This is a genomic window from Ruegeria sp. S84, assembly GCF_056583445.1.
In genome coordinates this window covers 2,932,997-3,163,682 of record NZ_CM152618.1, presented here as the reverse complement: position 1 = coordinate 3,163,682, position 230,686 = coordinate 2,932,997, and the positions used below count along the sequence as shown (strand labels likewise).

201 protein-coding genes, 1 tRNA gene and 6 pseudogenes (2 of these 208 cut by a window edge) are annotated in these 230,686 nt (G+C 57.7%); 94 read left to right on the top strand and 114 right to left on the bottom strand.

Annotated features, from left to right (window positions below; genetic code table 11):
* Together AC1DFB_RS15820 and AC1DFB_RS15815 are read left to right on the top strand one after the other, a co-directional pair.
* Nucleotides 1–936 (top strand): annotated as a pseudogene (locus tag AC1DFB_RS15820) (glycosyltransferase family 4 protein); it begins 100 nt to the left of the window's first position.
* Nucleotides 937–1,049: 113 nt separating this feature from the next.
* Complete coding sequence (locus tag AC1DFB_RS15815; protein ID WP_170408757.1) at nt 1,050–2,072, top strand: aspartate-semialdehyde dehydrogenase; 1,023 nt, start codon at nt 1,050–1,052, stop codon at nt 2,070–2,072.
* Between the two features lie 143 nt (nt 2,073–2,215).
* Here the strand turns inward: AC1DFB_RS15815 and AC1DFB_RS15810 are convergent, their stop codons facing one another.
* The 3 genes from AC1DFB_RS15810 to AC1DFB_RS15800 all read right to left on the bottom strand — a co-directional run bounded on the left by AC1DFB_RS15810 (nt 2,216) and on the right by AC1DFB_RS15800 (nt 4,413).
* Nucleotides 2,216–2,761, bottom strand: a complete 546-nt coding sequence (locus AC1DFB_RS15810; protein ID WP_480921643.1) for a M48 family metalloprotease — start codon at nt 2,759–2,761, stop codon at nt 2,216–2,218.
* A gap of 402 nt (nt 2,762–3,163) precedes the next feature.
* Nucleotides 3,164–3,847 carry an SRPBCC family protein gene (locus AC1DFB_RS15805; protein WP_480921642.1) on the bottom strand — a complete coding sequence of 228 codons (684 nt, stop codon included), beginning with the start codon at nt 3,845–3,847 and terminating at the stop codon, nt 3,164–3,166.
* 86 nt (nt 3,848–3,933) lie between these two features.
* The gene (locus AC1DFB_RS15800; RefSeq protein WP_170399250.1) at nt 3,934–4,413 is read right to left on the bottom strand and encodes a phosphoribosyl-AMP cyclohydrolase; all 480 of its coding nucleotides are present in this window, start codon (nt 4,411–4,413) and stop codon (nt 3,934–3,936) included.
* A gap of 214 nt (nt 4,414–4,627) precedes the next feature.
* Between AC1DFB_RS15800 and AC1DFB_RS15795 the strand changes: the two genes are divergently transcribed.
* The 3 genes from AC1DFB_RS15795 (at nt 4,628) to AC1DFB_RS15785 (ending at nt 7,198) form a co-directional block, all read left to right on the top strand.
* Nucleotides 4,628–5,017 (top strand): hypothetical protein, encoded by a 390-nt coding sequence (locus AC1DFB_RS15795; RefSeq protein ID WP_170399254.1) that lies wholly within the window; start codon nt 4,628–4,630, stop codon nt 5,015–5,017.
* A gap of 64 nt (nt 5,018–5,081) precedes the next feature.
* A complete protein-coding gene (locus tag AC1DFB_RS15790) occupies nt 5,082–6,464 on the top strand; it encodes a leucyl aminopeptidase family protein (protein ID WP_480921641.1) in 1,383 nt (460 codons plus the stop codon).
* Nucleotides 6,461–7,198: a C40 family peptidase gene (locus tag AC1DFB_RS15785; protein ID WP_480921640.1), complete on the top strand. Its 738-nt coding sequence runs from the start codon at nt 6,461–6,463 to the stop codon at nt 7,196–7,198. Before AC1DFB_RS15790 ends, AC1DFB_RS15785 begins: the two co-directional genes overlap by 4 nt.
* Here the strand turns inward: AC1DFB_RS15785 and AC1DFB_RS15780 are convergent.
* The 14 genes from AC1DFB_RS15780 to AC1DFB_RS15715 form a co-directional block, all read right to left on the bottom strand.
* Nucleotides 7,195–7,545: a DUF2794 domain-containing protein gene (locus AC1DFB_RS15780; RefSeq protein ID WP_170399260.1), complete on the bottom strand. Its 351-nt coding sequence runs from the start codon at nt 7,543–7,545 to the stop codon at nt 7,195–7,197. The genes AC1DFB_RS15785 and AC1DFB_RS15780 overlap by 4 nt on opposite strands.
* Nucleotides 7,546–7,623: 78 nt before the next feature.
* Nucleotides 7,624–9,288, bottom strand: coding sequence for an ABC transporter permease (locus AC1DFB_RS15775; protein ID WP_170567252.1), 1,665 nt, complete (start codon nt 9,286–9,288; stop codon nt 7,624–7,626).
* A 106-nt stretch (nt 9,289–9,394) separates the two neighbouring features.
* A complete protein-coding gene (locus AC1DFB_RS15770; protein ID WP_170426281.1) occupies nt 9,395–10,612 on the bottom strand; it encodes an acyl-CoA synthetase family protein in 1,218 nt (405 codons plus the stop codon).
* Nucleotides 10,613–10,631: 19 nt separating this feature from the next.
* Entirely contained in the window at nt 10,632–11,465 is an 834-nt protein-coding gene (locus AC1DFB_RS15765) for an ABC transporter ATP-binding protein (RefSeq protein WP_170399269.1), read from the bottom strand.
* Between the two features lie 72 nt (nt 11,466–11,537).
* Complete coding sequence (locus AC1DFB_RS15760; RefSeq protein WP_170408764.1) at nt 11,538–12,821, bottom strand: ABC transporter substrate-binding protein; 1,284 nt, start codon at nt 12,819–12,821, stop codon at nt 11,538–11,540.
* Nucleotides 12,822–12,894: 73 nt separating this feature from the next.
* Entirely contained in the window at nt 12,895–13,971 is a 1,077-nt protein-coding gene (locus tag AC1DFB_RS15755; protein ID WP_170408765.1) for a branched-chain amino acid ABC transporter permease, read from the bottom strand.
* 3 nt (nt 13,972–13,974) lie between these two features.
* The gene (locus AC1DFB_RS15750; RefSeq protein WP_170408766.1) at nt 13,975–14,232 is read right to left on the bottom strand and encodes a hypothetical protein; all 258 of its coding nucleotides are present in this window, start codon (nt 14,230–14,232) and stop codon (nt 13,975–13,977) included.
* Nucleotides 14,233–14,235: 3 nt separating this feature from the next.
* Entirely contained in the window at nt 14,236–15,222 is a 987-nt protein-coding gene (locus AC1DFB_RS15745; RefSeq protein ID WP_480762137.1) for a branched-chain amino acid ABC transporter permease, read from the bottom strand.
* Between the two features lie 29 nt (nt 15,223–15,251).
* Nucleotides 15,252–16,070, bottom strand: a complete 819-nt coding sequence (locus AC1DFB_RS15740; RefSeq protein WP_170399285.1) for an ABC transporter ATP-binding protein — start codon at nt 16,068–16,070, stop codon at nt 15,252–15,254.
* Between the two features lie 75 nt (nt 16,071–16,145).
* Nucleotides 16,146–18,089, bottom strand: a complete 1,944-nt coding sequence (locus AC1DFB_RS15735; protein WP_480922624.1) for an AMP-binding protein — start codon at nt 18,087–18,089, stop codon at nt 16,146–16,148.
* A 331-nt stretch (nt 18,090–18,420) separates the two neighbouring features.
* A complete protein-coding gene (locus AC1DFB_RS15730) occupies nt 18,421–18,963 on the bottom strand; it encodes a hypothetical protein (RefSeq protein WP_480921639.1) in 543 nt (180 codons plus the stop codon).
* Nucleotides 18,964–18,991: 28 nt separating this feature from the next.
* Nucleotides 18,992–19,390, bottom strand: a complete 399-nt coding sequence (mutT, locus tag AC1DFB_RS15725) for an 8-oxo-dGTP diphosphatase MutT (RefSeq protein ID WP_170334201.1) — start codon at nt 19,388–19,390, stop codon at nt 18,992–18,994.
* Nucleotides 19,387–20,613, bottom strand: a complete 1,227-nt coding sequence (gene argJ, locus AC1DFB_RS15720) for a bifunctional glutamate N-acetyltransferase/amino-acid acetyltransferase ArgJ (protein ID WP_480921638.1) — start codon at nt 20,611–20,613, stop codon at nt 19,387–19,389. Before argJ ends, mutT begins: the two co-directional genes overlap by 4 nt.
* 4 nt (nt 20,614–20,617) lie before the next feature.
* Nucleotides 20,618–21,466, bottom strand: a complete 849-nt coding sequence (locus tag AC1DFB_RS15715; protein WP_480921637.1) for a peptidylprolyl isomerase — start codon at nt 21,464–21,466, stop codon at nt 20,618–20,620.
* Nucleotides 21,467–21,642: 176 nt separating this feature from the next.
* On the opposite strand from AC1DFB_RS15715, the gene secA reads away from it, so the two are divergent.
* From secA to AC1DFB_RS15700, 3 genes are all read left to right on the top strand, one after another.
* The gene (secA, locus tag AC1DFB_RS15710) at nt 21,643–24,360 is read left to right on the top strand and encodes a preprotein translocase subunit SecA (RefSeq protein ID WP_170408769.1); all 2,718 of its coding nucleotides are present in this window, start codon (nt 21,643–21,645) and stop codon (nt 24,358–24,360) included.
* Nucleotides 24,361–24,460: 100 nt separating this feature from the next.
* On the top strand, nt 24,461–25,378 hold the full coding sequence (locus AC1DFB_RS15705; protein ID WP_255611988.1) for a hypothetical protein: 918 nt from the start codon (nt 24,461–24,463) through the stop codon (nt 25,376–25,378).
* 25 nt (nt 25,379–25,403) lie between these two features.
* Complete coding sequence (locus tag AC1DFB_RS15700; RefSeq protein WP_480921636.1) at nt 25,404–26,960, top strand: phosphate ABC transporter substrate-binding/OmpA family protein; 1,557 nt, start codon at nt 25,404–25,406, stop codon at nt 26,958–26,960.
* Between the two features lie 3 nt (nt 26,961–26,963).
* Here the strand turns inward: AC1DFB_RS15700 and radC are convergent, their stop codons facing one another.
* The 3 genes from radC to dnaK form a co-directional block, all read right to left on the bottom strand.
* A complete protein-coding gene (gene radC, locus AC1DFB_RS15695; protein WP_480921635.1) occupies nt 26,964–27,719 on the bottom strand; it encodes a RadC family protein in 756 nt (251 codons plus the stop codon).
* A gap of 158 nt (nt 27,720–27,877) precedes the next feature.
* Entirely contained in the window at nt 27,878–29,029 is a 1,152-nt protein-coding gene (gene dnaJ / locus AC1DFB_RS15690) for a molecular chaperone DnaJ (protein WP_170399308.1), read from the bottom strand.
* A gap of 74 nt (nt 29,030–29,103) precedes the next feature.
* Nucleotides 29,104–31,011: a molecular chaperone DnaK gene (dnaK, locus tag AC1DFB_RS15685; RefSeq protein WP_170408773.1), complete on the bottom strand. Its 1,908-nt coding sequence runs from the start codon at nt 31,009–31,011 to the stop codon at nt 29,104–29,106.
* A gap of 213 nt (nt 31,012–31,224) precedes the next feature.
* Here dnaK and AC1DFB_RS15680 point away from each other — a divergent pair, with 213 nt between their 5' ends.
* The gene (locus AC1DFB_RS15680) at nt 31,225–31,827 is read left to right on the top strand and encodes an alpha-ketoglutarate-dependent dioxygenase AlkB (protein ID WP_170636723.1); all 603 of its coding nucleotides are present in this window, start codon (nt 31,225–31,227) and stop codon (nt 31,825–31,827) included.
* A gap of 54 nt (nt 31,828–31,881) precedes the next feature.
* Here the strand turns inward: AC1DFB_RS15680 and AC1DFB_RS15675 are convergent, their stop codons facing one another.
* A complete protein-coding gene (locus tag AC1DFB_RS15675; RefSeq protein ID WP_170515440.1) occupies nt 31,882–32,709 on the bottom strand; it encodes an ABC-2 transporter permease in 828 nt (275 codons plus the stop codon).
* Nucleotides 32,710–32,831: 122 nt separating this feature from the next.
* Here AC1DFB_RS15675 and cysQ point away from each other — a divergent pair, with 122 nt between their 5' ends.
* The 7 genes from cysQ to AC1DFB_RS15640 all read left to right on the top strand — a co-directional run bounded on the left by cysQ (nt 32,832) and on the right by AC1DFB_RS15640 (nt 40,722).
* Nucleotides 32,832–33,629, top strand: a complete 798-nt coding sequence (cysQ, locus tag AC1DFB_RS15670) for a 3'(2'),5'-bisphosphate nucleotidase CysQ (RefSeq protein ID WP_170515168.1) — start codon at nt 32,832–32,834, stop codon at nt 33,627–33,629.
* Nucleotides 33,629–34,429, top strand: a complete 801-nt coding sequence (locus AC1DFB_RS15665; protein WP_170515165.1) for a 3-deoxy-manno-octulosonate cytidylyltransferase family protein — start codon at nt 33,629–33,631, stop codon at nt 34,427–34,429. Before cysQ ends, AC1DFB_RS15665 begins: the two co-directional genes overlap by 1 nt.
* The gene (gene galE / locus AC1DFB_RS15660) at nt 34,426–35,409 is read left to right on the top strand and encodes a UDP-glucose 4-epimerase GalE (protein WP_170802753.1); all 984 of its coding nucleotides are present in this window, start codon (nt 34,426–34,428) and stop codon (nt 35,407–35,409) included. The genes AC1DFB_RS15665 and galE overlap by 4 nt, the downstream gene beginning before the upstream one ends.
* Entirely contained in the window at nt 35,406–36,452 is a 1,047-nt protein-coding gene (locus tag AC1DFB_RS15655) for a glycosyltransferase family 2 protein (RefSeq protein ID WP_480921634.1), read from the top strand. Before galE ends, AC1DFB_RS15655 begins: the two co-directional genes overlap by 4 nt.
* A 146-nt stretch (nt 36,453–36,598) precedes the next feature.
* On the top strand, nt 36,599–37,585 hold the full coding sequence (locus tag AC1DFB_RS15650; protein ID WP_480922623.1) for a glycosyltransferase family 2 protein: 987 nt from the start codon (nt 36,599–36,601) through the stop codon (nt 37,583–37,585).
* Nucleotides 37,582–39,282 (top strand): DUF5927 domain-containing protein, encoded by a 1,701-nt coding sequence (locus AC1DFB_RS15645; RefSeq protein WP_480921633.1) that lies wholly within the window; start codon nt 37,582–37,584, stop codon nt 39,280–39,282. The genes AC1DFB_RS15650 and AC1DFB_RS15645 overlap by 4 nt, the downstream gene beginning before the upstream one ends.
* A gap of 6 nt (nt 39,283–39,288) precedes the next feature.
* Complete coding sequence (locus tag AC1DFB_RS15640; RefSeq protein ID WP_480921632.1) at nt 39,289–40,722, top strand: nodulation protein NodH; 1,434 nt, start codon at nt 39,289–39,291, stop codon at nt 40,720–40,722.
* Nucleotides 40,723–40,729: 7 nt separating this feature from the next.
* On the opposite strand, the gene AC1DFB_RS15635 is transcribed toward AC1DFB_RS15640, so the two are convergent.
* From AC1DFB_RS15635 to hslO, 8 genes are all read right to left on the bottom strand, one after another.
* On the bottom strand, nt 40,730–41,248 hold the full coding sequence (locus tag AC1DFB_RS15635) for a L,D-transpeptidase family protein (RefSeq protein WP_170408782.1): 519 nt from the start codon (nt 41,246–41,248) through the stop codon (nt 40,730–40,732).
* Between the two features lie 62 nt (nt 41,249–41,310).
* On the bottom strand, nt 41,311–42,096 hold the full coding sequence (locus tag AC1DFB_RS15630) for an ion transporter (protein ID WP_170515151.1): 786 nt from the start codon (nt 42,094–42,096) through the stop codon (nt 41,311–41,313).
* A gap of 22 nt (nt 42,097–42,118) precedes the next feature.
* Complete coding sequence (locus AC1DFB_RS15625; protein WP_480921631.1) at nt 42,119–43,342, bottom strand: class I SAM-dependent RNA methyltransferase; 1,224 nt, start codon at nt 43,340–43,342, stop codon at nt 42,119–42,121.
* Nucleotides 43,343–43,381: 39 nt separating this feature from the next.
* A complete protein-coding gene (locus tag AC1DFB_RS15620; RefSeq protein ID WP_480921630.1) occupies nt 43,382–45,214 on the bottom strand; it encodes an ABC transporter ATP-binding protein in 1,833 nt (610 codons plus the stop codon).
* Nucleotides 45,211–47,049 (bottom strand): ABC transporter ATP-binding protein, encoded by a 1,839-nt coding sequence (locus tag AC1DFB_RS15615; RefSeq protein WP_480921629.1) that lies wholly within the window; start codon nt 47,047–47,049, stop codon nt 45,211–45,213. The genes AC1DFB_RS15620 and AC1DFB_RS15615 overlap by 4 nt, the downstream gene beginning before the upstream one ends.
* A 194-nt stretch (nt 47,050–47,243) precedes the next feature.
* Nucleotides 47,244–48,398, bottom strand: a complete 1,155-nt coding sequence (locus AC1DFB_RS15610; protein WP_170737266.1) for a CCA tRNA nucleotidyltransferase — start codon at nt 48,396–48,398, stop codon at nt 47,244–47,246.
* The gene (locus AC1DFB_RS15605) at nt 48,395–48,994 is read right to left on the bottom strand and encodes a CoA pyrophosphatase (protein WP_480762114.1); all 600 of its coding nucleotides are present in this window, start codon (nt 48,992–48,994) and stop codon (nt 48,395–48,397) included. The genes AC1DFB_RS15610 and AC1DFB_RS15605 overlap by 4 nt, the downstream gene beginning before the upstream one ends.
* Nucleotides 48,984–49,970, bottom strand: a complete 987-nt coding sequence (hslO, locus tag AC1DFB_RS15600; protein WP_170399357.1) for an Hsp33 family molecular chaperone HslO — start codon at nt 49,968–49,970, stop codon at nt 48,984–48,986. Before hslO ends, AC1DFB_RS15605 begins: the two co-directional genes overlap by 11 nt.
* A gap of 76 nt (nt 49,971–50,046) precedes the next feature.
* Between hslO and AC1DFB_RS15595 the strand changes: the two genes are divergently transcribed.
* Nucleotides 50,047–50,490, top strand: coding sequence for an NUDIX hydrolase (locus tag AC1DFB_RS15595; RefSeq protein ID WP_480921628.1), 444 nt, complete (start codon nt 50,047–50,049; stop codon nt 50,488–50,490).
* Here the strand turns inward: AC1DFB_RS15595 and AC1DFB_RS15590 are convergent.
* Nucleotides 50,487–51,761 (bottom strand): PP2C family protein-serine/threonine phosphatase, encoded by a 1,275-nt coding sequence (locus AC1DFB_RS15590; RefSeq protein WP_480762160.1) that lies wholly within the window; start codon nt 51,759–51,761, stop codon nt 50,487–50,489. The two genes, AC1DFB_RS15595 and AC1DFB_RS15590, sit on opposite strands and share 4 nt — an antisense overlap.
* Before the next feature lie 142 nt (nt 51,762–51,903).
* Between AC1DFB_RS15590 and AC1DFB_RS15585 the strand changes: the two genes are divergently transcribed.
* Nucleotides 51,904–52,233: an Hpt domain-containing protein gene (locus tag AC1DFB_RS15585; protein ID WP_480921627.1), complete on the top strand. Its 330-nt coding sequence runs from the start codon at nt 51,904–51,906 to the stop codon at nt 52,231–52,233.
* On the opposite strand, the gene ilvA is transcribed toward AC1DFB_RS15585, so the two are convergent.
* Nucleotides 52,230–53,456 carry a threonine ammonia-lyase IlvA gene (gene ilvA, locus AC1DFB_RS15580; protein ID WP_170598505.1) on the bottom strand — a complete coding sequence of 409 codons (1,227 nt, stop codon included), beginning with the start codon at nt 53,454–53,456 and terminating at the stop codon, nt 52,230–52,232. The genes AC1DFB_RS15585 and ilvA overlap by 4 nt on opposite strands.
* A 58-nt stretch (nt 53,457–53,514) precedes the next feature.
* A complete protein-coding gene (locus AC1DFB_RS15575; RefSeq protein WP_480868834.1) occupies nt 53,515–54,243 on the bottom strand; it encodes a hypothetical protein in 729 nt (242 codons plus the stop codon).
* Nucleotides 54,244–54,419: 176 nt separating this feature from the next.
* On the opposite strand from AC1DFB_RS15575, the gene AC1DFB_RS15570 reads away from it, so the two are divergent.
* From AC1DFB_RS15570 to msrA, 3 genes are all read left to right on the top strand, one after another.
* The gene (locus AC1DFB_RS15570; protein WP_170426327.1) at nt 54,420–55,646 is read left to right on the top strand and encodes an argininosuccinate synthase; all 1,227 of its coding nucleotides are present in this window, start codon (nt 54,420–54,422) and stop codon (nt 55,644–55,646) included.
* Between the two features lie 135 nt (nt 55,647–55,781).
* Entirely contained in the window at nt 55,782–56,063 is a 282-nt protein-coding gene (locus AC1DFB_RS15565; protein WP_170598637.1) for an SCP2 sterol-binding domain-containing protein, read from the top strand.
* A gap of 91 nt (nt 56,064–56,154) precedes the next feature.
* Complete coding sequence (msrA, locus tag AC1DFB_RS15560) at nt 56,155–56,826, top strand: peptide-methionine (S)-S-oxide reductase MsrA (RefSeq protein WP_480921626.1); 672 nt, start codon at nt 56,155–56,157, stop codon at nt 56,824–56,826.
* On the opposite strand, the gene AC1DFB_RS15555 is transcribed toward msrA, so the two are convergent.
* A complete protein-coding gene (locus tag AC1DFB_RS15555; protein ID WP_170802780.1) occupies nt 56,823–57,695 on the bottom strand; it encodes a ribokinase in 873 nt (290 codons plus the stop codon). The genes msrA and AC1DFB_RS15555 overlap by 4 nt on opposite strands.
* A gap of 3 nt (nt 57,696–57,698) precedes the next feature.
* Nucleotides 57,699–59,954, bottom strand: coding sequence for an NADP-dependent malic enzyme (locus tag AC1DFB_RS15550; RefSeq protein WP_480921625.1), 2,256 nt, complete (start codon nt 59,952–59,954; stop codon nt 57,699–57,701).
* Between the two features lie 161 nt (nt 59,955–60,115).
* Between AC1DFB_RS15550 and mutS the strand changes: the two genes are divergently transcribed.
* Nucleotides 60,116–62,728, top strand: a complete 2,613-nt coding sequence (gene mutS, locus AC1DFB_RS15545) for a DNA mismatch repair protein MutS (RefSeq protein WP_480922622.1) — start codon at nt 60,116–60,118, stop codon at nt 62,726–62,728.
* Nucleotides 62,729–62,759: 31 nt separating this feature from the next.
* Here the strand turns inward: mutS and AC1DFB_RS15540 are convergent, their stop codons facing one another.
* A complete protein-coding gene (locus tag AC1DFB_RS15540) occupies nt 62,760–63,323 on the bottom strand; it encodes a nucleotide exchange factor GrpE (RefSeq protein ID WP_170399405.1) in 564 nt (187 codons plus the stop codon).
* A gap of 10 nt (nt 63,324–63,333) precedes the next feature.
* Nucleotides 63,334–64,399 (bottom strand): annotated as a pseudogene (hrcA, locus tag AC1DFB_RS15535) (heat-inducible transcriptional repressor HrcA).
* Nucleotides 64,400–64,511: 112 nt separating this feature from the next.
* Here hrcA and rph point away from each other — a divergent pair.
* The 4 genes from rph to AC1DFB_RS15515 are packed head-to-tail and all read left to right on the top strand — an operon-like array spanning nt 64,512 to nt 67,337.
* On the top strand, nt 64,512–65,225 hold the full coding sequence (gene rph / locus AC1DFB_RS15530; protein WP_480921624.1) for a ribonuclease PH: 714 nt from the start codon (nt 64,512–64,514) through the stop codon (nt 65,223–65,225).
* Entirely contained in the window at nt 65,222–65,836 is a 615-nt protein-coding gene (gene rdgB / locus AC1DFB_RS15525; RefSeq protein WP_170515499.1) for an RdgB/HAM1 family non-canonical purine NTP pyrophosphatase, read from the top strand. Before rph ends, rdgB begins: the two co-directional genes overlap by 4 nt.
* Nucleotides 65,826–66,980, top strand: coding sequence for a radical SAM family heme chaperone HemW (gene hemW / locus AC1DFB_RS15520; protein ID WP_480921623.1), 1,155 nt, complete (start codon nt 65,826–65,828; stop codon nt 66,978–66,980). Before rdgB ends, hemW begins: the two co-directional genes overlap by 11 nt.
* Before the next feature lie 3 nt (nt 66,981–66,983).
* Nucleotides 66,984–67,337, top strand: a complete 354-nt coding sequence (locus AC1DFB_RS15515; protein ID WP_480921622.1) for a YbaN family protein — start codon at nt 66,984–66,986, stop codon at nt 67,335–67,337.
* Here the strand turns inward: AC1DFB_RS15515 and AC1DFB_RS15510 are convergent.
* From AC1DFB_RS15510 to hemJ, 7 genes are all read right to left on the bottom strand, one after another.
* A complete protein-coding gene (locus AC1DFB_RS15510) occupies nt 67,327–68,220 on the bottom strand; it encodes a ParB/RepB/Spo0J family partition protein (protein WP_170515504.1) in 894 nt (297 codons plus the stop codon). The two genes, AC1DFB_RS15515 and AC1DFB_RS15510, sit on opposite strands and share 11 nt — an antisense overlap.
* Nucleotides 68,221–68,240: 20 nt before the next feature.
* The gene (locus AC1DFB_RS15505; protein WP_170408801.1) at nt 68,241–69,044 is read right to left on the bottom strand and encodes an AAA family ATPase; all 804 of its coding nucleotides are present in this window, start codon (nt 69,042–69,044) and stop codon (nt 68,241–68,243) included.
* Complete coding sequence (rsmG, locus tag AC1DFB_RS15500; protein ID WP_170515507.1) at nt 69,037–69,660, bottom strand: 16S rRNA (guanine(527)-N(7))-methyltransferase RsmG; 624 nt, start codon at nt 69,658–69,660, stop codon at nt 69,037–69,039. The genes AC1DFB_RS15505 and rsmG overlap by 8 nt, the downstream gene beginning before the upstream one ends.
* A complete protein-coding gene (gene mnmG, locus AC1DFB_RS15495; RefSeq protein WP_480921621.1) occupies nt 69,657–71,525 on the bottom strand; it encodes a tRNA uridine-5-carboxymethylaminomethyl(34) synthesis enzyme MnmG in 1,869 nt (622 codons plus the stop codon). Before mnmG ends, rsmG begins: the two co-directional genes overlap by 4 nt.
* A 12-nt stretch (nt 71,526–71,537) precedes the next feature.
* A complete protein-coding gene (mnmE, locus tag AC1DFB_RS15490; protein WP_170636833.1) occupies nt 71,538–72,824 on the bottom strand; it encodes a tRNA uridine-5-carboxymethylaminomethyl(34) synthesis GTPase MnmE in 1,287 nt (428 codons plus the stop codon).
* Between the two features lie 31 nt (nt 72,825–72,855).
* The gene (gene rho, locus AC1DFB_RS15485) at nt 72,856–74,127 is read right to left on the bottom strand and encodes a transcription termination factor Rho (protein ID WP_170399438.1); all 1,272 of its coding nucleotides are present in this window, start codon (nt 74,125–74,127) and stop codon (nt 72,856–72,858) included.
* Nucleotides 74,128–74,253: 126 nt separating this feature from the next.
* Nucleotides 74,254–74,703 (bottom strand): protoporphyrinogen oxidase HemJ, encoded by a 450-nt coding sequence (gene hemJ / locus AC1DFB_RS15480; RefSeq protein ID WP_170408805.1) that lies wholly within the window; start codon nt 74,701–74,703, stop codon nt 74,254–74,256.
* Nucleotides 74,704–75,105: 402 nt separating this feature from the next.
* Between hemJ and AC1DFB_RS15475 the strand changes: the two genes are divergently transcribed.
* The 4 genes from AC1DFB_RS15475 to dnaQ are packed head-to-tail and all read left to right on the top strand — an operon-like array spanning nt 75,106 to nt 77,840.
* Nucleotides 75,106–75,705 (top strand): Maf family protein, encoded by a 600-nt coding sequence (locus AC1DFB_RS15475; RefSeq protein ID WP_480921620.1) that lies wholly within the window; start codon nt 75,106–75,108, stop codon nt 75,703–75,705.
* Complete coding sequence (locus AC1DFB_RS15470; protein WP_480921619.1) at nt 75,702–76,535, top strand: shikimate dehydrogenase; 834 nt, start codon at nt 75,702–75,704, stop codon at nt 76,533–76,535. Before AC1DFB_RS15475 ends, AC1DFB_RS15470 begins: the two co-directional genes overlap by 4 nt.
* Nucleotides 76,532–77,125 carry a dephospho-CoA kinase gene (gene coaE / locus AC1DFB_RS15465; protein WP_170426352.1) on the top strand — a complete coding sequence of 198 codons (594 nt, stop codon included), beginning with the start codon at nt 76,532–76,534 and terminating at the stop codon, nt 77,123–77,125. The genes AC1DFB_RS15470 and coaE overlap by 4 nt, the downstream gene beginning before the upstream one ends.
* Nucleotides 77,118–77,840 carry a DNA polymerase III subunit epsilon gene (gene dnaQ, locus AC1DFB_RS15460; protein WP_480921618.1) on the top strand — a complete coding sequence of 241 codons (723 nt, stop codon included), beginning with the start codon at nt 77,118–77,120 and terminating at the stop codon, nt 77,838–77,840. Before coaE ends, dnaQ begins: the two co-directional genes overlap by 8 nt.
* A gap of 25 nt (nt 77,841–77,865) precedes the next feature.
* Here dnaQ and secB read toward each other — a convergent pair whose 3' ends face one another.
* Entirely contained in the window at nt 77,866–78,369 is a 504-nt protein-coding gene (gene secB, locus AC1DFB_RS15455) for a protein-export chaperone SecB (protein ID WP_480921617.1), read from the bottom strand.
* A gap of 54 nt (nt 78,370–78,423) precedes the next feature.
* Entirely contained in the window at nt 78,424–78,924 is a 501-nt protein-coding gene (locus AC1DFB_RS15450; protein ID WP_170399458.1) for an FxsA family protein, read from the bottom strand.
* 108 nt (nt 78,925–79,032) lie between these two features.
* Between AC1DFB_RS15450 and AC1DFB_RS15445 the strand changes: the two genes are divergently transcribed.
* From AC1DFB_RS15445 to AC1DFB_RS15420, 6 genes are all read left to right on the top strand, one after another.
* Nucleotides 79,033–79,692 carry a Tim44/TimA family putative adaptor protein gene (locus AC1DFB_RS15445; protein ID WP_170399461.1) on the top strand — a complete coding sequence of 220 codons (660 nt, stop codon included), beginning with the start codon at nt 79,033–79,035 and terminating at the stop codon, nt 79,690–79,692.
* Complete coding sequence (mltA, locus tag AC1DFB_RS15440) at nt 79,689–80,729, top strand: murein transglycosylase A (protein WP_480921616.1); 1,041 nt, start codon at nt 79,689–79,691, stop codon at nt 80,727–80,729. Before AC1DFB_RS15445 ends, mltA begins: the two co-directional genes overlap by 4 nt.
* Nucleotides 80,729–81,316, top strand: coding sequence for a Smr/MutS family protein (locus AC1DFB_RS15435; protein WP_170567303.1), 588 nt, complete (start codon nt 80,729–80,731; stop codon nt 81,314–81,316). Before mltA ends, AC1DFB_RS15435 begins: the two co-directional genes overlap by 1 nt.
* 299 nt (nt 81,317–81,615) lie before the next feature.
* Complete coding sequence (locus tag AC1DFB_RS15430) at nt 81,616–89,583, top strand: SpvB/TcaC N-terminal domain-containing protein (RefSeq protein WP_480921615.1); 7,968 nt, start codon at nt 81,616–81,618, stop codon at nt 89,581–89,583.
* Nucleotides 89,584–89,611: 28 nt separating this feature from the next.
* Complete coding sequence (locus AC1DFB_RS15425; protein WP_480921614.1) at nt 89,612–96,559, top strand: neuraminidase-like domain-containing protein; 6,948 nt, start codon at nt 89,612–89,614, stop codon at nt 96,557–96,559.
* Between the two features lie 19 nt (nt 96,560–96,578).
* Nucleotides 96,579–99,938: a Tc toxin subunit A-related protein gene (locus AC1DFB_RS15420; protein WP_480921613.1), complete on the top strand. Its 3,360-nt coding sequence runs from the start codon at nt 96,579–96,581 to the stop codon at nt 99,936–99,938.
* 23 nt (nt 99,939–99,961) lie between these two features.
* On the opposite strand, the gene AC1DFB_RS15415 is transcribed toward AC1DFB_RS15420, so the two are convergent.
* Complete coding sequence (locus tag AC1DFB_RS15415) at nt 99,962–101,491, bottom strand: sulfatase-like hydrolase/transferase (protein WP_480921612.1); 1,530 nt, start codon at nt 101,489–101,491, stop codon at nt 99,962–99,964.
* 375 nt (nt 101,492–101,866) lie between these two features.
* Here AC1DFB_RS15415 and AC1DFB_RS15410 point away from each other — a divergent pair, with 375 nt between their 5' ends.
* The 13 genes from AC1DFB_RS15410 (at nt 101,867) to AC1DFB_RS15350 (ending at nt 117,190) form a co-directional block, all read left to right on the top strand.
* Entirely contained in the window at nt 101,867–102,670 is an 804-nt protein-coding gene (locus tag AC1DFB_RS15410) for an inositol monophosphatase family protein (protein ID WP_170626926.1), read from the top strand.
* Nucleotides 102,671–102,674: 4 nt separating this feature from the next.
* Nucleotides 102,675–104,375, top strand: coding sequence for a Na/Pi cotransporter family protein (locus AC1DFB_RS15405; protein ID WP_480571597.1), 1,701 nt, complete (start codon nt 102,675–102,677; stop codon nt 104,373–104,375).
* Nucleotides 104,372–105,121 carry an N-formylglutamate amidohydrolase gene (locus tag AC1DFB_RS15400; RefSeq protein ID WP_480921611.1) on the top strand — a complete coding sequence of 250 codons (750 nt, stop codon included), beginning with the start codon at nt 104,372–104,374 and terminating at the stop codon, nt 105,119–105,121. The genes AC1DFB_RS15405 and AC1DFB_RS15400 overlap by 4 nt, the downstream gene beginning before the upstream one ends.
* Nucleotides 105,118–106,479 carry a glutamine synthetase family protein gene (locus AC1DFB_RS15395; protein WP_480921610.1) on the top strand — a complete coding sequence of 454 codons (1,362 nt, stop codon included), beginning with the start codon at nt 105,118–105,120 and terminating at the stop codon, nt 106,477–106,479. Before AC1DFB_RS15400 ends, AC1DFB_RS15395 begins: the two co-directional genes overlap by 4 nt.
* A 128-nt stretch (nt 106,480–106,607) precedes the next feature.
* Entirely contained in the window at nt 106,608–107,990 is a 1,383-nt protein-coding gene (locus tag AC1DFB_RS15390; RefSeq protein ID WP_480921609.1) for an aldehyde dehydrogenase family protein, read from the top strand.
* Between the two features lie 67 nt (nt 107,991–108,057).
* Entirely contained in the window at nt 108,058–109,203 is a 1,146-nt protein-coding gene (locus tag AC1DFB_RS15385; RefSeq protein WP_480921608.1) for an iron-containing alcohol dehydrogenase, read from the top strand.
* Nucleotides 109,204–109,205: 2 nt separating this feature from the next.
* On the top strand, nt 109,206–110,045 hold the full coding sequence (locus AC1DFB_RS15380) for an EamA family transporter (RefSeq protein WP_170397778.1): 840 nt from the start codon (nt 109,206–109,208) through the stop codon (nt 110,043–110,045).
* A gap of 279 nt (nt 110,046–110,324) precedes the next feature.
* Nucleotides 110,325–111,116: a DeoR/GlpR family DNA-binding transcription regulator gene (locus tag AC1DFB_RS15375; RefSeq protein WP_480921607.1), complete on the top strand. Its 792-nt coding sequence runs from the start codon at nt 110,325–110,327 to the stop codon at nt 111,114–111,116.
* A 20-nt stretch (nt 111,117–111,136) separates the two neighbouring features.
* The gene (locus AC1DFB_RS15370) at nt 111,137–113,176 is read left to right on the top strand and encodes an ABC transporter substrate-binding protein (RefSeq protein WP_480921606.1); all 2,040 of its coding nucleotides are present in this window, start codon (nt 111,137–111,139) and stop codon (nt 113,174–113,176) included.
* Nucleotides 113,177–113,237: 61 nt separating this feature from the next.
* Nucleotides 113,238–114,242, top strand: a complete 1,005-nt coding sequence (locus AC1DFB_RS15365) for an ABC transporter permease (RefSeq protein WP_170397787.1) — start codon at nt 113,238–113,240, stop codon at nt 114,240–114,242.
* 4 nt (nt 114,243–114,246) lie between these two features.
* Complete coding sequence (locus tag AC1DFB_RS15360) at nt 114,247–115,377, top strand: ABC transporter permease (RefSeq protein WP_480921605.1); 1,131 nt, start codon at nt 114,247–114,249, stop codon at nt 115,375–115,377.
* Complete coding sequence (locus AC1DFB_RS15355) at nt 115,374–116,372, top strand: ABC transporter ATP-binding protein (RefSeq protein ID WP_170407909.1); 999 nt, start codon at nt 115,374–115,376, stop codon at nt 116,370–116,372. Before AC1DFB_RS15360 ends, AC1DFB_RS15355 begins: the two co-directional genes overlap by 4 nt.
* Nucleotides 116,369–117,190: an ATP-binding cassette domain-containing protein gene (locus AC1DFB_RS15350; protein WP_480921604.1), complete on the top strand. Its 822-nt coding sequence runs from the start codon at nt 116,369–116,371 to the stop codon at nt 117,188–117,190. Before AC1DFB_RS15355 ends, AC1DFB_RS15350 begins: the two co-directional genes overlap by 4 nt.
* Here the strand turns inward: AC1DFB_RS15350 and AC1DFB_RS15345 are convergent, their stop codons facing one another.
* Together AC1DFB_RS15345 and hslU are read right to left on the bottom strand one after the other, a co-directional pair.
* The gene (locus tag AC1DFB_RS15345) at nt 117,191–118,288 is read right to left on the bottom strand and encodes an alpha/beta fold hydrolase (protein ID WP_170407913.1); all 1,098 of its coding nucleotides are present in this window, start codon (nt 118,286–118,288) and stop codon (nt 117,191–117,193) included.
* A gap of 97 nt (nt 118,289–118,385) precedes the next feature.
* Nucleotides 118,386–119,693, bottom strand: coding sequence for an ATP-dependent protease ATPase subunit HslU (gene hslU, locus AC1DFB_RS15340; RefSeq protein ID WP_170425348.1), 1,308 nt, complete (start codon nt 119,691–119,693; stop codon nt 118,386–118,388).
* A gap of 198 nt (nt 119,694–119,891) precedes the next feature.
* Here hslU and AC1DFB_RS15335 point away from each other — a divergent pair, with 198 nt between their 5' ends.
* The 3 genes from AC1DFB_RS15335 (at nt 119,892) to AC1DFB_RS15325 (ending at nt 121,639) form a co-directional block, all read left to right on the top strand.
* The gene (locus AC1DFB_RS15335) at nt 119,892–120,038 is read left to right on the top strand and encodes a hypothetical protein (protein WP_480921603.1); all 147 of its coding nucleotides are present in this window, start codon (nt 119,892–119,894) and stop codon (nt 120,036–120,038) included.
* A gap of 2 nt (nt 120,039–120,040) precedes the next feature.
* Nucleotides 120,041–120,292 (top strand): DM13 domain-containing protein, encoded by a 252-nt coding sequence (locus tag AC1DFB_RS15330; RefSeq protein WP_480922621.1) that lies wholly within the window; start codon nt 120,041–120,043, stop codon nt 120,290–120,292.
* A gap of 105 nt (nt 120,293–120,397) precedes the next feature.
* A complete protein-coding gene (locus tag AC1DFB_RS15325; protein ID WP_480921602.1) occupies nt 120,398–121,639 on the top strand; it encodes an MFS transporter in 1,242 nt (413 codons plus the stop codon).
* Nucleotides 121,640–121,668: 29 nt separating this feature from the next.
* On the opposite strand, the gene AC1DFB_RS15320 is transcribed toward AC1DFB_RS15325, so the two are convergent.
* Together AC1DFB_RS15320 and hslV are read right to left on the bottom strand one after the other, a co-directional pair.
* Entirely contained in the window at nt 121,669–122,022 is a 354-nt protein-coding gene (locus tag AC1DFB_RS15320; protein WP_170425354.1) for a hypothetical protein, read from the bottom strand.
* Nucleotides 122,019–122,576 carry an ATP-dependent protease subunit HslV gene (gene hslV, locus AC1DFB_RS15315; RefSeq protein ID WP_170566574.1) on the bottom strand — a complete coding sequence of 186 codons (558 nt, stop codon included), beginning with the start codon at nt 122,574–122,576 and terminating at the stop codon, nt 122,019–122,021. The genes AC1DFB_RS15320 and hslV overlap by 4 nt, the downstream gene beginning before the upstream one ends.
* 197 nt (nt 122,577–122,773) lie before the next feature.
* Here hslV and AC1DFB_RS15310 point away from each other — a divergent pair, with 197 nt between their 5' ends.
* Entirely contained in the window at nt 122,774–122,971 is a 198-nt protein-coding gene (locus tag AC1DFB_RS15310) for a DUF1127 domain-containing protein (protein ID WP_170397815.1), read from the top strand.
* A gap of 55 nt (nt 122,972–123,026) precedes the next feature.
* Here AC1DFB_RS15310 and AC1DFB_RS15305 read toward each other — a convergent pair whose 3' ends face one another.
* A complete protein-coding gene (locus AC1DFB_RS15305; RefSeq protein WP_170407917.1) occupies nt 123,027–123,389 on the bottom strand; it encodes a Lin0512 family protein in 363 nt (120 codons plus the stop codon).
* A complete protein-coding gene (locus AC1DFB_RS15300) occupies nt 123,386–123,736 on the bottom strand; it encodes a Lin0512 family protein (RefSeq protein WP_170625360.1) in 351 nt (116 codons plus the stop codon). Before AC1DFB_RS15300 ends, AC1DFB_RS15305 begins: the two co-directional genes overlap by 4 nt.
* Nucleotides 123,737–123,836: 100 nt before the next feature.
* Between AC1DFB_RS15300 and AC1DFB_RS15295 the strand changes: the two genes are divergently transcribed.
* Nucleotides 123,837–124,268: a hypothetical protein gene (locus tag AC1DFB_RS15295; protein WP_480572491.1), complete on the top strand. Its 432-nt coding sequence runs from the start codon at nt 123,837–123,839 to the stop codon at nt 124,266–124,268.
* Between the two features lie 84 nt (nt 124,269–124,352).
* Here AC1DFB_RS15295 and trxA read toward each other — a convergent pair whose 3' ends face one another.
* The 8 genes and pseudogenes from trxA to regB form a co-directional block, all read right to left on the bottom strand.
* Entirely contained in the window at nt 124,353–124,673 is a 321-nt protein-coding gene (trxA, locus tag AC1DFB_RS15290) for a thioredoxin (protein WP_170397826.1), read from the bottom strand.
* 58 nt (nt 124,674–124,731) lie between these two features.
* The gene (gene addA, locus AC1DFB_RS15285; protein ID WP_480921601.1) at nt 124,732–128,091 is read right to left on the bottom strand and encodes a double-strand break repair helicase AddA; all 3,360 of its coding nucleotides are present in this window, start codon (nt 128,089–128,091) and stop codon (nt 124,732–124,734) included.
* Nucleotides 128,088–131,015, bottom strand: a complete 2,928-nt coding sequence (gene addB / locus AC1DFB_RS15280; RefSeq protein ID WP_480921600.1) for a double-strand break repair protein AddB — start codon at nt 131,013–131,015, stop codon at nt 128,088–128,090. The genes addA and addB overlap by 4 nt, the downstream gene beginning before the upstream one ends.
* The gene (locus AC1DFB_RS15275; RefSeq protein WP_480921599.1) at nt 131,008–131,670 is read right to left on the bottom strand and encodes a nucleotidyltransferase family protein; all 663 of its coding nucleotides are present in this window, start codon (nt 131,668–131,670) and stop codon (nt 131,008–131,010) included. Before AC1DFB_RS15275 ends, addB begins: the two co-directional genes overlap by 8 nt.
* Nucleotides 131,671–131,689: 19 nt before the next feature.
* Nucleotides 131,690–132,694 (bottom strand): phosphotransferase, encoded by a 1,005-nt coding sequence (locus tag AC1DFB_RS15270; RefSeq protein WP_170407925.1) that lies wholly within the window; start codon nt 132,692–132,694, stop codon nt 131,690–131,692.
* On the bottom strand, nt 132,691–133,161 hold the full coding sequence (gene tsaE / locus AC1DFB_RS15265) for a tRNA (adenosine(37)-N6)-threonylcarbamoyltransferase complex ATPase subunit type 1 TsaE (RefSeq protein WP_170407927.1): 471 nt from the start codon (nt 133,159–133,161) through the stop codon (nt 132,691–132,693). Before tsaE ends, AC1DFB_RS15270 begins: the two co-directional genes overlap by 4 nt.
* 40 nt (nt 133,162–133,201) lie before the next feature.
* Entirely contained in the window at nt 133,202–134,710 is a 1,509-nt protein-coding gene (locus tag AC1DFB_RS15260) for a PAS-domain containing protein (protein ID WP_480921598.1), read from the bottom strand.
* A 64-nt stretch (nt 134,711–134,774) separates the two neighbouring features.
* A pseudogene (gene regB, locus AC1DFB_RS15255) lies at nt 134,775–136,165 on the bottom strand (sensor histidine kinase RegB).
* Nucleotides 136,166–136,257: 92 nt separating this feature from the next.
* On the opposite strand from regB, the gene AC1DFB_RS15250 reads away from it, so the two are divergent.
* Together AC1DFB_RS15250 and AC1DFB_RS15245 are read left to right on the top strand one after the other, a co-directional pair.
* Nucleotides 136,258–136,875, top strand: a complete 618-nt coding sequence (locus AC1DFB_RS15250; protein WP_170397869.1) for an SCO family protein — start codon at nt 136,258–136,260, stop codon at nt 136,873–136,875.
* An 87-nt stretch (nt 136,876–136,962) separates the two neighbouring features.
* On the top strand, nt 136,963–137,517 hold the full coding sequence (locus tag AC1DFB_RS15245; RefSeq protein ID WP_039542641.1) for an ActR/PrrA/RegA family redox response regulator transcription factor: 555 nt from the start codon (nt 136,963–136,965) through the stop codon (nt 137,515–137,517).
* Between the two features lie 47 nt (nt 137,518–137,564).
* Here AC1DFB_RS15245 and AC1DFB_RS15240 read toward each other — a convergent pair whose 3' ends face one another.
* The 3 genes from AC1DFB_RS15240 to AC1DFB_RS15230 form a co-directional block, all read right to left on the bottom strand.
* Nucleotides 137,565–138,530 (bottom strand): glycosyltransferase family 2 protein, encoded by a 966-nt coding sequence (locus tag AC1DFB_RS15240; protein ID WP_480921597.1) that lies wholly within the window; start codon nt 138,528–138,530, stop codon nt 137,565–137,567.
* 53 nt (nt 138,531–138,583) lie between these two features.
* Nucleotides 138,584–139,408, bottom strand: coding sequence for an FkbM family methyltransferase (locus tag AC1DFB_RS15235; RefSeq protein ID WP_170397875.1), 825 nt, complete (start codon nt 139,406–139,408; stop codon nt 138,584–138,586).
* Nucleotides 139,409–139,482: 74 nt separating this feature from the next.
* The gene (locus AC1DFB_RS15230) at nt 139,483–140,076 is read right to left on the bottom strand and encodes an HD domain-containing protein (protein ID WP_170397878.1); all 594 of its coding nucleotides are present in this window, start codon (nt 140,074–140,076) and stop codon (nt 139,483–139,485) included.
* 205 nt (nt 140,077–140,281) lie between these two features.
* Here AC1DFB_RS15230 and AC1DFB_RS15225 point away from each other — a divergent pair, with 205 nt between their 5' ends.
* The 3 genes from AC1DFB_RS15225 (at nt 140,282) to AC1DFB_RS15215 (ending at nt 142,850) form a co-directional block, all read left to right on the top strand.
* The gene (locus tag AC1DFB_RS15225; protein WP_480921596.1) at nt 140,282–140,596 is read left to right on the top strand and encodes a hypothetical protein; all 315 of its coding nucleotides are present in this window, start codon (nt 140,282–140,284) and stop codon (nt 140,594–140,596) included.
* Between the two features lie 103 nt (nt 140,597–140,699).
* Nucleotides 140,700–142,088 carry an adenosylhomocysteinase gene (gene ahcY, locus AC1DFB_RS15220; RefSeq protein WP_170648189.1) on the top strand — a complete coding sequence of 463 codons (1,389 nt, stop codon included), beginning with the start codon at nt 140,700–140,702 and terminating at the stop codon, nt 142,086–142,088.
* Nucleotides 142,089–142,850: an extensin-like domain-containing protein gene (locus AC1DFB_RS15215; RefSeq protein ID WP_480921595.1), complete on the top strand. Its 762-nt coding sequence runs from the start codon at nt 142,089–142,091 to the stop codon at nt 142,848–142,850.
* Between the two features lie 4 nt (nt 142,851–142,854).
* Here the strand turns inward: AC1DFB_RS15215 and AC1DFB_RS15210 are convergent, their stop codons facing one another.
* Nucleotides 142,855–143,502, bottom strand: a complete 648-nt coding sequence (locus AC1DFB_RS15210; protein ID WP_480921594.1) for a DUF899 family protein — start codon at nt 143,500–143,502, stop codon at nt 142,855–142,857.
* Between the two features lie 191 nt (nt 143,503–143,693).
* Between AC1DFB_RS15210 and AC1DFB_RS15205 the strand changes: the two genes are divergently transcribed.
* Nucleotides 143,694–144,035, top strand: a complete 342-nt coding sequence (locus AC1DFB_RS15205) for a DUF2853 family protein (protein WP_170566597.1) — start codon at nt 143,694–143,696, stop codon at nt 144,033–144,035.
* Between the two features lie 222 nt (nt 144,036–144,257).
* Here the strand turns inward: AC1DFB_RS15205 and AC1DFB_RS15200 are convergent, their stop codons facing one another.
* The 4 genes and pseudogenes from AC1DFB_RS15200 to tsaD form a co-directional block, all read right to left on the bottom strand.
* On the bottom strand, nt 144,258–144,680 hold the full coding sequence (locus AC1DFB_RS15200; RefSeq protein WP_170397911.1) for an EVE domain-containing protein: 423 nt from the start codon (nt 144,678–144,680) through the stop codon (nt 144,258–144,260).
* Entirely contained in the window at nt 144,680–144,949 is a 270-nt protein-coding gene (locus tag AC1DFB_RS15195; protein ID WP_480906606.1) for a YciI family protein, read from the bottom strand. Before AC1DFB_RS15195 ends, AC1DFB_RS15200 begins: the two co-directional genes overlap by 1 nt.
* Nucleotide 144,950: 1 nt before the next feature.
* On the bottom strand, nt 144,951–145,913 hold the full coding sequence (locus AC1DFB_RS15190) for an NAD(P)H-dependent glycerol-3-phosphate dehydrogenase (protein ID WP_480921593.1): 963 nt from the start codon (nt 145,911–145,913) through the stop codon (nt 144,951–144,953).
* A pseudogene (gene tsaD, locus AC1DFB_RS15185) lies at nt 145,910–147,006 on the bottom strand (tRNA (adenosine(37)-N6)-threonylcarbamoyltransferase complex transferase subunit TsaD). Before tsaD ends, AC1DFB_RS15190 begins: the two are co-directional and overlap by 4 nt.
* 97 nt (nt 147,007–147,103) lie before the next feature.
* On the opposite strand from tsaD, the gene AC1DFB_RS15180 reads away from it, so the two are divergent.
* From AC1DFB_RS15180 to AC1DFB_RS15170, 3 genes are read left to right on the top strand one after another with little or no spacing between them, the layout of a single operon-like run.
* On the top strand, nt 147,104–147,817 hold the full coding sequence (locus tag AC1DFB_RS15180) for a uroporphyrinogen-III synthase (protein WP_480921592.1): 714 nt from the start codon (nt 147,104–147,106) through the stop codon (nt 147,815–147,817).
* 54 nt (nt 147,818–147,871) lie between these two features.
* Nucleotides 147,872–149,158 carry a COG4223 family protein gene (locus tag AC1DFB_RS15175; protein WP_480921591.1) on the top strand — a complete coding sequence of 429 codons (1,287 nt, stop codon included), beginning with the start codon at nt 147,872–147,874 and terminating at the stop codon, nt 149,156–149,158.
* A gap of 10 nt (nt 149,159–149,168) precedes the next feature.
* A complete protein-coding gene (locus tag AC1DFB_RS15170) occupies nt 149,169–150,680 on the top strand; it encodes a heme biosynthesis HemY N-terminal domain-containing protein (RefSeq protein WP_170802456.1) in 1,512 nt (503 codons plus the stop codon).
* Nucleotides 150,681–150,807: 127 nt separating this feature from the next.
* Here AC1DFB_RS15170 and AC1DFB_RS15165 read toward each other — a convergent pair whose 3' ends face one another.
* From AC1DFB_RS15165 to AC1DFB_RS15155, 3 genes are read right to left on the bottom strand one after another with little or no spacing between them, the layout of a single operon-like run.
* The gene (locus AC1DFB_RS15165) at nt 150,808–151,557 is read right to left on the bottom strand and encodes a phosphate/phosphite/phosphonate ABC transporter substrate-binding protein (protein WP_480921590.1); all 750 of its coding nucleotides are present in this window, start codon (nt 151,555–151,557) and stop codon (nt 150,808–150,810) included.
* Entirely contained in the window at nt 151,554–152,171 is a 618-nt protein-coding gene (locus tag AC1DFB_RS15160) for a response regulator transcription factor (protein ID WP_170397932.1), read from the bottom strand. Before AC1DFB_RS15160 ends, AC1DFB_RS15165 begins: the two co-directional genes overlap by 4 nt.
* Nucleotides 152,168–154,558, bottom strand: coding sequence for an ATP-binding protein (locus AC1DFB_RS15155; RefSeq protein ID WP_480921589.1), 2,391 nt, complete (start codon nt 154,556–154,558; stop codon nt 152,168–152,170). The genes AC1DFB_RS15160 and AC1DFB_RS15155 overlap by 4 nt, the downstream gene beginning before the upstream one ends.
* 287 nt (nt 154,559–154,845) lie before the next feature.
* On the opposite strand from AC1DFB_RS15155, the pseudogene AC1DFB_RS15150 reads away from it, so the two are divergent.
* From AC1DFB_RS15150 to AC1DFB_RS15130, 5 genes and pseudogenes are all read left to right on the top strand, one after another.
* Nucleotides 154,846–155,762, top strand: a pseudogene (locus AC1DFB_RS15150) (TAXI family TRAP transporter solute-binding subunit).
* Nucleotides 155,763–155,869: 107 nt separating this feature from the next.
* Complete coding sequence (locus AC1DFB_RS15145) at nt 155,870–158,479, top strand: TRAP transporter permease (RefSeq protein ID WP_170397940.1); 2,610 nt, start codon at nt 155,870–155,872, stop codon at nt 158,477–158,479.
* Entirely contained in the window at nt 158,476–158,907 is a 432-nt protein-coding gene (locus tag AC1DFB_RS15140; RefSeq protein WP_170397943.1) for a universal stress protein, read from the top strand. Before AC1DFB_RS15145 ends, AC1DFB_RS15140 begins: the two co-directional genes overlap by 4 nt.
* A gap of 84 nt (nt 158,908–158,991) precedes the next feature.
* On the top strand, nt 158,992–160,743 hold the full coding sequence (gene ggt / locus AC1DFB_RS15135; RefSeq protein ID WP_480921588.1) for a gamma-glutamyltransferase: 1,752 nt from the start codon (nt 158,992–158,994) through the stop codon (nt 160,741–160,743).
* Nucleotides 160,744–160,829: 86 nt separating this feature from the next.
* On the top strand, nt 160,830–162,035 hold the full coding sequence (locus tag AC1DFB_RS15130) for an MFS transporter (protein WP_170819076.1): 1,206 nt from the start codon (nt 160,830–160,832) through the stop codon (nt 162,033–162,035).
* A 59-nt stretch (nt 162,036–162,094) separates the two neighbouring features.
* Here AC1DFB_RS15130 and AC1DFB_RS15125 read toward each other — a convergent pair whose 3' ends face one another.
* Both AC1DFB_RS15125 and AC1DFB_RS15120 read right to left on the bottom strand, forming a co-directional pair.
* Complete coding sequence (locus AC1DFB_RS15125; protein WP_170609187.1) at nt 162,095–163,570, bottom strand: NAD-dependent succinate-semialdehyde dehydrogenase; 1,476 nt, start codon at nt 163,568–163,570, stop codon at nt 162,095–162,097.
* A gap of 2 nt (nt 163,571–163,572) precedes the next feature.
* The gene (locus tag AC1DFB_RS15120) at nt 163,573–164,850 is read right to left on the bottom strand and encodes a 4-aminobutyrate--2-oxoglutarate transaminase (RefSeq protein ID WP_170397954.1); all 1,278 of its coding nucleotides are present in this window, start codon (nt 164,848–164,850) and stop codon (nt 163,573–163,575) included.
* A gap of 149 nt (nt 164,851–164,999) precedes the next feature.
* Here AC1DFB_RS15120 and AC1DFB_RS15115 point away from each other — a divergent pair, with 149 nt between their 5' ends.
* The 12 genes from AC1DFB_RS15115 (at nt 165,000) to AC1DFB_RS15060 (ending at nt 178,348) form a co-directional block, all read left to right on the top strand.
* Nucleotides 165,000–165,566, top strand: coding sequence for a cupin domain-containing protein (locus AC1DFB_RS15115; RefSeq protein ID WP_170425413.1), 567 nt, complete (start codon nt 165,000–165,002; stop codon nt 165,564–165,566).
* Nucleotides 165,567–165,703: 137 nt separating this feature from the next.
* The gene (locus AC1DFB_RS15110; RefSeq protein WP_170802463.1) at nt 165,704–166,177 is read left to right on the top strand and encodes a VOC family protein; all 474 of its coding nucleotides are present in this window, start codon (nt 165,704–165,706) and stop codon (nt 166,175–166,177) included.
* Nucleotides 166,174–166,524 carry a hypothetical protein gene (locus AC1DFB_RS15105; protein ID WP_170397963.1) on the top strand — a complete coding sequence of 117 codons (351 nt, stop codon included), beginning with the start codon at nt 166,174–166,176 and terminating at the stop codon, nt 166,522–166,524. The genes AC1DFB_RS15110 and AC1DFB_RS15105 overlap by 4 nt, the downstream gene beginning before the upstream one ends.
* A gap of 130 nt (nt 166,525–166,654) precedes the next feature.
* Nucleotides 166,655–167,623, top strand: a complete 969-nt coding sequence (locus AC1DFB_RS15100; protein WP_170407972.1) for a carbon-nitrogen hydrolase family protein — start codon at nt 166,655–166,657, stop codon at nt 167,621–167,623.
* A gap of 42 nt (nt 167,624–167,665) precedes the next feature.
* The gene (locus AC1DFB_RS15095; protein WP_480921587.1) at nt 167,666–170,398 is read left to right on the top strand and encodes an aminotransferase class I/II-fold pyridoxal phosphate-dependent enzyme; all 2,733 of its coding nucleotides are present in this window, start codon (nt 167,666–167,668) and stop codon (nt 170,396–170,398) included.
* Nucleotides 170,399–170,420: 22 nt separating this feature from the next.
* Nucleotides 170,421–171,869 carry a biotin carboxylase gene (locus AC1DFB_RS15090; RefSeq protein WP_170407976.1) on the top strand — a complete coding sequence of 483 codons (1,449 nt, stop codon included), beginning with the start codon at nt 170,421–170,423 and terminating at the stop codon, nt 171,867–171,869.
* Between the two features lie 8 nt (nt 171,870–171,877).
* Nucleotides 171,878–172,867: a C45 family autoproteolytic acyltransferase/hydrolase gene (locus AC1DFB_RS15085; protein ID WP_170514267.1), complete on the top strand. Its 990-nt coding sequence runs from the start codon at nt 171,878–171,880 to the stop codon at nt 172,865–172,867.
* A gap of 138 nt (nt 172,868–173,005) precedes the next feature.
* A complete protein-coding gene (locus AC1DFB_RS15080) occupies nt 173,006–174,490 on the top strand; it encodes an ArnT family glycosyltransferase (protein WP_480921586.1) in 1,485 nt (494 codons plus the stop codon).
* A gap of 201 nt (nt 174,491–174,691) precedes the next feature.
* Nucleotides 174,692–175,393 (top strand): glycosyltransferase family 2 protein, encoded by a 702-nt coding sequence (locus AC1DFB_RS15075; RefSeq protein WP_480921585.1) that lies wholly within the window; start codon nt 174,692–174,694, stop codon nt 175,391–175,393.
* Nucleotides 175,390–175,689 carry a lipid-A-disaccharide synthase N-terminal domain-containing protein gene (locus AC1DFB_RS15070; RefSeq protein WP_039542759.1) on the top strand — a complete coding sequence of 100 codons (300 nt, stop codon included), beginning with the start codon at nt 175,390–175,392 and terminating at the stop codon, nt 175,687–175,689. Before AC1DFB_RS15075 ends, AC1DFB_RS15070 begins: the two co-directional genes overlap by 4 nt.
* Nucleotides 175,690–175,864: 175 nt before the next feature.
* Nucleotides 175,865–176,500 (top strand): GNAT family N-acetyltransferase, encoded by a 636-nt coding sequence (locus tag AC1DFB_RS15065; protein WP_170514276.1) that lies wholly within the window; start codon nt 175,865–175,867, stop codon nt 176,498–176,500.
* Nucleotides 176,501–176,578: 78 nt separating this feature from the next.
* Nucleotides 176,579–178,348 (top strand): adenylate/guanylate cyclase domain-containing protein, encoded by a 1,770-nt coding sequence (locus AC1DFB_RS15060; RefSeq protein WP_170407986.1) that lies wholly within the window; start codon nt 176,579–176,581, stop codon nt 178,346–178,348.
* 27 nt (nt 178,349–178,375) lie between these two features.
* Here AC1DFB_RS15060 and AC1DFB_RS15055 read toward each other — a convergent pair whose 3' ends face one another.
* Entirely contained in the window at nt 178,376–178,753 is a 378-nt protein-coding gene (locus AC1DFB_RS15055; RefSeq protein ID WP_170397987.1) for a winged helix-turn-helix transcriptional regulator, read from the bottom strand.
* A 331-nt stretch (nt 178,754–179,084) separates the two neighbouring features.
* Between AC1DFB_RS15055 and AC1DFB_RS15050 the strand changes: the two genes are divergently transcribed.
* The gene (locus AC1DFB_RS15050; protein WP_480921584.1) at nt 179,085–179,699 is read left to right on the top strand and encodes a nuclear transport factor 2 family protein; all 615 of its coding nucleotides are present in this window, start codon (nt 179,085–179,087) and stop codon (nt 179,697–179,699) included.
* 101 nt (nt 179,700–179,800) lie between these two features.
* Here the strand turns inward: AC1DFB_RS15050 and AC1DFB_RS15045 are convergent, their stop codons facing one another.
* The 4 genes from AC1DFB_RS15045 to AC1DFB_RS15030 all read right to left on the bottom strand — a co-directional run bounded on the left by AC1DFB_RS15045 (nt 179,801) and on the right by AC1DFB_RS15030 (nt 184,708).
* Nucleotides 179,801–180,721 carry a pentapeptide repeat-containing protein gene (locus tag AC1DFB_RS15045; RefSeq protein ID WP_170397991.1) on the bottom strand — a complete coding sequence of 307 codons (921 nt, stop codon included), beginning with the start codon at nt 180,719–180,721 and terminating at the stop codon, nt 179,801–179,803.
* Between the two features lie 137 nt (nt 180,722–180,858).
* Nucleotides 180,859–182,013, bottom strand: a complete 1,155-nt coding sequence (locus AC1DFB_RS15040) for a gluzincin family metallopeptidase (RefSeq protein WP_480921583.1) — start codon at nt 182,011–182,013, stop codon at nt 180,859–180,861.
* Between the two features lie 167 nt (nt 182,014–182,180).
* Nucleotides 182,181–183,518 (bottom strand): TfuA-like protein, encoded by a 1,338-nt coding sequence (locus AC1DFB_RS15035; RefSeq protein ID WP_480921582.1) that lies wholly within the window; start codon nt 183,516–183,518, stop codon nt 182,181–182,183.
* Nucleotides 183,515–184,708: a YcaO-like family protein gene (locus tag AC1DFB_RS15030; RefSeq protein WP_480921581.1), complete on the bottom strand. Its 1,194-nt coding sequence runs from the start codon at nt 184,706–184,708 to the stop codon at nt 183,515–183,517. Before AC1DFB_RS15030 ends, AC1DFB_RS15035 begins: the two co-directional genes overlap by 4 nt.
* Nucleotides 184,709–184,868: 160 nt before the next feature.
* Between AC1DFB_RS15030 and AC1DFB_RS15025 the strand changes: the two genes are divergently transcribed.
* Nucleotides 184,869–184,944, top strand: a tRNA-Thr gene (locus tag AC1DFB_RS15025).
* 27 nt (nt 184,945–184,971) lie between these two features.
* On the opposite strand, the gene AC1DFB_RS15020 is transcribed toward AC1DFB_RS15025, so the two are convergent.
* The 20 genes and pseudogenes from AC1DFB_RS15020 to AC1DFB_RS14925 all read right to left on the bottom strand — a co-directional run bounded on the left by AC1DFB_RS15020 (nt 184,972) and on the right by AC1DFB_RS14925 (nt 205,375).
* Nucleotides 184,972–185,868, bottom strand: a complete 897-nt coding sequence (locus AC1DFB_RS15020; RefSeq protein WP_170802489.1) for an FAD:protein FMN transferase — start codon at nt 185,866–185,868, stop codon at nt 184,972–184,974.
* On the bottom strand, nt 185,865–186,380 hold the full coding sequence (locus AC1DFB_RS15015; protein ID WP_170425503.1) for a nitrous oxide reductase accessory protein NosL: 516 nt from the start codon (nt 186,378–186,380) through the stop codon (nt 185,865–185,867). Before AC1DFB_RS15015 ends, AC1DFB_RS15020 begins: the two co-directional genes overlap by 4 nt.
* A complete protein-coding gene (locus AC1DFB_RS15010) occupies nt 186,377–187,198 on the bottom strand; it encodes an ABC transporter permease (protein WP_170802490.1) in 822 nt (273 codons plus the stop codon). Before AC1DFB_RS15010 ends, AC1DFB_RS15015 begins: the two co-directional genes overlap by 4 nt.
* Nucleotides 187,195–188,088, bottom strand: a complete 894-nt coding sequence (locus tag AC1DFB_RS15005; RefSeq protein WP_170398101.1) for an ABC transporter ATP-binding protein — start codon at nt 188,086–188,088, stop codon at nt 187,195–187,197. The genes AC1DFB_RS15010 and AC1DFB_RS15005 overlap by 4 nt, the downstream gene beginning before the upstream one ends.
* Entirely contained in the window at nt 188,078–189,334 is a 1,257-nt protein-coding gene (locus AC1DFB_RS15000) for a nitrous oxide reductase family maturation protein NosD (protein WP_170408070.1), read from the bottom strand. The genes AC1DFB_RS15005 and AC1DFB_RS15000 overlap by 11 nt, the downstream gene beginning before the upstream one ends.
* Before the next feature lie 2 nt (nt 189,335–189,336).
* On the bottom strand, nt 189,337–191,244 hold the full coding sequence (gene nosZ / locus AC1DFB_RS14995) for a TAT-dependent nitrous-oxide reductase (protein ID WP_170398107.1): 1,908 nt from the start codon (nt 191,242–191,244) through the stop codon (nt 189,337–189,339).
* A gap of 15 nt (nt 191,245–191,259) precedes the next feature.
* Nucleotides 191,260–193,409, bottom strand: a pseudogene (locus AC1DFB_RS14990) (4Fe-4S binding protein).
* Between the two features lie 17 nt (nt 193,410–193,426).
* A complete protein-coding gene (locus AC1DFB_RS14985; RefSeq protein WP_480921580.1) occupies nt 193,427–193,891 on the bottom strand; it encodes a DUF2946 family protein in 465 nt (154 codons plus the stop codon).
* 102 nt (nt 193,892–193,993) lie between these two features.
* Complete coding sequence (locus AC1DFB_RS14980; protein WP_170398115.1) at nt 193,994–194,257, bottom strand: hypothetical protein; 264 nt, start codon at nt 194,255–194,257, stop codon at nt 193,994–193,996.
* Nucleotides 194,214–195,767: a cytochrome D1 domain-containing protein gene (locus AC1DFB_RS14975; protein WP_480921579.1), complete on the bottom strand. Its 1,554-nt coding sequence runs from the start codon at nt 195,765–195,767 to the stop codon at nt 194,214–194,216. The genes AC1DFB_RS14980 and AC1DFB_RS14975 overlap by 44 nt, the downstream gene beginning before the upstream one ends.
* Nucleotides 195,742–196,956 carry a heme d1 biosynthesis radical SAM protein NirJ gene (nirJ, locus tag AC1DFB_RS14970; protein ID WP_223117358.1) on the bottom strand — a complete coding sequence of 405 codons (1,215 nt, stop codon included), beginning with the start codon at nt 196,954–196,956 and terminating at the stop codon, nt 195,742–195,744. The genes AC1DFB_RS14975 and nirJ overlap by 26 nt, the downstream gene beginning before the upstream one ends.
* Before the next feature lie 3 nt (nt 196,957–196,959).
* Complete coding sequence (gene ahbB, locus AC1DFB_RS14965) at nt 196,960–197,442, bottom strand: siroheme decarboxylase subunit beta (RefSeq protein WP_480921578.1); 483 nt, start codon at nt 197,440–197,442, stop codon at nt 196,960–196,962.
* Entirely contained in the window at nt 197,439–197,888 is a 450-nt protein-coding gene (locus AC1DFB_RS14960; RefSeq protein WP_170648296.1) for an AsnC family transcriptional regulator, read from the bottom strand. The genes ahbB (AC1DFB_RS14965) and AC1DFB_RS14960 overlap by 4 nt, the downstream gene beginning before the upstream one ends.
* Nucleotides 197,885–198,874, bottom strand: coding sequence for a siroheme decarboxylase subunit beta (gene ahbB / locus AC1DFB_RS14955; protein ID WP_480921577.1), 990 nt, complete (start codon nt 198,872–198,874; stop codon nt 197,885–197,887). The genes AC1DFB_RS14960 and ahbB (AC1DFB_RS14955) overlap by 4 nt, the downstream gene beginning before the upstream one ends.
* Before the next feature lies 1 nt (nt 198,875).
* Complete coding sequence (locus tag AC1DFB_RS14950) at nt 198,876–200,021, bottom strand: cytochrome D1 domain-containing protein (RefSeq protein ID WP_480921576.1); 1,146 nt, start codon at nt 200,019–200,021, stop codon at nt 198,876–198,878.
* Nucleotides 200,018–200,389, bottom strand: coding sequence for a c-type cytochrome (locus AC1DFB_RS14945; protein ID WP_255611990.1), 372 nt, complete (start codon nt 200,387–200,389; stop codon nt 200,018–200,020). The genes AC1DFB_RS14950 and AC1DFB_RS14945 overlap by 4 nt, the downstream gene beginning before the upstream one ends.
* Nucleotides 200,382–201,143 (bottom strand): uroporphyrinogen-III C-methyltransferase, encoded by a 762-nt coding sequence (gene cobA / locus AC1DFB_RS14940; RefSeq protein WP_170408092.1) that lies wholly within the window; start codon nt 201,141–201,143, stop codon nt 200,382–200,384. Before cobA ends, AC1DFB_RS14945 begins: the two co-directional genes overlap by 8 nt.
* 189 nt (nt 201,144–201,332) lie before the next feature.
* A complete protein-coding gene (locus tag AC1DFB_RS14935) occupies nt 201,333–201,734 on the bottom strand; it encodes a cupredoxin domain-containing protein (RefSeq protein WP_480737543.1) in 402 nt (133 codons plus the stop codon).
* A 54-nt stretch (nt 201,735–201,788) separates the two neighbouring features.
* Nucleotides 201,789–203,573, bottom strand: a complete 1,785-nt coding sequence (locus tag AC1DFB_RS14930) for a NapC/NirT family cytochrome c (protein ID WP_480772156.1) — start codon at nt 203,571–203,573, stop codon at nt 201,789–201,791.
* 125 nt (nt 203,574–203,698) lie between these two features.
* Nucleotides 203,699–205,375 (bottom strand): cytochrome D1 domain-containing protein, encoded by a 1,677-nt coding sequence (locus AC1DFB_RS14925; protein WP_170819090.1) that lies wholly within the window; start codon nt 205,373–205,375, stop codon nt 203,699–203,701.
* A gap of 242 nt (nt 205,376–205,617) precedes the next feature.
* On the opposite strand from AC1DFB_RS14925, the gene AC1DFB_RS14920 reads away from it, so the two are divergent.
* Complete coding sequence (locus AC1DFB_RS14920; protein ID WP_480921575.1) at nt 205,618–206,808, top strand: NnrS family protein; 1,191 nt, start codon at nt 205,618–205,620, stop codon at nt 206,806–206,808.
* 15 nt (nt 206,809–206,823) lie between these two features.
* Here the strand turns inward: AC1DFB_RS14920 and AC1DFB_RS14915 are convergent, their stop codons facing one another.
* Nucleotides 206,824–207,936: a Hint domain-containing protein gene (locus AC1DFB_RS14915; RefSeq protein WP_480707446.1), complete on the bottom strand. Its 1,113-nt coding sequence runs from the start codon at nt 207,934–207,936 to the stop codon at nt 206,824–206,826.
* Nucleotides 207,937–208,208: 272 nt separating this feature from the next.
* Between AC1DFB_RS14915 and AC1DFB_RS14910 the strand changes: the two genes are divergently transcribed.
* From AC1DFB_RS14910 to AC1DFB_RS14885, 6 genes are read left to right on the top strand one after another with little or no spacing between them, the layout of a single operon-like run.
* Nucleotides 208,209–208,658, top strand: a complete 450-nt coding sequence (locus tag AC1DFB_RS14910; RefSeq protein ID WP_170398152.1) for a c-type cytochrome — start codon at nt 208,209–208,211, stop codon at nt 208,656–208,658.
* A 16-nt stretch (nt 208,659–208,674) separates the two neighbouring features.
* A complete protein-coding gene (locus AC1DFB_RS14905) occupies nt 208,675–210,042 on the top strand; it encodes a cbb3-type cytochrome c oxidase subunit I (protein ID WP_170398155.1) in 1,368 nt (455 codons plus the stop codon).
* A 5-nt stretch (nt 210,043–210,047) separates the two neighbouring features.
* Complete coding sequence (locus tag AC1DFB_RS14900) at nt 210,048–210,857, top strand: CbbQ/NirQ/NorQ/GpvN family protein (RefSeq protein ID WP_170398158.1); 810 nt, start codon at nt 210,048–210,050, stop codon at nt 210,855–210,857.
* A gap of 9 nt (nt 210,858–210,866) precedes the next feature.
* Nucleotides 210,867–212,789, top strand: a complete 1,923-nt coding sequence (locus tag AC1DFB_RS14895) for a nitric oxide reductase activation protein NorD (RefSeq protein WP_480921574.1) — start codon at nt 210,867–210,869, stop codon at nt 212,787–212,789.
* Nucleotides 212,786–213,334, top strand: coding sequence for a cytochrome c oxidase subunit 3 (locus tag AC1DFB_RS14890; RefSeq protein WP_170514419.1), 549 nt, complete (start codon nt 212,786–212,788; stop codon nt 213,332–213,334). Before AC1DFB_RS14895 ends, AC1DFB_RS14890 begins: the two co-directional genes overlap by 4 nt.
* 5 nt (nt 213,335–213,339) lie before the next feature.
* Nucleotides 213,340–213,627: a cytochrome C oxidase subunit IV family protein gene (locus AC1DFB_RS14885; RefSeq protein ID WP_480921573.1), complete on the top strand. Its 288-nt coding sequence runs from the start codon at nt 213,340–213,342 to the stop codon at nt 213,625–213,627.
* Between the two features lie 59 nt (nt 213,628–213,686).
* Here the strand turns inward: AC1DFB_RS14885 and hemA are convergent, their stop codons facing one another.
* Nucleotides 213,687–214,910, bottom strand: a complete 1,224-nt coding sequence (gene hemA / locus AC1DFB_RS14880) for a 5-aminolevulinate synthase (RefSeq protein ID WP_480921572.1) — start codon at nt 214,908–214,910, stop codon at nt 213,687–213,689.
* Nucleotides 214,911–215,095: 185 nt separating this feature from the next.
* Between hemA and AC1DFB_RS14875 the strand changes: the two genes are divergently transcribed.
* Nucleotides 215,096–215,797 carry a Crp/Fnr family transcriptional regulator gene (locus AC1DFB_RS14875; RefSeq protein WP_170398170.1) on the top strand — a complete coding sequence of 234 codons (702 nt, stop codon included), beginning with the start codon at nt 215,096–215,098 and terminating at the stop codon, nt 215,795–215,797.
* A 33-nt stretch (nt 215,798–215,830) separates the two neighbouring features.
* Here the strand turns inward: AC1DFB_RS14875 and AC1DFB_RS14870 are convergent, their stop codons facing one another.
* The 14 genes from AC1DFB_RS14870 to AC1DFB_RS14805 all read right to left on the bottom strand — a co-directional run bounded on the left by AC1DFB_RS14870 (nt 215,831) and on the right by AC1DFB_RS14805 (nt 227,706).
* Nucleotides 215,831–216,088 carry a hypothetical protein gene (locus AC1DFB_RS14870; protein WP_170408114.1) on the bottom strand — a complete coding sequence of 86 codons (258 nt, stop codon included), beginning with the start codon at nt 216,086–216,088 and terminating at the stop codon, nt 215,831–215,833.
* Nucleotide 216,089: 1 nt separating this feature from the next.
* On the bottom strand, nt 216,090–216,794 hold the full coding sequence (locus tag AC1DFB_RS14865) for a NapC/NirT family cytochrome c (protein WP_170398176.1): 705 nt from the start codon (nt 216,792–216,794) through the stop codon (nt 216,090–216,092).
* Nucleotides 216,795–216,820: 26 nt separating this feature from the next.
* Nucleotides 216,821–217,255: a nitrate reductase cytochrome c-type subunit gene (locus AC1DFB_RS14860; protein ID WP_170398181.1), complete on the bottom strand. Its 435-nt coding sequence runs from the start codon at nt 217,253–217,255 to the stop codon at nt 216,821–216,823.
* Between the two features lie 12 nt (nt 217,256–217,267).
* The gene (gene napH, locus AC1DFB_RS14855; RefSeq protein ID WP_480921571.1) at nt 217,268–218,179 is read right to left on the bottom strand and encodes a quinol dehydrogenase ferredoxin subunit NapH; all 912 of its coding nucleotides are present in this window, start codon (nt 218,177–218,179) and stop codon (nt 217,268–217,270) included.
* Nucleotides 218,176–218,994, bottom strand: a complete 819-nt coding sequence (gene napG / locus AC1DFB_RS14850) for a ferredoxin-type protein NapG (RefSeq protein WP_170737076.1) — start codon at nt 218,992–218,994, stop codon at nt 218,176–218,178. The genes napH and napG overlap by 4 nt, the downstream gene beginning before the upstream one ends.
* A 27-nt stretch (nt 218,995–219,021) precedes the next feature.
* A complete protein-coding gene (gene napA, locus AC1DFB_RS14845) occupies nt 219,022–221,514 on the bottom strand; it encodes a nitrate reductase catalytic subunit NapA (protein WP_170398190.1) in 2,493 nt (830 codons plus the stop codon).
* A 17-nt stretch (nt 221,515–221,531) separates the two neighbouring features.
* Nucleotides 221,532–221,804 (bottom strand): chaperone NapD, encoded by a 273-nt coding sequence (locus AC1DFB_RS14840; protein WP_170513617.1) that lies wholly within the window; start codon nt 221,802–221,804, stop codon nt 221,532–221,534.
* The gene (gene napF / locus AC1DFB_RS14835) at nt 221,801–222,310 is read right to left on the bottom strand and encodes a ferredoxin-type protein NapF (protein ID WP_480921570.1); all 510 of its coding nucleotides are present in this window, start codon (nt 222,308–222,310) and stop codon (nt 221,801–221,803) included. The genes AC1DFB_RS14840 and napF overlap by 4 nt, the downstream gene beginning before the upstream one ends.
* Before the next feature lie 140 nt (nt 222,311–222,450).
* Nucleotides 222,451–224,379: a 1-deoxy-D-xylulose-5-phosphate synthase gene (dxs, locus tag AC1DFB_RS14830; protein ID WP_480921569.1), complete on the bottom strand. Its 1,929-nt coding sequence runs from the start codon at nt 224,377–224,379 to the stop codon at nt 222,451–222,453.
* Nucleotides 224,380–224,393: 14 nt separating this feature from the next.
* Nucleotides 224,394–225,260, bottom strand: coding sequence for a polyprenyl synthetase family protein (locus tag AC1DFB_RS14825; RefSeq protein ID WP_170819096.1), 867 nt, complete (start codon nt 225,258–225,260; stop codon nt 224,394–224,396).
* The gene (locus AC1DFB_RS14820) at nt 225,261–225,503 is read right to left on the bottom strand and encodes an exodeoxyribonuclease VII small subunit (protein WP_010443127.1); all 243 of its coding nucleotides are present in this window, start codon (nt 225,501–225,503) and stop codon (nt 225,261–225,263) included. It abuts the gene before it with no gap.
* Nucleotides 225,500–226,426 (bottom strand): histone deacetylase family protein, encoded by a 927-nt coding sequence (locus AC1DFB_RS14815; RefSeq protein WP_480921568.1) that lies wholly within the window; start codon nt 226,424–226,426, stop codon nt 225,500–225,502. Before AC1DFB_RS14815 ends, AC1DFB_RS14820 begins: the two co-directional genes overlap by 4 nt.
* Before the next feature lie 69 nt (nt 226,427–226,495).
* Complete coding sequence (locus AC1DFB_RS14810) at nt 226,496–227,197, bottom strand: response regulator (RefSeq protein ID WP_170513633.1); 702 nt, start codon at nt 227,195–227,197, stop codon at nt 226,496–226,498.
* Nucleotides 227,194–227,706: a MarR family winged helix-turn-helix transcriptional regulator gene (locus AC1DFB_RS14805; protein WP_480921567.1), complete on the bottom strand. Its 513-nt coding sequence runs from the start codon at nt 227,704–227,706 to the stop codon at nt 227,194–227,196. Before AC1DFB_RS14805 ends, AC1DFB_RS14810 begins: the two co-directional genes overlap by 4 nt.
* A 158-nt stretch (nt 227,707–227,864) precedes the next feature.
* Here AC1DFB_RS14805 and AC1DFB_RS14800 point away from each other — a divergent pair, with 158 nt between their 5' ends.
* The 4 genes from AC1DFB_RS14800 to AC1DFB_RS14785 all read left to right on the top strand — a co-directional run.
* On the top strand, nt 227,865–228,731 hold the full coding sequence (locus AC1DFB_RS14800) for a branched-chain amino acid aminotransferase (RefSeq protein ID WP_170398212.1): 867 nt from the start codon (nt 227,865–227,867) through the stop codon (nt 228,729–228,731).
* 116 nt (nt 228,732–228,847) lie between these two features.
* Nucleotides 228,848–229,798 carry an AraC family transcriptional regulator gene (locus tag AC1DFB_RS14795; RefSeq protein ID WP_170408132.1) on the top strand — a complete coding sequence of 317 codons (951 nt, stop codon included), beginning with the start codon at nt 228,848–228,850 and terminating at the stop codon, nt 229,796–229,798.
* A 111-nt stretch (nt 229,799–229,909) separates the two neighbouring features.
* The gene (locus AC1DFB_RS14790; protein ID WP_480592940.1) at nt 229,910–230,275 is read left to right on the top strand and encodes an SPW repeat domain-containing protein; all 366 of its coding nucleotides are present in this window, start codon (nt 229,910–229,912) and stop codon (nt 230,273–230,275) included.
* Between the two features lie 267 nt (nt 230,276–230,542).
* Nucleotides 230,543–230,686, top strand: the 5' portion of a protein-coding gene (locus AC1DFB_RS14785) for a hypothetical protein (protein WP_170566679.1). Its footprint extends 66 nt past the window's final position; 144 of the gene's 210 nt are visible here — the first part of the coding sequence; the start codon lies at nt 230,543–230,545; the stop codon falls past the right edge of the window.

The following is a 230,686-nucleotide window of genomic DNA, read 5'->3' as shown; positions in this document are numbered from 1 at the left end:
GCATCCGTGCCACCGGTCCCGGCCTGCCGCCAGATTTGCCCCATATCAGACTCTGGAAACTGTTGTTTCTACCCAATCGCAAACGGGTTTGGCATGCACGCCGGAATACCGAGATGCTGATGGGCCTGTTTCTGCGCACTGTGCTTCGGCGCAACTACAAACTGCTATTTACCTCAGCCGCGCAACGTGATCATTCCGGGTTCACCAAGCGGCTGATTTCGAAAATGGACGCGTTGATCGCGACGACGCCTCAGGCCGCTTCCTTTCTAGAGCATCCCGCTACTGTCATCATGCATGGCGTCAACACCGAGCTGTTTCACCCAGCCGAGGACAAAAGCGCCCTGCGCCAAAAACTTGGCCTGCCAGACGGGCTGCTGATCGGGTGTTTTGGCCGTATCCGCCCTCAGAAAGGGGTCGACTTGTTGGTCGATGCCGCCCTGAAGGTGCTGCCTAATCACCCCGATGCGCATGTGATCTTCACCGGGCGTACCACCAACGAATTTGAGGCGTTTCAGGCTGAGCAGGAGCAAAAGCTGCAGGACGCCGGGCTGGGCGACCGCGTTCATTTTCTGGGTGAGCGCCCTTGGGATGAGATTGTCGAGACCTATCGCGCGCTCGATCTGTTCGTTGCGCCCGCACGGCACGAAGGGTTCGGCCTTACACCGCTTGAAGCGATGGCCTCAGGCGTTCCAGCCATAGCCAGTCACGGGGTCGGAGCGTTCAGTGCGCAAATCAAGGATGGTGAGACCGGAAGACTGGTCGAGAAAGACAATGCCCCTGCACTGGTCGACGCGCTGGAGGATATGGTGCAGGACCGCGCAGCGCTGGCTTCCGCCGGGCAAGTCGCCCGCGCCCATGTCGAACAGAATTTTCGAGATCGAAGGCGAGGCGCAGGCGATTGTCGAGGTTTATCGATCTTTGCTGAAACAACCCTGAACGGTACTGAACTGTGTCAAATCGGTGTGACGGGGTGAAATAAGCCGAAACCCCTCTTTTTTCTTTGCCGCAACGCGGCTATGAACGCGCGTCCTTAACTTTGGAGACATGAAATGGGCTATCGCGTCGTAGTCGTCGGCGCCACGGGTAACGTGGGCCGCGAAATGCTGAACATCCTGGCGGAACGCCAGTTCCCTGTCGATGAACTTGCTGCTCTGGCAAGCCGTCGTTCGCTGGGTACTGAGGTGACATTTGGCGACAAGACGCTCACTACCAAAGATCTGGACACATTCGATTTCACTGGTTGGGACATGGCGCTGTTTGCCGTGGGTTCCGAGGCCACCAAGGTCTACGCCCCCAAGGCAGCGGCGGCTGGCTGCGTGGTGATCGATAACAGCTCGCTCTATCGCTATGACCCGGACATTCCGCTGATCGTGCCGGAATGTAACCCCGAGGCGATCCACGACTATAAAAACAAAAACATCATTGCCAACCCAAACTGCTCGACCGCGCAGATGGTGGTCGCGCTGAAGCCGCTGCATGACCGTGCACGCATTAAGCGCGTGGTCGTCTCGACCTATCAATCGGTGTCGGGAGCCGGCAAGGAAGGCATGGACGAGCTTTGGGATCAGACCAAGGCCATCTACAACCCGACGACCGAGGTTGAGCCGAAGAAGTTCCAGAAACAGATCGCCTTCAACGTCATCCCTCAAATCGACGTCTTCATGGAAGACGGCTCGACCAAGGAAGAGTGGAAGATGGTTGTCGAGACCAAAAAGATCGTCGATCCGTCGATCAAGGTCACCGCAACCTGCGTTCGCGTTCCGGTATTCGTCGGCCACTCCGAGGCGGTGAATATCGAGTTCGAAGAGTTCCTCGACGAAGACGAAGCCCGCGACATCCTGCGCGAAGCACCGGGCATCATGGTAATCGACAAGCGTGAAGCCGGTGGTTACGTCTCGCCCATCGAATGCGCGGGCGATTTCGCCACGTTCATCAGCCGCATCCGTCAGGATTCGACGGTTGAGAATGGCATCAACCTGTGGTGCGTTTCGGACAACCTGCGCAAAGGCGCGGCATTGAACGCTGTTCAAATTGCAGAATTGCTGGGCCGTGAAGTTCTGAAGAAGGGGTAACCTTCGCCAGTTAGTTATGACTCTATTAAACCCCGCTGCACCGCCAGTGGGGTTTATTATTTTGTGGACGGGCAGAGATGACAAAATTGCGGGACAAAGCCGCCCTGTGCATGCGTTGCCATTGCCTATCCAGCACCAGTTGGTCAGCCACCGATCTGGGACATTGTCGCTTTTACCGCATGGTATCTTTGAGAGTTTGGGGGATGCGTCCCCAGAAAGCGATCACCAGGATCAGGAACTCGTGCGAAGTACAGCGCACCCTTGAGTGGATCATAACCCGCTTTGTAGGCTATTACAGTGCCTAGTCGATCAGCTTCCAATTCAAAGTTCTTTGAATAGCTGCGGCCGCCAACAAAGGCTCCAAGGTCTTGTGCTGCGGCAATGTCATTCGGCCCTGACCCCGCAATTGTTGCTAGACCGGCCAAAAGCACCGCACCAGCCGCCGCATTTTGGGCCTGTCGCGCCAAATGCCCTTGAATGTGGTGAGCGGCCTCATGCGCCATAACAAATGCAAGTTCGTCAGTGTTGTTTACATTCCGTATCAGCGCTTGAGTCATTGTGATAACGGGGCGCCCCGACTTGCTTAAACTCTGATACGCGTTTGAGGGTGCTTTTTTGTCTGGATCAATGCGGATCAAAAAATCACAATTCACATTCTTAGTGCGGCGGCGGCATTCTCGTTCTGCCACAGGTTCTATTCGTGAGGCGACCTGACGGAACCTTATTTGTGCCTGTTGTGAACTGACGGGCGCGCTCGCGCGACCGGGGTTTGGAATAGGTGCTGATGGAGGAGTGGTGGTTGAAGCGCATCCCGCTAATGCCAAAACAGCTAACATCAATACCGTTCGCCTCATAAACACACCTTTCCAAATGTTCAGAGCATCAAAATCGAATCTGTGGCTTTCGAGAAACCAACTTGCACATTCGAACCTACGGTCTTCACGATTTGATATTCAATAACAGACGGGTTGTCGGTGGTCGCCCCGATTAAGCTGTCGTCAAAATGGTAGGCACTACAAATGGCATTGAAGCGAAGGACCAACCGATCCACGCCCCGTTCTGTATGGGCTTGAACCGAGTTGAACACCGCATCAGCGGAGGCGATTTGCGCTGCACGATGGCTTGATCCCAGCCTCCTGCGCGGCAAAGGGACTGCTATGAGCGCAAGTACAGTTCAACAATCGTTTCTGGTATGGCCTCAAAGCAGTCATCAGAGAGATGCCTCCTGCCTGATCCTTCACCCCTGTCCCTCGACCAGCGTCTTCAAATTCTCCAACCCGCGCTCGTAATCTCCGCCGACCCAATTGTCCATCATTAGGCCCATCCAGCGGGACATGGGGTTCATACCAAGGTCGGATACGAGATCCCCAGGTAACCTGTGTGCCTGATCCTTCGGGCCGCAACTGGAACGAGGCGGTGGCTGTCCCCATCGGGCCAAAATCCAGTGCGGTTTGCACGGATTGATCCTGGGTGCTCTCGGTGATTTCCTGCGAACCGGTGCCCACCTGCGGGTTACCCGAGGCCCAGTTCAGTGTGTTTCCGACACCCGCTTCCGGGCCACTATAGCTCAGCTTGGTTTCGGGGTCTCGGGACAGCCAGGGGGACCATTTCTCGGTCTCCTGCATCGAATTCACATAGGGAAAGATCGCCGAGGCTGGTGCGTCGATTGTGATGCTGCGGGACACCTCGGCCTGACCAGGCAAAAGATATGATAATCCGACAAGCGCCAGAATGATCACCAGTAGAGTGACGAGAATACGTTTAATCAATTTCATGAGCTCGATCCGATTCTGACAACATCATCGGAAACATATCAAAAAATCGACGTAATTTCAGAGGCCCGATCGTATGACCCGCAGGATCACGCCGGTGGCTGGTAAGGCAGCGACGAATGGTGCAGCACGATGCGAAGCACTCCGTCAGCGTCTTTTTTGTAGCCGAAGCTTTTGTCGACTTGCGTGATGTTACCTTGGCTATCCGTCAGAATGACCTTGCCCATCCACATGGCGACATCGCCTTCGACGAAGCTGGCCGATGTCTCACTTGCCATTTCGCGCCAACCCTTGATTCCGAAACCGCCATCAAGCGGAAATTCGGCATCGTGACCGACAAAATAGGCCAGTGCACCGTGGCGAGTCGGGCGAAAGGTTTGATCTCCGGACGCCATAGTTGGTTTGAACAGGACCGGACCCAGATTATAGCCGTATGCCGCATCCAGAACACCCTCGGCAACGGAACGGGCCGCATCGATCCCACCGTCTTCAAAAGCTTTGGAGATCGCAATCAACCCATCGCCCCAGGCGGTACGGGCAGCGGCCAGCTCGTCAGTGGTAATCGGCATGATCCTGTCCTTCTCTGTCCGGTTTCTATGGTACTGGCAGCAAGTGAGCGTCAACGCAAGAGGTGTGACCGGACTCTCGCCCGGTTTTGCCCACAGAACCGCGTGGAAGCCTGAATTCTCAGAAAATTCGACCCATTCTTTTGAACCGGTGCAAGGTTTTACAAAGTATTTTGCCGCCAATCTCTGACAGTGCCGTGGGGGCATTTCAATTGGGGTGAATGTGGTGGACAAGATTATCACACTGGAACAGAAAGAACCCGTGCGTCTGGACCCGGACCGCCTGAGCAGCCTGTACAATCAGCTTGGCGACACCAACGCGATGGACGTGCTGTGCCGCACGGTTGAAGAACTGGCGTTGCGGCTGTCGAATTGTGAACGGTTTTGGCGGCAACGCGATTGGGCCGGGCTGCGCAAATGCGCAAAATCTCTCGTGGCCATATCCGAGCAAATCGGCATGACAGCACTGGCACGTGTGGCAGGCGATGTAGCCTGTACTGTCGACGCTGGCGATGCGGTCGCGACAGGGGCGACTCTGAGCCGCCTGATCCGTGTGGGTGAGCGATCGCTGACTGCCGTCTGGGACCAGCAAGATCTATCTGTCTGAGAGGGGGTTGCGAGTGCGCCGCAGACAGATAGTCTGGGCGAAAATCCAACCAGCCGAGACAAGCATGACCCTGTCCTTCGCCCCTGCCTCCGACCCATCGCTGCCACTACATGTGTTAGAGCAATCAGATTTTGAAAGCTGGCTGACCGATCAGCCGGATCATATCCGAGCTTGGGTTGCGGCCGATGGGTTTTCCGGAGCTCTGGGTCAAACACTTCTGGTGCCCGGCACAGATGGTAATCCGCAGTTTGCCATGGCGGGATATGGCAGCGCGGCAAAACGGGTACGCAAGCGATTTCCGCTAGCCGCTGCCGCAGAATCGCTGCCCAAGGGCACCTATCATATCGCCTCGGGCGTTCCCGCAGATGTGCTTGAGGCTGAATGCCTGGGCTGGCTGATGACGGGATATGCCTTTGATCGCTATGCAGCGCAAAGCCCGGCTAACGCCACGCTGATCGCGCCCGAGGGCGTAGATGCCCGGCGGATCGAAATCATGGCCAATGCCGAGGCATTGACACGGGATCTGGTCAACACACCCACTTCGGACATGGGTCCGGCGCAATTACAACACGCGGTTGAGGCACTGGCACGGGAACACGGCGCAGACATCTCGGTCATCACAGGCGATGCGTTGCTGGAACAGAATTTTCCGATGATCCACGCGGTCGGGCGTGCTGCCGAACAGGCCCCGCGTCTGATCGAGATGAACTGGGGTGACCACGGGCCAAAACTAACAGTAGTTGGGAAAGGGGTCTGTTTCGATACCGGCGGCCTGAATCTGAAACCCGGTGCTTCGATGGGGTTGATGAAAAAAGATATGGGCGGAGCGGCCAATGTGCTGGGTCTGGCCCGTATGATCATGGCGCTGGATTTGAAGGTGCAATTACGGGTCCTGATCCCGGCGGTCGAAAACGCAGTAGCGGGCAATGCTTTCCGCCCCGGCGACATCCTGACGGCGCGTAATGGGCTAACGGTTGAGATCAACAACACTGATGCCGAGGGTCGGTTGGTGCTGGCCGATGCCCTTGCTCTGGCGCATGAAGGGGCACCAAACCTGCTCATCTCGATGGCCACTTTGACTGGCGCGGCCCGGGTTGCATTGGGCGCTGATTTGGCCCCGTTTTATACCGATGACGACAAAGCCGCGGACGTGCTGGCGCGTGCTGGCCGGGCTGCCGCTGATCCGGTCTGGCGTATGCCTTTTCATGACCCCTATGAAGCGATGATCGAACCCGGCATCGCTAACCTCGACAATGCGCCTTCTGGTGGATTTGCGGGCTCTATCACCGCGGCACTGTTCCTGCGCCGGTTCGCTGCCGAAAGTCGCTATATGCATTTTGACATCTATTCGTGGCAACGCAGTAAGGAACCCGGTCGCAGCAAGGGTGGTTTGGGCCAAGGCCCGCGTGCCCTCCTGGGGGCTTTGCCAGAGATCCTTGGCCTATGACTCAGGCGCGCATCATTCAACCGGTCATAGACCTGCTACGCCACCCTGACGGTCCGCGCGACCGGCAATTGTTGTTCGGCGACACGGTCACTGTTTTGGACGACCAAAACGGCTGGAGCAAGATCTCAGCCAGCAAGGACGGCTATACCGGATGGGTGGCGACAGACCATCTGGGACCAATTGAGCCACAGACTCACTGGATCGTCGCCGCTTCGACCCATGCCTATGAGAAGCCCGATATTAAAAGCCGCGATCTGACCTCGCTGAGCTTTGGCAGTAAAATCAGGGCTCTGTCTGAGGAGGGCGGGTTTCTGGAAACGCCAATCGGGTTCATTCCGGGGGTGCATGCCGTGCCCGCCTATTCCCTGCTGACCGATCCCGTTTCCGCGGCCGAACTTCTTCTCGGCACCCCTTATCTTTGGGGTGGTAACAGTCGATTCGGGCTGGATTGCTCGGGCCTCGTACAGCTCGCACTGCTCGCCTGCGGCGTTCCTTGTCCCGGAGACAGCGGCGATCAGGAACGCGAAGTTGGTGGATCGGTGCCCGAGGGCGATCCCGCACGGCGCGGAGACTTGCTGTTCTGGAAAGGCCATGTTGCCTGGGTTGCCGCCGAAAACCTTCTACTTCACGCCAACGCCTATCACATGGCTGTCGCGCTCGAACCGATGGATCAAGCGATTGCCCGGATCGCTGCCCAGGGCGACGGGCCGGTTACAGCGCACAAAAGGCTCTAATCCAGGTCAACCGCACGGATGAGCTTGCGTTCCAGAACTCTCAGAACCGCGCGCAGATCGTGCCCGCGCTTCAATATACGCCCATCCATGCCGACCACGGAATACATGCCCTGACGTAGCCGCAGGCGCGGGTGCTTCTCGACCCTGTAAATGGGATGTTCCGCCGTGCGCCGAAAGATCGAAAACACCGCCATATCCCGCAGGTTCGAGATTCCGTAGTCGCGCCATTCACCGGCAGCAACCATTCGGCCATAAACAGACAGGATTTGAGACATCTCGCGCCGGTCAAACGCGACCGGCATCTGGGCAGAGCCGGACCCGAACCGGCTGGGAGGCTGCATGTTCATATGACAAGCCTTGCCGGAAATCGCCGTCGAATCAAGCCCACTGGCATCAAGGTGTTGTATTTTTGGATCGCCCGCCCGCTATCTGCGCCCAACCTGACGGCAAATCAAGATCACCGGCAGCAACCCGACAGCCAGAATAACCAGCGACGGAACCGCTGCACCTTCAAGCCTCTCATCCGAGGCCAGACGATAGGCCTGCACTGCTAGCGTGTCGAAGTTAAAAGGCCGCATGATCAGGGTCGCGGGCAGCTCTTTCATCACATCCACAAAGACAATCAACAGTGCCGTTAGCAGCGAAGGCGTAAGGATCGGCAGATGCACCCGGCGCAGCGTTCCTAACGGGGTTTGACCCAGTGACCGCGCGGCGGCATCCATATTGGCGTGAACCGTGCTCTGCCCACCCTCATAGGCGCTGAGCGCGGCGGCCAGAAAGCGCACCATATAGGCCGCGATCAACAACCAGATGGATCCAGTGACCAGCAGTCCGGTCGAGATACCAAAGGTTTGGCGCATCCACGCATCCAGCGCGTTGTCGAAACCCGCAAAGGGGACGATCAGCCCCACGGCGATCACGCCACCCGGCACCGCATAGCCCAACCGCGCCACATAAGCCGCCATGGCGGACCCGCGTCCGGGGCGCAGGCGTTGGAAAAATCCTATCGAAATCGCCGCGCTGACGGTGATAACCGCCGCAGTCCCCGCCAGTGTCAGCGAGTTCTGTATGAACCCGATATATCGGCGCGACAGCAGGTTCTGCTCGGATTCCAACCCCATCTGCACCAGGATAACCACAGGCAGAAGGAATCCGAACAGGACGGGAATTGCGCATAGCAGAAATGCCGCAAGTGATTGCCATCCCTTGAGTTGCGCCGCTGGCAGGCCTGCGTGGCGCTTGCCTGCCTGATAGTATTTGGCCTTGCCGCGCTGTGTCCGCTCGGCCACGGCCATGACAAGCGCAAAACCCAACAGACAAAGGGCGAGTTGCGCCGCAGCAGCGCGATCAGCCATGGAAAACCAGCTTGTGTAGATGCCAGTGGCAAAAGTCTGCACACCGAAATAGGCGACTGTGCCGAAATCGGCGATGGTTTCCATCACCGCCAGCAAGACGCCCCCTGCAATCGCCGGGCGTGCCATCGGCAGGGATACGCGCCAAAAGGCATGCCAGGGGCCGTTGCCCAGCGCCCGGGCCGCCAGAAAGGCCGTGGCGCTTTGCTGCAGAAACGCCGCGCGCGCCAGCAAATAGACATAGGGATACAACACCAGGATCAACATCACCGCCGCACCCTCGGTCGAGCGAATCTCGGGGAACCAATAGTCGCGCGGGCCCCAGCCGGTCACATCCCGCAGCGTGGTCTGAACGATTCCGGGGTGATCCAGAATGAAGGTATAGGCATAGGCCAGCACATAAGCCGGAAAGGCCAGCGGCAGGACCAGAGCGATTTCCAGCCACCGCACTCCGGGAAAGCGGGTCATCGTGACCAGCCACGCAGCGCCGACGCCAATCGAAAACGTCCCTGCTGCGACCAGCACCACCAGGATCACCGTGGTCAGCGCATAGCCAGGCAAAACAGTCTCTAACAAATGGGAAATTGTGTCGGTGCCACCGGTCACCGCCGCCAGAACAACCGCCACCATTGGCAACAGACAGGCGGCTGCCACGACATAGGCAATGCCGCCCACAAAGCGTGTGCCTAGTGCGCCGCGATTATGCGTTCCGTGTTCTGAATATTCGACTTCGGCCATGGCGTCTGACTGAGAATCCCGTAGGGTCTGCCTTTAATCGACTAAAACTCTAAGAAACACCAGTGGGCGGACTAACAAAAACTGCGGCAATGTTCGCCGCAGATCCCTATTCATAAACGCGCTGATCCTCGATCACCAAGCCATCTTTTGGTAATGAGCCCGGCGCCACAACTTCAATCGCGCCTTTCAGTTTCAGGACTTCGACCACCGATTTTGCATAGGCACCATCGTTCTCGCAGGGGCTTTCGATCTGAACAGTCATGGTATCCATCTCGCCCTGTCGCGCCGCAATGACACGCGCTTTGACGATTTCATCATGCTTGTCGACCAGCGCGGCCACCTGTTCGGGGCGGACGAACATGCCCTTGATCTTGGTGGTCTGATCGGCGCGACCCATCCAGCCTTTGATACGCATATTTGTGCGCCCGCACGGAGACTCTCCGGGCATGATCGCCGACAGATCACCGGTGGCAAAACGGATCAACGGGTAATCGGGGTTCAGCGTGGTCACAACCACCTCACCTACTTCACCAGGTGCAACCGGGGTTCCTGTGCCGGGGGTGACGATCTCAACGATCACGTGTTCGTCGATGATCATACCCTCCATCGCAGGGCTTTCATAAGCTATGTTGCCCAGATCAGCGGTCGCGTAGCATTGCAGGCAGACGATGCCCCGATCGGCGTAATCCTGTCGTAGGCTAGGAAACAGCGCCCCGCCACCCACAACGGCCTTGGAAAATTTAAGCGCGACGCCCATGGCTTCAGCTTTATCAAGAATGACTTTCAGATAGTCGGGCGTACCTGCATATGCGGTGCAACCCACATCGCGCGCAGCGGTCACCTGCAACTCGGTCTGACCTGTACCTGCAGGCAGGACCGACGCGCCAACGGCCTGCGCGCCGCTTTCAAAGATCATGCCCGCGGGGGTGAGGTGATAGCCAAAACAGTTCTGAACGATATCGCCCGGACCAACCCCTGCAGCATTCAGGAACCGGCCCATGCGCCACCAGTCGTGATCAGTGCTGCCGGGTTCATAGATTGGCCCCGGAGATTGAAAGACATGCTGGAAATTCCGCGCCGGTTTGACGGTGAACCCTCCAAACGGAGGCCGGGTGCCCTGCGCCTTTGTCAGATCGGATTTTCGCAGAACCGGCAGTTGTGCCAGCGCCTGCATGTCTGTCACTGTGCCGGCGTCCACGTTGGACAGGATGCCGGCATATCCGGGCGCTTTTTGCGCGCGGGCAATCTGTTCTGGCAAGGCGCGCGCGTGATCAGCGGTGCGCTCGTCAGCGGATCGGGTTTCAAGCTTATCAAAATAGGTCATTGAAATATCCTCCACCCGCTTACAGCCATCTCTTGCGTCGGCGGTATGAGCGCACGTCTCGAAAGCTCTTGCGGCCTTCGTCAGACATGCCGAGATAAAATTCCTTTACGTCCGGGTTTTCGCGCAATTCAGCGGCGGGGCCGTCCATCACCACGCGGCCAGATTCCAGAATATAACCGTAATGAGCGAACCTTAGAGCCACATTTGTGTTCTGCTCAGCCAGCAGGAAGGACACGCCTTCCTTCTCGTTCAGGTCCCTTACGATGCCAAAAATCTCTTCGACAAGTTGCGGAGCCAGACCCATTGAGGGTTCATCAAGAAGGATGGTCTCGGGGCGCGACATCAGAGCCCTGCCCATCGCAACCATCTGCTGCTCACCGCCCGAAGTATAACCGGCCTGACTACGACGGCGTTCCTTCAAGCGTGGGAAGTAGTTGTAGACCAGTTCTAGATCCTGCTGGATCGCGGCAGACCCGTCCTTACGGGTATAGGCACCGGTCAGTAGATTTTCCTCGACTGTGAGGTGTTCGAAACAGTGGCGGCCTTCCATGACTTGAATGACGCCCTTCTCCACCAAGGCAGCCGGGTCGCTTTCATGCACGCCCTCGCCGCGATATTTAATCGAGCCTTTGGTGACCTCGCCCCGTTCCGAATGCAGCAAGTTCGACACGGCCTTCAATGTGGTTGTCTTGCCCGCACCATTGCCACCCAGTAGGGCTGTGATGCCGCCCTTGGGCACAGTCAGGCTGACGCCTTTCAAAACAAGGATCACATGGTTGTAGATCACCTCGATATTGTTGACCTCAAGCAGGGTTTCCGCCTGCACGTCAGTGGTTTGTGCCGCATCCAACATCAGCGCGTATCCTTGTGCGAGTGTGGGGTTCGGGGCGGCAGCGATCCGCCGCCCCGTTTGGTTCAGAGCACCTTATTCGCAGCGCTGAGAAATATTGTTCTCAGCAGCATATGCGCCCGAGTCTTCGTCGATCAGTGCGTTGATCACCTCAGCGTCAGTCGGTTCGAAGCCCTGAATCGAGTTCCAGGTACCCGCCGCTGCATCCCACTGAACAACGCCGACAAGGCCTGGGCCGCCGTGGTTTTCGCATGAGACCGCGAATTCAGGACCGAAACCGGCCATACCCAGCGCTTCCATCTTGGCGTTGGTGATCTCCAGCGCCTCCATGCCATCGCGCATCATCGATGCGTCGATCTCGGCAGTGCCGTGCATCTCTTGCGCGGTCTTCACTGCTTCTGCGGCCAGCATCGCAGCATAGAGGCCGCGGTTGTACTGCACCGTACCCAGTTGATCACCGGCGCCTGCAGCTTTGCCCGCATCGACGACATATTTCTTCAGGTCGTCATAGACAGGATAGTCGTCGCCCAGACCGGTGAAGGTCAGCGCTTTGTAGCCGGTGGCCTTATCACCCGCAGGCTCAACATCAAACTCGGCCCCGGACCACCAGACGCCGATGAAGTTCTCCATCGGGAAGCGGATATTGGCGGCTTCTTGCACGGCGACCTGGTTCATCACGCCCCAGCCCCACATGATCACATAGTCGGGCTTTTCCCGGCGGATTTGCAGCCACTGCGACTTCTGCTCCTGACCGGGGTGGTCGACCGGCAGCAGGGTCAGGTCATAGCCATGTTTTTCAGCCAGTGTTTCCAGCGTACGGATCGGTTCCTTGCCATAGGCCGAGTTGTGATAGACTAGCGCGATCTTTTTGCCGCTCAAGTCGCCACCGTTTTCGTCCAGCAGATAGTTGATCGCGCCCGACGCCCCGTTCCAGTAGTTGGCAGGATAGTTGAACACGTTGCTGAACACCTTACCGTTCGCCGCCGAGGTGCGGCCATAACCCATTGTGTGCAGCGGAATGCCGTCTGCGGTCACTTTAGGGATCAACTGATAGGTGATGCCGGTGGACAGGGGCTGATAGACCAGAGCACCTTCGCCCTTGGTCGATTCATAACATTCCACGCCTTTTTCCGTGTTATATCCGGTCTCGCATTCGATCACGTTGGCCGCAACACCGCCGATACCGCCATCGCGTTCGTTCAGCAGTGTGAAGTAGTCGGCATATCCGTCCGCAAATGGGATACCGCCGGCCGCATAAGGCCCGGTCCGGTAACTGAGCGACGGGAATACGAGGTCGGCCATGACCGGACCTGCGGCCATCACGGCGCCCAGCGCCAGGGTTGCCAGTTTCTTTTTCATCGGGTGTCTCCTCCCTTGGTTGATCCGATGTTGGGTTTCGGGTTTCACACCCGTCTTTTCGTTGGGCCGGTCCCTAGTGCGGGAACGGCCAGAGTCTGAGTTTCTCTTTCGCCACACGCCAAAGCTGCGCCAGACCGTGCGGTTCGAGGATCAGGAACATGATGATCAGAGCACCGACGATGACGAGGTTCAGGTGCGCCACGATATCTGTGGGCCAGCCCAGCAGATCGACGCCAAGCAGTTTCAAAACGACTGGCAGCAACACGAGGAAGGCGGCACCGGCAAAGGATCCAAAAATAGACCCTAATCCGCCGATAATCACCATGAACAGCACCAGGAACGATTTTTGAATGCCGAACACTTCTCCAACCTCGACCGCGCCCAGATAGACCGCAAAGAACAGCGCGCCGGCCACGCCCACAAAGAACGAGCTGACGGCAAAAGCTGTCAGCTTGGCCTTGAGCGGGTTCACCCCGATGATCTCGGCCGCGATGTCCATGTCGCGGATTGCCATCCAGGTACGACCAGTGGTGCCGCGGGTCAGGTTACGCGCGATGATTGCGCAGACGGTCAAGAAGATCAGGCAGAACAAATAAGTCGCCCATGCCGGAGCATTCGGGCCAGTGATAATGATACCGAACACATCGCGTTCCGGCGCATTGATCTGTCCCGAGGCCGAGTAGTTGTAGAACCACGGCACCCGGTTAAACAGCCACACAAGGAAGAACTGCGCCGCCAGCGTGGCCACCGCCAGATAGAATCCTTTGATCCGCAGAGAAGGTAAGCCGAAGAGGACACCCACGATCGCGGTGATGCCGCCTGCAAGGATCACATGGATGAACATGCTGACATCCGGAAAAGCCGTCATCAACTTGTAACAGGCATAGGCCCCCACAGCCATGAACCCGCCGGTGCCCAGCGACACCTGTCCGCAATAGCCCACCAGTATGTTCAGCCCGATCGCCGCAATCGCATAGATCAGGAATGGCAGCAGCAGCGCGTTGGCCCAATAGTCGTTGATGATGAACGGAATGATCCCGAACGCCACCGCCAGCACGACATAATACCGATACCGGTCAAACTTGATCGGGAAAGTCTGGCTGTCGGCGATATATGAGGTTTTGAAATCCCCGGCCTCACGATAGAACATATCTTACTTTCCCCATTCTTCCTGCGCCCGATTGCGGGCAGCGGCGTCCAGTTGATTGGACCCTTTGGCATATCCGGTGGCCTCGGAAGCGCGCACCAGTTTCATGTAAGCCAGGATGCCCATGACCAGCCCGGCAAAGGCCAGAATTACAGCGATCACAAGTTGGCCCTCGGTCAGATCGCTCGATGTCAGGGCGATGTAGCCGAAAGCCCAAAACCCCGCCCATGCGATCACGTTGATGATAGCAATCAGCTTGGTCACGCCCTAAACCCTCTCGATGATCTTCTCGCCGAACAGGCCCTGAGGTCGGAACACGAGGAATATCAGCGCCAATACATAGGCAAACCAGTTCTCAGTCGCACCGCCAACCATTGGGCCGATGGCGAACTCGAACAGTTTCTCACCCACACCGATGATCAGGCCACCGACGATGGCTCCGGGGATCGAGGTGAATCCGCCTAGCATCAGCACCGGCAGCGCCTTCAGCGCGATCAGCGACAGCGAGAACTGAACGCCCGATTTGGTGCCCCACATGATGCCCGCGACCAGCGCCACGAAACCAGCCACCGACCAGACCATCACCCAGATGAAGTTCAGCGAAATCCCGACCGACAGCGCCGCCTGATGGTCATCCGCCACCGCACGCATCGCCCGACCCTGCTTGGTGTATTGGCTGAACGCGACCAGGGCCGCCACCAGCAGCGCCGCGATGATCGTCGCCACGATGTCGAGATTGTCGATGAAGAAGCCGTAGTCGAAAATGTTGAACGTCGTCTCATCGATCCACAAGTTGATCCCCTGCGGCAGACCAACATCCAGTGTCTTGATCTCGGACCCCCACATCAGGTCCGCGACGCCTTCTAGAAAATAGGCCAGACCGATGGTTGCCATGAACAGAATAATCGGTTCCTGCCCAACCAGATGGCGCATCACGAACCGCTGCACGCACCAGGCCAGCAACACCATCACGGCCATGGTCAGAATAATCGCAAGCAACGCGGGCACATTCCAACCAAAATTATAAACATGCGTGCCGAAAGTCGCGTTGATCAGATGCGCAAAAGGCACCTGCCCGTTCATGATTCCGACCAGCGTCATCGCCGCAAACAGGGCCATAACCCCTTGGGCATAATTGAAAATCCCCGACGCCTTGTAGATCAGCACAAAGCCCAGCGCGACCAGCGCATACAGCACCCCAGCCATCAGACCGTTGAGGATGACCTCCATCGCGAAGATTAATTGTTCAGGCATGCCAGCCCCTCCCCAATTCTGCCCGGACCTCAGTCATGGCTGACCCCCAAATAGGCATCAATGACTTCTTGGTTGTTGCGCACCTCATCCGGGGTGCCGTCACCAATCTTTTTGCCGTAATCCATCACAACCACACGGTCGCTCAGATCCATTACCACGCCCATATCGTGCTCGATCAGCGCAATCGTGGTGCCAAACTCGTCATTCACGTCGAGGATAAAGCGGCTCATGTCCTCTTTCTCTTCGACGTTCATCCCGGCCATCGGCTCATCCAGCAGCAGCAGTTTCGGTTCCGCCGCCAGCGCGCGCGCCAGTTCGACACGTTTCTTCAACCCGTAAGGCAGGCGGGACACCGGCGTTTTGCGGATGTGCTGAATCTCAAGGAAATCAATAATCTTCTCGACCGCCTCGCGGTTCTCGGTCTCTTCTGCCTCGGCCTTGCCCTTCCACAGCGCTTGCTGAAGAATATTGGTCTTCATAAAACCCAAACGCCCGGTCATCACGTTATCCAACACGCTCATGCCTTCGAACAGAGCGATGTTTTGAAACGTCCGCGCGATCCCCTGCTGCGCCACCTCAAACGGCCGCATCGGAGGGCGCTTGGAGCCGTGAAACCAGACCTCACCTTCTTGCGGGACATAGAACCCCGAGATCACATTCAACATCGAGGATTTGCCCGCGCCGTTTGGCCCGATGATCGCCCGGATCTCACCCTCGCGAATATCGAACGAGATATCCTTGATGGCCACCACGCCGCCAAAGCGCAGGGTGATGTTCTTCATCTCCATCACCACACCGCCGATCTTGCGGCCGTCTTCGGTGACATATCCTTCGGAGTTATCCAGCATCAGAACCTCCCTGACACAAAAACGGGATGGCGGGCGGGGCGATGACCGCAGGTCGAGCGGCGCGCGTCAGCCCACTCATTCCGCCGCCACCTTGTGCTGCGCGACCGGAACCACTGGCGCATCGACAATTTCCAACGTCGCAGAAATCGATCCCTTACGACCATCTTCATAGGTCACTTCAGTCGTGGTCGAAACGCTCGACGACCCGTCATACAACGCCGCAATAATGTCGCTGAATTTGTCCTCGACAAACCCACGCCGCACCTTGCGGGTCCGAGTCATCTCGCCATCATCGGCATCCAGTTCCTTGTGCAGAACCACAAAGCGATGCACCTGACAGCCCGATAGCATTTCATCCGCTGCGACCGACTTGTTTACCTCTTCAACGTGGCTCCGAATCGTCTCTAACACACGAGGATGTCCCGCAAGTTCCTGATAGGACGCGTAGGCCACGTTGTTGCGTTCCGCCCAGTTTCCGACCGCCGTCAGGTCGATATTGATGAAAGCGACGCATCGATCCTTGCCATTCCCGAACAGCACGACTTCAAGAATATCGGGATAGAACTTCAGCTTGTTCTCGACATATTTCGGCGCGAACATCGAACCATCAGCCATCTTGCCCACGTCTTTGGCACGGTCAATGATCCGCAGATGGCCGGAGTTCTCCTCGATGAACCCGGCATCCCCCGTCGCCACCCAACCTTCGGCATCCTTAGTCGAGGCCGTCGAATCCGGGTTGTTGTAATACTCGACGAACACGCCGGGTGAGCGGTAATGAATCTCGCCCTTATCATCGATCTTCAGCTCGACATCTGGGGCCGGAACACCAACCGTATCCGCCCGTACCTCGCCATCCGGCTGCACGGTGATGAACACGGTCGCTTCGGTCTGACCGTAAAGCTGCTTCAGGTTAATGCCCAAAGAGCGGTAGAAATCAAAGATTTCCGGCCCGATCGCTTCACCCGCCGTATAGCCCACACGGAACCGGCCATAGCCAAGCGTATCTTTGAGCGGGCCATAGACCAGCAAATTGCCCAGAGTGTATTTCAGCTTGTCGCCAAAGCCCACCGGCTTGCCGTCCAGCAACAGGCCACCCACCTTCTTGGCATGGGCCATGAAATAATGGAACATGCGCTGCTTCAGCTTGCCCGCATCCTCCATCCGGATCATCACATTGGTCAACTGGGTCTCGAACACCCGCGGCGGGGCAAAGAAATAGGTCGGCCCGATCTCGCGCAGGTCGGTCATCATCGTGTCTGCGCTTTCCGGGCAATTCACACAGAAACCGCACCAATAGGCCTGACCGATGGAGAATATGAAATCCCCAACCCACGCCATTGGCAGGTAGGACAGGATATCCTCATTTCGGGTCAGATGATCGAACTCTGCGGAATTCTTGGCGCTTTCAATAACATTCCGGTTCGACAGCACCACGCCTTTGGGCTTGCCCGTGGTGCCCGAGGTATAGAGCATCACGCAGGTATCGTCATAGGTGATCGCCGCAATGCGCTTGTCCAGTTCCGCATCAAACCGTGCGTGACCCGCACTGCCCTCGGCCATGATGTCCTCAAGCGCGTTCATCTGCGAGTGGTCATACTTCCGCATCCCGCGCTTGTCGGTATAAAGTATGTGTTTGACCTGATGGAGATTTTCCTGAATCTCGATGACTTTGTCGACCTGCTCCTGATCACCGCAGACCACATATTTCGCGCCGCAATGTTCCAGCACATAGGCCATCTCTTCGGCGACCGAGTCCTGATACAGAGGCACCGGCACCGCGCCTACCATCTGAGCGGCAACCATCGACCAGTAATGGGCGGGACGGTTCCGACCAATCACAGCAATATGGTCACCCTTTTCAACGCCAAGTTCTAGAAACCCAAGCGCGATGGCACGGATTTCTTTGGCGGCTTCCGCCCAGGTCCAGCATTGCCAGATCCCGAATTCCTTTTCCCGATAGGCCGGGACATCCCCGAACTGGGTCACATTGCGGTGTAATAGCGCCGGAAGAGAGTCCATCCCTTCAGCGCCCGACTGCGTCTGAGCCAATCTTTTCTCCTCCCCATCCGACCCCTCCCCGGGCCGAAAATGGCGGGTTCGGGATGGTGCCCGAACGCCAATGCCCCGATAAGGGACGTCGTAACGATCAGCGTCAAGTTTTGCCTGATGTTTTCTCAATTCTTACGAATTGTAACAGGGATGGAGGGGTGATCTTTCGAGTTGTACGAAACGCGCAAGAAGGCTTACCAGCTGTCATGCGTTGGCGAAGAGTGGCCGTTTAACGGCATGAGTGACTTTGGTTCCAGTTACATCAATTGATAATTCCTACGAGCTAAGAAATACAGGAATGTTAACTTGAGAAGGAGCAGTACTTGCTGACGTATGCGTCATAAGCCTCTGTAAACGTAATAGCTTTTGTTTCCACACCGGGCCCAGTCATCGAAATCACCATGCTATCTCGCCACTCGTAGTAGTGGCTATTTCCGTCACCTCTAGGAGAAGGAGACGTATCCGACGAGGGCTCTCTTAACACCGATCGTTCTTGTCTAGTAAGCGTGCCATCTCGCATTGTGAATCCGTACAGCGCCAAACCTACCTCAGGTGTACCGTCGTAAAGCTTGCCATAGGCGTACTTCTTTCCAGGAAAACGATTGTCCTCATTGAGTTGAGCGTCAATCATATCGAATTGGAATGAAGTCCAGAGAACCCAGCCATGGTTGGGTATTTCGCGCCACCTAAAGTTGGTCATTTGACACCCATCAACCTGAACTTCACGGCGTTCATCTTCGAATTGATGGCTTCCCCCTTGCATCAGAGCCGCGACGAGTTCTTCCCTTTCGCCCGCGTACGCAGTCGTAGAAACAAAAATCAAAACTGCAGAAATATTCTTCACAACTTTTTCTCGAAATATATGGAAAACACTACAACCAATCCCGCAAAATCGGAATCAACGGGACATCCGCCGCGGGCATCGGATAGTTCCGCAGGTCATTTGCCCGCACCCATTTCAACGCCTGGCCTTCCTTGGACTGTGGGATGCCTTCCCACTTCCGGCAGGCAAATAGCGGCATAAGCAGATGGAAATCGTCATAGCTGTGGCTAGCAAAGGTCAGCGGGGCGAGGCACGAGGCCCAGGTGTCGATGCCCAGTTCCTCGTGCAACTCGCGGATCAGGGCGGCCTCGGGGGTTTCGCCGGGTTCGATTTTGCCGCCAGGGAATTCCCAGAGACCGGCCATGGATTTGCCCTCGGGACGTTGGGCCAGCAGGACGCGGCCCTCGATGTCGATCAGAGCGACAGCAGACACCAATACTGTCTTCACGAGCGATAATCCGCGTTGATTTCGATATAGCCGTGGGTCAGATCGCAGGTCCAGACGGTGGAAGCGCCCTGACCCAGTCCCAGATCGACTGCGATCACCAAATCCTGACCTTTCATATAGGCCGCAGCGTCTTCCTCGCGGTAGTCGGGGCTGACCCAGCCTTTTTCAGCCACAAGGATGTCTCCGAACGATATGCTCAAAAGGTCGCGGTCTGCAGCAGCACCGGATTTGCCGATGGCCATGACGATGCGGCCCCAATTCGGGTCCTCGCCCGCGATGGCGGTTTTGACCAGCGGGGAGTTGGCGATAGCCAGCCCGTGGGTTTTGGCATCAGCATCCGTGGCGGCGCCGGTCACACGAATTTCGACGAATTTCGTGGCCCCTTCGCCGTCGCGGACCACTTGCTGCGCAAGGTCCAACATCACTGTTTCCAGTGCTTGCGCGAAGGCGGCATTGCCGGTGGCATCGACGCCCGATGCCCCGGTGGCGCAAAGCAAGAGGCTGTCGGATGTCGAGGTATCGCTATCCACGGTGATGCAGTTGAAGGTCCGGTCGGTCTGCGCGCCCAGCATCGCCTGCAGCGCTGTCTGCTCGATCTGAGCGTCGGTGAAGATATAAACCAGCATTGTCGCCATATCGGGCGCGATCATGCCGGAACCCTTCGCTATCCCCGCAATAGAGACTGTTTGGCCGCCAATATCGACCTGCGCCGACGACCCCTTCGGGAAGGTGTCGGTGGTCATGATCGCGCGCGCCGCGTCCTCGATCGCGTGACGGCTGAGGCCCGCCTTCAACGCCTCAAGCTGTGCAACGATGCGGTCATGGGGCAGCGGCTCGCCGATGACACCGGTCGACGAGGTAAAAACCCGATCTACCGCGACTCCGGTAGCTTTGGAAACGGCTTGTGTCACCTCGGCCACTGAGGTCTGCCCGTAATGGCCGGTAAACGCATTGGCGTTGCCCGAATTCACAAGGATCGCTGCAGGCCCGTCGCCGGGCCCGCCGATCTTGTCCTGACAATCCAGAACGGGGGCCGCACGGGTGGCCGAGCGGGTGAATACCCCGGCCACCGAGGTGCCCGGATCAAGAACGGCCAGCATCACATCGGTGCGGCCTTGATATCGGACACCAGCCTCGACAGTGGCGAAGCGCACACCGTCGATCGCGGGCAATTCGGGGAAGGCCGCCGGGGCCAGCGGTGAAACCTTGGTTATCGTGGCCACGGGGTTACTCCTGCAGCAGCTCCAGCTGGCGCATGACCTCGGGGCCGGCGCCCTCGAGCTCGGGACGCTCGATCTGCGCTTGCTGCGTCAACTCGTCAATCTTGGCCTGAATTGCTTCTTGCCGAATGGTCTGAGCCAATTCATCGCGCACGACCGCCAATTCGGGGGCCTCGGTCTTGCGCTTGTCGTTCAGCGTGACCACGTGCCAACCGAACTGGGTTTGCACCGGATCCGAGACCTGACCCTTTTCAAGGCCAAGCACGGCACCTTCAAACTCGGGCACCATCTGGCCTTTGCCGAACCAGCCCAGCGCACCGCCATTGGGGCCAGAGGGTCCTGTGGATTTTTCTTTCGCTAGCTCAGCGAAATCTGCGCCTTCTTCAAGTTGGGCTTTGACAGCTTTGGCTTCGTCCTCGGATTCGACCAGAATGTGGCTGGCATTGAACTCGTCTTCGCCCTGAAACTCGGCGAATTGCGTGTCATAGGCGGCCTGTAAGGCCTCATCAGTGACACTGGCGGCTGTCAGCGCTTCGACGGTTTGCACGGCGCGCAGGGACCGGGTTTCGTTTTCCAGTCGAAGGGCGTTGAGTGTATTCAGCTCTTCCTGTTCAAGGCTCAGCAGGTGCTGTTGGACCAGTTGCTCGAGGATGAAATCATATAGCACCTCATCTTCAAGCTGCTGATACTGCGCCGGCAGCGCCGAGGCGGTGGCGATGACGTGACCCAACGTGATCTCGTCGCCGTTCACGCGGGCAACCACGGTGTTGGCATCCGGTGCGTCCTGGGCGGCCAGCGGCAACGCCATCACGGCAGCAAGCGCAAGCGATGGCAGAAAAGTGAGGCCTTTGGGCATGGAATTATCCTATTTCTTTGCCGCGACAGGGCGCAGCGTTGACACTGTGGAACCTGCCCCTTACATCGCTTTGAAGCCTTGGACAGGACCGCCTTTCACCCCCCGTATCTAGGGGCTGCGCGCAAGGTGGGCAAGCCTGTCGCAACCAAGAAAAAAACAGATCCGCTGGAGTGAACATGCTGGGACTCGGAACGCTCGCCAAAAAGGTGTTCGGAACACCGAACGACCGCAAGATCAAGGCGGCCCGCCCGCTGGTCGAAAAGATCAATGCGCTGGAGCCGGAGTTCGAGATCCTGACCGACGATGGCCTGATCGAGAAAACCGCTGAGCTGCGCAAACGAGCGCTGGACGGTGAAAAGCTGGATGACTTGCTGCCGGAAGCATTTGCCAATGTCCGCGAAGGGGCCAAGCGCGCCCTGGGTCTTCGGGCCTTTGATGTGCAGTTGATGGGTGGTTTGTTCCTGCACCAGGGCAATATCTCGGAAATGAAAACGGGTGAAGGCAAAACCCTGGTCGCCACCTTCCCCGCCTATCTGAATGCTCTGACCGGCAAGGGCGTGCATGTGGTCACGGTGAACGAATACCTGGCCAAGCGCGACTCGGAATGGATGGGCAAGGTGTTTGCGTCCGTTGGCATGACGACCGGTGTGATCTGGTCGGGCCAACCGGATGCCGAGAAGATGGCGGCGTACAAGTGTGACATCACTTATGCCACAAATAATGAGTTGGGCTTCGACTATCTGCGCGACAACATGAAGGCCGATCTGGAACAGGTCTATCAGAAGCACCACAATTTCGCGATCGTCGACGAAGTCGACTCGATCCTGATTGATGAGGCGCGGACACCGCTGATCATCTCGGGGCCGGCACAAGACCGATCGGACCTTTATACTGCCATCGATACCGTGATCCCGACGCTGCAGGACGATCATTACTCGCTCGATGAAAAAAGCCGCAGCGTGACGTTCACCGATGAAGGCAACGAGTTTTTGGAGCAGCAACTGCTTTCAGCGGGTCTGCTGCCCGAGGGGCATTCGCTGTACGACCCCGAAAGCACCACTGTAGTGCATCATGTCAATCAGGGCCTGCGCGCGCATAAACTGTTCCAACGCGACAAGGACTATATCGTTCGGGATGGCAATGTGGTGCTAATCGACGAATTCACCGGTCGGATGATGCCGGGCCGCCGCTTGTCGGAAGGTCTGCACCAAGCCATCGAAGCCAAGGAAGGCGTACAGATTCAGCCCGAGAATGTGACTCTGGCCAGCGTGACATTCCAGAACTATTTCCGCCTCTATGACAAGCTGTCCGGCATGACCGGCACTGCGCTGACCGAGGCGGAAGAATTTCAGGAAATCTATGGTCTGGGTGTGGTCGAGGTTCCGACCAACAAACCAATCGCGCGTGAGGACAAAGACGACCAGGTCTATCGCACGACAGCCGAAAAATACGGTGCCATTATTGAACAGGTCAAAAAGGCCGGTGAAAAAGGTCAGCCGGTTCTTGTCGGCACGACGTCGATCGAAAAGTCCGAAGTGATCAGCCAGATGCTGACTAAGGAGGGTATCGAGCACAATGTTCTGAACGCCCGTCAGCACGAACAGGAAGCCCAGATCGTGGCAGATGCCGGCCGTCTGGGTGCGGTGACCATCGCCACCAACATGGCGGGTCGCGGTACTGACATCCAGCTGGGCGGTAACGTTGAGATGAAGGTGCTGCAGGCGCTGGCGGAAAACCCCGAGGCTGACCCGGCCGAGTTGCGTGCGGCAGAAGAAGCCAAGCACGCGGAAGAAAAGGAAAAGGTGCTGCAGGCCGGTGGTCTTTACGTAATGGCGTCCGAACGTCATGAAAGCCGCCGGATCGACAACCAGCTGCGCGGGCGTTCGGGACGCCAAGGTGACCCGGGCCGCACCGTGTTCTACCTGAGCCTGGAAGATGACCTGATGCGCATCTTCGGTTCGGAACGTCTGGACAAGGTCCTGACCACGCTGGGCATGAAAGAGGGCGAGGCAATCATTCACCCCTGGGTGAACAAATCGCTGGAACGGGCGCAATCCAAAGTCGAAGGTCGCAACTTTGACATGCGCAAAAACGTTCTGAAATTCGACGACGTGATGAACGATCAGCGGAAAGTCGTGTTCAGCCAGCGGCGTGAAATCATGTCAGCGGATGATCTGTCGGATGTCGTGTCCGATATGCGTGAGCAGGTGATCGACGATATGATCGACGAATTCATGCCGCCAAAATCATATGCAGATCAATGGGATACAGAAGGTCTGCACGAAGCGGTCAAAGACAAGCTAACCATCGATGCGCCGGTTCAGGACTGGGCCGCCGAGGAAGGCGTGGATGACGAGCAAATCCGCGAACGTTTGATCAAGGCCGCCGATGAAATGATGGCGCAGAAGGCCGTGGCCTTTGGCCCGGAAAACATGCGCAACATCGAAAAGCAGGTTCTGCTGCAGACTATCGATGGCAAATGGCGCGAACATCTTTTGACGCTGGAACATCTGCGCTCGGTCGTGGGTTTCCGTGGCTATGCACAGCGCGATCCGCTGAACGAGTACAAGAACGAAAGCTTCCAGCTGTTCGAAGGGATGCTTGATTCCTTGCGCGAAACCGTCACTCAGCAATTGTCGCGCGTGCGCCCGCTGAGCGAAGAAGAACAGAAGGAAATGCTCGCGCAGATGGCGGCGCAACAGGCACAGGCGCAGAAAGCTGTGGATCAAGCTGCCGGGAATGCTGAGGCGATCGCCGAAGCCGAAGCGTCTGGTGACAGTCGTCCGGGTTTTGTTGAGGATGATCCTTCGACTTGGGGTAACCCGTCACGCAATGATCCTTGCCCCTGTGGCTCGGGGAAAAAATTCAAACATTGCCACGGCAGGTTGACTTAACGTCACCTGCTTTCCACCACAATGAGTCCGCCTCACGGCCACATATTGGCCTTGATTGGGAAGCAAATTGCGACTCGCTCCTTCAACTGGGGAGGGTGTCTTGTTTGTCATTAAGAACTACGTGACCACGGGCGGAACCGTTGCCTGCGCTCTGGCCATTGGATATTTGATGCAAAGCGGATCGGCGCAGCAACCCAATGCTGAGCCGAGCGGTGAACGCGTCGCTTCGATCTCGGAACAGGACTCGGACCTGACCGGACTGGAAAGCGTTGTCCTGACCTCTTCTTCCCCGACAGAAACGCGTCCCAAGGATCTATCTCAATCCATACGCTCAGCGCCAGAAACCAGCCGTTTGCCTTCGAATTGCGATATGAGCGCGCGCGCCATGGCTGTGCCCGGCGCCAACGTACGGCTGCGGGTCAAGGCCCCCTGCCACGCCAATGAGACCATCGAGGTTCATCACAACGGGCTGGTTTTCAGCACCGAGACCGATGCGCTTGGCGGCTTGAACCTGACCATCCCGGCGCTGTCAGAATACGCTATTTTCCTGATCTCGCTGCCGGATGAGAAAGGCACCGTTGCGACGACGCATGTGCCCGAGATCAACAGCTTCAACCGGGTTGCCTTGCAGTGGCAGGGCGAAACCGATCTGCAGCTTCATGCGCTGGAATTCGGCGCAGGTTACGGGGAAGAAGGCCACGTGTGGTCCGGGTCCCAGACCGGCGGCGCGGGCTCGGTGATCCATCTGGGTCAGGGCGGTTCGGACGTCGCGCGCAATATCGAGGTTTATTCATACCCCATCGAGACCGCAACCGAGGCCGGAAGTATCACTCTGTCGGTTGAAACTGAGGTCACCGAAGCAAATTGCGGCAAGCCCCTAAGCGTGCAATCGTTGGAATGGCGCGCGGAACGGCTACGCTCACGCGACCTGTCGCTGGATATGCCCGGTTGTGAGGCAGCTGGCGATTTTCTGGTGTTGAATAATCTGTTCTCAGACCTGACAATCGCTGCCAAATAAGCAGCAGGCAGATCTACGGTTTCCAATGAGCATTCTTCGTGCGGCGTTCGCCGCGCTTTTTGCCTTATCCTTGGCACAAAGCGTATTCGCGCAGGACATCACTTTGACCTCGCATGACGGCAAGGTAGAAGTGGTCGGCACCCTTCTTGGTTACGACGGTGAATTCTACCGTGTCGATACGCAATTCGGAGAGCTGACGGTCGATGGATCAGGGGTCACCTGCGACGGCCCAGCCTGCCCCAACCTGACGGATTTTGTGGCCGAAGTTCGTTTCTCTGGCTCATCAGTGATCGCCGAGACACTGCTGCCCGCGCTTGCACAGGGCTTTGCCATCGAGGAAGGGTTAACACTGTCACAGCCCGAGGGCACCGGAGACCTGCGGGTCTACGCTCTGAATCACCCTGATCGGCAGGCGCCTTTGGCGAGGTTCATATTTCGTGCAACGGATACGGCTGACGGCTTTATCGATCTGGTTGAGAACACCGCAGATGTCGTGTTGGCGCAGCGGGAAATTCGATCAGACGAACTGGAATTGACCAAAGCCGCTGGGCTCGGAGATCTGACGCAAACCCGTCGGTCGCGCGTCTTGGCTCTGGATGCAATCGTGCCAATCGTGTCGGCCGACAATCCCGTGCGCCAGATATCGCTTGCTGATCTGGTGAAGGTTTTCACCGCCGAAGTCGCAAATTGGGGCGATCTCGGTGGGCCTGATGCGCCGATCTCTCTGCATCTGCCACAGGTCGGTTCTGGGCTGGATCAGGCGGTCGAGGATTTGCTGTTAGCACCTGCCAACGCGCATATGACCGCTCAGGTCACGCGCCACGATCGAAACAGCAATCTGGTGCGCACGGTCTCGAACGACCCGTTCGCGCTCGGCGTCGCCAGTCTTGCCGAGGCCGGGACTGTGCGCGCCCTGCCTCTGACCGGTGGGTGCGGACATGCCCTGTCGGCAACACGGCAATCGGTCAAGACCGAAGATTATCCGCTGACCTCACCCATGTTTTTCTATTTGCCACAAAGACGATTGCCCAAAGTCGCGCGACAGTTTTTGGCCTATACCCAAAGCAGCGCCGCACAGATGGTCATCCGGCAAGCCGGATTTGTCGATCAATCCCTTGAAACAATCCAGGTTGGGCTGCAAGGCGATCGGCTGGCCAATGCGATCAGCACCGGTGGAGCTGAGGTCGGGTTGGAAGAGTTGCAGCGCATGATCGAAACCCTCCGTACACTTTCGCGGCTATCTTTGTCCTTTCGGTTCGAACCGGGGTCGTCGCGACCCGATGCTCAGTCCCGGTCAAACATCTTGAACCTTGCGCAAGCTTTGGAAAGCGGAACGTTGGAGGCGCGTCAATTGATCTTTGTTGGGTTTAGTGACGGCGAGGGCGCGGCGGTCGCCAATTCACGTATTGCCCTGCAGCGAGCCAAAACCGTCCGAAACGCAGTGCTGGCATCGGTCGAAACCAGCCTCCCCGACAGCATCGAAATCAGTGTCGAGGGCTTTGGCGAGGCCATGCCGATGGCCTGCGACGACACCGAATGGGGCCGTAAGGTGAATCGTCGGGTCGAAGTTTGGATCCGATAACCCTTACAAATAGCCTTGCGAGCGGAAACTCAGTTCAGCCGATTTCCCGATGATCAGGTGATCATGCAAAGTCAGCCCAAGGGCGGAACACGCATACTGAATCCGGTTGGTCATATCGATATCCGACTGCGACGGCGTCGGATCACCGGATGGATGATTGTGGACCAGGATCAGAGCCGAGGCATTGAGTTCCAACGCCCGCTTCGCGACCTCTCGCGGATAGACCGGCACATGATCCACCGTGCCTTTGGCCTGCTCTTCATCCGCAATCAGCACATTCTTGCGATCTAGATAAAACACACGAAACTGCTCGATCTCGCGGTGCGCCATCGTGGTGTGACAATAGTCCAGAAGCGCATCCCATCCCGTGATCACATGCCGTTGCATCACCCGGGCACGCGCCATGCGATGGGCACAGGCCTCAAGGATTTTCAGATCGGTAATCACCGTGTCCCCAACGCCTTTGATCTGACGCAGCCGTTCCTCGGGTGCCGTCAACACACGATTGAAATCACCAAACGCATCCATCAGCGCGCGCGCCAGCGGTTTCACATCCTGACGCGGGATGGATCGGAATAGAGCAAGTTCCAGCAGTTCATAATCCGGCATTGCTGCTGATCCGCCAGAAATGAACCTTTCGCGCAGCCGCTTGCGATGGTCTTTGATGTAGGAGGGTAACCGACCAACGGGCAGCGGCTGCGCCGGTGCTTCATCCGTATCGAACAGCATGGGGGCTTCGGCAAAGGCGTCTTGGGTCATAACACCACTCTGACGCAGAATCGGTTTCCGAAAAGTTAACGCGCCCTATCCCTGCCCGCCGGATCGGCAACACACGGATCCCCTGCTTCATCTGGCCATAAATATCTCGGGGGGGTCGCCCAAAGGGCGATGGGGGCAGAGCCCCCCTGCTTAACCGTTTAACCCTTCATGCCATCCCAGAAGGACTTTACAGAAGAGAAAAAGCTTTTAGATTCCGGATGGTTATCCTCACCCAAATCGTCAAACTCACGCAGAAGTTCTTTCTGACGGCTGGTAAGATTGACCGGAGTTTCCACGGCAAGTTCGATGAACATATCCCCGATGCCTCCGCCGCGCAGGGCGGGCATGCCTTTGCTGCGCAGGCGCATCTGGCGGCCCGACTGGCTGCCGGCAGGAATCTGAACACGACCGCGACCACCGTCGATGGTCGGCACCTCGATCGAACCGCCAAGTGCTGCCTTGGCCATGCTGACTGGCACACGGCAATAGAGGTTCACGCTGTCACGTTCGAACAGCTTGTGCTCGGAAACTTCGACAAAAATATAGAGGTCACCCGGAGGACCACCACGCATTCCAGCCTCACCCTCACCGGCCAGACGAATCCGGGTGCCGGTCTCGACACCGGCAGGGATGTTCACGGACAATGCGCGATCTTTTTCAACGCGTCCCGCACCTTGGCACGACTTACAAGGGTTCTTAATGATCTGACCCAAACCAGAGCAGGTCGGGCAGGTGCGCTCAACCGTGAAAAAGCCCTGTTGCGCGCGAACCTTGCCCATGCCGGAACAAGTCGGACATGCAGTAGGTTCAACACCACCTTCGGCACCAGTTCCCTCGCAAGAGGAACAGGCCACAGCCGTAGGAACGTTTATGGTTTTCTGCAGGCCTGCATAAGCCTCTTCCAGCGTGACCCGCAGGTTATAGCGCAGGTCTGAACCGCGTGCAGCGCGACGGCCCCCGCCTGCCCCACGCTGGCCACCCATGAAGTCGCCGAACAGGTCGTCGAACACGTCAGAGAACGCGCTGGAGAAATCGCCCTGACCGAAGCCGCCACCGGGACGGCCGCCGCCGCCGCCCATGCCGTTTTCAAACGCAGCGTGACCAAAGCGGTCATAAGCGGCTTTCTTGTCAGCATCACGCAGAACATCGTAAGCCTCGTTGGCCTCTTTGAACTGCGCTTCGGCATCGGGGTTGTCCTTGTTGCGATCGGGATGCAGCTGTTTGGCTTTCGAGCGAAAGCCTTTCTTGATCTCATCCGCAGAAGCGCCCTTGGACACGCCGAGCACTTCGTAATAGTCGCGTTTGGACATCAGTATTTCCTTCTGCCTCAACGTAATCGGGCCGGCCCGGCAACCGGACCGGCCCAAATTGGCCCGGTTACCCGTTAGTTACGCTTGTCGTCGTCCAGATCTTCGAACTCGGCGTCGACAATGTCATCGTCACCCGGCGCGGCATCTGCGGCTGCGGGCTCATCTTCGCCCTCTTCCGTCTGTGCCTTATAGATCGCCTCACCCAGTTTCATGGCCGCTTCGGTCACGTTCTGGATGCCCGACTTGATCTTGTCGGCATTGTCCGTTTCCAACTCATCCTTGAGCGCAGCAACGGCCAGTTCGATCGCTTCGACGGTCGACGGGTCGACCTTGTCGCCATGTTCCTCGATCGATTTCTCGGTCGCGTGGACAAGGCTTTCGGCCTGGTTCTTGGCTTCGACCAGCTCTTTGCGGGCCTTGTCCGCCTCGGCGTTCTCCTCGGCATCCTTGACCATCTTGTCGATATCTTCGTCCGACAGACCGCCCGAGGCCTGGATGGTGATCTTCTGCTCTTTGCCAGTACCTTTGTCCTTGGCCGAAACCGAGACAATGCCGTTGGCGTCGATGTCAAAAGTCACCTCGATCTGAGGCATGCCGCGCGGTGCGGGCGGGATCTCTTCCAGATTGAACTGACCCAGGATCTTGTTGTCCGCAGCCATTTCGCGCTCACCCTGGAAACAGCGGATGGTCACGGCGTTCTGGTTGTCCTCGGCGGTCGAGAAGACCTGAGACTTCTTGGTCGGAATGGTCGTGTTGCGGTCGATCAGACGGGTGAACACGCCACCCAGCGTCTCGATGCCCAAGCTGAGCGGGGTCACGTCCAGCAGAACCACGTCTTTGACGTCGCCCTGCAGAACGCCGGCCTGAATGGCGGCGCCCATGGCAACAACTTCGTCCGGGTTCACACCTTTGTGCGGCTCCTTACCGAAGAACTTGGTGACCTCTTCGATCACTTTCGGCATCCGGGTCATACCACCGACCAGAACAACCTCATCCACGTCGCCAGCCGACAGGCCTGCGTCTTTCAGGGCAGCCTGGCAAGGCTTCATCGACTTCTTGATCAGGTCGCCAACCAGCGATTCCAGCTTGGCACGGGTCAGTTTCATGACCATGTGCAACGGCTGACCGTTCGAACCCATCGAGATGAACGGCTGGTTGATTTCGGTCTGCGAGGTTGAGGACAGCTCGATCTTGGCTTTTTCAGCAGCTTCTTTCAGACGCTGCAGGGCCATCTTGTCGGCAGACAGATCGACACCGTGTTCCTTTTTGAACTCATCCGCCAGGTAGTTGACGATGCGCATGTCAAAGTCCTCACCACCCAGGAAGGTGTCACCGTTGGTCGACTTCACCTCGAACAGGCCGTCGTCGATTTCCAGAATGGTTACGTCGAAAGTACCACCACCAAGGTCATAAACCGCGATGGTTTGGGTTTCTTCCTTGTCAAGACCATAGGCCAGAGCAGCCGCTGTCGGTTCGTTGATGATCCGCAGCACTTCCAGACCGGCGATTTTACCGGCGTCTTTGGTGGCCTGACGCTGAGCATCGTTGAAGTATGCCGGAACGGTGATGACTGCTTGCGTGACTTCCTCACCCAGATAGCTTTCTGCGGTTTCCTTCATCTTGCCCAGAGTGAAGGCCGAGATCTGGCTTGGGGAATATTTTTCACCGCGGGCTTCAACCCACGCGTCGCCATTGCCGCCATCAACGATGGCGTAGGGCACCATTTTCTTGTCTTTTTCGACTTCTGCATCATCCACACGACGACCGATCAGACGCTTGACGCCAAAGATCGTGTTGTCGGGGTTGGTGACCGCCTGACGTTTTGCAGGCTGACCGACCAGACGCTCATCTTCTGTAAAAGCGACGATCGAGGGCGTGGTCCGCGCCCCTTCGGCGTTTTCGATGACCTTCGGCTGCGAGCCGTCCATGATGGCCACACACGAGTTGGTGGTACCGAGGTCAATCCCGATTACTTTTCCCATATTTTCAATCCCTTTCCATTCAAGGCGATGTCCCGAGGGTTGGACCCGTTGCGGCATCCTGCCCCCGATTGATGTGCGCGACAGCACTACACCATCGCGCGTCGAGGCGTATATAAGGGCGAGAACAGGGGCCTGCAAGCGTTCAGAAACGCAGGTTTTCGGGAATCTGTGGCCTTTTTTGGCAAGGTTTTGGCAAGGTTTGGGGATTCTGGAATGGCGCGGCTGTTATTGCGCGGATTTGATATTCGGAAAGGCTATTTGGATGCGGCGGCGCAGTCGCATCTAGTTGACCTGCTTAGGCCGATTCTGAAAGTGGCACCGCTTTATCGGCCCGTGACACCTTCGGGCAAGGAAATGTCAGTGCGCATGACCTCGGCCGGGGTGCTGGGATGGGTCACTGACCGGGCGGGCTATCGGTATCAGGACACGCACCCAAAGGGCATGACATGGCCCGCGATTCCAGATGAGATATTGACCATCTGGCAAGACCTGACCTGCGCGGATCGCCAGCCCGATTGCTGTCTGATCAACTATTACGGTGAAGGCACCAAGATGGGCCTGCATCAGGACAAGGATGAGGCCGATTTCTCGTGGCCCGTGCTGTCGATTTCATTGGGCGATGACGCGCTGTTCCGCATCGGCAATACAACACGGGGTGGCAAGACCGAGTCGATCTGGCTGAGCTCGGGCGATGTGGTGATCATGGGCGGCCCGGCACGCTTGACCTATCACGGGGTTGATCGCATCCGGTTTGGATCATCCAAACTTTTGCCAAAGGGCGGACGCATCAACCTGACTTTGAGAGTCGCAACGTGAAACACAATCCAAATTCGGGATCAGCTTTTCAGGATAAAGTGTGCACCGCCAAGATCAGCGTCGCGCATCCCAGCTTTTCGAGACCTGCTTACGGGTATAGAACTCGCCCAGCAGGCCGATCATCGTCAGGATTATCCCGACCCAAAGCGCGTATTCCCAACTGGAGTTGCGGGGAAAGTAGTTTCGGAACACAAAACCACGGCATTGATCTATGATGTGAAACAGCGGGTTCCACGCAAACATAGTCAGCATGAACCCACCCAATGCGTTGCCGACGAACATCTTGCCAGAAAATATCATGTTCAGACGACGGTACATACTTGTCAGGATGCTTACTGTATTTGGAAACCAGGGCTTTAGCGCCAGAAACACAAGACCGACCGAGCATCCTACAAACCATGCCAGCAAAAGCATCCCAAAAGCACCGCCGGGCTCCTGAATTACAAGGGGCGAGACGGCTACGCTGTAGACGAACAGGATGACCAGGATCGAGGCAAGCTGCGTGTACAGAATACCGAAGGCAGAAGCTGACAACATCACCATCATGGTCATCGGCGAATGCAGTGTCATCGGATTGTTGCCGGATCCAACCCCGGCGATAGCAGCGACAGACTTGATATGCGTCAGGAACAGAAAAACTCCGGAGAGCAGGAACAAAACCATCTCGCCCCGGATTTTGGCCATGCCGGTCATTCGACCAATTAGCGTCATAAGTATATAAAACGCCGTCACCAGAAGAACGACCTGAACAATGTTTATCAGGATTGCGATCACCGCATTTGAATGCTGCGAGCGGATATTGCGGACCACCGCATGGAATATAAGCTCGGCGGTGGTGAAAACCCCGCCCAGCAACGACTGATTTCGCTTGTAGTGAAACACTCGAATACTCTTTCCTGCTGTGTCAGCCGCAAATTGGCACGAAATTCTTGCTGTTCCGTATCCATCGCATCATAAGTCCGTGAGATGCCCTGATCAACAAACCACAGGAACGGAGCTTTTTTGTGACTTATGACGCGCTTATTCCCGTCATCCGGCGGCTGGCCTTGCAGGCAGGCGACAAGATCATGCAGATCTATGAAGCAGATGATTTCGACGTCAAGGTCAAGTCAGACTCAAGCCCGGTAACCGAGGCGGACGAGGCGGCGGATGCTTTGATCTCGGCCGGATTGCGCGAGGCTTTTCCAGATATCCTGCTGGTGACCGAGGAACAGGCAGCTTCGCATTCCGAAAAGGGTGATACCTTTCTGATCGTTGATCCTCTGGACGGCACCAAAGAGTTCATCAACCGGCGGGGCGATTTCACCGTAAATATTGCTCTGGTCGAGAACGGCGTGCCGACGCGCGGTGTGGTTTACGCACCGGCGCGGGGGCGGATGTTCTATACGCAAGCCGATGGGCAAGCTGTCGAGGAAACCGGCGCACTGGACAAAGATCAGCCGGGTGTGTTGACGCCAATATCAGTCTCTAAACCAAACAATTCGGCGCTGATGATCGTTGCATCCAAGTCGCATCGGGATCAGGCGACCGAGGACTACATCAACAAATATCAGGTGCGCGACAGCAAAAGCGCTGGGTCGTCGCTGAAGTTCTGTCTGGTGGCGACGGGAGAGGCCGACCTCTACCCCCGTGTTGGCCGCACCATGGAGTGGGACACCGCTGCGGGCCACGCGGTTCTGGCCGGTGCGGGCGGACATGTGGTGCGCTTTGACGACCATTCGCCGCTGACCTATGGCAAAGACGGCTATGCCAATCCATTTTTCATCGCCTATGCTCCAGGCGTTGAGCTGAAGGAAGCCTGATGTCAGTATTGATTGCCATTCCCGCGCGCTACGCTTCGACCCGCTATCCAGGCAAACCTCTGGTTCCGCTGACCGGGGCAAACGGAACCAGCATGACTCTGATCGAACGATCCTGGCGCGCCGCGATTTCCGTGTCAGGCGTAGATCGCGTGGTTGTGGCAACCGACGATGACCGTATCCGCGAAGTCTCAGAGGGATTTGGTGCCGAGGTGGTGATGACTTCAGACACCTGCCGCAACGGTACCGAACGCTGCGCCGAGGCGCACTCGGCTCTGGGTGGCGGTTATGACATCGTCGTCAACCTGCAAGGGGATGCGCCTTTGACCCCGCATTGGTTTGTTGAAGACCTGATCTCGGGTCTGCGCAACGCGCCAGATGCGGGTATGGCCACCCCCGTGCTGCGCTGTGACGGGGACGCACTGAACGGATTACTGAACGATCGCAAGCAAGGCCGGGTCGGGGGCACTACAGCGGTGTTCGGCAATGACCACAGCGCGCTTTACTTCTCGAAAGAAGTGATCCCTTTCACAGCCGAGACCTATGCCAGCAGTGACCCGACACCGGTATTCCACCACGTCGGAGTTTATGCCTATCGGCCTGACGCTCTGACTGCTTATCCGGGCTGGACTAGCGGTCCGCTGGAGACACTGGAAGGGTTGGAACAGCTGCGCTTCATGGAAAACGGCCGCAAGGTTCTGTGTGTCGAAGTTGAAGCCAAAGGTCGTCAGTTCTGGGAGCTGAACAACCCGCAGGACGTGGCCAAGATCGAAGAAATGATGGCCGCTATGGGGCTTGAATGACAAATATTCTGGTTACAGGTGGTGCAGGTTATATCGGCTCTCATGCCTGCAAGGCACTGGCAAGGGCGGGGTATACGCCCGTAACCTATGACAATCTTGTCACCGGATGGCAGGACGCGGTGAAATTCGGCCCTTTCGAGCAGGGCGACCTGCTGGACCGCGCCCGGCTGGACGAAGTGTTCGCCAAATACCAACCCGCCGCCGTGATACATTTCGCCGCCCTCAGTCAGGTCGGCGAAGCGATGGCTGAGCCCGGAACGTATTGGTCGAACAATGTCACCGGTTCGCTGACACTGATACAGGCGGCTGTGGATGCGGGATGTTTGAACTTTGTGTTCTCGTCGACCTGCGCCACCTATGGCGAACATGACAACGTTGTGCTGGACGAGAGCACGCAACAGCAGCCATTGAATGCCTATGGTGCCTCGAAACGAGCGATCGAGGACATCTTACGTGATTTCCAAGCCGCATATGGCCTGAAGCACGTGATCTTCCGCTATTTCAACGTGGCCGGGGCCGACCCGGATGCCGAAGTTGGAGAGTTTCACCAACCAGAAACCCATCTGGTGCCGCTGATGCTGGACGCCATCGATGGCAAGCGGAGTGGCTTGACTGTATTCGGCACCGATTACGATACACCCGACGGCACCTGCATCCGCGATTATGTACATGTTTGTGACCTGGTCGATGCACATGTTCTGGGGTTGAAATGGCTTGAGCAAGGCAAAGAAAGCCGCGTGTTCAATCTGGGCACCGGGTCGGGGTTTTCGGTGATGGAAGTCATCGAGCATTCCAAGGCCGTCACCAACCGCGCGGTACCCTACAGCATCGGCCCGCGCCGGGCCGGGGATTGCACGAGTCTAGTTTCAGGCTCGGTCCGAGCCAAGGAAGAGCTGGGCTGGACACCAAAAAGATCAACGTTAGAGACGATGATCACGGATGCCTGGCGTTGGCATCAGAATGGCGGCTATACCAAGTGAACCTTGAGGATCAGCCGCTGACCTGGGTGCAGCGCTACAAGCTGCGCCTGAAACGCAAGCGGCTGTTGTGGCGATCCTTTCGCAGCCGCCATCAACTGAAGTCGTTGACTGACAACACGCAAAAGATCACACCCGGCGCCATTCTGGCCTTTACCACGCTGCGGAATGAGATCACCCGTCTGCCGTGGTTCTTTCACCATTATCGCACGCTGGGCATTGATCATTTTCTGATGGTGGATAATGGCAGCGAGGACGGCTCAGTCCCGTATTTGCTCGAACAGCCGGATGTGTCGCTGTGGCGGACTACGGCAAGCTATCGCGCGTCCCGGTTCGGGTTGGATTGGCTGACTTGGCTGCAGTGGAAACTTGGGTACGACCACTGGACGTTGATGGTCGACGCCGATGAGTTACTGATCTACGCCCATCACAACACCCATACGATGCGCGATTTAACTGCATGGCTGGACGCGCGCGGTCAAACCACGTTTGGGGCGATGATGCTGGATCTCTATCCCAAAGGTCGGCTGGGCAAGCAAAGTTATGATCCGCATTCCGATCCAACCGATTGCCTGAACTGGTTTGACCCCGGCCCCTATCGTGCTCAGCGCCAAAGGCCGATGGGCAACCTTTGGGTTCAGGGAGGCGTACGCGAGCGGGTGTTTTTTGCAGATCAGCCCCAAAAATCACCGACGCTGAACAAGATCCCTCTGACCCGGTGGTCACGACATACGGCCTATGTGAATTCGTGCCATTCCGCGCTGCCCCGGTTCTTGAATTTTGAATATGACGGTCCGGGTGGGCAGACCGCCTCGGGCGTGTTGCTCCATACGAAATTCCTGCCTGAGGTTGTCGACAAATCGCGGATCGAAAAACAGAGGCGGCAACATTTTCACGACCCCGATCGGTTCGGCGCCTATTATGACGGGATCATCAGCGGGCCTGATCTTTGGACTTCTGACTCGGTCAAACTAGGTGATTGGCAACAGTTACAAGACCTTGGGCTCATGAACGCGGGCGGATTTCCTGCCACAGGGGGGAAGTAAACCGGATTTAAACCCGTTGCCTCACAAGGTGCAGAGATGTCATAAAACGTTAATGTCCGGCACCACTCAGGCCTCAGGCGGCCCCGGGCAGACGCGCGTATCAAAAAAGGTTGGGCAGCCGCGTGAGCCTTTTGGATTCCTATCGCATGAGATTGCGGCGCAAGCGCCGCCTGCTGCGTTGCCTACGTCGGCGTCGGGATCTGAAAGCGGTGCAAGATAACACCAACAAGATCAAAGAAAACGACATCTTGTTGATGAGCGTGATGCGGAACGAAAAGATCCGCCTTCCCTATTTCTTAGACTACTATCGAAAGCTTGGCATCAATCACTTCCTGTGCGTGGACAACAACAGCGATGACGGCACCCACGAATACCTGAGAAGCCAGCCGGACGTTTCGCTGTGGTGGACGGATGTAGGTTACAAGAATGCGACCTTTGGTCTGGATTGGTCCAACTACCTGCTGCGCCGCTATGCGCATAAGCACTGGGTTCTGACGGTCGATCCGGATGAATTCTTTATCTATCCTTTTTGCGATACCCGCCCGATCCGCGCCCTGACCGACTGGCTGGACGATACTGGTGTGCGCAGTTTCGGCACCATGCTGATCGACATGTATCCCGAAACCGGAATCATGGATGCGCCCTATCATGAGGGCCAGAACCCTTTTGAAGTCGCGCCTTGGTTCGATTCAGGCAACTTCATGATTACCCGCAACCCGACCTATGGGAATCTGTGGATTCAAGGCGGTGCACGCGCACGGGTTTTCTTTCAGAACAATCCCCTGAAGGCTCCGGCCCTGAACAAGATACCTCTTGTGAAATGGCACCGGCGCTACGCCTATGTCAGCTCAACCCACGCCTTGCTGCCGCGCGGGCTCAATCAGGTCTATGAAGAGCAGGGCGGTGAAAAAACCAGCGGAGCGCTGCTGCATGCAAAGCTGATCAATACGCTTGGGGAAAAAGCTAAAGAAGAGTTGCTGCGCGGACAGCACTATGCTGCGTCGGGCGAGTACAAGGCTTATGCCAAGCAGTTAGAGGATAATCCGGTTTTCTGGAACAAATGGTCCGAGAAATACATCAACTGGCGACAGATTGAGATCCTCGGCCTGATGTCCAAGGGGAACTGGGCATGAGCAGCTTGGGCATCGTAATGCTGGTGCACACCGCGCTGGATCGGGTTGAGCAGGTGGCACGCCATTGGGCCGCCTCGGGCTGTCCTGTGGTCATTCATGTAGATCAGAAAGTCGGCGATCCGGCTTATTCCGATTTTGTCGCCGCTTGTTCGGATGAACCGCTGATCCTGTTTTCAAAACGCCATGTCTGCGAATGGGGCGGCTGGGGTATTGTCGCAGCATCGCAATCCGCCGCATCGCTGATGTTGGAGAGGTTTCCAGATGTCCGGCATGTATATCTGTCTTCAGGCGCGTGTCTGCCGCTGCGTCCGGTCGCTGATCTGATCGACTATCTGGCCGACCGGCCCCGTGTCGATTTCATCGAAAGCGCAACCACGCGCGACGTCAGCTGGACGATTGGCGGTCTGGATCTGGAACGTTTCACCCTGCGGTTCCCCTTCTCGTGGCGCAGGCAACGAAAACTGTTCGACAATTACGTGCGGTTGCAACGCGCCCTCGGATTGCGCCGCGCAATTCCCGATGGTTTGGTGCCGCATATGGGCAGCCAATGGTGGTGTCTGACCCGTCAAACCTTGTCGGCCATTCTTCAGGATCCCAAGCGCGCCGAATATGATCGTTATTTTCGCCAGGTCTGGATTCCCGATGAAAGCTATTTCCAGACACTGGCACGGCTCTATTCCACCCATATCGAAAGCCGATCGCTGACTCTGTCGAAGTTCGACTATCAAGGTCGGCCGCACATGTTCTACGACGATCACCTACAATTGCTGCGCCGGTCCGACTGTTTCGTGGCGCGCAAAGTCTGGCACAGCGCTAGCCGGTTGTATCAGACCTTCCTGACCGACCAGGACAGCGCACTGACCCCGGCCGAGCCCAACCCCGGCAAGATCGACCGGGTGTTTTCCAAAGCGGTCGAGCGGCGCGTTCGCGGACGGGATGGTCTTTATATGCAAAGCCGCTTCCCCCGCGCGGCTACGGAACGCAGCCTGACAGCCTTTCCCTATTCGGTGTTTCAAGGCTTTACCGAGTTGTTCGAGGATTTCGAACCTTGGCTGACAAACGCCATCGGCGGGCGGGTGCATGGGCATCTGTTCGGTCCCGAACGGGCGCAATTTGCCGAAGATGAGACGATCATCAACGGTGCGCTCAGCGATTGCGCAACGCTACGCGATTATAACCCCTCGGCCTTTCTGTCGAACCTCATCTGGAACACACGAGGCGAGCGTCAGTGCTTTCAATTCGGGCCAACGGATATTCAGAAAATCAATGAATTCCTGACGCAAGACCAGAATGCACATATTGCGGTCATCTCGGGGGCCTGGGCGGTTCCATTGTTCCGTTCGAACCTGAATTTTGCCGATATCCGGTGCGAAGCTGCCCGCCTACAACAGATCGAAAGCAAACAGCTCAAGCTGCTGGATGCCGCTCGGGCAAAGACGCGCATCCGAATATGGACAATGGCAGAGTTTGTGGAATCCCCCATGGAACAACTGCAGACCGTTCTGGAGGACATGGGCGCGCCCAAACCCACGCATCTGACCGAGGCACCAACGATGGTCGATCTGACCGGGTTCGGAAAGTTCCTGCAAAACCTCAAGAACCAGGGGATGCACCCCTATCTGATGGGGGATTTCCCCGTGAATGACGTGTTTGGCGCACAGTCCAAATCGTTCAAGAAGCCCTATTTGGTGCAGTAACATAAAATGACCCGCCGCTTCGATTATTTCATCGTTCTGGCCGATATGCGCACCGGTTCGAACCTGCTTGAATTACAGCTGAACACGCTGGATGGCGTCACGTGTCACGGAGAAGCGTTTAACCCCTATTTCGTCGGCCTGCCAAAACTGGACAGCGTTCTGGGCTTTACCCTGGAAGATCGTGAACGCGACCCGATGGCGCTGATCGATGCCATCCGAAACGCGCCGGGCGAGATGAACGGCTTTCGTTTTTTCACCGACCACGATGCGCGGGCGCTGCCACCGGCGCTGGATGATCCGCGCTGCGCCAAAATCATTCTGATGCGCAACCCTCTGGATAGCTACATATCGTGGAAAATCGCCTTGGAAACAAAGCAGTGGCGGTTAGTGAACATCAAGCAACGGCGGGAGGCTCAGATCACCTTCGATGCCGAAGAATTCGCCGAACAGCTCGACCAGCGGCAAGCATTTCAACAAACAGTGCTCAAACATCTGCAGACCACCGGGCAAACACCGTTTTACATCGACTATAACGATCTAACAGATTTGGACGTTCTGAACGGCCTTGCCGCGTGGCTTGGCGTCAGCGCACGTCTTAAGGAGCTGAACCAGCATCTCAAACGTCAAAACCCAGCGCCTGCCCTGTCGAAAGTGACCAATCCGGATGATATGGAGCTGGCCCTGTCGCAACGTGACCGCTTCAAGCTACACCATATCCCAAGTTACGAGCCGCACCGCGGGCCGGCTGTTTCGCGCTATGTGGGTGCTGCGCAAACTTCGCTGATGTACCTTCCGGTGCGCGGCGGCCCCGAGGCTGAAGTGGTGCAGTGGATTGCCGATCTGGACGGGGTGTCACAAGCCGACCTGATCACCGGCCGCAATCAAAAACAGACCCGTCAATGGATGCAGGATCATCCCGGTCACCGCAAATTCACGGTGCTGCGCCATCCGCTGGCGCGCGCGCACGCTGTGTTCTGCGACCGTATTCTGCACACAGGCCCCGGCGCATATGTCAGCATTCGCAATATGCTGAGCCGACGGTACAAGGTCCCGCTGCCTGCCAAGGGTGATCTCAGCAATTATACCCGCGATCAGCATTCCGAGGCGTTCGCGGCCTTTTTGGGCATGCTGCGCAGTATTCTGGCGGGTCAAACCCCGATCCGTGTGGATGGGGAATGGTGCGGACAGGCGCAGACGCTGGAAGGCATGGCCGGTTTCACCATGCCCGACCTGATCCTGCGCGAGGATGAGATGGAAACCGCCTTGCCCGACCTTGCCAACAAAGTTGGGCATACAGCCCCGCCAACCCCAAACAGGACCAAGCCGGACGCGCCGTTTGCACTTGATCAGATTTACGACGCACAGCTTGAAGCGCTGGCGAAGGAAGCGTACCAGCGCGACTATACTGTATTTGGATTTGGTGACTGGAAACCGCTTTGAACCTTGCTTAGGGACGCAGAGTAATCACGGTTCCTTCATTCACCATGGCGTAGATCTCTTCGATCTCATCATTCTTGACCGCAATACAACCTGCCGTCCAATCCGGGGTCTTCTTCGCCCGCTTGAACTCGGATCGCAGATTGGGTTGTCCGTGAATGAAGATGTCGCCGCCCGGATCAACACCTGCGGCCTTGGCTTTAGCCAAGTCTTCCGAATTGGGATACGATATACCCAACGATAGATGATACCTGCTGCGCGGATTGCGGCGGTCGATCAGATAGGTACCCTCGGGCGTACGACCATCGCCTTTTTTGTTTTTCGTGCCGTTGGGCGCAAATCCTAGATCGATATCATACTCCCGCAAAATCTGCTCGTTATGGAGCAAATACAGCTTGCGTGCACCTTTGTTGATGACCATCGAGGTCACCTCGGGCCCGCGATAAGAAAGAAATCTGGGTTTGGCTGAGGCACATGCTGAAAGGCTCAGCGTTGCCATTGCGCCCATTCCGAATGCTCGACGATCCATTATTTTCACTGCCTGATGCTCTTTTTTGTCAATTATTATGCCAGATTTTCGTGAAACTTAAATCACTTTTTGCTGTTCGACTGTTCCGTCAGTCGGCGTTCAATCGATTCCAGCCTTTCAAGTACCTCATCACGATAGGCATCGGTCTTGACCTCATCCTCGGCATGGTGGGCATCCTGCATCGAGTTCACGATGAGACCGACCAGCAAGTTCACCACCGCAAAGGTGGTCACCATGATGAAGGGAACAAAGAAAAGCCAAGCGTAGGGATACACCTCCATCACAGGGCGGACAATGCCCATGGACCAGCTTTCCAGCGTCATGATTTGGAACAGCGTATAGGCCGACAGACCCAGATCGCCGAACCAATCGGGGAACGTGCCCGAGAAAAGCTTGGTTGAGATCACAGCGCCGATGTAAAACAGGATCGCCATCAGCAGGAACACGCTGGCCATGCCCGGCAGGGCTGAGATGAAGCCTTCGACCACTCGGCGCAGGCGCGGCGCGACCGAGATGACGCGCAGGACCCGGAGGATACGCAGTGCCCGCAGAACTGAAAGCGCCCCTGCACTGGGAACTAGGGCCACGCCCACGATCACGAAATCAAACACATTCCAGCCGCTGGTGAAGAACCGGCGCCCTGTGGCGATCAGTTTCATGACGATTTCGATGACGAATATGGTAAGGCACAGCTTGTCCAACGTCACGATCAGTGGACCCGCTGCGTCCATCAGCGTGGGCGATGTCTCCATCCCCAGCAGTACCGCGTTGAACAGGATCACACCGGTGATGAATTTCCCGAAAGCCGGTGCTTCGATGATGGGCAGCAGTCGTTGGGCGATCACCATGCGGGCGGTCCTTATCTCAGGGTTATTTGTTCAAAATGAACCGAGCGGCAAGTTCGGTGTGTGACGACCATCGAAATTGGTCAACCACCTGTACCCATTCAAGGGCATATCCGGCGTTAACCAGCGTTTTTGCGTCACGGGCAAAGGTGATCGGGTTGCACGAGACATAAGCAACCACCGGGCGCATGGCCTGCGCCAGCTCGGCCACCTGCGCCTCGGCCCCAGCGCGCGGCGGGTCAAGCACAACGGCGTCGAATTTCTTGAGTTCATCGGGCATGAGCGGGCGGCGGAACAGGTCTCGGGCCTCGACTGTGACCTGTTTCAAGCCTTGCGCCTTGCGCCAGCCCTGATCCAAGGCCTTCGTCATCTCGGCCTCACCTTCAACTGCATGAACTTCAGCTGTCTGTGCCAGCGGCAGCGAGAATGTCCCGCATCCAGCGAATAGATCGACAATCCGCTTTGCCCCCGACGAAGCGTCGGAAACAGCCCGTAATAGAGCCTGTTCTCCGTCTTTTGTGGCTTGTAAAAACGCTCCGGGCGGTGGGGTGACACCAGCGGTTCCAAAGCGTTGGATCGGAGGCACACGCATGGCGATAACCTCATCATCCCAACTAAGCCGGGCAAGGCCGTGATGCTCGGTCGCTTGCGCGAGCGCAAGTTCCAACGGTCCATCCAGCGGTTTGCCGCCCTTGACCGCAACATCCAAACCGCCTTCGGACAGGGTCAGCGTTACGGCCAACACACCTTTCCGACTTCCACCCAACAACGCCAAGGCTTCGGCCACCGGGATGGCAGCAATCAAGGTTGGGTGCAGCAAATGGCAATCCGGGATTTCGGTAATCGTGTCAGAAGCGCGACCATGAAACCCGGCCAACGTACCCTTCTTGGTGCGCCGCACGGCGATGGTGGCCCGACGGCGGGATCGTTCAGGCGAAGTGTGAATGGGCCGCATCAGGGCATTGAGCCCCTGCGCGGCCAACGCGTTGCGCACCACCTCAATTTTCCACTCGGCGACAAAATTATCGGTCGCATGTTGCAACTGGCAGCCGCCGCAGGCCTTGTAATGACGGCAGGGTGCCTTGACCCGCTGATCCGAGGGTGTTTCGACGCGAATATCGTTCAGAAACTGACCCAGCAACGTACCGCTGACCACTTCACCCGGCAGAGTGCGTGGCGCATAGATCGGACCATCGGCGATTCCGTCGCCCTGATGTCCAAGGCGATTTATTGTGTATTGCTGCGTCATGGAGGCCTGATAACTGGGGTTTGAGCGCAACAAAACCCTTTATTCTGCAGCCTCGGCCTGAATGAAGCCGCCCGATTGGCGATGCCAGAACCGGGCGTACAACCCGCCACGCTCCAGCAGAGCCTCATGTGTGCCGCTTTCAACGATATGACCGTGGTCCAGAACAATAATCCGATCCATCTCGCTAAGCGTGGACAGGCGGTGGGCAATAGCCAGCACGGTCTTGCCCTGCATCACCCGGTGCAGTGCCGTCTGAATCGCTGCCTCGACCTCGGAATCCAATGCCGACGTCGCCTCGTCCAGAACCAATATCGGTGCGTCTTTCAGGATAGCGCGAGCCAGAGCGATCCGCTGTCGTTGCCCGCCGCTCAGCTTCACACCGCGTTCGCCCAGATGCGCGTCATAGCCCTTGCGTCCTTGCGCATCCTCTAGACCGAGTATGAATTCATGCGCCTCGGCTTTGGTCGCGGCCTCTATCAGCTCATCTTCAGTCGCGTCAGGACGACCATAGAGGATGTTCTCGCGCGCCGAACGATTGAACATCGCGGTTTCTTGCGTGACCATCCCAATCTGTTGCCGCAGGCTGTCCTGAGTCACGTGAGAGACATTCTGCCCGTCGATGGCAATAACGCCATGTTCCCCGTCATAGAGCCTTAGCAAAAGTGAAACCAAAGTGGATTTCCCCGCACCTGAGGCCCCGACTATGCCCAGCTTTTCACCCGGTGCGGCAGTGAAATTAAGATTAGCAACACCACCGATATCGCGGCCATAGGCAAAGCTGACGCTGTCAAAGGCAATCTCGCCCTCTGAGACCACAAGTGTCGATGCGTTCGGAGCATCCTCGACCCGAACGCGCTTGGTCAGTGTGTGCATTCCGTTTTCAATCTCACCGACATTTGCGTAAAGGCCCATCAGTGTGAAACTGACCCAGCCGGTCATTTGCGAGATGCGGATCGCCACGGCCCCGGCCGCCACGATGTCCCCGGCCGTCGCGATGCCCGCCTGCCACAACCACAGTGTCGCGCCGATCAACAGGACCGGCAGCACCCCCGCCAGAGTCATTAGGATGAACCGGAAACTGGCCGATAGCTTGCCGAATTCCAGCGACCGTTCACGCAGGTCGACCATGGAATTTCGGGCGGTATGATCTTCGAACTCGGAATGGGCAAACAGCTTGACGGTTTTGATGTTGGTGATCGTATCGACCACCTGCCCCGATACCATCGCCCGCGCCCCCGCCCGCGCGGCAGAGCGTACGCGGATGCGTGGAAGATACCAGCGCACCAGCAGGAAATAGACAACAAGCCAGGCAACAAATGGCAGCATCACAAGCGGGTGAATAGACCCTAATAAAAGCAATGAGCCTGCAAGAGAGGCAATAGCGAAGACAATAGCGCTGATTGTTTCGGACACCACTTGCGTCATGGCGTTCGATGTCTGCATCTGTTTTTGGGCGATACGTCCGGCGAAATCGTCATCGAAATAGGTCACCGACTGGCCCAGCGTCCAGCGGTTCAGTTTTGCCAAAACCAACGGCGTGATGTTGGGCATGACGATGTAGTTGTTTGCCACCGATGACAGTCCGAACAGTGCGGGGCGTAGAAGCATGAAGAATGCGACAGCACCCAAAATGATCGCGAGATTGCCGCCGGTCAGAAACGCCTCGGGACTGCTGTTAGTGGTCAGATCAATGACGCGGCCCAGGACCCAGGCGGTGCCAGCTTCCATCGCACCCGCGATCGCCGAGAAGGCGGCTGCGACGAACAGCATCGGCCAGGCGCCGGACAAGCTCCAACGGGTGAACGCCCCCAGCGTTTGCGGCGGGGGCGTTTCTGTGTCTTTGAACGGTTGGATGAGGTCGGCAATCCTCATTCAGCGGCCTCCGGGTTCAGGAAGCCTCCAGATTGCCGCGCCCAGAACTGAGCGTAAAGCCCTCCTTGCGCCAACAGATCGGAATGACCACCTTGTTCAACGATCCGGCCGCCATCCATCACAAGGATGCGATCCATCTGAGCAATCGTGCTGAGCCGGTGCGCGATGGCGATCACGGTCTTGCCTTGCATCATGCCGTAGAGTGTGTCCTGTATCGAGGCTTCGACTTCGGAATCTAGGGCAGATGTCGCCTCGTCCAATAGCAAAATCGGCGCGTCTTTCAGGATCACCCGCGCCAGCGTTACACGCTGCCGCTGACCGCCCGACAGTTTCACGCCCCGCTCGCCCACATGCGCATCATAGCCAGTGCGGCCCTCCGGGTCTTGCAGATCGAGGATGAACTCATGCGCTTCGGCCTGTTTCGCAGCGGCAATCATCTGTTCTTCGGTCGCATCAGGCCGACCATAGAGGATGTTGGCCCGAACCGAGCGGTGTAACAGAGCACTGTCCTGCTGAACCATGCCAATATGGCTGCGCAAACTGTCCTGCGTGACCTTCGAGATATCCTGACCATCGATCAGGATCGCACCCTTCTCGACGTCGTAAAACCGCAAAAGCAGCTTTACTAGGGTCGATTTTCCCGCACCTGACCGACCGATCAGGCCGATCTTTTCGCCTGGCCGGATAGTCAAGTTGACGTGATCCAAACCACCGGTTTCCCGTCCATAGTGATGAGACAGATCGCGTATTTCGATCTGGCCATTACCCAGCCGCAAAGGTTTCGCATCAGGTTCGTCCAACAGATCGATGGGCTGCGCGATGGTCTGCATACCCTCGGCAACGATACCCAATTCGCGAAAGAAGCTGGTCAGCGCCCACATGATCCAACCGGTCATGGCATTCAGCCGCAGCGTCAAGGCTGTGGCGGCGGCCACCACACCGACCGTTGCGCTACCTTGCGTCCAAAGCAAGATCGCCCAACCAACGACACCCACGATCAGCACACCGTTCAACGCAACAAGCGCGGCATCCATAATGGTGAAAATCCGCATCTCGATCTGGAAAGTGCGGCGGGTTTCCGCAATCGCCTCGCGCGCATAGTCCTGTTCCTGAGTGTCATGGGCAAACATCTTGATCGAGTGGATGTTGGTATAGCTGTCCACCACCCGGCCCGTCACGGTCGAGCGTGCATCCGACGCCGCCTGAGATGCCGGGCCGACCCGCTTAACGGTCCATCGCACAAGCGCGCCGTAAAACACCAGCCAGATCAGCAACGGCAACAACAGGCGCGGATCAGCCGCCATCAGCAGAATAGCCGCACCGATCATGTAGGCGATCGAGAACGAGATCGCGTCAAAGACCTGAAAGACCACCTCGCCCGCGGCGGGTGGGGTCTGCACGACCCGGTTTGCGATGCGCCCGGCAAAGTCATTCTCGAACCAGCCAACCGATTGACGCAGAACATGTTTATGCGCCCGCCAACGGATCAGAGTGCCAAAGTTCGGCAGGATTGTGTTGTTGAGCAGCAAGACGTCAACAAGCTGAAGGATGGGACGAATAAACAGGATCAAGGCGGCAACCACGACCAATTCAGTCCCGTGCGCCTGCCAGAATTCAGCAGGAGAACTGCCCAACAGGTCCACAACGCGGCCCATATAGAAGATCAGCCCGACCTCGACCGCCGCAACGACTACAGACATCAGCGCGGCCATTACGAAAACGCGTTTGAAAGGCTGCGAGTAGTCCAGCATGAAAGGCCACAGCCGCGTCGGTGGCTTGTCTACCTGTTCATAGGCAACAAAAGGGTCAATGAGATTTTCGAAGTAGCGAAACATGGAGATTGCTCCGATTGAGCAGAAAATAGGTCATGCGAAGAAAGATGGCGCCAGAACACCACCCCTACGGGTCAAAGTGTTCCGGGCTTTAGCCGAACCAGATCCCGTAATACATTCGCATTCCTCCCTCCATATGAGTCAGGCGCACCCTGCCAAATCAAATCGGGTTTGTCATCCCTTTTTGAGACTTCAAATCAGTCGGCCAGCAATTCTTCGCGGCTAAGCGCGAAATCCGACGCGATCCAACGCGCCTCAAGCTCGGCCAGTTTTGCGCCCAGCGCGGGGCCCGAGAAGGCGGGGATCAAATCCGCCGCCTTGATCGGGAAACTGGCCGCGGACCCTTTTTGCAAAGCTCGGTTCAGGTCTTCGGACCAAGGCTGTTCAAGAAATGCATGACGCAAAAGTGTCTCGTGCAATCCGCCTTCCGACCCATAGCGATAACCCAATTCTGCGACACTGGTCGTCGCCATCGCTTCGTCGCGCATCCGAGCCAGACGCTGCAGTTGCGCGCGGCTGAGACGCAGGGTTTTGGCCACTTCGGGCGATGCAATCGCGGCCAAACGACGAATCGCTTCGGGCGCTGCATGGGCGTCTTGTTCCAGCTGAATCAGGATCGCCAGCGCCCGGTCATCAGCCCCGGGTAAGAGCTGCGCCAAAACGCCAGTGATGCGCATGGCGGCCACCGACGGCGCGGGGTCAGGCGCTGCGAGCAGTTTAAGCATCTCGGCCCCGACCCGTTCGCGCGAAAGTGTCTCTAACCCGTCCAAATTTGCAGCTATTGCATCCAGTGCAGCGGGGTCAAAGCCACCATCCACATCCCCGTACCAAGCATGAAACCTGAAATATCTGAGCGACCTTAGGTAGTCTTCTTGGATGCGATCACTGGCCTCCCCGATGAACCGTACGCGACGCGCCTGTAGATCCGGCAAACCGTTCAGCGGATCAAGGATTGTGCCGTCAGGTTTGGCATAAAGCGCGTTCATGGTGAAATCACGACGCGCGGCGTCTTCTTCGACCTTGTCGGAAAAGGCGACGACAGCACGCCGACCATCCGTTTCGACGTCACGGCGAAACGTCGTGACCTCGTGCGGGATACCTTTGCTGACAATCGTCACGGTGCCATGGTCTATCCCTGTTGGTATCGGCTTCAGCCCAGCTTTCTGCGCCAGTTCCACGACGTGTTCCGGCTCAGCGTCTGTGGCGATATCAATGTCAGAAACCGGCGCCTGCAGCAGAGCATTGCGCACACAACCGCCAACGAATAGCGCCTGCGCCCCGCCGTTGGTCAGGGCGGTGCATACATCCTGCGTGGCTTGGTCGGTTAACCAATCTTCTGTGATCCGCTTCATTCACTCATCCGCGCTGCCAATCCCCGCAGCATCCGTGCCGTCGCACCCCAGATATAATAGGGGCCATAGGGCACAGCATAGTAATACCGTCTTTGGCCACGCCAACGGCGCGACTCGACGACATAATTCTCTGGGTTCAGGACATGCGCAAGCGGAACGAAGAAGATCTCATCCACCTCGCCCGGTTCGGCGACTGGTTCAAAACTGGCTTCAAGGATCGCAACAACCGGCGTGACCGAAAAGGATGTCACGGTTTCATGAGTCGGCAGATGACCCAGAATACTGGGTAGTTCTGGCGGAAGACCAATTTCTTCCTGTGCTTCGCGCAAAGCTGTCGCAGTAACGTCGATGTCGCCCTCATCCTGTTTTCCACCCGGAAAGGCGATCTGGCCCGGATGGTGTTTCAACGCCGAAGAGCGTTTGGTCAAGATCAATCGAGATGCGTCTCCGGTCACAGAAACAGGCACTAACACGCCCGCAGGGCGCAGTTTGCGCCCCGCCGGCAGCACCGTTTCCGGGTTCAGATCAAAGTCACTGGACCCGGGCCCGTCACGGCTCAGCGCCTCGGTCAGGTCTGTGATCAGATCACGCGCCATCCGGGCCTTCGGCCTCGAACCCGACGGTCGCAGGGTCCAGCACATAGTGCGCACCGCAGAATTGGCAGTCTGCTGTGACGGTGCCTTCGTCCGTGGTCATTGTCGCAATATCCTGCGCCGAATAGATCGACAGGCTTTGGCGCACGCGATCTTCGGAACAAGTGCAACCGAATTTTACCTGCTGTGCATCATAGACGCGAGGCTGTTCCTCGTGAAACAGACGCACCAGAAGGTCGGTTGGCGCAACGGATGGCCCGATCATCTCCAGATCATCCACGGTGTCGAGCAGGATGTTGACGCGATCCCAGTTCTCGCCCTCTTCACCATCCACCAGATCCGAGGCAGACAGGATCTCTCCGCTGCCCTCCCCGGAAGCGGCAAAGGGCGAGGCTTTGGGCATGTGCTGCAGCATGATCCCGCCAGCGCGCCAGTGTTCACCGACACCGGGTTCGGTCGATTTGCCGAAGCTCAACGAAAACCGGGTCGGCAGCTGTTCGGACTGCGCGAAATAGGCTTCCGCACACGCGCTCAGTGATCCCCCAGCCAGTGGGGTGATGCCCTGATAAGGCTGTGTACCTTCACCTTGGTCGATCATGATGGCGAAGTACCCGTCACCCACCTGATCGAAAGGGGCTGCATCGGTCAGCCGGTCGCGGTCAAAGCTCGCATAGGCGCGGATCTGCGCGGGTTCGCCCTCGACCTGTGGCGCATAATAATCGGTTGCGATCATCCGCACCGCGCCCTTGGATTGCACCTGCAGAGACAGCTTCCAGCGCAGCGATACCGTTTGCCCTATCAATGCAGTCAGCAGGGCCATCTCGGCCACCAGCGCCTCGACCACCTCGGGGTAGTCGTGCTGTTTCAAGATGCCGCCCAACACGCCGTCCAGCCGGGCCACGCGGCCTCGCATGTCGGGTATATCGAGTTGAAAGGGCAGGACGGTATCGTCCCACGCGATTTTGGTTCCAATAGACATGGGGTTTCCTTAAGCGCCACAGGTTGGCATACCGCCACCATATAGGTTGAACAGTTTGGGTTGAAAGGGGCCTTACATGATCAGACGGTTCGGTGAAAGCCCCGAGGCAGAGCGAAAATACACCCGGCGGGCCGGCGTTTATGCCCTATTGCCACAAGGCAACCGATTGCTGCTGACCTGTCAGCTGGAACCCGGACCCGATCTGCAGCTGCCGGGCGGCGGCATCGATCCGGGGGAATCACCCATTACAGCGCTTCACCGTGAGGTTTACGAAGAAACCGGCTGGCTGATCGCCGCGCCCCGGAGAGTGGGTGCGTTTCGTCGATATACCTACATGCCGGAATACGGCCTGTGGGCCGAGAAGGTCTGCCTGATTTACCGCGCCCACCCGGTCAGACGCCTAGGCCCTCCGACCGAAGACCTTCACGAGGCCATTTGGATGGAGACCGCAGATGCCGTTCATCTGTTGGGCAATGAGGGCGACGCCCATTTCGCCCAGCGCCACCTGCATGGGCTTTAAGGTCCGTTATATTCAAAAAACACTGCAGAGACATCATCCGCAATTCCGCTGTCCGGTGACATCACCTGTGTAAGACGCCAGAACATGTCATCCAGGAATTCCGGTCCACCGTGATCGGCGGCGCATTCAACAGCCATCGCCTTTAACCCGTCATCATCCAGCAGACTGCCGTCGGCGAGCTGGCATTCGGTGAACCCGTCCGAATGCAAGAGCAGCTTGTCGCCCGGTTGCATATAGGTTTCCGTCTGCTGAAACTGCGCCTCAGGCAGCAAACCAATAGGCAACCCGCCTTCGCCCAGGAACTCGGTTTTACCATCACGGCGCAGCAACAGCGGATGCGGGTGTCCGGCCTGCACCATTTTCAGATGTCCGTTGCGCAGATCGATGATGGCATAGACCATGGTGAAATATTCTTCGATCCCGGCATCGGCGATCAGACGCGAGTTGAGCAACGACGCGACCTCTTCGGGTGGCAGAAGGGCGTAGAATTTATTAAAACGACGCTCCATCGCGATGTTCTGATCGAAATGCGTGCTGGACAGATACCCGCCCAGCCGTGCCGTCATCATCGCAGAGGTGATCCCGTGGCCGGAGACATCGATGCTGTAAAACCCCAGCCGATTGACACCGGGCGAGAACATCCCCACCAGATCACCGCCGATATGACCGCAAGGTTTCAGAAGCAGGCTGACCTGTGAGTTGCCAAAGGTTCCCTTCAATTCGGGCACCAGCGAGTCCTGAATCTTTCGGGCCTGCATCAGATCTTTATCGATCGCATCATGGGCAAGCTTCAGTTCGTTCAGCGCTGTTTCGATCAACTGGTTTTTTCGGGACAATTCGCGTTGCATGTCAAGAATACGCGCCCCGGCCGATATGCGCGCACGCAGCTCATCAGCCTCAAGCGGCTTGATCAGAAAATCGTCTGCCCCAGCATCCAGACCGCGCGCGACCTCCTGCTTTTCGCTTTTTGAGGTCAGAAGAATGAAATAGCTATATTGCTCACTGTCCAGCTCTCGGAAGGCGCGACAGAACTCAAGCCCGCCCATACCTGGCATGACCCAGTCGCTTAGAACAAGATCAGGCGGGTCCGAGGTGCAAAGCTCTATCGCGGCTTCACCACTGTCGGCTTCAAGAACCTCGAATCCCCACTTTTTAAGCGAGGCCACCAGAATGCGCCGCTGCAGACGGCTGTCGTCCACAACAAGAACCTTGCGGATCGCACCAAAATCCAGCTCGACCCGGGTCTCAACTTGACTGGCATCCGGCACCATGAAGTCCCTGTACTTGCTCAACTCTCCAGTTGTCGCAACGCTATGCCTCTCAGCTTAACATCCTATGAAAAACAAAATGGCCGCGATTTAACCCCATCTTTACCCGCGACGGTCTAACTATATGCAATCGCAAGAGGGTGGCATGATTCAGTGGTCCAGAGTCAGACAGTTACGTGATGAAGTCGGCGCAGACGAGTTCACCGAGGTTGTCGAAATCTTTTTGGACGAGGTTCAGGAAGTTATCACTAAGCTACGCGATGACACTACCCGGTCCGAGATCGAACAGAACCTGCATTTCCTGAAGGGCAGCGCGCTGAGTCTTGGCTTTGATAGTTTCTCGAAACTGTGCCAGGACGGTGAGCGACGCGCAGCCGCAGGTGAAAACGCCGCCGTTGATCTATCGGCGATTATCGCGGCCTACGACGAGTCGAAAAAACTGTTTCAGGCCGGTCTGGCCGAAAACCTGCGCTAGATCACAAACTGTGCCAGCGTCTCGTCTTCGGTAATATCCGTATAAGTGAACCCGGCTTCATCCAGATGCGCAAACAGGCGCATGAAGTTCTCGGGCTTTCGGGTTTCGATTCCGATCAGCACCGAGCCAAAGTTGCGCGCCGATTTCTTCATGTATTCGAACCGTGCGATATCATCCTCAGGGCCGAGGATGCCGAGGAATTCTTTCAGGGCACCGGGGCGCTGCGGTAGGCGCAGGATGAAGTATTTCTTCACCCCGGAATAGCGCTGCGCACGTTCTTTGACCTCTGGTAAACGCTCGAAATCGAAGTTCCCGCCCGAGGTGACACAGACCACCGTCTTGCCACGCACAAAGCTTTGCACGTCACCCACGGCCTCAACCGCCAATGCACCGGCAGGTTCCAGAACGATGCCCTCGACATTCAGCATTTCGATCATGGTGGTGCAGATGCGGTCTTCGGACAAAGTCAGCACGTCCGACAGATGCCGCGATTTCAGCAGTTCAAACGGTTTCTCACCGATCCGGCCCACCGCTGCGCCATCGACAAAGGTATCCACATGATCCAGAGCCACCGGGTGCCCCGCCGCCAGAGCCGCGCGCAAACACGCCCCGCCGGCCGGTTCCACGAACAGGCAATGCGCCCGGTCCCCGAACCAGGTCGCCACCCCCGAAGACATACCGCCGCCGCCAACCGGCAGAATTACATGATCGGGCACTCGGCCCAATTGCTCTTCGATCTCAACCGCCAAAGAGGCCTGCCCCTCAATCACATCCGCATCATCGAACGGAGACAGGAAATACCCGCCCTGTTCTGCGCACCAGCTTTGCGCCGCAGCCAGCGTGTCATCGAAATAGTCACCGATTAGATGAACCTCGATATTGTCGCCGCCGAAAATGCGCGTCTTCTGGATCTTCTGCTGCGGCGTGGTCACCGGCATGAAGATCACACCCCGCACACCCAGATGCTTACACATATAGGCCACGCCCTGCGCATGGTTGCCAGCGCTGGCGCAAACGAAAAGGTCCTGCCCCTGTTGCTTGCGCATCGCATTGAACGCACCACGGATTTTATACGACCGCACCGGGCTGAGGTCTTCGCGCTTGAGCCAGATATCCGCGCCGTAACGGTCGGACAGATGGGCGTTCCGCTGCAACGGAGTTGCCGGAAACACTGAGCGCATTGCCTTTTCGGCAGCGCGGGCGCGGATCGTGAAATCAGTCATGTTGGATTCCCTGCCCCATCATCGTCGAAAGGGCAAGGAATACATATGTGTACGCGGGTCAGCGCAGTTCGCGTTTTTCAACTACGAAACCATAGAGTGCTGTCATGATACTGATACCCAGCATGAACAGGAACCACTGAGCAACTAGGAAATAGACAACACCACCAACTATCGGAGCAAGGGGTGTTAGTAGCAGCAGGTTCGGAATCGCAGTTAAAACGCCAACGCAAAGTGCCGCGACGAAGATTGGCTTCGAGTATTCCTTGGTTATGCTCCAAGAGTCTGGAGCCCTCATAAACTCTCCGATTGCAGCGGCCGGAAGCACGAGCGATAGCCGCATCGTGATGTATGAGATGACAACCCCAAGCAAAAAACCAAGAAGTGTTCCGTCATTGGTTGACACATTGCCTCCATTGAAGAGGGCTGCGGGTATAATGAAAATCAAAAGTGCGACAAAACAGAATAGAATGCTCAACGGAATAATCCTTAGGAATGCGCCAGCATAGGCCCAAATCCTATCTCTTTTCCAAACTGGCCATGCCAGATGAGGTTCGACGCTTTGAAGTACATAGCGATGCCAGCCCACAGCAACCCAAACGAGTACGATCAAGTAGGTAGCTATCAAAGCTAAAATGCCAAATAGGAAGGGTCCCGTAGCACTGGAAATATCATCTGCCTGTGCCAAACCTTCCATCGGAAATATAGTCAGTAAATAGAAAGCCGCGCCCAAACCAAGAAACGGAAAAACGCTCAGCCTTAACGCAACCGATATGTTGTCCAAGAGCATTAGAACCGCATGTCTAAATATCCTGTAGCCTAACAAACTGTACCGCCCTCTCAACCAATCCTTGTTCTCTATCCGCCCGTTTCACCCCAATTCCCGGGCTGCGTCAATCCACACAGCTTGCCCCCACGTCCAAAACCCGCTAGGGGCCAGTCGTTCTACGTACAAAGGGAAATCAGATGTCCGCGCCCAAGAAAGTTGTTCTGGCCTATTCCGGTGGCCTTGATACCTCGATCATTCTGAAATGGCTGCAGACCGAGTATGGCTGTGAGGTCGTGACCTTCACCGCCGATCTGGGTCAGGGCGAGGAGCTGGAACCCGCCCGCAAGAAAGCCGAGCTGCTGGGGATCAAACCCGAGAACATCTATATCGAAGATATCCGCGAGGAATTCGTTCGCGACTTTGTCTTCCCGATGTTCCGCGCCAATGCACAGTACGAAGGGCTGTACCTGCTGGGCACCTCGATCGCACGGCCTCTGATCTCGAAACGTCTGGTCGAGATCGCCGAAGCGACCGGTGCTGACGCTGTGGCCCACGGCGCGACTGGCAAGGGCAACGATCAGGTTCGTTTTGAACTGGCTGCTTACGCACTGAATCCCGAAATCAAGGTGATCGCGCCGTGGCGTGAGTGGGACCTGACCAGCCGTACCAAGCTGTTGGAATTTGCCGAGGCGAACCAGATCCCGATCGCCAAGGACAAGCGTGGTGAGGCCCCGTTCTCGGTCGATGCCAACCTGCTGCACACCTCGTCCGAGGGCAAAGTTCTGGAAGACCCCGCCGATATGGCACCCGACTATGTCTATCAGCGCACCGTCCACCCCGAGGATGCGCCGAACGAGCCGGAGTTTATCGAGATCGGTTTTGAAAAAGGCGACGCGGTCAGCATCAATGGCGAGGCGATGAGCCCCGCGACCATCCTGACCAAGCTGAACGAATATGGCGGCAAGCACGGCATCGGTCGTTTGGACCTGGTTGAAGGCCGGTTCGTGGGCATGAAATCGCGCGGCATCTACGAAACTCCCGGCGGCACCATCCTGCTAGAAGCGCACCGCGGTATCGAGTCCATCACCATGGACCGTGGCGCGATGCACCTGAAAGACCAGCTGATGCCGCAATATGCCGAGCTGATCTATAACGGCTTCTGGTACTCGCCCGAGCGGGAAATGCTGCAGGCGGCCATCGACAAGTCGCAAGAACATGTCACCGGCACCGTCCGTGTGAAACTGTACAAAGGTCTGGCCTCGACCGTGGGCCGCTGGTCGGATCATTCGCTGTACTCCGAGGCGCACGTGACCTTTGAGGAAGACGCTGGTGCATATGATCAGAAAGATGCGGCAGGCTTCATCCAGTTGAACGCACTGCGCCTGAAGCTTCTGGCCGCGCGTGATAAACGGCTGAGCAAGTAAGCGTTCAGAATTTTAGATCTGGCCCCGGTGTCAGATCAGGCACCGGGGTTTTTCTTTGCCGGGTTTCCGTCGGGTCGGGCTTGCCCGGATCAGGAAATTGTCTTTACGCATACGTCAATCAGGGAAGGACGGATAATGCTGCAAGACATCGCAGACGGAATTCAAAAGGGTTTGAACGGCAAAAACTTTGACGGATCGCTTAAGTTTGATTGTGGCGACGAGGGCGTGATCGTTCTGGCGGAGAATACTGCCTCAACCCAGGATCGGGACACAGACTGCACCATCCGCATCTCACGCGAGAACCTCTCTAAGTTGCTGACCGGTAAGCTGAACCCAATGACCGGGGTTGCGCTGGGCAAGCTGAAAATCTCGGGCAACATGGGTGTTGCGATGAAGCTGGGGCAACTGCTGGGCTGATAAACTCGTCTCACCAGCGCGTGACAAATCATGTCAGCGCATTGCAAGCACAAAAATCTGCGGGCAGCTTGGTTTCGGAAGGAGACCTGCCATGACCCGGATCACTTACCTTGATTGCCTGAAACCTTCACTTCTGTTTGTGCTGATCTTGTTGGCAGCAATGCTGCGCGCCTTACCTGCTCCGGCCGCTGGCACTGAGACGCTAACAGTCGCCGGTGGCTGTTTCTGGTGTGTGGAATCCGATTTCGAGTCCGTGCCCGGCGTGATCGGCGCAGTCTCGGGCTATACCGGTGGCAAGACGGATAGTCCCACCTATGATCAGGTCTCGAAAGGCGGAACAGGGCATTACGAGGCGGTCCAGATCACCTTCGATCCCGCCCGCGTTTCCCGTGCAACCTTGCTGAACATGTTCTTCCGCTCAGTCGATCCCACGGATGCGGGTGGCCAGTTCTGCGATCGCGGCGACAGCTATCGCACAGCAATTTTCGTCTCTAACAAAGCGGAAAAGGCGCAGGCACAGCAAGCCAAGACCAGCGCACAAAACGCGCTGGGGCAGACTGTGGTCACGCCGATCCTGCAAGCCGGAACGTTTTATCCAGCCGAGGCGTATCACCAGGATTATTACAAGGGTAGCAAGCTGGTACTGACCCGCTTTGGTCCCAAGCGCCAAAAGAACGCCTATAAGGCCTACCGCGAAGCCTGCGGCCGCGATGCGCGGGTCAAACAATTGTGGGGCAACGAAGCGCCCTTTGCAGGGTCCTAGTCAAACTGCGCTTCGCGCACCTCTTTCAGATCAGGAATGACATCTGCAGTGCCGTGCCGCGTGACCATCAGGGCCGCGGCACGGTTTGCTTGGGCAATCGCCTGCGCCATCGGCATACCCCGGTCCATTCCAGCCAACACATAGCCGGTGAATGTGTCACCTGCCCCGGTGGTATCCACAGCGTTGACCTTATGGGCCTGAAACGCTTGGGGTTGATGATCTTGCTGATAATAGCGCGCACCTTTTGAGCCAAAGGTGACGATCACATGTTCGACCGGCAGGTCTGAAGGGGCGAGACCCGTTGCATCCTGCAATTGCTCGGCCTCGACTTCGTTGAGGATCAGAAAATCCAAATACGGTAGAACCGCTTGAACTGCGTCTGCTTGAAATGGGGCGGCGGCGTAACAGACGGTCAGCCCCATTTCACAACCTAGTTTAGCGGCCTCAATCTGCGCATTGGTTTCGTTCTGCATCACCAGCAGATCACCTGAAACAGCCGAGGACAACGCCTGCCCAATTTGGTCGTTCGAGATGGCATGGTTGGCGCCTTGATACAGAACGATCAGGTTTTCACCCTGCGCATCTACTGCGATGATGGCGTGACCGGTCGGCACATCCACCTCGGCAATATGCCGCGCGTCCACGCCATATTCGGTCAGCCGGTCCCGTGCCCAAAGGCCATCCGAGCCCACCGCGCCGATATGGGATACCCGCGATCCGGCTCGTGCAGACGCCACAGACATGTTGGCGCCCTTGCCACCCAGAAACCTCTGTAGCCCACTGGCCGCCAGTGTCTCACCCGCTTCGGGCAAATGCGGCAGGGCATAGACCATATCCGCGTTGATTGAGCCAAGGTTCCAGATTGTCATGATTTACCCGATATCGCAGGAGGCCAGGATGGCCATGTTCAGAATGTCATTTGCGGTCGAGACCGTCGAACAGATCTGGATCGGCTTGTCGACGCCGGACAGGATCGGGCCGATCACGGTGGCGCCGCCCATTTCCTGCATCAGTTTGGTCGAAATCGAGGCCGAGTGTCGTGCAGGAACAATCAGGATATTGGCTGGTCCGGTCAGTCGTTGGAACGGATAGGCTTCCTGCTGATCAACATTCAGGGCGACATCAACCGTCATCTCGCCTTCGTATTCGAAATCGACGCCGCGCTCGTCCAGCACTGCCGGGGCGCGGTGCATCTTCTCAGCACGTTCAGACACCGGGTAACCGAAGGTCGAGAAACTGACAAAGGCCGCCCGGGGCTCTAGCCCCATGTGGCGCGCCACGGCTGCGGCGCGTTCAGCGATATTGGCCAGATCGTTCTCATCAGGCCATTCATGCACCAGCGTGTCGCCAATCAGAACGATCCGTCCTTTGTGCAGCAATGCGGTAACCCCCGCCGCACCATGGGCGGCATCCGCATCGAACACATGGTTGATGCGGTCCAGCACATGCGCCGACTTACGAGTGGCCCCTGTCACCAGACCATCCGCATGACCATGCGCCAGCATTAAAGACGAAAACACATGCCGATCCCGTGCAGCGAGGCGGTGAATGTCTTTGTGATCGAAGCCCTTCCGTTGCAGGCGCTGATACAGAAAATTCTTGTAGGTCTCCAGATGCGAGGTATTGGCGGCGTTCACCACTTCGATCTCACGCACCGCGTCCCCAAGGCCTGCGGATTCGAGCTTTTCCTTTACGTCGTCTGGCCGGCCCACAACCAGAGCCTTACCAAAGCCCGAGCGTTGGTACATAACGGCCGCGCGCAATACGCGCGGATCGTCACCCTCGGCAAAGATCATCCGGCTTTGCGCCTGACGCGCCCGCGCGTTCAAGCCGCGCAGGATGCTGGCCGTCGGGTCCATGCGGGATTTCAGGCTCAGCTCATAAGCGTCCATATCGATGATCGGACGTCGCGCCGCGCCGGTATCCATACCAGCCTTGGCAACCGCAAGCGGGATACGGTGGATCAGGCGCGGATCAAAAGGCGTTGGAATGATGTAGTCGCGCCCAAAAGTCAGCGACTTGCCATAGGCCATGGCAACCTCATCCGGAACATCTTCACGTGCCAATCGCGCCAGAGCATGGGCGCAGGCGATTTTCATCTCGTCATTGATCGCACGGGCATGAATATCCAGCGCACCGCGGAACAGGTAAGGAAAACCCAGAACGTTATTCACCTGATTCGGATAATCGCTACGGCCCGTCGCGACGATCGCATCAACGCGCACCTCGTGCGCCTCTTCCGGGGTGATTTCCGGGTCAGGGTTCGCCATGGCGAAAATCACCGGATTGTCAGCCATGCTGGCGACCATGTCTTGTGTCACCGCCCCTTTGACCGAAACGCCCAGAAATACATCCGCATCCTTCATGGCCTCTTCCAAAGTGCGAAGATCAGTCGTGATGGCATGGGCCGACTTCCACTGGTTCATGCCCTCGGTCCGGCCCTGATAAATCACGCCTTTGGTGTCGCAGACGATGCAATTCTCGTGCCGTGCACCCATGGCCTTGAGCAGTTCGATACAGGCAATTCCTGCAGCGCCTGCCCCGTTCAGGACGATTTTTACATCTTCGATCTTTTTGCCCGAGATGTGCAATGCGTTAAGCAGGCCCGCCGCACAAATCACTGCTGTGCCATGCTGGTCATCGTGGAAGACCGGGATATCCATCTCTTCCTTCAAGCGTTGTTCGATGATGAAACACTCGGGCGCTTTGATGTCCTCAAGGTTAATTCCGCCAAAGGTCGGGCCCATCAGGCGCACAGCGCGACAGAACTCGTCCGGGTCTTCGGTATCCAGCTCGATATCGATCGAGTTCACATCAGCGAAGCGCTTGAACAGGACAGATTTGCCCTCCATCACCGGTTTTGAGCCCAGCGCGCCGAGATTCCCTAGGCCCAGAACGGCGGTCCCGTTCGAGATCACAGCAACCAGATTGCCTTTGTTTGTATAGTCATACGCCGTCTCTGGTGCTTCAGCGATGGCTTCACAGGGAACCGCAACGCCAGGGCTGTAAGCTAGCGAAAGATCGCGCTGCGTGGTCATGGGTACGGTGGCCTGCACCTCCCACTTGCCGGGGGTCGGGTCTAGGTGAAAGGCCAGCGCCTCTTCTTTGGTGATCTTCGCTTTGGGCATCTTACAGGTCGTTTCCATGACTTTGGGGCTTTTGCCTCATAACGCAGGCGGGGCCGCGCCTCAACGAGAATGAGTTTTCACCTTTTACTGAAGATGCGGGATTTGTAAGGTCGCGCCCGGAACACGCCAGAAGGGGGCCGAATTTGTCCACAGTCACGCCGATGATGGCGCAGTACCTTGAGATCAAAGAGGCTCATGCAGATGCCCTGCTGTTTTATCGCATGGGTGACTTCTACGAGATGTTCTTCGAGGATGCGGTGAACGCGGCTGAGGCGTTGGATATCGCGCTGACCAAGCGCGGCAAACACAATGGCGACGATATCCCGATGTGCGGCGTGCCGGTGCATTCTGCCGAGGGCTACTTGCTGACCCTGATCCGCAAAGGATTCCGCGTCGCGGTCTGCGAGCAGATGGAAAGCCCGGCGGAAGCCAAGAAAAGAGGCTCTAAATCGGTGGTAAAGCGCGGTGTTGTGCGTCTGGTGACGCCCGGCACACTGACCGAAGATGCCCTGCTAGAGGCGCGGCGGCACAACTTTCTGGCCGCCTATGCCGAGGTTCGGGACGAAGCCGCACTGGCCTGGGCCGATATCTCAACCGGTGCGTTTCACGTGATGCCGCTGACGTCAATCCGGTTGAGCCCTGAACTCGCTCGGCTGGCCCCGTCCGAGCTGATCGTGGCCGATGGGTCCGAGGAAAAGCTGCATGAAACCGTCATGGACCTTGGCATATCGCTCACCCCTGTTGGACGCGCCAGTTTTGACAGCGCTGCAGCCGAGAAACGCATCTGCGGGTTGTTTCATGTGGGCGCACTGGATGCATTCGGGAACTTCGGGCGCGCCGAGGTTTCGGCCATGGGCGCGCTGATCGATTATCTGGAGATCACGCAAAAGGGCAAACTGCCACTACTGCAAACTCCCCTGAAGGAATCCGAGGATCGCGTGGTTCAGATCGACGCCGCAACGCGACGCAATCTGGAACTGACCCGGTCGCTGTCTGGTGGGCGCGCCGGGTCGCTGCTGTCCGTGGTCGACAGAACAGTAACGCCAGGTGGCGCAAGACTTCTGGAACAGCGACTGTCCAGCCCCTCGCGTAATCTGGATGTGATCCACGCCCGACTCGACGCGGTATCTTTAGCGGTCGAAGATAGCCTGATCGCCTCAGATCTGCGCGAAGCTTTGCGCAAAACACCTGATCTGGATCGTGCCCTGTCCCGGCTTTCGCTGGACCGGGGCGGCCCGCGTGATCTGGCCGCTATCCGCAATGGATTGGAACAAGCCGCAACAATTGCCGAAACCTGTGCCTCACAGGATCTGCCTGTTCTGCTGGCCACTGCCGTCCAGAACCTTGTCGGATTTGACGATCTGTTGACCTTGCTGGACGAAGCATTGGTTGCCGATCCACCCTTGCTGGCCCGCGATGGCGGCTTTATCGCCCCCGGGTTTGATACCGAATTGGACGAAGCGCGCACCTTGCGTGACGAAGGCCGTTCGGTCATCGCAGGTTTCCAACAGAAATACGCGGAGCATACCGGCATCACGTCACTGAAGATCAAACACAACAATGTGCTTGGCTACTTCATCGAGACCACGGCAACCCATGCCGAGAAAATGTTGAACACGCCATTTAGCGAGACTTATATCCACCGCCAAACCACCGCCAATCAGGTGCGCTTCACCACAGTGGAGCTGTCCGAGATCGAAACAAAGATTCTGAATGCCGGAAATCTCGCGCTAGAGATCGAAAAACGGCTCTATCAAAGGCTTTCTGGGGCTATTCTGGATATTGCCGCACGGCTAAATCAGGCCGCGCGCGGACTGGCTGAGCTGGATTTAACCACTGCACTCGCCGATCTGGCTCGCGGCGAAAGCTGGTGCCGTCCAAAGGTCGACGGGTCACGCGCATTCGACATCAAAGGAGGCCGTCACCCGGTGGTCGAGCATGCCCTGAGGCAGCAAAGCGGCGATGCTTTCATCGCCAACGACTGCGATCTGAGCGCCGATGCAGGCGCTGCAATTTGGTTGCTCACCGGTCCCAACATGGCCGGTAAATCAACCTTCCTGCGCCAGAATGCGCTGATCGCCCTACTGGCGCAGATGGGCAGCTATGTTCCGGCGGAACAGGCGCAAATCGGATTAGTCAGTCAATTGTTCAGCCGCGTCGGAGCGTCAGACGATCTGGCGCGCGGCCGCTCGACCTTTATGGTCGAAATGGTCGAAACCGCAGCTATTCTGAATCAGGCCGACGACCGCGCGCTCGTAATCCTTGATGAGATCGGCCGAGGCACCGCGACCTACGACGGCCTTTCCATTGCCTGGGCCACACTGGAACACCTACACGCGGCAAACCAATGCCGCGCATTGTTCGCCACCCACTACCACGAATTAACTGCACTCGCTGGAAGTCTGAACGGAGTAGAAAACGCGACCGTTGCAGTCAAAGAATGGGAGGGTGAAGTCATCTTTCTGCATGAAGTACATAAAGGCGCTGCCGATCGGTCTTACGGCGTCCAGGTTGCACAATTGGCTGGCTTGCCCGCCTCGGTCGTGGACCGCGCCCGTATCGTGTTGGATCAATTAGAAAAAACCGAACGTGAAGGCGGTAAGCAGAAAGCACTGATCGACGATCTGCCCCTGTTTTCAGCTGCGCCGCCGCCTCCCCCTGCGCCAAAAACCTCGCCCGTTGCTGATATGCTGGAAACCATCCTTCCAGATGAACTCAGCCCCCGCGAAGCCTTGGACTTGATCTACAAACTGAAAGAGGCGACCAGATCCTGACCGCCTCGTACCCGGTTGACCCAGGAACTGTTCAGCTTGCGGGCGTTGACGACACCCCAACCTGCGCCGGACGCAACAACCTGTCGTGCAGCATGAAGCCTTCTGCCGACACCTGAATGATGTCGCCGGCTTTGGTTCCGGGCACCGGGGCCTCGAACATCGCCTCATGCACATTCGGGTCGAACCTGTCCCCGACCTGAGGCGTAATCACCTCAATCCCATGCTTCTGGAACACATCCTTCAGCGCGCGCATGGTCAACTCGACACCTTCCAGCAAGCCGGCGGCAACCTCTTTCTGCTCATCCGTCGCGGCCTCAAGCGCGCGTTTCATATTGTCGTAAACCGGAAGCATGTCGCGGGCCAGTTTTGACCCGCCATACTGTTCCGCATCCCGACGCGCCTTGTCGCCACGCTTGCGCGCATTTTCGGCATCGGCCAGCGCACGCATGAACTTGTCTTTGTAATCATCGCGCTCAGCACGCAGTTGATCGACCTCAAGCGCCTCATCGCTGATCTCAGCAAAATCTTCGGCAAACTCTTCCGCCTCGGCGGACATGATGTCGTCCAGAAAATCTTCGTTCTTGGGCTCTGCCATCTCTTACCCTCTAGCTCCGGTCGGAAATCAGCTTGCCGACCAGTTGCGCCGTATAATCCACGATTGGTACGATCTCGCCCGTAATTCAGACGTGTGGGTCCAATGACCCCAACCGCACCGATTATCTTACGATCAGCGTTCATATATGGAGACACCACCAAAGAGGAACCCGAAAGTGAGAAAAGTTTGTTCTCAGAGCCAATAAAAATGCGCACACCTTCGCCTTCTTCGGTCAATTCAAGGAATTCGGCGATATCGCGTTTGCGTTCAAGGTCGTCAAACAGGGTGCGGATTCGATCAAGCTCTTCTGCCTGACCCGGCTCATTTAACAGATTCGCACGCCCGCGCACGATCAGCCGGGCCGAGTCGCCGCCGTCCCCGTCCCAAGCGGCAATGCCGCTCTCGACCATCTCACGCGCCAGAACATCGATTTCCTGTTTCCGCGCGTCGATCTGTGACAGCATCTGACGGCGCACTTCGCCAAGCGTACGTCCTTCGATCAGCGCATTCAGGAAATTGGCTGCCTCGCGCATCGAACTGGGTGTTTGGCCAGGCGGAGGTGTAAACAGCCGGTTTTCTACCTGCCCGTCCGAAAACACCAGAACCACCAAGGCCCGGTCATGCCCAAGCGAGACGAACTCGATATGCTTGATCTCGGCCTCATGCTTTGGCGTCAGAACCAGCGAAGCCCCTTGTGTCACGTGTGATAGCGCCGCGCCGACGCGATCGAGCATACCACCCACATCGCCTGCGTTAGAGCCTAGTGTTTCGTCCAGCTTCTGCCGATCATCCGCACCCAGATCGCCCATTTCCAGCAATCCGTCCACGAACATGCGCAGCCCCTGCTGTGTTGGAATTCGACCAGCGCTGACATGCGGACTGTCGAGCAAACCCAGAAATTCAAGATCCTGCATCACATTGCGTACGGTCGCAGCACTGACTTTCTCGGACAATGTGCGCGTCAGAGTCCGGCTGCCCACGGGTTCACCGCTTTCCAGATAGCTTTCGACAATCAACCGGAACACCTCGCGCGACCGGTCATTCATCTCGTCCAGAATTTTGCTTGCTTCGCTCATCGGCGGCCCTCTGCTGGATCGTCATTAAATCGCAGGCAAATGAAAGGTCAATCGGGCTTGCATCGTAACGCCGCAGGACGGTATCCCCAACCCAGCAGATAAAGGATTTCTCATGCGACCCTCAGGACGTGATCTAAACGAAATGCGCGCCGTTTCAATTGAAACGGGGTTCACCAAACATGCCGAAGGCTCTTGCCTGATCAAGATGGGCGACACGCATGTGCTGTGCACCGCCACAATTGAGGATCGCGTGCCGCCTTTTATAAAGGGCTCGGGCCTGGGTTGGGTCACCGCTGAATATGGCATGCTGCCCCGTGCGACCAATACGCGGATGCGGCGCGAGGCTGCCAGCGGCAAGCAAGGCGGACGCACCGTGGAAATCCAGCGCCTTATCGGCCGCGCTTTGCGCGCCGGTGTAGACCGGGTTGCCTTGGGAGAACGGCAGATCACTGTTGACTGCGATGTCATTCAAGCCGACGGCGGCACCCGCTGTGCCTCGATCACTGGCGGTTGGGTAGCGCTACGTCTGGCCGTGAACAAGCTGATGAAAACAGGCGATGTGATCTCTGACCCTTTATTAGACCCTGTTGCCGCCGTTTCATGCGGAATTTATGCCGGTCAGCCCGTGCTAGATCTGGACTATCCCGAAGATAGCGAAGCTGGCGTTGACGGCAATTTCATCATGACCGGCTCGGGTAAGCTGATCGAAGTGCAGATGAGCGCCGAAGGATCCGTTTTCAACCGCGCGCAAATGGATCAACTGATGGATCTGGCCGAGAAAGGCGTGGGTGAACTTGCTGCTGCCCAGAAAGCTGCAACCGCATGACTCGCAGGTTCGAAGGTGATCGACTGCTGGTCGCCACCCACAACAAAGGCAAGCTCGAGGAGATGGCGCATCTGCTTGAGCCCTTTGGCGTAACGGTTGTCGGCGCGGGCGAAATGAACCTGCCCGAACCGGAAGAGACCGAGGACACTTTCGTCGGTAACGCCCGGATCAAGGCCCACGCAGCTGCAAAGGCGACCGGCCTACCTGCCTTGTCGGACGATTCCGGGATCACCATCGATGCATTGGACGGCGCACCCGGTGTTTACACCGCCGATTGGGCCGAAACCGGCAGTGGCCGCGATTTCCTGATGGCGATGACTCGCGCCCATAATGAGCTAGAGGCGAAAGACGCCCCCCACCCGCGTATGGCCCAGTTTCGCTGCACACTGGTTCTGGCCTGGCCCGACGGGCATGACGAAGTGTTCGAGGGCATCGCGCCCGGTCACCTGACTTGGCCGATCCGTGGCAAGGACGGGTTCGGCTATGACCCCATGTTTGTCCCTGAGGGGCACGACATTACCTTTGCCGAAATGGATCGCTGGGAAAAGAACAAGATCAGCCATCGCGGGCGCGCGGTGGAGATGTTCGTGAAAGGCTGCTTTGGCGGATGATTGGCGAAACGGGGGCTTTGGCCTTTATGTGCATTGGCCCTTTTGCGAGGCCAAGTGCCCCTATTGCGATTTCAACAGCTACGTTTCCAAGAATATTAATCAAAAACAATGGCTTGAGTGTTATCTCAGTGAACTGAGCCGCTCGGCCATCGAAACTCCTGACCGGGTTTTGAACACAATCTTCTTTGGCGGCGGAACTCCATCACTGATGGCCCCCGAGACCGTCGCCACCATCATCGACAAGGCCCGCGCCCTTTGGCGATCGGCCAACGATATGGAAATCACGCTTGAGGCCAATCCAGGCTCGGTCGAGGCCGGGCGGTTCGCGGCCTATCATAATGCGGGCGTGAACCGCATCTCGATGGGTGTTCAGGCCTTGAACGACGATGACCTGCGTCGTCTGGGGCGCATTCACACGGTTGCCGAGGCTCGCGCTGCCTTCGATATCGCGCGCTCTTGCTTTGACCGTGTGAGCTTTGATCTGATCTATGCCCGCCAGCATCAAACTCTGGACGCCTGGCGTGCTGAGCTGACCGAAGCCCTATCGATGGCAGTTGATCACCTGTCGCTATACCAACTGACCATTGAGGAAGGCACAGCCTTTGGTGATCGCTATGCCCTGGGCAAACTGCGCGGTTTGCCCGAGGATGACAACGCTGCGGATATGTATCTGGCGACGCAGGAAATCTGCGAAGCGCATGGGCTGCGCGCCTATGAGATTTCAAACCATGCCCGGCCCGGAGCGGAATCACGGCATAACCTCATCTATTGGCGCTATGGTGATTACATCGGTATTGGACCCGGCGCGCACGGGCGGATCACAAAGGGTGGCCAAAAATTCGCAACAGAAACTCACCTTTCACCAAACAAATGGCTGAAGGCTGCCTCCAACGGGCACGGCGAAAGCAATCGGTTCGAGCTTAGCCAACGTGAACAAGCCTCAGAATACCTTATGATGTGTCTGCGTTTGGTCGAGGGCCTTAATATAGACAGATATACTCGGCTTTCAGGTGAAGAACTTTCGCATGACAAACTTGATTCACTGATCGATCTGGGCATGCTAACCCTTGGTCGCAATCAATTGCGCGCCACTTCAAACGGGCGCGCCGTGCTCAACGCGGTAATCCGAGAGCTGTTGGAGTAACAGATGCAATTTCTCTGGGCCGGATTGGGGTTGTTATGCGTTGCGCTTGCCATGATCGGAGTCGCTCTGCCGCTGCTGCCGACGGTGCCATTTCTTCTGTTGGCCGCGTTCTTTTTTGCCCGCTCATCGTCACGGCTACATTACTGGTTGCTGAGCCATCGAACCTTTGGCCCTATGATCGTCGATTGGCAAAGCTCTGGCGCGATCAGACCCGGTGCAAAAAAGGCGGCCACCCTTTCGGTTGCCGCCGTATTTGGTTTATCGGTTCTACTGTCGGTTCCTTCTCACGTCCTGATCATTCAGGCCATTGTGCTCAGCGCTGTGATGCTGTTTATCTGGACCCGACCTAACGGCTGAGCTTTGCGCACAGATCATCCAACTGATCCAGGTTCTCATAAGCCAACACAACCTGCCCGGATTCAGATCCGGCCTTATGGTTGATCGTCACCTTCATCGCCAGAATCGCAGACAAATCCTTTTCAAGCGCTCGGGTGTCTGCGTCCTTCCCAGCATTCAGATTTCTGGATTTCGGAGCCGGCTTATCCGTCCCGCCTTGCTGCTTTTTCACTAATGCCTCGGTCGCACGCACCGAAAGGCCCTCACGAACCACCTGTTTCGCCAGCTCCGATGGGTTTCCTGCCGTGATTAACGCCCTTGCATGACCGGCGGATAATTTTCCTTCTATTACAAGGGATTGCACGTCCAATGGCAGTGACAAAAGACGCAGCAGATTAGCGATATGGCTTCTGCTTTTACCAAGCGCTTCGGCCAGCTTTTCTTGCGTGTGACCAAAGCGATCCATCAATTGCTTAAAGCCTGCCGCCTCTTCCACCGCGTTCAGATCTGCGCGCTGAATGTTCTCGATAATCGCGACCTCAAGCACTTCGGTGTCATCAAATTCGCGAACAATAACTGGGATATCATGCAGTTGCGCCATCTGCGCAGCACGCCAGCGCCGTTCACCCGCAACGATTTCGTATTGGCCGCCATCGATGCTGCGTACAATCAGCGGCTGGATAATACCCTTTTCCTTGACCGAGGCCGCAAGCTCATCCAATTGCTCTTGCGCGAAACGGCGGCGCGGCTGATCTGGGTTCGCCTGCAGTTTTTCGATCGGTACCGTGAGATCCGGACGGCGGGGTTCAGATACAATCCGACCGTCAGCTTCTGGTGCGACATCAGCCATCAACGCAGATAGCCCGCGACCTAATCCTCGGGGTTTTCCTTTCCTGGCATTCATGTTGCCCTCCTCACGGCCACTTAAATGGCTACCTTGTTGTTCTTGTGCATAACCTCTCGGGCGAGATACCGGTACGCCATCGCCCCGAGCGAACCCGAATCATATTGCAGCACAGGAAGCGCGTAAGATGGTGCCTCGCTGACCCGCACATTTCTGGGTATCTTGGTTTTAAATACCATCTCACCCAGATTGTCACGCGCATCCTTTTCGACCTGACGGGACAAGTTGTTGCGGTTGTCATACATCGTTAACACAACACCTTCGATTCTGAGGTCAGGATTAGCGGTCTGACGAACCTCGCGAATGGTCAACATCAATTGTGACAGCCCTTCCAGCGCAAAGAACTCACTTTGCAATGGAACAAGGACGGAATGCGCTGCTACCATTGCGTTTACGGTGAGCAGGTTCAAGGACGGCGGACAATCAATCAGCACAAAGTCCAGATCGAAGGCATCAATTGCAGTCTGTCGAAGCGCGTCATGCAGCAAATAACTGCGCTTTTCATTCGAGATCAGCTCAATATCTGCCGAGCTGAGATCTACGGTCGCCGGAACCACAAAAAGATTACCGATCTCGGTCTCCTGCACCACAGCTTCCAATGGTGCATCGTCAAGAAGAAGATCATATGTCGTCCAGTCGCGATCTTCGACCCCTAGGCCCGTAGAGGCATTTCCCTGAGGATCGAGATCGACCACAAGAACCTTGCATCCGGCCTCGGCCAATCCGGCTGCCAGATTGATCGCTGTAGTGGTCTTCCCGACCCCGCCCTTTTGATTGGCAACCGCGATAATCCGAGGCCCAGCAGGACGAGACAGATCAACCACGTGCAACTCCTTTGATTTTCAGGATAACGGCTTGGGGTTCTGTTGAACTCTTAATGGGTTCAGCCTCGAATTTCCATTCTTTGCGCGCATCTTCCAGCTCTTTTTTCCAGGTTGCGCCTTTTGGCAACAACGCTGTACCGTTTTTACTTAAATGCCTGTCACAAAATGACATTAGAGTGGTCAGATCAGCCAGAGCCCGAGCTGAAAGCACGTCCGCATGCAAGGGATCAATGGCTTCAATTCGACGAGAGATCACGGAACAATTGGCGCCACTCTCTCTGGTCACACTTCGAAGAAATGCGGATTTACGTTGGTCGCTTTCGACTAATGTGAAACGCGTTTCAGGCGCAAATTCAATTGCCATGATTGCGCAGACCATGCCAGGAAAGCCGCCTCCGCTGCCTAAATCCACCCAATGATCTACGCGATCTGCGTTCTGAAAAACTTGAATGGAATCTTTGATATGGCGAATCCAAATCTCTTCAAGACTATTTCTTGAAACCAGATTGATTTTTGGGTTCCATTTTTCAAGCAGAGATACATAGATCACCAGGCGTTCGAATGTTTCACGTGAAACATCCAGAGCCTCCGCAGAAACGGCGTTCTGATAACTCATGCTTTTCTGGCTTTCACATCGCGCCTGAGCTTCGCCAGGACGAGGGTTAAAGCCGCAGGCGTGACACCTTCAACCCGACTCGCCTGCGCAATATTCGCAGGCTTCGCCTGCGATAGCTTTTGCTTCATTTCATTCGACAGACCATCAAGCGCAAAATAATTGAAATCCCGAGGAATTTCATGCGCCTCATCGCGCTTCATTGCTTCGACATCCCGTTGTTGGCGCGCAATATAGTTTGCATACAACGCATCGCGCTCGACCTGACGGCGAATTTCATCGTCTGTATTCTGTAGATCGGGTTCGAGTAAAACCATGTCTTCAAACGATACTTCTGGAAAAGCAAGAACCGCCATTCCATCGCGCCGGTTTCCGTCCTGATTTATGCTGATACCAGCTTCGCGAATTTGCTTTGGCGTATATGTGGTCTCTGTCAGTTTGTTCTTTGCCTTTACAAGTTTTTCTGATTTCTCAGCAAAAACCTTGCGGCGGAGTTCACCCACACAGCCCAACTGCTCACCAATCGGGGTCAGTCTTTGATCTGCGTTGTCAGCGCGAAGTGATAGGCGAAACTCTGCACGGGATGTGAACATCCGATAAGGCTCGGCAACGCCTCGTGTTGTCAAATCGTCAATCATTACGCCAATATAGCTGTCTGAGCGTGTAAAATGTATTGGCGCACGCCCCTGTGTTTCCAGAGCTGCATTCAAACCTGCAACGAGGCCTTGCGCGGCCGCTTCCTCATATCCTGTGGTCCCATTGATCTGCCCTGCAAGATATAGACCAGGAACATCGGGCACAGACAAAGACGCAGATAGAACGCGCGGGTCAACGTAGTCGTATTCAATCGCGTATCCGGGTTGTAAGATTACCGCACTTTCCAATCCTATGATGGATTGGACATATTCGACTTGTACATCTTCGGGCAAAGACGTTGAAATCCCGTTTGGGTACACCGTATGATCCCGCACGCCTTCCGGTTCCAGAAATATCTGGTGTGACTCCTTTTCCGCAAATCGGACGATTTTGTCTTCGATTGAAGGGCAATATCTGGGACCAACACCATCAATATGACCTCCATACATTGCTGATCGCGATAGATTTTTCTCGATTATTCCGTGCGTCTGAGCATTGGTATGAGTTATTCCACAGGCGATTTGCGGCGCCGTCACCGCTTGGGACATGAATGAAAACAGTGTTGGCTCTGCATCGCCATCCTGTCGTTCAAGTATATCCCAATTTATGGTTCGTCCGTCCAACCTCGGTGGCGTACCTGTTTTCAGCCGTGCCGTCGGTAATTCAAAAGCGTCAAGGCGCTCAGCCAACCTAACCGATGGACGATCCCCCATGCGTCCACCTGGCCTTGTAACGTCTCCTATGTGAATTACACCGCGCAGAAATGTACCCGACGTCAGAACAACTGTCTGAGCTGGGACCTCGGAACCGTCGGCTAGTTTGACACCGATTACGCAGTCACCATCCATTAGGAAATCGACCACTTCCCCAGTGATCACCGACAAATTGTCTTGTTTTTTCGTTTCTTCCTTCATCGCGGTCCGATAAAGCGCACGGTCCGCTTGCGCCCTTGGGCCTTGAACAGCTGGTCCTTTACGTCGGTTCAATAGACGAAACTGAATGCCGGCACGATCCGCCACACGACCCATGACCCCGTCCATTGCATCGATTTCACGGACCAGATGACCTTTCCCTAGCCCTCCGATCGCAGGATTGCAGGACATGACACCGATGTCCTGTTCGGACAAAGTAACCAGCGCCGTGTTTGCACCCATCCGTGCTGCCGCATGGGCAGCTTCGGTACCGGCATGTCCAGCGCCAATGACTACAACATCAAATCTCGAATGTTTCACGTGAAACACTCCCTATTTTCCCAGACAGAAACTTGCGAAGATTTCATCCAAAAGGGTTTCGACATCAATCCTGCCAACCAAAGATTCAAGCGACCGAATTGCCGTTCTCAACTCTTCAGCAGCTATATCATACATGTCCGGACCTGATTCCAGAACATCTCGCGCAGCCGCAAGTGCGTCCGATGCTTTAGTCATCGCAATACGGTGACGTTCCCGCGTTGCAATACCATGGCTAGCTGTTCGAACAGTCAGTACACGCGATATGTTGTCTATCAACTGGTCAATCCCGTGCCCGGTTTTCCCCGATATACCACCGGAAAAGGGCTCACGCAGGTCAGATTTTGGCAGAACATGAATGTCATCTGCCTGCATCGGTACACCTAGCTGATCAGGCTCATCCGACAGAAATACTCGTAGATCGGCCGCCTCTGCCCGTTTGCGCGCCAGTTCAATTCCCAGGTTTTCAACGTGATCATCGGTTTGCCTCAAACCGGCCGTGTCCAGCAGCGTGACAGGCAATCCGTCCAAGTCCATACGAACTTCAATCACATCACGGGTTGTCCCGGCATATTCCGAGGTAATAGCGGCTTCCCGACCTGCCAACGCGTTCAGCAAGGTCGATTTCCCTGCGTTCGGAAGGCCAACAATGGCGACTTCAAAGCCGGTGCGAATGCGTTCTGCGATCCGAACGCCTTTCGCTTCTTGCCTCAGGTCCTCCATAACACCAGAGATTAACGTTCGAACCTCAGGGGTTACGTCGATCGGCACCTCTTCATCAGCAAAATCAATCACGGCTTCCAACAGAGAAGCCGCGCGGATCAGATCACGCCGCCAACTTTCTGCCAATGTGCCCAAAGCACCAGCCAAAATCGTCTGCGCTTGTTTCCGTTGTGCTTCGGTTTCTGCATCAATCAGATCAGCAAGTCCTTCGACCTGCGCCAGATCCATCTTGCCGTTTTCCAGTGCACGACGCGTGAACTCACCAGGTTCGGCCAACCGAAGATCGTCCATATCCGAAAGAGATGTCAGCACAGCGTTGACTGACGCCATACTTCCGTGAATCTGAAGCTCGGCCACGTCTTCGCCGGTAAAGCTGGACGGGGCCTGAAACGTCAGAACCAAGCCCTCATCCAACCGCGATCCATCCGACGCGCTGAGTGTTCGTACTCTCATTCCACGCCTTGGCAGGCCCCCGCCAGACAACTCATTGGCGGAGGCATATGCCTGCGGACCAGAAAGCCTGATCACAGCCACGCCTGCTTTGCCCTGGGCGCTGGCCAGGGCGAATATCGTATCCATTGATAGCCCCCGCGTCAGTGCCAGAACCTTGTCAGGTGTTCATTGAATCGAAGAACTCGCCGTTCGTTTTGGTTTGTTTCAACTTCGACAACAGGAACTCGATTGCATCTGTTGTGCCCATCGGATTGAGGATGCGGCGCAGAACGAATGTCTTGGCCAGATCGCCCTTGTCGACCAGCAGATCCTCTTTCCGGGTGCCGGATTTGAGGATGTCGATTGCCGGGAACACGCGTTTGTCTGCAATCTTACGATCCAGAACGATTTCCGAGTTACCAGTGCCCTTGAATTCTTCGAAGATCACTTCGTCCATGCGGCTGCCGGTATCGATCAGGGCGGTGGCGATGATGGTCAGCGAACCACCTTCTTCGATGTTCCGCGCAGCACCAAAGAAGCGCTTGGGCCGTTGCAGGGCATTTGCATCCACACCACCGGTCAGAACTTTACCTGAAGATGGCACCACAGTGTTGAATGCCCTACCAAGTCTTGTGATCGAATCGAGTAGAATAACAACATCTCGTTTATGCTCGACCAAACGCTTGGCTTTTTCGATCACCATCTCGGATACGGCCACGTGGCGGGTCGCGGGCTCATCGAAGGTTGAAGACACAACTTCACCCTTCACCGAGCGTTGCATGTCAGTCACCTCTTCCGGGCGTTCGTCGATCAGCAGGACGATCAGATAACATTCCGGGTGGTTCTGTTCGATGGAATGCGCGATGTTCTGCAGGATCACCGTCTTACCAGTCCGCGGCGGTGCCACGATCAGCGATCGCTGACCTTTACCAATCGGCGAAACCAAATCGATCACGCGAGCAGACTTGTCCTTGATGGTCGGATCTTCGATTTCCATCTTCAGACGCTCATCCGGATATAGAGGCGTCAGGTTGTCGAACAGAATCTTGTGTTTGGCCTTGTCCGGATTTTCAAAGTTGATCTTGGTGACGTTGGTCAGCGCAAAGTAACGCTCGTTTTCATCGGGCGCTTTGATCTCACCCTCAACTGTATCTCCGGTGCGCAGCGAATGCTTGCGGATCATGTCAGGCGAAACATAGATGTCATCCGGTCCGGGAAGATAGTTCGCCTCGGGCGAGCGCAGGAAACCGAAGCCGTCTTGTAGAACCTCTAACACGCCGTCGCCGCCGATGGTCCAGCCCTCATCCGCACGTTCACGCAGAATCTGAAACATCATCTCGCCCTTGCGCATGGTTGAGGCGTTTTCGACCTCAAGCTCCTCGGCCATGGCCAGAAGGTCTTTGGGGCTTTTGGCCTTCAGATCGGCCAGATTCAGGGATTCAGTTGTCATGATGATACGAACCTCGGCCGCTTGGATCGCGGCACCAGAGTGGAATTTCAGAACGGAAGATACCTCGCCCGGACGGGCGCGTTACGCGTTAGATAAGCGCTTACCTAAGAAGAGTCAAACAGGCCCTCAGAACTTCACAACGACCGCTAGAACGATAACAACCATTAAAACGGTCGGAACCTCATTCATCATGCGGTACTGCCGCCCAGTCAGCTTATTTCGCCCCTCAGCAAAGTCCTTGCGCCGAGCCATAAGCCAATGGTGAAACCATGTCATGCCGATCACTGCTGCGCCTTTGACCCAGGGCCAGCTCCAGTCCCATCCGACAATACCAGGCGTGAAAACCATGATCAGCCCGCAAATCCAGGCCACGACCATTGCGGGGCGCATGATCACACGCAGCAGCTTTTCTTCCATTTCAAAGAAAATCTGTTGCGCACCCTCTACGGCTTGCGCCTTTTCAACGTGATACACGAACAATCTGGGCAGATAGAATAAACCAGCCATCCATGAAATCACGGCCATGATGTGCAGCGATTTCACCCAAGGGTATATTGCGAAAAGAATATCGGTCATTGGGTATTCCGGGCTTATCTGAAACCCTCCTAATAAAAAAAATAAGAAAGAAAAAGGATGATGGTTTTGTAGGGAGGTCAAATTCGGTGGATTACTTTTTTGTCCTGCCTTTTTCCCCAGGTGGAAAAAGTGAAGCACATCGGCGCAGAATCTGTTGGTCAAGAAAAAAATTATTAATAACAACAAATTATGAGATAAAAGCTCGGGCTGAATTGTGGATAACCATTGGAACAATCCGGGACGGGATGCTTATCCGAGTATTCCAACTTATCCTTGTCCCGTCTGGACAGGATCCGGGCGACTCGGGGAAGTCTTGCGCCAAATTCCCGGGGTTGCGTGTCAACCGGAAAGCCATACAAACCATTCGAGACTACTCATTGATTTGCACACGGGGTTTTCCACATGACTGTCCCCATAGTCCTTGCCTCAGGGTCCGTGATCCGCGCGCAGTTGCTCAGAAACGCAGGCGTCCCGTTTTCGGTTCAGATCGCGCGGGTGGATGAAGACACAGCCAAACGCGCCCTGATGGCTGAGGGAGCTCCGCCCCGTGATGTTGCCGATGCGCTTGCCGAAATGAAAGCACGTAAGATCAGTGACAAAGTGCCCGGCACTATGGTTCTGGGTTGCGATCAGGTTCTGGATTTCGAAGGTCAGATGCTGTCGAAGCCGGAAACGCCGGAAGAAGCACTGGCGCAGCTTAAAGCAATGCGCGGCAAGCGACATATGTTGCTGTCGGCGGCGGTGATCTATCAGGATGGTGAGCCCATCTGGCGGCATGTAGGTCAGGTGCGTTTGCGGATGCGGGCCAGCTCGGATGCTTATTTACGTGATTACGTGGCGCGGAACTGGGACAGTATTCGGCACGCAGTGGGGGCTTATAAACTGGAAGAAGAAGGCGTGCGCCTGTTTGCTACCATTGACGGCGACTATTTAAATGTTTTGGGTATGCCCCTGTTAGAGTTGCTCAATTTTCTGGCCGTAAAGGGAGTAATCGATCAATGACGGAGCATCGCGTTCCTCTGGCCGGCGTGATTGGGCAACCCATTGCACATTCCCGCTCGCCAAAACTGCACGGGCATTGGCTGAAAACCTATGGATTGGTGGGGCACTACATCCCAATGGATGTCGCCCCGGCCGATCTGGAAACCGTTCTGCGGACACTACCCAAGGCTGGGTTTGTTGGGGCCAACGTGACCGTACCGCATAAAGAGGCTGCTTTGCGGTTGGCGGATCATGTCTCGGACCGTGCCTCAGTCATCGGGGCGGCAAATACGCTTGTATTCCGCGAGGATGGTTCAATTCACGCGGATAATACGGATGGCTACGGGTTCATGGCCAATCTTCGCAGCGGTGCGCCTGATTGGAACCCGCAAGATGGGCCTGCGGTAGTATTTGGTGCGGGCGGTGCTGCGCGGGCGGTGCTTCAAGCGCTGGCAGAAGCCGGAGTGCCTGAAATCCTGCTGACCAATCGCACCCGCACCCGTGCGGATCATTTGAAAGAAGAGTTCGGCCAACGGATTACGGTCGTCGACTGGGTGCAGGCGGGCAACGTGATCGAAGATGCAGAACTGGTCGTGAATACTACGTCTTTGGGTATGCAAGGGCAGCCAGAGTTACGCGTTCCACTGGATGGATTGCAACCCGGCGCTGTTGTCACCGATCTGGTATACGCGCCGCTTCAAACGCATCTGTTAAACCAGGCGGAAGAGGTTGGATGTACAACGGTCGACGGGCTGGGAATGTTGCTGCATCAAGCTGTTCCCGGGTTTGAACGCTGGTTCGGTGTTCGCCCCGAAGTGGACGCTGAAACCCGCGCGGCGGCCTTGGCATGAGTTTTGCGCTGGGGCTCACCGGATCAATCGGGATGGGCAAGAGCACGACCGCTCAGATGTTTGCAGATGAAGGCTGTGCGCTTTGGGATGCGGATGCTGCGGTGCATCGGCTCTATGCAAAGGGCGGCGCTGCGGTTGAGCCCATGCGGATTACGTTTCCCACCGCCATTGCCGAGGATGCGGTCAGCCGGGATGCATTGAAGCAAATCATTGCGGATAATCCTGACGCGCTAAAAACAATAGAAAAAATCGTACACCCTCTGGTAGCGGCGGATCGCGCCTCATTTCGATCTTCGTCGTCCGCCGATATCTTGGTATTCGACATTCCGCTGTTGTTTGAAACCGGTGGTGATGCGGCGATGGATGCTGTTGCTTGTGTTTCAATCTCTGCTGAAGAACAAAAAAGACGGGTCATGGCGCGCGGCACGATGAATGAGGCTCAGTTTGAGCAGATTCGCTCCAAGCAAATGCCAAACGAAGAGAAATGCGCGCGGTCGGATTTCGTGATTGTCACGGATACCCTGGACCATGCTCGCGCTCAGGTGCAGGATATCGTCAGGCAGATACGGGCAGGGTTGGCAGATGCGTGAGATTGTACTCGATACCGAGACCACAGGGTTTGATCCCGAAAGCGGCGACCGGATCGTCGAGATCGGCGCGGTTGAGCTGTGGAACCACGTTGCCACAGGAGAAACTTATCACGTCTACATCAACCCTGAGCGTTCTATGCCGGAAGAGGCATTTGGTGTGCATGGCATCGGCCCCGACCTGCTGGAAAACCCGCGCCCGCCGGAAAAAGGCGAAGTCACGCTGAAGGACAAACCTGTCTTTGCCAAGGTTGGGCAAGGGTTTCGCGAATTCGTGGGTGACGCCAAGCTGGTGATCCACAACGCTTCGTTCGACATGAAGTTTCTGAACGCCGAACTGGGCTGGATGGGGGTGTCGCTGATCCCGATGGATCAGGCAATCGACACGCTGGCCATTGCCCGCAAACGGTTTCCGGGATCACCCGCTTCGTTGGATGCATTGTGCCGCCGGTTTGGCATCGACAATTCGAACAGGGTGCTGCACGGCGCGCTGCTTGACTCGGAAATTCTGGCCGAAGTGTATCTGGAGCTGATCGGAGGCCGTCAGCCCGATTTTGGCTTGTCAACCTCGGCAAGTGCAGCATCTGGCGGTGGTGAGGAATGGCGCCCGACAGCGCGGTCCAATGCCCTGCCATCCCGGATCACCGAGGATGAGCGCGCAGCACATCAGAAATTTGTTGAGAAACTGGGCGAGAACGCCCTGTGGACCCGCGCCTGACCCCAGCCAGCCGCGGGTCAAAACCTTAGACGTCGGTTTTTTGCTCTTGTGCGGCGGCCTGACGACGCGCCAGTTCATTGCGATAAAGTGCAACGAAATCAATGTTATCCAGGTTGACCGGCGGGTAACCACCATCGCGGGTAATGTCGCTGACGATACGGCGCAGGAACGGGAACAGCATGCGCGGGCATTCGATCATCAGGAACGGATGCATTTGATCCTCGGGCACACCTTCCACGTGGAACAGGCCGCAATAGTCGATTTCGCACAGGAACAGGACGTCTTCCAGGCCCTTGGCCTTGGATGTCAGTTTTAGCTTGATCGAGACTTCATACTGGTGCTCGGTCGTGCGTTTCTTTGCGTCCAGATTGACCTGAACTGAAATCTCGGGCTGTACGTCGCCTGAGACGCCTTTTTGCGCCATGACGTTTTCAAAGGACATGTCGCGAATGAACTGTCCCAGAACGCGCATCTGGATCTGAGGGGCTGCCTGTGCGGCGGTGTTTTCTGCAGGGCTTTCGTCAGCCATGAAACTTCTCCGGAATTGAAATTCGGCACTGCTTAGCAATTTGGGCCGGATAGCTCAATGCTGGTGCGGGCCTTCCACCCACTTAGACGGCTTTCCGGAGTTCTGGCGAGGGCGAACCTCGGTGAATTCGCCATCTATCACATCGTCCTGATCAAACGGGTTTGGCCCCGACCTGAATTGTGCGCCGGTGCCCATTTGAAAATGCGTGATGGTCGCCTTGGACTTGAGATAGCGGAACACTGCGACCCGGATGCCGGGAACAAGCAGCGCAAAACCAATGGCATCGGTGAAAAACCCTGGTGTCAGCAGCAAAACACCGGACAGCAAGATCATCGCCCCATGGGCCAGCGGTTCGGTTGGGTCGTCCAATTCGGCAAAGGATCGCTGCAAATTCGCCAGCGCCATGCGACCTTGTGTCCGCACCAGAACCGTGCCCAGAACGGCGGTCAGAACCACGATTGCAAGCGTCGGCCAAAGCCCGATCAGACCGCCAACCTGGATAAACAGGGCGATCTCGATGATCGGAACCAATAAAAAAGCCAAGAACAAGTACATTTGCGGTATCCTTTAGCATGGTCCGGGCTGTGGACTTGGCCCCGACTGTCACCTACATAGTGGCAGAGGGCAGCGTATACAAAGCCCGGGTTCTGAAAAGAGGACGAAATGAACTCACCCCTGATCCAGCTTCTGGTGCTGGCCGGAATTGCCATTTTCCTGATCCTGCGCTTGAAAAGCGTGTTGGGTACACGCGAAGGTTTTGAGAAACCGCCCCTTCAGCAACAGCCTGATACCAATGGCGCGCGCCGTGATTTCGAAGTGATTGAAGGCGGGCCAGATCACGACATCACCGACCATGTGGCCGAAGACAGTGAACAGGCGCAAACATTGGCCGCAATGAAGCGGGTCGAACCCAGTTTTTCTGTCAGCGAATTTGTACAGGGCGCGCGCGGCGCCTATGAGATGATCGTGATGGGCTTTGAAAAGGGCAATCTGGACGAAATCCAGCCGTTCCTGTCCGAAGAAGTATTCGACAGTTTTGTATCGGTTGTTGCGGATCGCGAAGACAAAGGTCTGACCATCGAAGCCGAATTCATCGGGGTGCGTGAAACCACTCTGGTCGATGCGACCTTCGATAAGGATACCAATCAGGCCGAGATCACCATGCGCTTTATCGGTGAGCTGACGTCGGTCGTGCGCGATCGCGGCGGGGATATTGTCGAAGGCAACCCGAACACCGTCAAACGCCAAAAGGACAGCTGGACCTTTGCCCGTGTCATGGGCGCGGACGATCCGAACTGGCTGCTTGTTGCCACGGACGCATGATTGCAGCGCTCCGGTCGCTATTTCTGGGGGTCGTCATGACCACTGCCAGCGCCGCCGGAGCCGAGGCGACGCGATCCATCCTGTCATTCGATGACCTCGATGGCTGGGCCGCCGACGATCACGGGGCGGCCCTTTCGGTTTTTCTGAACACCTGTGGTGATCTGGACGATCCTGATTGGCAGGCGCTGTGTGGCGTGGCTCAGAGTTATGAACCTGGCGCGGCGCGGGCTTTTTTCGAGCTGTTCTTTCGTCCTGTTCTGGTCGAAGACGGCGATGACGCCCTGTTCACCGGATATTTTGAACCTGAACTGGATGGGTCGAAAACCCCAACTGACAAATACCGCTATCCACTCTACCGGATGCCGCCCGAGGCGCGAGAGGCGGGCAAGTGGCTCAGTCGCCGTGACCTGCTGACCGGTGACGCCCTGACAGGTCGGGGCCTTGAGATAGCGTGGGTCGATGACCCTGTTGAGCTGTTCTTTCTGCAAATTCAAGGCTCGGGCCGGATACGTCTGCCCGATGGCGGTGCATTGCGGGTTGGATATGGCGGTGCGAATGGGCATCCCTATCGCTCGATCGGCACGGAACTGGTCCGACGGGGTGCGCTGGGCGCGCACCAGGTCAGCGCGCAGATGATCCGGACCTGGGTACGCAAAAACCCTGAAGCCGGGGCTGAGCTGTTACTACACAACCCTTCGTATGTTTTCTTCCGTGAAGTGACGCGTGTCGCGCCCGAGTTCGGGCCGTTAGGCGCCATGAACCGCTCAGTGACCACGATGCGCAGTATCGCGGCAGATCCGGCTTATACACCTTTGGGCGCGCCAGTTTGGGTAGAAAAGGATGGCAAAAACCCGCTGCGCCGATTGATGATCGCACAAGACACCGGATCGGCGATCAAGGGTGCGCAACGTGCCGACATTTTCTTTGGCACAGGGGATGATGCCGGGCAGGCCGCCGGTCGCTTGAAGGATCCCGGCCGTATGGTTGTGCTGTTGCCGATCCAGAGGGCCTACGCCCTGTTACCGGATGAGTTCTGATGACCCGGCGCAAACTGACTGCGGATGAGATCGATTTGTGGCGCAAGGTGGCCAAACAGGCTGAGCGTTTGCACCCCGAACTGCCTCAGACTGTGCACCCCACTACCTTGCCCAAGCCCAAACCGACCAAAACGCCCAAGGCGCGGATAGAAGCCTTTGAACTGGGTCAGACTGCGCCAACCAAACCGTCACGGAATAACCTGAAGCCATCGATCACCGAAGGTTTACGGACAAATCCGGTGCAGATGGACACCAAGTCTTTTGGTCGCATGAAACGCGGCAAGCTCAAGCCCGAAGGCAAGCTGGACCTGCACGGGATGCGCATGAGCGCAGCCCATCCCGCATTGGTTCGGTTCATCCTGACCGCACAGGCACAGCGCAAACGGCTGGTGTTGGTCATAACCGGGAAGGGCAAGGACCGGGACGAACCGGGACCCATTCCAACACCGCGTGGGGTCTTGCGCAATCAGGTGCCCCACTGGTTATCTATTCCACCACTTGCACAAGCGGTGCTGCAGGTAACACCCGCACATATCAGCCATGGCGGCGATGGCGCCTATTACGTTTACCTCAGGCGCGTCCGTTAGTCGGATCGCTGATTCTAGCTTGTCCGCATGAACCGGATTCGCACGCGAACCCTGCCCTTACCCCTACTGGTTTATTGTTTCTGCAGGTCCCGCAACCCCGGTGATAATCTGCCGGCGCAATGAAACTTCGTAGCCTTGTCCAAGGCTTGCGAGGTTGTGCTTAACAACACAACCAGAACGGTACGGCAGACAATCGCCGATCCCATCTGATTGCATTGACCCAGCGGTTTCCGATTGCTTACCCTACGTAAAGCACCCCTGTGGCGCTGATATTTTTATGACGAATTTATGGTGGCCGAATGTTAGGCTCCACTGCCATTTCCCGACCTCAAAGGTCGGAAGCATCCGCCATTTCAGGTGACAATGGCGCCAACAAAGATGTGCTGTCGCTTAATCTGCCGAAAGGCGGTGGCGCGATTTCTGGTATTGGTGAAAAGATTACCTCGAACCCGGTGACCGGGTCTGCGTCCTTGACGATTCCGGTTCCTGTCAGCCCCGGGCGCGGTGGTTTCACACCAGAGCTGCAACTGAGCTATGAGGCTGGCACCAGCAGCGGCATATTCGGCTTTGGATGGTCACTTTCGCTGCCCGAGATCACGCGCAAAACGGAAAAAGGCCTGCCCCGATACGACGATGCCGCCGGATCGGATGTCTTCCTGATTTCTGGGTCTGAAGATCTGGTGCCGCTGCTCGATTCTCAGGGGGCACAATGGGAAGATCGCGCGCGGTTTCCAGGTGTGACCATCCACAGGTTCCGCCCACGGATCGAAAGCACTTTTGCCCGCATTGAGCGGTGGACAGACGAGGCGTCGGGTATCGCGCATTGGCGTGTCACGTCGCGCGAAAACGTCACTTCGATCTATGGCGCGTCAGGCCTATCAAGGGTGGCAGACCCGGACGACCCCGCCCGTGTATTTCGCTGGTTGTTGTCCGAGACCTTTGACGACAAAGGCAACGCCATCCGATACGAGCATGTTGCCGAAGACGCAGTTGGCATCGATCAGGCGCAGGCGCACGAAGCCAATCGGTCCCGCACAGCCGAGCGGTACCTGAAACGCATCCGCTACTGCAATCGAGTCTCTCGTTTGGTTGATCCGGATGTGAATGCAGCTGGATGGCTGTTCACGGTCGTATTCGATTATGGCGAAGACCACCTGTTGCCAATCGCACCTGATCCCAACGTGGCGGCGGACGCGCAGCATGAGCTTGTCCATGCATCCGCTGATCCCGGCCGAAATTGGCAAGTGCGCCCGGACCCCACATCAAGCTACCGCGCGGGCTTTGAGGTTCGGCGCCGTCGCCGCTGCCATCGAATTCTGACCTTTCATGATATCCCCGACTTGCCGACGGGCGAACCGGGCTATCGCGGTCTCGTGAAGGCAACCGAGTTTTCCTATGACGATTTCACCCCTCCCGGTGCTGACACTGATGACGAGCGTCAGCACCCCGGCAGTACGCGCTATGGCTCATTCCTCATGGCGGTCGCGCAGTCGGGCTTCGCTCCGGACGATACGGTTTCACCGCGCGATGTGAACGGAGCCACGTTCCTCGCCTACAGACGACAGGCAATTCCACCGGTGGAATTCACCTATAGCCGGGCCGAGGTGAACGATATTGTACGCAGCCTTGACCGCGAGCAGACCGAAGGTGCTCCGGCCGGACTTACCGATCCGGCAAACTGGGTTGATTTGGACGGTGACGGTGTTGGTGGAATTCTGACCTCGACCCCGGGTGCCTGGCATTACACTCGCAACCTTGGGCCAATGAACGGCACGGCGCGCTTTGCTGCCCCCGTGCTGGTTGCCGAGCGGCCTGCATTTGCTGAGTCAGGTCAATGGATGGACCTTGCTGGGGATGGTCGCCCGGATCTGGTGGTAATGGACCGGACAACCCCGGGGTTCCATGAGCGCGACGCGCAATCAGGTTGGTCCGACTTCCGCGCGTTTGAATATTGGCCACATATAGATGCGTCCAATGACAGCATGAAGATGGTTGACCTGACTGGCGATGGCCTTGCTGACATTCTTCTGACCGAGGACACCGCTTTTGTCTGGCACCCCTCTGAAGGCGAGGCCGGGTTTGGCCCCGCGCGCAGGCAAGCGCAGCCATGGAACGACACTGACGGACCCCGACTTGTGTTTTCCGATCCGGAGGCTGCAATTTTTCTGGCGGATATGTCCGGCGACGGATTGTCTGATCTGGTTCGTATCCGCTGTGGTGAAGTCGCCTATTGGCCCAATTGCGGATATGGGCGTTTCGGCACCAAAGTGGCGATGGACGACGCGCCACAATTTGATCGCCCCGAAATGTTCGACCGCAGCCGCCTGCGCCTGACGGATATCGACGGCTCGGGCACCACCGACATTGTCTATCTGGGTGCAGAAGGTATCGACCTCTATTTCAACATGTCTGGCAACCGGCTTGCACCGCGTCGACGCCTAGGGAATGTGCCGCCGCTTGATACCGAAACTTCGGTTGATCTGCTCGATCTATTTGGAACGGGCACCGCCTGTCTTGTGTGGTCCTCTACTTTGTCCCGCGACGCAGGTCAGCCTCTGCGTTACGTCGATCTGATGGGCGGACAAAAACCGCACCTCATGACCCGATATGTCAACAATTTCGGTGGCGAGACCGAATTGCGCTATGCCTCGTCGTCGCGGTTTTACCTGCAAGACCTTTATGAAGGACGTCCTTGGGCCACGCGCCTGCCGTTCCCGGTGCAGGTGGTTGATCGCATCGTCACACATGATCGTGTGGCGCAAACCCGGTTCGTATCTCGCTTTGCCTTTCACCATGGTCATTTCGACGGGGTCGAGCGCGAGTTTCGCGGGTTCGGCATGGTCGAACAATGGGACACCGAGGAATTTGCGACGCTCTCGTCAGATGCGCTGGGGCCACTGGCATCAAACGAAGACCCGGCATCTCATGTTCCGCCCGTACTGACCAGAACATGGTTTCATACCGGCGTGTATCTCGACCAAGGTAGTCTGCCCGATGTCTTGGCTGGTCTGCTTGATGGGCAGGATCGTGGGGAATACTGGCGCGCACCCGCTTGGCGTGACGACGATGTTGAAGCGCGGCGGCGGCTTTTGCCCGACACGGTGTTGCCACCCGGATTGACAACCGGAGAAACCCGCGAGGCTGCGCGCGCGCTTCGCGGCACGGTGCTTCGGCGTGAAACCTACGCGCTCGATGGCTGGGCGGAGCCCGGCTATCCCAATGGTCACCCCTATCAGGTGGTCGAGCAAACGCAGACTGTGCATTTGCTGCAGTCCCGTGGACCCAACCGTCATGCCGTGTTTCTGACCCATGCCCGGGAAAGCCTAACCGCGCATTATGAGCGGACCCCCGATGACCCGCGCCTTCAGCATCAGGTCATTCTGGAGGTTGACCCGTTTGGGACTGAACTGCGCCGCGTCGATGTCATGTATGGCCGGCAAACACCTGATCCGACGCTGACGCCTGAAGATCAGGTGCGTCAGGCGCAGTTACATGCGGTATTACACACGCGGCGCGTCACGGACCTGATCGCGACAGATCAAACCTACCGCGCCCCGGTGTCATGTGAAGAACAAAGCTTTGAGCTTACCGGCTTAAGCCCAGCGCAGGGTACGCGTTTGTCCTTTGATGAGATCGAGACAGAGGCGAACGCTGCAGCCGATCTTGCTTATGAAGCGACCCCAACCGCGGGTCTGGTGCAGCGTCGTCTGATCGAACACCGCCGTCAGTACTTCAGGGATGATACGCTGACCGGCCCACTGCCGCTTGGCCAGATGGGCAGTTTGGGGCTTCTCCATCAAAGCTTCCAACTGGCCTTCACGCCGGGTCTTGTCACGCAGGTTTATGGAGGCCGCGTTGGTGCGGCCGAGATGGCGCAGGCGGGATACACCGAGATTGACGGCGACGGCCAGTGGTGGCGCCCCTCGGACCGTCAGCTTTTGTCGCCCTCAAGCGGTGATACGCCCGCGCAAGAGCTGGCATTTGCACGACAGCATTTCTTTCGACCACATCGCCTGCGGGACCCGTTCCATCAGCCTGCGACACATACGGAAACAACAGCCCGCTATGACGCTTTCGACCTGCTGATCGAGGAAACGCAGGACGCATTGGGCAATCGCATGTCGGCAGGGGTACGCTCGACCGGTCCAGCTGGCGCAATCACCGAACGCCGACAGGATTATCGCGTTTTGCAAGCCTCGGTATTGACCGATGAGAACGGCAATCGCAGCGAGGTGGTCTTTGACGCCTATGGCCGCGTGACCGGCATGGCCCGAATGGGCAAGGTCGATGGGCCCGACGAAGGTGACAGGCTGGATGGCTTTGATCCGACACTGGTGCCTGCAGCACGCACTCAAGTGCTGATTGATCCGCGTGGACCTGAAGCTCTGGCAGCACTTGGGCGCGCGACAATGCGTTATGTTTATGATCCCTGGGCCTATTATCACTCTCGTGGGGATCCTGCCCCATCACCCGTCATCGGTCTTTCCCTGCATCGAGAGGTTCACGACAGTGATCTTTTGCCGGGTCAAACCACCCCGTTCCTAGCCGAACTTACCTTTACAGATGGGATGGGGCAGGAAATTCAACGCAAGATTCAGGCCGAAGACGGTCCGGTCCCAACGCGTGATGGCTCGGGGAGCATCCTGCTGGGACCTGATGGTCGGCCGGTTATGTCCGCATCGCAGTCGCCACGCTGGGTCGGTACCGGCTGGCAAGTGCGCAACAACAAAGGCAATATTGTTCGACAGTTCGAACCGTTCTTCACAGATCGCCCGACCTATGAGTCCGACATCCGCATCGGTGTAAGCCCAATTTTCTTCTACGACGCATTGGGCAGAGAGATCGGGATTTTGAATCCCGATCATACATGGAGCAAACACCGGTTTTCTGTTTGGGACCAGACGACATGGGACCCGGGCGATACTGTACTGATTTCGGATCCCGCCCAAGACCCCGATCTTGGCGACCATTTCCGCAGGTTGCCGCAGGCTGCCTATTTACCCACTTGGCACGCGCTGCGAACCGATCCGGCGCAAGTGCAGGCGTTGGCTACCCGTTTCCCCGATCCCGAAGACCGGCAGCGCGCCACTGAGGCTGCATCGAAATCGGCGCTTTATGATGACACACCGATGCGGGCTTTGGCGGATACCCGTGGTGCGCTGATCGCGCGCCTCACTCCGAACCGCACGCTCTACAGCAACGCGGCCCCGGGCACCCTACCGACCGAGACACTCCACCGCGTTGCGACCGAAATCGATATCGAAGGCAATACGCGCCGAACCTGGGATGAGCTTGGGCGCGAGGTTCAGCGTACCGCTTTCGACATGCTCAGCACCGCCATTCGGACCGACAGTATGGAGGGCGGTACCCGTTGGCGGCTAACGGATGTAGGTGGCGAAACGGCGTTTACGTGGGATGCGCGCGACCACCGGCTGCGCCACGAATTCGATGTATTGCGCCGACCCATCGCCACTCATCTAAGCATCAATGCGGGTCCTGAGCTGCGGATCGATGAAACGATCTACGGAGAATCGCTGCCGACGCCCGAAGCCCTGAACCATCGCAAACGCATTGCGATCAGCCGCGACCAATCCGGCACGATGGAAATTCTGGCCCATGATTTCAAAGGCAACCCAATCCGCAGCCAGCGGCAACTGGCGCAGGAGTTTCGCACCACGCTCGATTGGGCCGCACCCGTGGCGACTGAGCCCGAGATTTTCGCAGGGCAAACCCGCTTTGACGCGCTGGACCGCCCGGTCCAACTGGTGCCGCTGCAATCGCAATCGCCGGGCGCGCGCATCCAGGTTGTGCAGTACCGCTATAACCTGTCCTCGCGGCTTGATCGGGTGGACACCTGGCACGCACGACCCGCGGCACCTGACACTTTATTGGATCCCGCCACTGCGGATCATGCCGTGGTCACAGGCATTGCATACAACCCTTGGGGCGACCGCGAACGCATCACCTATGGCAACGCGGTTGAAACAGAAATCCTGCATGATCCGTTGACCCGTCTCACCGAACGCATCATCACCCGGCGCGATGCAACCGGATTTGGTTCGGACTGTCCGACACCGCCAGTTGCAGGCTGGCCAGGATGCCAGTTGCAGGCGCAGCACATGATCTACGATGTGTCCGGTCACGTGACCCACATCCGCGACAGCGCGCAACAGCAGATCTTTTTCCGTAATCGCCGTGTTGATGCCTCTAACGACTATACGTTTGATGCCTTGCATCGTTTGATCGAGGCGACGGGTCGCGAACATCTGGGCCAGCAAGGCGGCGCACCCGGCGCCCACAGCTATAACGACGCCGCGCGAACTCGGCTGCCGCACCGCAGTGATGGTTTCGCCCTTGGCCGGTATCTTGAGCGTTTTCACTATGACATTGCGGGCAACTTGATTGAGATGCGCCACCGGGGCTCTGATCCCGTGGTACCCGGTTGGACGCGGACTTACACCTATGGTGAGGACAGTGCCCTGTCTGCGGGGGTACCTTCGAACCGCTTAACTCAGACATCGGTCGGTGCTGTGAATGATATCATCAGTCAGGGCGATGACGGCTATGATGCGATGGGCAACATGCTGCGCCTTTCTCATCTCGATCAGATCGCATGGGACCACGACAACCAACTGCGCATGTGCCGCCGTCAGGCAGTTGGACCTGATGATGCGGACGGCCTGGCGCACCAAGGGGACCGCACATTCTTTGTTTACGCCTCTGACGGGACCCGCATCCGAAAAGTGACAGAAACCGCTGCAGGAGCCATCCGTCGCGAGACGATCTCGCTGGGCGGGTTCGACATTATCCGCGAACCGGGTGCAAACCCGCGGACCCGAGAGACCCTGCATGTGGGGGACGAAACTGGCCGTATTGCATTGGTTGAGACGACGATCGCCGGTGGAGCGGTCAGCCGCGTCATTCGTTATCAGCACAGTAACCATGTGGGCAGTGTGGGGATCGAACTGGACGAGAACGGCAATGTTCTGTCTTACGAGGAATACAGCCCCTTCGGCAGTACCACCTATCAAGGCGTTGCCACCGCTGGCCTAGGTCCGAAACGTTTTCGATATACCGCGATAGAGCGGGATGCCGAAACCGGGTTTAACCATCATGGTGCCCGCTATGCCGCCCCTTGGCTCGGCCGATGGATCAGCGCCGATCCCATCGGAATTGAAGGCGGGCTGAACCTTTATGCTTATGCCTATAACAACCCGGTAACGCTCAACGATCCAGAGGGCACTGCGCCGCCCACTGTGCCCAACGGAGGCCTTGAAGTTGCATCGTTGCAGAAGGGTCTTGAGACGCTTGATGCGCTGGCGACTCAGGTCAGAAACACCGAAGGCAGCGTGCAGGAGTTTGCCCTTATCAAAGAGAACAACACGTTCAAGATATTGAAGGGCACGGCCACCAAGCCCGAGGTCTCGATTCCAAAGGGAACGACGGCTATCGCACACACGCACCCGCCCACTGCCATGGTTTCCTTTGCAGACGTCAACACCACCCATGCCCAGGGTGTGAAGGTCGCCGGAGTCCGTTCTCACCTGGTGGCGCATGGCAACGGCAATTGGACGCTGATCGAGATCCCGAAACAGGGAAACGGAATGTTGACCTCATTCGACACCAATACCGGCATGATCAAGGGCACCGTGCAAGTCTACCGCCCGGGCGCTGCGCCCGATACTGCGTCGATGGTGCAAAAAGTCGACACCATGAACATGGTGAACAAGCAAGGCAAAATCACCTCAATCTCCAAGCTCGCCAAAGCAATGCGGGGTAGCAAGGCAGTGTCGCAGACCCTGTCCGGGGGCCGCGCCATCCTAGGGGTCATGGGCCGTGGGCTCATGGTGATCGGTATGGCGGCCAGCGGCATTCAGGTTGGCACAGGGATCACGCAAATCGCCGAAGGCGAGACCGGCGTGGGCACCGCAAATGTGGTCGAGGGCACGGCCTCGGGCACTCTCAACGTGGTCTCGGTGTCGGGCAAGCTCGTCACGGGTGGTGGTGCTGGATCGGTCCTTGCCGCCGGGCTCGCAGCTTTCGGCTCAATTGCACTGGCCGGAACCGAAGCTCGCTCCGCAATCAAAGGCGAAAAAACCGCCGCACGCGAAGCGGCCGATTTTTGGGTGGACGAAATCGATGCAGGCCATCGTCAGGGCGGCGTTGGCGGCTTCTTCCGACGGTCCGCTGGTTACCTTGGCCTGGGCGCGGCAGGCACGATGTCGATCCTGCAAGGCCAGGGCATCAAAGGCCATTTGAAATGGTGAACGCAGTTGTCAGAAAGGGTACCTCCTCATGACCAAAGTTACGCATCCGCTAAAGCCCAGAATGCGCCGCGCTACGGTGGGCGATCTGCAATCCGCTTTGCTGGCACTGCTGCGTGAAGGCTTGCTGCTGGCCAATGATATCAGCGCGCACCGAGCGCTGGCCGATATCGTGTCGCGCGAAAAGGATGGCCGCACACCGACCTACGGAAAAGGCACCACTGAAGCCGTTCGCCTGGTTCAGAAAGAGGCCGATCTGTCCCCGACCGGCAGTGTCGATAAAAGAACGGCAGCTGTGATTAACGATCTGGTCGCTCGACTGGACACACCGACGGATTTTGGCACCTACCGTGTCAGCGGTCGCGTCATAAGTGCGCAAAGTGCGGCTGTTGATGGCCTTGCTGTTGTTGTTGTCGACAAAGGTGTCGGCGGCGACGTTGAACTGGGGAAGGCTACAACCGGTAAACGCGGTGCCTTCGAGATTGTGTTTACCGGAGATCAGATAACCAAGCGCGGCAAGGATGCACCAGACCTTCAGGTGCAGGTGCGTTTGAATGACGATGTGGTTGCCGCTTCGGCGGTGGAATATGACGCCGGACCGGATTCCGAGCTTTCCGTGGTTCTGCCTGCTGAAAGTGCCGCAAAACTGTCTTCAGAACACGCCACACTGACCAAGGCGCTCTCTGGTCAGTTCAACGGTGCCTTGTCGAAACTTGAAGAAAGCGACACCCGTCAGGACATCACATATCTGGCCAATAAAACAGGTTGGGACGCGCGCGCCGTGGCACTGGCGTCGCTATCCCAGCAGTTGTCTGACAAGACCGCTGGACGGCGTGGTCAACGCATCGACTCTGGCCTGTTCTATGCGCTTTTACGTGCAGGTGTTCCCGCCGATGACACCGCGGTTTTCCGCACGCCCCCTGCTAAAGTGGCGCAAATCTGGAAATCCGCGCTGGATGAAGGATTGATCGACGCCAAACTGGCGGATCAGACAGATGCCTCCCTTGCCCGATTTACCGAAGTCTCCGCGCGCGTGCGGCTGGATACGCCCCCTCCCGGGACTTTGGCCGGAATGCAGCCTTTGCTTGCACTTTCGCTGACGCGGGATGACGAGCGTGAAACTTTTGCCGCGCTCCATGCGGCGCATGGTGATGATCTCAATACATTCTGGACCGAGGTAGAGGGTAAGTTGGGTCAGGACAAAGCCGCCCGTTTGCAGACCGATGGCAAGCTTGCCTATCTGACGCTCAACAACTCCAAGCTGGTCGAACGCTTGCATCGTGACACCGATGGCGATGCGGACGGTACGTTGGGAGGCCTAGTGAAGGCGGGTTTTCATAAAGCCGACGCCTGGGCCGCGATCATGGATGATACCGACCCCGTGCCAGAGGCAGTTCAGGGCCGGGATGCCGCCGAAAGACGCGCCAACTATGCAGAATTCATGGCCGCTCAGGTGCGGCTGTCTTTCCCGACTGCGGTTGTTGCGGAAATGGTCCGGGCGCAGGAGACGCCATTGGTCGATACCGGGTTGTCGAACAACGTTCATGAATTCCTCGCAAAACATGCCGATACCTTCCAGATAGGTCAGCAGCCCGTTGCGCGCTTTATTGCAAAAAATGCGCTGGACGAACCGCCAGAAGTGGTGCGCGAAATCTCACGCATTCAGCGGGTCTATCAGATCTCGCCCGACGACAGCAGTATGAATGCCATGCTGGCTGCAGGGTTGGATTCGGCCTATACGGTCGTGGCGCTGCCACAAGATGAGTTCCTGCGCGCCCACAAGGCCGTTCTGAACGAGGCCGTCGCGATGCAGATCTACCGCAAGGCAGAACAGGTCCATGGAGCGGTTCTGAATCTGGCCACCGCCTATATGACTCATCGGATGATGCCAGCGATCGGCCCCAGCGTGGGCGCTGCTGACGGGTTTTTGAACCCTACCCCGGGCGGGTCGGACAATTTTGGTGATGTGCTCGCATACTCCACATTAGAAGAGCTTTTCGGTTCGATGGATTATTGCGGATGCGAGCATTGCCGGTCAGTCCTCAGCCCCGCAGCCTATCTTGTCGATCTTCTGCTGTTTCTCGATCGCCCCGCGACCGAGATTCCGAACGGCTTCACCAATCCACTTGATGTGTTGCTTGATCGGCGGCCTGATATTCAACACCTGCCGCTGACTTGCGAAAACACTCTGACGCCTTTGCCATACATCGACTTGGTGAACGAGGTGCTGGAGCATTTCGTTGTCAACGGCATGTCTTTGGGTGGATATCAGGGTCATTCGACCGATGGTCAAACACCGCCTGAAGAGTTGCTGGCCAGCCCTCAATTTGTACGCGATGCCGCCTATGCCACGCTGGCCACCGCCCAATTCCCTGCCCCCCTGCCGTTTGACCGTTCGTTGGAGGCACTGAAGGCCCTTTTCAATCGTTTCGACGCGCCTTTACATCGGGTTATGGCCGACTTGCGTTCGTCAGACGCGCTGGACGATACACCGTACGGATGGCGCGACATCTGGCTGCAGCGCTTGAACATCTCGCGCGGTCTCAACGCCGTCCTGACCGAAAGCGTGGCGGTTGCCGGGTCAGCGCGACCCGATCTGACAGTGCGTTCGCTTTATGGTTTTGATGCGGGTGTCAGCGCAGCCGAAGTGCGTGATGGTTTGGAAAGCGTGCGCGACCTATGCCGCCGCACCGAGATCACGCCGGTTGATCTCGTGAACATCCTAAAGACCGAGTTCGTGAACCCCGGAGCCGCGCTGATCCCGAAGCTTGAGCATCTTGGCCTGGGCTTCGACGATATCCGGGCCTTCCGGGACGGCGCGATCAACTCCGCAGAACTACAAAGCCGGATGGCGGCAGGGGTCGAGCCTGAACGCTATGGCGGTGATATCGAGGCATGGTTGCTTGATGACACTACTTTCGACCGGATCATGGGTCTGATCGTGCTTACAAATCCGCAAGACCCGTCGGATATGTGCGACCTAAGCGCGCTTGAACTGCGTCACCCAGACCCTGATCCGCTGTCCAACCGCCTTGAATGGAATGACTTTATCCGGATTAACCGGTTCGTCCGACTGTGGCGTGTTCTGGAACTTAGCATTGCCGACACGGATGCTATCATCTCGGCGCTTTATCCGACGAACCAGATGCCGGGCGGCGCCGACGCGCAGGTGGACCTGGCTCGCATGGACGCCGGCTTTGCCGAGCTCCTGCCACAGTTGGGCATCGCCATGTCGGCCCTTGATGCGCTGGAGCTAAGGCCCGAGGACGCGCTGCGCCCGATCCTGGCCCTCTTTGGACCAATCAGCACCAATGGAACCGCCGCGCTATTCCGTGAAATGTTCCAGCGACCTGCTCGCGAAAACCCCGCCTTTGCCGAAGATGGTTTTGGCGGTGTGCTTACAGACCCTGCGGCCCTGTTGCTGCCCGAGGTTGAAACCTTGCGCGCGGCCTTTTCATTGACGGGTCCGGAATTTAACCGGATCGTCGCTGTTTTGGGGTTCGATGACACGACACCCCTGACCATCGAGACGGTCAGCGCAATCTACCGTCGCGGCTGGTTTGCGCGCGCGCTTGAGCAAAGCGTGCCGGGATTGGAGCGTTTGCTTCAAGCCACCGGTCTTGACCCCTATGGCCCGCAAGACGCCACTGCACCCGCTCTGCTGAAGGTTATCGATCTGGTGCATCGCCTGTCCGAGCTAGGCCTGTCGCTGGAAACAGCGCTGGCGCTGCTGTTGAACCATGACCCAAGTGGCCAGACGACACCGCCCGCAGAAAACATCACGACCCTGGCACGCGATCTGCGTGCAGGGTTTGCGGCTATCACCAATGACTTTGTTCTGGTGGACGATCCCGATGGCGGTATTGCCCGGTCCCACATGGCTCTGGTCTATGGGGCCGAAGCGACCGAGCAGTTCTTCGGATATCTGGAGGCCACATCCTCGGCCGAGGTTACCTATGACCATTCTGCCCCTGCGCTAGAGCCGGCGATCCTGGCCGAGGCGCCCGATCAAATCGCTTATGACGATTTCCGCAAGGTTCTGGTTTTCAACGGACTCATGTCGACCACTGTCAGAGATGCCCTGCAGGCCGTCGCCGGGACACCTGCTGCCTTCACGCCAGCAATTGACGCTTTGTTCAACGCAAGCGAGGCACAATCACAGCCATTCTTCACCCGCTTCCCCGAGTTGCTCCCGCTTCACGACGCATACCGCAGCTCAACTGCGTCAAAGGCCGAGGCCTATCGTGCTCTGCTTGAAGGAATCCTGCCGCAGCTGATCTCAAGACGGAAACGCCAGGTGGCGCTGCAGCTTCTGGGTACCGCGATCGAAGTTGAGGCTGATCTGGCAGCCGTCCTGTTCGAAAAGGCCGAGGTTCTGCATGCGGCGACTGATCCGGCCAGCTCCGCGCTTGAGGATGCCCTGATGCTCGAATCCGGGGGTCTGAGTGCTGAAATCAGCGATGGCCCGGCCCACACTGCACCGCCTGCGCGGGTCGAAACCTTATCTGGCGCGATTGATTTCGCCTCCACTGGAACAGTGCTGCCAGACAATCAAACCACACCAGGTTCTTCGATTTCGATCCAGTTACGGGGATATCTGGAAGCGCCTGAAAACGGATTCTTCAACATTGCTGTCGAAGCTGATGCGGGCGCGACCGTGACACTCAGCATCGCAGGCGAACCTGTTCCTCTGACCGAGGCGGGCGGCATATGGTCAAACACCAACGCGATCGAGCTTCGCGCAGGCACTTTGGTCGAAATCGCGCTGGGCGTGGCCAATGTGACCGACCGACTGGCGTTGCGTTGGAGTGCACCGGGCCGAGGAACTGAGGTCATCGGCGCTTCGCATCTCTACCCGGCTGATCCGGTATCGCATCTGGGCGCGGCCTACTTGCGCACGCGCCGCATTGCCCGGTTGTCCGAAACGCTGAAACTTGACGTCGCTGAGATCTTGCACCTGACGACACATGGCGATTTGCAGATTGCGGGTGCGGCCTGGCCAAACAGCCTGCCCGTCACCGGCACACCTGATGATCCGACCTCTGCCGCGCTGATGGGGGTGCTAACGGCCCACCTGCGCATGGCGCGATTAAAGGCGGCTTATGCCCCTGAAAATGCCCGGCTGGTCTCGATAGCCGAGAATCCAGCGGTCGCCATCGCCGACGCCGAGGCTGAGTTGTTCCAAGTCACGCGCTGGGATCCCGTGGATATCGCCGACCTGTTGGTACATTTCGGACTCACCCCAGCCGATATTGGCGATCTGGCCGTTCTGGAGCGGCTTCATGACATCGCCGAATGGCTGGCGGCACTTGGGATTCCGGCGACAGCGCTGATCGCCGCCGCAACACCCACCCCAACCGGACCCATTGTGCGGAATTTCCGCGCCGCCCTTCGCGCGCGCTACAGCCCGGATGACTGGCTCAAAATCCTGCAACCGATCAATGACCGCCTGCGCAAGCGCCAGCGTGATGCATTGGTGGCGCATATCCTGCACGATCTGCGCGGGCGTCCGGATGCGGCGCATATCAACACGCCCGAAAAGTTGTTCGAATACTTCCTGATGGATGTGCAGATGGAGCCGTGCATGCTCACTTCGCGGGTTCGTCACGCATTGTCCTCGGTCCAGATCTTTACCGAGCGCTGCCTGATGAACCTTGAACCCCGTGTGGCTGCATCCAGCCTTCGGTCCAAGCATTGGGAGTGGATGAAGCGTTACCGCGTGTGGGAGGCAAACCGGAAAATCTTCCTGTACCCTGAAAACTGGATGGAGCCAGAATTGCGCGACGACCAGTCACCCTTCTTCCGCGAAGCGATGAGTGAATTGCTGCAGGGTGACATCACCGAGGAACGCGCAGCCACCTCGCTGATCGGGTATCTGCAGAAACTGGAAGAGGTCGCCAAGCTGGAAGTATGCGGTCTCTACCAGATCGAAGGCGATCCCGGTGCTGCAGACGACGTGTTGCATGTTATCGGGCGCACCGCCGGGGCCAAACGCAGTTATTACCACCGGACCCGTGCCTACGGCTCGTGGAGTGCGTGGGAGAAAATCCCGCTGGATATCGAGGATAATCCGGTCATGCCTCTGGTCTGGAACAATCGTCTGTTCCTGTTTTGGATTAAGATGATGCCGGAAAACACGGCACAAGGAACACCCAATGCGGGATCAGGCCCGCTGGCCGAGGTTGAGGCGTCATCGTTGATGGATGTTGATGAACCCACCTTTGACGTCAAGGTCATGCTGAACTGGACCGAACGGGTGGATGGCGTGTGGCAACCGCCGCGCAGTTCGGATCCTGATGAGCCCCTGTTGCTGCGCGAAAACGTGCCAGCCCGAGAGATGCGCAATTTCCGTAAAGGCATCCGCCTGTCTTCATTCCCATGGACCAACGGGATGCGGATATCGATCTCGTACAAGGATTGGTTGGGCGTTTCGTTCTTCATGTACAACACGTTTAGCACACCCGATACGCGCTCACCCAAGAAGGCGCCGCATTTCTTGCCGAAACGTATTACGTCGACCGGGTCAAACCGCCTTACAGCGATCTATTCCAATGACGGGATCACGCATCGGTTGCTGTCCAATAAGGCGCCCGATCAGGCCACACAGCCGCATCACCCGACCAATGGAGAAGCCTGGGAGTCGCCGTTCTTCTATGCCGACCCGCGACATGTGTTCTACGTGTCCACGAAGCAGCGGATCGTCGAAGTTGTGACTTGGCTTGATTTTGGCCGCGTGGCCGAGGTTGACCCGACAATCGATACCATGGTGCTGGCGTTTGAGCCGTTTGCCGAGCAGCCCGACCGGATTGAACGGGTGACTGCAATCCCCGGCTTTGGCAGCGCCGACCTGAGCACTCTTCGTGCATTCGTGACCGAAGACGCCTTTGTCCATACAGCGCTGGGCACCGGTGGCACGGTCCGCTTTGGCGACCGCGACATCGGCCCGATGGGCAGCACCGTCCGCATGCGTCGCACTTGATCCGGAAAGGACTTTGATCATGGACACCAGCAAGATCAGCACTTACGGCTATCATCACCTGCTTGATCAGGACATTTTCGGCCCCCAGAAGATCAAGCTTATCAGCTATGAAAAACACTGGGACTACACGTTTGAAAACTTCTTCCACCCCTTCGTGTCGGAGTTGATCGAGCGTCTGAACATACAGGGTGTGCCCGGGATGTTGTCCCCGGAGTTTCACAAAAGCTTGCGCAAGTCATTCTTCAATTCCCTCTATTCCCCGCAGGAAACCGACAAGATCGACATCCATTCGTTCCCGAAGGAAATCGACACGCGGATGGGTGGGCCTTATGCCAACTACAATTGGGAACTGATGTTCCATGTGCCGCTGACCATTGCGGTGCACTTGTCCAAGACCCAACGTTTCACCGAAGCGCAACGCTGGTTCCATCTGATTTTCGATCCGACCGAGAATGACCCCGATGTACCGGTGCCCACACGCTATTGGCGTTTCCTTGCCTTTCGCGAGGGCGAAGCCCAATCCATCGATACGTTGTTGACCCTGCTCAGCAAACCAAACGACGAATGCACCGACGCGGAGCTGGCCGAGAAAGAAGCGATCCTAAATGGGTATGAAGCGGTGCGAAACACCCCGTTTCAGCCCTTTGCAGTCGCGCGCACACGGACGATTTCATTCATGATGCACGTGGTGATGAAGTACCTCGACAATCTGATTGCCTGGGGTGACAACCTGTTCCAGCAATTCACGCGCGAAGCCATCATGGAAGCGCTGCAGATCTATGTGCTCGCCTCGAACTTGCTGGGCGACAAGCCGCAGCGTTCACCTGCGGGTGGAACAACCACGCCACGCACCTTTGCGCAGCTTCGGGCGCAAGGGCTTGATCCGATGGGCAATGCACTGGTCGAGCTTGAAGGCGCGTTCCCCTTCAATTTCACAACGCCAACAGGTGCGGGCACCAGCGACAGCGCTGCGCCGTTATTCGGTATGGCCCGCACGTTGTATTTCTGCATCCCGCATAATGAAAAGCTGCTGGGTTATTGGGATACGGTTGCCGACCGGCTGTTCAAAATCCGCAACTGTATGGATATCGAAGGGCAGGTTCGTCCGCTTGCCCTGTTCGACCCGCCGATCGATCCCGGAATGCTGGTCAAGGCGGCGGCGGCTGGGCTGGATATCGGCTCTGTCGTTTCGGGTTTGAATCAACCGGTCAGCCCCGTCCGCTCGCGCGTGTTGATCGAGAAGGCGGCGGAATTGGCCGGAGAGGTCCGCAATATCGGGTCGGCCTTGCTGACCGCCTTGGAAAAACGCGACGCCGAGGCACTGGCCCTGTTGCGGCAAGGTCACGAAGTCAGCTTGCAGAAACTGCAGGTCGATCTTCGTTACCTTCAATGGAAAAACACCGAGGCAGCGACGCAAGCGCTGATAGGCAGTCGTGGCGCGGCGCTTGAGCGATTGAACTATTACAAGCGCCTGCTGGGTCAGGAGGCTGATCCAAATGCGCCTGAAACCCTTGAGTTGACCCGTCAGACCCTGACAAAGGCCAATTTCGACGAAGCCTACGAAGCACTTGTTGCGCAATATGACGTGCCGGTTCAGCGGCTGGAGTTTCCCGATCTTGAGCGCCCGGGCGATGGCGACGGCGCACAAACGTCGGGTCAGACCGGGGGCGGAGACCTTCACCTGTCGAAAAAAGAGAATGAAGAACTTAACATCCTGCTGCCAATAGCCCGGGATACAACACTGGCCAAATCGGTGTTCCACTCGATCTCGGCAACGCTTACCCCGATCCCCGACCCGAAACTGGACCTGCATTATTGGGGCCTCGGTGGCACCATCGACTTTAAGGTGGGAACCGTGCTGTCCTCGGTCATGCGGATCGCGGGGGATGTATCCGGGATGATCGCGGATTGGAACCGTGATCAGGCCGGGATGGCGGCTCGCGCTGCCGCCTATGAACGCCGCGCCGACGAATGGATTTTACAGCACAATCTGGCGGCCCATGATGTGATGCAGATCGGGCGTCAGATCCTGACGTCGCTGATCGCGGAACAGGCGCAGCATCGCGAATATCTGAACGTCAAAAAGGCAATCCGTCTGACCGAACAGACCCGCGATTTCCTGCAGGATAAGTATACCAACGAAGAACTTTACGGCTGGCTGCAGGGCGAGCTGTCAAAGCTGTATTACGAGTATTACCGCTTTGCCTTCGATACCGCACGGCGTGCCGAGCAAACCATGAAAGCCGAACTGATGCGGCCCGAGCTGGATCAGAAAACTCTGGTGCAGTTCAACTATTGGGACGGTGGTCGCAAAGGGCTTCTTTCAGGCGAGGCGCTGCTGCTCGACGTCAAGCGGATGGAGCTTGCGTATCACGAGCACAATCGCAACGAATACGAGCTGACCAAACATGTCAGCCTGCTACAAATCGATCCGCTGGCCCTGGTCAATCTGCGAAGAACAGGTCGGTGTACCTTTAAAATCCCCGAGGCCCAGTTCGATCTGGATGGGCCGGGCCATTACTTCCGCCGGATCAAGAGTGTTGCGCTCAGCCTGCCCTGTGTTTCCGGGCCCTATATAGGAACCCATGCGAAACTTGTGCATCTCAAGAGCAGCATCCGGCAACGACCGGATATCGGGGATGGCTATGTTCGCACGGGCCCCGAAGACGACCGTTTCGCCGATATTCACAGCGCCGAAAGCAATGTGTTCAGTGCGGCGCAAATGGAAACCGGTCAGTTCGAGGGCATGCCTGATGATCGCTATTTACCATTCGAGAATGTGGGCGCAGTCAGCGAATGGCGGCTAGAGCTGCCGGCGGACCCAACGCAGGGCGATCCGCAACAGTTCGACTATGACACGATCTCGGACGTCGTCTTGCACCTGCGCTACACTGCGCGGGATGGCGGTGGACCCGTGCGCAATGCGGCGGTTGATCATCTGAAAGCCGATATTGCGGCAGACGGGACTGTGGGCAATGTGCGGCTATTCTCACTGCGGCACGAGTTCCCGACAGAATGGGCACGCTTCCGCCGCGAAACACCACCTGCGGGTGGGCGTCACGAGCTGCGGCTGACACTCCGACCCGAGCACTATCCTTATTGGTCGGCTGGTCGCCTCACGACGTTCAAACGGTGCGATCTTTTTGCTGAAAGCAGTCTGGATGCTGCTCCGGCAACAATCACGGTGTCTGATCGTTCTGATACCAGCGACGGAGGTGTGGTTCAGGACACATTGACCCGCCGTCCGGAACTGGGCGATCTGGCGGTTGGTCAGTTGGCGACGGTTCCGTTGCCCGCAAGCCCAACGGGTGAGATCGTGCTGTTTTTCGACACCGCAGAGTTCGAGGATATGCTGATGACTGTAACGTGGGGTGGTTGACGATCCTCAGCCATATAGGAACGTCAAGGATGGCGCGGACCATCCGGTGTGATCATCCAGTTTGATAGGGTCTTGTCCATTTTCCGCATCCGGTGACGCAACATGTCGCGTGTCATGCGCGCCAATGTGGCGGCGTGTTCAGGATGTTCTGCCACGTTCTCCATCTCACCCTGCCCTTCACCGTCAAACAGCATGGGCGGAAGATCAGCCGCAAACTCAACCAATGTAAACCGGTTGTCGCGCAGGATGCTCAGGCAGCTGTCCTCTAACCCCGTTTCCAGATCGCGTTGCCAGCGGGTTGGGTTCAGCGGATCAGCGAAGTCCAGCTCCGAGAATGAATAGCGGCGCCAGTCAGCCGGGGTTGAGGATTCACTCTGAAGGAAGGGCAACAGCGAATGCCCATTCATGGAATCCGGTATTGTCTGCCCGATCCATTCAAGAATCGTCGGAACGATATCAATCGATTCCGTGGGTGCCTCGACCCGTTTGCCACGGGCTCCATCGGGCAAGCGCACGATCAAGGGTGTATGATAGGCCGCATCGTAAACCGACATCTTACCCCAACTGTGCCGATCCCCCAGCATCTCGCCATGATCTGCGGTGACCACCAGCAATGTGTTGTCGTACTGCCCGGTTTCTTTCAAAAACGAAACCACGCGGCCGATATGATGATCTACCTCCGTGGCAAGACCCAGATAGATCGAACGCAGCGTCTGCACTACCTCGTCCGTAGGTTCAAGGTCCGGGAAGCCTTCAACAAATCCGGCAACCGTGCTGTTGGCCCGTGCCGGAGCGAAAAACGGATGCAACGCCTCTTCGGCCTCGGCGGTTAGTAACCGCGATGGCAATGGTAGCGAGGCAGGGTCATACATTCGGTTATATGGTGCCGGGGCTACCAGCGGTGGATGCGGGCGAATGTAGGTCAGATGTGCAAACCATCCCCGGTCATCATCCGCATAGGCCGGCATGGTTTCCAGAAACCGATCGGTTAGAAAGGCGGTATCGCTATCCTCGGCTGCGTAGAAGGCCGGGTCATTCAGTGCAGGCTGGCCGCCATCGGGTGCGACCGGTTTGAACACGTCAATGTAGTTTTCGAACTCATATCCACGGTTTTTCAGATGAGAACGCCATGGGAATGACATCTCCAACCGCATTTCCAGCATTTCCTGAAAACCGGCCATGTGGAATTCATATGACCTGAGCGCCGGATCTTTTGCATCAAACACGCGCGGGTCCTGTGATGTGTCGGTATATCCAAACAGCATCGGCAGATACCCTGCCTTGCGCATCTCGCTGGCGATGGTCGGTGCATCGTGGCGCAGGGGCGTGCCGTTTCGTACCGACCGGTGGTTCATCGCGTATTGCCCGGTCAGCAATGAGGCGCGCGATGGCCCGCAGGGGTTGGTAACGGAAAAGTGCCGCGTGAAAGAAACACTGTCCTCCATCAACGCGCGCATGTGAGGCAGGTCAACATGGGCCTCCAATGCCCCAAACAAACAATCCGCCCGCATCTGGTCGGTAATGATAAACAGGACGTTGTGTTTGTCTGTCATATCCCGGTGCTCCTGATCGCTGAACCGAATCCTTGGCCCTGCGCGTGTATTCCTGCCAAAACTACGCGGCGGTATTGCCTGCTTTGCCTCGGAATGGCGATACCCACCGCTCAAAAATCCACAAACGAAACCGCCAATCAACCAAAAACGGAATAATTTGGTTGAATAAGTTGTTTTTTGTGGGTTAATGTTGCTGTGCTGTGTGGGGTTTTGTGACGTTGTTGCTTAAAAGATGTTGCGTAATGCAGCATCGCAGAGTGACGATACAACCGGAACACCCATGTGCAATGGCGATCCGTTAGTCATCCAGTTTACCTGTACCATGACGGCGTCTCTGAATACTGCTTAAGGCATTGCAATGAGGGACAAAAACAGATGCTAACCCCACCTAATACCGTTGCAACGCCCGAAGGTACGTCAGATATCGCGATTCACGCCGCCGAAATCGCCAATATCGCTGCGCAGGCTGCGCGCGGGTACTTTCGGGGACGTTTGGGGGTTGAGTTCAAGGCGGACGAAAGCCCGGTCACACAGGCGGACAAGGGTGTCGAGGCCGTGGTGCGACAATATTTGGCTGAGAACTTTCCAGATGACGGTATCTTTGGCGAAGAACAGGGGTTCGAAGGTCAGGATCGGCAGAATGTCTGGATTGTAGATCCCATTGACGGCACCCGATCATTCCTGTCGGGGCATCCGTTGTTTGGGTTCCTGTTGGGATATCTCACGAATGGTGTTCCCCGGTTGGGGGTCATCGGCATGCCTGCCCTGAACGAATTTCTGATCGGCATGAAAGGTCAAGGGGCCACACTGAATGGCAAGCCTGTCTCGGTCAGCGTTACACACCAATTGAGCGACGCAGTTTTTTTCGTCAACGAAGGCGACAAGATTTACCGGGATCATCCGGCCCTGTTTGATCGGTTGATGAATTCGGGACAGACCCGACGCTTCGCCTATGACTGCTACCCGCATGCACTACTTGCGATGGGCCATGTGGATGCGGTCATCGATTATGATCTGCAGCCTTATGACTATCTGCCGGTTTCCGCCGTAGTTGAAGCTGCGGGCGGGATCATGAGCGATTGGGAGGGTAAGCCGCTAGGTCTGAACTCCGACGGCCGAGTCATATCGGCGGCCACGCCGCAACTGCATTCCGAGCTGCTTGATCTGGTGAACGGATAACGGAATGGCGATTGTCAGTTTCCTCATAAGTCTGGCTGGTGCAACGATGCTGCTGCTCTACGCTGTGCGCATGGTGCGCACGGGCATCGAGCGTAGCTATGGTGCATCGTTTCAGCGGGTGATGACGGGGCAGCGCAGCTATGTGCAGGCCTCGATGGTAGGGCTTACAATGGCCGTCGTCTTGCAAAGCTCGGCCGCGGTTGCATTGCTGACCTCCGGATTTGCGGCGGGCGGGATGTTGGCCTTTCCGACCGGGCTCGCGATGGTTCTGGGTGGCGATCTCGGCTCGGCGCTGATCATTCAGGTTCTGTCCTTCAAACTGGATTGGTTGGTGCCGCTACTGCTTGCGGTCGGCGGCTATCTGTTCGTCAAGACAGAGGCCAAGAAACCGCGCCAGTTGGGCCGTATTCTGATGGGTGTCGCATTCATCCTGATCTCACTGCGTTTTCTGCGCGAGGCGATGGACCCGATCCGTGACAGCGCCTTTCTACCCGCCATCGCCGAGTATCTTGCGCGTGATTACATCACAGCGTTCCTGGTCGGTGGAGCGCTGGCCTTTGTCATGCATTCTTCGGTCGCTGCGATCTTGATGTGTGTGACCCTGGTGCAAATCGGGGCGATCCCGTTTGCCGCCGGGCTCTCGCTGGTGTTGGGTGCTAATTTCGGGTCCGCCTTCATCCCGGTTTGGCTGACACGCGGCATGGCCCTGTCTGCAAGGCGCATTCCCTTCGCTAATCTGGCGCTGCGGGGCAGTTGGTCAATTGTCTCGCTGTTTGCTGCCAACCTGGCGCTGCGAACCGGAGTATTGGGCGATCTGCAAGGCGGGCAGATGCTGGTGAATGCACATCTGATTTTCAACGCCTCGCTTCTGGTTCTGGCCCTGCCGTTCTGCGGCATGCTGCGCGCGCCATTCGAAAAACTGCTACCCGATCCGAAAAGTCCTGAAAGCAGCGCGCAGCCCGGGCAACCGATCAGCGCACTTGATCTCGACTCCCTCAGCAGACCCAATCAGGCCCTGTCTAACCTCAAACGCGAGCTTCTGCGGATGAGCGACATGGTTGGCTCGATGTTCCGGCCTGCGCTGGAGCTTTATCGCAGCGGCGACAAGGAGCAGATCCGGGCCATTCGGGACATGGATACTGATGTGAACGATTGCCTTTCTGGTATCCGGCAATATGTGGCGGCTATCCCCGCTGATGCGTTCGGCAAGGAAAATGCCAAGATTGCGCGGGACCTAATGGAATATGCCATTCGCCTGGAAACCGCGGGCGACGTGGTGGCCAAACGCCTGACGGCATTGGCGGATGACATGCGCAAAAAGGGGGCCGCGTTCTCGAAAGAAGGTTGGTCAGAGCTGGTCGAAATGCACGAGGGGATTGTGGCCAACCTGAAACTGGCCTCGAACGTGCTGATCTCGGACGATCTGGAAAGCGCGCGTCTGCTGAGCCTGGAAAAAACCGAAATCAAGCGGGCCGAGCGTGACAGTCGCAAACGCCACCTTAAACGCTTGCAACATGGCAGCGCAGAAAGCTTTGAAACCAGCGACATCCACCTCGAAACGCTGCGCGCCTTTCGCGAATTCAACAGTCACATCGCGGCCGTCGCCTATCCGATCCTATATCGCAACGGGCAGTTGCTTGAAACCCGCCTGATCGAAGAATTCCCACAGATGGAGCAGGACGCTGATACTGAGGTCAAAGGGTGACGGGATCAGTCGAAATCCTGAACGAGACGGGCATTGGGCGTGTGGTTCTGCTGTGTGAACATGCAAGCAACCGCATTCCGGCAGAGTTTGATGATTTGGGATTGTCCGCATCCGCGCGCGTCAGCCATGCCGCTTGGGATCCGGGCGCAATGGCGCTGACACGGGCGCTGTCGACAGCGCTTGATGCTCCGGTCGTGGTCTCGACCGTCTCGCGATTGGTCTATGATTGCAACCGTCCGCCCGAGGCGGCAAGCGCAATGCCCGAGAAATCAGAACTGATCGAAGTGCCGGGCAATGTGGGCCTCGATCAATCGCAACGCGATGCACGTACCCAGGCAGTGTATGCCCCGTTCTGTCAGGCTGTTGCACAGGTTCTGGATGCGCGCGGTCCGGATACAGTCGTTGTGACTATTCACTCCTTCACGCCAGTCTATTTTGGTAAGCCGCGCGCGGTTGAACTTGGACTTCTCCATGACGAGGACAGTCGTCTGGTCGATGCCATGCTGGATCACATGGATCAGATCCCGCATCGCCGCACGGAACGTAATCAGCCCTATGGCCCCGCTGACGGTGTAACGCATTCGCTCCGTCTTCATGCGCTGAGCCGGGGGCTGGCCAATGTGATGATCGAAGTACGCAATGATCTTTTGGGCAATGAAGTACAGGTTGCCAACATGTCCCGGGACATACTGGCGCTGCTTGAACCGGCGCTGAACGATATCACGATCAGGGAGGGCGCATCGTGAGCGCGACACTGACATTTGAGCATTTGAAGGCTGAGGTTTCGTCTGGCGAGATTGATACGGTATTGGTTTGTCTGGTTGACATGCAGGGCCGTTTGATGGGCAAGCGGTTTCATGCGGGTCATTTTGTTGCGGGGGCGTGGGAAGAGACGCATTGCTGCAATTATCTGCTGGCGACGGATCTCGAGATGGGGACGCCGGATGGGTATGCGTCGACCAGTTGGGAGCGGGGCTATGGCGATTATGTGATGAAGCCGGATCTGAGCACGCTGCGCCCTGTACCGTGGCTGGAAGGCACGGCGATGGTGATGTGCGATGTGCTGGATCATCACACGCATGAAGAAGTGCCACACGCGCCGCGCTCGATCCTGAAACGTCAGGTGAACCGGCTGAAGGCGATGGGCTATGACGCGATGTGCGCCACCGAGCTGGAGTTTTTCCTGTTCGAGAAAAGCTTTGATCAGATCCGCAAGGAAGGCTTTCGCGACCTTGAGCCGATCTCGGGGTACAACGAAGACTATCACATCCTTCAGACCACCAAGGAAGAGCATGTGATGCGCCCGATCCGCAACCATCTGTGGGATGCGGGGATACCGGTCGAGAACACGAAAGGTGAGGCCGAGACCGGGCAGGAAGAACTGAACATCAAATACGCGCCTGCGATGGAGACGGCCGAGTATCACTCGATCGCCAAGAACGCGGTGAAAGAGATTGCCTGGCAGCATGGGCATGCCGCGACCTTCCTGCCGAAATGGCATCATGAGAAGGTGGGCAGTTCCAGCCACGTGCATCAGTCGCTCTGGTCCGAGGGGCGGCCGATCTTTTTCGACGAAAAAGATCCGCTCGGCATGTCGGATGTGATGAAAAGCTACATGGCGGGTCTTTTGAAATACGCCGCCGATTACACCTGTTTCATGGCGCCCTACATCAACAGCTACAAGCGGTTCATGAAGGGGACCTTTGCGCCGACGCGGATCATCTGGTCGGTGGACAACCGCACCGCCGGGTTCCGCCTGTGCGGTGACGGCACCAAGGCGGTGCGGGTGGAATGCCGTATCCCGGGCTCGGATATGAACCCCTATCTGGCGATGGCTGGGATGCTGGCGGCGGGGATCGCTGGGATCGAAGAAGGGCTGGAGTTGCAGCCGCCGACCACGGGCGACGTCTATCAGGGAGAGACGGGGATGATCCCGGGCAATCTGCGCGCGGCGCGGGATGCGCTGCATGGCTCGGCGATGTTGCGGGCTGCGATGGGAGATGACGTTGTCGATCACTATGCGCGCGCGGCCGAGGTTGAGATCGAAGAGTTTGAGCGCGTGGTGACCGATTGGGAAATTGCCCGCGGGTTCGAGCGGGCTTGAGAGGGTGAAAGCGAGGGGCCAGCCCCGCCGCCATTGGCGCTCGAACCAATGGCGCACCAATGGCGGCCCCCGAGATATTTATGGCCAGATGAAGCAGGGATCCTGCTCTCTTTAGAGATGGAGTGACTATGGGGCAGATGTTGCAATGTGTCTCGCCGATTGATGGGTCGGTCTATGCCGAACGCGAGGTGTTGTCGCGGGAGGCCGCGTTTGAGGTTGCGGGCCGGGCGCGGGCCGCACAGGCGGCTTGGGCGGCGCGGCCCTTGCGGGAACGCATTGATCTCGTGATGGCGGGTGTGGCTGCTGTCGGCGCGATGAATGAGGAAATCGTGCCCGAGTTGGCGCATATGATGGGTCGCCCGGTGCGCTATGGCGGTGAGTTTGGCGGCTTCAACGAGCGCGCAAGCCATATGGCCGGGATTGCCGAAAGCGCATTGGCTGATATCGCGGTGGGCGAAGATGAGACGTTCAAGCGCTATATCAGGCGCATCCCGCATGGGGTGGTGTTTGTGGTGGCGCCGTGGAACTACCCCTACATGACGGCGATCAACACGGTGGCCCCGGCGCTGATCGCGGGTAATACGGTGATCCTGAAACACGCCACGCAGACCCTGCTGGTGGGCGAGCGTATGGCGCAGGCCTTCCATGCAGCGGGTGTGCCCGAAGACGTGTTCCAGAATGTCTTTCTGAGCCATGACGTGACCAACGATCTGATCGCGGGCAATGCGTTCGACTTCGTGAACTTCACCGGCTCGGTCGGCGGCGGCCAGGCGATGGAGCGCGCGGCGGCGGGCACCTTTACCGGCGTCGGGACTGAGCTGGGCGGCAAGGATCCGGGTTATGTGATGGACGATGCCGATCTGGAGGCGGCGGTTGAGACGCTGATCGACGGGGCAATGTTCAACGCGGGCCAGTGCTGCTGCGGGATCGAGCGGATTTATGTGCATGAAAGCCTGTATGACGACTTCGTCGCCAGGGCGGTGGAGATCGTGAAGGGCTATAAGCTGGGCAATCCGCTGGACGCTGAGACCACCATTGGCCCGATGGCCAATGTGCGCTTTGCCGATGAGGTGCGGGCGCAGATTGCCGAGGCGGTCGAGGCTGGTGCGGTGGCCCATATCGACATCTTCCCCGAGGATGATGGCGGCGCATATCTGACGCCGCAGATCCTGACCAATGTCACCCATGACATGCGGGTGATGCGGGATGAAAGCTTTGGTCCGGTAGTGGGCATTATGAAAGTGTCCACGGATGACGAGGCCATCCGGCTGATGAATGACAGCGCGTTTGGCCTGACAGCGAGCCTCTGGACCAGCGATCTGGACCGTGCTGCGCGGGTGGGCGACCAGATTGAGACGGGCACCGTCTTCATGAACCGCGCCGATTATCTGGATCCCGGCCTGTGTTGGACCGGCTGCAAGAATACCGGGCGCGGCGGCGGTCTCTCGGTCATTGGCTATCACAACCTGACACGTCCCAAATCCTATCACCTGAAAAAGGTCACGGGCTAAGGACGCCGGCCTGCCTCGGAATGACCCCCTCGCCGGGGCAGGCCTTTTGACACGAAGGAAAGCAAACATGTCACTTGTTGGAAACTGGTCTTATCCAACCGCAATCAAATTCGGGGCCGGGCGGATCAATGAATTACCCGAAGCCTGTGCGGCGGCCGGCATGAAGAAGCCGCTGCTGGTCACCGACAAGGGGCTGGCCGACCTGCCGATCACCACCGCGACGCTGGATATCATGGAGACCGCCGGTCTGGGCCGGGGTCTGTTCGCGGATGTGGACCCGAACCCCAATGAACAGAACCTCGAGGCCGGTGTTGCGGCCTATAACGCGGGCGGCCATGACGGGGTGATCGCTTTTGGCGGCGGCTCGGGGCTGGATCTGGGCAAGATGGTCGCCTTCATGTGTGGTCAGACGCGCCCGGTCTGGGACTTTGAGGACATCGGCGATTGGTGGACCCGAGCGGATGCCGATGCCATCGCGCCGATCATCGCCGTGCCCACAACTGCCGGGACCGGGTCCGAAGTGGGGCGCGCCAGCGTCATCACCAATTCTGAAACCCACGCCAAGAAGATCATCTTCCATCCCAAGGTGCTGCCGACCGTGGTGATCTGCGACCCCGAGCTGACGGTGGGCATGCCCAAGTTCATCACCGCAGGCACCGGTCTGGATGCGTTCGCGCATTGTGTCGAGGCGTTCAGCAGCCCGCATTACCACCCGATGTCTCAGGGCATCGCGCTGGAAGGGATGCGGCTGGTCAAGGACTACCTGCCACGTGCCTATGCGGACGGCACCGACATCGAAGCCCGCGCCCAGATGATGAGCGCGGCGGCGATGGGGGCCACCGCCTTCCAGAAAGGCCTGGGCGCCATCCACGCCATGAGCCACCCCGTCGGCGCGGTGTTCAACACCCACCACGGCACCACCAACGCGGTCTGCATGCCCGCCGTGCTCGAGTTCAACGCGCCAGTCATCGCCGACCGCTTCCAGCAAGCCGCCGCCTATCTGGGCATCGACGGCGGCTTCGACGGCTTCCGCAGCTTCGTGCAAGAGTTTAACGACAGCCTCGCCATCCCCCGCAATCTCTCCGACCTCGGCGTCACCAAAGCCGCCATCCCCGAACTGGTCCAAGGCGCTATCATCGACCCCTCATGCGGAGGGAATCCGATCCAACTCAACCAACAAAACATCACTGAGCTGTTTAATACGGCGATCTGACAGTGAGCGCTGAAATCGTTCTCATAATCCTTGCGGCCGCGTTACTGCATGCGATCTGGAACACGGTTGTAAAAACGGCCGCTGACCGAACGGTCACGCTGGGTCTGGTTGCACTGGGGCATGTTATCCCGGGGGCGCTGATGGTGGCGGTTCTGCCGCTGCCGAATGTCGAGAGCCTGCCATATCTGGCAGGTTCGACCGTTGTTCATTTCGGATATTTCTACATGCTGAATCAGGCCTACCGGCATGGTGATCTCAGTGTGGTGTACCCGATCGCGCGCGGTGTGGTTCCTGCGCTGGTCGCTCTTTGGGCCGTGATATTCGCGGGCGAACATCTGCCGACGCAGGCCTGGATTGGGATCGCGGTGATTGCCACCGGCATTCAACTGTCCAGCTGGTCGGTTTTGAGGCAAGGGGTCGGTAGGGCATCGCTTGTTTTCGCATTGGGAACGGGCTGCTTTATTTCCATCTACTCGCTTGTGGATGGCCTGGGCGTGCGGGTGTCAGGCAACATCCTGAGTTATTGGGCCTGGCATTCGGTTCTGCATATCTTTGTTGTGGGCTTTGTCGCGCTACGGCGAGGCGCGCGTGTGCTTGATTTGCCTCTGCGCATCTGGGTGATCGGGATTGCAGGCGGAATGGTGTCGATGACGGCTTACGGCCTAGTGCTTTATGCCAAGAATTTCGCTCCGCTTGGCGTCGTGTCAGCCTTACGCGAAACCTCAGTGATCTTCGCGGCCCTAATCGGATTTCTGTTCCTGGGTGAAGGCAATCCCATGCGACGCCTTCTGGCGGCCGTGATGATGGCCGCTGGCGTGACGCTGATCGCATTGTCGTCATGAACACATGCTGGGATGAGTTGAATGATTCTTGCGAGAGATCTGAAATCCACCTGTCCCGCCGCATGAAACTGCAGGTTTGCTATGCCATGTTGACCGGAAAAGGCAAAAAAACCAAAATTGTCGCAAAAGATTTACATTTATTGTGGATTTTTGCGCGAAAATGTGACCGAGTCTGAAAATGGATGATGATAGCGTAACCATCCCACATCGTGGCCGAGAGCTGCTGGATGTCCTTGCGCGGCTGGGGGGTCAGCGCGCAACACTCAGATCGCCCAGATCATGGACGTCTCTGAGGAAACTGTGCGTCGTTTGGTCAAGGCACTGGCGCGCGCGAACAAGGTTGAGCGTGTGCATGGCGGCACATTTCTGTCTCGGGCGCAGGATACACCGATGTTTTCGGGCGCTCTGGAGTATAATGCCGACGAGAAAACCAACATCGCCAAGCGGGTCTGCGGGTTGCTTGAGGACGAGATGGTGTTGTTCATCACCGTTGGCTCGACCATGACTCATGTGGCCGAGCAACTACGTGAGCTGCGGGGTTTGACCGTCGTTAGCAACTCTTTGTCAGTTGTCGCATCCCTGGCCGATCACAATGGCACGCGCGCCGTTCTGGCAGGGGGCGAAGTAATCCGCTCCGAACGAGGCAGTTTTGGCCGTGCGGCTGAAGAACTGGCGTGTCAGTACAGCTATGACGCGGTGATCTGCGGCGCGGATGCACTGTCGCTGGTCGGAGGCGTATTGGCCTCGAACCCGCTGGAGGCGGATCTGACCCGTGCGCTGCAAGGGAACACGCATCGCATGATCGTTGCAGCGGACCACACCAAATTCGGTGCAAAGGCAGCCAACGTGTCTTGCCCGTTCGACAAAGTGACGGATCTGGTGACCGATATCGCCCCACCCGATGCGTTTGCACCCATTCTCAAGCAAGCTGGGGTCCAAGTGCACATTGCATCGCAAAACGATGTCAAATCCGGGCCGGAAGAAACAGAGCCCCGGAAGCAAAAAAAGAACAAAGAAACCTCCGAAAGCAAAGCGGGCAAATCGGGCTCTCGGAAACGCAAAACGAAATAAACAAAACCTAGGGAGAAAACATGAAAAAGCTTCTTATGTCTGGTGTGGCCTTTGCCACAATCGGGGGCGCGGCCTGGGCCAATTGTCCTGCTGCAACCGTCGCGGATATGCAGGGCGTCGCAGCCGGTGCTTATCCTCAGCAGTTTGATCTGTCCGAGTTTCAATCAGCTGCAAACTGTACGCTCAGCTTTGCAGAAAACCCGGCTATTGGGGATCTGAACGGCATGATCCGTGGCAATGGCGATCTTGCGGCCGTGGCAGATCGTCTGCCGGCTGACCCGTTGGTCATCGTACCCTATGACTCGATAGGTCAGTATGGCGGTGTTCTGGACGCGCTCTCCAACGCCACAGAAAGCGGCACCTCGGACTTCCTTTCGGTGCGTCACGTCAACCTGTTCCGCTATTCCGACGACCTGCAGACCCTGGTGCCCAACGTGGCGAAATCCTGGGAATGGAACGATGACTTCACCGTGCTGACCGTGAATCTGCGTGAAGGCCACAAGTGGTCGGATGGCGCGCCATTTACGGCGGCGGATATCGTCTTCTGGTACGATAACCTGATGATGGACACCAATGTCATCGCTGAAGCGAAGGATTATGCGCTGGCGGGCGGTGAGCCCATGAAGGTCGAAGCGCTGGACGACACCACCGTCCGCTTTACCCTTGCCGCGCCCAAGCCTGGCCTGACCGAGACATTCTCGTTCACCTATGTGCAGCCCTACCAGCCCAAGCATTTCTTTGAAAAGTTCCACCCGGCGCTGGATGACAACGCCGACGCCAACGCGCAGGCGCTTGGTTATGAAAACGGGTACGAGCTGATCAAGGCCTATTATGGCAACTCGGACTGGATGGATACGCCATCTCCGATGCTGACAGCCGGTGACAAACTGGCGGGTCTTCCTTCCGACACCATGCCGACGCTGGAGAGCCATATCCTTGTGAAGGAGAGCACCGAGGGTCGTCACTACGTGGCCAACCCCTATTTCTTCCAGGTTGATACGCGGGGTAACCAGCTTCCCTACATTTCGGAAATGGATGAAACTTACGTTCCGGACGAAGAAGTTCGCACCCTTAAGTTGCTGAATGGCGAGGTCGATTACAAATCGCAGGGTGTTAACCTGACATCCGCTCCGGTGCTGCTCGAAGGTCAGGAGAACGGTAACTACACGGTCGAGGTGAAGCCTTCGATCGGCTATCCGGTTCTGACCTTCAACGTGACCGCAGAAGACGAGGCCAAGCGCGCGATCTTTAACGATATCCGGTTCAGAACTGCGATGTCTGTTGCGATGGATCGCAACCAGCTGAACGAGGTTGTGGCTTTTGGTCTGGGAACACCGACACAGTACATCGGCTTCTCGCCACGTCCCGATTTCATCGACGAAAAATGGTCGAACCATGAGATCGAATTCGACGCAGAGCGCGCCAATGCGCTGCTGGACGAAGTAGGTCTTATCGACAAGGATGGTGATGGCTTCCGCGATTTGCCGAATGGTGATCCGTTTGTTCTGGATTGGCAGTTCTCGACCCAGCCAGCTTCGGCGCAATTGGTGGAACTGATTGCTCAGAACTGGAAAGACGTTGGCGTCAACACCGCGATCAAAGAGGTGACATCCGACGAATTCCGCGCCGCACAAACGGCCAACTCGCTGGATATGGGCCTTTGGCTGAAGAGCCAGCCAGCCGGGTCGATCCTCGGGGACAGCGAGATCTGGGTGCCTCCGTTTGATGGCTATTTCGACGTACGCACAGGTATGCTCTGGGCTGAATACATCAGTTCAAACGGTGAAAACGGTGTTGAGCCGCCGGCTTGGGTCGCGGATCTGAAGACTGCATTGGACACCTATCAGTCCAGTGCACCCGGCTCTGATGCGTCAGTATCCGCCGCGCAGAAGATGGTCGAGATCATGACCGGCGAGCTGCTGTTCCTGGGTACCGTGAATGCTCCTGCCCCGATCTATCACTCGAACAACCTGCAGAACTTTACCGAGTTCAAAACGCAGTCTTACGAGTTCTATCGGACCTATCCTTACCGCCCCGCACAGTGGTGGCTGAGCGAATAAGGTTGAGAAGATAAGAAGGTGGGCGCCCGCGCCCGCCTTCGCGCATCCCGCGGGGACAGATATGTTGCAATTCTGCAGATTTGCCGCCACCCGGGCGGTTATGGCGTTGGTCACTTTGGTCATCGTATCGCTGATTGTTTTTTCACTGATGGAACTGGTGCCCGGTGACTGTGCCGAGCGCTATTTGGCGTATAAAAACACCCAAGGGTCCGCGATCACCGTTGCTGACGTTGCAGCAGAACGCGCCCGACTGGGGTTGGATCAACCATTCCTGACCCGATGGGCCACCTGGTTGTCAGGGGCGTTTCGTGGCGATTTCGGCGAAAGCTGCATCCTGCGGGTGAATATTGCACAGCTGCTGGGCGACAAGTTCTGGCTGTCGCTGTGGATCTGCCTTGGCGCTTTGACGCTGGCTTATGCCATTGCAATCCCTGTGGGCATCATTTCTGCCGCCTCGCGCAGTGCAGTATTGAACAACTCGCTGCGGATCGTCAGCTATCTGGGTCTGGCGATGCCGAACTTCCTGCTGGCCCTGATGGTGATGCTGGTTTCAACCGTTTATTTCGGCGAGACACTGACCGGGCTGTTCTCGCCCGAGTACAAAGAAGCGCCTTGGTCTTGGGGCAAGTTCCTCGATTTGCTGAAACACGCCTGGCTGCCGATCTTCATTCTGGGCTGGTCGGCCACAGCCTTTGCGCTGCAGACCGTGCGCGCGTTGATGTCGGATGAGATCGGGAAGCTATATGTCACCGCTGCTGCCGCGCGGGGCATTTATGGCCGCCGATTGTTATGGCGCTATCCGGCCCGTCATGCGCTGGGGCCGATCGTCAACAGCCTTGGCTTTGACCTGAACCGGATCTTCAACGAACTGCCCATTGTGGCGCTGATCCTGACATTGACTGAAGCCGGTGCACTTTTGCTTGAAGCGTTGGCGCGGTCCAATGATCAGCAACTTGCGGGGGCCATCATCTTTCTGCTGACGGCATCAATCGTAACGTTGAATTTCTTCACCGACATTCTGCTTGCGGTGATCGATCCGCGCGTGCGCAAAAGTATCCTCAGGTGACCAGATGACTGCGACAATCGACAACCAAAAGGCAAAAGAAGCCTATTTCACCGCCTCGCAGCGTCAGTTGATCTGGGCCCGATTCAAGAAACAGCGCGCGGCGATGATTGCGGCCACAGTTCTGGTCGTCCTGATCCTGTCGGGCATCTTTGCTCCGTTCCTGTCGCCTTACGATCCGACCGCCGCAGGGCGTGACAAAGACTATCTGAACGGAGCCCCGCAGATTCCAAAATTCTGCGACAGGAATGGCTGCTCGATCCGCCCGTTCCTGCACGGGGTAACCCGCGAACGCTCGTTGGCGACCAATTTCCGCTGGGTCGAGAAAGTGAACGAGGATGAACGCCGATATATCCAGTTCTTCGTTCGGGGCGACAAATATAAGCTGTTTGGAGTCATTCCCGGTAACATCCACCTGTTTGGTGTCGATCAGGGCTATGTTCACCTGTTCGGAACCGACAGTGCCGGCAAGGATATCTTCAGCCGTACACTGCATGCGGTTTGGACGTCGCTACAGGTCGGAACGCTTGGGGTGATGATTTCGTTCGTGCTGGCGCTCGCGATCGGAGGGGTGGCTGGATATTACGGTGGAATGGTCGACAGTGTGATCCAAATGATCACCGATGCGATCCGTACGGTTCCGGCCATACCTCTGTTCATGGCGATTGCGGCCTTTATCCCGCCGGAATGGTCGGCCGAAACAAGGTTCTTTGTCATCACAGCCATATTGGGATTGGTCGGCTGGCCTACTTTAGCACGGCGAGTTCGCACCCATCTGTTGACCGAACGCAATCAGGAATACGTGCTAGCGGCGAAATTGTGCGGCGCATCGCCGGGCCACATCATCCGGCGTCATCTGCTGCCCAGCTTCACCAGCTACATCATCGTCGATCTGGTGATCTCGTTCCCCTATATGGTCCTCAGCGAAACCGCGCTCAGCTTTATCGGGCTGGGGCTGAAAGATCCGGTCAACTCACTTGGCGTGATGTTGCAGAATGTGACCAAGGCGGATGTTCTGCTGAATTACCAATGGTATTTCATCCCGGTCATCTTCTTTGTCGTTCTCGTGATGTCTTTCGTGTTCGTTGGCGATGGCCTGCGCGATGCGGCTGATCCTTATTCGGAGACCCGCAAATGAGCTTGATCGATGTCGAAAACCTGTCCGTTCAGTTCAAAACCGATGAAGGGTTGATCACGGCGGTTGAGGATGTTTCGTTTTCACTCGCCCCAGGCGAGGTGCTCGGGCTGGTCGGCGAAAGTGGATCGGGAAAATCAGTGACGGCAAAGTCACTGATGAAACTAAATCCACCCAACGCGATCTATGCGCCGGAAAGCCGGATCGATCTGCATCTCGACAGCGGCCCGGTTGATATCATGGCGCTGAAGCGGCCCAGGGACATGGAGATTGTGCGCGGCGGGGCGATCAGTATGATCTTTCAAGAGCCGATGGCCAGCTTTGCCCCCGCGATCACCATCGGCAAGCAGATGGTTGAACAGTTGCTGATCCACACGGATCTCAGCAAAAAGCAGGCCAAAGAACTATCGATCGAAATGCTGGACCGGGTGGGTATCCTTGAACCAGCGGCCCGGTTCAACCAATACGCTTTCGAATTGTCGGGCGGGATGCGTCAGCGGGCGATGATCGCCATGGCGCTTTCGACCAAGCCCAAACTGCTGATCGCGGATGAGCCGACAACGGCGCTGGACGTGACCATTCAGGCTCAGGTTTTGGATCTGATGAAGGATCTGGTGGCCGAGTTCGGCATGGGTATCGTCTTCATCACCCATGACCTAAGCGTCGTCGCCCAAACCGCCGACCGGGTTGCGGTGATGTATCTGGGTCGGATCATGGAAAGCGGACCTGTGCGTGAGGTGATCCGCCATCCGGCACATGCCTATACGCGTGGCCTGCTGAACGCGTTACCCAAACTCGATGATCTGGACGCACCGCTAACCCCGATCCCCGGCGATATCCCCTCACCTCTGGAGCGGCCATCAGGCTGCGTGTTCCATCCACGCAACCCGGAACTCAAACCCGGATCGCGATATGAAACGGAACGCCCACCCTTGACCGAGGTCAGCCCCGGCCATTTCGCAGCCATTTTCCCCGAAGACGTGCCAGGCCAGCCATGACAAATGCTCTGATCAAAACCGAAAACCTGTCAGTCGAATTTCCCCTTGGTGGCGGTTTTTTTAACAAGCGCACGCTGAAGGCGGTCGACAATGTCTCGATCGAAATCCCGCGAGGGGCTTTTGTTGGGGTGGTCGGCGAGTCCGGCTCGGGTAAAACAACACTTGGCCGCGCATTGCTGAATGCGGTTCCAATCACCAGCGGTAGCGCAAGCTATGATGATGGTGAAGAGCAGTTCGATCTGACCAAAATGTCAGCAACCGATCTCAAGTCCTATCGCCGTCGGGCTCAGTTGATTTTTCAGGACCCTTACGCGGCGCTTAGTCCTCGGATGACCGTGCGTGATATCATAGCCGAACCGCTGGATGTGATGGGCCTGACCGCATCGCGTGAGGAAACCGATGCGCGGGTTCGCGAGATTGCGGGCAAATGCCGGTTGAACCTTGAACATCTGCGACGCTATCCGCACGCGTTTTCGGGTGGTCAGCGTCAGCGGATTTCTATCGCGCGGGCGCTGGCCTGCAACCCGCGTTTTGTAGTTGCCGATGAATGCGTGGCGGCGCTGGACGTGTCGATTCAGGCGGATATCCTGAACCTGCTGAAATCCCTTCAGCGAGATATGGGCCTGACCTTCATGTTCATCAGCCACGATCTGTCGGTTGTGGCCCATACCTGCGATTTTGTGGTCGTGATGTATCACGGCAAGATCGTCGAAAGCGCCCCAACGCGCGAACTGTTTGCCGCACCCAAGCAGGACTATACCAAGCGGTTGCTGGATGCGATCCCATCGCTGGACCCCGATCATCGAATGCGTGCCTGATCAGGGCGCGCTGACCTGCGCCTGTCCGGTCTCGGTCAGCACAATCTCGGTCGCGCCATCTGCGCTGCGCTCGCTGGGTGGGACAAGGACATCGATGCCAGGCCGGTCGGGGCCAAAGGTGTTGCTGACCCGGCGGACCGAACTGAGAATGGCCAGCAGCGCCGGAGACGTTGCCGCCACGAAATGAGATGATCCCGCATCGCTGTTGAATGCAGTCGTGTCGATCACGCTGATCGGATATTCGGCCAATGCGTCGACCGAACTGATATTACCCAACCTCTGACTGTCCGCGGTGCCGCGCAGCCGAGCCGACAGGTTCAGAATCTTGTCCTTCTGGGATACCATCACCACAAACGGGTCGGGCGGGCTCTTGATGCTGTTCATCTGGGATCGGAACAGATCCACATCCAGATCAGGTGAGATCAGGATGACCCCCTCAAGATTGCGGCTTGCCCATCCCGGCTCGCGCAGTTCGGCTTGCCGCATCATCTCCATCGATAGGGCGCTGCCCATCGAATGCGCTATCAGTACGACCCGCTTTACGCCCATTGATTTGAGCAATCTAATGGTCTGTTCCAGCCCGTCTCGGGCAAACAGCATACTGTCCAGATCATAGGCGTAACCGGTGCCGCGCGCCTTACTGGGCCAGGAATAAATCAGAATGGTTCCGGGGATACCGATATCATGGCTCAGCTGAGCGGCCCGAAAGGCGGTCTCGGTCTGCGTGGCGTTATACCCGTGAACAAAGATGACCACGTCATCCACGCCACGCAGACGGGACTTCAGATCCTGCGGACCAGAGAACTCGGTAACATCCGCCACGACAAACTGTTTGTTCGGATTCGGGTTCGCGTATGAGAAATTGAGTTCACCCGGCGTATGCGACGGCGGAATCGAGACGGTCATCTCAAGGTAACGAAGTGCCTCGGCACGGTTAGCTCCGTAGCTGCCATCCGGCTCGCGCGCACGGGTAGTGGCGGCAAAGACCGTGGCGGGGGTGCCGACCCTAAGGGCTTCGGGTGTGATCTCTGTGATAGACCGATCCGCACAGGCGGTCAGCACAGACAGCGTCACAATGATGATGAAATAGCGCAGCACGCTCTGCCCCTGTGAAGTTACAGGGCTACGCTACCGTATTCCCGCCCCGCGTCCAGCCTGAGGGCACGACTCATTGGCAAAATCCGGCTGGCACCTGTTACAAAACGTAACGGCTGAGGTCTGTGGATTTTGTCAGCTCGCCAAGATTGTCGTTCACGAAACCTGCATCGACGGTGATCTCAGCCCCTGCCTGATCCGGTGCGGTGAACGAAAGCTCTTCGAACACGCGCTCCATCACCGTGTAAAGCCGCCGCGCACCGATATTCTCGATGCTTTGGTTCACATCCGCCGCAATCCGGGCCAAGGCTGCGATCCCGTCTTCGGTGAAACTGACCGTGACCTCTTCAGTGCCCATCAGGGCAGTATACTGCAGGGTCAGAGCGTTGTCGGTCTCGGTCAGGATGCGTACGAAATCCTCTTCTGTCAGGGCGCGCAGCTCCACGCGTATCGGCAAACGGCCCTGAAGTTCTGGCAGCAGGTCCGAGGGCTTGGCGATGTGAAACGCACCGGATGCGATGAAAAGGATATGGTCGGTTTTCACAGGGCCATGTTTGGTGCTGACAGTGGTGCCCTCAATCAGAGGCAGCAGGTCGCGCTGAACCCCTTCCCGGCTGACATCGCCCCCGCGCGCATCGGATCGGGCGCAGACTTTGTCGATCTCATCCAGAAACACGATGCCGTTCTGTTCGACCGCTTCCAAAGCCACCCGGTTGACGGTTTCATCATCCAGCAACTTGTCGGCCTCTTCTCCAATTAAGGCCTCATAGCTTTCAGCGACAGTCATGCGTTTCTTGACGGTCCGTCCACCGAAGGCTTTGCCGAAGATATCACCCAGATTCATCATCCCCATCTGACCACCCGGCTGGCCCGGAATATCGAACATCGGCATCGGGTTCGTGGTATCGGACAGTTCCAACTCGATTTCGGTATCGTCCAGCTCACCCGCTTTCAGCTTCTTACGGAACATCTCGCGTGTCGCTTCGCGGGCGTCGGTTCCAGCAATCGCCTCGATCACGCGATCCTCGGCGGCCTGATGGGCGCGGGCTTTGACATCCTCGCGCATATACTCGCGGGTTTGCAGGATTGCGGCGTCAGCCAGATCACGCACGATCTGTTCAACGTCCCGACCGACATAGCCGACCTCGGTGAATTTGGTGGCTTCAACCTTGATGAAGGGTGCGCGGGCCAGTTTGGCCAGACGGCGGCTGATCTCGGTCTTGCCAACGCCGGTGGGTCCGATCATCAGAATGTTTTTTGGATAGACCTCATCGCGGATGTCATCTGGCAACTGCTTGCGCCGCCAGCGGTTGCGTAGCGCCACGGCGACGGCGCGTTTCGCGTCTTTCTGCCCGATAATAAAGCGGTCCAGTTCCGAGACAATCTCGCGCGGGGTCAGGTCGGTCATATGCGTTCTATCCGTATGTTTCGCAGCGGAACCTAATCATACGGCGCGAAAACACAAGCCGATCACGAGAAGATCACGGCAACTCACGGGCAGCACACGGAATTTCGTGGTGATGTGAATCGCCAGATGTACAGCGTCTGCGGCATAACCTTTCGCGACGGACTCTGCGTCCGTATGACATTAGGGAGATACCTCATCATGATGACACGTCGTTCGCTTTTTGTGAAAGCTGCAGCTACCGGCGCGGCCTTGTCTCTGGTCGGCACCACCGCTGCCCTGGCCGGTGGAGCAAAAAGAAAGGCACATTTGAAGGCCGCTCGAACCACGTCACTACCGGTTCGGTAAAACTGGTCAAAGATGGCGAGCGTTACATCGTTGAACTGGGCGACGACTTTTCGCTGGACAACGGCCCCGACCCGCGTGTCGCATTTGGTAAGGACGGCACATACGCCCCAGACAGCAAACTGGGCGCGCTGCTGCACCTGACCGGCAAGCAATCCTATGCCGTGCCGCCAACCATGGATGTCTCGGGCTACAACGAAGTTTATATTTGGTGCGAGGTTGCCGGCGTCCCGCTGGGCGTTGCTTCGTTGAAGTAATCACACCCTTCAGGGGTCGGGCTTTCCGGCCTCTGACACGCCGTTAGGTGACAGGGCAACTGTCTGTTACACTCGCCCCAAGATATTGGAACTGGGGGCGTTTTCATGACCAAGATTGCCAAGATCACCCTGCTGTTTGTGGTCTTTGTTGACCTGATCGGACAAGGGCTGGTGTTTCCCATCATCAACTCCCTGATCATGGAAACGAAGTCCGGCTTCTTGCCGGAAAGCACGGCCATGGGCACAAGGCACTTTTATTATGGTCTGGTGATCGGCTGCTTCTTCCTGTCTTGGTTTCTGGGGGTGGTCTATGTCTCGAAAGTTTCAGACTCCATCGGGCGCAAGAATGCTCTTCTGGTCTGTTTGACCGGGGCGCTGGTCGGCTACGCCCTGACCATCGCAGCGCTTTATCTCAACAGCCTGCTTCTGCTGATCATTGGTCGTTCGATCACCGGGTTTACGGCTGGAAATCAGCCCATCGCACAAGCGGCGATGATCGATGGCAGCACCGACGCTGCCGACCGCGACCGCAACATGGGTTATATTGTGACCGGTGTCAGCTTTGGCTTGGTCGGAGGACCGATCATAGGCGCGGTTCTGTCCGATGCAGCCTTATTGGGCAGCGCGGCGACATTGAAAACGCCTTTCTACGGGGCGTTTGTACTGGTCCTGATTGCAATCTTTCTTGTGACCGCGTTCTTTAAGGATACCAGAACCGAGCGTGAACCTTTTGTTTTCCGCCCACGCGACATCACCGACAGTCTTATTGCTGTGCGCGAGCACCCGCTGGTTCTGAAGATCATGCCAGTTTACGCCCTGTTCATGGTCGCCAACGTTACTTTCTATGTATTCGTCGACAACTTCCTGACCAGCGCGTGGGGTTATGGCGTAATAGGGGGCAGCATGGCGATGGTGGTCATTGGCGTTGCGCTGGCCTTTTCCAGCACCTTCCTTGTGAAACCAGCGCAAGAGAGGTTCAGCAAGCACCAGATCATCTACACCTCGTTGGTCACCATGGTGATCTGTGGCTTTGCCTTCGCATTCAGCCCCAGCGGGGTACTGAGCTATATTCCGGTCTTTTTCTTCTACTTCTTCTTCGGCGTTTCTTACCCGACGCTGCTAGGCCTGTTCTCATCCAGCGTTGCCGAAACGGATCAGGGCTGGGTCATGGGCGTGACCACAGCCGTGTTCTGCCTAGCAGGCGGTATCATGTCCCTGATCGGAGGCGGATTGATGAGCATCGACATCCGCGTCCCCTACTACATCGTCATCGTCACTGCCCTGATGGGCCTGATCGGGATGCATATGAGGTGGAAGGGGAAAGAGATCAAAGCGCTATTGGCGTAAAGAACAGCCGATAGAGCGGAAAGGGTCACCTACTCCTGCTCTTCCTCGATTTCTTCTTCGTCAAGTTTGCGCTGGCTTTCCTGTAATGGCGCGCGCTCGATCAGTGCCCAAATTTCCTTTTTGGTCTTCTTTGAAACAGCGCCTCTGGCTTCCAGCTCGATCAATAGCGAGCGTGTCTGATCTTCGGTGCAGCCAATTGTTCTGCTGAGCCGTTCCAGAGTTTTGAACTTGTACTTCGTATCCCTCAACATGGACTCAAGCAGCTTCTTGCGAGGCTCTTTCCATGTCTTGGCGTGCTTCCGGTTCCGATATTCCTCAAGCACAATCGGCCCAACAATGCCGCCAATCAGCCCACCAAATATCGCTGCCAGAACCGCACTCATGACCCGATCGTCTCAACCGTCAGATTGCCGTTGGTATACACGCAGATATCCGCAGCAATTGCCATAGCTTCACGCGCTACATCCTCGGCTGGTTTGTCGCTATCCATCATCGCACGGGCCGCCGCCAGGGCAAAGTTGCCGCCCGACCCGATTGCAGCGACGTTGTGTTCCGGCTCAAGCACGTCCCCTGCCCCAGTGATCACGAGCAGATCCTCGCCGTCGGTCACAATCAGCATCGCCTCGAGCTTCTGAAGATACTTGTCGGTGCGCCAGTCCTTGGCCAGCTCGACCGAAGCACGCGCCAGTTGGCCGGGCGTCGCCTCAAGCTTGGCTTCCAGACGTTCCAGCAGCGTGAACGCATCCGCCGTAGATCCGGCGAATCCGGCGACCACTTCGAACCCGCCCGGTGTCAGGCGACGCACCTTTCGCGCAGTGCCCTTGATCACGGTTTGGCCCAGGCTGACCTGCCCGTCCCCGGCGATGACAACCTGCCCGCCCTTCTTGACGCCAATAATAGTGGTGCCGTGCCATCCGGGAAAATCGCTGTCTGCCATGAATGCCTCCGTTATCCGTGCTGCCATATATGGGCCGGGCACGGGTTCTGCGCAACCGGTTCTAAAACTGCCCAAAAGATATGCAGTAAACGCAAACCGGGGCTGTTGAGTCAGCATTTGTGAGACTCAGCCGCCGGAGTTACATGAGGCTTACAACCGACAACGGGTCGGCTGTTTCTGTTAAAAGGACTAAGCACATGGCAAACGCAATCGCAAAAACCCATGCGCCGCGCGGAGCAGTCACCATCCTGCACGCAGTGGACGCATTCTCTCATGCATTCGAAAACGTTGTCGAATGGTACAAATCATATCAGACACGCAACGAACTGTCGCAACTGAGCGACGAGCAGCTGGAAGACGTCGGGCTGACCCGCGCTGATATCTCCAAGTTCTGATCCAGGATTTGAACACTTATAAGATGAGCCGCTCGATTGAGCGGCTTTTTCTTTTTCAGCTTTCGACGAATTTACCTGCGAGATCAGGCAGATAAGCCTCAACTGCAGCAGTGGCTACGACATGCCGGGTACCCGCCTCGGCATCCTCGACATCCAGTCCCCCTTTGACCGCCCGAACCGAGGCGCGGCCCCGCGGCAGATCCGAGGCGACAAGATCACAATCAACCTTCTCAGGCTGTTGAACGCCAATCGTGACCTCAACGCGCATCTCCTCATGACTGATGCCCAGTTTGGAAAACAGCGTGATGGACGAGTGGTGCAGCGCGTCCTGAACAGCGCGGCGCGCGGCCTTGGTATAGTCCTGACCATACAGGTCGTTGCCGGTCCCCATCTCCAGAATGATGCGTTTTTCCGTCATCGGGCGGGCTCCATATCAAATGAGACAACGATCGCGGCGTTGGCGATCACCGTGCGACCTTCAGAATGGGGTTTGTCGATATCCAAGCCACCATGTGTGACCGTGATGTTGGGCTGGCCGTAGGGGAAAATGGCCTTCAACGCCTGCGAATCCACCCGGTCCGGTTGCTGTACTCCGATTTCCGCGTCGATGATCATGGCCTCTTTCGGGAATCCGAACAATTCCGCCATATTGATCGAGTTATGCCAGAGCGCATCCTTGAGCGCGCGCAGCGCTGCTTCGGTATAGTCTTCGCGCCGAAGCGACGTACCCATACCGAATTCCACCAATACCCGAGTTTTGGGCATGTCGCCTCCTTATTCCTGATGACCCGACAATCTGCACGAGTTCTTGCGAATTGAAAGAACCAGTACAGTGAACTGCATCCGGCCAAACCACGAAACCCGAATGTTTGGTGTGTACCGCAGCAATCGACTAGAATTCTGTCTGTTTAAGCACACGATCTATGAAAGGTTTGATTCCATGACGTATTTTCGGCTCATGTCATCATTGTTGTTGTTTGGACTTCTGGCGCCAAGCGTATCCGCTGAAGTAATAGAAAACAAAGCTAAATTTATGAACCTGATCGTTGATAAGAAGCTGGTTCAGGGCGAAACCTGGGTGACAATTCACAAGGACGGCACGGTTGAGGGCAAAGGCCCGAAAGGTGGCAGTATCAGCGGCACGTGGGAGTGGAAAGACAGGTATTACTGTCGGAGAATCGTGATCGTCGGTGAAGTGATGCCCCGCGACTGTCAGGTGGTTTCAATCGCAGACGACACCGTTACATTTACCCACAAAGACGGCGCGGGAGTATCGGTGAGGTGGACCATCAAGTGAGTCTAAACTCTTGTCTCGCAGTGGCTTTAACAAAAAAAGGCGCCCAATGCGGGGCGCCTTTTTGCGTTCGAACAGTAGCGAAGGTCAGATCGACTCGTCGATCCAGCTTTGCAGGGCCGCCTTCGGGGCCGCGCCAGCGCGGTTCGAAACCACCTGACCGTCTTTGAAAATGAACAGCGCCGGTATGCCGCGCACGCCCATGGCCGCGGCTGAGTTTGGGTTGCTGTCGACATCGACCTTGGCAATCTTCACCTTGCCACCATATTCGCTGGCCAGCTCTTCCAAGGCGGGGCCGATCTGCTTACAGGGGCCGCACCACTCGGCCCAGAAATCCACCACGACGGGGATATCGGAATTCTTGACTTCGGCGTCAAAGGTGTCGTCGGTAACGGCTACGGTCGACATGTCTGTCTCCTGACTGGGAATGCTTGGGCTCAGAACCTAGGTGCGGCACCGGGCAAGGTCAAGATATAGGGTTCGGTGTCAGGGCGTCCGTCACCATATCGTGTGGCAACCACATCAGGTGCGCGGTTCGCGTCCACAAGATAGCGGTGCGGATACTGTGATTGGGATAGATTTGCGACAGGGCATGGGCGTAGGCCGCCATCTGGCGCAACAGCCCTTCGGGGCAGGATTCTGGCCCGGTCGGAACAGTCGCATTGGATTTGAAATCAATCACATGCACCTCTGTTTCCGTGATAATCAGCCGGTCGATGACCCCATGCATTCGTGTGCCGTTCAGATCGGCAGAGACCGAAACCTCGGTCAGCGCATCCGAGCCAAAGACCGGTTTCAGATATTCGGCCGTCAGCACCGAAGTGGCCTCAGTCAGCAGATCTTGCCGCTCAACATCTTGCATATCGGCCAGAAGCCGTGCGCAAAGCTGCGGCCATTGATCCTGTGCGGCAGCAGGAAGATGTTCGAGCAACAGGTGCAGCTGCGATCCGCGTCGTTTCGCCGCCTCTTCATCCTGCCCCGCATCTCCGGGCAAGGCCTTCGCACCCCCTAGATCAGAGGGGCTGAGCGTTTCGGCTGGCGCGGGTAGATTTGGCGCGGGGTGGTCAAAAAATACAGGCAAATGCTGTTCGTTGTGCGGGATGCTGCCCTGTTCAACGGCAGGCAAAGCCTCCCAATCTCCATGCGCCAGTCGAAGGGTCTGGGTGCCGGGAACATGAGTAGCCCCTGCCCGCGCCATCGCGGCCTCAACCATCTGATACCAACTGTTGCCATCCTTGCCTACATCCCCGGCGGCCGCCACTATTAGCCACTTTTCTGCCCGTGTTAGAGCCACATAGAGTAGCCTCAGCCGCTCATTCTCTTCGCGCGTTCTGGCTTCTTGGCGCGCAGCTGCGATCAATGCAGGTGAGGCATCAGAAGGCACTTTCCACAACGGAGTATCGCCCGCCATCATGATCTCGGCATCTCGTGGTGGCTGTCGTTTACCAGTGTCCGGCAGGATTACGATCGGTGATTCCAATCCCTTCGAGCCATGAACGGTCATCACCCGGATCATATTGCCGACTCCGCTCATCTGGCGCTTGATCTCCAGATCGTCGGTTTGCATCCAGACCAGAAAACCGGTGAGGCTTGGGATATCTGTCCGTTCATAGGCCAGCGCCTGCGACAGTAACGCGTTGATACCATCCTCAGCCTCGGCCCCAAGCCGACCCAGCAGTTTGCGTCGCCCGTCATGGCGCGTCAGGATACGTTCGATCAGATCATAAGGACGCAGAAAGTCGGTTTGACCGCGTAAGTCGTTCAGAATCGCAAGCGTTACCGGGAACTCCTCGGCACGATTGCGCAACGCTGCCCATAGATAAGTTTCCTCCCTGCGATGAGCCAGATCGAACAACTGTTGTTCCGTCCAGCCAAACAGTGGGGATTTCAGGACTGTCGCCAGTGACAAGCTGTCTTCGGGTGTGGCCAGAAAGCTAAGCAAAGCAGCCAGATCCTTGACCGCCAATTCCGCGCCCACCTTCAGGCGATCTGCCCCCGCGATGGGCAGACCCTCGCTTTTGCAGGCGCGAATGATCTCGGCAAACAGGTCCGAGCGGCGTTGGACGAGGATCAGAAAGTCGCGGGGTTGCACTTTGCGCCGGACAAATGTCCCCGACGCATCGCCATCATCGGGAATGGTGGCGCTATCCCTGATCATATCCTTGATTGACCGGGCAACCTGTTCTGCCAGAATGACGGTGTGATGCCGCGCGCCGGGTCGATCAACGGGATCGGTCCAATCGGTGTCATCCTCGTCTTCAACCTTCTCGATCACCGGCCATAGGTCGACGCGCCCAGGAAGATCGGCCTTGAATGCCCGGTGTAAGGCATCCTTGTGGAACCCGGCTTCTACATGGTTTTCGAACAGTATATCGACCAGCCCAAGGATCGCGCTGGACGAGCGGAACGAATATTCCAGCGTTGAATCCCACAGTTTAGAGCCTGATTCTCGAAGTTTTCGTCCAAATTCGGCCTGCATCTGGTCAAAGGCTTGCGGGTCGGCGCCCTGGAAGGAATAGATCGACTGTTTCTTGTCACCAACCACAAAGATCGTGCGCTCAACGCCGGATCGGGCCCCTTCCCCGCTGGTAAATTCCTGAGCCAATTTTTCGATCACGTCCCATTGATCCGGGCTGGTGTCCTGCGCCTCGTCCACCAGAATGTGATCGATGCCACCGTCGAGCCGGTACAGCACCCATTCTGCGACCGCTGGGTCGTTCAGCACCTGACGTGCGCGCAGGATCAGGTCATCAAAATCCAGCCAACCCCTCACCTGCTTGCACCGCTCGTATTCCGGAAGGAAGGCCGCGGCAAAGCGATGTAATACATGGGTTTTCTGGGCCGCAACCAGCGCCAGTCGTTGTTCCCGCGCGGCTACGACCCGCAGCATCAGGGCCTCGAGCTGGGGCATCCGATCTGCCAGCACCCCTTCACGCAGCGCCTTGGTTGGAAAGCTGTTGAGTTTTGCGGCAAAGGGTTCTTTCGCGCCCTTACCCGTCAATAGGACGTTTTCAAGTATCGTCAGTTTGCTCAGCCGGGCGTCGGTAAAGCCGACAAGCTTGTCGGCGGCCTTGGCATTGTTCCCTCCGCTTTCCGAAAGCGCGGGTAAAATGGACTGGATCAGTTCGACCTCACCGCCCAGAAACACGTTACGCAGCAGGACCTGTTCATCAAAACCTTCGGGCAGATCAAACCGTTGCAGAATGTCCGGCCATTGCAGCACATGTTCAAACTGATTTCGTTTCTGCGCAACAGCGGCAGTCAGTTTGTCAAAACCGGTATCGGTGACAAAGCGGGCAACGTCTTCGATCAATTCGGCCTGAGGGCCGTCGGCAAAACTTTCAATGATCTCTTCGCGCAGCAACGCCGCAGCCCGGTCTTCCATTTCGGAGAACTGAGGGCTGACCCCCGCCTCAAGCGGGAACCGTCGCAGCAGCGAAGCACAGAAGGAGTGGATCGTTTGGATTTTCAGGCCACCAGGCGTCTCAATAGCGCGGGCAAACAGGGTCCGTGCTTGCGCCAACCGGTCGGGATCGATCACGCCCGGTACGCCAAGTTCGACCAACTCAGACAGAAGGTCGCCGTCGCCCAACATTGCCCATTTGCCAAGACGTTTGAACAACCGGTTCTGCATCTCGCTGGCCGCGGCCTTGGTATAGGTCAGGCACAGGATATGCTGCGGCTGTACGCCATCCAGCAACAGCCGCGCCACCCGGTCGGTCAGCACCCGGGTCTTGCCCGAGCCCGCATTGGCCGCCAGCCAGGTTGAGGCGTCCGGGCGCGCGGCCTGAACCTGCCGTTCGGTGGCATCATTGCGGGGGGTCATGTCAGGTCCTCCGGTTCGGTTTCCGCCGAACGATCCCACTCGCCGAACCGGGCGAGGTGATCATAGTCCCCTATATCTGTGTCCTTGTGCAGCATCCTGCGTGAAGAGAACCCCTGATCAGGCTCTAAATAGGCTGAAATGAGCTCTTTCAGTTCGGCCAGCACCTTGTCGGTCGGCTCATTCTGCAGCGGTGCGGGCACTTCTTTATAGGTGCCGCCCATGCCAATGAAGATCGCCTGTGCAACGGGAAGCGGATCGAATCCTTCGATACCGCCCTGCTCGGCCATTGCAGCTTCGATCAGCAGTTGTTTGTCGAATTTGGCTTGCTGACTTTCTGTCGGCGGAGTGCCCGTCTTGTAGTCGATGATACGCAAAGCCCCCTGCCCGCTTCGATCGATTCGGTCGGCACGTCCGGCAATGGTGAAGTCCAGCGGCGTCAACGCCAGCCGCATTCCAACTTCAAATGCTACAGGCCCGCCATCGGTGCGGCGCTGAATCTCGGCGGACAGAAAGCTATCGGTAATCCGCTCTAGCCGCGCCAGCCACAGCTTTCGGGCAGTTGGCCACGCAACGTTGTCGTCCAGCAGAGCTTTGGCGCGTTTCAGGAAATTTTCTCGGGTCAATAAAGCCGGATCCAGAACGCTGTCGCGCACGAATTTTTCCATCACCTCGTGGATGACGATACCGCGTAGCAGGGCATCTGGTGCCTGAACCAGCGGGTCCAGTTGTCTCAATCGCAGGACATGCCGGGCATATATGGCGTACGGATCGCGGATCAGGCGTTTGATTTCGGTCACCGATAGCCGCCGTGGCCGCGCCGCGACGGGTGGTCGTGGCGACGGGCGGTGCGCGGGTGCGATTCGGGGTGCATGTTCCAGCATCTCTGCCCAATCCAGCCACCGTTGGCCCCGCGCTTGCATTGCTTCTAACGCCCTAGTTCCACCCTGTTCAGGCAGGCCTTGCAACAGGTTGGTCATGCGGTTCAGCCAACGGGATGGTACGGTTTCCGCATCATCCGAGCGGGTAGCGCGGGTCAAAACCACCTCTGCAGCACCTGCCGCCTGCTGGAAGTCATGCGCGGACAGGCCGATCCTGCGTTCGGGCAGTAAAAGACCGGCCTCATTGCGCATCTGACGGTTCAGCCAGGGGTCGGGTGCCGCAGCCTCGGGCCAGCTGCCTTCGTTCAAGCCACCCAGAATTAGCAGATCCGCACCCTGAACGCGCGCTTCCAGCGTGCCCCAGATCATCAGATGCGGGTGAGGTGCATCGCGGTCGCGGACTTCTTCACCTGCCAACAACGCGCCCAGAAGGTCGGCAAAGTCATGGGCGGTCATCGCGCCGCCATGCTGTGCTTCGGCTTCCAAAGTAGAGATCACCGCAAGCGCCTTCTGGCCCGCGTTCTTGTCCCACAATGTGCCAGATTCACCGGTTGCACCTGCCGAGATCATCTCGGCCAGCGTGCGAAGCCGGGCGACCCAGTCCGGCAGTGGCTGTTCGGTGGGGTCGTATTGATCGCAAAATGTCTGGGTAACCCAGCGGACCCAGTCCTCGGGCGCTTCAGTACGAATGGCGAAAGCGGTCAGGCTCGCGCTGTCGGGAAAGGGCGGGCCATAGCGACGCAGGTCAAGCTCAAGATCGCGGGTATGCAGCAGGTGGCTGCCCCGGTCGCCCCCGTCATGGCACAGTGGGTGTTTGAGCAGCGTCAGCAGAGCCTCGCCATCCAGGCGGCGCGCGAACAGCCCGGCGACATGGCGTAGGAACCGCCCGGGCGGAGACAGCTGCAGTGGCAGGCCCGCGCTGTCATCGGGCAGGATATTCCACCGGTCCAGTGCGGCGCTGACCTGCCGGGTTAGCATCCGGTCGGGGGTGATTAGCGCGGCGGTCTGGCCGGTCTCGGCCGCTTGCCGTAGGCGTAGCGCAATGGCCAAGGCCTCGGCCCGGGGCGAGGGCGCCTCGATCAGCGTCACATCCTTGGTCGCACCGTTCAGGTCGGGCAGGAGCGGGCCTTCAGTCATCCATGCGTCGGTGACCGGGGCAGGGCGCAATGCAAGCGAAATCAGCTTGTTACGGGCAGGTGAAGGGGCCTGATCCGTGGTCCATGGCCGGATTTGATCCGGGCCAAGCCCTAGCCCAAGCATCAGCTTGCGGAACCGGTATTGAGGATGATCCTCAGATGTCAGCGGGTTATCCAGATTGCTCCAAACATGTTCAGGCTGGTCGAAATCATAGCCGGGTAGCACCATCGCCCCCTGAGGCAGACGCGCAACCGCCTGCATCAGCATCAGGGTGGTCCCGCGAGACCCGGTAGAGCCTGCCAGAATGACAGGATGTTCGGGCGGCGACGCCTCCCAGCGCGCGATCAGGTTCTCGACCACGCGCCGCTGTCGGGCCTGCGCATCCAGCGCCTCCGAACCGGATTCCATGAACTGATCAGCGATGCCTATAAAGGTCTGTGCCCGCGCCCAATGGCCGGACATGTCGCTGACATCGAGTTGCCTGATCGCATCGGGAGAGACACCTTCCCCCTGCATCTCGTCGATAAGCCCGGCCAGGCTGTCAGATAGATCGAACAGCGAGGACCGGGCCGCCAGATCGGGTTGCTGGTCTAGCAGTTTTGCGATCAGCTGCGTCAGCTCCAGCCTGCGACGCAGAGGCGGGATTGCGGGTGGGATCTGCGCCAGATCGGCGCTTTCGCCAAGATCGGTGACCAAAGAGAGGCGTGGCAAAAGGCAAGCGGGACCCTGATCAAACAGATCGCGCACCCGGCGCGCCATCCGGCGGGTGTTGATCACCAGTTGCACCCGGGCCAGCGCGTCGGGCGGCTGCCCCACAAACCGCTCATGTAGCCCGTCAACCAACACCTTGGGAAAATCCGCTCCCGGAGGAATGGCGAAGACCCGGGGCAGGGCGCTGGGCTCAAACATCGGCAATCAGCCCCTCGGCCAGATCAATACCCTCGGGACGCCCCACATCGCACCAGCGACCGGGGTAAGACAGTGCGAACAGGCGCTTTTGCTGCAGCATTCGATCCCACAATACGTTCAATGAAAACACATCCTCAGCGATGTCATGTAGCCCTTCGGTTTTCAGAATTTGTACCCCGCCGTAAACAAGACCTGCACCGCGGACGATCCGCCCTGTGCTGTCCTGAGTGAAGTCACCAGGGCCTGTGTGGCCAAGGGTTTGCCCAACTGGAACGCACATCAGCAGCGCATCCATTTTATCCGGATTCCACTGATCCTTCAGCAAGTTCAGCGGGTTGGGCCCAGCCCAGATCGCGTCGCTGTTCAAGGTGAATACGGGATCGGATCCAAGCAGAGGTAGCGCTGCGCGCAGCCCACCACCAGTATCCAGAATGCGCGGTTCTTCCCGCGAAATCATAACGTCGCGGCCCGCCAGATGATCAGCCAACTGATCAGCGTGGTAGTGAAGGTTGGCAACAACCCGAAGCGGCCTGAGCGCATCGACCAGATCCAGTGCGTGATCAATCAGGGGCCGCCCGGCCACCTCGATCAGCGGTTTGGGCCGGTCTTTGGTCAGGGCACCCATGCGAGTACCAAAGCCCGCGGCAAACAGCATTGCAGCTTGGGGGGGCCGGTCATTGCGCCCTCAGCTTTTCCAGGTTTTCGGGGCTTGGGGCGGGCAGAGCGCTGCGCAACAGGTCTGCCACCGGCACCAACCCGGGATGTTCGAGATCGCGCATCAAATGTGCCCACGCAGCCGGGATCAGGTCGACGTAGTGTGGCTTTCCATAATCGGTCGCCAGCCGTGCAAAACCGCCCAGAATGCGCAGGTTACGCTGAGCGCCCAGAACAGCATATGCGGTGCGGAAATCATGCCCATCGACGCCGGTTGCGGTGATATAGCGGTCGATCATCCGCATCTCGATCCCGGCGGGCACAGTCCGACGCACATCCTGTAGCAGTGACATCAGGTCATAGGCGGGATGCCCCAGCATCGCGCTTTGGAAATCCAGCAGACCGACGCGCGCCAGACCTTCGCGCTCGGGCAGCCAGATCAGGTTTTCTGCGTGGTAATCGCGTTGCACAACAACCCGCGTTCCGCCGGTTTCCCGGTGCAAGATATCCGCAAAGCGCAGCTCGAACCGGGCGCGGGCCTCGTCGTCGTGCGATCCAAGAATGCCTTGTGCATATTTCGTGAACGACAGCGCCGCCAATTCGGTCATCATAGCGGGGTCGTAACTGTCGAGCGAAAGCGTCGGCGCCGCGTGAAGATGGACAAGTACATCGGTTGCGGCGTCATACAGCGTGCGCTCAAGCGTCGGATCGTCCCGCAAGACGCGTGCGAACAGATCGTCGCCCAAATCTTCGAGCAACAGAAACCCGTATTCGCAGTCCTCGGCGTAGATTTCCGGCGCACTCAACCCAATGGAACGCAGGTATTTCGACATACGCACGAAGGGTTCAACAGCTTCGCCCTTGTCGGGCGGAGCATCCATCAAAACGGCGGTCCGGCCGGTGGCAGGGTTGGTCAGACGCTCGTACCGGCGGTTCGAGGCATCACCCGCCAAAGGCGTATGCCGTGCGCCGTTCCATGGTGTCTGCGCGATCAAGGCTTCTGCCAGAATGGCCCGGTTCGTCATTGGATCCCCTCCAGCTTGGCGTTCCATTTCGGGTCTGTCCACGACATCTTAAGTTGTCGCGTATCTTGTTCGTTGGCGTCTGTGGTGAACCGGATCAGTAAGGCCGGCTCTGGCGTCAGAGGACCCAGCTTTTCAGGCCACTCGATCAGGCAAATGCCGGCGTCGAAGGCGTCGACCAGCCCCAGCTCTTCGATCTCTTCCACGGCAGAAAGACGATAGAGGTCTGAATGCCAGACCTCTCCAAGCTGCGTCTCGTAAACCTGAACCAGAGTAAAGGTCGGCGAAGGCACATCTTCGGGAGCGGACAGAAGAGATTGGATCAATGCGCGTGCGAAATGGGTTTTGCCGCTGCCGATGGTACCTTCAAGCAGGATAGTATCGCCAGACTGCAATGCGCCTCCCAGTTTGGTGGCAACTTCAGCAGTGTCGAATGGGGATTTCGAGGTCAGAGTCAGCGGTGCGTTCATGGCGTCACAATGAACCTGCGCCGGGTCGGCTGCAACCGGTTCACGCGCTGATTTTTTGTATTTCCGTGATGTTCCTGACCGGGTTGTCCGAGGCGAAACGGACAATTGTTGCCCCGTTTTGCATGGGGCTGACCGTGCAGTTCAAAGAGCCGCCGGATTTTAGGATCAGTTCAGCCGACCATTCGGCCCGATTCTCGCGCTCGGTGACGAATTCGCGGATCTCGCCAAGGATCGGCGTGGCGGTGCAGTGCTCCTGCCATTGGCGTGTGATTTCCAGCACCGTTGCTGGTTCGAATCCTACTTCGCCGCTGTCGCCCCACAACACCTGATAGGCGTAATTTGTGATCGCCAGCGAACCGTCATCCGAAAACACCGCGATGGCATCAGCCAGCTTGTCCAGAATGGATTGCATAAGGTCCGTTTCAGCGCGGAACCGTCGGGTCAGTGTGATTTCGGCGGTGATATCTTCGAACAGGAAAGCCACGGCCCCATCGGGATGCGGGCGACCACTGACGGAATAGACCGATCCTGATGGCAGCGACCAGGTTTCCTGATAGTTTCCGTCCTGTGCCGCCTCCAGAAGGTCGTTCATCTGGCGCCGCCAACTGCGATAGTTCTTAGGCTCGGGCATCATATGCTGGTCGCGAAGCCGGTCAAAAAAGCTGGACAGGCTTGGGCGCAGGCTCAGGAAGTCGGGTGGCAGGGTGGTCAGATCGATCAGCGCTGGATTGAACAGGGCCAGTTGCCGGTTGCGGTCAAAGATCGCCAGACCAATGGAGAGCTGCGCGAAGGTCTTGGTCATGGTCTGCACAAACTTGCGCTGCGCTGTCTCGGCTTCGACAATCGCGTTGATATCGACCGCGTAACACAACTGATCCTGTTCGTGTGCGACCTGGGTCAGGTCAAACCAGAGCTTGGCATCGCTGTCCCTGACCGGAATCGAGACACGGGTTTTTCGGCTCAGCTGCGCCTCGTCCCTGTGAGAAGGAAACAGAGGGTCGGTCAGATCGGCATCCGGTCCCGCGATCTTGCGAACCAACCGTACATAGGCCGCATTGCACCAGCCCACCTTATCACGGTGATCTATCAGCCAAACAGGGTAGGGCGCCTGCTCCATCGCCAAACGAATTGGATCGCGCTGGTCACGGCGTGGCGTAGGGATGGTCCCCGTCAGATCACGTAATTGAACCCGAATGATACCGTCGATCCATTCGCACAGAACCTCGCGCTCGACTGTGCAGTCGATGGCTGAAACGGCGATGTTGCCCCCGGACCGGACAATCTCGGGAGTTTCGGGGAAAGCGGGAAAATCACGTTGCAGCAAACGCCGCAGATCAGCCCAGTTGCTGACGGATTCGTAACCTGCCAGCGCAATATCGGAATGGCTGATCAACCGGTCGCCATCGAACAGGAAAACAACATCGAACAGCGCTTCGGGCGCTGACAGCCCGAAATCTCTTGTTTTGGCCTGATGGCGTGGCAAGAGCCACAATATCGCAAAGCTGGCTGAAACCACGCTGATTGCGGCCAGAACGATCCATTCGGCCATTGCTCCAACCCCCGGGTAAAACGTTTGAATCTATATGAACAACAATGGTTAACGGGGTCTTAACTCATATCTGGAACGGTTGGTTGGCGCCCGAGGGAACCGGAGTGTCCCCGGTTTGCGCGTCGATCAGCTTGCGCGGCCAAACGACGTTGACGATCGCCCCCTGCGGTCCGGTTGGTCAGTCAGGGTCTGATAGGGATCCGCGCCATTGGCAAAGCTCAGTTCGGCACCGCTGCGTTCCAGCAGGGTTTTGGCGATGAACAGACCTAGCCCCATGCCTTCGTATTCCGGCCGACTACTGCGATCGGCGCGGCGGCGGCGCATGAACGGGTCACCAATCCGACCTATGATGTGGGAGGGGTAGCCGCGCCCATCATCCATGATCGAAACGCTGATCCGGTCAGAGGTCCATTCAGCTTCGACCCAGACCGTCGACTGGGCAAAATCCACTGCGTTCTGGATCAGGTTGCGCAGCCCGTGAATGATCTCGGGCTTGCGCAGGATTGAGGGCTGCTGCACATCGCCATCCGCAACTGGTCCCTCGTCGAAATGCACCACTTTACCACGATTGATATGTGGCTCTGCCGCTTCATGGATCACGGTGGACAGAGGCGCCTGACGCAGGTGCAAGTCATCTTTCCCAGCTCGGCCCATATCGCGCAGGATGTCGCGGCAGCGGTCAGCCTGTTCGCGGATCAAGGCTGCGTCCTCCATCAGCTCAGGCCGGTCGTCCAGCTCTTCGATCAGTTCTGAACTGGCCAGCTTGATCGTAGCCAGCGGCGTACCCAACTCATGCGCGGCGGCGGCCACCACACCACCAAGATCAGTCAGCTTTTGCTCGCGCGCCAGCGCCATATGGGTGGCCGAGAGCGCTTCGGACATCGATTGAACTTCGGAACTGATGCGGTGCGAATAGGCGCCGATGAAAACGATGGCGATGATAATCGCCGCCCAGTTTCCGAACAGCAAAATATCGGGGATATCCAGCACCAACCCCAGATTGGTTCTCAGCGGGAGGTGGAATTGCGCCAGCAACGTGGTCAGGATCACCGCAACGCTGCCGATGATCAGGGTCGAGCGGGTGCTCATTACATTTGCAGAAATCGTCACCGGACCCAGCAACAGCAGCGCAAACGGGTTGTTTAGCCCCCCCGTCAGATACAACAGGATCGACAGCTGCAGCAGATCGAACAGCACCATCAGGAAGTTCTCGAATTCCGACAAGCGCTTGTTTTCGGGAAACAACAGAATGGCCGTGAGGTTACCCATCACCGAAATGCCGATGACGAAATAACACAATGCCAGCTCAAGCTGAACGTCGTAATATTTCTGTGCAACCGTGATGGCCGTAAACTGGCCGATAATGGCGACCCATCGCAGCAGGATCAGCGTGCGCAGCCTGATCCAGGTACTGCGCTCCTGCCCACGCCAAAGACTGGTGTTGGAATTCGTCATCTGTCGATTATGTCCTATTGCGTCGGTCCGACATGTTGATAGGTGTCCCGGCAGAATCGATCAACATCCCCTTTCGTATCAGGATACGCGCCATGGTTCGTCTTTATGCTATTCTCGCAACTGTTGTTCTTGCAATTGGTCTTGGCGCCATGTGGCTGCTGACGCGGGGCGGCGCGGACGACAAATACGCGCAGTGCCGCTCGTCTCAGATCGCGGGCGGGAGCGCGGCGATCGGCGGGCCGTTCGAACTGCTTAACGCCAAGGGTGAGACGGTAACCGACAAGGATGTGATCACCGAGCCCACGCTTGTCTACTTCGGTTATACCTTCTGCCCGGATGTTTGCCCCTTTGACATGTCGCGCAATGTCGACACGATCGATTTGCTGGCAGAGCGCGGTCAGTCGGTGACGCCGTTGTTCATCTCGATAGACCCGGATCGCGATACCCCCGAGGTCGTGGGCGATTTCGCGTTCAACCTGCATGAACGCGTGATTGGCCTGACCGGATCGCCTGAGCAGATCAAGGCGGCCAGCAAGGCGTACAAGACCTATTACAAGGCCCAAGACAAAAGCGATGAGTATTATTTGGTCGACCACTCGACCTTTACCTATCTGATGACGCCCGAGGACGGGTTTCTGGAATTTTTCAAACGCGATGAAACGGCCGAGCAGATGGCGGACAAGATTGGCTGCTTCCTTGATCAGGCCTGATCCTCAACAGTCGGTTTGACCTTTGGAATGGCGCTGCTATTACTCATGTTTAAGCCAAGAGGCATGAAATAGCGGAAAGACCCACATATGGCAGACAGTTCCCAGCTTGAAATCGGCCCCGACAAATCGCTGCTGCTGGTAGATGATGACGAGCCGTTTCTGAGACGTCTGGCCAAGGCCATGGAAAAACGCGGATTCGAGGTTGAAACCGCGGGTTCCGTCGCCGCAGGCCGCGCCATTTCCACAGCCCGCCCACCTGCCTATGCCGTGGTCGATCTGCGACTTGAAGATGGCAATGGGCTGGACGTGGTTGAAGTGCTGCGCGAAAAACGCCCCGACAGCCGGGTTGTGGTTCTGACCGGTTATGGCGCCATCGCCACCGCCGTTGCGGCGGTCAAAATTGGTGCAACCGACTATCTGTCCAAACCCGCCGACGCCACTGACATCACCAACGCTCTGTTGGCCAAGGGCGACGAACTGCCCCCGCCGCCGGAAAACCCCATGAGCGCCGACCGCGTCCGCTGGGAACATATCCAGCGCGTCTATGAGCTGTGCGACCGGAACGTCTCGGAAACCGCGCGCCGGTTGAACATGCACCGCCGGACGTTGCAGCGGATTCTGGCGAAGCGTAGCCCAAGGTAGACCCGTAAACTTAATAGTGTGTTTTCCCGGGCCGTTCCAAACGACTTTCAGGGCGCGGGTTGAGCCTGAGTTTGAAGCATCAGCGCGTAATTCTTAAGGCAGGCAGAGTGCGCGCACCCAACTTCAGGCAATAACAGCAACTCATCAACCTTTGCCTGCAGCTTGCCGCCCATCGCCAGCATTCGATCATCCACAACGCTGTTCTGGTTGTACTTGTTCCAATACCTTTCTCGAAACCGGCTGGACCGGTTGGGTGCATCGGTCGCTTTCGTGCCTTGCCCGCGCTGCCGCTTGAGCGCGAAACTGTCTCGCGTTTTCACCGGGTAGTGAATGACAGCAGCCCAATCGTGTGTAGACAGATGCTCGGGCGCGGCACCCAGCGCATGTCTTCGTCGCAATCCCGAACGATACATGTGTTCGTGCATCGGCAGGCCCGCAGCATTTACAAATTGCGATCCATCGTTTCGAAAGTCCGGTCGCAAGTAGGGCCGGTGCAGGCCAAACCCCCGTATTTTATCAGACTTTCGAAAAAGCGTTTTGAAGTAGCGATGCAAATTATGATCTGTATCGGCACGCTTTAGGAACCGTTGCGTGACCAGCCCCGGTTCCCACTTGTCGTTGCCCCCATTTCCGAAGATCAACCAATTCACGGCGATGCCCTCGGCGAAACCGGAACAGCGTTCGACGAGACCTGCGACCTGATTTTCATCGTTTGCACAGAAAAGAAACTCATCGCTATCAAGCCACATCAGCCAATCGGCATCGTTAAGCGAAGGATGCGCATAGGCCGTTTCCGCCGCTGTATGCTGTGGTACTTGCCCGGGTTTCAGATCTTGCAGAACATGGGAAATAACCCCGTTTTTATCCAGCGCATCAAGCAGCTCGGCGGTGCCGTCTGTCGAGTCATTGCTGTAAATCAGAATAGGATCAAACCCGACCAGCAGATGATACGCGACCCACTCAAGAATAAACGGCCCTTCATCCTTGGCGCAGGAGAATAGCCCGACCTTCATATCGGCTTGGCCTGAGTGGGTTTGATCATGATCGCGATTCTTCCTTGCACGGCCTATCTTCTGAAGATGATATTACGTTGAGTTTGAAAGGCATTTTCATAGCCACGATCAGAAAGTGAGGCAAACAGGCGTTCGGCGCTATCACCAAGATTCACGGTTTCCAGCTGTAGATATTGGGGAAGCGCTGCATCTTCTGCGCTTTCAAGAAAAGGCATAAGAATGTTCGGCTCGTGCCCTTCAACATCAAGCTTGGCAAAATCGGCATCATGCAGATGTGTAAGCTCAAGCAGTGTTCGGGTCTGCACCTCAATCGTATCGTATTTTGATAGCTCCAGATACGCTGGGTCGTTTGCCAAACGCGCCTGACCAAGATTGGTGGCCGTGTCGCCCCGCTTTTCTATAATAAGCGTCGCTTCACCAGTTTCGCCCGCGATCGCGAAAGTGTTCAGCTCCACGTTGCCAAATCCGTTCAGAGAGCAATTATTGCTGAGGCGTTCGGCCAGTGTCGGATTAGGCTCAAACGCATGAATCCGGGAGTCCGGGCTAAGAATTGACGACAAGAAAAGTGAATACAGACCAAAATTTGCCCCGATATCCAAAACCTTGAGAGTCTTCCCCGCAAAGCTTTCTTTCAGCCAATTCAGCTCAAGCTCTTCCGGAGACCGGCCCTTCTGCCAGAGAGAGAATTCGCTGAAATTGTCATAAGGGTGCAGGTGGATTCGAATGCCCCGGTAGGCGATCAACTGTGGCAGCAGTGACTTTCGGATCAGATTGCGCACCCGCCCTCGGCCTGTCAGATTGTACGCTTCACGTAAACACGCGTTGGCATATTCCATCTGCGCGTTCGTGACCGGTATCTGGCTGTCTGCGTCGCTCATCTGAACCTGCGTCCGATTATGGTCTTGTTTTAGCGGAAAATTAGCATAGGCCGAGCTGCTGATCTATTGGCGACCTAAATGCTGCCCAACAATTCCTGATGCCGCGCGGTATAGGCCTGCCGCACCTCAATCGGGGGACGCAGTTTGATCTGCAACCCCTCTAATATTGCCTTGTCCGGACGACCAAAGAACTTTGATGCTTCGGTATCAGAAAAACCCGCGATCTGCGTCGCCTCCATCCAGGCGCTGATCTTGTCCGCCTTCTTGATCTGGCGTTTCACTGTTTTTGGTACCACGGCGGGCAACCCGAAACGTATATGAATCGCAGCAGCCAGCCGGTCGTCTAAATCACCATAATCCGGGCCAACGGCGGATTTCACCGGAGAGATCATGTCACCAATCACATATTCGGGGGCATCGTGTAACAGTGCCGCCAACCGCCATTTCGTCGGTGCATTTGGTGCGATGCGGCCAAAAAGCTCTTCCACCAGCAAGGAATGTTCGGCCACGGAATAGGCAAAATCCCCGTTGGTCTGACCGTTCCACCGCGCCACAAAGGCCAGCCCGTGCGCGATATCTTCGATCTCGATATCCACAGGCGTCGGGTCCAGCAAATCCAGCCGCCGTCCCGACAGCATTCTTTGCCATGCTCTAGGTTGTGTTGCCATTTTACCATGCCTTGTGAACTGGGACACGTTCAATTCGCGTTCTTGTGGTATGATGTATCTGTCTGGATCACATGCTGCCAACAATTTCTTGAGCATTCGTGCTTTGAACCTGCGCGATACGATCCCGACATCAAGGACTGAGGGGGTGCAGACTCCTCCCAGTTGCGCCCTCTCGAAACGAAACTCGTATCGAAAGGAGCTTGCTATGTTCAAGCGTTTGTTTGCAATAACCCTGACCTTCGGAATGGCCGCAACCGCGCCACCCGCCTTTGCCCAGAACTGTGCAGAGCGCGAGCACGTGATTACCAAACTGAAAGACAATTACTCCGAGGAATTAACCTTTGGCGGTCTTCAGAAATCACGTGGCGGGCAGACGGTCATGGAGGTTTGGACCTCGAAGGAAACGGGAAGTTATACCGTTTTGGTGACCCAGGCGAACGGCATGAGTTGTATTGTCGCCGTTGGCACTGATTTTTTTGAAGCGATCCCCAAAATCAAGGCAGAGGGTACGCCAAGCTGATATTTTGTCACCAGACTTCCTGTTTCCGGCCATCCACATTGCCTCCTGTCCCAAGGAATGCTAGGGGCAGCCCGGACCAAGATTTACCGGAGTGGAGAACCTGATGGCCGGGGACTATATCGTTAAGGACATTTCGCTGGCCGGGTTTGGCCGCAAGGAACTGGATATCGCTGAAACGGAAATGCCGGGCCTGATGGCCCTGCGCGCCGAATACGGTGAAAGCAAGCCGCTGTCTGGCGCGCGGATCGTCGGTTCACTGCATATGACCATCCAGACCGCCGTTCTGATCGAAACACTGGTGGCGCTGGGCGCTGATGTGCGCTGGGCGTCGTGCAACATCTTCTCAACGCAGGACCACGCGGCGGCGGCGATTGCCGAGGCTGGTATTCCCGTTTTTGCCATCAAGGGCCAGACGCTGGAAGAGCATTGGGATTATCTGGACAAATCTTTCCTGTTCGACGAAGGCCCCAACATGATCCTGGACGATGGCGGCGACGCGACGCTGTACATCCTGCTGGGTGCACGTGCCGAGGCAGGAGAGGACATTATCCCTGTTCCGGGTTCGGAAGAGGAAGAGGTGATCAAGAAGCAGATCGCCAAGCGCATGGCCGCGTCTCCGGGCTGGTTCACCAAAATGCGCGACCAGATCCAAGGCGTCTCTGAAGAAACCACCACCGGTGTAAACCGCCTGTATCAGCTGGTGAAAGACGGCCACCTGCCGTTCCCGGCGATCAACGTGAACGACTCGGTCACCAAGTCGAAATTCGACAACAAATACGGCTGCAAGGAATCGCTGGTTGATGGCATTCGCCGCGCCACCGACACCATGATGGCCGGTAAGGTTGCGGTTGTGTGCGGCTATGGTGACGTGGGCAAAGGCTCGGCGGCTTCGCTGCGTGGTGCTGGTGCTCGTGTGAAGGTGACAGAAGTTGACCCGATCTGTGCCCTGCAAGCGGCCATGGACGGGTTCGAAGTCACCCTGCTGGAAGACGAAGTCGCAAACGCCGATATCTTCATCACCACCACCGGCAACAAGGACGTGATCCGCATCGAGCACATGCGCGAGATGAAGGACATGGCCATCGTCGGTAACATCGGTCACTTCGACAACGAAATTCAGGTAGCCAGCCTGAAGAACCACAAGTGGACCAACATCAAAGAACAGGTGGACATGATCGAGATGCCCTCGGGCAACCGCATTATCCTGCTGTCCGAAGGCCGCCTGCTGAACCTCGGCAACGCCACCGGTCACCCCTCGTTCGTGATGTCGGCCTCTTTCACCAACCAAGTTCTGGCCCAGATCGAGCTGTTCACCAAAGGCGATGAATACAAGAACGAAGTTTACATCCTGCCCAAGCATCTGGACGAAAAAGTTGCCCGTCTTCATCTGGACCGGATCGGCGTGAAGCTGACCCAGATGGACAGCGATCAGGCGGCCTATATCGGCGTGAAACCCGAAGGCCCCTATAAGCCGGAACACTACCGCTACTAAGTGCGAAAGACGCATGACCAAAGCTTCTGGACGCCGCCGAATCCTGCTTTCGGCGGCGTCTTTTCTTTTGGCCTCTTAACGCTGTTGACCGTGTTGGGCGGCGGCGTTTGGTGGCTGCTTGCCCATCCCAATACGCCTGTACCCCCGCACTGGAACCCGCTGCGTGATCTGACCGTGACGGCCCCGGTCACCCCGGTCACCCCTTACCAGTTGAACCGCGCACTGGCGGATGACGCTTTATGCCGTGCAGCCTTGGCCGAGGCTGGAGCTCGGTTTGATCCGCTGGACGATCTGGTGGTGGACCAGAATTGCGGAATCGAGGGACGCGGCCGGTTGTCCGGTCTGGTGAACGCCCGCGTCACTGCAGTCGAGACCCGGTGTGCCACAACTTTGCGGCTTTTCATGTGGGAACACCATGTTGTGCAACCCGCTGCGCAGCAACTACTGGGGACTTCCGTCAGCAGATTGCGCCAGATCGGTAGCTATAACTGCCGGCGGATGCGCACCGCGCAAGGACAAGACAATGGTTGGAGCAGTCACGCCACTGCGGACGCGATCGACATCGTCGGAATGGATCTCTCGGACGGGCGCAGCTTGAACCTGCTGGCTGACTGGGACGCTGACGGGCCCGAGGCCGATTTTCTGCGCCAGATATGGCGCGGAGCCTGTGACTGGTTCCGCGTGGTGCTTGGCCCTGACTACAACCGCTTACATGCCGATCACTTCCACCTGCAGGGGCCCGGCTGGGGCTACTGCCGATAGTACCTCAGCGTAGAGACGGGATAAAATCGCCGCGGCCCTGTGGCGTGAAATCCAGAACATTCCACAGTGGCCAAGCCGCATCCACGTGCCGGGGATGCCAATCGCTGGGCTCAAAGAACAGCTCGGAACTCCAGAAGTGATGAATGCCATCAGGGAGCTGTTGAAAGACATTCAGGATGGGAAGCTGATCACCCCCGTCGGTCTCGGCCAGATAGTCGCTCTGGTAATTCGTCCCCAGTGCAGAATAGAGCGGCAGCGCACTCCAACCCATCTCATCCTTGAGCGCCGAGAGTTTTTCGGGCGTATTCTGCGCCACTACGGCGACCGAGGCGTTCTGCTTCAGATGATGAACCTGAGAGTTCAGCCCATCCAGAAACGCCGAACACATAGGGCAGGGGCGTTCCGCGTTGGGTCCGTACATCAGCGAATAGATAATCAGCGTATCCTTGTCGCCAAACAGCGACGACATAGGCGCACCCTCGCCTGCCAGATCTCGAAACGCATAATCGTTAGGGGTTTTGCCTCCGGTTGGAAGAGAACGGCGCAAGGCCGCGACCTCTTCAACCTTTGCTCTCAGGTCCCGCTCGGCGGATAGAAGTGCATTACGAGCTAACCGATATTCGGTGGTTTCATTCGGTAACGTTACGGGCATGGGGACCTCCGGGAATCATAATTAACAAAAATGTTAAATAATAAATCTGAAAAAATCAAATCACCGAGTCCCGCGAAGTTCAGCCTAGGGGGAAACCTTGTGATTTTTCCCTTTTGGGAATTCCGCCGACAAGGCTAGTCTCTCGTGCATCGGTAAAAAGTTCCGTGACAATGGATTAAGGAGATTGGGACATGGGCAAACGCGACGAATTGATCGCCAAATACGCTGAAGATCTAAAAGGCAAATGCGGGATGGACCCCGATATGAACCTGCTGACCAAGGTCACCATCGGTTGCGGTCCGGCGATCTATGACGCGGATGCGTCGACAGTGGCGGCCAGCCAGGAAGGCGAGCTTGAGACGGTCAAGAACAACTTCCTCATCAAAAAGCTGGGCCTGTCGGATGGTCCCGAACTGATGGAAGGGATCAACAAGGCCATGGAGACCTATGGCATGTCCGAGCGTAACAAGTACCGCGCTGTCGTCTATTACATGCTGACCAAGCATTTCGGCAAAGAATCGGTCTATAGCTGATCCAGCCAAGAACCATTTCAGCACCCGTCGGTCTTACCGGCGGGTGTTTTGTATTTGATTGAAACTCTAAATACTTGGCGTTTGAAGCGCGGTTCTGAAATCGGCTAAGGTCAGGTCATGACCAGGACGGTCAGAACCAATAGATTTCCGTATGCGTGTGGTGAGCTTGGGAGCACGCGGGGTAGGGAAGGTTCTGAAGTCGTCAGGGCCTTCCCTTTTCATTCAATCCGCCTCTGTCTCGCCCAAAGCGCAGATCAACTGCCATTCTGTATCGCTGACCGGCTGCACTGAAAGGCGTGAATTCTTGACCAGAACCATTTCACCCAAACGCTCATCCGCCTTGATCTGATCCAGTTTGACCGGAATTGTGAAAGACCGGACGGCTTTGATATCCACGCATTCCCAACGCTCATCATCGGTTGTGCTGTCGGGATGGGCCTCGGCACAGACTTCGACAATGCCGACAATCTCCTTGTCCTTTTGCGAGTGGTAGAAAAAACCCCGGTCACCAATCTGCATCTGACGCATGAAATTGCGGGCTTGGTAGTTGCGCACCCCATCCCATTCCTCGCCTGCATCCCCCTTGCCGACCTGCTGATCCCAGCTCCAGGTCGAGGGTTCGGATTTGAACAGCCAATACGCCATCAGCCGATGACCTTTTTCCACGGGATCAATTCAACCGAGTCGAACAGGCCGGCCAGCGCGTAGGGGTCATTTGCGGCCCAGGCCTCAGCGGCGGCCAGATTCTCGACATCCAGAATGACCAGCGATCCGATCATCGCATCGCCTTCCAGTAACGGCCCGGCCTGCGCCACCACCCCAGTGTCATCGATATAGGCCAAATGGGCCGCGCGGTTGTCCAGCCGGGTTTGCAGGGCACCAGCTTTATCCCGGGCGATCAGGGCGATGAGCATATTATTCCTCCTTAAGTGGGCGACCCAGCAGGGCCTGAATCGCGTCGGTGACACTGTAGGCACCGCTGCTGAGTTTCGCCACCGTTGCGCTGATGGGCATGTCTAACCCTTCGCTCGCTGCGATTTCGGACATGGCCTGCGCAGTGGCGACACCTTCGACGGTTGTCGTGGTGTCAAATGGCTTGTTTAGACCCAAACAAAGGCCAAAACGATAGTTTCGCGACAATTCGGATGAGCAGGTCAGCACCAGATCACCCAGCCCCGATAGCCCCATCAGCGTATCGGGGCGTGCCCCGCGCTGGGCGGCAAAGCGCTGCATCTCAGAAAATCCGCGGGTGATCAACGCAGCGCGGGCGCTATCGCCAAGCCCTGCACCAATGGCCGCGCCGCAACCAATAGCCATCACATTCTTTAGCGCTCCACCTAGCTCTGCTCCGACGGTATCGGCGGTACGATAAAGACGCAGATTGACAGTTGTCAGCTCTTGCTGAAGCGCTTCACCCAGTTCGGCATCATCACAAGCCAGCGTCAACGCCGTAGGCAAACCGCGCGCGATATCATCGGCAAAGCTGGGGCCAGTCAACAAGGCCGGAAGTGCGTCCGGAACGGTTTGACGGATGACTGCAACGGGACCCAGCCCCGTGGACAGTTCAATCCCCTTGCAGCAAGCCACCAAAACCTTGCCACCCAGTTCGCCGGTATATTGCGTCAACGCATCGCGCAGCTTTTGCATTGGGACGGCCAGTAACAACACATCGGATTGCGCCGCTTGTTCAAATTCAGCTGTCACTGAAACACTGACGGGCAGTGTAACGCCCGGCAATCGTCGCGGGTTCTCGCGCCCGTGCTGCATCTGCGCTGCTTGCTCGGCATCTCGTGACCAGAGAGTTACAGGCCCATTGCCCGCCAAAGATATCGCCAGAGCGGTTCCAAATGCGCCAGAACCAAGGACGGTCACGCTCATGCCTTGGCCCCTTTTTTGCCGCTACCCAGCATTGCAGGGCTGGTTTGATCCAAGGGCCAGCGGGGCCGCGCCGTCAGGTCCAACCCATCTCGTGTACCGGTGCGGAATCGTTCCATACCCGCATAGGCGATCATTGCGGCATTATCAGTGCACAAAGCCAGCGGAGGGGCAGTAAATCGGGCGCCCATTTCCGCGGAAACAGTCTCTAATCCTGAGCGAATAGCGGAATTTGCTGCGACACCTCCGGCAACGGCAATAACCGGTTCTGACGGTGATGTCTCAAGATACTGGGCAATCGCGCGGCGGGTTTTCTCAGCCAAGGTATCAACAATAGCCTGCTGAAAACCGGCACACAGATCAGCGCGATCTTGTCGGGTCAGCCCCCTTTTTCGGCTACGACCTTATCCCGCATCCGCATCAGCGCGGTCTTGAGTCCCGAAAAAGACAGGTCACATCCGGGGCGATCCAGAAGGGGCCGGGGAAAGCGGAAACGTTTGGCATCACCCGCGCGCGCCTCAGCCTCGACCGAGGGGCCACCGGGCTGGGGTAAGCCCAACAGACGGGCGGTCTTGTCGAATGCTTCACCGGGGGCATCGTCGATCGTCCCCCCAAGGCGGGTAAACTGTTCCGGTCCATGAGCGATCAGATATTGGCAGTGACCACCCGAGACCAGCAGCATCAGGTAGGGAAAAGCAATCTCGTCGGTCAGTCTTGGTGTCAGCGCGTGCCCGGCCAAATGGTTCACCCCGATTAGCGGCAACCCGGTTGCTGCGCTTAGGCCCTTTGCGCACATCACGCCGGATATTACGCCGCCAATTAAGCCGGGACCGGCGGTGACAGCGATAGCGTCCAGATCATCTAAGCCAATTTCGGCCTGTGTTAGAGCCTGTTTGATGCAAATATCCAGCTTTTCCGCATGCGCACGCGCTGCGATCTCAGGCACAACGCCACCATAGGCGCTGTGCAACTCAGTCTGGCCATGCACCACGGATGACAGGATCTCGGCCCCTTTGCCTGTGCCCTGCCGCACAACGGCGGCTGCGGTATCGTCGCAGCTGCTTTCCAGTCCAAGGACGGTAAGTGTTTGCACCATAGGCCTGATCCGTTGCATCATGATTGCCAAGCGGGGTATCACCCCGCGCGGATGCAAACAATCCCAAGGCCGAAGGCGCCGACCGTTGTATTTGTTGATGACCCGCCCTCGCGCCGCCTCGGACAGGTTCGTTGCGCAACTGCCGGACCACATTCGGCCGCAAGTCGCGGTTATCCATTCACCCTTGTTAGAAATCGAACCGCTGGGTGTCATGGTTGAGTCCGATGATTCTGCTGGACTGATCTTTTCCTCGGCAAATGGCGTGAACGCCGCCGCCCTATTGAATGTGGAACGCAGCCTGCCCGCCTATTGCGTTGGTCCGGTGACCACGCAGGCAGCGCAGGCAGCAGGGTGGGAAGCGCAGATGCTGGGTGCGACGGCCGAAGGGCTGGTGGCCAATCTGCTGAAACTCAAGCCAAACAGCCCGCTGCTGCATCTGCGCGGAGAACACAGCCGTGGCAACGTGGCCGCGCGTTTGACTGAATCCGGGCTGACCACCCGAGAACAGCCGATTTATCGACAGCAACTTCTGCCGCTGAGTGATGACGCTTCCCACGCCGCCGAGGGTGATCAGCCCATCATCGCCCCGCTATTTTCACCCCGCACAGCGCGACAATTTGCCGATGTCTGGGCCGGATCTGCGCCTCTGTGGCTGGCCGCGATCAGCGAAGCCACGGCGGAACCCCTTAAAACACTGAGTTTCGAGCGGCTGAAGATCGCGGATGAACCGACCCCGGACAAAATGCAGAAAGCCGTGAAAAAACTCGTGAAACACGTGATGCGGGTTGAGAGCGCGCCGGGTGCAGATTAACTTGGGTTAGTCTGTTGTTCATGTGTTTTGGGAATCGATAAGGGGATTAACGCGGTGGCTGATAAGAAGAAACCCGATCAGGAACCGGTCGAAGACCCCAGCGTCGAAGAGGTGGTAGAAGCCGCCGAGACCGAAAGTGATGCAGTCTCGGATGAGAAATCCGTTGACGCGGATAACGCTGCGGACGAATTGACTTCCGAAGCCGAAGCCGAAGCCGAAGCCGAAGCCGAAGCCGAAGCCGAAGCCGAAGCCGAAGCCGAAGCCGAAGCCGAAGCCGAAGCCGAAGCCGAAGCCGAAGCCGAAGCCGAAGCCGAAGCCCTGAACAGGGCCGAGCCGACCGAAGAAAAGCTGATCGAACGCACAGTCGAAAAACGCGGTGGGTTTGTTCCGGCTTTGTTGGGCGGGGTTATTGCTGCAGGCCTCGGATTTGCTGTAGGCAACAGCGGGTTATTGTCTCAAGGAGCAGATAGCTCGGACGCAATTTCCGCGCTCGAGTCGAAGCTGGCGGAACAATCCGATCAGATTGCCCAACTGACAAAAACTCTTGCTGAAGGCCCCGATGTCTCGGGCTTGTCAGATCAGATCAAGGCGTTGTCGGATAAGCTTGCTCCGGTCGAAAGCGATCTGACTGCCGTGAAGAGCAGTGTTGATGGCCTGACCGGTAAGGTCGACCCGCTTGAGGAACGCCTGACCGCGCTTGAGAAGCAGCCGCTTGAAGCAAATGTCTCGCCCGAGGCCACAGCCGCGTTCGAGGCAGAATTGAAGAAACTACAGGACTCTCTGGCCGCTCAGCGTAGCGAAGTGGAAAAGATGGTCTCAGACGCGCAGGCTTTAGAGGCTAAGGCTTCGGCCGAGGCGCGCGCGGCGACCAACGCTGCCATCCTGTCGCGTTTGCATGGTCAATTGGATGCCGGTCAACCCTATGAAGATTTGGTCTCTGAACTGAAAGCCGGTGGTGTCGATGTACCCGATGCCTTGGCTGCATCTTCGAAGGACGGAGTTGAGACCCTTTCGGCGCTGCGCAGCTCATTTGCCCCCGCAGCCCGCGCCGCACTGGCGGATGCCCGTGATGCCGATAAAGGCACCGGCTTGGTTGCTTTCTTGCAGCGCCAGACAGGCGCGCGGTCGGTGACCCCGCAAGAGGGCGACGATCCGGACGCGGTCTTGTCGCGTGCTCAGGCAGCGTTGGCAGATGGTGATGTCTCAAAGGCGCTGACCGAATTGAAATCCCTGCCCGAAGCGGCACAAACCGCATTGGCGGATTGGGCGCAGGCGGCGCAGACGCGGGTCTCAGCCGTCGAGGCCGCAAACACGCTTGCTTCAAGCCTGAACTCGAACTGAAGGACCTGCCATGCTGTGGTCATTGTTAAAGATCCTTGTTTTTGTTGCGATTATCGGCCTGCTGGCCATGGGTGCCGGGTTCTTGATGGAATCATCCGGCGGCGTGCAGATCACCGTCGCAGGCACCGAATACACACTGGGCCCGCTGCAATCAGTGATCGCGCTGGGCGTGCTGGTGTTTGCGGTCTGGTTGTTCTTCAAGCTGCTTACGCTGCTGATCGCCACGCTGAAATTCCTAAACGGTGATGAAACCGCCCTTTCACGTTATTTCGATCGCAGTCGGGAAAAGCGAGGATATCAGGCGCTGGCGGACGGGTTGATGGCGCTGGCCTCGGGTGAGGGGCGCGTGGCAATGACCAAGGCCCATAAGGCCGAGAAGCTGCTGAACAATCCGGAACTGACCAATTTGCTGGTGGCGCAGGCAGCCGAGATGACCGGCGATACCAAGAAAGCGTCCGAGACTTACAAGAAGCTGGTCACCAACAACGCCACGCGATTTGTCGGTGTGCGCGGGATCATGAAGCAAAAGCTGGCCGAAGGCGATGATGAAACCGCGCGCAAGCTGGCCGAGAAGGCTCTGGCCCTCAAACCCCGGCATGAAGAAACGCAGGATGTGCTGTTGAACCTGCAGACCAAAGCGCAGGATTGGGCCGGTGCGCGGTCCACGTTGACCTCGAAGCTGAAGGCCGGGTATTTGCCGCGCGACGTGTTCAAACGGCGAGACGCAGTCCTGGCTTTGTCCGAGGCCAAAGTGCTGCTGGACGACACGGCGACGGTCGAACAGCAGGAACATGCGATTGAGGCAAACCGCCTTTCACCCGATCTTGTCCCGGCAGCCGCCATGGCCGCGCGCGCCTATATCGAAAAGGGCAAACCGCGTGCAGCCACCAAGATTCTGAAAAAGGCGTGGGAAGTACAACCTCACCCCGATCTGGCCCATGCCTTTGCCGAGATTGTGCCAGACGAAACACCTGAACAGCGGATCAAGCGGTTCACCGCTTTGACCCGCATTCATTCAGAGAATATGGAAACACGCCTGATTTTGGCCGAGCTGAACATCGTAGCCGAAGACTTCCCCGAAGCGCGACGCGCGCTGGGTGATGTTGTCGAAAAGCAGGGGGATGCACGGGCCTACACGCTGATGGCTGCGATTGAACGGGGCGAGGGCGCCTCGGACGCGGTGGTTCAGGGTTGGCTGGCCAAGGCGTTGAACGCACCGCGCGGACCGCAATGGGTCTGCACCAATTGCCACGACATTCAGCCTGAATGGGGACCGGTGTGCCAGAACTGCGGCAGCTTCGATACGCTCAGCTGGCAGACGCCTCAGACGCCCGAGATTGCTAGTGCGACGGGTGTGCACATGCTGCCTCTGATCGTTGGCGCGCTTGAGGATCAATCAGAGGCTGAAGAGGCAGAGGAACCTGAAGAAAGTGCTGAAGAGTCGCTTGAAGAGCCGGTCAAAGAGGACATGATCGAGGGAAAGGCCGAGCCGGTCACGGAGGAAGTCGCGCGACAAACCTAACGCGCGGTCTCGGCGTTGAAAGCGTCGTTCCGTAGCTTAAACAGCCCGGCCCACCGATTTTGATCAAGGGCGACCCAAGCCATTATGTGCTATCGGCTGTCGTCGGCGACACCGGCACGCAAGACGACTAAACCGATCCCGGCGGGTTTTGCACGTCCAGATAACGTTCGGCCGGAATCCTCACGAGACCTTTGATCCCCAAGGCAGTACGATCCGCGTCATTCAACTGCGCAATTGCCCGTTCAACCGCTGTAAAAATCGCTTGCTGATCGTTACCCTCCGCAGTGATCAATGGCAGGCTAGGGGTCGGGTCCGTCCACTCTAACACCCGCAGAGATGCGGCAAACTCTTCATACTCAGCCATCAATCGCCAAGAAACCGCATCAAGGGCGGCGATATCGGCGTGACTTTCCGCAACGGCATGCGCCGACTTCAGGTGACCTTCGGTTTGCACACGGTGCTTGAACCAGAAGCCATGCGGCTCAAGATGCCAATAAGGCGCGGCGTAGCCAGATTGCGAAAATGTCTGGTTGTAAGCGAACACCGCTTCCCGAAACGCCATCAGATTTGTGCGTGGATCATCGGCGCGCACGACCAGAGCACTGCGGTAATAGCCGGGCGGACACCCGTCGAGACCATAGTCTGGCGTGCCAACCAACGCGACCTTATCGTGTAGCCATGTCCGGTACGGCATGCCGCAAGTCTGGCTCAGCACCAGTTCCGGGTGCTGCCAGACCGAAAATTCCTCGGCGTCCTGCGACAGATGCTCAGGGCTCTCGATCCCGGCGCGTTTCAGATTGTCACGGATGAGGTTCCAGTATCGCAGATGTGCCTTATCAAGCTGGGGGCGGGCGTACATCATCAGGCTTGCGATCATTGCATCTGCCCGAACAGTTCATACAGCTCTATCGTGGTTTTCACCCCGACCTTCTGCTGGATGCGCCCGCGATGAATTTCTACCGTGCGGGGGCTGATACCCAAGGCAGTTGCGATCTCTTTGCTCGACGTGCGCGCGGGGTGGGTCAGAATATGTTGCAGGACCTGCTCCTCGCGGTCGGTCAAAAGTCTGCGCTTATCCGCAAGCATCTGACGTCGCGATTTCTCGGCGCGCAGACGGTCGCCTATTTCAAACGCGGCCTGTATCCGTTCGATCAGCACCTGCAGATCAAAGGGTTTTTCCAGAAAATCAATTGCACCCGCCTTGGTGGCCCGCACGGATTCCGGAATGCCGCCATGACCCGAGATGAAAATGACCGGTATGGTCGACTCGCGCCGGTTCAGATGTTCCTGCAATTCCAGCCCGTCCATGCCGGGCATGCCATAGTCCAGGATCAGGCAACCTTTTGCGTCCTCATGCACCTGATTCAGAAATGTCTGCGCATCGGCAAAATGCTCGACCCTTAGTCCGCGTTTGCTGAGCGAGCGAGATAAGGCGACGCGCACATCTTCATCGTCATCGACGATATAAACGACCAGCGGCTCAAAGGTCATGCGTGATCCTCCTTGGGCTGATCGCGGCGCTGCAGGGTGAAACAGAAGCGCGCCCCGGACGTCTCAGTAGGCTCGTACCAAATGGCTCCGTCATTGGCTTTGACGATGGTCCGACAAATGGACAGGCCCAGCCCCATCCCGTCGGTCTTCTGGGTGTCAAACGAGTTGAACAAGGTGACACCATCGCTAATCCCGGGCCCGTTATCCTCAACCCGCACCTCGACCAGTTCATCGCTGGTCTTTGTAGTGATGGTGATTTTACCCTTGCCATCCGGATCCAGGGCCAAGGCGTCGATCGCGTTGCGCAACAGGTTAACCAGAACCTGAGCGATCTGCGTCCGGTTTCCGATGACAAGAGGAAGGTCGGTTTCTTCATAAAGCAGCTTGATCTCGTGTAACTTCGCCTCGGCGTCCATCAGGCTGACGGTTTGCCGGATCAACCCGTTCAGTTCAAACGGAGTCTGACGTCCGCGATCCTTGCGCACCACATCACGCAGGGCGCGGATGATGTCGCCCGCACGGCGCGACTGGCGGTCGATATCCGAAAGGATTTCTATCACCTCAGGATCGGGATCGCCGATTTCATCCAGCGTGATCTTTGCGGCGTCAACATTATAGGAAATCGCGCTTAGCGGTTGGTTCAGCTCATGCGCCAGCCCCGAGGCCATCTCGCCCATCAGGTTGACCCGTGCCACATGGGACAGATCGCGGCTGAGGCGGCTTACTTCATCCTCGGCCTGCTTCCGATCGCTGACATTGTCGATAATGGCAACCGCATGATCAGGAGTCCCGCTTTCATCGCGGATCAGAATGGCATTGACCCGCAACCAGATGGGGGATCCGTCTTTTCGAATAAACTGGTTCTCGGCGATGAACTCGGAATCCTGCAGAAGGGTTTCGCGAAACTTGACCGCGATCTGCTGTTCGTCTTCCGGCAGGATGTCGGCCAGCGTCATCCTCTCCAATTCATCCGGCTGATATCCCATGATATCGCACAGCTGTTCGTTGGTCCGCAGAAAACGCCCCGTTTCGGGCGAGATCTGCGCCATCCCGCGCGAGGCCAGATCGAAGGTGCGGCCATAGGCGGTTTCGAACCGTTGCCGTTGTCGAACTTCCTGTGTCAGAGCCGCGCCGGTATCTTCCAGCTCGCGATAGGGGCTGTGCAGGCCTTCTTCGGTGGTGATCTCTCCGCTGCGCAATTGCTGGCTCTGGCTGGCAAAGGTGCGCACAGGGGCATAGATCCGGTCGGCCATGGCCAAACCAATTGCGCCCGTCAGAATGGCAATGGCAAGCGCGATCCAGACGCCTTGCGTCCGGTTCTTCTTGATCTCGCCAATAAAGTTGTCCTCGGCCGCATAAAGCCCGATCAACCAACGCAGCCCCGGCTCGGACACCTCGATCAGCATCGCCACATAGTCCTGACCGTTCAGCTGGAAATCGGTATGAACCGGTCCTTCCGTGTCGCTCAGACCGGTTTGCACGACATCTCCGAACGCCTTTTGCGCGATGGGGTCTGCGATTTGGTCCACACGCGTCAGCTCGGGCGCTTCCATATGTGCTTCCTGCCGGATCAGCACCAGCGTTGGATGCGCCAGCACCGCGCCATTTTCGTTCAGAACCAGCGCGGCACCGCGTCGTTCCGACCAGATGTCCAGCAGGAATCCCGACAGGGCGTCGATCTGGATATCGACCCCCAAAATGGCACGGATAGCTCCGGTATCGTCCAATATGGGGACACTATAAGTGATTCCCGGCTGGCGCGTGGTGAAGAAGATATAAGGCTCTGTCCAGATCGGTGCTTTGGCTTCGGTCACCATTCTGAACCAAGGCCGGGTGCGCGCTTCATAGGTGTCAGTCTGGGTAGTGGCCGTTTCCAGCAATGTGAACTGATCGTTGCGCCATTGGAAATCGGCGGGATGTTCCGCGGTGCCCTGCAGGAATGGCGGAACGAACTTGGTGCGATAACGTCCGGGCTCTTCCGCGCGCATGACGTAGACAAACCTGCCTGTCGCATCGGCCAGATACATCCCTGCGAGTTGAGGCGCGACCTGTAGCTGCTGAAAAAAATGGCTTTCCAATACGCCAGGATCGCTGATATCCAGTACGTCATTTTCAGCAAGTCGCCGAGTTGCATCCAAGGCCTGCCGGGCGGGGTTCAGAAAACTTTTGACTTGGCCGATGACATTGACACTGACTTCGTTCAGCGATGTTCGGGATTGCCGCAACAGCGCGTTCTCCGAGCTGACAAAGGTCGACAGGATCACCGAAAGGATGGCGATGAACTGCAGCCCACCCAAACACAGCGCAAGCGTGGCGCGCAGCGATCTTCGCCTGCGGGCTGGCTCAGTGTGGTCCTGGCGTATTTCTTGTTGCCCTGCGTAGTTCAATTCTTGTCCAAACGACCTTCTGCACGGGTCGGTATCACAGTCACAGAATGTGATCAGTTACCCTCTTTCCCCTATATCTGAATCCAAGCCTATACGTAATCTACCGTATAGACACCTGCTGTTTGGTTTCGCTTTCCTCTTTATCATCGGGGGGCCTGATTCCAGTGCGATTTTTTCTGTTGTGTTCTGAAAGGTTTCAGGCACCCCACAGATCAAAAAAGACTGACAACAGGAGTGTCAAAGTGTTCAAGAAAACCTCAATCACCGCATTTGCCGCGGCGGCCCTGATGGCACCAGCGGCATATGCTGAAGAATTTATCACGATCGGAACTGGCGGCGTTACGGGTGTCTATTACCCGACGGGTGGCGCGATCTGCCGTCTGGTCAACAAGGGCCGGAAAGAGCACGGGGTCCGGTGTTCGGTGGAGTCGACTGGGGGTCGGTTTACAACATCAACACCATTCGCGAAGGCGAGCTTGAGTTTGGGGTGGCACAGTCGGACTGGCAGTACCACGCATTCAACGGCAGCTCGAAATTCGAAGAAGCCGGCCCGTTTGAGAACCTGCGTGCCGTGTTCTCGGTACACCCAGAGCCGTTCACGGTTGTGGCGCGTGCCGACGCGGGTATCTCGAATTTCGAAGACCTGAAGGGCAAGCGCGTCAATATCGGCAATCCCGGTTCCGGTCAGCGTGGCACCATGGAAGTGCTGCTGGGCGAAATGGGTTGGACCACCGACGATTTCGAACTGGCGACCGAGCTGAAGGCGGCTGAACAGTCCGCTGCCCTGTGCGACAACCAGATCGATGCGATGGTTTACACCGTTGGTCACCCATCGGGTTCGATCCAGGAAGCAACCACCGCCTGTGACTCGGTTCTGGTGAACGTCAGCGGCGACGCGGTTGACAAGCTGGTTGGTGACAACTCCTTCTACCGTACCGCAACCATCCCAGGTGGCATGTATCGTGGTTCGGATGGTGACACCTCGACATTTGGTGTTGGTGCAACCTTCGTGACTTCGGCTGACGTGTCGGAAGACGCGGTTTATGCGGTTGTCAGCTCGGTCTTCGAGAACTTCGATGACTTCAAAAAGCTGCACCCGGCATTTGCCAACCTGAAACCAGAAGAGATGATTGCGGACGGCCTGTCGGCACCGCTGCATCCGGGTGCTGAGAAGTACTACAAAGAAAAAGGCTGGATTCAGTAACCAGACCTGACACGGGGCGCCTTTCGGGGCGCCCCGATTCATATCCGGGCTAAACCGGAGACAAGACGGCCGTAAAAACCAAGGCCGAAGGACAGGGAGATACCAACATGAGTTCCGACACACAGGGCAATCGCCCTCTTTCCGAAGAAGAGCTTCAGGAACTGGTTGCCTCATCAGATGCAGGCGCGCGTGATCCGGCGGGAAATGTCGGGCTGTTTCTGGCGATCGTTGCGGTTTTGTGGTCGGTGTTCCAGGTCGTTCTGGCCTCTCCCCTATCGAATTATCTGCTGCCGGGCAGTGTAGTGAACAACTCACGCCAGATTCATCTGGCCTTTGCGATGTTCCTGGCCTTTTCGGCCTATCCGGCACTGAAATCCAGCCCGCGGAACTACATCCCGATTCAGGATTGGATCATGGGGATCGTGGGCGCATTTCTGGCGCTTTATGGTTATTTCTTCTATCAAAAGATCGTCGATGCCGGGGGGCTGGCAGACGATACGGACAAGTGGTTTGCCCTTGTTGGCCTGCTGCTGTTGTTCGAGGCCGCGCGTCGCGCGCTTGGCCCGGCAATGGCGATCATCGCCACGATCTTTCTGGCCTACGTCTTCTTTGGTTCCTCCGAGTGGGTGCCCGAGGTGATCCGCTGGAAAGGTGCCAGCCTGCAAAAGGCGATGAGCCATATGTGGATCACGTCCGAAGGTGTCTTTGGCATCGCGCTGGGCGTGTCGACCAAGTTCGTCTTCCTGTTCGTGCTGTTCGGCGCGCTTTTGGATAAGGCGGGCGCGGGCAACTACTTTATCAAGATGGCCTTTGGCGCGCTGGGGCACCTGCGCGGTGGCCCGGCCAAAGCGGCTGTTGTTGGTTCTGCGGCGACCGGCCTGATCTCGGGCTCGTCCATTGCGAACGTTGTCACGACCGGCACCTTCACTATCCCACTGATGAAGCGTGTGGGCTTTTCCAGCGAACAAGCGGGCTCGGTCGAGGTTGCCTCATCCGTTAACGGCCAGATCATGCCACCGGTGATGGGCGCTGCTGCCTTCCTGATGGTGGAATATGTAGGCATCTCATATGTTGAGGTGATCACCCACGCCTTCCTGCCCGCTGCGATTTCTTACATCGCGCTCGTCTACATCGTACACCTTGAAGCGGTGAAGCGGAACATGCCGACGCTGGGCGACCGCGTCGTTTCGATGGGGCGCACAATCGGTGGAATGGCGCTGTTCTTCGTGGGCTTTGCCGGGCTGTGCTATGGCATCCAGTACCCGATCAAAGCGATTGTCGCGCTCATGCCCGATGCGTCGGGTCTGGTCCTGTCGGCGCTGATCGTTTTGGCCTATCTGATCCTGCTATGGCTGGCTTCGGGAGTTGAGGACTTGGTGCCTGACGATCCTAATGCCAAAGAGGTTGAACTGCCGGTAATTGCCGAAATCTACAAGGCCGGTCTGCATTACCTGCTACCGATCATCGTGCTGGTCTATTTCCTGATGATCGAACAGAAATCACCGGGCCTATCAGCCTTCTGGGCGACTTCGCTGTTGTTCGTGATCCTGCTGACGCAGAAACCGCTCAAGTCGATCTTCCGGGGTGAAAGTGACACTGCGAATGCCTTCAAGGCCGGTGTCGTCGACCTGTGGAACGGGCTGATCGACGGCGCGCGCAACATGATTGGTATCGCGCTGGCCACCGCCACTGCGGGTGTGATCGTGGGCACCGTAACGCTGACCGGAGTGGGTCAGGTGATGGCTGACCTGGTCGAGTTCCTGTCGGGTGGCAACCTGATCGCCATGCTGGCGCTGGTCGGTCTTCTCAGCCTGATCCTCGGAATGGGCCTGCCGACCACGGCGAACTACATCGTCGTCAGCTCGCTGATGGCGGGTGTCGTTGTCGAACTGGGTGCGCAGGACGGCTTGATCGTGCCGCTGATCGCGGTGCATCTGTTTGTGTTCTACTTCGGCATCATGGCTGATGTGACGCCGCCAGTTGGTCTGGCGAGCTTTGCCGCCGCCGCCGTCTCGGGCGGGGATGCGATTAAGACTGGTTTCACCGCCTTCTTCTACAGCTTGCGCACCGTGGCACTGCCTTTCGTGTTCATCTTCAACACTGACCTGTTGCTAATCGATGTGGGCTGGGTACAGGGCATTCTTGTGGCCGTCTCTGCGACCATCGCGATCCTGATCTTTACCGCCGGTACCATGGGCTGGTTCCTGACCAAGAACCGCATCTATGAAAGCGTGGCGCTGATTCTGATCGCCTTTGCGCTGTTCCGTCCGGATTTCTTCATGAACCGCATCGCACCGCCCTTTGCGCAGATCGAACCGGCACAGCTGACACAGGCCGTGGGTGAGGCCGCACCCGGCAGCACCATGCGGATTGAGGTCGCAGGTCCGGACTTTGACACTGGCAATATGACCGAAACCACCGTTGTTCTGGACATTCCGGAAGGGGCCGACGGCACAGCACGCGTTGACGCTTTGGGCCTGATGACGCTGGAAGAGGATGGTCTGGTCAAGCTTGACGAGCCGATGTTCGGTACGCCGGTCGCGGATGAGCTGGATATGTTTGACTATTATGCTGACGATGCCGTTCGCATCACCAGCATTCAGGCCCCGCAAAGCCAGCCCGCGAAAGAGCTGATCTTTATCCCGGCGCTGATCCTGTTGGGTCTTGTCGCCTTCCTCCAGCGCGGCCGTGCCGCAAAACAGGGAGAACCCGCATGACCCAAGCAATTCTGTGCGCCGTGGATATCAGCAATGGCGATCTTGATGTTGCTGTCCTTGAACGCGCCGCAGCGTTGGCCGAAATGGATGGCGCGCGGCTGGATGTCGTGACCGTGACACCCGACTATGGCGAAGGTTTCGTCAGCAGTTTTTTTGAGCCCCACCACCACGAAAAGGTGATTGAAGAGGCTCATGAAAAGCTGGTGGCCCTCTGCGCCGCCACGCTGGGGGAAGAGCGCAACGCCAAGGTCCGTCATGTGGTGGCAACTGGCAGCGCCTATCAGGAGATCCTCAAAACCGCGGAAGGCGCGGGCTCGGACTTGATCGTGATCGGCGCGCATAAGCCTGACTTGAAGGATTATTTGCTCGGTCCGAATGCGGCGCGGGTCGTGAGACATTCGCACACGTCAGTATATGTTGTGCGGTAAATCGATCGGATTTAAGCTGAGAATCTGCCATTTGAAGTTTGTTACTCAGTAGCCAATCTCGCAGATCCTTACCGGGAGATTTCTATGATGAAGACATTCTTGAAAACCGGCGCCGTTCTGGCGTTGGGTGTTATCGCTTGCGCGGCCAATGCGCAGGACCCTGCGCCGGAATATGGCTATGGTTGGGAGGACAAAAACTCGGTGACCGGCACCGAGTTCATGGTCTCGGCCGCCAATCCCATTGCTGCCAAAGCCGGATATGATGTGCTGGCCGCAGGTGGCACAGCCGCAGATGCGATGATTGCCGTGCAGCTGATGCTCAATCTGGTTGAACCGCAATCATCGGGCATCGGCGGTGGTGCGTTCATGCTGTATTGGGACGCGTCGGCTAAAACTCTGACCACCTTTGATGCGCGCGAAAAGGCCCCCGCGAAAGCCACGCCTGAACGGTTCCTGTTGCCGGACGGGGAAAAGATGCCGTGGCCCGAAGCTGTTGTAGGCGGACAATCTGTTGGCGTTCCGGGCATTCTGCGCCTGATGGAAGTGACCCATAACCTCTATGGCAAGAAAGACTGGGCCTCGCTGTTCCAGCCCACCATCGATCAGGCCGAGCAGGGGTTTGAGGTTTCGCCCCGCATGGCAAACTCGATCCAAAGCACGATTGAACGTGAGCGCTCAGTCGGTGTGTTCCCGGCGGGCAAAGCGTATTTCTTCAACGAAGATGACACGCCGCTGCAGGCTGGAACCTTGCTACGGAACCCCGAGTTTGCCGAAACCCTGCGCATTCTGGCCGATCAGGGCGCAGGCGCCTTCTATAGCGGCCCCATCGCCGAAGATATCGTTGCGGCAGTGGATGCCACATCCAAGGTGGAAAACAACATCACGCTTGAAGATCTGGCCGACTACCGCGTCAAAATCCGCCCTGCCGTCTGCGCCGATTATCGCGGTTACGACGTTTGCGGAATGGGTCCGCCCACCTCGGGTGGTCTGACCGTGGGGCAGATTCTGGGGATACTCAGCAACTTCGATCTCGAAGGTACCGGCTGGAATGCCGAGATGGCGCATCTTTATGCCGAAGCCGCCAAGCTGGCCTATGCCGACCGCGCGCTTTACATGGCCGACAGCGATTTTATCGATGTGCCGGTCAAGGGCCTGCTGGACACGGATTACCTAAAGCTGCGCTCGGAGATGATCGACCCGGCTGCGGCCAGTGAAAAGCGTCAGGCAGGTGAGCCGCCGCGTGATCACACAGCCCTGTTTGCACCGTCACAAAACCCGGGTCGCCCCGGCACCAGCCATATCGTGATCCGAGATCAGTACGGCAACGCGCTGTCGATGACGACCACTATTGAGACCGCCTTTGGCAGCCGGGTTTTTGTGCGGGGTTTCCTGCTGAACAACGAACTCACCGATTTCGACCGCGCACCAAAGGATGGCGACCGTCTGGTGGCCAACCGCGTTGAGGGTGGCAAACGCCCGCGCAGCTCGATGTCACCAACCATCGTGATGAAGGATGGTGAGCCCTATCTGCTGATCGGCTCACCCGGTGGTAGCCGCATCATCAACTATGTGGCCAAAACGATCATTGCGATCCTGGATTGGGAAATGGACCCGCAGGATGCCATCGAAACCGGGCATTTTGTGCATCGCAACGGGTCTGCGATGGATCTGGAGCAGGGGACATCCGCTGCTGAATTCGCTGATGCTCTGACAGCCAAGGGGCATGAGGTCAAACAGGTCGATCTCAACAGTGGGCTTCACGCCATCCTGATCAAGGATGGCCAGCTGATCGGAGCGGCTGATCCGCGCCGCGAAGGCGTGGCACTAGGCCAATAAAGGCGAACTGCAAAAGGGCTGTTGGACAATTGTACCACGCAGCCCTTTTCTCTTGCTTTAACAGCGTACTCGTCCGATAGGGCGGTATGTTCAAAAGCCGCGCGATAACCTTTATCCTGATCACGCTGATGATTGATGCCATCGGTATCGGCATCGTGTTCCCGATCATGCCCGACCTGATGGATCGCGTTGGTGCGGGCAATACCGGGCAGGGGGCTTTTTGGGGTGGGCTGCTGATGGCCGCCTATGCCGGGGCGCTGTTCCTGTGCGGACCCATTGTCGGCAGCATTTCAGATGCGGTCGGGCGCAGGCCGATCCTGATCGCGGCACTGACCATGTTGGCGCTGGATTATGTGATCATGGCGCTGGCCGAAACGTTTTGGCTGCTTCTTCTGGGACGGACGCTCGCGGGGCTTGCGGGGGCGACCTATATCACCGCAACGGCTTACATTGCTGACATATCATCACCGACCGAGAAGGCGGCGAATTTCGGTCTGATCGGGGCGGCCTTCGGGATTGGGTTTGTGCTTGGCCCGGCCATCGGCGGCATCGCTGCCGGGATCAGCATTACTGCGCCGTTCTGGATCGCTGCGGTCTTGTCCGCCGCCAACGCCCTGTTCGGAGTCTTCGTCCTGCCCGAGAGCCTGAAACCAGAAAAACGCCGCCCCTTTGGCAAGCGTGACCTGAACCCGTTCAAATCGATCTTTGACTCCTTCCGCTTTCCGGGGCTGGCAGTGCCGCTGCTGTGCATTTTCATCTTTGAATTTGCCAACATGGTCTACCCCACCCTCTGGGCCTTCTGGATACGAGAGGTGTTTGGCTGGTCCACGCTGTATATCGGCCTGTCGCTGGCCGCATACGGCGTGCTGTTGGCCTTCGTCCAAGCCGGACTGATGCCGGTCTTCATTCGCTGGATCGGCGATTACCGAACCCTGCTGCTGGGGATGGTATCGGCATTGGTCGGAATGATCGGCTTTGGGTTTACCGTAACGGTTACGGCCCTTGTCATCTTTATTCTGCTTGCCGCGCTGTCCGACCTCGTGCCTGCCTTGATCACGGCTATGGCCTCGAACCAGGCGGACGAAGACCGGCAGGGCGTGGTGCAGGGAGTCATCGCGTCACTGTCTTCTGTCGCTGCGGTTCTGTCGCCTTTGGTGATGACCGGCATCTTTCAGGCGTCGGTCGATGGCGAAGGCACTTATCTGCCCGGCGCACCGTTCTTTTTCTCGGCGGCTCTGGTCTTGGTGATGATGCCGTTGGTGTTCCGTCTGCGCGGGCACGCATCGGTCTGAAACGAAAAACGCACCCGCAGCGGACTGCGAGTGCGTTGAATTTTCAAGGCACGAGGCGCTTACTGAATTTCACCCATGCAGAGATACTTCATCTCAAGGAAATCCTCGATCCCGTATTTCGAACCCTCACGGCCAAGACCGGATTGTTTGACACCGCCGAACGGGGCGACTTCGGTCGAGATCAGGCCAGTGTTGATGCCCACCATGCCCGATTCCAGCGCCTCGGCCACACGCCAGACGCGCGCCAAATCGCGGCTGTAGAAATACGAGGCCAGGCCGAACTCGCTGTCATTGGCCATGCTGACGACGTCGTCTTCTTCCTCGAATTTGAACAGCGGAGCGACGGGGCCGAAGGTTTCGTCCTTTGCCACAACCATGTCGCGGGTTACGCCAGTCAGAACGGTGGGTTCAAAGAATGTCCCACCCAGATCCGAGCGTTTGCCGCCCAGCGTTACAGTCGCCCCTTTGGAAACCGCGTCCGAGATATGTTCTTCAACTTTGTCGACCGCCGCCTGATTGATCAGGGGACCTGTGGTGATGCCGTCGCCAAAGCCGTCGCCGACATTCAAAGATTTTGTCTTCTCGGCCAGCTTGGCAGCAAACTCGTCATAGACGCCCGCCTGCACATAGATGCGGTTGGCACAGACGCAGGTCTGGCCATTGTTGCGGAACTTCGCGATCATCGCGCCATCCACGGCGGCATCCACGTCGGCATCGTCAAAGACGATGAATGGTGCGTTACCGCCCAGTTCCAGCGACATCTTCTTGATGGTGCCCGCCGCCTGACGCATCAGGATCTGTCCTACACGGGTCGAGCCGGTGAAGGTGATCTTGGCGACCTTGTCGTTGGTGCAAAGCTCATTACCGACGCCCGAGCTGTCTGTGCCCGGGATCACGTTGAACACGCCCGCCGGTATACCTGCACGTTCACCCAAAACCGCCATCGCCGTCGCCGACAGCGGCGTCAGCGTCGCTGGGCGCGCCACAAAGGTACAGCCCACGGCCAGCGCCGGGCCAACTTTGCGCGCGATCATTGCGTTCGGGAAATTCCAAGGCGTGATTGATCCCACTACGCCCACGGGCTGCTTCAGCACCACGATGCGCTTGTCGCGCTGGTGGCCGGGGATGACGTCGCCGTATACACGCTTGGCCTCTTCCGAGAACCACTCGATAAAGGACGCGCCATATAGGATTTCACCGCGCGCCTCGGGCCAGGGTTTTCCCATCTCGGCGGTCAGGATGGTCGCCAGATCGTCTGCGTTTTCGACCATCAGGTCGAACCATTTGCGCAGAATGGCGGCGCGTTCCTTGCCAGTCTGAGCAGCCCATTCCTTCTTCGCAGCGTAAGCTGCATCGATGGTTTGTGTTGTGCCTTCGATGCTGACATCTGTCACATTGGCGATCAGATCACCGGTTGCAGGGTTGTAGACAGGGAACGTTGCCTCACCTTCGACCCATTCACCGTTGATATAGGCGCGGGGTTCCAGAAGGCTGGGATCTTTCAGCTCCAGCTTGGTCACTTTGGTATCCAGCATGTTCAGGCTCCTTTGGCAGCGTCGATCGAGGCTTCGAGGATATCCATGGCCTCGGCGAAGATTTCGTCCTGCACCGTCAACGGCGCGAGGAAACGAATTACGTTCCCATATACGCCACATGTCAGCAGGATCAATCCACGCTTCAATGCCTCGACCCGTATGGCGTTTGCCATATCGGGATTTGGGGCGCTGCCGTCGGTCGTGTTGAACTCGGCCGCAACCATAAGGCCCGGACCACGAATATCTACGATCTCGGGCGTGCGGGAACGGATCGATTCCAGACGCTGTTTCAAGCGCGAGCCCAGCTCATTGGCGCGCGTGCACAGGTCTTCTTCCTCGATCACATCCATCACAGCATGGGCGGCGGCGATCCCCAGCGGGTTGCCGCCATAGGTTCCGCCCAAACCACCCGGGTGCGCGGCGTCCATCAGCTCGGCACGACCGGTGACGGCGGCCAGCGGCAGACCACCGGCCAGACCTTTGGCCATGGTGGTGATATCAGCAGAGACGTCATAAGCGTCCATCGCGAACAGGTTGCCAGTGCGCGCAAAGCCGGTCTGTACCTCATCGGCAATCAGAACGATGCCATGTTCGTCGCAAAGCGCGCGCAGACCACGCATCAACTCAGCCGGAGCGGGGTAGAAGCCACCTTCGCCCTGAACCGGTTCGATGATGATCGCGGCCACCCGGCCCGGATCAAGATCGGCCTTGAACAGTTTAGTCAAAGCACCCAGCGAATCTTCGGTCGAGGTGCCATGCAGATCGATCGGGAACGGGACGTGATAGGTATCGGGCATCATCGCGCCGAAGCCCGCTTTATAGGGCTGAACCTTGCCGGTCAGCGACATGCCCATGAAGGTGCGGCCGTGAAAAGCGCCGCCAAAGGCCACTACAGCCGGGCGGCCAGTGGCAGCACGCGCGATCTTGACGGCATTCTCGACCGCCTCGGCACCTGTAGTGACAAAGACGGTTTTCTTGGTGAAGTCGCCGGGCACTTTCTCGTTCAGGCGCTCGGCCAGGCGGATGTAATTCTCATAAGGCAGAACCTGATGGCAGGTATGGGTGAAGTTCGCGGCCTGTTTCTGAACAGCCTCCATCACCTTGGGGTGGCAATGCCCGGTGTTCACAACGGCGATGCCTGCGGCGAAATCGATATAGCGTTTGCCTTCGACATCCCAGACCTCGGAATTCACGGCACGGTCAACATAGACTTGCGTTTGCATCCCCACGCCCTGCGCGATCGAGGTATTCCGGCGTTCAGCAATCTGAGCGTTCAGCATCTTGCGTCCTTTCCCGTTTCCGGGCGCGGTGCCCGTATGTTTGACTGCGCGACTGTAGTATCTGCGCCTGCAAGCGAAAGCCTGTTTCTTGTGATTCATAAGCCATTGATTTACCGTCCCGGCAGGATCAAGTGTTGCGGATACTGAACATGAAGAACACCAGCCAAGAGGATTTGACCCTCGGATTGCGCCTGCGAACCTTGCGAGAGCGTGCAGGCTTATCTCAGCGGGCGCTGGCCAAGAAGTCGGATGTGCCGAACTCAACCATCTCACTGATCGAGTCGGGCAAGATGAATCCATCGGTTGGTGCGTTACGGCGTATTCTGCAAGGCATACCGATTGGCATGTCCGATTTCTTTTCCTTCGAAATCGAACCTGAGCAGACCGTGTTTTACGCCTCAGAAGAACTTACTGAGATCGGAAAGGGTGGGCTGTCTCTGCGGCAGGTAGGATCAAACCTGCATGGTCGCGCTATGATGATCTTGCAGGAAACTTACGAGTTAGGGGCTGACACCGGTCGCGTGATGTACGGGCATGAGGCGGAAGAGGGCGGTATTGTCATCTCGGGTCGGGTGGAGGTGACAGTGGGCGATAAGCGCAAGGTACTGGGACCGGGCGATGCTTATTATTTCGACAGCCGCACCCCGCACCGGTTCAGGCAGGTCGGCCCCGAAGTTTGCCGGGTCATCAGCGCCTGTACTCCGCCTACATTCTAAGCATCACGGCAGAAATTTCAGCACTATGCATCATAGTGTTGCAGTATCTCCTGGATTGATCCACAGTATGATGCATAGTGCGGGAAATTCCTGCAGATAATCCAGGGTGTCCGCCGCCCAATTCAGAGAGTACCGGAATGAAAAAGAAACCTGCCACTCTGCCACGTGGCTATCGCACCTGCACCGCATCGCTTGCCGTCGCCGACGTCGATGCCGCGCTAACTTTCTACGAAAGCGCCTTTGATGCGAAGATACAGGCCTATGATGCGGATGAGGCCCCCGGCTTTGCCTCGATCAAGATCGGCAACTCGATGCTGTTTGTCACCGCCGGATGGGGTGCGCACGGCCCCGCCGTTCCGGGCACAGTTACACCGATTGGGCATCATATGTATGTCGAAGATGTGGACACTGCCCTTGCAGCCGCGTTGGAAAGCGGTGCCAGCCTGATGGCTGAGGCGGCGGACACCTATTGGGGCGAACGCTGCGCCACGATTGCCGATCCGTTCGGTCATGTCTGGACGTTGGCGACCCGCGTCGAAAACCTGAAGCCAGCGGATATCAGTGAACGGCGCAAAGCGCTGCTGGACGCGGCGCAGATCGAGGCTGCATGAACGACGCCCCCCTTCCCACATTCACGATCCGTCAAAACGATCTGGCCATTCTCGCGGCTGAGGGTCGCATCGGCGACTATCCGGTCGCCGTTCGCACGGCGCGTGAGGTGATCAGCGGCGGCTTTGCCAACCACTCGGCGCATCCCAATACCTGGACTGTATACTTTCTGGTCGATGGCCAATGGGCGCTGGTCGAATCCACGCGCGGGCTGCGGCGGGAGTGGTCCAGCCTTGATCGGCTTGAGAAATGGCTGCGCAGTTGCGGATTCCGGTTCTTCTGGGTTCGCAACGACATCGATTTTGTGGAACCGCAGGCAGAAGATACCGCCGAGGAAGCCGCAGTATGAGGGCAGTCGCCTCGGAAAGCCATAGCCTGAGGACAGCAGGCTTGCGTGACCACACGGTTTTATGTTCCGATGAAGAACGCCGGATCAAATCGGCGGTCGCAATCGGCAAGAAAATGAGAAGAAACGAAAAATGACCCCTTTTGCGATAACCGGAATCCAGATGCATGTCGGTGCGTTGCAGTCGAATGTCGACGCGATGCTGCACCGGATCGACATTATGATGGCGCGGTTCCCTTGGACCCAGATGGCCCTGTTCAGCGAACTGGCGCCTCATGGTCCGCTCGACCGGTTTGCCCAGCCCTTTCCCAATGACGACCTGTCGCGCTTTCAGGATGCCGCTCGGCGTTATGGGATCTGGCTGATCCCCGGTTCGATGTTCGAAAAGCACGAAGATGGACGGATTTTCAACACCTCGGTGGTGATCAATCCCGAAGGTGAGATCGTCTCAAAATACTCCAAGATGTTCCCGTTCAAACCTTATGAACAGAACATCGCATCGGGTACCGAATTCTGCATCTTTGATGTGCCGGATGTGGGCCGGTTTGGCCTGTCGATCTGCTACGACATCTGGTTCCCCGAAACCACCCGCCACCTGACTAGCCAAGGGGTCGAGGTTCTGCTGCACCCGGTTCTGACCGGCACAACCGACCGCGAGGCCGAGCTGTCGATCGCCAAGGCGACCGCCGCGCAGTTCCAATGTTACGTGTTCGACGTGAACGGGCTGGCCGCCGGGGGCGTGGGCCGCTCGCTGGTCGTCGACCCATCGGCCACCGTGCTGCACCAATCCGCAGGGCAAGAGGATATTTTCCCGATTGAGATCGATCTTGATCAGGTTCGCCGCCAGCGCGAAGTTGGACTGAAAGGTCTGGGGCAGGTTCTCAAAAGCTTCCGCGACCGCGAGGCGGAGTTCCCGGTCTATGACCGTACCAGCGGGGCGGATGCCTATCTGCACACGCTAGGCCCGCTGCGCATTCCGCAGAAAGGCGACGTTGCGGGCGTCGCTGCATCCGACCCCAGAACGGCGCTGGGATATACTGAAGACGCCGCGACCAAGCCCGACAATCTGTATCTCTACAAAGGGCGCTCTGGCACAGACTGATACCGGCCCAGCTTTTCGGTATCGGCAGAAAGGAAAAATTTCATGCACGGCATTTCCGATAGCGAAAAGCTCCACACCATCTCGGACTACTACAGCGCCTCGCAATTGAGGGCAGACCGGTGGAGCGCGCTGCGGGAAACGGCCGAGTCCCTGGATCAGGGCGGTAACGAAAAAGATCGGGACCGGGCACGGCAGTTGCTGCAGGCGCTGGCCCCGATCGAGGTGTATTTCGCTTTTCCGGGCGGATCGGCGTTCGACTATCTGCGTCGTTTGCTGGACCATGGAAACTTTGGCGATTTCTCAACCGCCGTGCGCCGGGTGTCGCGGGCGTTGACCTCAGGGGCCTATCGTCGCCGCTCGATCCCGCTGATCGCGGATGAGACCGAGGTTGATGAGTTCGAGGACGAGTCCACCCAAAGCCATGAAGCCCGCGCGCTGGGCCGCCCTTATTTCGAGGTGATGATCGTTGACAAGGTCAACGAACATCAGGAACGGTTCCTGCAAACCAGCCTGCAACGGATGCGCCGCAGCGAAGATCCGTTCATCTATGAAACCGTTGTCGTTCCCAGTGTCGAGGATGCGCTGATCGGGGTTCTGTTCAACCAGAATGTACAGGCGGTCATTGTTCGCCCGGGCCTTAGCCTGAAGTCCAAGAACGAAACCAATGTTTTGGGCCGCTATATCAGTCTCTATGGCGAGGGCGCCGATCTAGATGCGCTGTCCCCCTCGGAATACGGTCCTGAAACCTGCCGCCGGATCGGCATGCTGCGCCCCGAGCTGGACGCCTATTTAATTACCGATCGCTCTGCCGAGGATATCGCGGGGCTCGATCTGGGCCTGTGCCGGCGGGTATTCTACAATCAGGAAGACTTTCTGGAATTGCACCTGAACATCCTGCGCGGAGTGCAGCGGCGCTATAAGACGCCGTTCTTCACGGCGCTCAAGGAATACTCAAAACAGCCCACGGGCGTGTTCCACGCAATGCCGATCAGCCGGGGTAAATCGATTAGTCGCAGCCACTGGATTCAGGACATGGGGGCGTTCTACGGGTCAAATATCTTCATGGCGGAAACTTCGGCCACCTCGGGCGGGCTGGATTCTCTGCTGGAACCCAAAGGTCCAATAAAAGAGGCGCAGGAGGCTGCCGCACGCGCATTCGGCTCTAAACAGACGTTTTTTGCGACTAACGGCACCTCGACCTGCAACAAGATCGTTGTGCAGGCGCTGGTACGGCCCGGAGATATCGTGCTGATCGACCGCGACTGCCACAAATCGCACCACTACGGCATGGTGCTGGTGGGGGCGAGCGTGGTCTATATGGACAGCTATCCGCTGCATGATTACTCGATGTACGGCGCAGTACCGATCCGAGAGATCAAGCACAAGCTTTTGACCCTGAAGGCCGAAGGCAAGCTGGATCAGGTTCGCATGGTGCTGCTGACCAACTGCACATTCGATGGCATCGTCTACAACGTGCAGCGGGTGATGCAGGAATGTCTGGCGATCAAAAAGGACCTTGTGTTCCTGTGGGATGAGGCCTGGTTCGGCTATGCGCGCTTTGCCCCGAACTCGCGCGTACGTACCGCAATGCGATCGGCCAATATCCTGCGCGAACAATTCCGTACTCCTGAGCATGCCGAGGCTTATGCCGCCCAGCAGGAGGAACTGAAGGGCGCGGATGATGAGACCCTGCTGAACACTCGCCTGATCGCGCCGCCCGATGCACGCGTTAGGGTCTATGCGACGCAGTCGACGCATAAAACGCTGACCGCGCTGCGGCAGGGTTCGATGATCCACGTCAATGACCAGCAGTTCAAAGGTGCGGTAGAAGAGGCGTTTCACGAGGCCTATATGACCCACACCTCGACCTCGCCCAACTATCAGATCATCGCCTCATTGGATGTTGGGCGCAGACAGGTTGAGATTGAAGGATACGAATTCGTCCAGCGGCAGGTCGAAAGCGCGATGGCAATTCGCCGGGCCGTGACGACCCATCCGCTGCTCAGAAAGTATTTCAAGCTGGTCACGGCGGGCGACATGATCCCCGAGCAATATCGCGAAAGCGGCATGACCAGCTATTTCGATCCCGATCAGGGATGGGCCGATGTTTGGGATTGCTGGGCCAAGGACGAGTTTGTTCTGGATGCCACCCGCATCACGCTGCATGTGGGCGCCACGGGCTGGGATGGGGATACGTTCAAGACCAAGATCCTGATGGATAAATACGGCATCCAGATCAACAAGACCTCACGCAATACCGTGCTGTTCATGACCAATATCGGGACCACGCGCAGTTCGGTCGCCTATCTGATCGAGGTGCTGGTCGAGATCGCCAAGGAACTCGACGATCTGATGGACGATGCCTCGAAGATGGAAAAACGGGCCTTTGAAAAGCGCGTCAGGAATCTGAGCGAACACGTCCCACCTCTGCCCGATTTTAGTCGGTTCCACGATGCGTTCCGCTGTGAAGCAGGTACCGAAGCCGGTGACATCCGTACGGCGTTTTTCCTGTCCTATGACGAAGACAATTGCGACTATGTCGAACCCGACAAGGAGATGTTGGAACGGCTCGAAGCCGGGGAAGAGATGGTCTCGGCCACCTTCGTGATTCCCTATCCGCCGGGCTTTCCCATTTTGGTACCGGGGCAGGTGATCAGCCCCGAAATCCTCAAATTCATGCAGGAACTGGACGTCTCGGAAATCCATGGATTCCGTGCCGATCTGGGCCTGCGTATTTTTACCGAAGACGCTTTGAAGTCAGTAAAGAACCCCTAAGGGGTCAGGGAGGACAACAAATATGCCAAAAAAGGTACTGAAGAACATCTCGGAAATTCGCCGGTATTTTCACACCAACAAGGACCCGATCTATTTTGTATCGGCGACCAATTTCAATCTGTTGGGACTGGATGAATGGGTGATGAACTTCACCTATATCTGCTACATGGATTGCTTTGACGGGCGACATCCGAACGTGTTTGTGCCTTCGGAAATGCCGCATGATGAGTTTCAGTCCATCGAAGACATCAACAATTATCTGCTGCAGCACAAAGAGGTCATCGACCTGGTCAAGCGGCGCGGTGGCAAGCCCAAGTTTGTCTTCCTGATGTTCGACGAGACGACTGAGAAGCTGGTCAAGGAGCTGGGCGGTCAGCTGTGGTTCCCCAAAGCCAAGCTGCGCACCAAATGTGACAACAAGATCGAAACTGTCCGTATCGGCAATAAGGCGGGTGTGCCTTCGGTGCCCAACACGCTGAGCGTTGTCAAAAGCTATGATCACCTGAAAAAGATCTGCGAAAAGGCCGGATTGGGGAATGATCTGGTGCTACAATCCGCCTTCGGCGACAGTGGCCATACGACGTTTTTCATCAAGTCCGAGGCCGATTTCAACAAGCACAAAGACGAGATCATCGGCGAAGGCGAGATCAAGATAATGAAGCGGATCGACTGTCGCGGGGCGGCGATCGAGGCCTGTGCGACCTCGGAGGGTACCATCGTTGGCCCGCTGATGACTGAGCTTGTGGGCTTCAAGGAACTTACCCCCTATCGCGGCGGCTGGTGCGGGAATGAGATTTTCTCAACCGCTTTCCCACCTAAGGCCCGCGAACAGGCCCGGCAGCTGACGTTCCAGTTCGGTGAAGAACTGCGGAAATCCGGCTATCGCGGCTATTTCGAACTCGACTTCCTGATCGACAAGAAAACCGATGAGCTGTGGCTGGGTGAACTGAACCCCCGCATCACTGGCGCCAGTTCGATGACCAACCACGCGGCCTTTGCGCACGCTGATGCGCCACTGTTTCTGTTCCATCTGCTTGAGTTTTCAAAGAAGCCCTTCGAGCTGGATGTCGAGGAACTGAATGCCCGCTGGGCGGATCCGGACATGATCGACAGCTGGTCGCAAATGGTAATCAAACACACCGATGACAGTGTCGACCGGATCACGCAGGCCCCACAATCGGGCATCTACAAGATGCTGGAAGATGGCCGCGTTGTGTTCGACCGGTTCGACTATCACCGCCGCGCGGTGGGCGAGAACGAAGCGTTCTTCCTGCGTATTTCGAATGTCGGTGATTACCGCTATGAAGGCGCTGACCTCGGAATTCTGGTAACGCGTGGGCGGTCAATGACCAAGGGCTTCAAACTGACGGACAAATCGAAGAAGTGGATTCATGGGATCACTTCGGCTTATACGGCTGAACCGCTGCCCGCGGCACAGCCGATGGAAGACCCCGCCTTCAAAATTATGTAGAAAGCCCCATGGCGCTTGTTTTTCGCTCAATTGACGAAGCGCAGCCCGGTCCCAAGCTGGCCGGGCTGTTTGCCGAATACTGGCCCGCCTACCGCAAATGGTGGGCGCAAGAGGGGTATTCGGCCCGCCCCACCTATCGCGAATGTCTACGCGCCCTGCAAAAACACATGCCCGAGATTTTGCCGCTGTACGAAGAGATCGTCGAACTGGTCGGCGGCAGCGACAGCCAGGCACGGTTTCTCAGCTTTTACTGCCCGCCGAAATATCTTTCGGGCTGCAGCCAGGCGATTTGGCGTGGCAAGACACCGTTTCTGGTGCGCAATTACGACTACCATCCAAAAACCTTTGACGCCGCTCTGCTGAAAACCCAATGGGGCGGGCGCGGGATCATCGGGATGAGCGACGGCGTTCTGGGTCTGCTTGATGGCATCAACGATGCCGGTCTGACGGTCTCGCTCACCTTTGGCGGGCGGCGCGAGGTCGGCGACGGCTTTGGCGTGCCGCTGATCCTGCGCTATGTCCTTCAAACCTGCGAGACCACTGCGCAAGCGGTTGACTGCCTTTGCCGCATCCCTTGTCATATGAGCTATAACGTCACCGTTCTGGATGCGAAACACAATCACAGCACGGTGTACCTTGCCCCGGACCGGCACCCGCAAATCTCGGACCAACCAGTGGCGACAAACCATCAGGGCCATGTCGAATGGTCCACCCATGCGCGCTTTACGGCCACCGTGGAACGCGAAAGGTTCTTGCTCAACCGTCTCAACCAGCACCCGGAAAGCGAGAAGCGGTTTATCGATGCGTTCCTGCGTCCGCCGCTTTATTCAACGGCTTTCAGATCAGGTTTCGGCACGCTCTATACTGCGGTCTATCGGCCTGCGAAGAAGCAGTTGCAACTGCTTTGGCCCGGTGCCAGCTGGGACTTGTCCTTCGATGGCTTCAAAGAGGGTGAGCTGAGCCTGATGTTGCCCGACGAGGCCGAGCCTGCAGTCTGACAAGCGCGGTCGCCCTTCTAAACTTCTTGCTCTTGGACGGGCGACGCAATAATGGGAGCGCGACGCGCGGCAGTTTCAAACAAGGCCCGGCGGGATCAACACCACATATTTCTATGACGCGATAGGACCACGGAAAGCATGACCGGTACCTCCCCAAATTGGCTAAGATTGCTTCCTTACTTCGTCACCGCATTGGTGATGGTCCTGGTCTGGTCCTGGTATCTGACTGATCTGGGTGTTGGGAACATCTATCACTACGATGAATTTTACACTTATGACCGCAGTACAGGCTTTGCGCGCAATGGGGACTGGCTGGCGGTTTATTCCAACAACGAACCTAGCCTAAAAAAACCGCCCATGCAGTATTGGATGTCTGCACTGCTGATGGAGTTTGGCGTATCCGATATTCTGGCCTTGCGCCTGCCTTCGATGATCTTTGCGCTGGGCGCGCTGATGGCAACGGCCGTACTGGCGCGGGTGATGATCCCGGACAGCCCCTGGGCCATGCTGCCTTCGGTCCTGCTGGTGGCCACGTCGCTTCAGTTCTGGCAACACGCCACATCCGCGATGCTTGATACCGGTGCGGTTTTCTTTTCGACCCTTGGAACTGCAGCCCTGCTGGCAGCATTGGAAAAGCCGAAATACTGGCCTTATTTCGGCGCAACTCTGGTGTTGGCCGCTTTGCAGAAAAGCCCAACCCCGCTGGCCTTTCTGGCGCTGGCACTACTGACGCTGAAGTTGACCAACAGATGGCAGACGGAACCGTTCAGCGAGATCTGGCAGAACAGAACGTTTCGCCGGACGCTCAAGATTGCGATCCCGCTGGCCTTCGCCTGGCCGATCCTGCAAGAGCTTCGGTTCCTCTTTGGCGACTCGCTAGATGGCAACATCAAAGGCGAGATGCTGGATCGTTTTCGCCCATCGCTCAGCGATCGCGGCTTCGGGAAGCTCTATGATCTGATCATCGCGGGCGAGCCGTGGTTGCGGCTGCTGGGTTTTGTCGGCATCTGCGCTCTGCCATTTCTGCAAAAGCGGCCCAGACTTCTTGCTGCAACAGGGATAGCCGCGTTCTTCGTCATCATGATGTGGGCCGCAGCCGGCAAGGTTTATGCACGCTACACCCTGCTGATCCTGCCGATGCTGATGGTCGCCGCAACCGGTTTGTTGTTTTCGGTCGAGCGCCTGCGCTGGGCCGGGATGGTGGCCGCGCTGGGTCTGGTCTTTGTTGCAGGCGGCCTGTTCTATGACCGCGATGCCACCGATCTGGGCAAGGGTCGCGTGCGTTTGGGCGTGCCCGAGGCCGAGATTCTGACCCCTTTGGGTGCAATGCTGCAACCGGATGAAACCCTGCTGCTCTGCGCCTATGACCGCAAGTTGCGCGTACCACCCGGGGCCGCATCGGTCTTTGCTTCCAACGGTAGGCGCTTTGTCTATCTCAGACGGCTGGAGCTGCACAAATACCTCGACAGGTTCGGCTATACCACCGGCCCTCTGCGAGGGCTCTGTTCGGAGGGTGAGTTGTCTGAGCTGGCACCTGACCTGATCGGGCTTGAGACGCAGACAACTGCGGTTGAGGGTTTGGTCTATTGGTCAGCAACCGGCGTCACGCCCGCCCCTGAATAGGAGACACGGTGCAATCCGCCCCATCGCTGAACAATGCCCCAACAAGTTGCGCAGATGTTGGCCTGCGATGCGGTGGCCACTTGAATTTTCGCCGTTGATCCCGCAAAAGCCCTGAGACTGAAACAAGTAAAGCTATCCACTATGCATGCTGATCATGATGCCAACGCTGACAATCGACCCACTGTGTCGATCGTGATTCCCATGCATAACGAACAGGGGGCTGTTCCTGGTCTTATCCAGGGCATCTGCGCTGCTGCGGCCGAATTGCCCGCGTTCGAGATTGTCGCGGTTGATGATGGATCGACCGATGGCACTTTTGCGGCGCTGCAACAGATGCAGAAAGACTGTCCGCAACTGCGCATCCTGCAGCACAAAACGGCCGGTGGCCAAAGTGCTGCCGTGCATTCCGGCGTCAAGGAAGCACGCGCGGATATCTGCTGTACGCTGGATGGCGACGGACAGAACCCGCCGGAAGAACTGCCAAAGATTTGGGCGCCGCTGGTGTCGGGTGGTGATGCCTCGATTGGCCTGGTAGCGGGGCAACGGGTTGGCCGGCAAGACACTGCGTCAAAGAAGCTTGCCTCGCGCTTTGCCAATGCACTGCGGGGCTGGATGCTGAAAGACGGCACACGTGACACCGGCTGCGGTTTCAAAGCGTTCCGACGGCAGGCTTTCCTTGATCTGCCCTTTTTCAATCATATGCACCGTTATCTGCCCGCCCTGTTTAAGGCCTATGGCTGGAATATCGCGCTGGTGGATGTGGCGCATCAGCAGCGTTTGTCGGGCGAATCCAAATACACCAATTTCGGGCGGGCCATGGTCGGCATCTGGGATCTGTTCGGCGTCGTCTGGCTGACCCGCCGCGCCAAATCCGTTTCCGCAACCGAGGCGTCCCGGTCATGAAAGAAACCATTCTGGAAATCCTGCATGTCGACAGCCCGACCGAGGCGCTCTGGGTCTTTATCGGTCTGGCCGGTCAGCTGATGTTCAGCGCCCGGTTTATCGTGCAATGGATCACGTCCGAGCGCGCCAAGAAATCCGTCATCCCGATGGCGTTCTGGTACCTTTCGATCGGCGGCGGGCTTATCCTGCTGAGCTATGCGATCTATCGCCGTGACCCGGTCTTTATTCTGGGTCAGTCGATGGGCCTGTCCATCTACCTGCGCAACATCTTCCTTATTCGCGCTGAAAACCGCTGATTGATCGTAACGCTTCTTTACGACCTGCCACCCATTACAAGTTTGTCGGCTGCACCCGTTCAGCGGGTAGCGGCCTACGGCCGCGTTGTGTGAACAACCTCTTATTGTTTCTGAAATTTTCGTGCTAGTATCCCGCGAATAGATTTTCAGAATTGTACTCGGAGGATATTTTCTCTTGCCCGATAGCTCACCCCGGTTGTTCAGATTGCGCCCTTTGGAAAAGGCGGATCTGGGAACAGTTGCGCGCTGGTTTCAGGATATCCATGACCTGGCCCTGTTCGACCGTACGTCGCGCATTCCGCAGAACCTGGTACAGACCGAGCAAAATTGGGAAGACGCGATAAACGCCTCAAAGGACTGCTGCAAATGCTGGTTCGCAATCGAATCTGACAGTGGTGATCTGGTGGGGATGACCGGGCTTGAAGCAATTTCCAGCGTCAACAGGGATGCGGTGGTTCCGGTTTTTGTCGACAAATCCATCCGTCGACATGGCGTGGCGGTGCGTTCGGTTGCGCTGATGCTGGATTTCGCATTCCGGCAATTGGGGCTGAACCGTATCACCTCGTATTACCGGGCCGACAATCACAGCAGCCGCGATCTGATCCAGCGAATCGGCTGCGAGATCGAGGGCACGATGCGTCAAGCCTGGTTCGCGGATGGGCAGTTCCATGACATGGTTGTCGTCGGCATGTTGCAGCAGGACTGGATCGCGCGTCGAGAGGTGCTCGCGCAGGAGTTAGGCACCCAAACAGTGGTCAGTTTTGATGCCTCTGGGTGGTCTTGGCCCCCCGATTCCGGTGCAGATACCTAAAATGTTACGTATTCTGAGTCATTTTTTGCTAAAACAGTCCTGTCGGATTCGACATGACAACACAATTGAGTATTGCCAGTGAACACGACCGGTTCGGACGCATCAATAAAACAGAAATTAGGCGCGGTGCTTTTTGCCGACGTTGTCGGCTATTCCCGCCTGATGAGCGAGAACGAGATGGATACGTATAACGCGTTGAAGTCTTTGCTTTCGCAGCTTGAATCGGCTTGCTCAAAGTATCAGGGCAAAATCATCGAAGTGCGCGGTGACGGCATCCTTGCCTTATTCGACACGGCGACCAGTGCAGTAGAGTTCAGCATCGAACTGCATCGGATCGCTGCGGAACATAATCAGGCGCGCGATGATGAGCACAACATCAAATTCCGCGCTGGCGTTCACATGGGCGAAGTTCTGATGGACGAACGCGGTATCCATGGTGACAACGTCAATATCGCTGCCCGCCTGCAGGAGATTGCCGAGCCAGAACGGGTTTATGTCAGCGCAGCCGTCTATGAACAGATCCGTAACCGCCTGCGCTATGGCTATGAATTCCTCGGTCCCAAGCAGCTCAAGAACATTATGTCTCCGGTCGCGACCTACTGTGTCCGAACCGAGGTCGAGGGTGCAACAATGGCCGCAACCCTACGTCCTGAGATGCAGCTGGAAGTGCTTGAAAGGCCCGATAACCCGTCGGTTGCGGTGCTGCCCTTTACTAGCCAAGGCGGGGATGAAGATGACAGCTGGGTCGCCGAAGGGCTGACCGACGACATCATCATGAACCTGTCCAAGTTCCGGAACCTGTTCATCATTGCCCGGAATTCCTCGTTCTTCTTCAAGACCCAGTCGATGTCGCCGCAAGAGGCCGCTCGGCGTCTGAACGTGCGCTATATCGCGCGCGGCAGTGTGCGACGCTCGTCCAGTCGTATCCGGATCACGGCCGAGCTGATTGACGCCAACACCGAACGCACCATCTGGGGTGAACGGTTCGACCGTAAGCTCGATGATATCTTCGACATCCTGGATGAGGTGACCGAGTGCATCGTTGCCGCCACTGCAGTCATGATCGAGTCGCATGAAAAGCTGCGCATGGTGCAGGCAATCCCTTCAGATCTGCGGGCTTATGGTTCGGTTCTGCAGGGGCAGCACCATATTTTCAAATATACCCGCAACGACAACCGCAAGGCGCAGCATTGCTATGAATCCGCGCTTGAGCGCGACGGCGGGTATGCACGGGCCGCGGCGGCGCTGTCACGCACGCTCAACATCGATTGGCGCTATTCATGGACCGAAGACCCAAACAGCGCGCTGGACAAGGCCCTGTCGCTGGCTCAGCGCGCGGTGGAGCTTGACCCCACAGACGCGCGCGGGTTTGGAGAGCTGGGCTATGTGCAGCTTTATCGTAAAGAGCATGACTCGGCGATCGAATCCTACAAACGCGCCCTGCAGCTTAACCCCAACGATGCGGACATGCATTCGGACTACGCCGATGCGCTGGCCCATTGGGGCGACAACGAAACCGCCATCAAACATCTGCAGCAGGCGATGCGCCTGAACCCCTATTTCCCCGATCAGTACCTGTGGCATCTGGGCGGGGCCTATTACAATCTCAAACGCTATGACGACGTGATCTCATGCGTGAACAAGATGAACAACCCGACCGAGGGGCAGCGCGTGCTGGCTGCCAGCTATGCCCATAAGGGCGAGCTGGAAATGGCCCGCCAGATCGCCGACAAACACCGCGCAGCGCATCCCAATTTCTCATTGTCGCGCTGGGCCAAGGTTCAGCCAGACCGCCTGTCCGACGACACGCAGCATTTTGTCGAGGGGCTCAAAAAGGCCGGGTTCTGAGCTGCTGCCCGATCTCGCCTATAAAAATCAACTCGCCTGTTCGCGGTCGAACTGCATGCGTAGTCGCCTGACTTCATCCATCTGCTCATGCGACCAGAAGACAAGCGGTTTCAGCATTTCAAGCAGGCTTCGGCCCAAAGGTGTCAATTCATAAGACACTGCCACTGGCGGTCCGGGATCGACGGTGCGGGTCAAATAGCCATCACGTTGCAATCCGCGCAGGTTTTCGGTCAACACACTTTGTGTGATGTCTCCGATACAGCGCTTGAGATCGCCAAAGCGTTTCGGCTCATCTTCCAGCGCAAGAATGATGATCATCCGCCATTTGCCCGTCACATTGGACAGTACGGAACGGATTGAGCAGTTGGAAGCTTCTGCCTTGTTGGCAACACCAATTGGTAGCATCTCAGTCTCTGGTATTGTTTCGAAACTTAATCGCACAATAGCGTTACCTTAGCTTCGGTACAACTCCCTGAAAATTCAGGCAGTAGCCTCAAGCATACCAGGTCATTTTAAAGTACGTAATTGAAATGTAGTATGGACTTGCTACCACGTATCCAGTAGATACGAATCACAGGAAATCAACATGTCCCCCAAAGAACTTGTAATCGCACTTTTTACGGCTGCCTTTGCTGAACATGATCCGGAGGCAGCGCTACAGCTCGTTACCCCGGACTAAATTCAGCACAACCCGCAAGTCCCGACCGGAGCCGAAGGCCTGGCCGGCCTGATCCCTTTGGTCGAACAATCCGGGATGACTGCAACTACCCACCGGGTCATCACCGAGGGCGATATGGTTGTATTGCACAGCACGTTCGACAACGCGGACGCTTTTGGTGCACCGACCCTCGCCGCCTTTGACATATTCCGCGTCGAGAATGGCAAAGTTGCTGAACATTGGGACAATTTGCAGCCCGTTCCCGAAACAACAGTGTCGGGCCGTGGCATGACAGATGGGCCGACCGAGATCACCGATCTTGAGAAAACAGAAGAAAACAAGGCGCTGGTTCTGGGGTTTGTGCGTGACGTTCTGGGCGGTGCCGCGCCCGAGAAAGCTCCGATGTATTCCGAGGTCTATATGCAGCACAATCCAATGCTTGCCGATGGGATCGATGGCCTGATCGAGGGCACCAAAGCCTGGGCAGAGCAGGGGAATGTGATCACCAAATTCGAGCCGCAGATTGTGGTGGCCGAAGGCAACTTTGTCTTTGTCGCCTCAGATGCCACCGTCAGCGGGAACCCTTGGGCCTTCTTCGACCTATGGCGAGTCGAAGATGGAAAGATCGTTGAACATTGGGACGTCGTTTCGCCTACGCCAGCCGAAATGGCGCACGAAAACGGCAAGTTCTGATCTTCGAAAGGGATGGCGGGTCAGGCATAAATGGCCCGCCAACCCAAAGCAGACGTTGGAATAAAACCAAACGTCAATCGGTCAGGATGATTTCAGCCTTCCTATTCACCACGTGCCTTTGCGCCGCTGACTTTGGCACCTGACACCTTAGCACCGGACACCTTGGCCCCGCTGACCTTCGCGCCCGAGACCTTGGCCCCGCTCACCTTGGCGCCCGAGACCTTGGCTCCGGACATCATCGGTGCGTCATACTCAAAATAGACGTCCAGCAGCACGTCTTCGATCTGACCGGCTGCGATATCCATGCGGATGGTGTAATCGGCCTGATCGTAGTTCCAGACGCGAATATCATTAGCCATCTGGTAATCCGCTGCCGCAACGCCCGAAACCGAGGGGTTCATCGGCGCGCGTGCGGCCTGTTGCGTGGTGTCCGGCGCGTTAGCGTCATTGCTGGTCTGCAGCTTGAAGCCATGGGGCAGGTTGCCACCCGTCGCGCTCTCGCCTTCGCCATGCACCAGAAAGATCGTGGGTTCTGGCATCTCGTAATAGGTGCCGTCATAGGCGAAGCCGTAAATGCGGGCCAGCCGTGCATCGCCTCCGAACTGGTCCCCGATGAAATTATTGACGCCACGACCCCTCCGGCGGCCATCCTGTTCGATGAACAGCTGCTCCGAGTGACGGTTCGCGATCTGCTGCCAGTGGGTATGTTTGAACTGACGTCCGCGACGGATGTAGACAAACGAGTCGTGCGGAACCTTCTTCCGCTTGTCGAACTTGAACTTGTCGCCGTCCTTGATGACCTTGTAGATGCCGGACTTTTCGTTTGCCGCATCCCCGACCTGGACCAGAACGCGATCGTCTTCCCGGACATGTACGCCGTCGATTTTGGTGAATTTCTTACTGAAGTCGTAGTCTTCCTCAACCTCTTCGGCCAACCGGACCGAGCGTTGTTTCAGTTTTAAATCACTTAACTCTCGCCCAAACAGTAATACCTCGGAAAAACTGAGTAAGGACTCAGACATATCACTTTCTCCCTATCGGGGGTCGACGCTGCCGATTGCCTCGCCTGTCCCGGTTTGCGCATTCAGTGCGCGTTGAATGTCACTATTATCACCCCGTGCGCGTAACCTGCCACAATAGCGGGGGAAAAACAAAGACTTTAAGGTTCATTCACCTCGGGTGACAGCGTACGAACCGACGCGGCATGGCTCGTGCCGTCGGGCTTGGTCAAACGGGGGCCGGGCGCTGTCAATCCGATGTGGCGCATGCGGAAATTGCCTTCGATAATCTGCCGGAATGCGCCGCCGGTGACCTCGTGATCGACCATGACCAAGGCGCGTTCAACGCCGAAGTAGCTCAGCATATCGGGGTCCAGTTTCTCCCACGCATCTGCAAGATAGGACCCCAGCAAATCACGCGCTTCGATCAGGGCGACCCGAAAGCCTTCGGGGTCGGCTGCGTAATGTTCGTCGAACAGGTCCTGCATGATCGCATTGTATTCGTCGGTTCCTTCCAACTCGTCCGAGAGCTCCTCCATCTCCGGGTCGATCACGTCATGTGCTACCAGTCGTTCGTGGTAGATATCGACCAGAATATCGAACATCGCCCCGGTCAGTGGTTCCGACAGGGCGTGTTCGCTGGACCATCCATGCGAGAATTCAGAAAGCGTCCGGTCATTGGCGGCGATCCGAATTTGCGAGTTCTGCGACAGCTCGGCAAAGCGGCTCAGCCGGTTATAGGTATAAAGGTTGCCGCGCGTGTTTTTCAGCAATTCATCCACGACCGAGCCGAAATGCAGCGATGCCAGCAGCGCCACCATATCGGCCGCCGATTCATGGAACCCGTAATATTCACCGGTTGCATCCTCTTCGGACGGCATGCCAACTACGCTGTAGATGATGGCATGGCCGATCTCATGCGCGACCACATCGAAGTTCAGGCTGTAGGGGCGGTATTCGTCACCGATATCGCGGGTGCCACCGGTTTCCAGAAATCCCCAACCGATATGCGCGTTATCTAGACTTGGCAGCAACGATAGCTCAAGCCGCTCGAAATCACGCGCGAAATGCCAGGGGATCGGGCGATTAAAATAGCCCTCCCACACATCCATGGTGAAATGGGCCGCTCCGAACAGATGGGCGGCTTCAAAGGCCGGGTCCTCGGGATCGATATGGATGAAATTGCCAAACTCATCGGGCTCGGGCGGCGGCAGGATATAGCCGTCCCATGCGGGCAGATACATCTCGGGGCCGTCTTCACCCTCGATCATCGCGCCATAGGGGGTCGTTTTGTCGACCGGGTACATCGCATACATGCGGGGGCCCGATGGGCCTGGGCCTATGGTCCCTTGCGGGGCCGATATTTCGACCAGTTCGGGCTTGGAATTCGGCTCTAAAAAGGGCGATTGCGGATATAGTAAGAACCGCGTGCCGGGGGGTCATTCTCTGAATAGTCGGGCCAGATTGCCATTTTTCCCTCCCGTTATCCGCCTGCGCGCAGACCTGTTGCCAAGCCTGGCTCTTGATCAACCTGATCGCCGCTGGTGTGGCAAAACAGGAACTCGGCTTCAATCAGATCGACCAAGGCATCGCGCCCCTCAAGGCCAAGCCCGATCGCGTAGGAGTCAAGATCATCCGGCACCCTCTGGTCAAGACGTGTTTCAAAATACCAGACCAAGGCACGCGTTCGAATTGCGGCGTTGCTCGGGTCCAGCGGCAGCGCCGCTTTGCGCTGGGCCCGGTCGCGCAACGCGCTGTAGTCGCCCGAGCGTCGAAGCTCGGCCAGCAAAGCGGCATCCATTGTCTCGGCCAGCGTTTGGATTGCGATATCGACACGGGATTTGTCGGCCAGCATCGCCTCGTACTGCACAAGGGTCAGGTCATTTTCTTCCAGCCATTCGAGCAAATCCGCATGGCGGGGTAGCCGGGCCTCCTGCCGATGTTCGGTCATCTGCTTGACCACGGCGTCTTTATCCGGGTCCAACCCCTGTCGGCGGGTCTCGTCCTTAGACAGCAAGCCTAACGCTGCGCGATCACGCAGATGCGCGTAGAGAACCGGATCAAGCCGCAGCTCATCCACTAGCGCCCGCGCCTCGCTATCCTGTTGTGCGGCTTCCCCATCCACACGGGCGCAGAGGTCACGCCAGACCAGCGTCCGTTCGGTGCGATGTGCGTCTGACACATTCGTTCCAGCATTCAGAAAGTGGGCCATCTCAGCCAGCATCGCGCGGGCGTCATCCCCTTTCGCATCCACCTGCCCCTCGGGCAACCATCGTTGAAAGGGTTGCGGGTCCGTAGCGCCCTCAAGGATGCGATCCCAAACCCGGTCACGGTAGTGCAGGTCTTTCGCCTTTTGCTGCAACGCGTCGCCCGTCTCTGACGACAACACACCCGCTGTCTTGGCTTGCGCAATGGTGGCGCGGATCGAGACCATAGGCTCGCTCAGCGGTGGAAAGCCAAGCTCGGCAGGGCCGTGCAGCACCGCCACCTCGTCATCATCTTCGATGGCACCATTCAGGTAACCCTCAAAAATCTGGCCGATCCCGATCATCCCGAAATCCGCCAACTCTGCCGCGCGCAGCGCACCCATGCTGGCACTGCCAAAGACCGGTATACCTTGCTCCAAGGCCCACAGGATTTCCTTGTGCCAGACCGAGGGCACCCCGTCGAAATACCCGTCTATAATCCCGATCGCACGCGGCTTTTCCCGCACTGCCCGATACACATCGCCCTGCTGAACCGGGGGTAGGATAGTGGCGTTCAGATGTTCGCGCACGGCTTCGGCCCGTAGCGTCGGCCCGACAAAAACAACCACACTCATGACATCACCGCTCGCGCACGGGGGCCTGCGACAAAGTCGGGATCGTCATGGGGCGCTTCCAAGCCCGGTATCACCGCGCGCACCACTGCGATGTCAATTTCGGGTCGCGACAGATCAACAGTGACCACCTGATCTATGCCTGCCTCGGACAGGCGCGCCAGCAACAAAGACAGGTCATCCGTGAACGATCCGGTCACGTAGGTTGGGCATTCGGTGAAATCACCGATGGGCGCCGAGCCATCGATCAGTTCGCGGATGTATCCGCTGCGCCAGTTCCGGGCAGTGTCTGAGAACTCTTCCGGGTCCAGATCATCGCGCGCCCCTGAGATATAGGTCAGCCGTGTTTGCGCCGTTTCGGTCAGCGCCCGCAGTAGGGCAATGGCGCGATCCGGGTGGCAGCCGTCGCCGATGCCGATATGGCCCGTCGTGCCTCCGCCCTCACATATCGCGCAGCGAAAGCTGGCGATGCCTATGTCCGAGGTCGTGTCCCAGATTCCCAAATCCAGCCCCGCCGCAGAAATCTGTTCCATCGCCTGAAGGCAACGTGGGTCGTCCACTGTAAGGGGATCAACACGCGGGGTTGCGCCCCGGTGGTGCCACAGCGTTGTGGCGTCACGCTCGATCAACTCGCAGATCGCGTGGCAACTGGCTTCGGTCAGGTTGTTGCCGGACGCCAGCCCGTTTGTCGTTCGCGGAAACGCCCGCTGCCCAGCCACGGGCGAGGTGGTATAATCGGTGTCCACCATCTCATACGGCACCCAGCAGGGCTGGCCCGAGGGCAGATCGCGCCCCAGCACCCACAGTATCGCCTGATGAGGGTCGAACTGTCCGCCGGTGACGCTGGGCAGACGGTCGGCATCGACCACATACTCCACCGCCAGATCAGCAAAGCTGGACAGCCGTAGCGGCAGTTCGATCCGCTCTGCGTGCCAGGATTCAATCGCTTCCATCACGCCCGAAGCCCGGGCTGCGCTCAGCGACAGCCCCTTGCCCAGCGACACCGCGACCGAGCGCGAGTTTGGCCGCGTCACCATCACTGTCGGCAATCCAACCCGGTCCAGTCCCGTCAGGTTGGCGATCCGGGTTATGCCCATCTGCTTGAGGAATGGTTTGACGATGGCCAGGGTCTCTTCCGGGTCGCGCAGCCGGTGGGTGTCTAGCACATAAGACTTCTGCGAATTCCCGGACATCCAAATGACCTTGCCAAATATCTGATAAACCACCGTAACCCGCCGGGCGGATCATGTTGGCGTCAGGATGCGGGATGAATGCGTAGTGGTCAACCGCGCACCGGCCCGGCAATCCACGCTTGCATGACCCGCGCGCTGCCGTTAAACGAGCTTCCGCATCGCCTCAATAGCTCAGCTGGTAGAGCAGGTCCTTCGTAAGGACAAGGTCGGGGGTTCGAGTCCCTCTTGAGGCACCATCCTCTTACGACAAGTCTTACCCGCGCTCAGATACTCATCTCGATACGCGCGCCCGGAAAACGCGATATCAGCGCGTTTGCTTTGGCACGTGGGGTCAGGCATAGGGCGGTTGAGAGCCCGTCTGCCAATGCTGCCTGCGAGGCTGAGATTGATACAGCCTGATAGGGCGCACCCAACCCTTTCGGGTTCAGGATATGCCCCTGATCGCCCTGCAGCATGGTGCCTTCGGGGGCCGAGGTTGCGACGGCGCGGTCCTGCAGTGTGATCCGTTTGGCGACAGCACCGTCGGGCTTGGCCAGCCCGACGCGCCACGGCTCGCCATTGCTCCGCTGGCCAAGGGCGGCGACCTCGCCCATATCCACCAGCACATCGCGCAGATCGAAGGATCGCATCAAAGCGGCAATCCGGTCAGTGATCGCACCTTGAGCAATCCCGTTCAGGGTAATCGCCGAGCGTCCGGGTTGCGGCAGGCGGATCTCACCGGCGCTTAGGTGAACCTTGTCCCAACCAATCGTCTGGCGTGCACGTTTCACCTGCGACCCCGCCGCGCCACTGGCGAGTGCTAGCCACAGGGGCTGGATCGTCGGATCAAACACCCCGCCCGAAGCGTCGTGAAGCGTGGTACACAGGCTCAGCACCTCCAGCAGCTCAGGCGCCGGGGTGACCAGGTGGCCGATCCGGTTAAGCTGACTGATCTGCGAGTGCGTCCGGTAGAGACTGAATATATCCTCCAGCCGATTCAGCTCTGCTTCGACCGCAGTAAAGATCGGCGCGGCCTGTGCGTCGGTTGAGCCTTCCAGCCTCAGGCTGGCGGGTGCGCCCAGCGCGATACCGCGCCATTGGGCGACGTTGCCAGCAGCGGCGGGTACGGCGGCGCAGGCGGCTGAGATGGCCAGGAAACGGCGGCGGGTCAGAAGGTTCATGCGGGGGTCTCCAGCGCGAGGTCCAGATCGACGGGGCCCAGCACTTCGGCATCGGGAATATCAGACAGTGGCAGGGCGGCGCCGCCATATTCGGCAATGAACGCCTCTGCCGCGGCGGGGTCGCCAAAGGGCACGACTTCGCGCGCACCCATGCCACCGGCCACATCGGCGCCGACGACAAAGGTCGCACCATCGGCGGCGATCCAGTTGGAAATCCCCGGTTGCCGCCAGCTGGGCGCGACGCTCATGTCACTGACATAGACAGCGGTGATCTTGGCATCACGTTCGGGGCTTTTCAGATAGGCCAGCATGTCGCGTACCTGCGCAAAGAACAAAGGCGCGGGATAGCCTTCCAGATGGATCTGCCCTTTGGGCCCGCCGTGTTCCGCGATGTTCATCTGGCAGAAATAACTCAGCGCATCCGGGGTGAGATCAACCGGGTCGGGGGCCTCGGCCACCTCTTCTTTGCAGGCCGTCAACGCGACCAGAGCGATCAGGGCAAGGTATCTCATGGTTCAACTCTCCGAAATGCGAGACGCGCAAGGGCAAAGCCCAGCACCGGCCAGATCAGCAGCGAGGCGGGCGCGGCCCAGACCGGCAGGGCCTGCGCGGCTCCGGTCATGCCCGAGGCTATCGCGACGCCTTCCGTTGCGGCGATGTTCCATAGTCGGAAAGCGTCGGCCGGGTTAGCCACCATCACCCATGGAAAGACGGATTGGGTGAAAGCGCCGCCCTTGTCCATGACGACGGCCCCCAACAGGCCCAGATCATAGAGGACGACAAAAACCAGCCAGAGCCCGGCCGACAAACCTGCCGCCGCCGTGGCCCCCTTTGCCAAAGCGGACAGCAGGTATCCCAGCGCCAGAAACACGGCGCCCAGCAGGATGGATGTGAGGATCAGGCGGACCAGAGCCATCAGGCTTTCCGGCCCCGCGCCGCCAAAGAAGGCGGCCACTGCGCCAGCGGTGCCGAAACCGATGGTCATGGCAAAACCCAGCGCGGCCAGATGGGCGGTGAACTTGCCCAACAGGATTTCTCCGCGCCCGGCCGGGTAGGACAGCAGCAGCGACAGGCTGCCGCGATCCACGTCGCCGGCGATGGCGTCAAAGGCGATCATCAGCGCCAAGAGCGGCGCAAGATAGACCGACAGCGTGGTCATCGAGGCCACCGAAACGGTCAGCATGTCGACTCCCAACGTGCCGGTTGGTGCGCTGCCCGCAAAGGTCAGCGCCAAGGCGAACAGAACCATGATCAGCGTGGCGACCAGCAGCCAGCGGTTGCGGCGCAGGATCAGCATTTCAGTGCGGGTGATGGCGAGGAAGCGGGTCATTGCAAATCCTCCTGTGCGTAGTGGCGATAGAGGTCTTCCAGCTTGGGCGGGGTCATTTCCACATCCGCCACCGCGTCGCCCAACCCGGCGATCCGGCGCAGCGCCTCCATCTTGTCTTCGGGTGCGCAGAGCAATTCAACGGATGCACCATTGATCCGGTTGCCACCCAGTTCGGCGGCCAGCACATCAGGATTGGCACTGGCGCGCACCTTCAGGCGGATCGGCAGACCGGCCAGAGCCGACAAATTGTTCAGGGTGTCATCAGCGACCATCCGGCCCTTGCGCATGATGGCGATGCGATCAGTACGGGCCTCGACCTCGGTCAGCGCATGGCTGGCGATTAGAACGGCTGTGCCTTGGGCAGCCAGCTCGTCGATGATGGCATAAAGGTCCTGCCGCGAGATCGGGTCCAGCCCGCTTGTCGGCTCATCCAGCAAAGCCACTTTCGGTTGACCCAACAGCACCTGCGCCAGACCCAGACGTTGCCGCATGCCTTTGGAATAGGTACCGATCCGGCGGTCCAATGCGTCGCTTAGACCAACGCGCTCCAACAGGCCAAGCACGTCGGCCTTTGCGCCTGAAAGCTGCGCAAACAGGGTCAACTGCTCGCGCCCGGTTAGTGCGGGATGAAACGACACCGCTTCAGGCAGATAGGCCGTCTCGCGACGCGCCTGCGCGCTGCCGGGGGTGGCGTCTCCGATCCGAATGGCGCCACCATGGATCGGCGTCAGGCCGAGGATGGATTTGATCAGCGTCGACTTGCCCGCACCGTTATGGCCCAGCAGCGCAACGCGCTGACCGGGGGCAAGAGACAGGGTGATATCGTCAAGAACGCGGGTTTTTCCACGGTCCTTGAGAACATGGTCGATTGACAGGGCCTTATCCGTCATGAGGCACCTTTTTCATAGCTGGGGGTTCAGGGGCTTGCATCAATGGGTTGCTGTCCATCACACCCCCCGGCAACAGCGCCGGGAAGGCCGATTGAGACCAGCGCACCAGCTGCACGGCAGGGGAGCCGAGCAACAATTTGGCTGAGGGTTGGGTCCACAGCACATGGTCCATACTGTCATTGGGGCGATAGGGGGCATCGGCAATGCCGTTGCCATCCACATCATAAGCGGCGAAATCGGACCAGTAGTTGCCGCGCCCGTCCTCGGACCACTCGACCCATTTGGTCGAGACATATTTCACCTGCGTCCGGTTCCCGATGAATGAATTGCCAACGATGCGGTTGCGCTCGCTGCCAGCGGTAAAGTGGATGCCGATGCCGCACCCCTCAAACCAGTTATCAGTGAACTCGTTCTTGTTCGAGTTATAGAGGAAGGTGCATTTTTCCTTGGCACCTTTCACTACGTTTCCGGTGATGGTGCTTTTGTTGGCATAGTTCAGCATGACGCCATGTTCGCGGTCGCCGATCGAGACGTTATCGGCCACGGTCACATTGGTCGTGAACATCACCGCGTAGCCCAGATCATTGCCGATCGAGACGTTGTCGCTGACCACCGAATTGTCGGCATACATGTAATGCACGGCAAAACGCAGATCGCGAAACAGGTTGCCGGTGAAGGTGTTCTTCTTCGACGAGTTTACAAAGATTCCGTCGCGGCCATAGCGGATATCGTTGTCCTCAACCACCGCACCCGGCGCGTTCCAGACATAGACGCCATTGCCACGCTCGTTCATGCGCTGGTCTTGCCGCCCTTCAATCCGGTTTCGCCGGACGATACTGTCCTTGGCCCCATGGATGTCGATGCCATAGAGATTGCCCAGCAGCACATTGTCTTCGACCACCGGCGCATGGGCCGTCTTGGTCAACTGGATGCCGCTGTCGATCCCGTCATGGTCCGAGCCCGATCCGATCACCGTCAGCCCGCGCACCGTCACACCCGGCCCGGTCACGGTGATGACGCTGCCTTCGCCTTGTCCGTCGATGGTGGCCTGTCCCAGCCCGTCAATCGTGACGGGCCGGTCCAGAACCAGCGTTTCTGTGTAAACGCCGGGGCTCAGGCGGAGGGTGTCCCCATCCGCCGCCTGCGCCAGTATCTCGTTGATGGCCCCTGCCCGGTTGGGCACATCCCAATCCGCCGCCCAAAGGGGCGAGCCGAGCAGGAGCGGTATGAGCAGGGACCAACGCATGGTTATGCGCTCCGCGGCTCAACGAACATCCGGCCGCGCATCTCCATATGCAGCGCGTGGCAGAACCACTGGCAATAGAACCAATGCACGCCCGGACGGTCGGCAATGAAGGTGACCGACGCGGTGGCTTGCGGCGCAACCTCCATCGCGATGCCGAAGTTCGACAGACACAACCCGTGGGTCACGTCATCCACGTCATCCAGGTTGGTGACATACAACGTTACCTCGTCACCCTGTTTGACGGTGAACTTCTCAAGGCTGAACACCGGCGCGGTCGAGGTCATGTAGACCCGCACCTTGTTGCCATCGCGGATCGGCTCCTCGGCACCCTCTTCCAGATCTACACCATCAGCCTCGGCCTGTTTGCGGGCATCTTCCCACATCGGGTCGTTGCGATCCCAGACATTGACCGGGTTCACCTTGGACCGGTGCACGAGGATCGAGTCATGCGGTTCCGCAAAGGTCGGCCCGTCATGGACCACCTTCATCTTATCACCCGAGATATCGATCAACTGCTCGTTTTCCGGCTTCAGCGGCCCGACGTTCAGGAAGCGGTCTTTCGAGAACTTGTTCATCGAAATCAGCCACTTGCCATCAGCCTCAGCCGTTTCGCCCATCGAGGTCGAATTGTGGCCCGGCTGATAATGCACATCCACTTTGTCGAGGATTGGATCAACATCCGCACCACCGTAGGCTTCGATGGCCTTGGCGATGTCCCACTTCACCACCTGGCTGTCCAGGAACAGGGTGGTGTAGGCGTTGCCTTTGCCATCAAACGCGGTGTGAAGCGGGCCAAGACCCAGCTGCGGTTCCGCCACGATGGCCGAGCGTGGATCGGCATTGTCGGCAAACAGCGCATCGACCTTTTCCACATCGATCACGGATACGGTCGGGGACAGCTTGCCGTTGATCATGATGTGTTTCTTGTCGGGTGCTGCGTTCACTCCGTGCGGCGAGTTCGGGATCGGGATGTAACGGGTCAGGTTACCGCCTGCCTCTTTGCGCCCGTCCACGACCTTGACGCCGTTCAGCTCCTGATAGTTGCCAGCAGCAATCGCGTCTTCGATGCCTTTCAGGTTGAACACGACCACGTGGTCCAGCTCATTCTCGGTCATCTCGGCCAGGTTCATACCCATTTCCGAGTTATACGAGGTCGAGAATGCGTATTTGCCCTGATAGTCGCAGTCAGTGTTGTCGAGGTTGCCCGACACCATCACCTGCCATGCGATCTCCATAGTATCACCGTCGATGGCGGTGAAGATGTTCACGTATTGCGACGGATCGTCGAGGATTTCGCCATCATTGACCAGCGGTGCCTCGTGTTCGCCATTGGCGAAGATATAGCCGGTGCGCGGGTATTTCTGCGGACGCAGACCGTGGATGTCATGCGCGTTCGGGATTTCGATGATCTTGTCGCATTTCATCACGTCGCAGCGGATGCGCGCGACGCGTGTGTTGGCCTTGTCATTCATGAACAGATAGCGGCCATCATAGGTGCCATCGGTGAAGGACATGTGCGGGTGGTGCAGGTCGCCATTGTCGTAGGTGACTTTGCCATTGGCGGCCAGGTACTGCTTGGTCTCTGGCAGCAGCCCTTCGGTCAGGATCTTCAGCGACTCGTTGGTCTGGCCCCAGCCGGTGGCCGAGCAGCGGTTGAATACCGGAATGCGCATCAACTCGCGCATCGACGGCACGCCGAGGATACGCACCTCGCCGGTCTGACCCGAGGACCAGAAGCCGTAATATTCGTCCAACTCGCCGGGCTCCAGCGCGGCATTGGCGGCGGCGCTGGCCTCTTTCGCGGTCATCAGGGTGCTGCCCAGACCGGTCCCGGCCAACACGGCGCCGGTTGCAGATGCACCCAGCAGTCCGCGGCGTGTGACGTTCAGTTTCTTATCGTGTTCCGACATGATCGTTCCTCCTTTTTAGGAAACGGTTTGCGGTTTGGCGTTCGGATGGTTCGCCGGTGGTTGTCCGAGGGGGTTTTCGGTTGAACCGACCCTGTCTTGGCCCGCCGTTTCAACTGGCGGATAACGACGGGACATTTGTCCTCGGACTGGTAGAGCACCTGACAATGCAGGCAGGTGACGCACTCGTTCGGATTGATCTCACCGGTTGGGTGGATCGCCTGAACGGGGCATTCGTTGGCGCAGGTCTGACAGGGGGTGCCGCAATCCTTGTAGCGGCGCAGCCAGTCGAACATGCGGATACGGGCAGGGATCGCCAGCGCACCACCCAAGGGGCAGAGATAGCGGCAATAGAACCGTTCGATGAACAGCCCGATCCCCAGCAGGGTCAGCGCAAAGACCACGAAGGGCCAGTCGCGCATGAATTTCAGAATGATCGCGGTCTTGAACGGCTCGACCTCGGCATAGGTTTCTGCCAGCGGGATCGAGACAAAACTGATCCCGAACAACACGAGGAAGATCATGTATTTCGCGGGCCAGAGCCGCTCATTCAGGCCCCAGGGCAGTGTCCATTGCGGCACCTTGAAGGCCCGCGCGATCTTGTTGGTCAGTTCCTGCAGCGCGCCGAACGGGCACAGCCAGCCGCAATAAGCACCCCGACCCCAGAACAGCAGCGCGGCAGCGACAGCGAACCATTGGATGAAGACCAACGGGTCCAGCAAGAAGGCATCCCAGGAGAAGCCGGTGCGCAAGCTGCCTGCCAGCGCCATCAGGTTCACCACGCTCAGCTGCGCATTGGCGTACCAGCCGATGAAGAACAGCGTCATGGTCAGGTATCCGATGCGGAACCAATAGAAGACGCGGGCGTTCATGGTGGCGTGGAACTGGAAGAAGAATGTCGCCGTCAGCACCAAAAGCATGACGCCCAGCACCCCGATCTCAACCGTGCGATCCTTCCAGATGCGTTTCCAAAGCGCGGCCTTGGCTGCTGCCTCGCCGGTGGCGTCATCGACGACTACAGGGGCCGTAACGGGCAGCAGATTCTGCTCGGGCAGTTTGTAGCCAAGATCGAAGGTCAGAAAGGTCTTCTCAACCGCGCCCACAGCCCGCTGCGCCAACAGTTGCAGGCGGAAGGGCTCGGCCGGATCAAACTCGGCCTCAGCGGGGATCTTGAAGATGTCCAATTCCGTGAAGCTTGGGGCATCGGGTGCCGCAACCTTGCCCAACCGGCGCTGCTGCTTGTCGAAGAATCGCACCGAATTGTCGCCTTGGATCAACTGAATCCGGTCGAAAATCCCGCCCCGGACATAGCCCGAGCCCTTGAAGCTGTAGGCCCCACGCCCCAGCACCAGAATGGCCTGCTCGCCCTCGTCCAGCCAGTCGACCATGTTTTGATATTCGGCCTCACCCAGCAGCGACTTGCCGATCGACGGCACGGATACCAACGCCATATGCATATCAATATAGGTGTCATCGGGTTCGCCGGGTTCAGGGCGTTTGATGGCGCGCTGATCTCCGGTGGCTTCGAACGCAGCGTTGACCTGCCCGATATCCAGCGTTAGTCGCCGGACCGAGCCGTTGCCGGACAGGGTGTTCCAGTCGTATACCGCATCCTGCGCCAGATCGACTTCGCGTTTCGGCCCATCGGCCTGCAGCGGAGACAAACCGCCCAACCCCAGCGCCCGCGCCACCTTGATGCCGCCGCGCACAAGACTGTCATCAATCACCATGATCGTGACGGTGGCCCCCGAGATGATATCGAGGTCATGCCCCTCACCGCCGGTTTCAGCCTCAACCTTCAAGTCCAGACCGGCATAGCCTTCGGTCAGCTCAACCATGCGCGCGTTGGGGATGCCAATCAGAACGATGGGCTCCGAGTGTTTGACCAATTGCACACCGGTTAGCACCGCTTGATCATCGATGGCGGCGACCACATGGATCGGTTTGCCGGAATAGCCGGTGGTGCCAACGAAGTCAGAGGTTAGGAAGGCCCAGGCAACGGTCTCGCCGGCCTTCAGAACGGGTGCAACCGGAACGTCATCGCGGACCGGCCCAATGGCATCAGCACCGGGGGCCAGATCGGCGGGTTCAATCTCGGGCAGGAAGCTGGCGAGGCTGTCGGCATGGGCACTGATCGCCATCAGGCAGGACAGGGCAAGGGCCAGCATTATATGGATTGCGCGACTTACGGCCACGGCGCATCTCCTATACTTAGGGTGGACGCCATGGACGCGCGCAGGGCGCGTTCAGCAGTTTCTTGGGTCGGGCGCGGAGGTCCCCGGGTTTCGGGCCACAGCTTATGCGACTTGTACAACATGGAAGATTTGCTGTTCTGAAGCTGTACAACACGGAAGTTTCCGATTTGCGGTATCTGCACCAGCTCGGGTGCGGGCGCTGCACTGGTGACAGCGCACAGCGCGCAATCGGCGCATTTTGGGCAGTACGCGGTCGGGTCTTCGGTGTCCTCCTCAAGATCAACTTCAACCCAGACCGCGCCGCCTTCCGAACAGATCTCCATCCAGACACTTTCACCGGGACTCGCCAGCACCGGTCCAAAGGCCTGCAACAACAGAAGGAATATGCCTGCCAACCCACATGCCGCGCGAGTTGCGCGTACAGGGAGATTGTGCAGAGGGATCAGGGCAGGCATGGAGTCTCCGACTCGGAAAGCTATGCCTTTGGGGTATTGGATTCTACCGAGTCGCGACTTGACTTAGGTTAGGTGAAGCAAATTTCTGATTTTCTTTTCAAATCAATCGTCTGCCTCATCCATCAGGCCACGCACCCAGCGCCCTGCCAGCCATGAGGCGGGCACGCCCAAGGGGATGGACCATAAGATCGCAGGCACTGGTTCAATGGCACCAAACCCCGCACTGTGCAGGATCAGCCCAGCCAGAAACAGGTTGATGGCCACGGTCAGAGCCGTGGCTGGATAAAGCAGGATGGCCAGCTTCCAGACCGGCCATTTGCCTTCAGTGGCTGGTGCCTTCCGAGAAGGTGATTTTGTTCCAGACATTGTACTTCCCAGACGGTTTGCGCATCGGCAGGCGGCGGACCTCTTCCAGCGTTTGCGCGTCATAGACGATCACCGCGCCGTCATCTTCCCAGATCGAAACCAGCGCGTGACTGCCATCCTTGGTGAATTCTACATGCGCCACGGTTTTGCCCGGCGCGGGGCGCAAAGTTTTCACGATTTCAAGGCTTTGCTTGTCGATCACGTGCATGGCATCCTTGTTCGGGCCAAAGAACACATCGGCCCAGACGTAAGGCGAGTTCTCATGGCTGCGCATGAAAAATCCTGGCCCTTCGGTTTTGATCCGCTTGACGGTTTCCCATGTTCCCATGTCGATCACCGAGACCGTGCCATCGGTCAGATGCGGCGTCGCCATCACGGTGGTGTCGCCCTGCTGCCAGGTGATCCCCGAACCTAAGTGAGGCATCCCCGGCAGGTCCAGATCTGCGATCTTATGACCGATCACCAGATCAATCACCTGCCCGCCCTTGCCTTCACGCGAGGCGCCCATAACGTATTCATAACTCTGATCGAAAAAGAAATCGTCCAGATAATCAGGCGTGGTGATCTTGCGCACGGGGAACGGGTCAGGGTTCTTGAACTGCCCCTCGATGCGGAAATCGTGGCCAATACCGGATTGCGGCGGGTTGGCCCCGTAGAACACCTCCCAAATCTCGGGGACATCCTTCAGCGCCAGAACAAAGCTTTCGCGCGGTGGTGCCTGATAAACGGCGGAAACACGGCTGGGAACGCCCTTTTTGCTTTTGACTTCAATGACTTTCGCGACCGACAAGTCCTCTGTCGACAGCAGGGTCAGTGAGTTCGGTAAATAGTTCGCTACTGCCACCCATTTGCCGTCACCCGACATGGCGATGTTGCGGCTGTTTAACCCCGCGCGCACGCGGCCCACCTGTTTCAGCGCCCAGATATCATATTTCTGCACCCAGCCATCGCGCGACATGATGAAGACATAGCGCCCATCGGGGCTGAACTTCGGCCCACCATGCACGGCGAACGGGGTTTCGAACCGATCCAGAACCTCGAACGTATCGCCGTCCAGCACACTGACATGATGATCGCCTGTTTCCACCACCAGCGTGATGTTCATCGGGTCGCTGTCCCAGACAGGCGCGTCAACCGACACGTACTCATCATCCAGAGTCCGGCTGGCCATGATATCGGCCTCGCCCCATTCGGGATCGGTCCCCAGCGGAGATTTCAACCACCCCGCCAGTTCCTCGATCTGCAACGCGTCCAACTCGTGCGAAAACGCAGGCATCTGGGTGGCCGTACGCCCTTCGGCAATCACTGCCGCCACGCGTGGCCCACGCATCCGTTTCAACGTCTCGGGGATCAGCGCCGGACCGACCCCACCCAGACGGTTTTCACCATGGCATGAGGCACAGAATTCGGCATAATCCGAAGGTGCATCAGCCCAAGCTGCGCCGGTCAGCAGCAGCGAGCAGAATGTGCCGATTTTCAAGGTGTCAAAAGAATTGATGCGCCGGATCATGGCTTTTCCCTCGGAACGGCGTGACCTGCAGACGCTCGCCTGCGCCCTGCACGCCGATTTCTTCGTTTGATAGATAGCAGGCCGGGTCCTCGGCCCACGGGTCGCCGGTCAGTTGCAAGGCACGGATGCGGGTGTTGCCACCGCAGACATCCTTTAATTGACAGGCCCCGCAACGCCCCTTCAAAGGACGCGGACGGGTACGCAGCATGGCGAGCATCGGGTCATCGCTGGTCCAGAGTTCCGAAAACGATTTGGTCTTCACATTGCCAACAGTGTAATCGGACCAATAGGTATCGGGATGCACGCGGCCGAGGTTGTCGATATTGGCCACGCCCAAACCGCTAGAGTTGCCACCCCACGCCGCAAGATGTTCCCGCACATTGGCAGCTTTGTCATGGTCGAAATGCGACCGAACCCAGTTCAGGAAATACCCGGCATCGGCATCGTTATTGCCAGTCACGATATCCAGCGGACGACCGCCCGAGACGGCTTCCCACGCGCGTTCCAACAACAAATCCAAACCCTTACGGGTGCGCAAATGCTCGGCATCCTCGCCTCGGTTCTTGTCACCGCGCCCGGCATAGACGAGGTGAGACAGGTAGAACTTGTCGACACCCTCATCGTCGCACAGTTGCAGCAGGTCAGGCAGGTGGTGCTGTGTGCCCTCGGTCAGGCAGAACCGCAGACCCACTTTGATGCCGCGCTTCTTACATTCGCGAACACCGCGCAGGGCGTCGGCAAAGGCCCCTTCGACGCCCCGGAACCAGTCATTTGTGGCCCCGATCCCGTCCAGCGAAATGCCGACATAGTTGAAGCCCACGTCGGCGATCATGTCGGCGGTTTCGTCGTAAATCCGCGTACCGTTGGTCGATAGCGCCAGCATCGGAACCAGATCGCGGGCGCGTTTGGCGATGTCGAAGAAATCGAACCGGTCCAGCGGTTCCCCACCCGAGAGGATCAGGGCCGGGACGCGGAATTGGCCCAGATCCTCAAGGGTTACCATGGCTTGCTCGTGACTGAGCTCACCGGGGAACGCGACATCTGCTGAAACGGTGTAACAGTGGCGGCATTTCAGATTGCAGCGCCGCGTCAGGTTCCAGATCACTACCGGCTTCACCGGGCCGGGACGGCGTCTGCGCACCGGTGTCGGTTTGACGAGCTGCTGCATGTATTCGGTCAGGCGGAACATGTCTCAGCCTTTCTTTTTCAACCGCAGCCCTGTCTTCTTCAGGATGCGCGTGGAATAGAGGATGTCCTTGGCCCGGCAGGCATCGCCCAGAGTTGCGAAGATCTCGGCGCGTTTTTTCTCGACTTCGTCCCGGTCAGAACCGTGGACCATGGCGAACAGGTTATAGGGCCAATCGGGCAGGGCGCGGGGACGTTCGTAGCAGTGGGTGACAAAGGGCAGCGCCCCGATCCGTGCGCCCAATTCCGCGACCTGGCTGTCGTCTACATCCCAAACAGTCATCCCGTTTGCCGTCATCCCCAGCTTGTAGTGGTTCGGAGCGGCGGCGATGCGGCGAATTACGCCGCGCGATTTCAGCTCTGCCAGACGATACAAAAGGGCATCCTCGTCCAACCCAAGTGTTTCGGCAACGGCTGCATAAGGCGCTGGCACAAGCGGCAGGCCGCTTTGCAGCGCTTCGATAATCTCTCTGTCCTGAACGTCGATCATGCTGCCACCCGGAAGCCGATGAAAAATTCCTGTAGTTTGGGGAAACGGAGAACTTCGATCCCCGTTTCCCGTTCGATCGCATCAGCGGCGGCTTCGATCCCCTCAGGCGTTTCGGTGGCCAGCACGAACCACATGTTCAGCCGGTGCGTACGCTCATAATTATGGGCAACCTCGGCGTGCGCATTGACTTTGGTCAGGACGGTGTCGAATTCATCCTCTGGCACGGCCATGGCGCACAGGCAGAACGCTCCACCCATTGCAGCGGCGTCGAAAAACGGGCCGAAACGTGTGATGATCCGCTGCTCTTTCATTCGTGCGAGACGGGTTAGGAGTTCGTCTTCGGGAATCCCAAGTTCCTGGGCTACACTGGCAAAGGGATGCGCGGTCAGCGGCAGGTCATCCTGCATCCGGTTCAGGATTACGCGGTCGGTCGCGTCCATAGTCATGCTGCTGCCTCTTTCGGTTGGATCAACGCGCCGGTCTGTTTGAAACAACGGGTCGAAAACAGCACTTTGTTCCGTGCGCCTGCCAGTTCGGGCAGAGCGGCGGCTGCGGCCAGAACCTCCATCGCTTCGGGGCGCGAGCGTGCATGGATCATGGAATAGAGGCGATAGGGCCAGACATCCTTGACCGGGTTGCGCTCATAGCAAAGCGTCACGCCGGGATAGGCCGCCAGCGCCGGTCCAGCCGTGTCCACCTGTTCGGGCGGCATGTCCCAAACAACCATCGCATTGGCTGACCAGCCGAGCGCCCGGTGGCGCACGATAACCCCGAGACGAGAGATTATGCCTGCTGTTTGCAGCGCTTCGATACGCCCCATTACGTCGGAATCATCTCTGCCCAGCGTTTGTGCCAATGCGGCATAAGGAATCTCTGTCAGGGTCAGGCCCGAGCTGAGCGCCTGCAGCAACTCGCGATCTCCGGGCTGCATGGCTGAGCGATCCACCTTACGAAGGCCAGGAACATTGCGTGTTTTTCCCGACATACGAAAGCCCAAATCGACGTTGAATGGACGTACGAGGCGCAGGTCCAGGACCCGCAGTCCGGAACGCTGCGATATCCGTGCAAGGGTGTCATCGACATGGGTGCGATCCGGGCCGGTTGCGACGAACCAGAGGTTCCAGTCATCCTCCCGCTGGTAGTTGTGGTTCACGCCCGGTTCGGCGTCGATCAGGGCTGCAATCTCTTCCAACCGATGTTCGGGGGCCGCAACAGCGGCCAAGGTGCTGGCCGAAACCGCGCCCGGAGCGATGGTGGCACCCACACGTGTAATCCGCCCGGTGGCCTGCATGCGAGTTAGGCGATCAATCACCTCGGCTTCGTCCAGCCCCAGTATAGACGCCAATACCTGAAACGGACGCTCTGTTATCGGAAAGTCGCGCTGAAACTCGTCCAGCAAACGACGGTCGATGGGATCGGTGATGTGTTGCATGTCAAAGCCCCATTCTGTGCGCACGGGCGGTGAAGAAAATGCCGGATGGGCTGTCGGCGTCGATCTCGCGCAGTTTTTCAAACGTTTGCGTGTCGTAGACCATAACCTTGTTGGCGTCGCGCACGCTGATCCAGACCTCATGCCCTCGCGGAGTGAACTCCATATGCAGTACGGCAGGGCCGGGTTTGAATTCGTGAATGATCTCCTTGGTCACAGAATCAATAACCTGAATGGTGTCGTTCAGAGGGTGGGCAAAGTTCACCCAAACCTGCCGCCCGTCAGGACGGGCCATGGCAAAGACCGGCTGACCATGGGTCTGCGTACGTCCGGTTTCGGTCAGAGTGTCGGCGTCGATCCACAGCACCTCGTGATGGCCGACGGCGGGCAGCACAAATTCGCGCCCGGTCAGCGCCCAGCCTTCGAGGTGGGGCATCTTGTAGACCGGCATTTCCTCTTGTCCGCGCCCATAGTTGGGCAGCACGCGGATGGGTTCGGGCGTCTCGGCCCAAAGGTCCAGCGCGGTCAGGCCATCCTCGCCAAACAAGCCGGTGATATAGGTGCGGCCATTGGCGGTGATCAGCGCGTCATATGGGTTCTTGCCCATTTCGGGGATCTTGGTGATCGCGGGTGCGCCGTTGGAGAAATCAGCAATCCAGGTCTCGCCCGTGTCCCACATGGTAAAAACAAACCGGCGGCCGGGTGCATCGACCAATCCGATGGTTTTGCTATCGGTAGGAATGTCCGCGACCATCTCCAGCGTTTCCGCATCGAAGACGCGTACACCGCCAGGTTCATAATTCGATACAGCGACCAGCTCGCCGTCATCCGAAATGGCACCGCCAATGGCGTTGCCCGCCTGCACGACCCGGTTCACGATCTGGCGGGTGACGATATCCACCTTAGTCAGGCCGCCGTCTCGTCCAAATACATAGGCAAAGCGCTCATCGGGTGAATAGACCAGCGAGGCATGGGACAGATCGCCCAGACCTTCGATCCGCGCCAGCGCTGCGCGGTCGGATTGGTCCACCAGAAGAACCGAACCCTTGGCGCGTTCGATCACAAGTCCTAGGTCGCCGGTCGCCGTGGGTTCAGCCTGGGCGGTGGTCATCATAAGGGCGGCGGCGAGGGTAAGGATGAGCTGTTTCATTGTGCCTCCTGTGCCAGCAGGTAGCGGGCGATCCATTCGGCCTCTTCTTCGCTGATCAAGGGCCGCCATGGGGGCATCGCGGTGTCGGGGATGCCGTCGAGGATCACGCCGGTCAGTACCTCGGCATCGTAGTGTTCCAGTGTTTTGGACCGCAGATCAGGGCCGAGGCCGCCTTTCAGCGATAACCCATGGCATGAGCCGCAATCCTGATGGACAAGGCGTTTCAGTGCGTTGGGGTCAAGTGTGTCAGCAGCGAAGGCCGTGGTGGCAACAAGCACTGCGGAAGTGAGAACAGCACGTGCCGCCCATCCTTTGCGTCCTCTCACAGCCGGTTGCTGTGCAGGCCTTCTGGAACAGAACTTAGCCATGCGCCTGCTCCAAAAGGTCGGCCACAGGCCGTTCTGCGTAAAGTGAAACTACCTTGCCGATGATGAACAGCGTGGGCGCCTTTAGCCCGGCCTTGCGCACATCAGCGGCCAGCCGATCCAGCCGGGATACCATCCGGCGCTCATCAGGTGTGGTCGCTTTGCCAACCGCCAAAACCGGAGTTGAGCCGGGTAGGTTCTCGGTCATCAGTCCCATGGCGATCTGGCCGATATTGGCGACGCCCATATAGACAACCAAGGTCGAGTCCGGGTCGGCCAGACGTTTCCAATCCAGATCCAGCACCTTGTCGGCCTGTCGGTGCCCGGTGACATATTGCACCGATGTCGCTAACCCGCGATGGGTCAGAGGCACACCTGTCGAACAGGATGCCCCCTGCGCTGCGGTAATACCCGGCGCGTATTCGACTGGGATGCCGTTTGCCATCAGGTGCGCGGCCTCTTCCGAGCCGCGTCCGAAGATCATCGGGTCACCCCCCTTGAGGCGAGCAACGGTGTGACCGGCGCTGGCTTCCTCGACGAGGATTTCGTTGATGCGATCCTGCGGCACGGTATGACACTTGGGGGCCTTCCCAACCGGGATCAGCCGTGCGCCATCAGCGTGCAGATTGAGGATATCGGCCGAGACCAGACGGTCATAGACCACCACGTCCGCCTCTTGCAGCATCCGCAGCGCGCGCAGGGTCATCAGTTCGGGGTCACCGGGGCCTGCGCCAATCAGAAAAACCTTACCGCTCATGTGCAAACTCGCTTGGTCTGAATGTCTTCGGAGCCCGGAATTCCTGCGCGATCAGGGGACGTTGCTGGGTGAGCCGGGCGTGTCATGCGGGCAGACTGGCGTAATCGGAAAGGAACCTCCTTGACTAAAGTTAAGGAGCGCGGGAATTGCCCCGCGCTCCTTTCGGCTTGCCTGTATGATTGCCTCGGCTCAGGGTTCGACGGTGATCATGCCGATCATGTTCTGTGTCTCCCAATGCGGGCCACACAGATAGTCCTGCGGACCCGGGGAGAGGAAGGTCAGGTCAACCGTCTCCTCAGGAAACAGACGATCGCTTTCGGGCTCGCTGCCGTCTTTTAGCAGGACCGAGTGACTGGTGCGCTTATCGACATTCACCCAGCGCACGGTTGTGCCCGGTTTCACGGTTAGCTCGGCTGGGCAGAACGTGTATTTGTACATCAGCACCACATCGGCATCCTCAACGGCGGAGGAGGGCTGACCGAACAGCTCGACATAGCGCTCTTCGGCTTCGGCACACAGCGCGGCGGTGTCCTCTGCCCATGCGGGCGCGGCCAGAAGCAGCAGCGCAGGGAGAAGGTGTTTGGGTTTCATTGTCCAAGTCTCCTCTTTTAAGCGGAAGGGGCCGGATCGCCCGGCCCCTCTTCCTTATTGTTTGACGACGTTGATAAAGGCGTTGTCGTCGTCCAATGCCAGGCTGGTATCCAGCGTCACGTGGTGGAACCGTGCGGCGGCAAAGTCATCGTGGATGGCAAAGCCCACCGTATAGGTCTGACCGGCCTCCAGCGGCACGTCACCAGCTGCGCCCGAGTTCAATGGGCGCGTGAAGACCACGGTCCACATACCTGCATCAAGGCTGGCCGAGGCGGCGATCTCACCGTCATTGACCACGCGCTGTTCCAGCAGATAGCCGTTGGTGGCGCTGCCGTCCGCGTAGACGCGCATCAGATCCAGATAGGTGCCATCGGCCAGATACTGCTCGATCTGATCGGCGGCCTGCAGCTTGTCCCAGCCACCCAGCGCCTTACCGCGGCGGCCTTTGATCTCGACCTCGGTGCGGCTTTCGCTGATGTATTTGGTCACAGTGTCCTGCGTGCTCAGCCGACCCGAGACATCGCCATTTGCGGCAATCGCCTCGGCACCCGGGTCAAAGGGCATATAGGAGTTGTCCGCGTGGCACGAGGCCCAGCAGCCGACCTGATCGCCCAGCTCAATCCCAGTGCCGGTGATCATCATGGCCACCTTGATCTGGTTGTCCGGGTCCATCTTGCCGCCATCGACAAAGGGGGCGGGGTTGTGGCCCGCATCCGGCCATTGCAGACGGATATACAGGGTCTCATCATCATGAGCGGCTTGCACGGTCGCATCGATCACACCACGTTTGCCCGGGATCGGGGTTGGTTCCAGATCCCCACCGGCCACGATCTTGTTGCCGATCGCGTCCAGTTCGGCAGCGTGACAGGTGGTGCACTTGTCTCCGCCTTTGGTCAAAGGACGTGCTCCGCCGTGGGATCTGCCGTTCTGAACCCACTCGAAGGAAGCCTGACCAGGATAGAACAGTTTCATATCTGCACCGGGGACAGCCGCCCAATCGATATTTGTGCCAACATCGCTGCCGCCACCTGCCGGGGCTGCGGCCTCTTCGCCAGAAGCTTTGGCACGCTCTTCCGCGACGGCTGCGTCAACCGCTGCTGCGATCTGGGCCTGTACGGCCTCTTGCTGGGCTACACGCGCGGCTTTCTCAGCCTCGGCATCGGCAGCTTCCTTGGCTTCGATGCGTTCGAGACTTGCCAGGTATTCGGCCGGGATTTCGCGAATGAAATCTGGGTTCGGCGCTTCAAGCTTTTCCAGATACTCTTCGTCGGCCCGGTCGCGGGCGTCCGAGTGCGCAATCCCCTTGTGGCAGTCAATACAGGTCTGACCAACGGTCATCGCGTTCAGGTGCTGCTGACGGGCGCGGGGTTTCTGGAACTCGGGCATCATCGACTCGAAGTCATGGCAGTTGCGGCACTCGCGCGAGTCCGTGGATTTCATCCGCTCCCATTCATTCATAGCCAGATGCACGCGCTTGGCTTCGAATTTCTCGCGCGTGTTTATCGTGCCGACCACCTTGCCATACAGTTCTTTGGACGCCTTGATCTTACGGATGATCTTGTGAGTCCAATCCTTGGGCACGTGACAGTCGGAACAGACCGCGCCTACGCCCGAACGGTTCACGTCGTGGATTGTGCCGGTGTATTCTTCGTAAACGAAATCTCGCATCTCGTGGCACGAGACGCAGAATTCCTTGGTGTTGGTAGCTTCCATAGCGGTGTTGAACCCGCCCCAGAAGATGATGCCGGCGGCAAAGGCCGCAGCGATCCCGGCCACGGGCATTCCCCACAGGAAATACCGGCGCCAGATTGGTTTTTTCTTTTCCGGTTCGGAGGTCATATCCGGTCTCCGTTTTGGCTTCTTTTTCTGGCCCTGGATGTCAGGCCTGTGGATTTGGCTGATGAGTCAAACGAGGAAAGGGCGGGCGAGGGGCCCGCCCTTTCCGGTGCTGAGTACAAAACCCGTCAGGTGACGTGGTTCGAACGGTTGTAGACGTTGAACTTGCCGGTGGGTGCAAACAGTCCCTTCACGCGGCCGATCTCTTCCAGCGTCTTGGCGTCGAAGATCACGATCTCACCATTTGGCTCTTTCGAGGTCGAGCGGTTCCACTTGGACACCCAGACCTCGGATCCGTCTTGGTTGAACTCGAAGTGGACGGCGACGTTGCCTTCCTCTTCTGTGATCTGGATCGTTTTCACGATCTCACCGGTTGCCTTGTCGATGACCTGCACCGATTGCTGGATCTCAGGCTCGGGGTGCTTGGTCTGGTCGGCCCAGATGTAGTCCGAGTTCGGATGGGTCCGGATGAACAGACCGGGTCCGTCGGTTTCCACCTCGTAGCAGACTTTCCAGGCATCGTCCGGGCGGCCTTCGGGGTCGTTGCCCCAAACGGTAACCGTGCCTTCGCCCAGGTGGGTCGTACCGGCAACAGGACCGCAATTCGGGTCATCCCAGTTGGCGCCCGGGCCGGGGTGCGGCAGCGGCGCGGTATCGATCATAGCTTCCAGCTTGTGAGTCTCGGTATCGACCACGACCATCTTGTTCGACGCGTTTGCGGCGATCTGGAAATAACGGCCGGTCGGATCAAAGAACCCGTCATGCAGGAACTTGGCGCTGTCGATCTTGTCGATCCGCAGGTTGTCCAGATCGGAGTAGTCCACCTGCCAAAGCTGACCGAGCTCCTTGACGGCGACGATCCATGTGGGCTCGTTCGGGGTGGTGTAGATGGCGGCCACACGGGCCTCTTCTACATAATCCCCGTCCACGTTGTAGCCACGGGTCGAGACAACCTTTTTCGGCTCCATGGTTTCGGCGTCGACGATGGCGAAATGAGGGGGCCAATAGGCGCCACCGATGACGTATTTACCGTCACCCGATACCGCCACGTCGCGAGCGTCATAACCAATGGTAACCTCGGCAACCAGCATGTTCTCGGGGTTCTGCCACAGGTCGATCTTGGTCATCTTCCCGTCGCGGCCCATGGTGTACCAGAAGCGGCCCGGGTTTTCCGGTTCTTCCAATTTGTGGTGTTCCGAGGCTTTCAGAACGTGCACCGCATAACCGGTCGGGATATGCGCCAGCACTTCCTTGGTGTCACCATCAATCACGGCCACCTTGCCCACGTCACGTTCGATGACGACAAAGAAGTTTTCCCAGTTGCGGCCATGCAGAGGTTCGGTCGGGTAGTCTTCGGGTTCGACATAGACCTTGCGGGTCGCCATCATCTGCTCAAGCGACATTTCTGGCGGTTGGGGTGGCTCCATCTGGATGTAGGTCGCCATATCGCGGATTTCTTCTTCGGACATCACGTCCGAGAAGTTGTTCATCCCGCCTTCGGTGCCCCATGCGATGATTTTTTCCAGCCGCTCCTGCCCCAGTTTCAGGGTGCCAGACTCGGTTACGGTACCATCGTCATTCTTCGTTTCAACCAGCGGCTCAAGGCTTTTGCCGGTTGCCCCTTTGCGCAACACACCGTGACAACCGGCGCAGCGCTCAAAGTAAAGTTGTTTTGATGATTCAAAGGCTTCCTTGCTCAGGTTTGGCTCTTCGGCAAAGACTGGCGCAGCGACGCTGCCCAGCAACATTGCCAAACCGACCCCTAAGGCGCGGCCAGTTCTGTTGTAGCTGATTCCAAGTGACATGATCACTCTCCATTTGCTGGTGAGGCAGGTCCTAGGGTGAAACATCACGCGTTTGTCATCCTTGACGAAAGTCAACGGAACGCGCGCAAATTGGAAATTGACGGGCTATAATGAGCCATAAAACAAAGGGAAAACCTGAGTTTCAGGGACATGTTTTTCGGATGCTTGATTTCGGTTAAGTCCATTACTGGTCGGCCTTGCTAAACCTGTTCCAACAGCCATTGAGGCCGAGGAGAACAGGCATGTCGGCAGTGATCGCGCGCGTATTGGGCGAGGGGTTTCGCATCTTTTTCCTGTCCGCCGGACTTTTTGGTCTGTTCGCGGGAGGCGCGTGGGGTTTTTGGTTGATGACGCAGACCGGGTTGGTCGGATACGAAGACCCAACCTATTCCATGAGTCCCCCAATGTGGCACGCGCATGAGATGATCTTTGGCTATGCCACAGCAGCTCTGGGCGGGTTCTTTCTGACGGCTGTTCCCAACTGGACCGGGACCCCAGAGGCGCGCGCCCGGTTCATCATGCTGGCCGCAGGTCTCTGGTTGGCCGGGCGGGTATCGATGTGGTTCTCCGGTGCGCTGCCGCCGGTTCTGGTCGCTGTGTTCGATCTGGTCTTTGTTCCAATTCTGGCGGCAAAGATTGCTACTCAGCTGATCCGACGCCCCAAACCGCAGAACATGGTATTCCTTTTGCTGCTCAGTGCGATCTGGATTGCCAACTTGTTAACCCATTTAGAGTGGATCGGTGTGACCAACGATACGCTGGACATCGGATTGCGGGCGGGGTTGCTGACGCTTTGCAGCCTAATCGCGATACTTGGCGGGCGCATTACGCCGGCTTTCACCCGAAATGCGATGAAACGCGCGGGAGAGCCCGAATCCAACTGGCCTATTTCGGTAGGAGCGTTTGATAAAGCCGCCATGGGGCTTGCACTGTCACTGCCGCTGAGCGTGCTCGTCTTTGGAATCGGACCTGTATCAGGCGCTACCGCGCTGATGCTTGGCGTTGCTCAGATCCTGCGCATGGCACGTTGGCGCGCACGCTGGGCACTGCGGCAGCCGATTCTGATCGCGTTGCATCTGGGGCTGGGCATGCTGGCGCTGGGCCTGATCCTGTGGGGGCTGGCAGTGCAGGGGTTCGGCAGCGAGATCGGGGCGCTGCATGTTCTGGGCATTGGTTGCGTCGGCGGCATGACCCTTGCCGTGATGAGTCGGGCCGCCCTTGGCCATAGTGGCCGTGCCCTCGTGGCCCCGCCACCCATGGCGATCGCTTACGGTTTGATGGCGGCAGCCGCAGTTTTGCGCTGGATCGGGTCGGCGTTTGACCAGGGGTATCTGGTTGCGATGCTGGCCTCAGATGGGCTGTGGATCTGCGCCATCGTCTTGTACCTGGTTGCGATGTGGCCCGCGTTGACCGGGCCACGTCTAGCGGCCTGAGCAACGGTTTTTAGATCAAGAAGGTCGGAGCAACGCCCTGTCATTCTTAATATGTCGTTGCAGCAAAGTATGGATTTGTCTTCCGCGTTTTGGAATCTGGCGGGCTGCGATTGGTTGATGGTCTGGCAAAGCTAACTCTGGGAAGAGCGCAACAATTTCGGCCAGCGCCTCGGGCTGTATTCCTTTCAAGGCTTGCTTGCCTGTGAATAGGCTTTCTGACGGCGCGCCTTCCGCCAGCACGATCTCATGCCGGTCGAACAGAATATGGAAATACACCACGCCCTGAGCTGTCTCGTCGACGGTTATGCCGGGTATGCCGACCAGCTTATGGGCTGGGACCAGAACCTCCTCGCTGTCGAACATGCGAACGGCGATACTCGAACGGATCAACATGCGATGCTGCGGCGAGACCAACAGATCACGTCGCGGCAGGTTGCTTCCCAGGCTGCCCGCTGCGATTCGGATCGGGCGCAGCTTGGGATTGAGCGCAAATTCAGACCTATCCAGAGCGCGCGCGCCGATCCAGCGAATTGGTTGTGGTCCATGATCCAAGGTGACAACCTTGTCACCAGCGGAAAGCGTTTCTATCGCGACATCACCATCAGGTGTCGCAATAAGCGTTCCGGCTGAGAAACAAGGAACATCAACGATGGAATCGGGGTCAGTCGTGTCCGGTGCGTTGCTCGGTGTAACGTTGACGACGCTCATCGAATACGTCACCCCGGGATCTAGGGGCTCAGAGGTTATGTAGCCAGCGTTGGTTCCTTCAACCTCGACAAGGTACACAGTGATCGTACCACCACTGGGATTCGTCAGAATGTAGGATTCTTCCAGATAGATGTCGCCGCTCAGAAAAGTTGTCGAACCATCAAGGTTTGTTACTGTTCCGGTCTGTGTATCGTCGTCGCCATTTTCGTTGTTGAATCTGTCGCCGTTGAAAACATCCCCGGTATCGGGAACTGGCGGGCCAAAACCATTTCGAATGAAACCACCGGCCTCGTCCTCAACATTGAATACCCTTCGGTCCGTCGCGGGGTCATAGCTTGCGTCCAGGGTGATCGTATCAGGCCCAATTGTATTCACCGTAATGACGCCGGGTGCGTATCCGATGTATGAGTAGTTCGCCATTCTTTAACCACCACGCTTCAGGTGCCATCTAAGCACCTCTATTCACCGATAAATCGAGAACGCTCGCTTCAACTTTTCGAACGTCCGGAAACATGCTGTTCTAAGTACTATTTTTCAAGGCAATCTGAGGGCATTTTAGTGATACTGACGCAATTATGACCACAGGTGTCCAATTCCGCGCTTACTTTGGCATGCTTGACTTTCGTTAAGGCAGCCCTGCGACCCACCCGCCATTGTCATCAGACTAGCTAATCTGCGCAAAGGAGAGCGCAATGCGAGAAGTCATGACAAAGAGCATGGCTCGCAACATATTCTATGGCGGGTCACTGTTCTTCATCCTCATCTTCCTGGCCCTGTCGGCCCACTCGCACTGGTACATCGTCAACTCCGAGAATTCGGCGAAGCTTGATGACAGTGTGGTTCGGGGCAAACATGTCTGGGAAAAACATGCCTGCATCAACTGTCACACGATCCTGGGTGAGGGCGCCTACTACGCGCCGGAAGTCGGGAATGTGATGACCCGCTGGGGTGTGCTGGACGACCCGGAATCGGCCTTTGAAGCGCTCAAGGGCTGGATGGAGGCGCAGCCGACCGGCATTCCCGGTCGTCGGCAGATGCCCAATTTCAACCTCAGCGACGAAGAGATCCGCGATCTGACCAACTTCTTGATCTGGACGGACAACATCGATGCGCAGGGCTGGCCGCCCAACGAGGCAGGCTGAGAAAGGGAACGGAGCAATGAAATACGAATCCCAAAAAATCGCCTACGCCTACTTCGCAGTAGCGATGGCCCTGTTCGCGGTACAGGTAATCGGCGGCCTGCTGGCCGGTTTCATCTATGTATTCCCGAACTTCCTGAGTGAGCTTCTGCCGTTCAATATCGTACGGATGCTGCACACCAACTCTCTGATCGTCTGGCTGCTGCTGGGCTTCTTCGGTGCGGCCTACTTCCTGATCCCCGAAGAGACCGAGCGCGAGATCCATTCGACCAAGCTGGCCTATCTGCAGTTGATTATTCTTGTGGTTGGCACGCTGGGCGTGGTCGTGACCTATGTCTTCAACCTGTTCGAAGGCAACTGGCTGCTGGGCAAAGAGGGGCGCGAGTTCCTTGAACAACCCAAATGGGTCAAGGCGGGCATCGTCGTGGCCGCGCTGATGTTCCTTTACAACGTGTCACTGACCGTTCTGAAGGGCAAGAAGACGGCGATTTCGAGCATCCTTGTTCTGGGCCTCTGGGGTCTGGCGCTGCTGTTCCTGTTTGCTTTCTACAACCCGGGCAACCTGTCCTTGGACAAGCAATACTGGTGGTATGTCGTCCACCTATGGGTCGAAGGCGTATGGGAGCTGATTATGGCCTCGATCCTGGCCTACCTGATGCTGAAGCTAACGGGCGTTGACCGTGAGGTGGTCGAGAAATGGCTCTATGTCATCGTCGCCGCCGCGCTGTTCTCGGGCATCCTTGGGACAGGTCACCACTACTATTGGATCGGTACACCCGGCTATTGGCAGTGGATCGGTTCGATCTTCTCAAGCCTCGAGGTGATCCCGTTCTTCGCGATGATGGCCTTTGCCTTCGTCATGGTCTGGAAGGGCCGTCGTGACCACCCTAACAAGGCTGCTCTGCTGTGGTCACTGGGCTGTGCAACGCTTGCCTTCTTCGGTGCCGGTGTCTGGGGCTTCCTGCACACGCTGCACGGGGTGAACTACTATACCCATGGCACGCAGATCACCGCAGCCCACGGTCACCTGGCTTTCTACGGTGCTTATGTCTGCCTCAACCTGGCGATCTTCAGCTATGCGATGCCGATCCTGAAGAACCGTGATCCCTACAATCAGGTTCTGAACATGGGCTCGTTCTGGCTTATGACCAGCGGCATGGTCTTCATGACCTTCGTCCTGACCTTCGGTGGTACCGTGCAGACTCACATGCAACGTGTGGTCGGTGACTACTTCATGGACGTGCAGGACCAGATCGCGATCTTCTACTGGATGCGTCTTGGCTCTGGTGTGGTCGTGGTCCTTGGTGCGCTGCTGTTCATCTACTCGATCTGGGTGCCCCGGAAAGAGGTGATTGAACCCGGTGCCTCTGAAACCCCGGCGGAGTAATGGATATGGATGGCTCCATGAAATTGAATGAGGGGGCGGCGAACGCCCCCTTCTACCTCGCCCAAAGCGATGAATGCGATGTGTTCACCGCCGCCTACAACAACGACCTGCCGGTTTTGCTGAAAGGTCCAACAGGTTGCGGTAAGACCCGCTTTGTGGCCCATATGGCCGCCAAGCTTGGCCGCCCGCTTTACACCGTGGCCTGCCACGATGACCTCGCCGCCGCCGACCTGATCGGTCGCTACCTTTTGAAGGGCGGCGAAACCGTCTGGGTTGATGGCCCTCTGACTCGTGCGGTGCGCGAAGGCGCGATCTGCTACCTTGATGAGGTGGTCGAAGCCCGCAAGGACGTCACCGTTGTGCTGCACCCGCTGACCGATGACCGGCGCATCCTGCCGATCGACCGCACCGGTGAAGAGCTTGAGGCCGCGCCCGGCTTCATGCTGGTGGCCTCGTACAACCCCGGATACCAGAATATCCTGAAAACCCTGAAACCCTCGACCAGGCAGCGGTTCATCTCGCTGGAATTCGACTTTCCTTCGCCCGAGATGGAGGCCGAAGTCGTCGCGCAAGAAAGCGGTCTGCCGCTTGAACGCTGTAAACCGCTGGTACGCCTTGCAGGTAAGTTGCGCGGGCTTAAGGGTCAGGACCTTGAGGAAGGCGTGTCCACCCGGCTGGTCGTTTATGCCGCGACGCTGATCGCACAGGGCATGTCCACCGACCGCGCCATCCTCGCCGCAATGATCGAACCTCTGACTGATGATGAGGATATCAAACGCGGGCTCCTCGATCTTGTCACGGCTGTCTTTGGGTGAGGCCGGCCGATGGTCAGGATCGATTTTGAGCCATGGGAACCCGAAGAAACGATCGGGAAACTGTGGCACACCCTTGCCAGTCGCCTTGATGCACCTGAAGTGCATGATGGAGCCGCGGTCGACCTCTCAGAGGTCGCAGGGCGGCTGGCAGTCCTCTTTCGAGGACTTGGGGGTAGTCCGGGCGTAGAATTGCGCCCGGTCTCGCCCGAGATTTCGCGCCACCGTCTGGGGTGGCGTCGTCGTCTGGCAACCGAGGCCGAGATGATGCCGCGTGCGTCGTTCGATGGCGAAGTTCTGCGTTTGCCGGATCGGCTGGCGGTGTTTCCCGCGCGTGAAGCCAACGGTGCGCTTTATGTCTGGCTGGCCGCCGCCGCTGCACATGCCGGAACTCGTATCGACGAAGACGACCCGTTGCGCGCCGACCTGCATGCGCTTGTTGCCGCCCGACAGATGGTCGAGGCGGCGTTGCACAACGCCCCCGGCCTGCGCCCGCTATATGCGGAACTGTGTAAGGGCGTGCTGTATCAACGCGACATTTCCGGGCTGCCACCCGTCGAGGCAGCGGTTGAAGAATTGGTCCGCCACATGCTGGGTGACCCCGCGCCTTTGTCGCCAAAGGCTGAACATCTTCTAGCGTTGGATGACGACCTCACTGCCCCGCGCGGCTATCAGCATTTCCGGCCTGTCCCGCTGTGGCCCGAGTTGCGCCCGGTCGGGTTCTCCGAACATAACGAAGTGGAGAACCCCGAAACAGAAGGACCACCTGAGGAATCCGGCGAAAAAACTCACCGTGCCCGCCGCCGCAAATCGGATCAGGCCAACCGCAGCGACAGTTTCATCCTGCACAAGTTCGAAGCGATCCTCAGTTGGGCCGAGTTCCTGAACATCAACCGGCGCATCGACGATGACGATCCTGATAACGCCAAGAAAGCCGCCGATGATCAGGAAGAGATTGGCTTGGGTCAGATCTCGAAGGCGCCGCCGACCAAACTGAAACTTCATCTGGACCTCGCTCCGGAGGACGTGAACCGCGAACGCCTGTCGGGACGGGTTTTGTATCCCGAATGGGACGTGCGCATCGGCCAATACTTGCCCGATCATGTCAACGTTCTGACCTCGGATGCCGAGATTCGCGAAGATGCCGCCGAGTTCGGCAAAGACCCCGCCACTGCCCGCCGCATCCGCGCCGTGAAACGCCAGTTCGAGGCGCTGCGCCCGGGCCGCGTGATGACACGCGGTCATCTGGATGGTGACCAATTGGATATCGAGGCAGCCGTTCGGGCGCAGGTAGACCGTTGTGCCAATGGCGAAGGCACCGAACGCATTTGGATGCAATCGCGCCCCGAGGCGCGCGATCTGGCGGTGTCTATCCTGCTGGATGTCAGCCGCTCGACCGAAAGCGCCGTCACAGGCCGCGCCGTGATCGACATTGAACGCGAGGCTCTTGCGGCACTCGCCTGGGGTTTGAACGCCTGCGGCGACGATTTCGCCATCCACGCCTTCAGCTCGCTGAAACGCCAGCGGGTTTACGTGCAGCGCTGTAAACGCTTCGATGAGCCGATGGGTGGTTTGGTGGAACAGCGCATAGCCTCGCTGCGCCCCGGCCACTATACCCGCCTCGGCGCCGCAATCCGCCATTGTTCCGCCGATCTGGCCTGCCAATCGCGCAAACGCCGGTTGCTGTTGATCATCACTGACGGCAAACCCAACGACCTGGACCATTACGAGGGTCGCCACGGTATCGAAGACACCTGCATGGCCGTGCGCGAGGCGCGTCGGGCAGGGCAATCGGTCTTTGGCGTTACCATCGACAAAACCGGCAAAAGCTGGTTCCCGCGCATGTTCGGTCAAGGCGGCTTCGCCGTCATCCCCGACCCGCACCGGCTGATCATGGCCCTGCCTCAGATCTACCGCCAACTGGTTGGAGCATGAGCGACGCCTCTTTGATCGATGAGCTTCCGGGCGAGCTGCTGATGTGGGTTCTGATCATCTCGGAATTGCTGGTTTTCGGCGCGGGCCTGATTGCCTTTATGGGCGTGCGCCTGACCGACCCGACAGGATTTGCCGAGGCTCAATCGCACCTTTACCGGACAGGGGCGGCGCTCAACACGGTGGTGCTGGTCACCTCGGGCTATCTGGCGGCGCAGGCGCTGAAGTGGCGAAAAATCGCGCGCCGGGGCGTGGCCCGAATGGCCTTGATCACTGCCGCCGCGCTGGGTGTCGTGTTCCTGATCATCAAAGGTGCGGAATACGCGGGCAAAGCTGCACAGGGGATCACCTATGAGACCCACCCATTTTTCCTGTTCTATTATCTGCTGACCGGGTTTCACGCCGCACATGTGTTGGCAGGGGTCGGTATCCTGCTGCTGGTCGCCTGGCGTGACGATCCACGCAACATTGAGGCAGGTGCGCAATTCTGGCACATGGTCGATCTGGTCTGGATCCTGCTTTTCCCCGTGATCTACCTGTTGGGATAATACGGATGCCCGCAGCTTCATCTTTTCCCAAATACTGCCGCCGGAGGCTCCCGAATACGCTCACACGCGCATGGCTCAGCCTTCTGGCGCTCAGCGTTGCATCTGCACTGCTGACTGTGCTGCCCATCCCGCCAGCCGTTCTGGCGGGATGTATTCTGGTCCTCGCACTGGCGAAATGTCGCGTTATCCTGGCTTGTTATCTTGATCTCGTAAGCAGCCCGGCCTGGCTGCGAGGTTTCACCATGGTGCTGACGGGCTTTGCCATCATTGTCTTCGCCCTCTACCTGATCTGACTCAAAAAACGCCGCCTCCGGGGAGACGGCGAAGTATTACGCTAGGGGGCGCTTCTTGGTTACTGGGCTGCCATCGGCATGCGCGCAATCTGACAGCGTTGCCAGAGGGTGGACAGCGCGCCAACCAGATGTTCGATATCCTCATCCGTATGTACCGGAGACGGCGTGATCCGCAGACGCTCGGTCCCTTTTGGAACCGTGGGATAATTGATCGGCTGAATGTAGATGCCGAACTCTTCCAGCAGCGTGTCCGAGATAAACTTGCACTTCACCGGATCGCCAACCATCACCGGGATGATGTGGCTGGGGTTAGGAATATGAGGAATACCTTCCGCATCCAAACGGGCCCGAACCTTCGCTACACGGGCTTTCTGCAGGTCGCGTTCAGCATTCGATTGTTTCAAATGCCGGATCGAGGCCGCGGCCCCGGCGGCAATCGACGGCGGCAGGGCGGTGGTAAAAATAAACCCGCTGGCGAAGCTGCGCACGAAATCGCACAGCGCAGCCGAGGCAGCAATATACCCGCCCACCACACCGAACGCCTTGCCAAGCGTGCCTTCGATCACCGTCAGGCGATCCATAAGGCCTTCTCGTTCAGCGATACCACCGCCGCGTGGCCCATAGAGGCCAACGGCATGAACCTCATCCAGATAGGTCATCGCGCCGTATTTGTCGGCGAGATCGCAAATCTCTTTGATGGGGGCGATGTCACCATCCATCGAATAGACCGACTCGAACGCGATCATCTTCGGCGCATCGGGATCAGCTGCGGCCAGTTTGGCTTCAAGGTCATCCAGATCGTTGTGTTTCCAGATCACCTTCTGCGCCCGCGAGTGGCGGATGCCTTCGATCATCGAGGCATGGTTCAGTGCATCAGAGAATACGATCAGGCCGGGGATTTTCGCGGCGAGAGTGCCAAGGGCTGCCCAATTCGAAACATACCCGGAAGTAAACAGAAGCGCGGCTTCCTTTCCATGCAGATCGGCCAGTTCGGCCTCAAGCAGCACGTGGTCGTGAGTGGTGCCTGATATGTTTCGCGTGCCCCCGGCCCCCGCGCCACAGCGATCCAATGCGTCATGCATTGCATCGATAACAGATGGGTGCTGACCCATGCCGAGATAGTCATTGGAACACCAGATCCGCACATTTCGCTGGACAGATCCATCCGTCTGACGTGCGTTCGGGAAAGAACCACAGCGACGTTGCAAGTCTATGAAAACACGATAGTTCCCTTCATCCCGAAGGTCACTGAGGCTTTGACTGAAATAACGCTCGTAGTCCATGTTACGTGCTCCCCGGAATACTGGCTTTGAGCCGAGAATAGGGCAGCGAACCAAGCCGCAACATGACAATAGTCAAGTTTAGACAACATAAAACTATGGTGCACAACTGCCGGCTCTGGCATAGCGTGGAACAGGGATGGACCGACCGCGCCCATGCGCCGGCAGGAAATAACAGGGGTATTCTCTTGTCTCACGAAGCACAAAAAGCGATCGCACGTCAGTCGCTGCTGCTGCGCAGTTTACCGGAACAGCATGTGGAAACACTGCTGAGTCACGCGATCTGGCGTCAGTATGACCGTGGTGAGACAATATTCCTGCAGGAGGAAAAAGCGCAGGCCATCCACGTCGTGCTTGAGGGTTGGGTCAAGCTGTTCCGCATGACCCCCACCGGGGCCGAAGCCGTCGTGAGCGTCTTCAAACGTGGTGACAGCTTTGGTGAGGCCGTAGCTCTGCGTAACGTTCCCTATCCTGTATCCGCCGAGGCCGTATCGGCTTGTGATGTCATGCATATCCCCAGCCCGATACTGATCTCTTTGATGAGAGAGGACCCTGAGATCGGTATTTCTATTCTGGCCGCGACCTTTACCCATCTTCACTCGTTGGTGGCGCAGCTAGAGCAACTCAAGGCTCAGACCGGAGCGCAACGCGTGGCCGAGTTTTTGTTGAATCTCTGCGACAGCGACAAAGGCGGATGCGAGGTTTTGCTGCCCTACGACAAGATGCTCATCGCAGGCCGTCTGGGGATGAAGCCGGAAAGCCTGAGCCGGGCGTTTTCGCGGCTCAAGGCGGTGGGTGTGAAGATCAACCGCAACCACGCCGAAATCTCGGATATCGCGCTTTTGCGGGACTATGCGGAAAGCGATCCGGCGGAAAACTGGGGACGGTGACCCCGGCATTGCCGCCGGGCCCGACCAACCACTTCAGACGGTTGCGCCCTTGCGGCGAATGGCGGTGCCCAGACTTCCGGCGCAGAGACCAACGATAATTGCGATCAGCAGCGCTATCGTTCCAACGTGGGAAATCTGCCAACCAGCAAAGAGCAGAGGTGCGATCAGGCCAACCAATCCACCCATCAGTGCACCCAACCAGTATTGGCGCGTCATCATTCCCAGTGCCAGACCCAGAATGCCGGGCAGACCCAGTACGTTACCGCCGATGGTTCCAAGTATCTCTAACATCTCAGTCCCCACCTTGTTCCGAGCTTTTGTTCAGGAACGCGCGGATGTCGTCCCCTGATGCTGCAGCGTGTTCCTGGAGAACCTCACCATCTACCTCTTTCGCAATCTTCTCATACGTTTCCAAATAGTTGGGTGGGAGACTGTGTGCGATGCCCTGGTGGCAATCGATGCAGGTCATGCCGGTGTCGATTGCGCGCTGGTGTTCGCTGGCTGCGCGGGTTTCCTGAAGGGTGAAGTCCATATAGTCAAAGTTGTGGCAGTTGCGGCATTCGCGGCTGTCGGATTCCTTCATCTTCTTCCATACGGCCGACGCCATGGAAAGACGATGGTCCTCATACTTCTCTTTCGTGCTGATGGTGCCTGCCAGTTCGTGGTAGACGTCCTTCACGGCCATGATCTTGGCCTTGATCTTGTGGTTCCACTCGTCCGGGACGTGGCAATCGGAACAGATGGCCCGCACGCCGGAATCGTTATTGTAATGGACCGTTTCCCGATATTCGCCCAGATTGGTTTCCATCGTGTGGCAGGATACGCAGAACTCTTCCGTGTTGGTCAATTCCAGTGCCCAGTGGAACCCACCCCAGAACAGGATGCCTGCCAAAAACCCGGCCAGTAGTGTAAAGCCGACGCTGAGGACGGCGATCGGGCTCCAGAACCAGGTCCAGAGGCGCCGGATGAGTCCTTGTTTTTCTTGGGAGTCGGACATGTCGCGCTCTCCTTTTCGACCTGTGTTCAGTTTCCGGAGGAAGGTTCAAAAGTGTTATCGACCAGAGGCAGCGCATCGGCCTGTGGTACGTGGCACTGATTGCAGAAATACCGTGTGCCGGCGATCTGATCCAACTCTCGCCCTTCGCGGTCCAGATAGTGAGTCATCGACAACGTCGGAGCGTTGCGTTCACCAGCCTTGGTCCAGTCATGGCAGGAGAGGCACTGATTGGTGCGCAGGTCGATCTGGTACTGTTCGATCGAATGTGGGATCAGCGGCGGCTGCTGGCGATAATTACGCTGCATTCGGCCTTCGACTGTCCGATGCACCTGATCCAGAACGGCGGGCTCATCGACTTCGGCACCGCGTAGGCTGTTAACTCCGGCAGACTGCGCGAGGGCCAGGCCACCGAGGAGCAGCGGCGGGATCAGGGCAAGGCCCACTAGGATCGGCTTTTTCATCTTCTCACTCCTTCAAAAAGGTCTTGAGGCGCGCGGCTGGGGCGCGGCGGTTGATTCCGGTGGCGCGACGGTCAGGGCGTCGAACCGATGGGTGAATTTGAAAACGTCTTCAGCGCAGACATCGATGCAGCGACCGCAATTGGTGCAGTCGGGCGACAGGATCAGCGGGTTGTCATTGCCTTTCAGCGCCGGAGAGATCACATGGTTTTCCGGGCAAACCGCGTAGCAGTCCATGCAATCGTCACAGGCGTTGCGATTGGCGGCGCTGACCCGCAGCATCGCCTTGCTGCCCACCAGTCCGTAGAATGCGCCTACGGGGCAGACATGGCCGCACCATCCATGGCGCGAGACAAGCAAGTCAAACAGGAAGATCGCGGCGACCATCGCCCAGACGAAGCCCATGCCAAAGATCAACCCGCGATGCAGCATGGTGATCGGGTTGACCAGTTCCCAAGCAATTGCGCCAGTCAGGCCAGAGACGATCAGCACAGTGGCCATGATCCACAGCCGCGTTCCGCGTTTGGGCTGCCAGCCTTTTTGCAGACCCAGCTTGCGGTGCAGCCAGTGCGCGCCGTCGGTTACAGGGTTGATCGGGCAGACCCACGAGCAATAGACGCGGCCTCCGACCAACGCGTAGGTCGCCAGAACGATGACGGCACCAATGGCGGCGGTCAGCTCGGGCCAGTGCCCTGCGATCAGACTTTGCAGCAAGACGAACGGATCGGTCAGGGGCAGTACGCCTAGGGTCAGCGACCCGGCCAGAGTGCCCTGCACGATCCAGATGCCGAACCACGGGCCCAACAGGAACAGTACCAGGAAGAACACTTGGCTGGCGCGGCGCAGCAGCAGGTATTTATGGGCACTCAGCCAACCTTTGGCGGCGATAGCTTCATGCCCCAGCGGCATGTTTGTGCGGACGGTCATTGAGTGACCTCCGGCAATTTGAATCTGGGCTCAAACCCGCCCGGTGCGACAAGGTTATCGGTGCCCGGTCCCGGCAGGCGATCAGGCAAATCGATGATACCTTCGACGACGGGCGCGCCTTTGGCTTCTTTCTCTTCCCAGCCCTTGCGGTAGTGATCGGCGCTGCTGCCCCGAGCCAATCGGGCGGGCAGCACCTTGATCGCCGCTTCGGGCAGAACGCAGCTTTTCTCGCAAACGCCGCAGCCGGTGCAATGATCGGCGTGAACGGTTGGAATGAAGATTGCATGACTGCCCGAGCGGGCGTTGTGTTCGGTCTCCAGCGTAATGGCCTCGTCGATGACGGGGCAGACGCGGTAACAGACATCGCAGCGCAGGCCGAAGAAGTTCAGGCAGTTTTCCTGATCGACCAGAACGGCGACACCCATCTTGGCGTCGTCGATATTGTCCAGGCCGGGGTCCAGCGCCCCGGTCGGGCAGGCAGCGACACAGGGGATGTCGTCACACATTTCGCAAGGGATATCACGGGCGGTGAAATACGGCGTGCCGGTGGCCACCGCATCGACACCCAGCTCGGCCAGTTTCAGCGTGTCATAGGGACACTCTCTCACGCACAGACCACAGCGGATGCAGGCTGACAGAAAGTCTTTTTCCGGCAAGGCACCGGGGGGGCGCAACGCCTCGGCCGGCAACGCCCGTGCGTCCCGCGCCAGCCAGGCCAGCAAGGACCCGGCTGCTACGCAACCACCCGCTGCGCGCGCCGAGTCCTGCAGGAACCGGCGCCGCTGCGGCGAAAGGGGTGTGCCAACACGAGACATGGGGACGACCTTTGCCTTGCCAGCCTTTTACGCGCGCTCGACCTTACAGGCGCATTTCTTGAAGTCGGTCTCTTTCGAGAGCGGGCAGGTCGCGTCCAAAGTCAGCTTGTTTGTCAACTGGCCTTCGTCGAACCATGGCATGAACACCAGGCCACGCGGCACTTTGTTCCGGCCTCGGGTTTCGACCCGGCTGTTAACTTCGCCGCGGCGGGTGGAAAGAACGATCTCCTGCCCGCGGCGCAGACCGCGGTCGCGCGCATCGTCCGGGTGCATGTAGACAACGGCGGCGGGATAGGAGCGGTGCAGTTCGGGCACGCGGCGGGTCATCGAACCTGAATGCCAATGTTCCAGCACACGCCCTGTGCAGAGCCACAGGTTGAATTCCTCATCCGGTACCTCGGGGGCGGGTTCGTATGGCGCGAAGATGATCTTGGCCTTGCCGTCCTTATGGCCATAGAATTTCACGTCTTCGCCTTCAGGCACATACGGATCATAGCCTTCTCGGAAGCGGTACAGTGTTTCCTTACCATCCACGACTGGCCAACGCAGGCCACGCGCCTGGTGGTAGGTTTCGAATGGGGCCAGATCGTGCGCGTGGCCGCGCCCAAACTCGGCATATTCCTCGAACAGGCCCTTTTGCACGTAGTAGCCAAAGTGCTCGGACTCGTCGTTGTCGAATCCTTCTGCGGTCTCTGACAGCGGGAACTTGTCGATCGTGCCATTGGCGAACAGCACGTCATACATGGTCTTACCACGATGTTCTGGCATGGTCGCCAGCAGTTCCTCGCCCCAAACCTCTTCAACGGTGAAGCGTTTGGAGAACTCCATCAACTGCCACAGATCGGACTTCGCTTCGCCCGGCGCTTTGACCTGTTGCCGCCAGAATTGGGTGCGACGCTCGGCGTTGCCATAGGCGCCTTCCTTCTCGACCCACATGGCGGTAGGCAGGATCAGGTCAGCCGACAGGGCTGTTACAGTAGGATAGGGATCGGAGACGGCAATGAAGTTCTCCGGGTTGCGATAGCCGGGATAGCCTTCTTCGTTGATATTGGGCGCGGCCTGCATGTTGTTGGTGCACTGCACCCAATAGGCATTCAGATCGCCGTCCTTCAGCTTGCGGTGCTGTAAAACGGCGTGGAACCCGGGTTTGGGTGGGATGGTGCCCGCAGGAATTTTCCACGCGGTCTCGCAAATCTCGCGGTGTTTGTCGTTTGCCACAACCATATCAGCCGGCAGACGGTGAGCGAAGGTTCCGACCTCACGTGCCGTACCACAGGCCGAAGGTTGACCGGTCAGCGAGAAGGGCGAGTTTCCGGGTTCGGAAATCTTACCCACCAGCAGGTGCACATTGTACATCAGCGAGTTCACCCACGATCCGCGAGTGTGCTGGTTGAAGCCCATGGTCCACAGGCTCATCACCTTGCGGTTGGGGTCGGCATATTGCTGGGCCAGACGCTCAAGCTGAGCGGCAGGAACACCGGAGAGTTCCGATGTGTATTCCAGCGTGTATTCCGATACCGCTTCGGCATATTCTTCGAAGCTGATCGGCTCCATCTTGCCAGAGTTTGGATTCTCTGCCTCTTCCTGCAGCGGGTTGTTATCGCGCAGTCCATAGCCAATATCGGTGGCGGTCTTGGTGATGTTGACGTGTTTGTTGACGAACTCTTCGTTCACCGCGCCGTTCTGGATAATGTAGTTGGCGATATAGTTCAGGATCGCCAGATCGGTCTGCGGCGCAAAGACCATTCCATTGTCGGCCAACTCGAACGAGCGGTGTTCATAGGTCGACAGTACATGCACTTCGGATCCCGGTTTGGTCAGACGCGTGTCGGTCAGGCGTGACCACAGAATCGGGTGCATCTCGGCCATGTTCGAGCCCCAGAGCACGAATGTGTCTGCGTGCTCGAAATCGTCATAGCAGCCCATTGGTTCATCAATGCCGAAGGTGCGCATGAAGCCGACAACCGCCGAGGCCATACAATGGCGCGCGTTGGGGTCGATGTTGTTGGATCGGAAACCGGCTTTCATCATCTTGGCAGCAGCGTAGCCCTCCCAAACGGTCCACTGGCCCGAACCGAACATGCCGACACTGGTCGGGCCTTTCTTGGCAAGGGCCTCTTTCCACTTGGCAGCCATGACGTCGAAGGCTTCGTCCCAGCTGACGGGTTCGAACTCACCATTCTTGTCATATTCGCCGTTGGTTTTGCGCAGCATCGGCGTGGTCAGGCGGTCTTTGCCGTACATGATCTTGGACAGGAAATAGCCCTTGATACAGTTCAGACCGCGGTTCACCGGCGCATCCGGGTCGCCTTGCGTGGCGACCACGCGCCCGTCTTTGGTGCCAACCAGAACCGAGCATCCGGTGCCGCAGAACCGGCAGGCGGCTTTGTCCCAACGGATATCAGGGTTGCCGACCTGAGCGCTGGCTTGTCCGGTCGCAAGGGGAAGTCCTGCGGCTGATGCTGTCGCAGCGGCGGCGGTTGATTTCAAAAAGGTCCGGCGGGATTCAGAGATGGTCATGACATGGGTCTCCGGCTTTAGATCTGGCGAGAAGCGTTAAGGTGCGGACGGGTCTCCGCTAGGTCTTCGAAATGGTGGTAGGTCAGGGTCAGAGAGATCACACCCGGGATCTGGTGCAGATCCATGATCGTCTCGGACGCCATTTTTTCCGGCGTATCCTCGACCACAACAACAATGCGGCCATCCTCGGATGCCGCGTGAACTTCTGCCCCGTTTGTACTTGCAATCGCGGCCTGTGCACTCTGCGTGGTTTCGGGGGCTACATGGACGAGGCATCCACAGATATTCATAAGGCTACCTCCTGAGTGGGCGGGGTGTGGCGTTCAAAGCTGACAGAACCGGCAGGACAGGCGCTGGCACAAGCGCCACAGCCGGTACAAATATTGGTGTCGAGTTGGGGTTCAGCACGACCTCCGGTTTGCAGCCGAAAGCGGATCGCGTTGTGGTCGCAGACATCCTGACAAACCCGACAGCTGACACCATTCATCGACAGGCAAGAGGCCGACACCGCAGCGCGCCAAGGCCAATCAGCCACGTGTTCAGGATTCAGCGCCCCGGTCGGGCAAGCATTGGCGCAATCACCGCAAAAAGTGCAGGGGCCTGCGTCCAATTGCACAACAGGCCAGCCTTGCGGGTCGAAACGGATGATATCTTCAGGGCAGGCCTCGCGGCATTCGTCGCATTGAGTGCAAAGCTCAAGAAACTCGGTCAACGCACCCGGTGGGTGGATGGCTGATGTATCCTCGCGCAGCACTTTCCCTTTCAGGAATGCGCGTCGGCTGGCTAGCTTGTTCATTCGCTCGCGACCTTTGAGTGATCGACAGGGGTTGGCCTGCCTGACTCGGGTGTTAGCGTAGCACAGCGTATAAGGAATTGACCTAGATCATTTTTGAACTGCTTATTTTTTCAGCATCCAGGGGCGGCAACACCCGAATATCAGGCGCGTTTCTCACCGATTGTAGCAACGCCAAGAACCGAAAGCACCTTTGCCTCGATCTGTTCTGCGTTCATTCCTGCGACGGCGTACATATCCGCCGGGCTCGCCTGATCGATGAAGATATCCGGCAGCACCATCGAGCGATACTTCAACCCTTCGTCAAACACGCCCTCATCCGCAAGCAATTGCGCAACATGGCTGCCAAAGCCGCCGATGGCCCCTTCCTCGATGGTGATCAGTGCCTCGTGATTGGCAGCCAGATCAAGGATCAGGTCCCGATCCAGCGGTTTGGCAAAGCGTGCATCGGCGATGGTGGGCTTGATCCCGCGCGCCGACAGCGCCTCTGCTGCTTTCTGCACTTCGGCCAGCCGCGTACCGAAAGACAGCAGCGCCACCCGGGCACCTTTCTGGATCAACCGGCCCTTGCCGATCTCCAATACTTCTCCGAGCTCGGGCAGATCAACGCCCGCTCCTTCGCCGCGAGGATACCGGAAAGCGATCGGGCCATCGTCATGTGCCACCGCAGTGGCGACCATGTGCATCAATTCGGCCTCATCTGCAGCCGCCATGACAACCATACCCGGAAGGTTGGCCATGTAAGCAATATCAAACGATCCCGCATGGGTCGCACCGTCTGCCCCAACCAGACCCGCACGGTCGATGGCAAATCGCACCGGCAGGCGTTGGATCGCCACATCATGCACAACCTGATCATAGCCACGCTGCAGGAAGGTCGAATACATCGCACAGAATGGTTTCATGCCCCCGGCGGCCAGCGCAGCCGAGAAGGTCACGCCATGCTGTTCGGCAATCGCAACGTCGAAACAGCGCGACGGATAGCGCTCGGCAAACAGGTTCAGCCCTGTCCCGTCCGGCATCGCGGCTGTAACCGCAACGATCTTGTCATCCCGCGCTGCTTCATCGACCAGTGTCTTGCCAAAGACCGAGGTATAGGAAGGCGCGTTCGAAGGCGCCTTTTTCTGCTCGCCCGTCACCACATCGAATTTGGCGGTCGCGTGACCCTTGTCGCGGGCCTGTTCGGCGGGGGCATACCCCTTGCCTTTCTCGGTCAACACATGGATCAGGATCGGTCCGCTTGCCTTCGCCTTGACCGCACGCAGAACCGGCAGCAACTGGTCCAGATCATGCCCGTCGATCGGGCCAAGATAGGAAAAGCCGAGCTCTTCAAATAGCGTCCCGCCCATGGCCATGCCCTTCAGCATATCCTTGGCGCGCTTTGCCCCTTCGCGGAAGGGTTCCGGCAGCAACGACACCGCACCTTTGGCAGCAGCTTTCAGATCGTGAAACGGTTCTTCGGCATAGATGCGCGATAGATAGTTCGACAAGGCGCCCACTGGTGGTGCAATGCTCATCTCATTGTCATTGAGAATTACGATCAAGCGTTTCTTCAGGTGGCCTGCGTTGTTCATCGCCTCAAAGGCCATGCCGGCGGACATAGAGCCATCGCCGATCACAGCGATCGCATCGCCCAGCCCTTCAGGCGTAACGCCGCCCAGATCACGCGCGACAGCAAAGCCTAGCGCGGCACTGATCGAAGTACTGGAATGTGCAGCGCCGAATGGATCATAGGCGCTTTCACTGCGCTTGGTGAATCCGCTTAGGCCGTCTTTTGTGCGCAGGGTGCGAATTCGGTCCCGGCGTTCTGTCAGAATCTTGTGCGGATAACACTGGTGACCTACGTCCCAGATGATCTTGTCTCGTGGCGTGTCGAATACCGCGTGCAGCGCCGTGGTCAGCTCGACGACACCCAGACCCGCGCCCAGATGCCCTCCGGTCACCGAAACTGCTGAAATCGTCTCGGCCCGCAACTCATGTGCGACCTGATGCAACTGCGCATCTGAAAACTGCTTCAGATCCGCTGGGCGGCTCACAAGGTCCAACAAGGGCGTATTCGGGCGGTCAGACATTTGGCGTTCCTGGCTTAGCTGTCCCGGGCAATAACGAAGCGGGCAGCCTGCTTCAAGGTTTCTGCAGCGGGGCCATGTTCGTCCAGCGCAGCACAAGCCTGATCCACAAGCTCAATTGCACGGGATCTGGCGGCGTCCAGACCCAGTAGCGAGACAAAGGTCGCTTTGCCCGCCTCGGCGTCTTTCTGCAGCCGCTTTCCGGCCTTTTCGGCATCTCCTTCGACATCCAAAATGTCATCCGCGATCTGAAAGGCAAGCCCAAGCGCCTGGGCATATTGGCGCAAGGGGGTGGGATCGGCCTGCGCCAATCGCGCACCCGCACAGGCGGACCATTCGATCAACGCACCGGTCTTGCCCGCTTGCAGATGTGTAATCTCATCCAGTGTCAGCGGCTCCGCCGCCGTCTCAGCGGCGATATCCAGCGCCTGACCCAGAACCATACCCTGTGCGCCGCTCGCTTTTGCCAGTGTTAGAGCCAGTTCAGCGCGTATTTCAGCATTTCCGACCTCTGGCCGCGTGCAAAGCTCAAACGCAAGTGTCTGCAGCGCATCCCCGGCCAGAACGGCGGTGCCCTCATCCCATTTCACGTGCACCGTCGGGCGTCCACGCCTCAGGTCGTCATCATCCATGCAAGGCAGGTCGTCATGGACCAGAGAGTATGCATGCAGCGCTTCGATACCTGTCGCTGGCCAGATTGCCCGAGCTGTATCGACGCCAAGCAACCGCGCGCTTTCCAATACCAGAAACCCTCGCAGACGCTTGCCGCCCTCGGTGGCATAGGCCATGGCCCGTGTCACATCCAGATCATCCAGCGCGCTCAGAACCAGATCGAAATGGCTCTGAATCAGCGTGGCATCCTGTGCCAGCTTTTCACGAAACATTTACTGACCTTCGACAGGCGTCGTTCCGGTTGGCTGGCCATCTGCGTCCAGAGTGATCGCGGCCACTTTTTCCTCAGCACGCTTCAACTCATCCTCGCAGCGCTTCTTCAATGCGGCGCCACGTTCGTACAGCGCAATCGATTGATCCAGCGCCACATCACCACGTTCCAACTGGCCAACCACGGCCTCAAGCTCTTTCATCGCTTGTTCGAACGTCATCTGTTCAACTGGGGTATCGGTCATCGTGCTGCCTTTATCAGTTCTTCCACATGGGCGCGTGTCGCCTCGGCCAATGCGTTCAGATCATAACCGCCTTCCAGAGTCGAGACGATACGGCCATCGCACACGTCATCGGCAATCTTGCACAGCTCCGCCGTGATCCAGGCGAAATCGCCAGTGGACCAATTGAGATTGGCCAACGGATCATCCTGATGCGCATCAAACCCAGCGGAGATAATGATCAGTTCCGGCCTGAACGCCCGCAGACGCGGAAAGGCTTGCGCCTCATAGGCTGCCCGCATCTCGGCCCCACCCGTGCCCGGAGCCAATGGTATGTTCAAAACGGTCTCATAAGCACCGGTCTCATCCGGGCGGCCCGAGCCGGGCCATAAGGGCATCTGCTGGCTGGTAATCACCAAAGCGCGTTTCTCATCCCACAGCAGGTCTTGCGTGCCATTGCCATGATGCACGTCGAAATCCACCACTGCCACGCGGTTCAACCCGTGATGATCCAACGCGTGCTTTGCAGCCAGCGCGGCATTCCCAAACAGGCAGAACCCCATGGCCGTCTCGGTCTCGGCATGATGCCCCGGAGGCCGAATAGCGCAAAACGCGTTCGGCGCTTCGCCGCCCAGAACTATATCAACGGCCCGCACGGCGGCACCCGCCGCACGATAGGCTGCATCAACAGATCCCGGAGACATGAACGTATCCCCATCAATCTGCTTGAACCCATCCGGGGGCCTATGGTCGAGAATATCGCTGATATGGTTCTGCGGATGCACCTTCAACAGATCGTCATCCGCCGCCAACGGCGCCGTCACACGCTGAAGATCCAGCCCTTCAAGTGCATGTAGGATATGCTCTAACCGCGCCACCCGTTCCGGATGTCCCTCAGGTGTCACATGGTGCAAACAATCTGCATGGGTCAAAAGGGCGGTTTTCATCAGGATCCCATCTTCATCTGGCTAAAAATACCTTCGCCGAAGGCCTAAGATCGCCGCGCAGCGGCAAAATCAATCCGGTGCCAACATATACCCTGCACCCCGTACGGTCTGCAGATACCGGGGTTGCTTCGGATCTTGCTCAAGCTTCCGACGCAAGCGGGTGATCTGTACGTCCACAGCGCGCTCCTGTGCCTGACCTTTGTCACGCCCCAGATCTTCGACCAGCTTGGCTCGGCTGATCGGTTCGCCGGGTTGAGCCGAGAATATTTTCATCAACTGGCTTTCGGTCGCGGTTAGGCGCACCGGGTCTTCGCCCTGCCACATCTCACCGCGTTCGATATCATAGCGAATGGGTCCAAGATGCAGAATTTTTGCTGCTGTGTCTTGCGCGGGCGTCTCTGGCATCCGACGCAGAATGGCGTTGATCCTCAGCAACAGCTCTTTCGGCTCGAATGGCTTGGCCAGATAATCATCCGCACCCGCCTCAAGTCCGGCAATCCGATGCTCGGTCTCGCCCTTGGCCGTCAACAGCAGGATCGGGGTGGAATGGGTGTCGCGCAGGGATCGGGTCAGGCTAACGCCGTCTTCGCCGGGCATCATCACATCCAGTACAATCAAGTCGAAATCGAGCCCCGACAAAACCCGCCGTGCGTGCGCTGCATCCCGCGCCGCGGTTACAAGAAAACCGCTGCGCATCAGGAATTTCTTGAGCAAATCACGAATACGCTCGTCATCGTCGACGATCAGAAGATGGGCGTCCATTTCGCTCATGAAGTCGTATCCCGCAGTTTCGTATATGCACGACGCATATCAGCATCCATCATCGCTTCAAGCACTTTGCGAAACCCGGCCACCGCTTCGGGGCCCGCATCTTTGTAGGCCGCACGCATCCGGGCGCGCTGGGCGTCAGATAGTTTGGCCTCGAGTGCCTTTCCTTTATCCGTCAGAAATAGGTGGCGTTCGCGTTTGTCCACTGTTCCGACCCGGCTTTCGACCAACCCATCTTCAATCAGGCTGCGCAAGACGCGATTCAGCGATTGTTTCGTGACACCCAATATGGCCAGTAAATTGTTGACGGTTGTACCCGGCGCACGGTTGATGAAGTGGATGGCCCGATGATGAGCACGGCCATAGGCCAATTCAGTCAGGATACGGTCCGGATCAGCGGTAAAGCCGCGATAGGCAAAAAACATGGCCTCGATGCCCTGCCTCAGTTGTTCATCTGTTAGAAACAACAGGCTTTCTCCGCTAAAGACCGGGGCGGGACGGATGTCGGTCATGTTGGGCCTCATTCGCAATATAATCTGACTTTATGTCAGCCTTATTGACATTCCAAGAGCGCACAGGTATCGAATCGCAGTTTTTGCGCAACATTGTGTCCGATACGGACCTAAACGGCGCAACATTCGGAAATATCGACCGGTTCAGGAGGTTTCGCATGGCTGGATATGACGATCGCGACGGTGTCATCTGGATGGATGGCGAATTGGTGCCCTGGCGTGAGGCCAATGTGCACATCCTGTCCCACGCGATGCATTATGCGTCTTCGGTGTTCGAGGGTGAGCGCGCTTACAACGGCAAGATCTTCAAAAGCCGCGAACATTCCGAACGCCTGATCGCGTCGGCAGAGGCGCTGGATATGCCGATGCCATACTCGGTCGATGAGATCGAGGCCGCCAAGGAAGAAGCGCTCAAAGCCAGTGGTCTTCAAGATGCGTATGTACGTGCGCTGGTCTGGCGCGGTTCGGGCGAGGATATGGGTGTGGCGTCCGCCAAGAATCCGGTTCGGATGGCCATCGCTGTTTGGCCTTGGGGTGCCTATTACGGTGACGCTAAGATGCAAGGCGCCAAGTTGGACATTGCCGAGTGGAAACGACCCAGTCCGGAAACCATTCCAGTGCATGCCAAGGCAGCAGGTCTTTACATGATCTGCACCATTTCCAAACACAAAGCTGAGGCCAAAGGCTGCTCGGACGCTTTGTTCATGGATTATAATGGCAACGTCGCCGAGGCGACGGGGGCAAATGTCTTCTTCGTTAAGGATGGCGAAGTGCACACCCCGCTGGCCGATTGCTTCCTCAACGGCATCACTCGTCAGACGGTGATCCAGATGCTGAAAGACAAGGGCATCACTGTTCATGAACGTCGGATCCGTCCCGAGGAGATGGCCGATTTCGAGCAATGCTGGCTGACTGGCACTGCAGCCGAGGTTACACCTGTCGGGCAGATCGGCGATTATACCTTCGAGGTTGGCGATCTGACCCGCGAAATCGCCGAAGATTACGAGAAATTGGTCCGCGCGTAAGTTAACACCGTATTGAACCCCCGCTCAGGCGGGGGTTTTGATTGCAGATCATGCAAATATGCATGCAGATCGTTCGAAGGTATGGACGCTGCCGGGCCAAGCCGTATCGTTGGCTCATGTTAGATCTTCTCAGCGATATCCTTACACGCCTGTCTCTGCGTGGCACATTTTATTTCCGCACATCCTTTACTCCGCCGTTTGGGATACAGGTGCCGGGCTTCGAGAACGTGGCCCGGTTTCACTTTGTGCAACGCGGTGAATTGAAGGTGCACCTGCCAACAACCGGCGAGACCTTGCGGTTGCGGCAGGGTGATCTGATTCTTATTCCCCACGGTGCGCCGCATGCGCTGCTGTGTAATGAAGTCAAACCCTATGATGCCTTGCCCCTTGAGCGGGTGTTAGAGCTGTCAGGCTACAAAGGCGATGGTGTCCTGGTCTATGGCGGTGAGGAAGACGAGCGCGATACGCAACTGATTTGCGGACATTTCTCATTCACCGGGCCAGCCGGGCGAAACGGAACCGGTCATATGCTGATCGACCGGTTGCCACCTTTTATACTGATCGAGAATTACGGTGAAGAAGCGGGTGCCTGGATCGAGGCGACATTGCGTATGATCGGATCTGAAGTGTCCGGTGCTCGTATCGGCGGTGACCTGATCGCGCTGAAACTGTCCGAAGTGCTGTTTGCGCAAGCGATCCGGGCATACCTTGAACATCAAAGTCCTCATGATGCCGCACTTGCCGGATTTGCCGATCCGCGCATCTCGCGGGCGCTGACAGCATTTCACCAGTCTCCGGCGCAGGAGTGGAGCGTTGCGATGCTCGCGCGAGAAGCAGCAATGTCACGCACTGCATTTGCGCAGCTTTTCTCACAAAAGATGGGGACTACCCCGATGCAGTACCTGACGGACTGGCGGATGCAGATCGCGTGCCATGGGTTGACCGAAAATCGCTGGAACGTTGCGGATGCTGCAGCAGAAGTGGGATACGCGTCCGAGGCTGCGTTTTCACGCGTGTTCAAGAAGCAGGTCGGACTGTCGCCCGCCGCGTACCGTGCGATGCACTAATCGTACTGATCAATTGAACGATCTGCAATAAATGCAAAACGAACTGGGATGTTGCGTTCAATCGCGCGCCCCTAATCTTTGATCATCACTGATTGAAGAAAGGAAGTTCACATGTCCCTGCGTTTTGTCACCCGCTCTGTCCATGCCTATCTTGACTACCCGGTTGCGATTGCGCTGATGGTTTTGCCTTTTGTACTGGGGCTGGGCCAGTCCAGCCCGCTGGCACTTTGGCTGTCCGTTGTGACCGGCATTGCAGCATTCGTGCTGACCGTTCTGACAGACCATCACCTTGGGATTTGGCGGGTTCTGCCATACAAGTTCCACTTGGCTGTTGATCTGCTTGTCGGCGTCACGTTCCTGTTTGCGCCCAGCCTGTTTGGATTTTCTGGGCTTGATGCGTTGTTCTACTGGGTGAACGGGGCCGCAGTCGTTGTGGTGATCTCGCTCAGCGCGCCCGAACAGAGCGCTATTGCTTGAAGTGAGTCAGAGCCATAGCGATCAGCTGGGCCATGCGGGCATCCGGATGGCCCTTTTTGTTTTAGACACTAATAAGGCCAAATTTGCCCAATGGGTCGCCCCTGTTGAATCAGATTTTCAGGCTTGAATTTTCCGACAAAAAACATCAGATATAGCGCAACGCCAGATGACACCATCAAGCAACTGGTTCCGGGGCGATCTGTGGGCTCAGCAAAAGCAGATGTGAAAGCCCGCCATCGCCCCGGGAACGACCAAAGGAGCCCGCGATTGCGTGATCGATTTGAAGAACTGATGGCCGATCCCTGCTGTGCATCGTGTGATTGCGACGCGCTAACCTCAGAAGTCGCGGCCTATCTCGATCACAAGACCTGCAACGCCGAGCGCTGCCGGGCGCTCGAAGAACACTCAGCC

Coding starts and splice junctions, on each gene's coding strand:
- AC1DFB_RS15785 (WP_480921640.1), top strand. CDS start 6,461: ATGACTCAGGCGCGCATCATTCAACCGGTCATAGACCTGCTACGCCAC.
- AC1DFB_RS14980 (WP_170398115.1), bottom strand. CDS start 194,257: ATGTCTGGAACAAAATCACCTTCTCGGAAGGCACCAGCCACTGAAGGC.
- AC1DFB_RS15200 (WP_170397911.1), bottom strand. CDS start 144,680: ATGGCGTATTGGCTGTTCAAATCCGAACCCTCGACCTGGAGCTGGGAT.
- hemJ (WP_170408805.1), bottom strand. CDS start 74,703: ATGACCGATATTCTTTTCGCAATATACCCTTGGGTGAAATCGCTGCAC.
- napH (WP_480921571.1), bottom strand. CDS start 218,179: ATGACCGTCCGCACAAACATGCCGCTGGGGCATGAAGCTATCGCCGCC.
- AC1DFB_RS14795 (WP_170408132.1), top strand. CDS start 228,848: ATGTTAGATCTTCTCAGCGATATCCTTACACGCCTGTCTCTGCGTGGC.
- dnaQ (WP_480921618.1), top strand. CDS start 77,118: ATGCGTGAGATTGTACTCGATACCGAGACCACAGGGTTTGATCCCGAA.
- mutS (WP_480922622.1), top strand. CDS start 60,116: ATGATGGCGCAGTACCTTGAGATCAAAGAGGCTCATGCAGATGCCCTG.
- AC1DFB_RS15180 (WP_480921592.1), top strand. CDS start 147,104: ATGACCCGCCCTCGCGCCGCCTCGGACAGGTTCGTTGCGCAACTGCCG.
- AC1DFB_RS15335 (WP_480921603.1), top strand. CDS start 119,892: ATGATGACACGTCGTTCGCTTTTTGTGAAAGCTGCAGCTACCGGCGCG.
- AC1DFB_RS14945 (WP_255611990.1), bottom strand. CDS start 200,389: ATGGCTAAGTTCTGTTCCAGAAGGCCTGCACAGCAACCGGCTGTGAGA.
- ggt (WP_480921588.1), top strand. CDS start 158,992: ATGATGAAGACATTCTTGAAAACCGGCGCCGTTCTGGCGTTGGGTGTT.
- AC1DFB_RS14910 (WP_170398152.1), top strand. CDS start 208,209: ATGCGAGAAGTCATGACAAAGAGCATGGCTCGCAACATATTCTATGGC.
- ahbB (WP_480921578.1), bottom strand. CDS start 197,442: ATGATCGACGTTCAGGACAGAGAGATTATCGAAGCGCTGCAAAGCGGC.
- AC1DFB_RS15740 (WP_170399285.1), bottom strand. CDS start 16,070: ATGCTGGATAACTCCGAAGGATATGTCACCGAAGACGGCCGCAAGATC.
- galE (WP_170802753.1), top strand. CDS start 34,426: ATGACAAATATTCTGGTTACAGGTGGTGCAGGTTATATCGGCTCTCAT.
- AC1DFB_RS15100 (WP_170407972.1), top strand. CDS start 166,655: ATGACCCCTTTTGCGATAACCGGAATCCAGATGCATGTCGGTGCGTTG.
- addA (WP_480921601.1), bottom strand. CDS start 128,091: ATGACCCCCCGCAATGATGCCACCGAACGGCAGGTTCAGGCCGCGCGC.
- AC1DFB_RS15000 (WP_170408070.1), bottom strand. CDS start 189,334: ATGCGTTGGTCCCTGCTCATACCGCTCCTGCTCGGCTCGCCCCTTTGG.
- cobA (WP_170408092.1), bottom strand. CDS start 201,143: ATGAGCGGTAAGGTTTTTCTGATTGGCGCAGGCCCCGGTGACCCCGAA.
- AC1DFB_RS15800 (WP_170399250.1), bottom strand. CDS start 4,413: ATGCCGATTACCACTGACGAGCTGGCCGCTGCCCGTACCGCCTGGGGC.
- AC1DFB_RS15790 (WP_480921641.1), top strand. CDS start 5,082: ATGACCCTGTCCTTCGCCCCTGCCTCCGACCCATCGCTGCCACTACAT.
- AC1DFB_RS15630 (WP_170515151.1), bottom strand. CDS start 42,096: ATGGTGATCGCCCAACGACTGCTGCCCATCATCGAAGCACCGGCTTTC.
- AC1DFB_RS15205 (WP_170566597.1), top strand. CDS start 143,694: ATGGGCAAACGCGACGAATTGATCGCCAAATACGCTGAAGATCTAAAA.
- AC1DFB_RS14885 (WP_480921573.1), top strand. CDS start 213,340: ATGCCCGCAGCTTCATCTTTTCCCAAATACTGCCGCCGGAGGCTCCCG.
- AC1DFB_RS15325 (WP_480921602.1), top strand. CDS start 120,398: ATGACCAAGATTGCCAAGATCACCCTGCTGTTTGTGGTCTTTGTTGAC.
- AC1DFB_RS15570 (WP_170426327.1), top strand. CDS start 54,420: ATGTCCGCGCCCAAGAAAGTTGTTCTGGCCTATTCCGGTGGCCTTGAT.
- AC1DFB_RS15130 (WP_170819076.1), top strand. CDS start 160,830: ATGTTCAAAAGCCGCGCGATAACCTTTATCCTGATCACGCTGATGATT.
- AC1DFB_RS14950 (WP_480921576.1), bottom strand. CDS start 200,021: ATGAAACAGCTCATCCTTACCCTCGCCGCCGCCCTTATGATGACCACC.
- AC1DFB_RS14860 (WP_170398181.1), bottom strand. CDS start 217,255: ATGAAAAAGCCGATCCTAGTGGGCCTTGCCCTGATCCCGCCGCTGCTC.
- hslV (WP_170566574.1), bottom strand. CDS start 122,576: ATGGCAGACAGCGATTTTCCCGGATGGCACGGCACCACTATTATTGGC.
- AC1DFB_RS15775 (WP_170567252.1), bottom strand. CDS start 9,288: ATGGCCGAAGTCGAATATTCAGAACACGGAACGCATAATCGCGGCGCA.
- AC1DFB_RS15615 (WP_480921629.1), bottom strand. CDS start 47,049: ATGTTTCGCTACTTCGAAAATCTCATTGACCCTTTTGTTGCCTATGAA.
- AC1DFB_RS15295 (WP_480572491.1), top strand. CDS start 123,837: ATGTTTGGTGTGTACCGCAGCAATCGACTAGAATTCTGTCTGTTTAAG.
- AC1DFB_RS15085 (WP_170514267.1), top strand. CDS start 171,878: ATGGCGCTTGTTTTTCGCTCAATTGACGAAGCGCAGCCCGGTCCCAAG.
- rho (WP_170399438.1), bottom strand. CDS start 74,127: ATGACAACTGAATCCCTGAATCTGGCCGATCTGAAGGCCAAAAGCCCC.
- AC1DFB_RS15165 (WP_480921590.1), bottom strand. CDS start 151,557: ATGATCGCAAGCCTGATGATGTACGCCCGCCCCCAGCTTGATAAGGCA.
- AC1DFB_RS15350 (WP_480921604.1), top strand. CDS start 116,369: ATGACAAATGCTCTGATCAAAACCGAAAACCTGTCAGTCGAATTTCCC.
- hemA (WP_480921572.1), bottom strand. CDS start 214,910: ATGGACTACGAGCGTTATTTCAGTCAAAGCCTCAGTGACCTTCGGGAT.
- AC1DFB_RS15235 (WP_170397875.1), bottom strand. CDS start 139,408: ATGAGCGACGCAGACAGCCAGATACCGGTCACGAACGCGCAGATGGAA.
- AC1DFB_RS14810 (WP_170513633.1), bottom strand. CDS start 227,197: ATGAGCGAAATGGACGCCCATCTTCTGATCGTCGACGATGACGAGCGT.
- AC1DFB_RS15240 (WP_480921597.1), bottom strand. CDS start 138,530: ATGAAGGTCGGGCTATTCTCCTGCGCCAAGGATGAAGGGCCGTTTATT.
- AC1DFB_RS15815 (WP_170408757.1), top strand. CDS start 1,050: ATGGGCTATCGCGTCGTAGTCGTCGGCGCCACGGGTAACGTGGGCCGC.
- rdgB (WP_170515499.1), top strand. CDS start 65,222: ATGACTCGCAGGTTCGAAGGTGATCGACTGCTGGTCGCCACCCACAAC.
- AC1DFB_RS15160 (WP_170397932.1), bottom strand. CDS start 152,171: ATGACCTTTGAGCCGCTGGTCGTTTATATCGTCGATGACGATGAAGAT.
- hslO (WP_170399357.1), bottom strand. CDS start 49,970: ATGTCTATTGGAACCAAAATCGCGTGGGACGATACCGTCCTGCCCTTT.
- AC1DFB_RS15605 (WP_480762114.1), bottom strand. CDS start 48,994: ATGGCGCGTGATCTGATCACAGACCTGACCGAGGCGCTGAGCCGTGAC.
- AC1DFB_RS15435 (WP_170567303.1), top strand. CDS start 80,729: ATGACCCGGCGCAAACTGACTGCGGATGAGATCGATTTGTGGCGCAAG.
- AC1DFB_RS15540 (WP_170399405.1), bottom strand. CDS start 63,323: ATGGCAGAGCCCAAGAACGAAGATTTTCTGGACGACATCATGTCCGCC.
- ilvA (WP_170598505.1), bottom strand. CDS start 53,456: ATGACTGATTTCACGATCCGCGCCCGCGCTGCCGAAAAGGCAATGCGC.
- AC1DFB_RS15305 (WP_170407917.1), bottom strand. CDS start 123,389: ATGACGGAAAAACGCATCATTCTGGAGATGGGGACCGGCAACGACCTG.
- AC1DFB_RS14930 (WP_480772156.1), bottom strand. CDS start 203,573: ATGACCTCCGAACCGGAAAAGAAAAAACCAATCTGGCGCCGGTATTTC.
- AC1DFB_RS15760 (WP_170408764.1), bottom strand. CDS start 12,821: ATGAAAAAGAAACTGGCAACCCTGGCGCTGGGCGCCGTGATGGCCGCA.
- AC1DFB_RS15090 (WP_170407976.1), top strand. CDS start 170,421: ATGCCAAAAAAGGTACTGAAGAACATCTCGGAAATTCGCCGGTATTTT.
- AC1DFB_RS14895 (WP_480921574.1), top strand. CDS start 210,867: ATGGTCAGGATCGATTTTGAGCCATGGGAACCCGAAGAAACGATCGGG.
- AC1DFB_RS15715 (WP_480921637.1), bottom strand. CDS start 21,466: ATGCCCAAAGGCCTCACTTTTCTGCCATCGCTTGCGCTTGCTGCCGTG.
- mnmE (WP_170636833.1), bottom strand. CDS start 72,824: ATGGATACGATATTCGCCCTGGCCAGCGCCCAGGGCAAAGCAGGCGTG.
- rph (WP_480921624.1), top strand. CDS start 64,512: ATGCGACCCTCAGGACGTGATCTAAACGAAATGCGCGCCGTTTCAATT.
- AC1DFB_RS15470 (WP_480921619.1), top strand. CDS start 75,702: ATGACGGAGCATCGCGTTCCTCTGGCCGGCGTGATTGGGCAACCCATT.
- AC1DFB_RS15700 (WP_480921636.1), top strand. CDS start 25,404: ATGAGCATTCTTCGTGCGGCGTTCGCCGCGCTTTTTGCCTTATCCTTG.
- AC1DFB_RS15095 (WP_480921587.1), top strand. CDS start 167,666: ATGCACGGCATTTCCGATAGCGAAAAGCTCCACACCATCTCGGACTAC.
- AC1DFB_RS15250 (WP_170397869.1), top strand. CDS start 136,258: ATGGTTCGTCTTTATGCTATTCTCGCAACTGTTGTTCTTGCAATTGGT.
- AC1DFB_RS15620 (WP_480921630.1), bottom strand. CDS start 45,214: ATGAGGATTGCCGACCTCATCCAACCGTTCAAAGACACAGAAACGCCC.
- secA (WP_170408769.1), top strand. CDS start 21,643: ATGCTGGGACTCGGAACGCTCGCCAAAAAGGTGTTCGGAACACCGAAC.
- AC1DFB_RS15565 (WP_170598637.1), top strand. CDS start 55,782: ATGCTGCAAGACATCGCAGACGGAATTCAAAAGGGTTTGAACGGCAAA.
- napG (WP_170737076.1), bottom strand. CDS start 218,994: ATGTCTCGTGTTGGCACACCCCTTTCGCCGCAGCGGCGCCGGTTCCTG.
- AC1DFB_RS15040 (WP_480921583.1), bottom strand. CDS start 182,013: ATGTATGCGATGTACCCGGTCGACAAAACGACCCCCTATGGCGCGATG.
- AC1DFB_RS15195 (WP_480906606.1), bottom strand. CDS start 144,949: ATGCTCATCGCCCTGATCGCCCGGGATAAAGCTGGTGCCCTGCAAACC.
- AC1DFB_RS14890 (WP_170514419.1), top strand. CDS start 212,786: ATGAGCGACGCCTCTTTGATCGATGAGCTTCCGGGCGAGCTGCTGATG.
- AC1DFB_RS15365 (WP_170397787.1), top strand. CDS start 113,238: ATGTTGCAATTCTGCAGATTTGCCGCCACCCGGGCGGTTATGGCGTTG.
- AC1DFB_RS15555 (WP_170802780.1), bottom strand. CDS start 57,695: ATGACAATCTGGAACCTTGGCTCAATCAACGCGGATATGGTCTATGCC.
- napF (WP_480921570.1), bottom strand. CDS start 222,310: ATGAACAAGCTAGCCAGCCGACGCGCATTCCTGAAAGGGAAAGTGCTG.
- dnaK (WP_170408773.1), bottom strand. CDS start 31,011: ATGGGAAAAGTAATCGGGATTGACCTCGGTACCACCAACTCGTGTGTG.
- AC1DFB_RS15765 (WP_170399269.1), bottom strand. CDS start 11,465: ATGTTGGATGCGGCACAAACCACTGACGTGCAGGCGGAAACCCTGCTT.
- trxA (WP_170397826.1), bottom strand. CDS start 124,673: ATGTCGACCGTAGCCGTTACCGACGACACCTTTGACGCCGAAGTCAAG.
- AC1DFB_RS15190 (WP_480921593.1), bottom strand. CDS start 145,913: ATGAGCGTGACCGTCCTTGGTTCTGGCGCATTTGGAACCGCTCTGGCG.
- AC1DFB_RS15550 (WP_480921625.1), bottom strand. CDS start 59,954: ATGCCCAAAGCGAAGATCACCAAAGAAGAGGCGCTGGCCTTTCACCTA.
- AC1DFB_RS15275 (WP_480921599.1), bottom strand. CDS start 131,670: ATGCTGTTTGCCGCGGGCTTTGGTACTCGCATGGGTGCCCTGACCAAA.
- AC1DFB_RS15805 (WP_480921642.1), bottom strand. CDS start 3,847: ATGAAATTGATTAAACGTATTCTCGTCACTCTACTGGTGATCATTCTG.
- AC1DFB_RS15405 (WP_480571597.1), top strand. CDS start 102,675: ATGGCGATTGTCAGTTTCCTCATAAGTCTGGCTGGTGCAACGATGCTG.
- AC1DFB_RS15475 (WP_480921620.1), top strand. CDS start 75,106: ATGACTGTCCCCATAGTCCTTGCCTCAGGGTCCGTGATCCGCGCGCAG.
- dnaJ (WP_170399308.1), bottom strand. CDS start 29,029: ATGTCCAAACGCGACTATTACGAAGTGCTCGGCGTGTCCAAGGGCGCT.
- AC1DFB_RS15055 (WP_170397987.1), bottom strand. CDS start 178,753: ATGCTACCAATTGGTGTTGCCAACAAGGCAGAAGCTTCCAACTGCTCA.
- AC1DFB_RS15590 (WP_480762160.1), bottom strand. CDS start 51,761: ATGGTGCCGGATGCCAGTCAAGTTGAGACCCGGGTCGAGCTGGATTTT.
- AC1DFB_RS15645 (WP_480921633.1), top strand. CDS start 37,582: ATGAGCAGCTTGGGCATCGTAATGCTGGTGCACACCGCGCTGGATCGG.
- AC1DFB_RS15415 (WP_480921612.1), bottom strand. CDS start 101,491: ATGACAGACAAACACAACGTCCTGTTTATCATTACCGACCAGATGCGG.
- AC1DFB_RS15020 (WP_170802489.1), bottom strand. CDS start 185,868: ATGAACCTTCTGACCCGCCGCCGTTTCCTGGCCATCTCAGCCGCCTGC.
- AC1DFB_RS14925 (WP_170819090.1), bottom strand. CDS start 205,375: ATGTCACTTGGAATCAGCTACAACAGAACTGGCCGCGCCTTAGGGGTC.
- AC1DFB_RS15445 (WP_170399461.1), top strand. CDS start 79,033: ATGAACTCACCCCTGATCCAGCTTCTGGTGCTGGCCGGAATTGCCATT.
- AC1DFB_RS15120 (WP_170397954.1), bottom strand. CDS start 164,850: ATGCTGAACGCTCAGATTGCTGAACGCCGGAATACCTCGATCGCGCAG.
- secB (WP_480921617.1), bottom strand. CDS start 78,369: ATGGCTGACGAAAGCCCTGCAGAAAACACCGCCGCACAGGCAGCCCCT.
- AC1DFB_RS15125 (WP_170609187.1), bottom strand. CDS start 163,570: ATGCTGGATACCAAAGTGACCAAGCTGGAGCTGAAAGATCCCAGCCTT.
- AC1DFB_RS15355 (WP_170407909.1), top strand. CDS start 115,374: ATGAGCTTGATCGATGTCGAAAACCTGTCCGTTCAGTTCAAAACCGAT.
- AC1DFB_RS15375 (WP_480921607.1), top strand. CDS start 110,325: ATGGACGTCTCTGAGGAAACTGTGCGTCGTTTGGTCAAGGCACTGGCG.
- AC1DFB_RS15650 (WP_480922623.1), top strand. CDS start 36,599: ATGAGATTGCGGCGCAAGCGCCGCCTGCTGCGTTGCCTACGTCGGCGT.
- AC1DFB_RS15780 (WP_170399260.1), bottom strand. CDS start 7,545: ATGAACATGCAGCCTCCCAGCCGGTTCGGGTCCGGCTCTGCCCAGATG.
- AC1DFB_RS14905 (WP_170398155.1), top strand. CDS start 208,675: ATGAAATACGAATCCCAAAAAATCGCCTACGCCTACTTCGCAGTAGCG.
- AC1DFB_RS15745 (WP_480762137.1), bottom strand. CDS start 15,222: ATGCCTGAACAATTAATCTTCGCGATGGAGGTCATCCTCAACGGTCTG.
- AC1DFB_RS15270 (WP_170407925.1), bottom strand. CDS start 132,694: ATGACGAACCGGGCCATTCTGGCAGAAGCCTTGATCGCGCAGACACCA.
- addB (WP_480921600.1), bottom strand. CDS start 131,015: ATGTTTGAGCCCAGCGCCCTGCCCCGGGTCTTCGCCATTCCTCCGGGA.
- AC1DFB_RS15245 (WP_039542641.1), top strand. CDS start 136,963: ATGGCAGACAGTTCCCAGCTTGAAATCGGCCCCGACAAATCGCTGCTG.
- AC1DFB_RS14900 (WP_170398158.1), top strand. CDS start 210,048: ATGGATGGCTCCATGAAATTGAATGAGGGGGCGGCGAACGCCCCCTTC.
- AC1DFB_RS14825 (WP_170819096.1), bottom strand. CDS start 225,260: ATGTTTCGTGAAAAGCTGGCACAGGATGCCACGCTGATTCAGAGCCAT.
- AC1DFB_RS15510 (WP_170515504.1), bottom strand. CDS start 68,220: ATGAATGCCAGGAAAGGAAAACCCCGAGGATTAGGTCGCGGGCTATCT.
- AC1DFB_RS15080 (WP_480921586.1), top strand. CDS start 173,006: ATGACCGGTACCTCCCCAAATTGGCTAAGATTGCTTCCTTACTTCGTC.
- AC1DFB_RS15010 (WP_170802490.1), bottom strand. CDS start 187,198: ATGACCCGCTTCCTCGCCATCACCCGCACTGAAATGCTGATCCTGCGC.
- AC1DFB_RS15230 (WP_170397878.1), bottom strand. CDS start 140,076: ATGGCAACACAACCTAGAGCATGGCAAAGAATGCTGTCGGGACGGCGG.
- AC1DFB_RS14820 (WP_010443127.1), bottom strand. CDS start 225,503: ATGACCGATACCCCAGTTGAACAGATGACGTTCGAACAAGCGATGAAA.
- AC1DFB_RS15425 (WP_480921614.1), top strand. CDS start 89,612: ATGACCAAAGTTACGCATCCGCTAAAGCCCAGAATGCGCCGCGCTACG.
- AC1DFB_RS15075 (WP_480921585.1), top strand. CDS start 174,692: ATGCATAACGAACAGGGGGCTGTTCCTGGTCTTATCCAGGGCATCTGC.
- radC (WP_480921635.1), bottom strand. CDS start 27,719: ATGACCCAAGACGCCTTTGCCGAAGCCCCCATGCTGTTCGATACGGAT.
- AC1DFB_RS14865 (WP_170398176.1), bottom strand. CDS start 216,794: ATGTCCGACTCCCAAGAAAAACAAGGACTCATCCGGCGCCTCTGGACC.
- AC1DFB_RS14915 (WP_480707446.1), bottom strand. CDS start 207,936: ATGGCGAACTACTCATACATCGGATACGCACCCGGCGTCATTACGGTG.
- AC1DFB_RS14800 (WP_170398212.1), top strand. CDS start 227,865: ATGGCTGGATATGACGATCGCGACGGTGTCATCTGGATGGATGGCGAA.
- AC1DFB_RS15595 (WP_480921628.1), top strand. CDS start 50,047: ATGATCAGACGGTTCGGTGAAAGCCCCGAGGCAGAGCGAAAATACACC.
- AC1DFB_RS14840 (WP_170513617.1), bottom strand. CDS start 221,804: ATGAATATCTGTGGATGCCTCGTCCATGTAGCCCCCGAAACCACGCAG.
- AC1DFB_RS15015 (WP_170425503.1), bottom strand. CDS start 186,380: ATGAGATACCTTGCCCTGATCGCTCTGGTCGCGTTGACGGCCTGCAAA.
- AC1DFB_RS15410 (WP_170626926.1), top strand. CDS start 101,867: ATGCTAACCCCACCTAATACCGTTGCAACGCCCGAAGGTACGTCAGAT.
- napA (WP_170398190.1), bottom strand. CDS start 221,514: ATGACCATCTCTGAATCCCGCCGGACCTTTTTGAAATCAACCGCCGCC.
- AC1DFB_RS15680 (WP_170636723.1), top strand. CDS start 31,225: ATGGCGCGGCTGTTATTGCGCGGATTTGATATTCGGAAAGGCTATTTG.
- AC1DFB_RS14935 (WP_480737543.1), bottom strand. CDS start 201,734: ATGAAACCCAAACACCTTCTCCCTGCGCTGCTGCTTCTGGCCGCGCCC.
- AC1DFB_RS15755 (WP_170408765.1), bottom strand. CDS start 13,971: ATGTTCTATCGTGAGGCCGGGGATTTCAAAACCTCATATATCGCCGAC.
- AC1DFB_RS15310 (WP_170397815.1), top strand. CDS start 122,774: ATGGCAAACGCAATCGCAAAAACCCATGCGCCGCGCGGAGCAGTCACC.
- nirJ (WP_223117358.1), bottom strand. CDS start 196,956: ATGTTCCGCCTGACCGAATACATGCAGCAGCTCGTCAAACCGACACCG.
- msrA (WP_480921626.1), top strand. CDS start 56,155: ATGACCCGGATCACTTACCTTGATTGCCTGAAACCTTCACTTCTGTTT.
- AC1DFB_RS15360 (WP_480921605.1), top strand. CDS start 114,247: ATGACTGCGACAATCGACAACCAAAAGGCAAAAGAAGCCTATTTCACC.
- AC1DFB_RS15385 (WP_480921608.1), top strand. CDS start 108,058: ATGTCACTTGTTGGAAACTGGTCTTATCCAACCGCAATCAAATTCGGG.
- AC1DFB_RS14870 (WP_170408114.1), bottom strand. CDS start 216,088: ATGTTAGAGATACTTGGAACCATCGGCGGTAACGTACTGGGTCTGCCC.
- AC1DFB_RS14815 (WP_480921568.1), bottom strand. CDS start 226,426: ATGAAAACCGCCCTTTTGACCCATGCAGATTGTTTGCACCATGTGACA.
- AC1DFB_RS15110 (WP_170802463.1), top strand. CDS start 165,704: ATGAAAAAGAAACCTGCCACTCTGCCACGTGGCTATCGCACCTGCACC.
- AC1DFB_RS14960 (WP_170648296.1), bottom strand. CDS start 197,888: ATGACTATGGACGCGACCGACCGCGTAATCCTGAACCGGATGCAGGAT.
- AC1DFB_RS14920 (WP_480921575.1), top strand. CDS start 205,618: ATGTCGGCAGTGATCGCGCGCGTATTGGGCGAGGGGTTTCGCATCTTT.
- AC1DFB_RS15770 (WP_170426281.1), bottom strand. CDS start 10,612: ATGACCTATTTTGATAAGCTTGAAACCCGATCCGCTGACGAGCGCACC.
- AC1DFB_RS15390 (WP_480921609.1), top strand. CDS start 106,608: ATGGGGCAGATGTTGCAATGTGTCTCGCCGATTGATGGGTCGGTCTAT.
- nosZ (WP_170398107.1), bottom strand. CDS start 191,244: ATGTCGGAACACGATAAGAAACTGAACGTCACACGCCGCGGACTGCTG.
- AC1DFB_RS15625 (WP_480921631.1), bottom strand. CDS start 43,342: ATGACGCAGCAATACACAATAAATCGCCTTGGACATCAGGGCGACGGA.
- AC1DFB_RS15045 (WP_170397991.1), bottom strand. CDS start 180,721: ATGTCTGAGTCCTTACTCAGTTTTTCCGAGGTATTACTGTTTGGGCGA.
- mltA (WP_480921616.1), top strand. CDS start 79,689: ATGATTGCAGCGCTCCGGTCGCTATTTCTGGGGGTCGTCATGACCACT.
- AC1DFB_RS15140 (WP_170397943.1), top strand. CDS start 158,476: ATGACCCAAGCAATTCTGTGCGCCGTGGATATCAGCAATGGCGATCTT.
- AC1DFB_RS15225 (WP_480921596.1), top strand. CDS start 140,282: ATGTTCAAGCGTTTGTTTGCAATAACCCTGACCTTCGGAATGGCCGCA.
- AC1DFB_RS15420 (WP_480921613.1), top strand. CDS start 96,579: ATGGACACCAGCAAGATCAGCACTTACGGCTATCATCACCTGCTTGAT.
- hslU (WP_170425348.1), bottom strand. CDS start 119,693: ATGACCGACCTGACCCCGCGCGAGATTGTCTCGGAACTGGACCGCTTT.
- AC1DFB_RS14790 (WP_480592940.1), top strand. CDS start 229,910: ATGTCCCTGCGTTTTGTCACCCGCTCTGTCCATGCCTATCTTGACTAC.
- AC1DFB_RS15515 (WP_480921622.1), top strand. CDS start 66,984: ATGCAATTTCTCTGGGCCGGATTGGGGTTGTTATGCGTTGCGCTTGCC.
- dxs (WP_480921569.1), bottom strand. CDS start 224,379: ATGTCTGACCGCCCGAATACGCCCTTGTTGGACCTTGTGAGCCGCCCA.
- AC1DFB_RS15105 (WP_170397963.1), top strand. CDS start 166,174: ATGAACGACGCCCCCCTTCCCACATTCACGATCCGTCAAAACGATCTG.
- AC1DFB_RS15170 (WP_170802456.1), top strand. CDS start 149,169: ATGCTGTGGTCATTGTTAAAGATCCTTGTTTTTGTTGCGATTATCGGC.
- AC1DFB_RS14985 (WP_480921580.1), bottom strand. CDS start 193,891: ATGCCTGCCCTGATCCCTCTGCACAATCTCCCTGTACGCGCAACTCGC.
- AC1DFB_RS15635 (WP_170408782.1), bottom strand. CDS start 41,248: ATGGATCGTCGAGCATTCGGAATGGGCGCAATGGCAACGCTGAGCCTT.
- coaE (WP_170426352.1), top strand. CDS start 76,532: ATGAGTTTTGCGCTGGGGCTCACCGGATCAATCGGGATGGGCAAGAGC.
- AC1DFB_RS15735 (WP_480922624.1), bottom strand. CDS start 18,089: ATGGACTCTCTTCCGGCGCTATTACACCGCAATGTGACCCAGTTCGGG.
- AC1DFB_RS15450 (WP_170399458.1), bottom strand. CDS start 78,924: ATGTACTTGTTCTTGGCTTTTTTATTGGTTCCGATCATCGAGATCGCC.
- AC1DFB_RS15115 (WP_170425413.1), top strand. CDS start 165,000: ATGAAGAACACCAGCCAAGAGGATTTGACCCTCGGATTGCGCCTGCGA.
- AC1DFB_RS15260 (WP_480921598.1), bottom strand. CDS start 134,710: ATGGCCGAATGGATCGTTCTGGCCGCAATCAGCGTGGTTTCAGCCAGC.
- AC1DFB_RS14975 (WP_480921579.1), bottom strand. CDS start 195,767: ATGATCCGGCGCATCAATTCTTTTGACACCTTGAAAATCGGCACATTC.
- AC1DFB_RS15320 (WP_170425354.1), bottom strand. CDS start 122,022: ATGAGTGCGGTTCTGGCAGCGATATTTGGTGGGCTGATTGGCGGCATT.
- AC1DFB_RS15585 (WP_480921627.1), top strand. CDS start 51,904: ATGATTCAGTGGTCCAGAGTCAGACAGTTACGTGATGAAGTCGGCGCA.
- AC1DFB_RS15300 (WP_170625360.1), bottom strand. CDS start 123,736: ATGCCCAAAACTCGGGTATTGGTGGAATTCGGTATGGGTACGTCGCTT.
- AC1DFB_RS15370 (WP_480921606.1), top strand. CDS start 111,137: ATGAAAAAGCTTCTTATGTCTGGTGTGGCCTTTGCCACAATCGGGGGC.
- AC1DFB_RS14805 (WP_480921567.1), bottom strand. CDS start 227,706: ATGACCGACATCCGTCCCGCCCCGGTCTTTAGCGGAGAAAGCCTGTTG.
- rsmG (WP_170515507.1), bottom strand. CDS start 69,660: ATGAGTTATCAGAACGCCGTTTCTGCGGAGGCTCTGGATGTTTCACGT.
- AC1DFB_RS15665 (WP_170515165.1), top strand. CDS start 33,629: ATGTCAGTATTGATTGCCATTCCCGCGCGCTACGCTTCGACCCGCTAT.
- AC1DFB_RS15575 (WP_480868834.1), bottom strand. CDS start 54,243: ATGCTCTTGGACAACATATCGGTTGCGTTAAGGCTGAGCGTTTTTCCG.
- AC1DFB_RS15430 (WP_480921615.1), top strand. CDS start 81,616: ATGTTAGGCTCCACTGCCATTTCCCGACCTCAAAGGTCGGAAGCATCC.
- AC1DFB_RS15145 (WP_170397940.1), top strand. CDS start 155,870: ATGAGTTCCGACACACAGGGCAATCGCCCTCTTTCCGAAGAAGAGCTT.
- AC1DFB_RS15610 (WP_170737266.1), bottom strand. CDS start 48,398: ATGAAGCGGATCACAGAAGATTGGTTAACCGACCAAGCCACGCAGGAT.
- tsaE (WP_170407927.1), bottom strand. CDS start 133,161: ATGAACGCACCGCTGACTCTGACCTCGAAATCCCCATTCGACACTGCT.
- AC1DFB_RS15640 (WP_480921632.1), top strand. CDS start 39,289: ATGACCCGCCGCTTCGATTATTTCATCGTTCTGGCCGATATGCGCACC.
- AC1DFB_RS15210 (WP_480921594.1), bottom strand. CDS start 143,502: ATGCCCGTAACGTTACCGAATGAAACCACCGAATATCGGTTAGCTCGT.
- AC1DFB_RS15070 (WP_039542759.1), top strand. CDS start 175,390: ATGAAAGAAACCATTCTGGAAATCCTGCATGTCGACAGCCCGACCGAG.
- AC1DFB_RS15035 (WP_480921582.1), bottom strand. CDS start 183,518: ATGAGTGTGGTTGTTTTTGTCGGGCCGACGCTACGGGCCGAAGCCGTG.
- AC1DFB_RS15030 (WP_480921581.1), bottom strand. CDS start 184,708: ATGTCCGGGAATTCGCAGAAGTCTTATGTGCTAGACACCCACCGGCTG.
- ahbB (WP_480921577.1), bottom strand. CDS start 198,874: ATGCAACACATCACCGATCCCATCGACCGTCGTTTGCTGGACGAGTTT.
- AC1DFB_RS15005 (WP_170398101.1), bottom strand. CDS start 188,088: ATGACGGATAAGGCCCTGTCAATCGACCATGTTCTCAAGGACCGTGGA.
- ahcY (WP_170648189.1), top strand. CDS start 140,700: ATGGCCGGGGACTATATCGTTAAGGACATTTCGCTGGCCGGGTTTGGC.